The organism is Vibrio palustris, from assembly GCF_024346995.1.
Lineage (GTDB): Bacteria > Pseudomonadota > Gammaproteobacteria > Enterobacterales > Vibrionaceae > Vibrio > Vibrio palustris.
The window spans coordinates 230,686-461,371 of the sequence record NZ_AP024888.1; the positions used below are offsets into that span (position 1 = coordinate 230,686).

Genomic DNA, 230,686 nt, shown 5'->3' on the forward strand with positions numbered 1-230,686 from the left:
ATTAACGTAATTTATAAATTCATGCGAGTTAATTGGCTGATACCAAGTTATTTGTTGATAGGGTGTGATAAATATCTGAATTGAATACGACACTATTTTTAAAGGCTTACTCCCCCCCCCCCACTGAAACAGTGATAATACTAACGATTTGGGCTTTGTCAGTGGGTACTATATACTGTCGCCCAAATTGATGAGGAGACGTTACTATGGCTTCAACCGCTGCCGCTTTACATATTTTAGTAAAGCATAAAAATCAAGCCGAAGACTTGATGAAAGAATTAAAACAAGGTGCAAAGTTTCAAACCTTAGCGAAAAAACACTCCTTATGTCCATCCGGTAAAAAAGGCGGTGATTTAGGCGAGTTTCGCCGCGGACAAATGGTGCCACAATTTGATAAAGCCTGTTTTAGTGGGGAGGTGTTAACCCCTCAACTTGTTAAAACTAAATTTGGTTGGCACATTGTGAAGGTGCTTTATCGCACGTGAGCATTAGAGTCTGAGTAGTCATTGTAAATCGACTGCCGCATGGCTTAAACATTACCTATCACGATTCATATATTGAGCTAAGATCATGGTCAGCACGATTTGAGCTGCCATGATTCACTCATTTCTGCCCAGATTCGTTTTATCTCCACGAATGTCCGGCCTGCTCAAGGGGCGTAGAAGTGATGGACTAACTCGCCCTTTGATTCCGGGTTTTTGGCTCACACCGGGACAAAAGAGATTTGGCGCGTGGGAGGACCTTTTACCCAGTGAAAGCGTCATAGCCAATTTCTTGCTTATCAACAAGCTCTAAATCGACAGCTCCTCTGAAACTATCAGTGACACGAAATTGTAGTTTTAGTTTGTAACTCGGATTTCGCTGATGACATGTTGGTCCATATGTCACTCCCGTTATGTGTAGTATTGCTTCTTTGAACTTCACAGATTCAATTATTTTCAAATATTCATAAAACTCACGTCCCGGTGATGCTATGTTGAAGTTGCCCCATTGATTTCTTCTTACTAGACAAAAAGCAGGCCCCCAAGTGCCAGAACCACCCGCGAATCCAATATCTCCAGCCCAAAATACTAAGTAATCAGCTAAAATGCCGTCGTCACAGAGTTTGACAACTTGAAAGTCATGAGGAGAGGAGCCAATCGTTTCTGCGTGTTGGAGTGCACAGTCTATTACAGACTCCATTTCTTTTTCAGACCATGAAGAATTGCCATAGCTTTCATAGTATCTCGTATCCGTTTTTTTAAGCTTTTTCTTTGGTGGCTCGACCTCAATAGATGCCAAGAATTGAGATGAAAATTCTTCGAAGCTTTGCTCTTTACTTCTCATAGAAAATTCGTTTGAGCCTTTGATAAAACTAATATAACTAATGAAATTTGCCGTAGATTTTTCAGTGTTAGATGTTCTTCTTAACTGACCTTTCAATTTATTATGGTGTCTTTTATATTCACATTCATCTATGTCATAGGAAGAAGTTTCATTCAGATATATATCTGAAAATTGCTTTACGGACCAATTTAAAAATTTTAATAGGATCTTAAACTCTTCACATTTTTGATTAATTTTTTTCATTTCAGCTCTTTTGTCTCCAATTGTCCCCAGATATACCCAAATGTCGCTAATCATTCAATTATAATGTCGTTGTCATTAAAAAAAAGGAGACATGACATGAAAAAAACACCTGTAAATGGCCCAAGCAAAACAGGAAATCCATCTGGTCTTGGTCGCGGCAACAATCCTCCACATTCTAAATAACAGCATGGACTAACTCAATGAATGAAAACCTCAACTTCGCCATACTAGTTGATGGCGAGAATGCTCAATCTAAAAAGTATACTGACATTCTTAATGAAGTCGGACGTAAAGGAAGCATAGCGATCAAATGGGTATATGCTGACTGGACTTTACCTAATAACCGGGGCTGGAAAGATATTCTGCTGGATACTGGTTCTTCCCCGAAGCAACAGTTCCATATTGCAAAAGATTCGGTTGACCATGCTCTTATAATGGATGCTATCGAGATTATCTGCACCAATGACAAAATTAATGCTTTGTGCATTGTAAGCAGCGATGGAGGTTTCGCAGGTTTGGCGCAAAGAACGCGAGAGAAAGGGCTCCACGTTATGGCAGTTGGTAAGTCAGACACGCCTTCTCATTTCCGTAATGCATGCCACAACTTTGTGTATGTGGAAAATTTGTCTCTGGATGACAATCAAGATGAAGATAGCACTGTAGGCAATCAATCAGACGATTTGGAAAACTTGTTGCTCAGAGCTTATTGGCAGCTTGTTGGCGATTCCGACTGTGTATATATGGGGGATTTAGGTACAAAATTAAAACAACTAGATAGTGCTTTTGATTCAAGAAACTATGGTTACCGAACTCTGAAAAAATTAATTCAAAACGCTTCAACACCATTGGTAACTACCAGTGAAAGTGAAGACCGTTGTTACGTTAGTTTGATTGAAGAGAAAGGCTATATAAAAGCTACACCAAGACGAGCAAATAATTATGCTTTTATTATCCATCAAGGGCATGAGTATTACTTTAGAAAAGAAGATTTACTTTATAATAATCAATGGGAAATAATTAAAGAAGGACAAGAAGTTATCTTCCAACGTTCAGCTAAATGCAATGGTAAATCACCAGGGGCATCGAATGTCAGGTGCATTTAATGAAAGACTCATACCGTTTGGAGTGTTGTCATTTGATGTGACAAACGAGGATGTAGAAAGTTACTCAGGTAACTTTTTATTTTCCTAGAAAAAATTATGAAAATTCTAGATCGAAAAAATGATCCAAACACCAGTATGGTTCTTCAAGATCAACTTTAAATTGTATCCGGCTGTACTGCCTCTTTGTGACCACTTTGGGCTGAGATTCCGTATTCTCAGGTTCAAAATGGGACAGAAGCGAACTAGAGGTTTGCTTGATTATGTACTTAAGAGGCAGTTACTTGAGAAGGTGAGCACCACGATCACTTCTCGATAGATGGGCGATGTACTTAGATTATCGATCCTACTAAGGCCGGTTACTAATCCCCAGTTCGCTAATAGTTTCGACGACTGAAGCTAGTGTAGTTTTTGCAAACGTTTCTACTTTATCCATGATTCTCCCCTTCTTACCAAGGCTACGGCTTGGCTCCGATGTTGTTAGCAATAATAGGTTTTTGGTTAAGTTCAGACCTGCCAACAAAAAAAGGCGAATGGTTCAATAGTAACCAGTGCGGTTTCTGACACCGCGTCACTTCCTGCTAGCCTAAGCACACAGGCCTAAAATGTTAAATTAGTTCTCATTCTTCGTCAAAGATTTACGTAAAACACCAATTGTCCATTCCCGTTGCGTGAGCGGATGGTCTGGAGGTTATAGGAATAGTGAGACAATCGTTATTACCACTCGTCAGAGATTGGAGATAATGATGGTACATAAACGGGTTCAATGCACACAAAGAAGAACAGGTATTGCTGTTCAATTCGAAATTGCCCCGATAACTCAGCAAAGCTTAAGCCATTGGATATATCACAGCACCCTTGAACCAAGAGACTTTTTATTTCCGAGTCTCCGGAAAGGAAACCAATCTTTAAGTTATTCCTATTATCGAAAAGTCATTAAATCCTGGGCCGAAAAGTTAGGTTTAAATGTTGGTTTATACGGTACACACTCAATGCGAAGGACGAAAGCCACATTGATTTATGCAAGAACGAAAAATATCCGAGCAGTGCAAATGCTGCTAGGTCATACAAAAATCGATAACACAATAAGTTATCTTGGAATTGAGGTTGAAGATGCTTTAAAACTTTCCCTTGAGACGGATAGTTAATGGTTTATTGGCTTAAACGGTAGCATTCGGTCAGCTTTTTAATCAAATACTTGCCTGAAAGCTGCCTCAAAATCATTCAGCATCCAATTCCTGACTACTTTCTCATGTCAGTTCTTGACCTACATTTACCAATAGCCGATTATGAGCATGATCGAATACTTATGATTATACAGACATGTCTGCAATTTATGAGTGGAAGGAGGAATAAGACCTATAGAACAGTATATGACGTCTGTATTTTATGAATATATTATAAAGACAATGTCTGCTGAAAAGACACTGTTAGCCGCTCGAGAATTTATCATCATGTCAAAGCAATCTGAAAATTTAAAAATTGGACTTCTGGATAATGGATCTCATTCATTAAAAAGAGGTTTTGAAATGTGGACACAATGGGAAGAAAGCGAAGATGCTTGGCTTTTAAAAGAAGCCGTTATTTGGGTCCATCACGGTATAGAACTGGTTTTAAAACAGCTATTAGTTCAAACAAATGAGTTCTTGGTATTCCAGGATGTAAATAAAGCGGTTGAAAGACTCGGAATTCTTAGAAATAAACGCGGAATGAAAAATGCGGGTATTCTGGATCTATTTGACCATGATGACAAGGTTATGTCAGTAGGTTTTAGAAGCTTAATCGAACGTGCAGCAATAACCTTGTCAATTAGTGAGCTTGAAGAAGGTGGGGTATTAAGATCGAAGATTGATCGTTTGACCCGGTATAGAAACAAAATTGTCCATTTTTCTCTAGAGCTGGACGTGATTGAAGTTTCAAGTTTATTGTCCGATCTTCTTAACCCATTATTGTCTGTACTGGCAAGAGAGATAAATGATCACAATTTTAAACAAGTAGTTATCCCAAAAATTATGAAACTGGCTCAGCCGATACAGAAGTATCTAGAGTTTGTTAGAAGTAATATTGTGGATAGTGCTATAACTGCTACTAAACAAGCTTTACCTCCAAAGGGCAGTGGTAAAGCTGGGGTGGTGGTTCAAGTAATGGGTAGTGGTTTGAGTATTTCCCTACTCATGTATCTGAAAGAAATAAGAGAGCTGTGTGCGCTTAAAGATTACTCTGTTGTTATTCTAGTTGACAGAAAAATTTTAGAGAGTCAGTTGCTTAAAGCCATTACGGAGAATAGTGATATTTGCCCGATGGTTCCTAGCAGTAAAGGTGAATTAATTGAGTTGCTAAATTCAAATTTATCTAATGTCATAATAACGACAATTCAAAAAGTTGACCCTAATTATTTAGCCGATAAAAATACCCTCTTCATTGGTTATAACTTGCTTCCCGGAACAGAGAAATTACTTTCTTTTTCTTCTATTGGTGTTCGTATCTTGTTCACCAATATCCTTTCACCTAGAGACATTGAGATTTATGGTGACATCGTAGGTATGTATGATCTTCAGCAAGCAATGCTCGATGATGTGCTTAAACCTATTAAGATTGAAAAAATCGAATTTCCATTAGATCAGGTTGATTCTTATAAACAGATCGATCAGGAGATGTACGAACTAAGTGATGGTTTCGATTATATACATAGAAGCCCCCCTTTTTTAAAGACTTGTGCTCTAAAAATTATTCAGCATTTTGAGTTGCGCAAGGAAGTGGTGCACGGAAAGGCCATCATCATTGTGAGAGATCTCGATGCAGCGACTCTATTGCTGGAATGCATATTAGAGTTACGGCCTGATTGGAGAGAAGAAGATATTCGAAATATGGTCGTCAGTACAATATCATCTCGTAATTCATTTGATGAAAGTAACTTTATACTCAATACGTTTCAGGATAAAGATAGCTCTCTTTCACTATTGATTGGAACAGGAAGCTACCTGATAGGTTATGATAATCGTTATATTAATACGGTGTACGTTACTTGCCCAATTTCCAATCAATTGCAATATAGACTCGTAGGTTTAACGAGTCGGTATGACGAAGGTAAATCTGAAAATATAATCGTGGACTTTATTGGTTTAGATTGGTCGATCAAATAAACAGGCTAACAAGTTGCTCCACGCGGATAAATTAATCGCTGCGCTCCTAATTTACCAGTGAACAAGGCGTTATGCGGGCAAACGTTAATCATAAAAAGGACTTTAGACGTGAAATTAGAAAATGTTGTTCCTTGGGGACGAACGCTCAAAGAATATGAGCTAATGTTTAAAATACTTGAAGAAGATAAAGAGAAAAGAATCCTTGGATGTGGTGATGGTCCTGCAAGTTTTAATGCAGAATTGACCCAAAGTGGGTGCTATGTAGTTTCAATTGACCCTATTTATCAGTTTTCTAAGCAGCAAATAAGCCGTAGGATCGATGAAGTCCGCCCGATAATAATGCAGCAGCTAACGAAAAATTTGGATGGTTACGTTTGGGATGTATTAGGTTCTCCGCAGGCGTTAGAGAACACTAGAATGATGGCAATGAACCACTTTTTAGCCGATTATGAAGATGGTAAAAATTCGCAAAGGTACGTTAGTGGCTCACTGCCTCACCTTCCATTTGACGACAAAGAATTTGATCTAGCATTGTGTTCTCACTTTTTGTTTCTTTATGACGAGCATTTATCTGAACTAGAACATATTCAAGCTATTATCGAGCTTGTTCGCGTATCACAAGAGGTTAGGATATACCCTTTGATTTCGTTAAATGGTAAACCCTCAAGTTACTTATCTGGGGTGGTTAGGCACTTAGAGAGCCTTGGTATTTCTGTAAGCCTAAAAAGTGTTGAATATGAGTTTCAAAAAGGCGCAACTCAGATGCTTGTGGTAAAAGCCGCATAACAAACGAGTAAGGAATCAACATACTTTTCCTAATATGACAAAACCTTGTTAGATCTGATGATCTAACAAGGTTTTGTCCAAAAATGTGTTTGTGTAGAATTACCGTCACAGTTACTACATGAGATACTGTGAGAGTGTATTGTAGGGTGTTATTCCGAACCTAAACATGACCTCGCGAGTGGAGATTGGCAAGGCGTAGCGTTACAACGTGAGGCCAAATGCTGACCATCTTCGCTAGGGTCACGCATTGAAAACCTCGATTACCTCATTCAGTTGGGTGATAACGCAAGGATGCGTATGGGAAAAAAAGATTTATCTAACATGGGATCCGCTCACGTTTCTATTGAGACATTCGCAGGCGAACCTTGTATTGTTAAAAAGGGGGCTTCGGACGTCGAAATGGCTTTTTACCAGTTTGCTGCTGGGGCATTAGCAGGCGTAAATACTCCCAAATTACGCCATGCCAGTGGCAATCATTTAGTGATAGAGTATATCCCTCATCGCATTACGCTCGATGGCCTGCATGCCAATACCAGTACCTTTGAACAATTAGCTTGTATTCATCATTCGACCTACCAACCTCATTTTCCAATCACGACCCACTCTTGGAATGCAGGCTCGACTGACTCTGCCATGCAGGTCTTAAACTTGCCTCAGGTAACTCAAGATTCGATAAGAACCATTGAGCAATTATCCTGTGAACTGTTCAACGATAACGTATTGATCTCTGGCGATACCAATGAAGGCAACTGGGGAGTTAGAGATAATGGCGAATTGGTGTTGTTTGATTGGGAGCGGTTTGGTGTGGGCAGTCCTGCCATTGATTTGGCGCCCTTGGTGAGAGGATTAGGAAGCGTCAGTGAGTATGAATGCATCATAGAGCGTTATGCTCGATACTCGGGCTCCTTTTCTCAAGATAAATTACTCAGGCAGTTGATTTTGGCGAAAGTTTGGCTAATTGTAGACGTCACGAATATTTTGGCTCGTCGAGCGAAATCATCCGCCTCTATTTACTTTGATTGGTATAGAACGCATGTTCCTCATTGGTTGATGTCCGTAGAAAAGAGAATATAACAGCGGTTCAGACAAACTTGCGGTGAACCTTCACGATAGGAGCCCGATTGAGCGTGTCATATCCAGCGGTTTATATTCACGTTTTATGAGAAGCCATTCCAGTCGATGTCTATAATGTCTGATATTATCGGTTTGGCGCTATGTGTCTCTAAGGAGGCAGTGTTTATGCACTGTTGTATGAGACGTTACTTATAAGGAGTATGGGACCATTAAATACATCTGGATTATCATTTATGTTGCTGGGTTAATTTGGTCTGGTATACATCCCAAAGATCAATTTACTTGGTTTCTTGAGGTGGCCCCCGCGTTAATTGGCGGTGTACTGCTCGTCGCGTCATATCACTCATTTAGGCTGACGCAACTTGTCTATTGGTTGATTCTATTGCATTGCATCGTTCTGATGATTGGTGCTCATTACACCTACGCTGAAGTCCCGTTGTTCGATGGAATATTGGGATCAGAACGCAACAACTACGATAAAGTTGGTCATTTTTTCCAAGGCTTTGTTCCCGCTTTATTGGCGAGAGAAATACTCATCCGTAAAGGCGTCGTCAATGGAAAACGTTGGTTGGGGTTCATTGTTGTTTCAATCTGTTTAGCCTTCAGTGCATTTTACGAGCTCATAGAGTGGTGGGTGGCTTTAACGACGGGTGATGATGCCGAGGCATTTCTTGGGACCCAAGGTTATGTATGGGACACGCAATCGGATATGGGGCTTGCTTTGCTAGGCTCAATAAGCTCGCTGCTCTTGTTATCCAGACGTCATAATGCTCAATTAAACAAAGTTACCCGCTAAGTAATAAGGGGGATAACTGTTCGCTAGTGCCAGAGCGCAGATAAGTACGTTGGATATTTGATTGCCTCAATGTTTGGGTTCGACCGAAATGCAGAAGATACGTGGCGATACAGCCTTTGATGAAATAGAAGAGGGGACTCAAGAGTCGTTAGCGCATTATGGCTAAACCTAATAAAAAAGGCCCAACACGTACCGTTGATATCACTTGTGCGAAATGCCGCACGTTACTTTATAAATATCGTAAAGGCGGTAAAGGCGCGTTAGTAAAGTGTTTTATTGAACGTATCGTTGAAGATCACACGACTAGCACTTGTCAGTGTCCTGGCTGCGGACAGGTGTTTGCCCGTGAAATGCTGATACGAGGAACGCCAGCGTACAAAATGATAGGTGGTAAAGTACACATGAAATAGGCTGACAGCATATCGCCAGCCTGCGGAACTAGCCTATTGTTTATGACGCGGTGGGCGAGTCAATGTGTCATGGTAGCGCCGCTTTATTTTTCGTGCTGTATTTGATTACGACCATTTTGTTTGGCGAGATAGAGTAAAGCGTCTGCACGATTGACGATAGAGTCTAAATTATCGTCCGGACGAAGCTCTGTTACCCCAATACTTGCCGTCACAATAAGTTCAGGAATACTTGCGTCGATGATGTGAGACTCTGCTTTACTACGAAATCGTTCTAAACTCGATACCGCACTTTTCAATGATGTATTAGGCAAAATAGCAATGAATTCCTCACCGCCCCAGCGACCATAAATATCTGTTCCACGACAGTTTGCTTGCATTAATTCACTGTGTGTTTTTAGCGTTTGGTCGCCTATTGAATGCCCGTATGTATCATTGACCTGTTTAAACCGGTCAAAATCTATAATCGCAACACATAAAGGTATTTCTAGAGCCGCACTATGTTGAATCATTTGAGTTAATGTTACTTCAATATAGCGCCGATTCACGAGTCCAGTTAAATCATCAGTATTAGCAATGCGTTCCATTTCTTTATGGGCATGTTCCAGAGCGCTAATATCACTATTACGTCCAATTTCGTGCCCCACCCATGCTGAAAACAATTTTACTAATTCAATATCTTGTTGGATAAAGGGTCGGCAAGGCTCGGGGCTTGAAAAATTCAACGTACCAAAGCGACCCCCATCGACAAATATAGGTGCGCCTAGATAGGCCTCTAAACCAAAATTTTTGAAACACGGGTGACACGCAATGCTACTGTTGGAGACATGGTTAAAGCCTTGTACATCGTTAGCATTATAGACATGACTGCAATAGGTACCTGCTAAATCAAAAGTCATTCCCTTTTCTAACGCATTCTCTGGATGCACTGCTTGTTGAACAACATATTCTGATTCTGTCACTTTACTAAAAATACCAATAGGTAAACCGAATAACCTTGTGCCTAATTCCAACACGGCATGGACACGCTGTTCAAAACTTAACTGTCGCGAAGAGGTAATTCTATGGAGTCGGTTAAGAGCTTCTTCTGTGGCAACTTGTGTCGTGACATCAGATATTAAGGTTACAATACAACTTGGGTTGCCATTATCATCATAAACGATACCACCGTAAGTTTTGCCAACAAATGACTTACCACTTTTTGTTGTGTATTGCACATTGGTGGCAGTATTTGTCGATTTGTTCAGTCCATTATAACGCTCTTTACCTAGACGTTCATATTCTTCAATCGTTGCGTAGAATATTTGCGTGCTTTTATGAACAAGTTCTGAAACTTGATAACCAAATAATTCACAAGCTTTCAAATTAACACCGAGTATTTGGCGATCTAAGGATGTAATCACAGTCGCTTGATCGAGGTATTCGAATCCACGTGATAATACAGCTAAATCTTGGTCACTGAGGGTGTTTTTTTGCGGCATAATTAACCTTACTTGAGCAGCATAAATATTGGCTTACGGCAAAGTATAGGTACGAATTTGAAAAACGGCAATAACGCTAAAAAGGTAATGAATAATATACAAAAAGATGGCGGCAGAGCAGCATAAAAACTTATGATTCTCTGCCGCAGAGATCGGCGGTTATATTACCGATCATGCGAGATGATGTGGCGGGTTAAAGATCAAAACGATCCGCATTCATAACTTTATTCCATGCCACGATGAAATCACGCACAAAGCGTTCTTTGTTATCATCTTGGGCATAAAACTCAGCATAAGAACGCAGAATCGAGTTCGAACCAAAGACGAGGTCGACCCGTGTTGCGGTCCATTTTACCGCGCTCGAGTGTCTATCGACAATATCATAGCTATTACGGCCCGTTGGTTTCCACTGATAACTCATATCCGTTAGATTAACGAAAAAGTCGTTCGTTAATGCGCCTTCTCGATCGCTAAATACACCGTGTGCCGTATTATTATGGTTGGTGCCCAATACGCGCATACCGCCTATTAAAACAGTCATTTCTGGTGCGGTTAACCCCATCAGTTGTGCTCGGTCTAGCAAGAGCTCTTCAGGTTTGACGGCATAGTGCTGTTTTTGCCAGTTACGGAAGCCATCTGCGATAGGTTCTAGTACGGCAAAGGCATCTTCATCCGTTTGTTCGCTGGTTGCATCGCCGCGTCCTGGAGTAAATGGCACCTCAATGACGTAGCCTGCCGCCTGTATTGCTTGTTCTAGTCCTACATTACCTGCGAGCACAATAGTATCTGCGATACTAATTGCATGTTGTGTCGCAATCGGTGTCAGTATGGACAAGACGCGATCAAGTCTTTCTGGTTCGTTGCCTTGCCAGTCTTTTTGTGGTGCTAAACGAATACGCGCTCCATTCGCACCGCCGCGTGCATCGGATTGACGGAAAGTCCGAGCGCTATCCCAAGCGGTCGCGATCATTTCTGCTGGCGCTAAGTCAGTGGCGGCAATGGCTTGCTTGACGGCATCAATATCGTAACCGGTGCAGCCTGCAGGAACCGGATCTTGCCAAATCAAGGTTTCTTGTGGTACATCGGGACCAAAGTAGCGAGATTTAGGGCCGAGATCTCGGTGGGTTAATTTAAACCAAGCACGAGCGAAGGTATCGGCAAACAGGGCAGGGTCGTTATAAAAACGCTCCGCGATTTCACGATACGTAGGGTCCATTTTTAATGCCATATCGGCATCAGTCATCATTGGGTTACGGCGGATTGATGGGTCTTCAACATCGACGGGTTTATCTTCTTCCGCAATATTGACCGGCTCCCATTGCCAGGCGCCTGCAGGACTTTTTACCGTTTCCCAATCGTGCTTAAACAGCATCTCAAAGTAGCCGTTATCCCATTGCGTTGGGTTGGTGGTCCAGGCACCTTCTAAACCACTGGTGACGGCATCGCGACCAATACCCCGTGTTTTATGGTTCATCCAGCCAAGGCCTTGTTCTTCAAGATCCGCGCCTTCTGGTTCTGGGCCGAGATTATCGGCATTACCGTTGCCGTGACATTTACCGATTGTGTGCCCACCTGCGGTTAACGCTACGGTTTCTTCATCATCCATCGCCATACGAGCAAAAGTTTCACGCATGTCGAGTGCGGTTTTCAATGGGTCAGGTGTGCCGTCCACCCCCTCTGGGTTAACGTATATTAATCCCATCATAACCGAGGCGAGTGGATTTTCGAGCTCACGATCTTCGGTGTAACGGGTACCATCACTGCCACTAGGCGCAAGCCATTCTTTTTCTGACCCCCAGTAAGTATCTTTTTCTGGATGCCAAATATCTTCACGGCCAAACGAGAACCCAAAGGTGTTTAATCCCATTGATTCATAAGCGAGTGTACCCGCTAGCAAGATTAAATCTGCCCAGCTAATTTTGTTGCCGTATTTTTTCTTGATTGGCCACAGTAGGCGACGTGCTTTATCAAGGTTACCATTATCTGGCCATGAGTTGAGAGGCGCAAAACGCTGATTACCGTTCGCACCGCCACCACGTCCATCTTCTATACGGTAACTGCCGGCCGAGTGCCATGCCATACGAATCATCAATCCGCCGTAATGACCCCAATCGGCAGGCCACCATTCCTGGCTATCGGTGAGGAGAGCTTTTACATCGTCTTTCAATGATTGCACATCTAAGCTTTTGAGGGCATTGCGATAACTGAAATCCGCTGGGAAGGGAGAGGTTTTGGTATCGTGCTGATGCAAGATGTCTAGGTTAAGGGAATTCGGCCACCAATCAGTATTTGATTGTGTGCCTGAAGTGAGACTGCCATGCATAACCGGACATTGACCGGTCGTATTGCTTCCGTGATTTGCCATATGAGCTCTCTTTTTTATATGTTAGACCAATACTACTGAGTAAAAACTAACTAAAAATAATCATAACCATTTTTTGTTACTCATCGTCAGCATTTCGCTAAAAACTTCAATTATTCGTTAAATACCTCGAGATGATCACGAACGGATAAAAGAAAAGGTTGGGCGGGGATCATAAATTGAAAGTGATTGGAGACCCGTTCAGTACGTTATAGAATTTTGGTGAATAATGTTGCGTAATTACTATCATTCTCAATGATAGAATCAGCCTATTATTCCCGATTTCAGATAATAAGTACGACATTCAGATTAACGGCTAAGAAAAATGCCTTAAGCATCGCAATTTACATGATAAATCGTTATTATTTTAAGCCATTTTAGTTGGCTTTAGAGACAGGTACTGTGGGTCAACGGAAAAGTAGGCGTTACTGTTACTTTCCTCTCGATTAGAATAAACGTTGCACTTTATATTGTAGTGCTTTGTTATTTTAACCATTCATGTTTACGTTGATGCTCAATAGGTATGTAATGATCAGTCAAACCAAGGTGCTTTTCTGCACAAACGGACTTACCGCTTTAGCTTTTGCGCTAATAATGCCAGTCATGACACTGTATCTTGTGAATGGATTACATGTAGAGCCCGGTTTGATAGGCGTTTATACTGTGATTACATCAGGTATGACTGTGCTACTGAGCCAGCGCTTAACGGCGCTGATTGATAAAGGGGTCTCTCCTAAGCTTTTGATTATTTTATCTCTCTTCGGGATTATTGCTGGCTCGGCTGGTTTTGCATTATCCACAAACTTTTGGCATGTTTTACTCGTCGGGTGTGTGATTATGCCGCTCGCGTCTTCCTCTATCCCATTGATATTGACCATCATTCGTCGTTTTGCTGATTCAACAGGTAAAAGTAGTACTAAACTGAACTCGCAAATGCGTTCGTCCGTGTCGTTATTGTGGGTAGTGGGGCCGCCAATTGCTTTTTTCTCTGTCGATAAAATCGGTTTTCGTTCTAACTTTTATTTATCGGCAGCGGTTGCGGTAGTGGTTCTTGTGTTAGTGATGAGTCAATTAAAGGATCCGCAACTTCCGCCAAAATCTGAACATGAGAGTATTTTACCTGGGCTTCCAAAAGTGGTGTGGTGGTTAGGCGGCATTATGTTATTGGCGAATATGGCGAATAGTATTTATGTATCTTCTATGCCTTTGTTTGTTACCAAAGAGATGGGCTTATCGAGTGCTTACCCTGGGGTATTCTTTGGTTTAACGGCGGCGGTCGAAATCCCTGTGATGCTCATGGTCGCGGGTTGGGCTACTAAGTTTGGCAAGCTAACGATGATTCGAATTGGGTTTCTATTCGGTATGGCGTTTTATATCGGGATGTTTTTTGCTGATACGTTATGGGCAAGTATTGCCTTGCAATTGGTCAACGGTGTGTTCTTTGGGATCTTTGCTGGCTTAGGGGTAACAGTGATGCAAGATTACGCGCCAGAAACGATAGGTAAAGCATCCGCGTTTTACACCAATTCCATGCTCGTTGGCACCATGTTAGGCACCAGTGTGATGGGGATCATTGCACAATATTTTGGTTTTAAGGCTCCACTCATTTTAAGCTTAGTGATGTTGTTCTGCGCCGCTATTGGGTTATGGTGGTTTGAACACCATTTTGAGCCGCGTCGCTCACAGTGGCGCCAAGATCAAGCAAATTTATGATGACGAATCCATTGATTTAACCACTGTGGCCAAGTTGCGACAGGTAATCCGCGAGTCTGCTTGATACCAAACCCGTGCCCGCCTTTTTCGACTAAATGCATCTCGACGGGAATGTTGTGAGCCTTCAGTGCTTGCCACATGATGAGGCTATTCTCGGCGCTGACTGCTGGATCATCATTCGCATGCAAAAGAAAGCAGGGGGGCATCGCATCATGAACCATCGTTTCGATAGAATAGGTCGGATGTAATGTTTCATGTGCTAGAGTGCCTAATAGTTGCTGGCGCGAGCCTAAATGAGTGACCTCGGCATTCATACTAATCACTGGGTAGATAAGCCCGAGAAAATCAGGACGTGCAGAGACGCTATCGCACAACTCGCGGGGTGTGTACGTTGCTCGCTCGTACGCTGCGCCCAACCACCCGGCAAGGTGCCCACCAGCAGAAAATCCCACCGCACCAATACTCGAAATTTGCCATGTGTGTTGCTGGTGGCGAATAATCCGAATCGCACGCTGCGCATCAGCCAGGGTTGCTTCGCTCCCCATTGCATGCCCATCGCCGGGTAAACGATAATTCAACACGAAGCAGGTATAGCCTTGTGCGCTCATTTCTTTTGCAATATCGATCCCTTCTTTATCGTAAGCAATCTTGGTGTAGCCTCCACCCGGGATCAATAAAATCCCAATTCCGTTAGACGCTGATGGAGTGACGACTGTTACCTCAGGTTGAGTGGTATTGATCGTTAAGCGATCATGGCATTGGGGATCCCCACGTTCAATATAAGACTGTTGTAATCCTATTGGGGCCGCTTTCGTCAGCGTATCGGGCCACAGTGGCAGCGTTGTGTATTGTGGATTCAACTCGTTTAGCGAAGTGAATAAGTAGGATATTACCTCTGTCATAACCGCTCTAATTTATTTTATAAACGATGGATAAAACAGTTACACAACTCGCGACAAAAATCCAGTCATTGGGCGTATGGTGAAGGATGTAAGTCCTCCTGCGATGGCCGCCAAATAGTGATCAAACAAAGAATAATAATGAGCCTAATGGCGTACCATAGAGTACGTACACACAGTTTACAGGTTTGCAACTCTTATCAGTATTGATTAAACGCAGTAACGCATTGTGAGCCTCTATTAACGTTTTTTATCGATAGGATTAATTTTTTTAGTTGTTAGATTGAGCTTATGTCTCTATAAGTATCTGTTTTTTCCTATATAGGATCGATTATGTCATTGGATAAACTAATGGCGAGTATTGAAAAGCAAGGTTGGTTTGTGTGGGATGATTTTTTGTCTGCTGAACAAGTGACTGCTTTGCGTCAATGTTTGCCGTCTGAATGGAAGCAAGCCAAAATCGGACGTCGTGATGATACGCATCAAGATGTTCGTCGTCGTACCGATAAAATTCATTGGATGCACCCTAACATGGGTTCTCCAGTACAAGATTATTTAGAACGCATGAAAGCGATTCAGAATATGATGAATCAGCGCTTTTTCATGGGATTATTTGAGTACGAGTCGCACTTTGCTAAGTATGAAAACGGCGATTTTTATGAAAAGCATTATGACTCGTTTAAAGGCAGCAGTAATCGGCGTTTAACCACAGTGTTTTATCTTAATGAAGAGTGGCAGCCATCACATGGTGGGGTTCTAAACCTTTATAACCAAGAAGAACAACAGATATCTCAAGTCGAGCCGCATGCAGGGCGTTTAGTGGTGTTTCTTTCTGAAGAGTTTCCACATGAGGTGTGCGTCAGTCATCAACTGCGCTATAGCATTGCTGGTTGGTTCCGGATTAACGGTGTGAAAGATGGGGTAGTCGATATTGCTCATTAAGCCTATCGTAAGTCATTGTTTATATCGCCGGTTAATCTTTCTTAAAGCGATACACAATCCTCACGAACATCAAAGTAGGTAGGGTAATGGCGCATACCCTACGCTAGCGTAAGCAATGCCATCCGTGTCTTTAAGGATGAATCGCTGGTAACATAAAATGACTGCGCCAGTATTGCATTAACACCAACAGGCTTTCTTCATACATGGCGACTTTACGAAATAAGTCCGCAAAGGTGTCATCCCCGCCAAAGCATTGTTGAATATAGTGATTGATCTGATGGGGGGAATATCCTTCCACATACAAAGAGCGAACCCATTGGTATTCGAGTGCTTTGGTGTTGCTTAAACTGGACTCAGCCAGCGTCACCTTGATTTTTTTAGTCATTCCATTGGGTCAGTTTCTGATGCGAAACACGATTAAAGCAGACCAGTATGAAATTTATATGACGCTTAGTCATTACTGTGACAATACATCATTAGAAGGTGTGACGTGGGCTTGCATTTCGTCACCAATCTCTTTTCTCATATTCATTAAACGAATCGCCGATTCACGTAAAAATACATCATGTGCCGCGGTTGGTTCCCATTGTGGTACTGGTGTTGGCTTTCCATCATCACCGACCGCGACCATAATGACAATACAGTGCGTTGTTAAGGTTTGCTGTGGATCTTTGGGATCATTAGCACGAACATCTAAGCCAATATGCATTGAGGTATTGCCCGTGTAGATAATTTGCGCATGCACTTCCACTAAGCTACCGACTAAAATCGGTGCCACAAACCGAATTCCGCCCGCATAGACTGTAATACAGTATTTTTTACTCCAACCAGCTGCGCACGCATAAGCGGCCAAATCGATCCATTTCATAACTGCACCGCCGTGCACTTTACCCCCGAAGTTGACATCGCTTGGCTCGGCTAAAAAGCGTAATGTAATATCTCGGCTACCATGTTCCATATTATGACCTTGTGTGTTGTGATTTTTCATCATTTTAGTATAAGCATAATTTTGATCTTTCTTGTGATAATCTAGGCATCATATTGAATTTTTTGATATTTGTGAGGCAATTGGATAACGTGAAGACGTCAAGGTACGTTTTTTTGTCTCTTAATGGGGAGTGGTAACCGCAATCTACTCTCGGTATAGTATTATTCCTTTAATTGCCACGAAGTTGATCTTATTGTGAAGCGATCCATTTCTCATTTACATCCGTCGCTGGCGATTGAGCAAGCGCCAGCGGAAGTTTTTCTTAACTTTGAAGATTTCCTCTCTAACACGGAAACGCGTGTGCATAGTCACCCTTGGGGACAGGTGCAGCTGATTTCAGGCGGAATTTTAGAGGTAGAAGCGCAGGACACTCGTTTTCTAGCGCCGCCGCATTTGGCCATATGGGTACCCGCCGGGGTGATGCATAAAAGTTTTAACCGTCGGCCGCTTGAGTATTGCTCGATTAATATGGCATCAGCACTGACAACGAGCTTTCCTTCTAACACCAGCTTAATCAAAGTCACCCCGATTATTGCCGCGATCATTGATGATTTCCGCCAGAGAAAGATTAGTATCGCCCAGTCAGCGGCTGACCAGCGTTTAATGCAAGTGATGCTCGATCAATTAGCGATTCAACCCACGCAGCATCACTTTTTACCGAGTAGCGATCATAAGTATCTTGCGCCAATTTTACGCGCGATGGAGCTCAATCCGGTGGATAGTACGTCGTTAAAACAATGGGCAAATCATGTCCATACTACAGAGCGAACACTCGCCCGTTATTGCCATGATGAACTGGGAATGAGCTTTACAGAGTGGCGGTTACGCCTGCGTTATTTACATTCCATGGAACTGCTGCGCCATGGGCATGCGGTTAAAGAAGTGGCGTTGACCTTAGGTTATCAGCAAGCCAGCCCCTTTATCACCATGTTTAAAAAATATTCTGGCATGACTCCTGAGCAATACAAACACCGTTTATTATAAGCATACGACAGGTTAGTCATGAACCCAGCTGATCGCGCCCCTAAGGATAACGGGCACGCGTATCCCATATGACATCACACAAATCTTATTCACTTCTTATAAACCAAAGAGTTATGCCTTGCCCATTTCCAGACTTATCATGGGGTTTTTAGGTTGGCTTAACGCTAATGTGTTGATATAAAAGCTGATATAAAAGCCATTCAATCATTAATATTCAACCGCTTTGTTATTGACAAGGCTGGCAGTAGCGTGGCAAAGCGTCCCCCATAAAACATCGCGTTTTCTTATAGTGATGTGGCAGAGAGATAGGGGTATTGGCAGCGTTATCGTATGAAAGATAGATGGGTAATAGATTATAGAGTTTGTCTGAGCCAGCAGTATTAGACAGTAAAAAGGAGCTAAGATGGACAATAGCAGAGAGATTCTGGTGCGGTTTATTGCAAAAAGTCACCGCTGCCATTGAAAGTGAGTCAAATTGAAAATATTTATGTGAAAGAATATGATAAGAAAAGTAAGGTTAAGCGTTCGTTATTAATTGCATTGGTTTTTAGCTTTTCATTTTTTCTCATTCATCCTGTTATTGTCGCTGTTGTTTTTCCTGTCTTGTTTGGCTTGGCTTATAAATTCACAAAAAAGTATGAGCTTTGCGTATCCGTTTTTAATAATCCAGATATCGGCAATGTTGAGTCAAGTCTTTGTTCAGCAAACCAACGAAACGAATTAGACGATGTCGTGCAACAAGTCCAACGGTTACAACACACATAACACTGACTCTAAAACAGATTCACGTGGCGGTTTTGATGTGAATATCATGGGTGTCTTGTTTTATCTTTTAACCATAAAGTTCTGATGGCAGCCCTCCTTGCGCTGTTTGGCGAAGCGTTCTGATGTCACGTGCCGGGGGCGCACCAAACAGTCGAGAATATTCTCGGCTAAACTGTGACAGACTTTCATAACCAACCATAAACGCGACGGTAGCGACACTACCAAACTCGGTAAATAGTAGACTGCGGGCTTCATATAATCTGATCTGTTTTTGGTATTGAAGCGGTGATAACCCAACCGTTGCTTTAAAACGTCGATGAAAAGCCGAAGCGCTCATATTCGCGGTAGCGGCAAGCTCTTCCACTCGAAATGCCGTCGCGTAATGTTTGCGAATCCATGTAATGGCATGTTTGACTTGGAAAAAACGATCATCGATACCGGCTATTTGCCTTAATATCGCACCTTGCGGGCCGCGCAACATTCGGTACAAGATCTCGCGCTCAATAAGAGGAGCGATTAAGTCGATATCATCCGGATGATCGTTCAGTCGCACCAATCTATACCAGGCATCAGCAAGCTCATCACTGACGTGATCGATACAGAACCCTCTTGTTTCAGATAAACTCAAAGGACTCTCGATTTCGCATAAAATCTCGGTCACTAACGCTCGGTTGAGAGACAGACGCAAAGCTAAATAGGGGGAAGTCTGACTCGATTCTACCACTTCAGCAATTACTGGTACCTCGACTGAGGTAATAAAGCTTTGTCCCGCACGATAGTCGACGACTTGGTCACCGATAACCATCCTTTTGCTCCCTTGCAGGATTAGGCTGATCAAGGGTTGATAGATCTCCGGAAAGAGCTCAGTTGGTTGGCTTACTCTCAGAATATCCAAACGAGGGATGTGGGTTTGGGTAAGCACCGATTTAGAGCGTTTCTCTACAAGAGATTTTAATGTTTCAAGCGGATTATTCATATCATTATTTTTAGCATAGCTTTCATCAAGCATCAATTAAGTAAGCAGGAATATGCATTTTATAGACAGAAACGGACACGTCATCGTTTAGTCGGTTTGTTATAAATATTAACTGTGTTATCGAGCGATCTCATGGGCTTTATGACGTACATGTGTATTTATTGTAACCGTTCAACATTTTTTAATAGGAAATATGCCATGCAAATTGAAAACTCAGTGTTCCTCATTACAGGTGCCTCATCCGGTATTGGTGAAGCGACGGCACGTGCAGTCGTTCAAGCTGGTGCGCGAGCCGTGTTATTAGCGAGACGCCAAGATCGACTAGAGGAACTGGCAAAAGAGTTGGGGCGCGATATTTTGCCTTTACCTTGCGATGTAACCGACCGAGCTGCGGTTCAAAAAGCCGTTCAGATTGCGCAAGAAAAATATGGTCGAATCGATGGATTAATCAATAACGCGGGACAGGGACTCTATGCCACGATTGAAGATATCGACATTGCAGAGTTTCGAGAGCTGTTAAATCTCAATACCGTTGCGCCACTGAATATGATGCAAGCGGTTATCCCCTTGATGCGCAAACAACAATCCGGATGCATCATTAATGTTAGCTCGGGAGCAACCTTAGCAACGTATCCAGGTTCAGCGGCTTATACAGGTTCAAAGTGCGCACTGAATATGATTTCAAAAGTGGCACGGCTTGAACTCGCAGAGGCGGGTATTACCGTATCGTTGCTGCATCCTTTCATGACAGCAACCGAATTCTATGGCTCGGTGAAGTCTGGTTTATCCACTTCAAAAGCACAAGAAGCTGAAGCTCTCTCTATCGCACATTCACCATCATTAGCAGCAGAAATGATTGTCAATCTGATAAGAACCGGCGCTGCAGAGGTGGATCTTGTTCCGAAAGAATATGGCGGAAGTTTCGAAGAATAACCAGCCAATAAAAATGTTTGCATACTTTTTACGTTAATTGTCTAATCGGCTTAAGGCAACGTTATGTGGTTAGAGAAAAATAACAATGGAAGTAACAATCGGAAATGATTCTAAGCTGATTCAGCGAGCTCAATCTCTTCGTTATCAGGTGTTTACACTTGAGCAATCGATCCCGACAGGCTTAGACGTTGATGATTTCCGCCAGCGAAAGATTAGTATCGCGCAGTCAGCGGCTGACCAGCGTTTAATGCAAGTGATGCTCGATCAATTAGCGATTCAACCCACGCAGCATCACTTTTTACCGAGTAGCGATCATAAGTATCTTGCGCCAATTTTACGCGCGATGGAGCTCAATCCGGTGGATAGTACGTCGTTAAAACAATGGGCAAATCATGTCCATACTACAGAGCGAACACTCGCCCGTTACTGCCATGATGAACTGGGAATGAGCTTTACAGAGTGGCGGTTACGCCTGCGTTATTTACATTCCATGGAACTGCTGCGCCATGGGCATGCGGTTAAAGAAGTGGCGTTGACCTTAGGTTATCAGCAAGCCAGCCCCTTTATCACCATGTTCAAAAAATACTCGGGTATGACGCCAGAGCAATATAAACATCGATTGTTGTAATGATAAGTAGGCCATAATAAGCTTCGAGCCTAGGGGCAAGATTATTGAGCCCAAAGGTGTTATGAACACCGGTATGGCATTGCACAAGAGGTCAGTATGAAATCGGTGAAGAAAGGATTGAGATTAGTGGCGGCATTAGAGGCATTTAAAGGCATCATGTCGCTTATCGTCGGTTTTGGTCTGCATGTTTTAGCAGGGCATAATTTGCGACAATTTGCTGAATCCATCGTCAATCATGCGCATTTAAACCCAGCCAGCCATGTGCCGAGCGTTTTTATCAACGCAATGAGTCATGTCTCTGAGAGTAATCTGACGCTACTTGCGATTGGCGCGTTTATTTATTCAATCGTGCGATTAGTGGAAGCGTACGGGCTGTGGCAACAACTGGTTTGGACTGAATGGTTTGCGTTGGTGAGTGGGGCGATTTACGTGCCATTTGAATTATATGAACTGTTCCATCATATCAGTGTGCTAGGCGTTAGCGTGCTCTTATTAAATATCGTGATTGTTTGGTATATGGCACATATGCTTTTCGTCAAGAGTGAGTAACGTGAACCATAGTGCTTTGATAGTGTGCGGTTAGCCTAAAGTGAGCAGCAGGCACTAATCTGCCTGCTGGTCTAGTAAGGATATAGCAGGCAAAGGCTATTTGTGATGTTTCATTAGCCAGCGGTAGACACCGTCATTACTGTATGCAGCCTTCCAGGATGAGGCGTGGTCTCCACCTTCAATTTCTGTATAGCGAATGGTGGAGGTGGACCCTCCGGAGCGAATAATTGCATCTACCATCTGGCGCGAATAATCGACACTGGTGACTTCATCAGCACTGCCATGAAAAACCCAAGTCGGAATGTGATTGATGGTGCTGGCCTGTTTAGGATCGGCGCTCCCCGCAATCGGGACCGCCGCGGCAAATAGCTTTGGTCGTTGCATCATCGCATTCCATACACCTTGCCCACCACGTGACAGCCCCGTGATATAAATTCTATTGCGATCAATATGAGAGTTTGTCTTGATTAGATTGTCAATCAAATGGAGTAGTGCGGTCATTGATGGGGTTGAAGGTGTTTGTTTAAAGTTGTAAGCCGCAAGTGTCGTGCTGGCCCAGCGCATTGGACCAGGCGTTTGCGGTGCGAGCACATATGCCGCTTGAATGGATTGATTTGTTTTACTGGCAAAATACTGTGGCCCCCAACCGGTGTTTTTATACATTTGAGCTTGATTATCCGTGCCCGCTTCACCGGTCCCATGTAAATGAATGATGAGTGGCAATCGTCCACTTTGTGATGGTGAATAAAGTTGGTAAGGCAGAGTGAACTTGTTATCGTGATACTGGTTTGCTTGCCAGCCAGCGAAAGCGGGGCTAACGCAGGCGACGGATAGCGCGACTGTCAGAAAAGATTTCAGCATGTAGACCTCTAATAGTGTGTTGATATTATTATAATGTAACCGGTATCATAATTGAGGAGTGCGGTAACAGTCGAGGATGTATTTCACAAATATTGACGACGTCTTATAATACAAACGCACTTATGTGATTGGTCGTATAAATATGCAACAAGGACGAGATATGGTTGTACTTAGAAACATGCGACAGCAAGAATACCCTGCTTATTGTCAGTATTTTATTGATGATTATAGTCGTGAAATTGCGCAGAACTATGGTCATGCAATGAACGTGGCTCTTGAACTTGCCGAACAAGATTTGCAGCGTTTTTTCCCGAATGGTTTGGAAGAAAAAAATCATTGTTTATTCTGTATTGATGCTGAAATTGCTGGGGAAATCCAATTAGTCGGTTATCTATGGCACTCTGTGAATCATAGTGACAACTCGACGTTTATCTATGACTTTTTTATATTTGCAGAGCATCGTAGCCGAGGACTGGGGCGATTAGCTTTAGCCGAGTTGGAGAAGCAACTTCAATTAGAGGGCATCAAGCAAATAAAGTTGCGAGTGGCGTACCATAATGAAAGAGCGTTAAGTTTATACAAAGAAGTCGGCTTTGCCATCACCGGGTTCAATATGTCGAAAAGCATTGAGAAACGATAAGTGATCAAGAGTGATGTATTTGGGGGAATAAAGGGAATTTAACCTTACGTATGCATGAAAGTTAACAAGGTTATCTACGAATTACTCATATTATTTGGAGGGGATATGGCGAGTCCACGAGTTTTAAAGGCTCAAATTAGGGACATCATGTGTGGTGATAATGTGACGATTGTCGAGCCAGCTAATATCTATGGTTGTGAGCTAAAACAGGACGTATTTGTAGGGCCATTTGTTGAAATTCAGAAAAATACGGTGGTTGGTGAGCGAACAAAAATTCAGTCGCACACGTTTGTGTGTGAATATGTTTATATTGGCAGTGACTGTTTTATTGGTCATGGGGTGATGTTTGCGAATGATCTGTTTAAACATGGTCGGCCTGATCCAAACCCAGACAATTGGGGGCGTACGGTGATTAATAACGATGTGACTATCGGCTCAAATGCCACGATATTGCCTGTGACGATATGCAGTGGCGTTGTTATTGGTGCGGGCAGTGTAGTCACCAAAGACATAACGAAGAAAGGCGTATACGCAGGCAATCCAGCCAAAAAGTTACGAGATTTGCCTTGAATTAGCGGTTTTCAGCTGGGCATTTAATTTGTAGAGTAAAGTCAGTGGCTTACATTTTTAGAGAGGTTCCCCCTCGGAGGCAACAATAATGAATATGAAGGACTTCTCAAACTTAGTTGGGCTATCGGCTCATACGCTGCGCTATTATGAAAAAATAGGATTGCTGAGAAATATTCAACGAAATAGCAGTGGGCATCGAGTCTATTCATCGCACGATCGAGTATGGATTGAATTTGTAAAACGTTTAAAAGATACAGGGATGCCGCTAGAAAATATTTTAATCTATGCCGATTTACGCCAGCGCGGTTCAGAATCGATATTAGCGCGGCAAGCGCTACTAGAACAACACAAAGCAAATTTGAGTCTGCGAATTGCTGAGCAACAATCTCATCTTGCTGCTTTAGAAGAAAAAATTGACCTATATAAAAATGGCAAAGTGCATTGACTTAGAGTCAGCTCTAACATGTATGCTCTTTATGTACTGACACATAAAGGAGCACTCCCTTGGAAAAATCACGTTTTGATACCGGTTTAGAGCTACTCAATAGTATTGATGGCGAAGCAGGCCACAATGTTATTGCAAGCTTACAAGATATTTGCCCTGACTTAGCTAAATATACCATCGAGTTTCCTTTTGGTGATATTTATGCAAGGTCCGGTCTGGATCTCAAGTCTCGCGAAATCGCGACTGTCGCTGCGTTAACCGCTTTAGGCAATTGCTCTCCACAACTTAAGGTTCATTTGCATGCCGCGCTCAATGTCGGTTGTAGCGAAGAAGAGCTCAAGGAAGTCATACTGCAAATGGCCGTTTATGCCGGTTTCCCCGCGGCTTTAAATGGTATGTTTGCGTTTAAAGACGTACTCGCAGAAAGAGCCGCATAACTTTTCGTTAATAATGATGGGAACGCTCAGCCTATCTGACGGTGAGGTGGCTGGAGTCGGCTGAGCGTTAAGAGTTTAACCGTTAAACGTTATGGTTGTCAGTGGTCAATGATGGAAGGTCAAAGGCGGTGACCGCGAGTGACTCTCCAGACCATGCTTGTATGTCAACAAGACAGGTTTGCGCTGTGCTTCCTTGAGAAAAACTCGACGTTGGCACATCGGCGGTTAACGCATTCGGGTTACCGTGCTTTTCCAGTAATCCACCTTGGTCATTTTGCCAATGCTGGGGATCATACCATGCGCCGGTGGCGAGTCTGACCACGCCTTCACGCACAGTTTCACTGGGTACAGCGCTGGCAAGGCAACGCCCGCGTTCATTGAAAACCTGTACTAGATCGCCATAGTGAAGTCCGCGCCGCTTGGCATCTTGTGTATTGATATATACGGGCTCGCGGCCATGAATGCGATCTTTGCGGCTGTGTGGGCTATGGTCGAGCTGACTATGCAACTTGTTCTTTGGCTGATCGGAAATTAAGTGTAATGGGAATTGCTGCGCTTTCGGGCTTCCTAACCATTCATGGGGCTCAATCCAGCATGCGTATCCCGGGCAATCATCTAAGCCAAAATCGGCAATCGATTGAGAGAAAAGCTCTATTTTACCCGAGGGGGTGGTTAAAGGGTTAGCCTCTGGGTCGCGTCGAAACGCTTCGAGCATGATAACGGGTTCGTTCGATTGTGGCATGTTCGCTTCATTTTCACGCCAGAACGTTGCAAAATCCGGTAATTCAAATCCTTCTTTTTCCTTCAGTGCTTGACGCCAATTGGTATATAAATGTTCTAACCACTCGTCGGCGTTTTTGCCTTCCGTAAAATGATCGGCAATACCTAGTCGCTCTGATAATGCGGCAAAAATAGCATAATCATCCCACGCTTCGCCTTCGGGCAATTTCGCTTGTTTCATCGCGGCAATAATCGGCTCACGTTTGGCGTAGAAAATATCATTGCGCTCTAAAGTGGTGGTGGCTGGGAAAACGATATCGGCCATTTTGGCAGAGGGGGTCCAATATTGTTCATTAGTAATGATGGTTTCTGGGTGCTGCCATGCTTCGGATAATCGTTTGAGATCTTGATGGTGATGGAATGGGTTACCGCCAGCCCAATAAATTAGCCGAATATCCTGATACTGGTAGGTTTGCCCTTCATAGGTAAAACTTTCCCCAGGATTGAGTAACATATCGGCAATGCGCGCGACAGGAATAAAATGCTCAACTGCGTTTTTGCCTTGCGAAAATGTTGGGCCAAACACATGCTTGTGCGGACTACCTAGTAAGTTTTCTGCTCCGTAACAAAAGGCAAAACCGCCACCGGGTAGCCCAATTTGGCCGAGCATGGCAGCCAATGTAATCAGCGCAAAACACGGCTGTTCGCCATGATCGGCGCGTTGCAGTGACCATGCCATATTGATCATTGTGCGATGCGACGACAATTCTATGGCTAGCTGTTCGATGCGCTGTGAGGGAAGGCCTGTGATGGCTGCTGCCCATTGAGCGTCTTTCGGCTGCCCATCGGTCTCGCCGGTTAAATAGCGCTCAAATTGTGAATAGCCGACACAATAACGTTCAAGAAAGGCGTGATCGTGTAAACCGTTTTTTTGCAGCGTGTAGGCCAAGGCGAGGATGAGCGCGGTATCAGTGTTGGGTTTGATGGCAAGCCACTCCACATTGCCGCCTGTTTCAATATCATCAGATACGGGACTGACGTTAATGAAACGTACACCGGCTTTGTGCATTGCATTCAAGCCACCGCGCGCACGGTGCTCGGCGGTTCCACCAGTAGAGACTTGCGCGTTTTGATACTTTGAGCCGCCAAAAGACAAAAATAATTCGCAATGCTTTTCCATGGTTTGCCAATCGGTATGATTTTCCATCAGATCTTTCATCGGCATCACAAGCCAATGCATCAAAGCGCCCGCAGCCCCAAGGCTGTATGAGTTTTTACTGCGTACGTAGCCGCCGAAACTATTGAGAAAACGGTGCACTTGGCTTTGTGAATGATGAAAACGTCCAGCGCTCGACCAACCATAAGAGCCCCCGAAGATGGCTTGATTACCGTGTTGCTGTTTAACTTTGCGCAGGGCTCCAGCGGCATAATCTAATGCGGTTTCCCATGAAACTTCAATGTATTGGTCGCCGCCACGCGGGGCGGCAGTGTTACCCTGCTGTTTGTCTAACCAGCCTTTACGAATGGCTGGTTTTTGCACTCGCAACGCCTCAACATGAGGATGATTCAAATAACGACCGATATCAGAAGGGTTTGGGTCATGACGATAAGGCGAGATGGTCATGGCTTCTGTCATACCATGAGAAATTTCGTATAAGCCCCAATGCGCAGCGGTATACGTGGTGGTTTGATCTTGCTGATTATCATTATTTGGCATTAATACCATTCTCCGAGACGGTTTCCTTATATAGCGTCCAATCATCATCGATTGCAGTAGAGCCGTCAAGATATGTCACTGTATTCTAGTGCGATTGACTTATTCAGCTGCAATGTTGTTATAGTATGATATTTGTTACAATGTCACTTTATTCGTATCAGACGTCAGTATGTTATAGTATAAAATATTCGAGTAGAGTGATCGCTCACTACTCTCAATAACACGTTTTACTTATCAAGCAGGAGCCAGTATGGCAGGTGCAAGTTTACTGACATTATTAGATGATATTTCGACAGTGCTTGACGATGTGGCGGTAATGTCCAAAGTCGCCGCTAAGAAAACCACAGGTTTACTTGGCGATGATTTGGCGCTAAATGCTGAACAAGTCACGGGAGTTGGGGCTAAACGTGAATTGCCCGTGGTATGGAGCGTCGCGAAAGGATCTTTTCGCAATAAATGTATATTAGTGCCATTGGCAATGCTGATCAGCGCGTTTGTGCCGTGGCTTCTAATGCCATTGCTGATGTTAGGCGGCTTTTATTTGAGTTTTGAAGGGGCAGAAAAGATCGTTGAGCGATTTGGCCCTGAACATAAAAAGCAGAGTTCTCCTGAGGCGAAAAAGAAAGCGCACGCCTCTCAGGTTGATCTAGAGCGCTATGAGCAACAGAAAATCAAAGGTGCAATTCGGACCGACTTTATTTTATCGGCAGAAATCATTGTGATTGCACTCGGGACCGTACAAGGCGAAGGCACGCTGTTTGATCGTATTTTTGTGGTCAGTTTTGTTGCCATTTTAATGACGATTGGCGTTTATGGCTTAGTCGCCGTCATTGTCAGGTTAGATGATGTTGGTTTTTATCTAAAAAAGCGTTCAAAAGATAAAGGTTTGTTTGCTTTACTTGGCAGCGGTTTAATCAGCTTTGCCCCTAAATTAATGAAGTTTTTAACGGTCATTGGCACCCTAGCGATGTTTTTAGTGGGAGGAGGGATTATCGTGCATAATATCCCACTTTTTCATCATAGTTTTGAGGCGCTGCTTGGCGCGCAGCAAAGCACAGCCTTTGGCACGATGTTGGCCATGCCGCTATTAAATGGCATAGTTGGACTGATTGCTGGATTAGTGCTGGTGGCTATCCTGAGCGGATATCACAAATTGCGCGGATAGGCGTGGAATCTTAATGTTCCAATACGACAAAGCGCGCCTAAGGGCGCGCTTTGTCTATGTGTCAACATCATTTACGGCGGTAAGTGTCACTTAGTCGGTAGTGACTGTCCACTGCACGGTTTCTCCGGCGCGCATCGGCACCACGACACTGGCGCCAAATTGCATTTCAGTCGGCACGGTCCAAGGTTTTTTCTCTAACGTTACGGTATCTTGGTTACGAGGTAGTCCATAAAAATCTGCACCATTATGACTGGCAAACGCTTCTAGATTTTCAAGTTTTCCTGCTTTCTCAAATACTTCGGCATACATTTCAAGTGCGGCATGAGCGGTATATAAACCGGCACATCCACAGGCACTCTCTTTAAGACCTTTTGCATGCGGCGCCGAATCGGTGCCTAAGAAAAATTTCTTACTCCCCGAGGTCGCGGCATGAATCAGTGCATCTTGGTGCGTCGCGCGTTTAAGTATTGGCAGACAATAAAAATGCGGACGAATGCCACCGACTAACATATGATTGCGGTTAAATAATAAGTGATGGGCAGTGATGGTGGCAGCAACATTGTCACCGGCGTGCTTCACAAATTCGACGGCATCTGCAGTGGTGATGTGTTCCATGACAATCGATAAGTGCGGGAAGTCTTGTACCAGTGGGGTCATGACGTTGTCTAGAAAAGCTTTTTCGCGATCGAAAATATCAATCTCATTATGCGTGACTTCACCGTGGATCAACAGTAATAACCCAGCGTCTTGCATGGCTTCTAATACCGGATAAATATTCTTAACCGACGTAACGCCAGAATCAGAGTTCGTCGTTGCGCCAGCAGGGTAGAGCTTACACGCAACAACCAAACCAGAGGATTTTGCAGCGTAAATATCTTCTGGGGTCGTGTTATCGGTCAGATAAAGCGTCATTAACGGGGTAAAAGAATTGGCAGGGCTTTGTGCCATAATACGGTCGTAGTAGGCTTGTGCTCGCTCGATGTTGATAACAGGGGGAACCAAGTTGGGCATGATTAATCCACGTCCATTGTAGCGGCTGATATCGCGCACGGTATCGCTTAGCACCTCTCCATCACGGAGGTGAACATGCCAGTCGTCAGGACGGGTAATCGTAAGTGTTGTCATAATAGCTCCCTGCAGCAATAAAAATTAGCAATGTGGAGCCTAAGATTTAAGTGTTTTTCGGAAAACAGTAAGGCTTAGGCGACAGGATGATAGAGGAAAGCGAAAACGATTGCACTGATTAATTTTGGCTTTTTTCGCCGAGTTTCGTCGCGCAGCTTTTACACCATCCTCCTAGTGCAACTCAGTGTACTTTATCTTATGATACTGATAAACCCGCATAAAAAGGACGAATAATGCCCACCAACAAGCTTTCTCATATTAATGTATTCCCAGTAAAATCTGTCGGCGGAATCACCATGTCTCAGGCTTGGGTAGAGAAACAAGGGCTCAGTTTCGATCGGCGTTTTATGCTGGCATATCCAGATGGCGGTATGTTAACCGCGCGCCGTCATCCCCAAATGGTCACAGTGCGTTCTGCGTTACTGCCCGATGGCTTACTCTTTTCAGCACCAAATTTGGTTGCGCGCCCGCTAACAATCCGTTATCAAGAGTTAGACTATAACGAAGTAAGTACTAACGTATGGAAAGATACATTTACGGCTTATTCGACTAATGAGCAGGCCAATCAATGGTTCAGCGAAGTGTTGGGTCAGCCGGTACAGTTATTATTTACTGGGGAGCAATCGCAACGTTTTCGCCAGAAGATCGGTCACAACGTGAGTTTTGCTGATGGCTATCCACTATTAGTGATCAGTCAAGGGTCGCTCGATGAACTTAATCGACGCAGTTCAGACATTCACGATATGACTCAATTTCGAACCAATCTGGTGGTGGCAGGCACGACGCCATTTATTGAAGACAGTTGGAAGCGAATTCGTATTGGTGATGTGGAGTTTTTATCGGTAAAACCGTGTGAACGCTGCGTAATGACGACGGTGGATACCAAGAACGGCCAGTTTCGCGCTAGTAAAGAGCCGCTAAAAACCTTATTAAGCTTTCGTGAGAATGCAAATGGTGGCGTTGATTTTGGGCAAAATTTAGTTGCGTTGAATGAAGGTATGATAAGCCTTGATGATGAGATAGAGGTGTTGGAGTACCACGAACCCATGAGCTATGCCGATCATAATATCGGCAAACACAAAATGACATGCGTGGCACGTGAAACGATGGCCCAAGATTTTGTTACCTTTTGGCTTCAGCCTAAGAGTGGCAAAACCTTTCATTATCATCCAGGGCAATCATTACCGATTGAGCTGCATATTGATGGTAAAACAGTGACACGCCATTATTCGTTGTCTTCAAGTCCAACACGTCCAGAACGATTGGCTATTTCTGTCAAACGTGTGGAAGGGGGGCGGGTATCGAATTGGCTCATGGACCATTTGCATGTCGGAGACACGTTAGTTGCTGGGGAGCCTGAAGGTAGCTTCCATTTGCCTAAAGACGCATCGCTCACACAGCCATTACTGCTGTTGTCAGCGGGCAGTGGCGTGACGCCAATGTTGTCTATCGTCCGGTATTTGGCGGATCGTAATCAATTGAACGATGTGGTGTTTTTCCATCAATGCCGCAGCAAAGCTGATATCCCATGTTTTGATGAACTTGGCGAACTCAATCAGCTGCACCCTGGGTTAACGGTACAACTCTGTTTAACTCAGCCGGATGCGGATTGGCATGGCCTGAAAGGCCGCTTATCTCTGTCTCATATTAAGCCAATTCATTATCTTACCAAGCGCCAAGTGTATGTGTGCGGACCAGAAGGGTTTATGCAAAAAGCCCATCACTTACTCGTGAAAAAAGGTTTACCTGAAAGCGCATATCACCAAGAGTCGTTTGGTGTAGTAAAAAAAGTCGCAGAGCCGTTTCAAGAACTGACATTAACGATTAACCAGCAACAAATATCAGGCAATAATCAGCAAACGCTGTTAGATCAAGCGGAAGGTGCTGGATTGTTTTTGGATTATAGCTGCCGTGCTGGTACTTGTGGGGCTTGTCTCGTGCATGTTAAATCGGGTGAAGTCGCGCAGCCTGAAGCGCCTGCCTTAAGCGAAGAAGAACGTCAGCAGGGTATGGCATTAGCGTGTTGTTGTGTACCGAAAACTGACGTTATTGTCGTCGCTGAGTAAAGCGTAGGCGTGAGCGTATCTAAGGCTCCGCTTTGGTTCAAAGAATCGAGGCATATAAGTCGTTTGGCTTATGTGCCTCTAAAATTCCAATTGATAATTTAGCGATAACCGATCACTACTTGCAGACAGAGACAACCCACGCATTACAAACCGCGATAGCACGGTTCCTGTGACACATCCCACCAAGTCGTAGCCAATATCGCTGCGACTGAATCCATTGTAAGCAATTTCATCACGTACTTCTTTTGCCACGCCAACCGCCATACATGTCGCGTTACTATAGAGTAAGTTATCAAAGTAAACTTCTGACGCTGCCCCAATGACAAACGAAGCCCCTGTGTGCTGAAAATCATCGCGTTCAGAATACCAGTTATTGGCATTGGCAAACGAGGACATCCCCATTAGCAGTAAGGCGATGAAAGTAGTTCCGCAGAGGCGGAGCTTGTTAATTGTCATTTTTATCAACTTATTCAAAGATATCAGACTGTAAGTCTAGAGCATAACGCTATAGTTGCCACTGCTGTGACGACGAATTCTCATGTAATCAAATAATATTTAGTGCCAAAATTGTGATATTAGACATGCATATTTAGCTCCTGAATACAAATGATGTTTCTATACTTTTGTCACCATAGTAAATATCGCTATGTACTGATACTTGAGAGGTCGTTGCCTATGTCTAATTCACCCCGTTTTCTTAGCCAGTTAAAAGGTCGCTTATTATTATTTTGGGTGGTTCCAACCATTCTAATTGTGTTTGCGGTTATATGGATCAATGCGGTGAATGAGTTAAATATTGCAAAGGAACGTGCTAAAAACTCTTTAATGAGTGACGCTAACAGTACCGCACAAATGCTTTTGATGGATAACCGATTAGCGGTACAAACTGCCAAAGTAATGGCTGAATCACAAAGTTCAGGCTTGTATGGCCAACGCGAAGCATCCAGTGCTTATGCGCGTAATGTTTTGAAAAATAACCCTATTTATACAGGTTCGTATTTTGGTTATGAACCAAACGGTGATGGCAATGATGCGCAGTACCGAGATAATACTCAAGTTGCGGCTGGACAAAGTGAACAAGGCCGGTTTATTCCATATTGGTACCGCGACAAAGATTCCTTGCAAGTTGCCCCTCTGACGTTAATGGAGACAGGCTTATATTATAACGGCCTTAAGCAACGGTTTTTGAAAAGTGGTAAAGCGCAAGGATTGATTACCGAGCCGTATAATTACGAAGGAACCATGCTGGTCGAACAGGTTTATCCGATTGTGATAGACGGAAAATTTGTCGGTATTGCGGGCGTGGATCGTGGATTAGCGTACATCGGTGATTTATTGGATCGCTTAAAAGCTGAATCGGGTAATGACTATATTCTCTTGAGCCGTGAAAACAAGGTCATTACTGCAACGCTAGATGAAGGATTGAAGACAAAAGCGATTCAAGATACACCTTATAACACGATTCTCTCTGATTGGATTGCGACTCCCCGTGATCATGAACACAAGAGTTCGCTGAAAGTTGCTCAAGATCCAGTTAATGATGTTGAGGCTTTTTATACCATGTCGACGATCGAAGAGGGAGATTGGATGCTGATTCAGGTGACGAAAGTTGATAGCCTGATGGCACCGTTGTATAAGAATATCTATCGTACATTGGCGATGGCTATCGCAGGAGCGGTATTGATTGCATTATTGTCATTCTATTTTGTGCGTTCGATTAGTAACCGAGTGAACAACTTAACGGATAAAGCACAGAAGATTGCAGCAGGGGATGTGACCAATCTAACATTGAAACGTATTGATCAATGCAAAGATGAAATCGACACGCTAGTCAATAATTTAGCCGAGGTACTAGATTCTTACAGTGGCATTAATCGGATGTGTAATGCGATTGCCAGCGGTGACTTCTCCATTCATTTGGAACCGCGTAGCGAGCACGATTCTGTTACCAAAGCGCTTAATGATATGGCAAAAAAACGTGAAGAGATCGAAGCGAATATGCTCAATCGAGCTCAGCGTATCAAAGACAGTACCGAAACACAGAATCGGGAAATCGAAAGTGTTTCCGCATCGGTTGATGGCATGAATACCACCATTGGTGAAGTGAGTAACATTGCTACAATTGCATCCGATAGTGCTCAAGAAACCGTAGTATCGGTCTCGGAAGTTAAAGTTTTATTGGGGAATGTAGTGTCAGAGTCGACCGTTTTAGCGGAGGAAATATCTCAGACCAGCGATGCGGTAAGCAAAGTCGCTAGCAGTAGTGAAGATATTACGCAGATCATCAATGTGATTAATGCTATTGCTGAACAAACGAATTTATTGGCGTTGAATGCGGCAATTGAAGCTGCACGAGCAGGTGAGCAAGGTCGTGGTTTTGCTGTGGTCGCGGATGAAGTTCGTAATTTAGCGGGGAAAACACAAAATTCAACCGAGCAAATTCAAACGCTCATTAACCAATTGAGCAAGAATGTTGATAATGCGGTGAACTTAGTTTCTCAAGGATTGGCGCGTGCAGAAAAAGGCAAAGAAGTCACGGTGCGATCGGACGAATCTTTGTCAGAAGTGACTGAACAAATTACTCGAATTAGCGAGCATATGGTTAGAGTCGCAGCCGCGGTTGATGAACAAAGCTCGACTTGTCATGAAATCAGCCGAAATATGACTGTTATTCATGATACTGCTCAAGCATTGAGTGATCTCACTAAAGCCTAATGTTTATAAAAAGAAAAAAGCAGCATTATGCTGCTTTTTTTCTTTATTTAGGGGATTTTTGGCACATTTTCTTACAGAAGTCGCTGAGCAATCACTTGCATCCATTGATCGGCGAAGTCTTGGTTATCGCCAAAAAGGTCTTGTATTATCGCTTCTGTTGATTGCCCTGACTGTTTTCGTTTGATCGCTTCTCTGACAAGTAATACCATATGCTGCTCTTGGGTTAAGCCAGTAAAGCAATCTGGTGTCCAAGTTGACATGGAGTTGGTTAATTGACTCTGTGATAATTGCGGTACCAAGTGAGTTACTTCGGCTTTCAATATTTGTGTTAATGGAACAAATAGTGAGTCATCACGGTCTACCTGTTGCAGCCTATCTAAAACAGATGCGCTTAAGTCAGTCGGTTTAACATAACCAGCTTGACGGGGGAATTCATCGCGTAGACGGACCGAAAAATCGACACGTGTATACGTTGTGTTCGGAAAACAGGTGAGTGCACACAAGCAATCTAACGGTATCCAAAAGCTTTGCCCTGCTTCAATGGCGTAATCATATTTGCCTAAACGGCAAAGCAATAGGCCGTGTTGGACGTGAATTAAGCTGTGTTTGCTCGCTCGCTTACGTGCAGTAACGTGTAATATAGGGAAATGGCGAGTGTCAGACTGAATCGCGTAGTTCATAGAGTACCTCGTGGTGCTAAGGCCGCTAGAGTACCGCTTCTTTAAAGAAAAACCAACTCGATACGAATTGAAACTTATCTTTTTGGTACGACCTGTTTAATTCTATCTTTGTGCAAGCGATAAAAGCGAGCAAGTGTAGATAGAATTGGGCCGCTTATTTATTTTTGCTATAAAAAACTTTGATGTAAAAAAACAATGACAACAAACACTGATCCATATTCTGATATTCGTCCTTACAATGATGACGAAATTCCTGCTGCGTTAAGCAGGTTGATCAACGATGAAGAGTTTATCTCGGCAATTTTGCAGCATCGTTTCGAACGCCAGCCAAGTTGGGTGAAATCTTTGATGAGCCCATTGGTAAAAATGTACTTGAAATTCAAATGGGCCAAACTGACTTCAGTTGAAGCAATACAACTTGAAGTGAAAAAGTACATGGATCTAACGTTAAGCCATACCACAGAAGGCGTTACATACAGTGGTTTGGATAAGTTAGATAAAGAAACGTCTTATTTGTTCATTTCCAACCATCGCGATATCGCCATGGATCCTGCACTGGTGAACTATGGCTTATATTCTCATGGCCATCGCACGGTACGCATTGCTATTGGTGACAACTTACTGAGCAAACCTTGTGCAACTGAACTTATGAGGCTCAATAAGAGTTTTATTGTTAAGCGTTCGATGAAAGGTCCGCGTGAGATGATGAAAGCACTCTCAACATTGTCGTCCTACATTAAGCATTCTCTTGATACCAGCAATTCGGTATGGATAGCGCAAAAGGAAGGGCGTGCAAAAGACGGTAATGATTATACCGATCCTGCGATTTTAAAAATGTTCCATGTGGAAGGGCGTAAACAAAAAATTGATTTTGGTGACTACGCACGCTTATTGAAAATTGTGCCGGTCTCTATTTCATACGAGTATGATCCATGTGACGTATCGAAAGCACGTGAGTTGTATGAGAAGGCAGAAACAGGTGCCTATGAAAAACGTGAGTTTGAAGATATTGAAAGTATTATTCAGGGCATTATTGGAGAAAAAGGTCGTGTGCATGTGACTTTTGGTGATGTGATTGAGCAGCATTGTGATACTCCGGAACTACTCGCAGAAGAAATTGACCGTCAGATACACGAACATTATAAATTATTTCCTATTCACTATTTGGCTAACGATCCACAGCGGGATGATGTTCCTGAAGACGTCAAAGCGATTTTAGATAAGAAATTAGCGCAGTTACCTAAAGAAGCGCACCCTTACTTGCTTGATAGTTATGCGAACCCAGTTCGTAACCGTAAGAATCATTCGTAAAGACAGAATGGATATCAACGGGTCTGGAGGGGCGAGTGTAGGGCAGTGACGCTGGCATATGAATAAGTAATAGAGAATAAAAAGAGAAGCATTGCTTCTCTTTTTTTTATTGATGCGGCCGAGCTATTTAGCGTGGTCATTGCTCACTTTGCTGGTAAGGCGTGATAAATATCTTGGGCTAATGGCAACAATTATCTACCTTATGGCGCAACCGCTCCGCCGAGTGTCAGTTGTTTTGGCCAATGACTGATACGATTTCCGCCTAAAAATATATTCCCATTAACGGTCATCTTATCTGGGAAGGCCGTAATTTTTGACCCACCAATGTAGAGATCACCTTGCACTACAATACCGTTGGGTAGCTCTGTCATAGGGGTACGGATGACACTTAAATCCCCTTTCACTCTGAGTCTTGCAGGCAATTTTGCTAGTGGTGTGTCGGTAAAATTAAGATAACCGCCGACTTTAATCCCGCGCGGCCAAGAGCGAAGCTGGCTACCAAGAAAATTGGCGTAACCGCGGATCACCACGCTACGAGGAACTTTAATTAAAGCGCTGTTAGATGCATCCAAACTGCCTTGTATGTTGAGTCCTTCAGGTAGGGTTTTCATCGGCGTTTTTGCAATGTTTAGGTTACCTTTGAGGAGTAAACCTGCAGGTAAAGCCGTAAACGGTTTGTTACGTAGATCAAGGTTACCGTAGTTATCTAAATAATTGAGAATATGGTAGCGATCTAAAACTTGTGACGTTACAGTAGAGCTAACGAGCAATAATAGGCTCATGAGAATGATATGGTGTCGTCGCATTGACTGTACATCCCAAACGTATTTAATACTTCAATGATAGCAAATAAACCGTATGAAGCGGAATGTGGCGTCAGTGAAGGTATGAAAAAATAAGCTGACGGAACCTACCTGACCAGGCTTGGGACAATCAGCCATAATGCACAACGTTTGGTTACAATGATTAACGAACCAAAGAACGTGATCTTAATTCAAAAATTATCTTTTCAGCACTGACTTCAAAAGTGAAGTTTGCGTGCAGCTCGGTCTCATTATTTGAAGTGGGATCAATTTCATAAGTCACGTTTTCATTGACTTCTTTCGCTAATGAAACGTATTTTTCAAACTCTTGTTGCAGTGTCGCTTTGTCGCTAGCAAATACAGAAACTGAAGCGATCTCGTCGCCTTCATTAATGATATAGCCGACTTCTCCGGCACAACCACATGCTTCACATACTTCTTCTTCTACATAATTTTCTGTACTCATGACACAATCCTCCCATAAAAAACAAGGTTATTTTACTCTCGTATTGGACGATTGCCAAACAGTAAAACCTGCAATGAATGAACTAGTTAAATGGATATACTTAGAAATAACTCTTTAATAAGGGATTAGTTTCTTATAGTATCAATAATGAGAATATATTGACAAAAACATCACTCTTGATTGTGGTTAATCACACAAGTATTTGTCATCGTCGGAAGTGAATCAGTGGAGCCAAGAGGGTAACAAACGGAATCCGTTTCCTTGGTCAGCTGATCATCATTTATCATTATTCAAATAGAGCTTATACAATGCCAAAGCGTAGCAAAGAAGATACGGAAGTTACCGTTCAAACGATTATGGATGCGGTTGTTGATCAACTGATAAGACTTGGTTATGACAAAATGTCATATACCACGCTGAGCCAACAAACAGGTATTTCACGTACTGGCATTAGTCACCACTTTCCTAAAAAAACGGATTTCGCATCATCGTTAGACGATCGTATTTTTAATATTATGGTCAGCCATTTAGATTTTTCACACAGTTTAGATACATTTGTGGAAAGTTGGCAAGAAGCGTTGATGAATGAAGAGTTTATCGCCTTATTACGCTTGGTATTCCATCATATCGTTTCTGCTGATCGTGGATATCATTTTGGTAAAGAAACCCTAGAACGTCTATTTGCGACGACAAAACAGCATTTTGGTGATGCATCTATTGAAAACGTTAAATGCTTAATGGGCGAATCGTTACTGGCCATGAGCGCTTAACCTGTACGAGTGAACAAAAACAGCCAAACACTGTGTTTGGCTGTCGTTGCACGAGGTTTGCGACCGTTATCCTCGCTAACTTGGCGTGATAACTAGTGGAAGTAATCCATTTTTTCATTCAAGTGAGCCGCTTGCCCAGCAAGGATTTTGGCGCGCTCAGTCGTTTGTTCACTGATCGCATGCGTGGTTCGATTTAAATCACTAATCTCTGATGCATTCACTGCAATTTCTTGAGAGACATTCGCTTGCTCCTCGGCAGTTGCGGCAATCGTATCGGCTTGTTGGGTAATATCATTGACCTGTGTGGTGATCAACGATAATGCATCACCTGCCTGCTCAGCCGACGCAAGTACACGAGTCGCACTTTCTTGGCTCGAGTGCATTAAGGCGACAGCTCGGTGCGTTGAAGTATTTAATGTCTCGATGATGCTAACGACATTTTTGACTGACTCTTGAGTTCGGCTTGCCAGCGTTCTCACCTCATCAGCGACAACGGCAAACCCTCGCCCTTGTTCTCCTGCGCGCGCGGCCTCTATGGCGGCATTGAGTGCTAATAAGTTGGTTTGTTCCGCAATGCCATCAATCATAGTCGTCACGGTTTGAATGCTTTGGCTATCGAGGCTGACTTGTTCAATCGCTTGGGACGACTGTCTTAGTTGCTCATTTAATTCGGTGATATCCGAGTGAACAGAATCAACGACTTGTGAGCCAGATTGAGCATTGATATCCGCTTGACGCACATTTTCAGCGATACTTTCGACTTGTGAGGCGACTTCTTGAGCTGATGTGGCCATTTCTTCTATTGCTGCCACCATTTGTTCCACTTGAGCTTGTTGAGCATGGCTATGCTTAAGGTTTTCTGAAGCATCCGCTTCGACATTGTCGGCATTATTATTGACTTCACTACTGGTATGTTTGATGTCTTCGACTAATTCACGTAGGCGTGTCGCCATGGCGGTCACATTATTATGCAGGCGCGCAACTTCGTTTTTAGTCCCCTCATCTTGAGCATGAATATCCAAACTGATATAGCCCGATTTTAGTTGTTCCATGTATCCTGAAACGCGAGTAAGCGGTCGCGTTAATTTGACGATAAACCAAGAAATGAGACACAAAGTGAGCAATCCGACAACCAGAGAAACAATAAAAATGTGCGTCAGAAGGGTATTGCTGTCCTCGGTAATCTCAGAAATGAACGTGCCGCCGAGTAGCTTCCAGTTCCAACCTTTTACCTCTGCATATACGAGATATTTTTCCCCAGATTGTTCGCCATGCTGATAAGGGAAGACAACCGTCCCGTTGCTTTGTGAGAATATATTCGCAAAGGGCGTGTGATTATCTGAATCAATGTATTCTTGGATAGGGGTATCACTGCGAGCAGAAGCTGGCGCCGATAAATAATGCCCCAGATTATGTGCGGAGCCATCGACAACTAGCGTATATCCCGTTTTTCCCCATTTGATATTATTGAGTGAAGTGAAAATCGACTGAGCCACTGTATCGATAGGCAAGCCAATGCAAATAATAGCGGTCGTTTGACCTTGTGAATTACGCATAGGGGCATAGTAGGTGATGTATTTCTGACCAAATAATGAAACGGCCGCGTAGTAGCTTTGTCCGCTCATTAGCTTGTTATAAGCCGGATGGTCGGTTCCCAACAATGTCCCGACTGCACGTTGCCCGTTTTGATTTTTCAATGAAGTAGACACGCGGAGCCAGTCTTGTCCTACAGGTGCAAATACTGTTGCTATCGCGCCAGTATCGCGAGTAAAACGGTCAACCAACGTATAGTTACCAATTAAGCTGTGTTCATCGATGGAGAGGTCATAGACATTATGACCGTGAAACGACACCCGTACTTGCTTACTTGATAAGCCATGCAAATAGCCATTTTGAAATGTTGATTCTAATTTTTTACTCGTCGTAAGATAAGCATCAAATTGACCAGACAAGCTTTCGGCGAGAGCCTCGATACGAGATTGTTGTTCTCTTAGAACCGACTTTAATAGTAACTCATCAGCATCTTGATACACCCAAGTCGCGATGGCCGAAAACGCGCATAATAAGCACAACGATATAATTAAACGGAGCTGAAATCCGACACTTTGCGTTCGGTAAAAGCGATACATACACAATCCTTGCTAATTGTTTTAATGGTGTGGGGGCTGGCCCCATGGCAGAAAGGAAAATAGCGTAAAGGACATATAAGAACTTTGATTTCGATTAATTATATTCTAAAAATTGCATAACAAATGACTAAAAAGTGTCTCATTATTAAGTATTATTACAGTAAGGCTTAATTTATTTGGGAAGAATAACTAGGTTTTGGCAGGAGAATGTTAAAAATAGGTAGACGAATGCAACACGTATTAAGTTGGCGTGGTGGCATCAATATCGACAAAACTTGTTAAAAGCATAACGATCGCAGAGGCAAGGAGTGGGGGTTGGTAACGAGAGGTGAGTAAGACAATGATGGATAAAAGTATACGAGCGTCGGGTTATCAGCTCCGATATAACAATAACCGACTCGAACAAATAACGAGGCCAGGGAACGCCTGACCTCAGTAGAGTAACACGTTCTATTTATCGAAGTGTTGTTTTAGCTTGGCAATGTGTTCAACCCCAATTCCACAGCAGCCACCGAGCAACGTTGCGCCATCATCGGCCCATTGCTGTGTCCAGTTGACATACGCTGGTGGTGTTAGATCGTCACGAACCACATCTAATTCTTCATTGGCGGCTGCGTCTTTTGACTGAGGCCCAAAGGCATTAGCGTAAGCGCCTAATTGGATATCTGATTGGCCTAAACGATGCAGGGTTTCTTTCGAAATGCGAATAGCCGCACTAATCACTTCTGGTTGACAACAGTTAAAGAGGATAGCCGACACGCCTTCATTGGCCATCGCTATAACGGCTTCTTCAACACTCTCTCCCGAGCGTAAGCGCGGAATATCTGTCTCAGCTTCATCTTCTAAGGTAAACGCTACCCAGAGTGGTTTATCGCTATATCCCAGTTTCTTCAATAATGAATTGATCGCTTTTGGCTCTGCAATCAAGCTTTGTGTTTCATTTAACCAAACATCAATATAAGGTGCGAGGCCTTCGATTAACGGTGTCGCAATCGTTTCAACATGCTCGGCTTGAAACAGATCCGCACGATAAGATCCAAACAACGGCGGTAACGAACCTGCGACGAGTGCTTGGTTATTAGTGTGGTTGACCGCTTGGCGTGCCATTTCGCCAGAACGTGCGGCAAGCTGCTGAGCTTCTTCTTTAAAACGTTGTTCGCCGATATGGAAAGGCACAAGAGCATAGCTGTTTGTTGTTACAACTTGAGAGCCAGCATTAATGAAGGCTTGATGCGCATCACGCACGAGATCTGGCGTTTCAATCAGTGCCAGAGCAGACCATTCTGGTTGACGAAACGGGGCGCCGAGTTTTTCAAGCTCACGACTCATACCGCCATCGAGAATACTGATGTTGTTTTTTGACATGTTACTTCCTCTGATTCAACCTGATTGTCATTACAGACGTTTAGATGGCTATAAATTTAAAGTGAATTACGCTGACATGCAACCATTAAATCTATAACTGAATGTAAATCACCATAATACGAGATAATAAAGAGTCGATAGGGTGAATCCCCAATCTTTGGTGACCGTGCTCACCTATTTTTCAAAGAAAAATTTTGTGGCTATCACCCCATAATATGGAGTGAATTTTTACAATCAAAAGATTTTTTGCAAAGTGAATTATTTGCTTTAAAGATTTGCAACTCTTGGCAAGCTCGCATAGCATACGATGGATAATTAGAATAATAGACCGTTATTTATATTCAGATGTCACAAAAATGTGGGAAAATCCCAGTAATCACTTTGAAGGATCTAAGGTGTTATGCGAAATTTTTCGTTTAAAAATAAAATAATAGCAGTAATAGTAGCCATTATCTTCATCACTATTCTCGTTTCTTACCTCAGTGTTAATTTTTATATTAGTCATTATATTGAGCGCACGGAAACACAAAGTATCAAACACAATATAAACTTAGTTAATAAAAAAATTGGCAATGAGCTAAATTCCAAAATTAAGTTAGCAAAAACGTTGCATTTTAGCATGATGGATATTGCTGAGACGCAAAAAAGCTCTGGCTTTTATCGTGTTATTAAAGTGGTCAATGGGTATGCGTTTGACGCCGCCGGAAATATGGATGACGATAAAGCAACGCCGTATGTGAAGATTGCCGATAACCAATCCCAACCCATAAAAATCTCTCCTGTTACTATGGAAGGTAACAAACCGACGTTAACCATTTCTATCCTGCGTGAAGATGAATCATTTGATTTTTTCACGGTAGATTTAAGTAAGCTGCAAGGCACTTTGACCTCTTATGCTCGAGAAGGCAGTTATGTTGAGCTCATTTCCCCTAATAATATTCCTATTTTCAGTAATAAACAGCCGGGCGATCTCACTAAAATCAGTCTACCGATTGATGTGGCAGGACAGTCATGGGAGTTGAACGGTTATATTAGTAACGACCGAATTCAAGCCAATACGAATAAGCTCAATTGGAAAATCACTATTGCATTGATTGTGTGCGCAATTGTTGTGATAAGTATTGGTGTGATTATTTTATCCTTGGCCTTTAAACCGTTGCTTCAACTCAAAACGGTTGTCGCTGAACTATCACAAGGTAATGGGGATTTAACCCAGCGTCTCGAGGTGGCATCAAAAGATGAAATCGGTCAAATCAGTGACTCAATCAATCAATTCATTGCTCAGTTACAGACGATGTTTATTGATGTTTCTAAATCGTCAGTGGATATTGATAATGCTGTGTCTCAATTAGGGACACAGGCTCGCGCGAATGTGACGGCGCTAGACGCGCATACAGTAGAAACCGAGCAGGTGATCACGGCAATTGAAGAAATGAATGCCACAGCAGGGTCTATTGCGCAGAGTGCGACTGACGCGGCGAAATTAACTGAGACCACGAGTTCTTATGCTGCTGAATCGAAAGTCGTGATTAATCAAGCGGTGGACAGCGTTAATGCACTGGAAGCGGATGTAACAGGAATGTCTGAGACTATTGCGACGATGAGCGCAGACACTCGACAGATTGAGCAAGTACTTGAGGTTATCGGTGACATTGCTGACCAAACTAATTTACTGGCACTTAACGCTGCGATTGAAGCGGCACGTGCAGGGGAGCAGGGACGAGGTTTTGCTGTAGTGGCGGACGAAGTGCGTGCCCTAGCCAGCCGGACTCAAGATAGTACAGGTAAAATCAACACCATGCTTAGTCAGCTACGTGGTACAACTGATGATGTTGTCGTCAAAATGGAATCCACACGCAGCAGTTGTGAAGCGACAGCGAATAATACCAATCAAGTGATGGAGTCGTTGAATACCATGACGCAATCGGTCATGGACATTAATGATTTGAATACGTTAATGGCCACCTCCGCAGAAGAGCAAAGCCATGTCACTGCTGAAATTAGCCGTAATATGGCACAGATTCAGGAATTGATTACGGAGTTAAATGAGAATGCCTCTAGCACGCATTCGATCAGTGATAGTTTAGGTGGGACTTCTCAAAACTTGTCTGGTGTTGTAGCGCAATTTAAAGTGCGCTAGCGAACGTAATAATGTATCAAAGAATCAAAAGGAACGCTTATTGCGTTCCTTTTTTTGTCTATCTCTTAGGCTTCACAAGTACCAAGTCCACCTCGTTGCTGTGCAAGAGCAACCCAGTGTTGGCGTATTTGATGAGGATCGTCTGGCACTTTATATTTATGGGCAAGCGTATTGGCCATTTTAAGTGCTGAGGGTTTGATTACGTAGTAGTAATTGAATGTCATAGACTGAATCCTCAAATAAGGTGATAGACAAAAAATAGAGGATGCTAAATAATTTAGCATCCTCCTTTGGTTGTATATTACCGTTTAAACTAGAAAATGACTCTCTAGTATTAGAGGTTTATACGTCGTAGGTAGTAGAAGCAGTATCGCCGCCTGTACCTGTCCAGTTAGTGTGGAAGAACTCACCACGTGGACGATCGAGACGCTCGTAAGTGTGTGCGCCGAAGTAGTCACGTTGAGCTTGTAGCAAGTTGGCTGGCAAACGAGCTGTGGTGTAACCGTCTAGGAAGCTAAGTGCTGAAGTAGTACAAGGCATTGGAATACCGACTTCCATCGATTTCGCTGCCACTTTACGCCATGCCGCTAAACAGTTATCTAAGATTCCTTTGAAGTACTCGTCAGAGCCTAGGAAAGCCAGTTCTGGATCTTTTGCGTACGCATCACGAATGTTACCTAAGAATGCAGAACGGATGATACAGCCACCACGCCACATAAGAGCCACGTTACCGTAGTTTAGATCCCAGTTATTTTCGTTAGACGCTTCACGCATTAGCATAAAGCCTTGCGTGTAAGAGATGATTTTTGACGCGAGTAGGGCTTGACGTAGTGCATCAATCCACTCTTGCTTATCACCTTCAACGGTAGTGTCTTTGCTACCAAACAGTTTCTCGGCAGCCACACGTTGATCTTTCAATGCAGATAGGCAACGAGAGAATACTGACTCAGAAATTAGCGTCAATGGGATGCCCATGTCCAATGCGTTGATGCCTGTCCACTTACCAGTACCTTTTTGACCAGCAGTATCTAGGATGCTATCAACCAGAGGGTTGCCTTGCTCATCTTTGTAACCCAAGATGTCGGCAGTGATTTCCACAAGGTAGCTATCTAGTTCGGTTTTATTCCAGTCAGCGAATACGGCTTGCATTTCATCGCCGCTCAGGCCAAGACCATCTTTCATGAATTGGTATGCTTCAGTGATCAACTGCATGTCACCGTATTCGATACCGTTATGAACCATTTTTACGAAGTGACCAGCACCATCGTTACCAACCCAATCACAACATGGTTCACCAGCGTCTGTTTTTGCTGAAATACCTTGGAAGATAGGCTTCACGGCTTCCCATGCTTCTGGTGAGCCACCTGGCATGATCGAAGGACCGAAACGTGCGCCTTCTTCACCACCAGAAACTCCAGTACCGATAAAGTGGATGCCTTTCTCACGTAGAGAAGCAACACGACGGTTAGTGTCTGGGTAGTTCGTATTACCACCATCAATGATGATGTCGCCTTTGTCCAATAGAGGAACCAAGTTATCGATAAACGTGTCAACGACTGCGCCAGCACGTACCATTAACATCACTTTGCGCGGTTTTTCTAATTTGTCTACTAACTCTTCAAGTGTATGCGCGCCAACAATGTTGGTATCTTTTGCTGGTCCTTCTAGGAATTCATCCACTTTTGCAGCTGTACGGTTATGCGCAACCACTTTAAAGCCATGGTCATTCATGTTTAGGATAAGGTTTTGACCCATCACTGCTAGGCCAATTACACCGATATCACCTTTCATTTTTGTTTCTCCTCACGCAATTTTTGCTGCTGCATCACTATCTAAAAACCACTCCGTATCTCCAATTTTTGACTGGATTTTAGCCGCAGGATATGGAAGTTCTGCAGACGGAGTAGTATGAATTTCTTGCACAATATCTTGTTTACCAGCGCCAAGAACTAGGTAGCTAATACGTTTTGCAGCTTCTAGTACTTTGGCTGTTTTTGAAATGCGTTTTTGTCCAGATTCTGGATGGCTCGCTACACACGCTAAACCGTCATCATTGTAATCCGTTTTATTCGGGAACAAAGAAGCAGTATGTCCATCAGGACCAACGCCGAGTAGGATCCAATCAAAGACAGGAGTGCCATCTTTTGTTGGCACGGTATCCGCCATTTCTTTCGCAAAACGATTCGCTTCTTGCTCTGGATCGTCTTCGCCTTTAATGCGATGAATGTTTTCAGCAGGAATATCAACTTGGGTAAACAGCAAAGTATTCGCTTCGCCAAAGTTGCTTTCCGCGTCATCAGGCGCCACGCAACGCTCATCACCCCACCAGAAATGCAGGTTTTTCCATTGGATGCTGGTTGCGTAAGCGTCTGTTGCGAGCAATTTGAACAACATCTTAGGCGTGCTACCGCCAGACAATGAGATGTGAACAGGTTGGCCTTGTTCACTATAGGCTTTCATTGTATCTGCGAGGTTTTCGACAACCTGAGAGGCTGATGGAAAAATTCTTGGTTTAATCATAATTCACAATAATCCGTATTAGTTAAGTTCTTACACGGGAAACGCCAATCGCGACCATCACGTTTAAGTAAATCGTCCGCTTCTTTAGGTCCCCACGTACCACTAGCATATCCATACAGCGCTTGTGGGTCTTGTTTGAAGTCAAGAATAGGTTGAACGAACTTCCAACATGCTTCAACTGCATCGGTACGAGCAAACAGAGTTGCATCACCATTGAGTGAATCCAGTAGAAGGCGCTCATAAGCCGTTAGCATTTTGGTTTCTTCTAACGAGGCATAGTGGAAGTCCATCGCGACTTCTTTTGCTTTGAAACCTGCCCCCGGCTCTTTAAGACCAAAGTTCATCAAAATGCCTTCATCAGGCTGAATACGGATGATCAGTTTGTTCTCTGGTGCTGTTTTATCAAAGGCTGGGTGTGGCGTACGTTTGAAGTGAATGGCTACTTCAGTCACACGAGTCGGTAAACGCTTACCTGAACGCACGTAGAAAGGCACACCATTCCAACGCCAGTTGTTGATAAACATTTTCAGAGCCATGTACGTCTCAGTGCGAGAGTCTTCAGCGACACCTTCTTCTTCACGGTAGCCTTTCAAGGACTGACCACGAACATTCGATTCAGTGTATTGCCCCAATACTAGATTGGTGCGTAAATCTTGTTCCGACAGTGGCTGTACGCTCTGAAGAACTTTGTTAACTTCATTACGAATGGAGTTAGAATCGATTTCTGATGGTGGCTCCATCGTCACCATTGCTAAGACTTGTAGCAAATGGTTTTGGAACATATCACGTACCGCGCCTGAGTTATCGTAGTAGCCACCACGACCTTCAACGCCTAAGAACTCTGAGCCGGTGATCTCAACGTAATCAATAAAATTACGGTTCCACAGTGGTTCAAACATACCGTTAGCAAAACGCAGTACCAGTAGGTTCTGTACGGTTTCTTTACCTAGGTAATGATCGATACGGTAGATTTGGCTTTCAGAGAAATGGCGATGTATTTCAATATCGAGTGACTGAGCAGATTCAAGATCATAGCCGAATGGTTTTTCAACAATGATACGTTTCCACCCTGTGGATTCATCGTTTAAGTTATGCGCGGCTAGGCAACCAGGAATGACACCATATAGGCTTGGAGGTGTGGCCAAGTAGAAAAGCGTATTGATTTGCTCAAACTTATAATGCTCAGAGAGACTTTCAAGGCGATCTTTTAGTTTCGCGTATTCTTGTTCTTCTGATGTATTAAGTGATTGGTAGTGAATATGTTCACAAAACTTTTCTAACGTCTCTGGCTCCGTTTTTTCAAGCTCTTGCATGGAGCGTTTCAATTTTTCTCGGTATGACTCGTCACTGTATTCGGTACGGCTCACTCCAAGAATTGCGAAGGATTCAGGAAGTTGGTTGCTCGCGTACAAGTGATAAAGCGCCGGAATTAGTTTCCGGTAAGTTAAATCTCCCGAGGCACCAAAAATTACGATGCTACTGTTATCTGGTATTACCATCATCTTTCCCTTAAAAACGAGGTATCAAGCATTGAGCTTCAACGTAGCAGCACAATACACAAAGCTAAAGTAGGCTGTCTCTATCAATGATATAGGCAAAACCAATAAACTCTGATGAACAGAGTTTTCGTTACCGACTTTAATCCAAAGTAGACAGACCTAAACCAGTATTGTCTACGACTCTTTGACATACATCAACTATTCTTGGTTATATATCAGAACTTTCCAGTGAAAATCTTGAGCACTGTTTGATTTTAGGCAACTAAAATAAAAAAAATATCCACAGCTGCTTAATAAATGATCGAGCACCAATGGATACCGTTAATGATTTCATTACGTTATGTTCATTGTTCACGTATGTAATCTTTTGTTTTCTTTATCAATGCTGCCTTATCAACCAGATCGCACTGTGTGTTGTCGAGGTGATTAGCCGCATATTCTAAGTAGACCTCTTGTTCCAAAAACAGCAAATATAACTTAGGATCTAGATGTCCTGACGTGGCCATATGCGTCATGATGGCCAGAGACTCACTCAACGTTTTGGCCTTTTTATAGGGTCTGTCCGATGAGGTTAAGGCTTCAAACACATCCGCAATGGCCATAATCCTTGCCTGTACCGACATATCTTTCTCACTTAACCCCTGAGGATAGCCTTGACCGTTTACATGCTCATGATGACCGCCAGCAATTTCAGGAACTTGGCGTAAGTATTTGGGGTATGGTAATTTTTTTAGCATCATTATTGTTTGAATAATATGATCGTTAATGATGAAGCGCTCTTCAGGCGTTAAAGTGCCAGAACGAATGGATAAGTTATACAGCTCGCCACGATTGTAGCGTAGTTCCCCTGGTTTCAAATTAAACGACTGTTGCTCGGTAAAGTGCACCTGAGTATTTACCCATGGTATGCGGTGGGACTCTTTATCACTTAGCAGAGGTTCCATCACGGGTAGGGCTTGTGATTCGGTGTTTACACGTTGTTGTTCTAGCCAAGAAATTCCGCTGCGATCATCAATTGTGCGCTTCCAGCGACGCTTAGCAATCACCTGTAAACGTTCAACCGCAGCATCCGATAATTGTTCACTGCCTTGATTGCACTCTGCAATAAACGCAAAGTCTTCATCGAGCTCGGTAAGTGTTTGAGCTAATTGTTTATCCAGTTGTGCTTTGCTACCGCCTTGATATAAATTGCGCCAGTAGTCGGCTTCTGCTTGGCTTTTTAAGACTTCGACTCGCGTGCGTATTTCATGGATACGATCATGGATGGTTTCTAATTTGGTGGCTTTATCGATGACATATTCTGGCGTCGTGATTTTGCCGCAATCATGGAGCCAAGAGGCGAGCTTCAACTCTGTCCAACGGTCTTTACTCATCATAAATTGTGGGAAATATTTTTGGTCTTCATCCGCTACTTGAGCTAAGGCTTGGGTTATATAAGGCACTCGCTGGCAGTGGCCGCTGGTAAAGGGCGATTTGGTATCAATCGCAGAGGCAATCAGTTCGACGAACGAATCCAACATATCTTTTTGTTGCTGCATATTATCAATATTATCTTTGGCAATTTCAGCAAAGCTCAGCAATTCGCGTAAAAATGCATGCTTTTCAAGGTAAGGTTTCTCAACACCGCGCTCGTACCCCACATTGAGAACGCCAATTAATTGACCTTCTCTGTTCAGTAATGGAAAGAGGTAAATATCTGAATTGAAAAGCTGGTTATGAAAACGTCTTAATAAGTTGTCGTCACGTTTTAAATGTACAGTATTCCCTTGTCGTAAATCAGAGAAAATCCAAGGGGTGCTATTAAGCAATACGTCTAAGTCAATTTTAAAAGGAATAATCGCGTGGTTAGCGACCACCGAAAAATGTGACGTCTCTTCTTCGTATGAATATAAAATGATGGTTTCAGCTTTGGTGATTATATAGCTTTGTTGCGTAATGGTTTTGGCGAGTGAATCAAAGTCATTATTTGCTGCGGTTTCATGAAGCAGCTTGATCAAATCACTTAAGGTATGCTCCATTAGCTGGATCGAATGCGTTAACTCATTCAGCTCGGTAATCATGGTATGTGGGTAATGTGTCTTTTTAAAATCGAAATGTGCAATATTGCCTGTTAATTGCACTAAGCGTTTCATTGGTTTAGCGATACGTCGTGATACAAACAAAACGATGACGAAACAGACGAAGAGCAACCCAATCGCGAGCGCAACTTGCGTATCACGCACCAAAAGCAGCTTCGAGAGGATATCATTATGGCGCACGGCTTCTGCTAGGCGCACTTCCATATCTGGAGTAATGCGGATTGGCGTTAATGATACCGACCACATTTCGCCATCATACTCTCGGTCTTCATAAATCGTACGTGGGCTCGCGCGATTGAAAATATCATGGAAGATACTATCGCGCAGTGCGGCCTTATAGTCGCTTTTGTGCTCATTGAGCCTGAGGTTGGTATTATGCTCAGCGATAGGTAATGAATGACTGTCAAAGATAATCATTTTTGAAGCAGGATATTTGGCCATCGAGGTCAGTTTGCTCGAGAGAGAATCTAACGTGAAATCGGCGCCGACCACATGCTTACCATCGGCAGAGCTTCGTGAGAGCGTAATACCATAAGATTGTAGAAAATAAAAAAAGTAAGGTTGTGTTATCGATATACGGTTGCTATCGACACTGGCTTTATACCAAGGACGTGAGCGCGGATCGAACACGTTATCCGTGCTGTTATGAAAATCAATTTGTTGAATTTTATCATTAAAAAAGAACACTTCACTGGTGCCATCCAGTTTGGTTTTATTCAGGTACAGTATGGCCGTTTTAGGGGCTTGAAATTTTTGTCTTGCTTGTTGATCAAACAAAGGCCGAATCATGGTGAAGTCACCATTATCACTACCAAAATAAACCGCGACTAAAGCCGAGTTACGCAGAAAGGATTGATGAACGGCGGCTAGCCAGCGCCACTTTGCAGCCCCGAGGTCGTCGCCATGTACGACGCTACTATACGCCATGAAATCTAGAGTCGAAAAAATTGGCGCCATATTTTCATGCAGCTCAGATTCAATCTTTTTACTATTTTCTAGGCTTAATGCTTTCGCGCTACCTTGTAACAGAGTATGGGTATATTGAAAGCTCACAAAGATGAGAACCGCGCTGAAAAAAGTCATAAGGATTAAAAACAATGTGCTGATATGAATACTTAAAGGATATCGGCGTAATGGCATGGTCCGGCTCTATATTGGGTTAGTGACACTAAGTATTGTTCACAGGATGTAGGTTGCAAAAGTAACGAGAGAAAAGGTGAACTAGGCGAGTCTTCTGTGTAACTGACAAAAATGTTGCATTGATTGGGGGGGCGACACAGCAATGCAATGTTTTGTATTTAGGATGAGAGAAAACACAGTGTGCTTTGGTAAAAGCCAGCTCCACTGATACACTTTTCCCATACACATGGAAGGATAAAATAATGAAAATTGCTGTAGATACCCATACTCATACTTACGCCAGTGGCCACGCGTATAGCACCTTGATTGAAAACGCACGCGCTGCCAATGAGCGCGGAATTGCGTTATTTTGTACCACAGATCATGCCTCTGAGATGCCCGGTGCCCCTCATCATTGGTTTTTTGCCAATCAAAAAATACTTCCTCGCTTTCTTGAGGGCGTTGGGATAGTGCGTGGAGTGGAAGCGAATATCATGAATCAACAAGGTGATGTGGATACACCAGAGATGGTTGACCAACGTCTAGATTGGATGATTGGTAGCTTGCACGAGCCGGTGGTGAGAGCGGGAAGTCAGGAGCAACAAACCGAGATGTTGATGAATGTGATTAAGCAAGGACGTGTGGATGCTCTCGGACATTTAGGCAACCCTAATTATGACTTTGATTTTGCCGCCGTGGTTGAGTGCGCGGTTCAATATAATGTCGCGATTGAGCTCAATAACAGCAGCTTACAAGGCCATAGCCGTGTGGGGAGTAAACCACGCTGTTATGAGATTGCCAAAATCGCACAACAAAAAGGCGCGTTTATTACGACGGGTAGTGATGCACACTTTTGCTCATACATCGGTGGGTTCGACGAAGTCCTCGCGCTTATTAATGAGGTTAACATTCCAGCCGAAAAAATCATCACTCACAGCCCGCGTCAGTTCTTAGATTTCTTGCAATTAAGAGGGCGTACCCCGATTGATGAGTTTGAATTACATTTTGAATAACGTATTGTAAGCGGTAGCCGTAATTGATCATATAAGACAAGGAAACCGCGATGTTAAAAATATTAAGTGTTTTACTCTTGGGGGCCAGTGTCAGTTTTGGCGTGCTTGCCAATGCGGACGTCGGTGACACCATGAAGCTGATAAAAAATTCGTATGGTGACGCGATTCAAGCTGACAGCATAGCGGATATGAAACAATCAGTGACTGAAATGTCTTCGCTTGTCACCAAAGCAAAGCAGGCCGATTATCAAGGTGACAACCCCAAAGCCTACAAAGAAGGTCTCACAAAGCTTAATCAAGCGTTAAAAGGCGTAAATAAACAACTCGATGCCGGTCATTTAGACCAAGCAAAATCTGATATGCGTAAAATCAGTAGCTTGCGTAATGAATATCACCGTAAAACACGATAATCCACAGCGAGAATATTGGATAGGGCAAGCGCCTGAGTCAGCCAAAGAAGGGGGGAGCTTCTTTGGCTTTTTGGGGATGAATGCGCGGCTGAACTTCGCGTTTTGTTACTTGTCATCATTGAGTTGAATACGGGTATTAAGCTTTGGTTGTAAATGTGCCATGACGTAATCGATGAAAGCACGCAGCCTTGCTGGCATATATTTCGTTTGCGGATATTGCATTGCAACAGCACCGTGATAGTTGCTGGTTAGCGTCCAATCGGTGAGCACCGGAACAATATCGCCATTGGCGAGCGCATCTTGCACGACAAAATCATGAAAAATCCCGATCCCTAAGCCTTCCTTCACTCCATTGAGGCGCATTTGTGCTTGGTTGACCGCATAACGGCCCGATACCGCCACTGTATGGGTGGTGTCTTCCTTATAAAAATTCCAAATGTGATCTTGCGAGGTTTCAGCTAAATACAAGCAATCGTGTTCGGCTAAATCGGTTGGGTGAGTCGGTACGCCACGTCTTGCTAAGTAATCCGTGCTGGCACACAAAACCAGTTCGGTTTTACATAATTCTTTTAATACTAAATTTTCATCAGGTTTGTCGGTCAATTTGAAGGCAATATCAATATTGTCGCGAAACACATCAATCTTTCCATCCAACGCCCGTAATTTCAGTTCAATATGCGGAAATTCGCTTAAAAAGGGTAATACGAGTGGTTGCAACACCGAGTTAAGAAACGCTTCTGGTGCGGCGACAGTGAGCGCGCCAGAGGGCATCGAATGATCAACACTCGATAATTCAACCACTTGCTGGGCGGCATTCATCATCACCAAACATTGGTCGTAAATTTTTTGCCCTGCTTGGGTAATATGTAGCTGCCGAGTGGAACGTTCAATCAATTTCACCGACAGCGCTTTTTCAAGGCGAGTAATTAATTTACTCAAGGCGGACGGCGTGACTCCTAGTTGCTGCGCGGCGGCCGTAAAGCTGCCTTCATTCACCACCAGAATAAAGCTGGCTAAATCGGGCAATAATCCAATCAGTTTGGTTTGATTCATGGCAAGAGACTCTATGGCTATCAAAAAGGAGTGCACCACATTGCTATGTAGTACTCACATTCAGACGTTGATTATATCTAGGCTGTGGCGAGCTTTATTGATGATTTGCGTCTGCCATCTGGGGAGCTTACAACTTGTGCCTGTAATTCACAAATCATTTTCCATCACGAGGTATAATCTCTAAGGTAGCCATGAATTACACTTAACGCATTAATGCTGGCTATCGCCACGCAGACTTGCCACTGAACGACCATTTAAAAGGAATACGTCATGTCTTCTGCTTTTTACCAACAAATCCGTGAACAGCTTGAGGAAGTTAAAGCGGACGGGTTGTACAAATCTGAGCGTATTATCACCTCACAGCAAAGTGCAGCGGTTCATATCTCAACAGGACAAGAAGTCCTTAATTTTTGCGCGAATAACTATTTAGGTCTGGCCAATCACCCTGAATTGATTAAAGCGGCAAAAGTCGGCATGGACGAACACGGTTTCGGTATGGCATCGGTTCGTTTCATTTGCGGTACGCAAGATTCACACAAAGAATTAGAAAATAAGCTTTCGACCTTTCTAGGCCAAGAAGACACAATCTTGTATACCTCATGTTTTGATGCCAACACCGGTTTGTTTGAAACCTTGCTTGATGGTAACGACGCGATTATCTCCGATGCTTTAAACCATGCGTCAATCATCGATGGGGTGCGTTTATGTAAAGCGAAACGTTTCCGTTACCCAAATAACGACATGGCCGAGCTTGAACAGCAACTGATCGCCGCAGATGAAGCGGGTGTGCGCCACAAATTGATCGTCACTGACGGGGTATTCTCCATGGACGGTGTGGTGGCAAACCTACCGGCGATTTGTGATTTAGCGGATAAATATAATGCACTAGTAATGGTGGATGATTCACACGCTGTCGGCTTTATGGGCGCGAATGGTCGTGGTACACACGAATATCACGATGTGATTGATCGCATCGATATCATTACCGGTACGCTGGGCAAAGCCATGGGCGGCGCATCAGGCGGTTACACGTCCGGTAAAAAAGAGGTGATTGACTGGTTGCGTCAACGCTCTCGTCCATACCTATTTTCTAACTCTGTGGCGCCAGCGATTGTCTCTGCGTCCATTCGTGTTTTAGATCTCTTAGCAGAAAGTAACCACCTGCGCGCTCAATTATGGGATAACGCAACGCATTTTCGCACGCGGATGACCGAGGCGGGATTCACGCTCGCGGGGGCCGATCACGCCATCATTCCAGTTATGCTTGGTGATGCAAAAATTGCCGCAGAATTTGCCGAACGTGCGCTAGAAAAAGGCATTTACGTCACCGGATTCTCATTCCCTGTGGTACCAAAAGGCCAAGCACGTATTCGCACCCAAATGTCAGCGGCCCATAGCCGTGAACAGTTAGATCAAGCCATCGATGCCTTTATTGAAGTAGGCCAAGCGATGGCGATCATTTAAGGCTAAATAACCATGAAAATTAAAGCACTTTCTAAATTAAAACCGGAACCAGGCATTTGGATGACCGAAGTGGACAAGCCACAATTAGGTCACAACGATTTGCTGATTAAAATCCGTAAAACGGCGATTTGTGGTACCGATGTACACATTTATAACTGGGATGAGTGGTCACAAAACACCATTCCGGTACCGATGGTGGTCGGTCATGAATACGTGGGCGAAGTGGTTGAAATTGGCACTGACGTACGCGGCTTTGAGTTAGGTGACCGCGTGTCTGGGGAAGGGCATATTACCTGTGGGCACTGCCGTAACTGTCGTGGCGGCCGTACACATTTATGCCGTAATACCATTGGAGTTGGGGTCAACCGTGAAGGTGCCTTTGCTGAGTATTTGGTGATCCCGGCGTTTAACGCGTTTAAAATTCCTGATGAAATTTCCGATGATTTAGCCTCAATCTTTGACCCATTTGGCAATGCCGTTCATACCGCATTGTCGTTTGATTTGGTCGGCGAAGATGTTCTCATCACAGGCGCAGGTCCTATTGGCATTATGGCCGCCGCCGTCGCCAAACATGTGGGTGCTCGCCATGTGGTGATTACTGATGTTAACGAATACCGCCTAGATCTAGCCCGTAAAATGGGTGTTACGCGCGCGGTGAATGTTGCAGAGCAAAAACTCGAAGAGGTCATGGCTGAGCTTAATATGACCGAAGGGTTTGATGTTGGCTTAGAAATGTCCGGCGTGCCAAGTGCGTTCAATTCTATGCTTGAAGGCATGAACCACGGCGGCCGCATTGCTCTGCTTGGCATTCCACCATCGGATATGGCGATCGATTGGACCAAAGTCATCTTCAAAGGGCTGGTTATCAAAGGCATCTACGGCCGTGAAATGTTTGAAACCTGGTACAAGATGGCAAGCCTGATTCAATCAGGGCTCGATTTGACACCAATCATCACGCATCATTTCAAGATTGATGATTTCCAACAAGGCTTCGACGCCATGCGCAGCGGCGCTTCCGGCAAAGTCATTCTTGATTGGCAATAAACCTATATTGAAATCAAAGCGCTCCGAAAGGGGCGCTTTTTTTTTGGGGCATCGCCAATTAGCGGGCACTTAAAACAAAGCGGTTGTAAGTGATAAAGCTACATCGCCAAACACAACTTACCGTTTTTATGCCGTAGCCCTATACACGCAACTCGCTTCTGAGATAATTGATAAATCGACTGGAAGACATCGAGTACTCCTTGTGGATAAATTGCCTTTTACTGTATAAACATGCAGTTTATTTTGATGTTTGCCAATTGCATGCCTGTTTTTATGGCCTGAATATTGTTTTTTTGCTTGGTTTGTCATAGTAGTGTCAATGCAAGTGTATTAAGATCAATAATTAACCAATTTATCAGCCAGAATAACGCGCTGTGGATAAATGATATAATGCGCATGCTCGAATTTGTATTTTTATTTGCTTTGGGATATGTTTTAAAAGTTTATTTAAAACAGCCATTTATAGGTAATTTTTTGAACTTTCATGTACAGCGCAAACGCGCATGCGCACTATTAAAATGTTATGGTTCAATTAGAGACAGGTTTTATAATATTAATGAATGCAGATAATGCCATAGAGAGTCACTACAGAAAGCTCTTTGATATTTTGAATAATGAATTCGAAGATCTTTACGAATCAATAAATAATGACAAGTTAAGAATTTTATTCTCTACTCTTCACTCTAGCGTCACTAGTCTTTTTGACTCGATGAATAATAGGCTTCCAACAGATGAAGACACGGCTCACTTCTGGGCAGACCCGAGTAGGGAGCTCATTAGATCTATAGAGACGATTGAAGCTTTAGAGAGATCTTTGAAGAACTCTGAATATGCATTCTATATTGAGGAGTACCATCGAGATAGACTTACTTTTTGTAAGAGCTTTCTAAGTAAGAGCGGTGGGAGTGCAATCCCCTCTTATACTGAAAAGCTAGAGATTTATTACACTATCCCAATATTTTTTCCACAAAGCTCAGTGAAAATTGAGAACAAAAATAAGACCGCTGATTTAAAGGCTCTAGGTAGTGGGTCTTATGCAAATGTCTATAAGTATTTTGACAGTTTCTATAATAAAAACTTTGCTTTAAAGCGGGCAAAGAAAGATCTAAATGCAAAGGAAATTGAAAGGTTTAAGCGAGAGTACGAACAAATGAGTATGCTAAGCTCACCATATGTTCTAGAAGTTTATGGATACAATGAGAAAAACAATGAGTACATTATGGAGTTTATGGACAACTCATTGGATAAGTATATTTTAAAAAACAATTCCAAGTTATCGTTTCAAGATCGCGTTAAGTTAGGGTTGCAAATACTCAGAGCTTTCTCGTACATACATTCTAAAAATATTTTGCACAGGGATATTAGCCCTAAAAATATTCTACTCAAAGAATATGATGATGTGGCTGTAGTGAAAATAGCGGATTTTGGTCTGGTGAAAATCGTTGATAGCGAACTAACTTCTGAAAATACGGATTTTAAAGGCTACTATAATGATCCAAGCCTAGTAACAGAAGGATTTGATAGTTATAGCATCTTGCATGAAACATACGCGTTGACTCGTATTTTATATTACGTCTTAACCGGAAAGAGTAAGACTGAAAAGTTACCAGAGAATGTGCGTGCTTTTATTGATATAGGCCTTAGTAGTGATAAGTCTATTAGATTTAAAGATGTTGATGAGTTACGCATGGCTTTTCAAGCTATCGCACCAATGTAATTTTGCCGTGAATCATAACAAAGCCCAGCAGTTCGTAGCCTTCGGCTACCGGACTCGCTTCGCTCGCCGCTGTGAGCGGCGTTATTTGTCTGTGATAGTTACATTCCAATGACATACGTATCCTTCATAAGCTAGCAGTGAATAAGGGCTTATTTATGACAAAAATTCAGGCAGTAATGTTTGACTTAGGGAATACTCTAACAACTGATATTTCCTTAACCGATGGGCTTACAAGTATTGAAGGATCTTCAATATGCGATGATTTGGAATTGGATATTAAGCAGTTAAATGCGTTGGGTGACGAGATTGATAGATGTATCGCAAAGTTGTATACAAACAATAATACGAACCAACCGCATTGGCTTGATATATGGCAGCAAGCTTCTATTTCTATAGGACTCAACTTTAGCTCATACGAAATCGAACGCTTATGTCGTGCGCATTTGAAGGCGTTTGTGAGAGGCTGTACCGTTAAACCATATAGCATCCCTTTATTAAAGTACTTAAAAGACAGGCAGATACCTCTGTGTTTAGTATCAAATATGACAGGTCCTGTTGACGTCTTTGATGAAGGGCTTAGAGAAAAGGGACTTGCTAAATTTTTTGACGCAGTTGTTTGGTCCAGTGAAATTAGTTTTCGTAAACCTAATGCTAAAATATTCGAACTTGCCCTTAAAAAGCTTAATGTGGAAGCAAGTAAAGACATATGGATGGTGGGAGATAGAGAACGGGCGGATATAATCGGCGGGCAAGCGCTTGGTCTAACAACGGTTAGAGTTATAGCAAATCAGCAAGATAAAAATAGTTCTGCTGACTATGTTGTAGATGGGTCTAATATTCTCGAATTCTTCTATTCATCATAAAAACAAATAACAAACGCCAGCAGCCAGCCCGTTACGGGCTTAGGATAAAATTTTCACTGGCGTTCAAATTTTTCCGCTGTGGCGGGCGATAAGTTCATGGAAGCGAGCAATGCGAATAGCGCAAATCGTCCAATAAACAAGACACCCATACTATAAATGAGCAATGTTTTCGCTTTCATCGTAACGTTCATTTTGATGTGGTGTTTGAATTCGCAAGTAGTTCTAGAGTTTATTAGGGAAATGGATGCTTTACTTTATGTTTGCGTCTTTTAGGCAGAATAGAGGCGTGGCAATCCAGCCATTACATACTAATGGTGTGCGTGAAGTGGTTAAGCCAGTAGCTTTTTGGTTTGGGTGATTTTCGGTCGGTGTTGATAATCACAATTTTGATAGTAACGTGTTAGGTTACTTTCTTTGCCTACCGCTATATGCGTGTGCTGCTCGAATTCGCTTGTAATGATGAGCCAATGATCGGATGGGATATTGAGCCTTTGCAGAATTGGCGTCAGTGATACATCAAAAATTTATGAGGACACACACCCTAACATATGCCCAATAAGCCACTCTGATCCCCCTGTATTTCTTTGATTTCGGTCGTAAGTTTTCACTCGTTTTATATCGTCTTCATCAACAAATTGTCATGCTTGCTCACGCTTGTATTCTTGGAGTGAACGAATGACAACGGCCAGATCTCAACTTATTTGCCCTGAAATGACGCCTTACTACCACTGCGTCTCGCGTAAATTTATGAGGACACACACCCTAACATATGCCCAATAAGCCACTCTGATTCCCCTGTATTTCTTTGATTTCGGTCGTAAGTTTTCACTCGTTTTATATCGTCTTCATCAACAAATTGTCATGCTTGCTCACGCTTGTATTCTTGGAGTGAACGAATGACAACAGCCAGATCTCAACTTATTTGCCCTGAAATGACGCCTTACTACCACTGCGTCTCGCGTTGTGTACGCCGATCCTTTCTTTGTGGTAATGATACTTTCACGGGCCAATCTTACGAACACCGCCGAGAATGGGTTGAACAGCGTATGTTGTTCCTCGCCTCGATATACTGCATTCGTATTTGCTCTTACGCCATCATGAGCAATCATTACCACCTCGTGGCATTTGTTGATAGAGAAGCCGCTCTCGCCCTTTCTGATCTTGAAGTCGTGGAGCGTTGGTGCAGTGAACATCAAACACCTGCCATTATTCATCGATGGCTGACAAGCCAGATCAAGTCCAAAGCCGAATCACACACGTGTGATCAGCTGATTGAGACTTGGCGACACCGTTTGTATTCCTTAAGCTGGTTTATGAAAGAACTTAACTATGACATTGCCGTACAGGCTAACAAAGAAGACCAATGCACAGGTCGATTTTGGGAGGGGCGGTTTAAGTCTCAAGCCTTACTCGACGAGAAAGCGTTGCTTTCCGCCATGGCTTATGTCGATCTTAATCCTATAAGAGCAAAAATGGCAGATTCCCCAGAGCAATCTGATCATACCTCAATAAAAGCACGTTTAACCAGCTTAAAACAGAACGAAACCAACACACCATCACTCGCAAATTTTATGGGACATGAACACCAAGATAAACATCAGGGGATCCCATTTCGTTTAATGGATTATATTGAATTAGTTGATTGGGTCGGTAGGCAAATGAGAGAAGATAAGCGTGGGCATATTGATAACCGCATGCCCGCCATTCTTGAACGGTTGTCCCTGCCTCAACAAGAGTGTTTAACACTTTGCACTGAACTAGAAAAAAAGCCTAGAGCTTGGATTGGTTCCACCAAAGAACTCAATAATGCAAAAACTAAGCTGGGTAAGAAACGAATGGTGGGGCTACTGATTTCATAATAAATACAACGTTAAATCAGTAGGCAGCGGCAACCTAATTTGTTTCTCTCGACTCCTACACTCGCTTTTCTGCTCCAACAACCATTACTCCACCGATACCAATAACCCCATTCATCTTTGAATAGGCTTTACGAGACTTTACCTGCTGATTTTTAAGGTTAGCATCTTTGACACAAGTAGTTAATGGTGTGTGTCCCAGTTAATTTCTTTCACATTAGCTTTTTCTTTTTTTGAACAAAACCAGATACCTAACGCAATAAAAATGGCACTCACAAGATGAAATGGCTCCAGTCCTACTCCTAGGAAAAGGACGCTGAATACCCCTCCTGATAAAGGAATAATGTGTGTATATATTTCACCGCGTGTTGCTCCTATTTCACCGATCCCCTTATTCCAAAAAACATAAGATAGCCAAGATGGGAAAACAACTAAGTACATAAGACCAAGCCAAAATGATCCTTGAGTGTAGGACTCAAGGTTCATTTGTTGCTGAGTTGTACTGTAGTACCACACTATAGGCGACAGGATTACAGCACCCAATACCGAACTGGTCGTGACAAATGCATTGCTACTTATGGTTTTATCTTTAATACGTAGAAATGAGCAATAAAAGGCCCAACTCATTGCTGATCCCATAGCCCATACATCACCAACGTTTATGGTATTTAAAAAGTTTGAATTTGTTATATTTCCTTTCAATATCAGATAAATAACCCCCAGCGTGCTCAACAAAACACCTATTATGTTATTTCTGCTAACAGTATCCTTAAAAATGAATCTATTGATAATTAAAACCATACATGGAGTTGCTGACATATAAATCGCAGCATTAAGTGATGTTGTTGTTTGTAACCCAATGTAAAGAGTGAGCGGAAATAAAACTTGTCCAAAAATTGAAAGTAATAATATTGAAAAAAATGACTTTTTAATCTTTAGGTAATCACTTTTTATATGAGAAGAGTAAAGAACCGATAATAAAATTGCTGTTATAAGCCATCTGGATTCTGTCATCAGTATTGGATCAGCTTCTGAAACTAAGACATGACCAATGACATAGTTTCCTCCCCAGAACATAGCAGCCAAAGTTAACATCATGTAGGGCATACATTCCTCCTAATTGTTACTAGATAGCACACCAGTATACGCACACAATACACTAATAAACAAAAGTTTTGATGAAATAACTGTATTATTTTCGTTCTGATCCATAAAGATACGAATTCTATTTTACTAATTAGTACACTCAATCATCCGTCTATATATCAGTATGGAATAAATAACTCTTATCGTTATTCTTAATAAGAATCATAAGTTCGATTATTATTGATTTAAATCAATGTTAAATATTATTTACACAATAGTTATGAATAATGTTTGATATTTGGATGTGCTTTGTAGTTATATTTAAAAATCAAAATCATTAACGAAGGAAAGTAAAGTGTTTAACAAAATGTATGTTGAATCATCACTTAATAATGATAAGTATGGTTTTTCGGAAAAGCTTAGAGAATATTTAAATACTGGAGATGTTTCCAAATTTTTACCTGATGAACTTTCATTGGAAATCGAAATAATACTGAATGATGCGTATTCTTTAAACGATAGTGAAGCAACTAAAGTTGCTCAAAATGCGTTATTTATGATTTATCAGATTAATTTGACCAATCCATTATCTTTACCTGCAGAAAGACAGTTTAACCCTGTCGTGTGTCAAATACGTAGTAAGATTGAAAGTAGCTGGTTAGCATTTGAATTTAAATCTTCTCCTAGAATGACTTTTAGTGAAGAATATGAAACATTTGGTGATTATCTAAAATCAGTTTGGACAAGTCATATTGCATCACATCACCCTTTATTTGATTTTTTGGAAAAGTCAGCTTCTAAGGAGCAGTTAGGGATTTTCTTAAAAAGTGATAGTGCACTTAATTTAATTTTTTTGATTTGGTTGCATATACTCTTATTGGTTCAGAACAAAGTACTAGAGGTACCATTAGTGAAAATTTATGGGATGAAGTAGGACATGGGGATAACTATTTCACTCATGTTAACTTATACAAAGATGTGCTCAGTCGTCAAGATATAGAACTTCCTAATAATCACTATATAGATATGTACAACGAAGCTGGATTAGCTGGTCACAATGCTTTTATGCTAGGAGCCGTTAATCGCTCTCAATATTATAAACTATTGGGAGTTATGGCCATGACTGAGGTCTTAGACCCACCACAATATATGAAGTTGGTAAAAGGTTGTTATCGTCTAGGATTACTAACTGATGACGTTCATTATTACAATGAACATATAACAATAGATATTAAACATGGTGATGACTGGCTCTATAAGGTAATTAATAATATAGTAGATAAAAATCCGGATTCCAAATCAGAGTTCTATCAAGGTAGTTTGCTGAGACTCCAAACTGCGGAACGCTATTATGATTACTTATAATAAAAATAAACAAGACACCCATACTATAGATAGCAAGCCTGATTCAATCAAGGCTCGATTTGACGCCAATCATCACGCATCATTTCAAGATTGATGACTTCCAACAAGGCTTTGATGCCATGCGTAGCGGCGCTTCCGGCAAAGTGATTCTTGATTGGCAATAAACCTAGATTGAAATCAAAGCGCTCCGATTGGGGCGCTTTTTTTGGTTCATCGCAAATTAGCCGGAGTTTAAAACAAAAACGGTTAAGTGATAAAGCTACATCGCCAAACACAACCTACCGTTTTTATGCCCTGAATAGTGTTTTTTTGCTTGGTTTGTCATAGTAGTGTCAATGAAAGTGTATTAAGATCAATCATTAACCAATTTATCAGCCAGAATAACGCGCTGTGGATAAATGATATAACGCGCATGCGCGCATTTGTATTTTGAGCCACTTTGGGATATGTCTTAAAAGTTTATTTAAAACAGCATTTTATAGGTAATTTTTTTGAACTCTTATGTACAGCGCAAACGCACATGCGCACTATTAAAATGTTACTTTCAAGGAAGCTAAATGACCATAATATGTCTCGAAGGCGCTAGTGGAATTGGCAAGAGTACTGCTTCCAATTATATGGAAAGGGAATACGGATATGTCCGAATACCTGAAGTGAATGAGTTATTTGAGCGTTCATCTAATGAGCCAGATGATTGGTACTTTCGGATGCAAGTAAAACGTTGGGAATTAGCGAAAACAGAGTCAGAGTTAGGAAAAGTAGCCATTTTGGATGGAGATCATTTGCAGCCAGTTTGGTATAACTGGATATTCGATGATCTGAATTTTCAGCCTGTGAATGAGGTTTTAGACTTTTATTCAAAAGCATTTCTGCAAAGCCTACTAGATTTTCCCGATGCATACGTTTTATTGCATGTTGGTATTGATGAATTGCGAGCTAGGAAAAATAACGATAAGAGTCGAAAGAGAAGTAACTTTGATATGCACTTGCGCTTGATAGAACCTCAACGTGAATACTTTGAATCGTTGTTATCAGGTGGTCATGAAGGTGTTAGTTTCATAGACGCAACTTCTCCAATGGCTATTGGTAATTACTGCCGTAATATTGAGAAAACAGTTCTGACTAAAAAGCCAGGATTTGATGTCGTTGAGGCTTACATCAAGTCAAAAGTAACAAGTAAAGGCAAGGGACGCGAAAAAGCAGCGCCCATGCTTTAAGCGTTATGTACTTAGAGGATAATAATGAGATCAGAGCAAGTGGCAAAATTTCAGAAGCAGGTAGACTCCGCTGTAATTGGCTACTTAAGTCTATTGGAACGGAAAGAGTTACTTGCTGTTTCTATTGAACAATATCAGTCTTTATCTAGTCTTGAACCAGAAGTTCGAGGTGGTATTTTAGCTATCCAAGATACTCTATACGCCTCTTTGATGGTTGAGTTGCACGCTTGGTTATTTGACAAATCACCTAACTCAAGCAACCTGAGCCTATATGGTTTACTAGAAAAGCTTGCTGACGACAAAACTAACCTTAAGCATTTAAAACGGTATTATGTCGCACCACCCAAAACGATTGATATCGGGGAAACTGACAAAAGTTGGCATCAAAGCTTTAAGACTGATCGTGAAGCCAAATTTGATGCTCATTTTCAAGATTGCATTTTCTTAATTAAGGGGTTACTTGTATCTGAGGAAGCTAAAAAAATAGCTCCTTTACGTGATAAGGCTCTTGCTCATAAAGATGGTAGATATGATATTAAAGCTAATAATCATACAGTAGGTGATGTGTTTTACTTAATCAACAATATGAAGTTAATTTTGCTTAACCTAATCGGCTTAATGACACGAACCAAATATCCAGTTTATGAGGCAGAGACCAAGGCAAAATTAATGGCTCAGAAATTTTGGGAACATGTAGCACGTACAAAATAAACAAGACACCCATATTATAAATAAGCAATGTTCTAAGTGCCGTCCTACCGTTTTCATAGTGATGTGATGTTTGAATTCGCAAGTAGTTCTAGAGTTTGTTAGGGAAATGGGTGCATTACTTTATGTTTGCGTCTTTTAGGCAGAATAGAGGCGTGGCAATCCAGCCTTTGCAGAATTGGAGATATGAATATTGTGGGTGTCCTGATTGTATTCCAGCAAAGTGATTTTTGATTGGCAATAAACAAATAATACACGCACTTTTGGGTGCGTTTAAAATAAGTATTACTGAATGCTGCTATGCTAAGCGCCTGCGACGATAAGTGTAGTGAGTAACACACTCATGATCATGTTGTGATCATGGGTGTGTTGCTATCATTATGTTGTTAGCGTGGTAGAGATTCTCTTATCTAAGTTAAGTCGTTTCTCTATTCGCTTTTCTGCTTAAAAATGTCATCAAGCTGTTTAGCTATCCCTTCTGCGGCGAGCATGCCACGGTTGAGTGACCACAGTTGTGGCGAGACTTGTATTGCTTGTCCACTCTTGCTTACTTTCAAAAGCTTAAAGAGTGGATTTGTTTGCCAGCTATCAAATACAGTAGTGTGGGTTGTTTGACTGTAAAATAGCCAGTCCGGGTTGACCTTGAGTAATACCTCTAAGTTGGCTTCCATCAGGTGGCTATTTTGTAGGTTTGGAAGAGCAGGTTGCAGGCCAAGATACGTCAGTAAGCTACCTGTGAACGATGTTGGGCCGTGCATCCACATACCACGGTCGTTAACGTTCGCAAATTGCACTAAACCTTGGTGAGTAAACGTGCCTTTATACTGATTCATTAATGCGTGATGTTTGGCAAGGCGCTGTCGCATAGCGTTTTCTTTGCCAAGTACTTTGCCGATTTTTAGGGCTGCATCCAAACTCTCTTGATAAGTTTCGCCACGGCTTTTAAGCAAAATGGTCGGCGCGATTTGTGAAAGATCATGCAGACTTATTTTGTGTCGATACGCATCAGCAATAATTAAGTCTGGCTTGAGTTGAGCGATAACCTCTAAATTCGGTTGCGAACGCATGCCAACCGATGTCCACGGTTTAATCAGGCGTCTGACTTGCGGAATAATCCGATGTGGGTTTTGATCGTCAGCCACCCCGACAGGAGAGACCCCGATAGCCGCCAGTGCGTCGACAAACGAGTATTCAAGCGCGACGACTCGTGGGTTATCGAGATGTTTGACGGCAGTGAGTGCATCGCTGGCAATCGCGCCTTGCGCCGTGCATAAACACAGCGCAAGGAGACCAGTTTGAATGAATCTATACCACTTCATTAAAACTTACCGGAAAAGCTGAGTGTGAGAGTACGCGGATCACCGGTATATAAGCGATGACTATCTTTGCCGCCCACGTAATACGTTTCATCAAAAAGGTTGCCGATGTTGAGCGATGCTCGGTATTGATTAATATCGTAATGCACACCGAGATCGACCGTAACGTAGGATGGCAGTTTAACGCGATCTGCTGGGTCTTCACTGGTGTAACGGGCACTTTCATAGTTTGCGCCAAGAGTTGTCCCAATGATCCCGCCAGCCACTTCATATGGGAAGTTATATCGAGTCCAAACATAGGCATCATGATAAGCACTCATTGGCGTACGGTTACCTTGAATCGCTGCATCTGGATTATCCGCCACTTCAGAATCGACATACGCATAACCGAGTTTGATCTGCCAATTATCGACCGGCATCGCCAGCATTTCAGTTTCTATTCCTTTGCTACGAATTTGGCCAAGTAATTCATAATCACCAGCATCGTTTTTATCAACCACATTGGTTTTCTTAATATCGAAATATGCGACGGTTAGGTTGGTCTTGTCATTAAGAAGATTGGTCTTAGTACCGATTTCGTACTGGCGGCCTTTTTCTGGATCAAACGCATCATCATTCGCGTCTTTTTTCTCGACGCTGTTTGGATTGAAACTCTCTCCATAGCTGGCGTAGAGCGAGGTACCATCGACAATTTTATAGACAATGCCGGCTTGCGACACCAAGGCATCGGTCGATTGAGTGTCCGTAGTAGATTTACTGACGTAGTCAAAATCGACATCCTGACGGCTATAGCGTAAGCCGCCCATTAGCGTCCAATCTTGATTGAGGTAAATGGTATCTTGTGCGTATAAACTGTAGTTAGTGTATTCGGTAATACGGTGATCTTGTTTGTATTTATTTTCGTTACGCTCTGTCGGATCTTGTGGGTTGATAAAATCGACTTGTGTGGTGGCGTAGGTTTCACGTAAGAAGTCTTTTTTCTCAAAGCCAATATTGGTCCCCAATAACAATTGATGCTCAATATTACCCGTCCATACACTACCGGTGGTACGTGCATCGACAAAGTGATACTCACGTTTATTGACTTGGGAGCGGTCGCGCACGCTAACTTGCTGCGTGACATCGTTGATGTCTCGCGTTTCATACAAATCACGCGTATCTTCGTGCCATACACTGCGCCACTGAATAGTCAGATCAAAATCATTAACTAACGCCGTTTTAAAGGTTGCAAAAGCGGCGGTGCCTTTGTCGTCATCAGAATCACCAGCGGCTTGATAGTGCGTATCGATAGGCGCAACGTGATGAATATTATTATTTAATGCGACAATGCCGTTATCAGCGACGCGTTTTTCTGATTGTAGCTCTAAACCGAAGGTCAGCTCTGTCAATGCTGATGGGCGATAAGTGAACGTTGGAAAGAGGTAATAGTTGTGCTCGTCGACATCATTACGATAAGAATCAGTGTCTTCGCTACTGATGATCATACGATATAACCAAGTTTTACTGGCATTGATTGGGCCGGTAGCATCAATAGTGCCAGTAAAACCGTTGTCGTCACCAAAGCCGCTTACCCCAGTATCATAAGTGCGGCTAGAGATATCATAGTTAATTGCGGCTTCGTCTTGAGGCTTTTTGGTGATGATATTGATCATGCCACCCGGCTGTATTTGGCCATACATAATAGAAGCCGGGCCTTTAAGTATTTCTACTTGTTCAACGTTGGCAGTGGTTGGAGAACCAAATCGTGATGCTAAGCCGGGTAGACCATTCACTTGAATGGTATTGAGATCGGCAGGCATACCACGCAAGGTAAAGCTATCGGCATTGACGCCTGATCGTGTTAATCCTGTTGTATAGCCATAGGCATCGGCCAGAGAAGTCGCACGGATATCTTGTAAAAACTGGTGATTGATAACATTGACCGTATTGGGTGTATCAAGAGGATCAATATCCGTTTTGGTCGCGGTGCTAACTTGTGGATTTAAATAAGAGTGTTGCTGACCAACAATAACCACGGTGTCATCAGCATTAGTATTGTCTTGTGTTGGCTCGTCGGCGAAAGCGTAACTATTGATGCCCAGTACTAAGACTAAGCTGCGTGTAATGGTATTAACAATAAATTTCATGTCTGAGCTCTAAATGAAATGCATCAATATGCATAATAGGTGTATGGCTATGATAATATTTGGGCGGCAGTATACATTCAATAGTTATAGTAATCATTCTCATTTAATACATCTCGTCAATTTATTTGTGAGCGGTTGAGAATTTAACGGGTGAATAGTTGTGATTGCGTGATGTGCTGAACGTTATGGGAACATATTATATCAAGTGTCACTGGCGAGCTGGCATGACAGATTATAAATGAAATTGATTGTTATTTGCCTTACAGTTAATATCTGTCCCCTCTTAATTCATAAACGCGGTTAATGTGCGTTGATGAGCGTGCCTTCTTTCTAATGAGTAATAGCTTAATTTCATGCGATGTCCTGCAATGCCAATTTTGATTTGGCTTTTATTAATGATTTTCTTGCTTTCGGGCAGCGTATTTTCGTTACTCTCTTGGTCGAGTTTTCTGCTCACTTGGGATGACTTAACTGGATACCTTTTGGCGTTTGATCCCACGAATATGCAGCAGCAAATTCTCGCCTCCATTCGTATGCCTAGATTATTAACAGGGCTTATGATCGGTGCCAATTTAGCCATAGCAGGCGCACTTATGCAGGGGTTAAGCCGTAATGCGTTGGCGTCCCCTTCAATATTAGGAATTAATGCAGGCGCGGCGTGTTGTATGGCGCTCGCCACCATTGGAGTTCCCATCTTGAGTGATTTACCAAGTTTGGTTGTCGCGGCATTAGGTGGCGTTGTCAGTGGGGCATTGGTGATGAGTTTAGGCGGGTTTTTTTCACAACGACCACACCCATTAAAACTGGTATTAGCGGGTATGGCGATAAGTGCCTTATTGATTGGCATCACGCGGGCTGCAGTAATATTGGCCGATGATAAAGCCTACAGTGTGATCAATTGGCTCGCGGGCTCTTTATCTTCAGCCGGGTGGGCTCAGTGGCATTCACTGTGGCCTGCTAGCCTTGTTGGCCTCATGTTGGCTGCTTATGTGGCTAAAAACCTTAATTTGTTGGCATTAGGGAATGATGTCGCGACCAGTCTCGGTCTCAATATTAGGCGAACGTGTTTAGTCACATGCCTTGCGGTGGTATTGCTGACCGCATCAAGTGTCGCAATCGCCGGTTCCATCGGGTTTGTCGGGATGCTTATCCCTCATATTGCAAGACGTGTCGTTGGCTATAATTTTCTGATGTTACTACCTGCTTGTGCTCTGCTCGGTGCTGGGCTTATCGTATGGGCTGACAGCTTTTCAAGAGCCATTGCGTTTCCGGCGGAAACACCAGTGGGCGTGCTCACCGCATTACTCGGAACTCCATTTTTCGTGATTTTAGCCATGAGGGGGAAATCATGAACCACCAATGGAAACTTATCACACTGAGTCTATGTGTCTTGGTCATCGGGATTAGCGGGTTAATCACCGGAGCGACTCAGTTATCGGTTGCACAAATCACTCATACGTTATTAAACGGTGGGGAGTTTGATTTCATTATTAATCAATACCGATTACCACGAATCGTATTAGCCGTTGGCGTTGGGGCGGGCTTAGGTTTATCAGGCATGTTGGTACAAGGAGTGATCCGTAACCCTCTAGCCTCTCCAGACTTAATGGGTATCAGCTCTGGGGCCGGGTTGGCAGCAACGCTGCTATTGGTATTTTATCCTGATGCACCTTTGTATTACCTGCCACTCTGCGCGTTATTCGGCGGATTAGTCGCGGCCACAGTCATATTACTGATTGGCTATAAATTGCAGCCGACACCAGCCCGATTGGCGTTGATTGGCCTGTCTATTAGTGCGTTTTTAGCCAGTGGCATCGATTTCTTAATGATTGTGCATCCGGTCGAGATTAACAGTGCGATGGTGTGGTTAACCGGCAGCTTATGGGGACGAAACTGGACCCAAGTACCGTATATTTGGGCGACATTAGCCATTATATTGCCATTGGCATTATGGCTGGCGTGGCGATTGGATGTGATGGGCTTAGGGGAGGAGACCGCTATGTCACTAGGGGTTAACCCTAAACGCCTACAAGCGATGGCATTGATCAGTGCCGTCTTACTCGCCAGTATTAGTGTGTCGGTATGCGGTACGATTAGTTTTGTCGGTTTGCTGGCCCCACATCTGGCTAGAATGATGTTTGGTCACAATCATAAATTATTAGCACCAAGTGCGGCATTACTCGGCGCACTGATGGTGTTGCTTGCCGACACACTGGCGCGCGGCATTCATCCGCCCGTAGAATTGCCCGCTGGAGTACTGACGTCATTGATCGGTGCACCGTATTTTATTTTTCTTTTACAGCGTTATAAAGGTTGGTCATGATCGAAGCGAAAAATCTGCAAGTATCGTATGGTGATACCGTAATCATTGAAGAGTTAAACCTAACGTTGCCCAAAGGAAAAATTACCGCATTAATTGGTCCCAACGGCTGCGGAAAATCCACTCTGCTGAAAGCGTTAGCCCGAATTAACAAGCCAACCCAAGGCGAGGTGCGGCTTAATGGCACGCCACTCAATCGCTATCACGATAAACAGTTAGCTCAGGAAATGTCACTGTTACCGCAGGTATTGGTGACGCCAGAAGGCATCAATGTGCAACGGTTAGTTGAGTATGGGCGCTCGCCATATTTGTCTCATTGGGGCAAGTTGGGCAAAGAAGACCAAGCGAAAGTGGCGCAAGCCATGCAGGAAACCGGTACAACCGAGCTTGCTAAGCAATCGGTTGAATCGCTCTCTGGCGGCCAACGACAGCGAGCGTGGATTGCGATGATATTAGCGCAAGATACCAATATCGTGATGCTGGATGAACCCACCACTTATTTAGATCTTTCTCATCAAACTGAGTTGATGAAAATCATGCGTGCGATGAACGAGCAAGGTAAAACCGTGATTGTGGTGTTACACGATCTCAATCAGGCATGCCGATATTGCGATCATTTGGTGGTATTAAAGCAAGGCCAGCTTGTAACACAAGGCGCGCCAGAGCAAGTCTTCACCGAAGCATTATTAGAACAGGTATTCTCACTCAAAGCCAAAGTAATCAAAGACCCGATCGCCAATACGCCGATGTGTATTGCCTATTAGCGATGCCAGCAAAAAACCTCTCGTTCTCTACAATCATCAGAATAGACGCCGTTTGAGGCCGGATTTTTCCAGGATACGGGCGGAAATTTCCTCCACCGACAGTGATGACGTATTGATGTATGGGACTGCTTCACGACGGAACAAGTTTTCTACGGTGGCGAGTTCTGTCTGGCACTGCTGGTTACTGGCGTAGGTGCTGCCCGCCATACGATTTTCACGAATCTCGGTCAGACGCTCGGCGTCAATCGTCAGGCCAAACAGTTTGTGACGGTGCATTTCAAATATAGGTAGCAAACGCAGCGCACGGATATCATCGGCAATAAACGGATAATTGACCACACGCAAACCAAATTGCATGGCCATGTAGAGGCTGGTCGGTGTTTTGCCGCTGCGCGAGACACCGAGCAGAATAATATCCGCCTGTTCTAGCCCTTTGAGTGACACCCCATCATCATGTGCCAGCGTATACTCGATAGCCGCAATTCGTTCAAAATAGGTATTGGTGTCTTTACCAACACTGCGTGAGCGCTGTAGCTGTGGTACTGGCTCCATGTGAGTATCATCTTTAATATTCTGCACTATGCTGCCTAGCACGTCATAGCAGTAAGCGGGCGCATTGCACAGACGTTCGCGTAGCTCAGGCACCACTATAGAAAAAAATACGAGCGGGCGTACCCCGTTGCGGGCAAACGAGAGCTCAATTTGCCTGATAAGATCGCTGAGTTTGTCGTTGGATTCAATAAACGGGAAGGTTTGCTCATTGGCGCGAAACGGGAATTGCCCGAGCACAACGTGGCCGATCGTTTCGCAAGTGATGGCGGTACCATCGGAAACGTAGAATACATCACGACTTTGACTTTCTGTTTGCATTTTTGTTTAAAACTTAAAAATAACCTGATTAGATAGTAACCATAATAACGATAATAAAACCCGGCATGCTATTACGCCGCCCACAGCTTTGAAAATTTCCTTTGGATTTTTATAAAGTTGATGCGTGATCGATTGCCACCCTACAAAGTTGCACTGTTTCTGGAGAAAGACATGCAAAAAAACACGCTCTGGTATGATGGCCTGTCCATGGAAGATGTCGACAAAGTCGGCGGAAAAAACGCATCACTTGGTGAAATGGTATCTAACCTAGCCAATGCTGGTGTTTCAGTCCCTAATGGTTTTGCGACCACCTCGTATGCATTCAATCAGTTCCTTGATTTTGAAGGCTTAGACCATCGTATACACCAATTGCTCGATGATCTGGATACCAACGATTTTGATGCGTTGCGTAAAACGGGAACGACCATTCGTCAATGGATTCTGGACGCGCCTTTTCCGGCCGATCTAGAACGTGATATCCGCGATAATTACGAAACATTGGTGGAAGGTAACCCTGAATTGTCTGTAGCCGTGCGTTCTTCGGCAACCGCCGAAGATCTGCCGGATGCCTCATTTGCTGGTCAGCAGGAGACTTTCCTAAACGTGAAAGGGATTGACTCGGTTCTGGAAGCGACCAAGCATGTATACGCGTCGCTATTTAACGACCGTGCCATCTCGTATCGTGTGCACCAGGGCTTTGACCACCGAGGCATTGCTCTCTCTGCCGGCATCCAGCGTATGGTGCGCTCGGATAAAGCCTCTTCGGGGGTGATGTTTACGCTTGATACCGAGTCAGGTTTTGATCAAGTTGTTTTCATTACATCAGCTTGGGGGCTCGGTGAAATGGTGGTGCAGGGGGCGGTGAATCCTGACGAATTTTACGTGCATAAACCGCTACTTGAAACCAGCCAGGCGCCGATCGTGAAGAAAACCTTTGGATCGAAGCAGATTAAAATGATCTACTCTGAAGACCAAGCAATTGGTAAGCAGGTTGAAATTGTTGATACTTCAGAACAAGAACGTCGTGAGTTCTCACTGACTGATGATGAGATCAAAGAACTGGCTAAACAGGCAATGATCATCGAGAGGCACTACCAGCGTCCTATGGATATTGAGTGGGCCAAAGATGGTATTGACGGTAAAATGTACATTGTTCAAGCTCGTCCAGAAACGATTTGCTCGCAAAACGGACAGAATATTATCGAACGTTACGAGCTTAACAATACAGCAGACGTATTGATTGAAGGCCGGGCGATTGGTCAGCGTATCGGTAGTGGTACGCTACGTTTGGTCGATTCGCTAGATCAGATGTCACTGGTGCAAAAAGGCGATATTCTGGTAACCGACATGACGGATCCAGACTGGGAGCCGGTGATGAAGATAGCCTCTGCGATTGTGACGAACCGGGGCGGTCGTACCTGTCACGCTGCCATCATTGCCCGTGAATTAGGTATTCCGGCTATCGTTGGTTGCGGGAACGCCACGAGTACTTTAAGTGATGGAGCCACGGTGACCGTTTCGTGTTCAGAAGGCGAAACAGGTTATGTTTACCAAGGATTACTCGACTTTGAAGTGCGCCGTTCTTCTGTCGACGAATTACCGCTGTTGCCGACCAAAGTTATGATGAATGTGGGTAACCCCGATCGCGCCTTTGATTTTGCGCAAATCCCCAATGAAGGAGTGGGGTTGGCACGCTTGGAATTTATCATCAATAAAATGATCGGTATTCACCCGAAAGCTTTGCTGAATTTTGACGCGCAGAGTGATGAGCTCAAAGCAGAGATCAACGAGCGTATTCGCGGTTACAAAGATCCGGTCGATTTCTACGTTAGTAAACTCACTGAAGGCATTGCAACCATCGCTGCGGCTTTCTGGCCAAAACGTGTGATTGTGCGGATGTCTGATTTTAAGTCAAACGAATACAGTAATCTGCTCGGCGGTAGTCACCATGAACCTCACGAAGAAAATCCGATGCTCGGCTTTCGTGGTGCGTCACGCTACATCTCGCCTGTGTTCGAAGAGTGTTTTGAACTAGAAACTCAGGCTGTGAAGCGTGTGCGTAACGAGATGGGGCTGAAAAACGTGGAAATCATGATCCCGTTTGTACGGACACCCAGTGAGGCGGCATCGGTTATCGATCTGCTTGCTAAATTCGGTTTACGCCGTGGTGAGCAGGGGCTGAAAGTGATCATGATGTGTGAACTGCCATCCAATGCAGTACTGGCCGAAGAGTTTCTTAAATACTTTGACGGCTTCTCTATTGGATCCAACGACATGACTCAGCTGACACTGGGGCTTGATCGGGATTCTGGTGATGTTGCCCATTTATTTGATGAGCGTAATCCGGCGGTGAAAGTGATGCTGAAGATGTCGATTGATGCCGCGATCAAAGCCGGTAAATATGTCGGCATCTGTGGTCAGGGACCTTCTGATCATGACGATTTAGCCGAATGGCTGATGGAGCAGGGCATCAGTTCGGTCTCGCTTAACCCGGATACCGTGATTGATACGTGGATTAAACTGGGTAAAGTCTCAGGGCAATAATACTCGCGCGACAACATCAAAGCGCTGGTCATGACCAGCGCTTTTTTATGACTAATTATTGGATATGCTGCTAATGATTTTTGACATACACTCGCTCGGGGCGGCCGACTTTACCGTATTCGTTTTCAGCACTGAGTAAGCCATTAGCCGCGCAATACTCTAGGTAGCGCCGTGCAGTGGTTTTGCCAATGCCGACGGCTTCACTCAACTGCAATGCCGTAAACTTACGGCCAATATGCTGAGAAAACACACGTTTAATTTTGTCTAATGTAATGCTTTCGATACCTTTAGGTAAGGCTTGCTGGGGTTTATCGCGCAGTTTGATATTAAATAAATCATCAATTTGCCGCTGCTCTACATTGTCATAGGCGTTCATCGCACTATGAAGGGATAAGTAACGTTCCAGCGTTTCTTGTAAACGGGTGTAGGAAACGGGCTTAAGAAGATAATCAAAACACCCAAGCTTCATGGCGGCTTTAACCGTATTAATTTCATCAGCGGCAGTGATTAAAATAACATCGATTTTACTGGTTGATTTATCAGCCACCATTTCACGAAAGAATTCTATACCAGAGCCATCGGGTAAATAATTATCGAGAATGATCAGTTTCGGCTGGTGGACTTTCACCATAACCTTTGCCATTTTAAAGGTTTCGGCTATCGCAACGGGACGAAAGCGCGTGGTTTGTTTGAGCATTTGGCTGTGAATTTCAGCGATTTTAATGTCGTCTTCAATGATGAGAACGTCCAGCTTATTCATAATGTTGTCCCTTTGAGCTTCCGTGTTCTGTTATGGGATGATTGGCAATGAAGATTGAAAAAATACAGCCCTGTGGTTCGGCGTCATCGATAGTAATAAATCCGTTAGCCTGTTGGACATACTGATTGACCAAGTAAAGACCAATGCCGTGTTGGTGTTTGTCCGCTTTACTGGTGATGCCTTTTTTGAAAATACTGTCGATATTATCGGTTTGTAGGCCTTGACCATTATCTGTGACTTCAATGATCAGATCTTGCCCCGCGTCCGAAAGCAATACGTCGACAACTCCTGAAGTCACGGGGTTTTTTATCGTACTTTCAAACGCATTATCGATGAGGTTACCTAATATGGCACATAATTCCGTTTCACTCAGTGAGCAGTGTAGCGAGTGCAGCTGACAGGTTGGATCAAGCTCCAATGATAAACCCAGCTCCTTCGCTCGAAACGATTTCCCTAACAATAAGCCAGCCACTTGCGAAAGGTGTATCCGTTGCGAGATAAAATCGATGACTTGCTGTTTATTGGTATTTTCATTGGCAATCAGTGTTTGTACTTCGTCAATTTTCCCTAACTGGATTAATCCGGCAATAGTGGCGAGCCGGTTAGAAAACTCATGGCGTTGTACACGCAAATGATCCGTGTACTGTTTAATTTGCGTGAGATCCGCGGTTAACGAGTATATTTCATCTTTGGCGCGAAAACTGATCACCCAGCCAATCAAACGTTGCCGCTCGAAAATTGCGATGCGATTGGCAATAAAGCTGTGGCCGTTGAGTAGCAGTATCTCATCGTGTAAGTTGCACGTTAAGGGAGGGCGAAAAAAGAACTCAGAACGGGCGACAAACTCGATTAACTGCCGGTTTTTCAAGTGGTGCATGTCATGCTCAATATTCAAAACTTTACGAGCAGAATCATTGATGGCGAGAAACTGGCCTTTGGCGTCAATCGCAATAACCCCTTCATAGACTGAGCTTAAAATAGAGTGTTGTAGGTTCAGTGCTAGCGCAATTTGCTCAGGCTCCATACCGTTCATTTGTTTTTGGATATGCCGAGAAAACATCCAAGAGGCGATTAGGGTGAGCATTAACACGACCAGTATTTCGATCAGCAATGGTTGCATATAAACATCGAGCCATTGATCAAAACGGTTAAGTAGATAGCCGACGGAAACGACACCAATAATGTGATGGTCACTATCAAAAATGGGGGTTTTGCCGCGTAGCCCGTAGCCAAGGCTCCCTTCGCGTAAGGTGATATATGACTTGCCACGCTCAAGCACACCCGCGTTATCGCCGCCTTGCATGGGTTGACCAATTCTATTTTGCTTTGGGTGAGCCAAACGAATTCCTTGCTTGTTACCAACGACAATGAAGCTGGCATCGGAAATTTTGGCTAAACGCTGGATCAGTGTGGTGATTGCTTGGCTATTATTTTGTTCGACGTACTTGATGAGCTCTGGGTCGGAAGCAATTTCTTTGGCTTGAATTAATGCGCGAGTGCCGACTTGGTGTTTGATAGATTGGTAAAGGGTGTTATCAAAATGCCAAACAATGACGACCAGTTGAACGATGACGAAGCCAAATAATAAGACGAAGATTTTACTACGAAAAGTGACTGGACTCATGGGGTAATAACTTTAAAAAATCGAGATCCGGCACAATAAAACAAAATAACGTGCTTCACTATGATTGCTTGCATTGTTTGAGAGCGTGGTCGGTAAAAAGTCGCTTGGAAATAAAAAATGCCCAAACAGAGTTTGGGCATATGATTTGAACTATCAGCAATTTAGCCGTGACGAAATAAGCGGATTACCTATATCGTCACGTCGTTTGTCATTGTTGCGGTGCGGATGTCGGTGCTTTTCTGTGTCTGAAAAAGGTCACCAATGGCCACAATACTGATAACGCAATCACGCCTAACAAGGCTTGAGAAATGCCAGAATGGGTGAATGTACTTAAATTTTGGTCGGCGATACGAAACGCTTGTCGAAATGATTGTTCCATTTGGCTTCCGACAATGGCCGCTAAAATCATCGGCGCGGTGGGAATGTTTACTCGGCCCATCATCACCCCAGCAATACCTAAAATGATCAAGATATAGAAATCCATCACGGAGGCACTGATGGCATAGCAGCCAACAAATGCGAGCCCCAGCACTATAGGGTAGAGCACTTGCGCTGGGATGGCTAACAAGCGTACTAACACGCCAGCTAGAGGAATATTGACAAACGCTAGAATGATGTTGGCCACAAACATACTCGCAATGAGACCCCAAGCGGTATCGGGATGTTGAGCAAAAAGCAACGGCCCAGGTTGAATGCCTAACATTAACAGTGCGCCCATCATAACGGCGGTGGTGCCTGAACCTGGCACGCCGAGCGATAGCATGGGGATCATTGCGCCAATAGAAGCCGCATTGTTAGCGGACTCTGGTGCCGCAAGCCCTTCAATCGCCCCATGCCCAAACTCTTTTTTATGCTTAGAAAGCTGTTTTTCATTGTTATAACACATCAGTGACGCCATGGTACCGCCAGCGCCCGGTAACGCACCGATAATGAACCCGACGGGGGCACTGCGTAAAATCGGCCATTTAGAGCGCTGCCATTCTTGCTTATTGATCCAGATTCGTTTGAATTGGGTTTGTACGTTTTTACTGCCCTCAGACAAGGTTTTAAAACTTTTAAAGACTTCGCCCATGGCGTAAATACCGATGATGACAACTAAAAAATCAATGCCGGTTTGCAACTCTAAACTACCAAACGTAAAACGCTGTAGACCGGATTGACCGTCAATGCCAACCGTGGAAATAGCGAGACCTAAGCACATCGACAAAAAGCCTTTGAGCATGTTGCCCTTGGACATTGAAATCGTCATGGTCAGTGCCGCGACCATCAGTAAAAAATATTCCGCTGGGCCGAATTTTATCGCAAAGCTTGCTACCGGTTCAGCGAGTAAAGTCATTAACACGGCGGCAATCGTGCCGCCAATTAGGGAGGCGATAGCAGAAATCGCGAGCGCCGATTCAGCCCGACCTTTCATTGCCATCGGATAACCATCAAAGGTGGCCGCCAGTGCCGCACCATCCCCCGGGGTATTGATCAAAATGGAGCTACGCGAGCCACCAAACATCGCACCGATATAGACCCCTGTCATAGTGATAAGCGAGGCAGTGGGGCCCATTGAGAAGGTCATCGGCAGTAATACTGCGACGCCGGTTGCAGGGCCAAGCCCTGGTAACATACCGATGATTGTGCCTAAGATACCGCCAAAGGTGATTAAAAGCAGGTAATAAGGTTGCAGAGCGGTACCAAAACCATCGAGCAAATTTGCAAAGATATCTGTCATGATTGAGCTCCGTTAATTGAAAAATGGAAAAGAAGGCAGATTGACGGCGAGTAACTTATTAAAAATTAAATAGACGCCCAATGAAAAAGCCAATGCGATGATGATATTTCTTTGCCAGTGACGGACACCACTGGTCACCCATAAAATGGCAAACATAAAAAAGCAGGTGCTGATCACATAGCCTAAATGATCAAATGTGGCGGCGTAGCCCAAACTGATTAAACAGGTAACCGCAATTTTTCGGCGATTGGTTTTTAACGTGGGACTTTCGTTACGCAAAGCGCGCCAAGCATATAATGAGGGACGAATACCGCCTTTTATTATCAGTAGAGCACCAATCAAAATAGCAATGGCAGCGATCGCTAACGGCATAAAAATCGCTTCGTAAGGATTGCCAAACATCGGCTGTGGGAGGGCAAGAGCATAGCCACCATAAGCGCCGCCAAAAATAATACTGAAAAGGCCTGTCGCGCCGTCCCAATTCTCGGTTTTGGGCGCCGTACTGTGTTTAGGTTGAGACATAAAATTACCCGTAGAGATTACTCGAATGAAGAGAGCAAAAAGCGGTATGGCGACCGCTTTTATCCTAATTAAGAGGCATGGTGTAGTGTGTAATTAGCGGCCAAACACTTCTTTGATAAGTGTCTTGTACTGCTGATTGGTTTTGCCTAAGAACGCCTTGAATTGCGTATCATTTTGATAAGCGTTGTCCCAGCCATTGCGTTTCACCGCGGCTTTCCACTCATCAGTCTTGACCATCTTTTTAATCGCGTCACGCCAGTAGGTGACGGCGGCTTGTGGCATGTCTTTAGGGCCAAATAAACCGCGCCAGTTTTCAAAAGTGACATCGATACCACTTTCTTTAACAGTCGGGATTTTGGCAATAGCGCCTTCGCCGACACGTTTGTCAGCGGTTTGCGCTAAGGCATGTAATTTGCCACTTTTCACTAACCCAGCGACATCTCCAAGGCCAGTCGAGATTAAATCCACATGGCCGCCAAGCGCTTGAGCGACAAGGCTGCCATCTTGAAAAGAGACATAATCAATTTGACGCAGGTTTTTAACACCAGCGGCTTTAGCCACTAATAAAAACTGGATATGATCCATGGAGCCAGCCGCAGAAGTCCCGCCAATTTTGACCGATTTAGGATCTTTTTTGAGGGCATCCATCACGTCTTTGATGGATTTATATCGGGAGTTTTCTGGTACCACAAATGCCGCATAGTCAGTAATCAATCGAGCAATTGGGGTGGTATCTTTATAGCTAAATTGGGTTAAGCCAGTGAGGTTTGTCAGTAAGATCGGTGGTGAATACACCGAGATTAAATTGCCTTTGCCTTTTTGAGTTTGCATATAGGCAAGATTGACGGCACCACCGCCACCAGGTCTATTGGTGACCGGAAGATTACTTTTCACTATGCCCGTATCTTTAAGCGTCTTCGCGACTGTACGGATCGTTAGATCCCATCCGCCACCGGCACCGCTTGGCGCGACCATATTAATGGTTTTAGGTGGGTAATTAGCTGCGTTTGCACTATTGAATGTCATCAATGCAGAGGTGGTAATCAAAGTGGCGATGACCAGTTTGCTCGCTTTCAACATAAATCGTTCCTTTTAATATTGTCCATTTCCATAGCGAGGCGGCCGATCATGTAGGGTGACAGTATCGCCTTCACTGGAACGGGCTTGGTTTAAATGCTCCTGCTTTAAACCTTGTTATGGTTGTTAAGAAACACCGTCAATTAATCAATGCATTGTGTGCAGTTAGATGATGTTTAGTTAACCGAATGTTTCTTGTCGGTTACCTTAAAGAAGTTGTGTTTTTCGAAATGCGAGCCAGAGCAATTTAGAACGACAAAATTATGGCGCTTATGGTTTTTATGGTTTTTAATTGGCGTTTTCTATTTATCTTTATGATTTATAAAGTAATTATTTAAATTAATTCTTTGTTAAATCTGTCTGTATTGGTATTGAGGTAAGCATGATGAGCGGAGTCAATGGTCTATCCCCACGTACTTAACCTGGTTTATAGACAATGTCGCGAGTTGGGTAAGTTTGGTGACAAAGACGTTCTAGCAAGTCAATGAATTAGTCTTCTTGAGTAATTTCACTGCTAAGTTGTTGTAAATAAAGATGCATGAATTGGGTGCGTTGAGCGGCTTCTTGCTGGGCAGATTGGGTATGCATGGTATGTTGTAACTTGAGTAGTTTGGTATAAAAGTGATCAATAGCAAATTGGCGATCATCAGCAGAGCGTGACTGACAAAAAGGGTCGTTGCTGGAATAAAACTCATTCTCGAGCTGTGTATTGACTTGAATACACCGTGCCACGCCAATCGCCCCCAGAGCATCTAAACGATCAGCATCCTGTACGATTTGTGCTTCTCGAGTCCGTGGAGTGACGTGCGCACTATAGCTATGAGCAACAATTGCATGATGAATGTCATCATGATAAGCCTGAGGATAATCAATAGAAAGTAGAAACTCGACCGCTCGATCAGCGGCTATGGTTGAGCTTTTTGCTTTATCCGGATGATTTTTCGCGAAAGAAAAGCAATCATGCAAATACGCAGCGGGCAGCACAATCGCGAGTTGCCCCTGTTCTTGACGGCATAATGCTTTTGCCGTTTTCACTACTCGTAATACATGTTGGATATTATGGGCAATATCTTGCTGCATCACGGTTTGAATATACTCAAAAAGTGCAGGCTCGAACGTGCTAAGTTGCTGGTCAGTCAACATAATGGCTCCTAGAGAGAAGAGCGGGCGGTATGGTAAACCGATGGCATGTGGCGAATCATCGCTATGATAGAAGGTAATCTATCGCTGTATTCGCCACCAATACCACTAATGCCTATTTCAGCAACGTCATCAGCGAACGTTATTACCAATAAGCTGCGCGGTTGGCACGGCTTTGATAGTGACGCCAAAGCTGCCGATACTTGGCAAGGTCGCATTGTGATGTTGGCGAATCACTTCTCCACTGGCGTGTGTTTTATCATGAGTGGTATGCGCATCGGCGATAAGTGTTACAGGGTAACCTAAGCCAGCGGCACGGCGTGTGGTGGTATCCACACAAAACTCGGTAGCGTAGCCACAAACAATAAGTTGTGACACCTCTAGTTGCTCAAGTAATGGGTGTAATGGCGTGCGTAAAAACGAATCTGGTGTTTGCTTATTAATACGGTGATCACGATCCGTGATATGAAGATCGGATTGTAGCTGCCATCCATTACTCTCTAACGAGATAACGGTACCAGGTTCGTCGTGTTGAATAAAAATGACCGGATAACCTTCGTTACGTGCCCATTGCGTCACCGCGTTAATACGCACGATAACTGATTGTGCGTCAAAAGGTCGCGGTTGAGGGTCAAATAAAGCGGCTTGTACATCAATCACTAAAACAGCGGGTTTCATAATAATCCTTTATTGCATTCGGTTGGGCAAAGGGAGCACGCATGCCACGATTTATGATACGGCGAGTATACTGAAAAAGATCAAAAAAAGCAGCGCGTATTAACGCAGATAAACACTGTTTATCGGCCTCAAAGCAAGGAAAATTGGTTGAAAAAGACGTGTAAATCATGGTGTGTAAGTACACCATAAACATCTCTCGAGAGCGATATTATTACCGACTCGTAATTGGCCTAATATTTTTTCTTTCACATGACAAATGCACATTTCATTATTTATTTCTAAAGGTTACAAGGTTTAAATAATACTTATTCTATAAAAAATGAATGGTAATAAATACTGTATATACCTGTTTATACAAATTATAGAAATTTCGTTATAGTTTGTTGGGATATAAAATATGACATGACTAATCTTATGAGTGGGCCTTTGTTTTTTTTACTATTAACCATTGATTTTATGTTGTTTTTATTTTTTTGGCGTATTTATTGTTATTTATCAATTAAACATAATTTTGACATTATTAAGGGCTCTGACTAGATTCTATAACAATCTTTATGCCGTTTTCAGTTAAGGTAATATAACAATTGATTAGATAAGATGAGTTATCTAAGCATTACTTGCGAATTTAGGAGCACAGCATGTCAGAATTACACTCTATGTTACGTACAATGAAAACAGCACATATTGATGCGGGGCCGGCGGACATCTCTACTCGTAAGCAGCGCTTAAAAAAATCTATCGCCCTTCTTAAAGACAATTATACCGCACTGTGCGGTGCAATGAGTGATGATTTCGGTCACCGTAGTCACTATCAATCTGTCCTTGCCGATATCATGAGCGCTATTGGAGCTCTTAAACATTCTCATGATCACCTTGACGAATGGATCAAACCTGAGCACGTTGATGATATCGATGGGGGAATTCAAGCGTGGATACAACAACAACCTGTGGGGGTAGTTGGCGTGATTAGTCCTTGGAATTTCCCTCTCAATCTTGCGTTTGGACCATTGGCGAGCATATTTGCAGCGGGTAACCGCGCTATGCTTAAGCCATCTGAACTGACTCCAAGAACATCGGCTTTACTGAAAGAGTTGGTTGCACAATACTTTGACCCACAAGAATTAACAGTAGTAACAGGTGGCGCTGATGTGGGTAAAGCATTCAGTGCTTTGCCCTTTGATCATCTTGTCTTTACTGGAAGCGGAGCAGTCGGCAAGCATATTATGCGTGCTGCTGCGGAGAATTTAGTGCCAGTCACATTGGAGCTTGGTGGCAAATCGCCAGTGGTTGTTGATAGCGACTATGATATCACCATAGCGGCAGCCCGAACGCTCACAGTGAAAACCTTCAATACGGGTCAAATTTGTATGTCACCGGATTATATAATGATCCCTGAAGGCAGTGAGTCGGCATTTCAAGCCGCTTCAGCCGAGTTTATCGAGCAGAGCTTCCCATCTATGATAGATAATGAGGATTACACCACGATTATTACCGATCGCCACTTTGCACGTTTAGTTGCGATGTTAGATGACGCGCGTGACAAGGGAGCCAATGTTGTGTCTTTAGCGCCGCAAGGCGAACCAGATTACGATACGAAGACTCGCAAGATGGCGATACACCTGATCTTTGGCGTTACCGAAGAGATGGATGTCATGCAAGAGGAAATCTTCGGCCCATTATTTCCAGTCAAAACCTATACACAGCTTGATGATACGATTGAGTATATCAATGCCCATGACCGACCGTTAGCGGCGTATCTCTTTAGCGATAACTCTGCGAATCAAGATAAGTTTGCTCAGCATACTACCTCTGGCGCTTTAGTGATTAATGATGTGATGACACATGCATCGCTCAATGATTTACCATTTGGTGGTGTTGGCGGTTCAGGTATCGGGGCATATCATGGTCTACATGGTTTCCGAGAGTTTACTCATGCTAAGCCAGTGGTGGTACAAACGCCGCAAGGTGAGTCTGGTTTAAGACTTCGTGCGCCATATTCACAAGAGACACTTGAAGCGATGACCAGTTTTCTAGACGCTTAGAGGTTCCTGCTTCATCGAGTAGGTGTTGTGTTAGCCGCTCCAGTTATCTGGGGCGGTTTTTACGTTCATGCCAGTGTACACAATTTTGATATTAGGAAGAGCGTGTGGAGTAGCACATATAAACTTGCTTGTTTGCCGATCCGGGCATAGAGTTAAAATATGAATTATGAAATCACACCAGTCTTAAATGCTTACCCTTACCTATCTACTTTTACGCTGATCGTCGTCGCGCTGGTGGCCGGCTTGGTGGTGCGTTTTGCGGTGCTATTGGCGTTAAAATACAATACTAAGCGAAGTAATCGCTTTGTCTTCAACTCGTTACAGCAGCATTTACGGCCTCGCTGGTTCTTATTTGTCCCCGCTATTTTATTGCACCTTGGTTCTGATAGGCTACCTCTTTCTACAGGGGAGGTGAAGGTATTAGAAGAGATCTTACAAATTATTATAGTGTTATCTTTCGCGATGATTGCCACCAGTTTGGTAAAAGTGGTCGAAGATGTGTTATTCAAACGTTACGACATCTCACACGCGGATAATCTCAAAGCGCGTAAAGCACGTACGCAAATCATCTACGTAAAAAAAGTGGCGTTAGTGATTATTACCATTTTAGCACTAGGAATGATTTTACTTAACTTTGATAGCGTTCGTCAGTACGGTACGACCATCCTTACTGGTGCAGGTGTAGCAGGTATTATCATTGGTTTTGCCTTGCAAAAAACATTGGCCAACTTGTTTTCTGGCATTCAAATCGCGTTTACTCAACCGATAAAAATCGATGATGCTGTGGTGGTTGAGGGCGAGTGGGGGTGGATAGAAGAAATTAACCTAACGTATGTTGTGGTAAAAATTTGGGATTTACGTCGGTTGGTTCTACCGATCACCTATTTTACAGAAAATGCATTTCAAAACTGGACGAGGAATACTGCCCAAATTCTAGGTTCGGTTAACTTGTATGTGGATTACTCTATGCCACTGGAACCATTGAGAAATTATTTTGAAGAAGTGCTCGAAGGTACGGATATGTGGGATAAGACAGGTAAAGCCTTTCAAGTGATCGATTGTTCTGAGAAGACCATGACGATTCGTTTACTCATGACGGCAAGAAACTCGCCAGTGGCCTGGGATTTACGGTGTCACGTTCGAGAAGCGATGATTGGCTATATTCAGCACAACTTCCCTGAAAGTTTTCCGCGAGTACGTGCTGAGATTAATGAGCAAGCCTTTCCACCCCCTAAAAACCAATAGAAGAATCTATGATAGTTGATCAATCATTTAATCTATATAACGAAAAGGGCTAGCAAACTTAGGCCGTAGAATACGTAAGCTTGATGGGTTATTTGGATGCTCAGTCGCTAGTTATGGCGGTTATTTCTTATAGAGCTAACTTAGAGTGAGGTTAAGTCAGTGAGATTATCGCTGAGTACGAATCAGCGTAGATGTTCTCAGCAGGGTAAGAGAAGGTCGTAGACAGACAAGTGGGGATGCAGATGAGTCAGTTTTAGAAAAAAAATGGTGCGGTCAAAGACCACACCATCGAATTCTTTTAGGCTTAATAAGCTGAGAGCTTATTGACCAACAACGTTAGCTGCTTGAGGGCCTTTTTTACCTTGTTCTAGGTCAAAGCTTACTTTTTGACCTTCAGCAAGAGTTTTAAAGCCGTCTGCTACGATAGAGTTGAAGTGAACAAACACGTCATCGCCGCCGTTGTCTTGAGTGATGAAACCGAAACCTTTAGTTTCGTTGAACCATTTTACTGAACCAGTCATTTTAGACATAGAAATACCTCGGTATATTTTAAATTGTATATGAATGCTGTGACAAACGCTATTATCTGGATCATGAAGGAGAAGCAATCGCCGGAGCATCGAAATATATCGAAGTAAAACTGGGATAACACTTGTACTTAATTTTCACTTTCTAATAGCTCATTTGTAAGAGCTGGTTGTCACTATACAGGCCTTGCTGAAAATTACTAGTGTTATTTGCAATTTTTTTTACTTAATGTTTAAAAACTGATGGCTCTGCTAGTTTGTCATGATTTGTACCTCACCATGACCTCATCTTATCTGCGTAGATTAATCTTGACGTAAGCGATCAACGATCTCGACAAAGCGAGCTACACCCTGGCCGACATCTTGTAAGCCATGTTGTACCGTATGAATATCGCCTTCGCCTTGTAGCGCGACGTCGTTGACGGCCTTTAGGTACGCGCCCATGTTTTTGATAAGTTCGGTATTCTCTCCAACTACACTGGAAATTTCTTCTGTCGCCGAAGAGGTTCGCGACGCAAGCTTACGGACTTCATCGGCGACTACGGCAAAGCCGCGGCCTGTCTCGCCAGCGCGCGCCGCTTCAATAGCCGCGTTTAACGCCAGAAGGTTGGTTTGTCCTGCGATACCATTAATAGTTGTCACAATATCATTAATATTTTTTGACTGCTCCATGAGGTCTTCACCTAGGTCGCTGGCCCCTTTAACTTTTTCAGCGACGGTATGCGAGGTGGCCACGGCATCATTTAAAACTTGGATTGCAGAATCGGTAATGTGTGAGGTTTCTTCTGAAATTGCTGCGGCCATTTCTACCGCTTGCGTAGATAATTCCACGCTTTTACTAATATCGGAAGCAAATTTAATCACTTTATAGGCTTTACCGTGGCGATCTAAGATAGGGTTATAAGTCGCTTCTAACCAAATGACTTTATCGTTCGCATCTTTACGTTTAAAACGCCCGGTAAAGTGCTCTCCGCGTTTTAAACGGCTCCAAAAGTCGGGATTTTCTTGGTAGAAGTCATCGAAACAAAAAATCTTATGATGTTGGTTAACCACGTCATGTAAGCTGTAGCCAACGGTATCAAGAAAGTTTTGATTAGCAGTGAGTATTGTACCGTCGGTAGTAAATTCAATCACCGCTAATGATTTGTCTAAGGCCTGGAGAATCGCATTTTTGGCACTGAGATCATTAGCAGACTCAGTCACGTCACTACAAATTTTAATCACCTTAACCACTTTGTTTTGAAGGTTAGTAACAGGAAAGTAGTTGGCTTCTAGTGCGAGTGCTTCGCCGTTTTTTCGAAAACGCTTAAAGGTGCCATGATGCCCTTGGCCGCTGGCGAGCTTATCCCAAAATGCTCGATATTCTGAAGAGGCCACATACTGACTATCACAAAAAATTTTATGGTGTTTACCCACAATTTCAGACAGTGTATAACCAGAGGCATCAAGAAAATGTTGGTTGGCATCAATGATGGTGCCGTCGGGTTTAAATTCAATATAAGCGGTGTGTTCTTTGATCGCATCTAACTCATTACGTTGCTCATCGCATTCTACTTTTTTGTTTAGCGCGTCAGCCGATTTTTTTTTATTGAACCACATAATTTACTTATCCCTTTACTTATCCCTTTACTTAAGCCTACGTGGCCTGATCATAAATAGCTCTGCAAATAAAATAGCGTGTCATGTATGAAAGAAATCTATCGAATAATATATAGAAGTAATTCGAAAAAAAATAAATGTCTAAGTAGCGTATTTTGGTGAGTGGTTGGGTGTTTCGCGCATTTCTATGAAAAATGAGAGGTTAGGGCCTATGTTCTAGTGAGGATATTTTTTATAAAAGCGTTGTTGGCTTGTCGGTGTCATCATAAATACTGGGTAGCCAGAATGTGTCAATGCATTGCTTGTTTTCGGATGAATGCATCATAAATGCTCATTTTTTTTCATAACTTGATACAAATTGATTTCCATCAAAATAGTGTGGTTTTTATGTGTTAGCCTCATTTCCTGTAAAGACAATTATCCTAGCTCTCCAAATAAGGAAAGGAAATCATGAAAAAAACATTATGTGGATTAGCTGTCATCTCTGCTCTCTTTTCAGCTAATGTTCTCGCTCATCAACAAGGTGATATCTTCGTGCGAGCGGGTCTCGCAGCGGTTGTTCCATTGGATTCAAGTGATGATATTTTAGACTCTAACGATGGGCTAAAAGTAAATTCTGCTGCTCAGCTTGGTCTAACTATCGACTATATGCTGACAGATCACATCAGCCTTGAACTGCTTGGTGCCACTCCTTTTGAACATGATATTTCAACGGACTTTGGCGGTTTAGGTGAAGTAGCCACAACGAAACAATTGCCACCAACGTTAATGGTTAATTATTATTTTAATGAACCAGCAGCTAAATGGCAGCCATATGCAGGTGTTGGTGTCAATTTCACCAATTTTTACGACAACAGCTTCAATGATACAGGTAAAGATGCGGGCCTAAGCGATTTAGATCTTGATAACTCTTGGGGTGCGGCATTAGATATCGGTGTCGATTACCAGGTAAATGAACACTGGTTAGTGAATGCTGCAGTATGGTATACCGACATCAGAACCACCGCTCATTATAAAGTCGCCGGTGATGAACACAGCACGAATGTCGATATTAATCCTTTGGTGTTTATGGCGTCTGTGGGCTACAAATTTTAAGCAAACTTATTACCCATATTGTCAAAAAAAAAAGCATGCGTTTTCGCATGCTTTTTTGTTTTTTAAAGAGATCGATAGGGAAACATGTGAGTGAGTGTGATAGTGAAAGCAATTTAATGCGATGACCATTGTACCGCTGAGTTTGGCCCTTTATGATGCAATGGAATAAAAGGAGTATTGAATGGTAGAACAAGTGACAATGGCGCCAAATGGGCCCGAATTATCAGAATTAGTACAAGGGTACTGGCGTTACACTGATTGGAACATGAGCACTCAAGAACGGTTAGCTTTTCTACAACAGCATATGGAGTTAGGGATCACGACTGTCGATCATGCTGACGTATACGGGTTGTATGAAGCTGAGCAGATGTTTGGTGAAGTGCTGTCTATTAAGCCAGCCTTAAGAGAACAACTGCAGATTGTGACCAAATGTGATATTCAGCTATTAACAGACAAACAGCCACAGCGTAAGATCAAGCATTATGATACGAGCGCTACGCATATTCAGCAATCTGTTGAGAATTCTTTGCGTTTATTAGGCGTGGATAAATTGGATGTATTGTTAATCCATCGTCCTGATGTACTTATGGATGCGGATGAAGTTGCCGATGTTTTTCATCACCTACATCAGAGTGGCAAAGTCGGTGCGTTTGGTGTCTCCAACTTTGAGCCTTCGCAGTTTTCTTTGTTGCAGTCTCGCTTGGATCTTCCCTTGGTCACTAATCAAGTGGAGATAAATCCGCTAAACTTTGACGTTGCCCACGATGGGACACTTGATCAATTACAACAAGCACGGGTACGTCCAATGGCGTGGTCTTGCTTAGCCCAAGGCGAGTTATTTGCCAATAGTTATGATGCGCGGACTCGCCGAGTTGTCAATGCATTAACTTCTGTTGGTGAAGAGATAGGCGCAGACAATATTTCACAAGTGATTTATGCGTGGATTCGTCGCTTGCCTTCTAAGCCGTTACCTGTTTTGGGATCAGGCAAAATTGAACGCGTAAAAAATGCGGTCGATTCCTTATCATTAGAAATGACACGCGAACAGTGGTATGAAATTTGGACCGCATCAATGGGACAAGAAGTACCTTAACGCAGCGTGAATGAACAAGCACTGTCTATACAAAGGCGAAGCATGGCTTCGCCTTTTGTGCATTTATAGGAGAATATTTGTAGTGGTGTATATTTTGGCGTGCATTGGTCTCATCCGATCACGATTTGGCCTAAGAGGTATCCCATGCATGAACCACTTACCACTGCAATTAAACCAACAGCCATAAACGAATGATTAAAATACCATTTTCCTATTTTGGTTGTGCCTGTAGTATCAAAGTTCACCGTGGCAATATCGGATGGGTAATTAGGAATGAAAAAGTACCCATAAAGCGCAGGCATTAACCCGATCACTAAGGCGGGCGGTAATCCAAGTCCTAATCCTACGGGTAACATCATACGAGCTACGGCGGCCTGTGAGTTGACAACGACGGAGACAATGAACAGCGCCAATGCAAATGTCCACGGATAATCTGTCACCATATCAATAATGCCAGCTTTAAATTGTGGCATCGCATATTGGAAATAGGTATCTGACATCCAGGCAATGCCATAAATAGCGATGGCTGCTACCATTCCGGATTTAAATACCACGCCGTTCGGTACTTTTTTGGGATCCATTTTCGTGACCAATAAGATTATGCCGCCAAAACACAGCATCATCATCTGAATGATGACCGTCATTTTTATGGGCGAAGAGCCATCAACAATGGTGCGCACTCCTGGCCACATCGCGATGAATACAATAGACAATAGTGCCAATATAAATAGGAGTACGGCATTACGTGCAGAGGTAGGCAGCGTTTCATTGAGCGTTGTCGCAGTAGTGCTTTCTATCCGTGCTTTAAATTGCGGGTCTTGCAGTTTGGCTTGGTATTCGGGATCACATTCAAGATCTTTACCACGGCGCATGCTGTAGAGTGACATTAATAGTACCCCAAATAGAGTTGAAGGGATGGTGACCATTAATATCGAAAGCAAAGTAATGTGATGATTAATATCCGACAGTTGAGCTAAGTAATATACCACCGCAGCTGAGATAGGCGAGGCCGTAATCCCAACTTGTGAAGCGACAGAGGCGGCGGCCATTGGCCGTTCTGGACGAATATTATTTTTTAATGCCACATCTCCAATGATGGGCATAATCGAGTACACGGCATGGCCTGTACCGAGCATGAACGTCATAAAATAGGTCACGAAAGGCGCGATTAACGTTACCCGCTTTGGATTCTTCCTTAGCAAGCGTTCGGCAATTTGGAGCATATATTTTAATCCGCCTGCCGCTTCCAAAATAGAGGCGCAGGTCACCACGGCAAGAATAATCAGCATTACCGTAATCGGTGGAGAGGTCGGGGGCATATGGAAGACGAAGACTTCGATGACCAACCCAATTCCTGAGACAACGCCTAAGCCGATGCCCCCGTAACGTGAGCCAATATAAAGCATACAAAGCAGAAAAAAGAACTGCAGATATAACATAAGTTTACTCTCTTAAAAAAGGCAGAATTCGAGAGTGATTGTCTAATGACTTAGGCAGAAAAGACGGTTGTAAAATCAAGTTTTATACAGATAAACAAAATGATCATCAAAAATTTGAGTTATTTCACACTCTATCCTGTTCATGCTGTGCGCAGTTGGATCAACACGTGGCTTTTCAATGGCGTGCCGCGCAGAGATATAAAAAGCCCATGGTGGAAAGTCTATCCGCCATGGGCTTTTTTAAACAAGTTACGTTACGCCACCGCAACCGTGACGATTCACCGTTTAATCATAAATAGTTGGGATCGGTTGGCGCTTATGCTGAGTGGCGGTATAAATAGCGACAATTCGCTCAATGACTGCATCTGGTACGGGTTTACCTTCCAAAAAGTCATCAATTTGATCGTAAGTCAAGCTGAGTGCTTCTTCATCGGCTTTTTGTGGTGACAGCTCTTCTAAATCGGCTGTCGGCGTTTTATCCACTAGCACTTGTGGCGCGCCAAGCGCTGCTCCTACTTGACGAACTTGGCGTTTATTCAAGCCAAACAGTGGGGCGATATCACAGGCACCGTCACCATATTTGGTGTAGAACCCTGTCACATTTTCTGCTGAGTGGTCAGTACCGATGACCAGCCCGCCGGTATAACCTGCGATTTCATATTGCGCGACCATACGTGCGCGGGCTTTGACGTTACCTTTAACAAAGTCGACTTTCGATTCGTCACTAGGAAGAAGATCGGTATCTGCCAATGCAGTGCGAGTTGACGCATGAATGCCATCCACACCGGGTTTTACGTTAACCGCCACAGAATGGGTTGGCTTGATAAAAGAGAGCGCTAATTGTGCTTCTTCTTCATCTTTTTGTTCGCCATAAGGCAGACGTACGGCGATAAAACGATAATCTTGACTGTCGGTTTCTTGGTTTAATTGGTCAATGGCTAACTGAGCGAGACGACCACAAGTAGTGGAATCAACGCCGCCACTGATACCGAGAACCAAAGTGCGACAGCCTGCTTCTCGCAATTTGCCTTTGATGAAGTTAACACGACGCTCAATTTCAAATTTAGGTTCGATGCTTGCCAGAACATGCATCTCTTCACGTATAATTTGTTCCATTACTCTTCCTTTTTCTTCCTGCATGTAATACAAAAATATCGTATTATCATACCTTAATCATTGAATTAGAAAACAGAGAAAACTGCATTCTCATTGTTTAGAGGAAACTATGCCAAAAATTGCTGTCTTCGGTAGTGCATTCAATCCACCGTCTTTGGGGCATAAAAGCGTGATTGAGCGATTAAGCCATTTTGATCGCGTTTTGCTGATTCCAAGTATTTCCCATGCGTGGGGAAAAAATATGCTGGATTATTCCAGTCGTTGCGAATTGATTAATGCCTTTATTGGCGATCTTGGACTCAGTCATGTTGCCTTGTCTCGCATTGAAGAAACGTTACTAGAGCCTGGGCAAAGTGTGACGACTTATGCGTTACTCTCGGCATTACAGCAACAATATCCGAGCGATGAGTTTACGTTCATTATCGGGCCAGACAATTTGTTTAAATTTGGGCAATTTGCACACGCTGACGACATTTTGAATCAATGGAGTGTGATGGCTTGCCCACAAACACTGCCGATTCGCAGTACTGATATTCGTGAGCGATTGTCGCAAAGTTTGCCTATTGATGAACTGACCACGCCGACAGTCGTTCATATGCTCCACCAGCAGCAATGGTATTAAGCCCGCGGTGATTAGCGAGACAATAAAGAGCACATAAGTGCGCTTTATTGTCCCACAGTTTATTGTAGTAAAGTCGAATAAATTTGTAAGCCTTGGTCGGTCAGCGAGTAGACTCGGCCTTCTTCTTTGACGACCAAGCCGCTATTGACGAGTTGTCGTAAGTGAAAGTTGAACTTGGTGTGATCTTCTATGCCGACGACACGACATAAATCCATAAACTTAAGTTTACGGTGGATCTTAAGTTGTTTTACGACTGAGCGACGAATCGGATTCGATAGGGCGCTAAAAATCGAATCATGGTCACTTTCATCAATGTTCGCTTTTGGAGCGTGCTCTGCATGTACACGTTTGAGCGTTACCGACAATGCCGCCAAATTAAATGGTTTGGTTAAAAACTCATCGGCGCCTTTTTTCATGGCATCGACAGCGAGATTGACGGTGGCAAAGGCCGTGGTCACTATCACACCAATATTTGGCTGTAGACGGCGGAGTTGTGTCAGCGCGTCAATTCCGGTCATTCCCCCCATCACTACATCGAACAGAGCAAGATCAAAGGATTGCTCAGCGGCTTTATCAAGCGCGTCCTCGGCATTGTTACAGGCAATCACCTCAAATCCTTCAATAGTAAGGGCTTCTTGTAATACTTCACGTAGTTGAGGGTCATCCTCAGCGAGTAGAAGTTGTAACGTCATAATGTATTCCTCGGTAACCGCACTTCGACCACTAAGCCATGTGGATTATTGGATAAGCGCAGTTCACCATTATGCTGTAAAATCGTTTGTTTACATAGCGCCAGGCCCATACCGGTACCATCGCCTTTTTCTTTGGTCGTAAAAAACGGTTGGGTGGCTTTTGCTAATAGTGTCTCTGGCATACCCCCTCCGTGGTCGGATAATTGTACGATCGCGGATAACTTATCTTGGTAGCCATACACATGCAGAATTTTATCATGCTGGCTGGCATCAACGGCATTACTAATAATATTGCTAAATACTTCTTCTAATAGCCCAGCGTCACCAGAAATTTCAAGCTTATCATCTAATGAAATATCCAGCGTAAAATCCTCTAAACGGAACTGGTTGAGCGAGATGGCGGACTCGATCACTTTGTGTAACGACAGAGGGATCCGTTTGATTTGTTTGTGGTGAGCATAATTAAGAACTTCTTGGCTGATTTCTGACGCGCGGGCTAGACCATAGCGAATCCGGTTGATCTGCCGAGAGTACTGCTCGTTATCACTGAGCTGCATTTCTAATAGGTCACAGCTCATTAATGCGCTACTTAAAGGGGTTTTTATTTCATGGGCAACGGCCGACGTTAGCTCACCAAGCTCAATGAGTTTGGCGTCTTGTTGAGAGGTTTGCACGGTGGTTTGCAGCTGCTTATCGCGCTCTTCATCAAATACACGTAACGCATACCACAGCGCAATGAGCATACCGTATGCACAGATTAAGCGTAGGCTCTGAAACCAAATACTCATCGATTCACTGATAAAACCTACACTACATCCGTAGCAAATAAGAGCGATACCTAACCATTGAAAAGGAGGGGCACTGCCATAACCATCTTCCTCAATATGTTTTGCATAGGTATAGACAGTTGCACCAGCCAGTACGCTCGAGCCCATCCCAAAGATCCATCGAATTTGGTTGAGAGTTTGTTCAATAAACAATGTGTAGTTGAGTTGGTGATAGCGATAAATCAACCCAATGGAAAAAATCACGAGTACGATTAACATCGTATTACGTATGAAGGTCACACGTTGCCAATGGGTATAATCCATCATGCACCAAGCAAAGGAGCTCAAGGTGAGAAAAGATCCCCATATTTTTATCGCGCGAAAGGTTTCGATATTTTCAGTCGTATGATATTCATGTTGATATAACAAGAGGTAGAAATCAGACCAGACGTGAAAACCTTGCAGTAAGCCAAAAATAGCAAACATGGGAAGGTAGCGGGCAATACGGATGCGACTATTTTTTAAGTTACGAAAAAATATCGCGAAAAAAATCGCAAAGAAGGCTAACCCAAAGACTAAGTAAAACTTAAAAAGCAGTAACATATCCATAGCCTGAGTCTACTGCAGGCCTGTAAGACAATCAAACCTTTTACCGAGATATCCTCCTGCCTATGTCAGGGATTATCGGCGAGTCAGTTAATCGTCATCGACTCGGTTTCTATCATGCGCGCGATCACGCCATCAATAAAAAAACACAGGTTATCCCGTTGATACTCATAAAGCTCATGGCTTACTGGTGTGAGTCGGAGACGTTGAAATACCGAGTTTTCATCACCGAAACCGATCACAATGGTGTCACTATCCTCATCACACCAAGAAGTGAGCGAGATACAAGACCCATTGGCAGGGATAATGTCGAGATCAAATAGTGCAGGGTATTGTGTGCTAGCAGAAAAATGAAAAGTTGCTTGATCAAAAAACTTACAGGTATCTTCGCCAATTTTTTTTAAAATTGCATGATGGGTATCGGTTAATAAAGGTGTATCTAGAGTCATAGCATTCCCTACTTTGTGCTCAGTGCATCCACTCCCTAATGATAGAACGTCTTTTTAGATTTGGTTGTTTTTTGTGCAAATGTTTATTTGGCAGTCTAGGCTTGGCGGTGGTCAACGTAGTCAATAGCAGTGAATTCCATGTTTATGGAGAGTACAACCTCGCTTATTGATGATAAAACAGTCAATTTTTTAAAATCGATATAATATATAAGCATTGTGTATGGGGTGGCGCAGCTGTAAACCGACGGTTCATGGTTTATTTACATGAGATTTTCCGCTACCTTATAGTGCTTAACAGGAACTCTGTGTATAAATGGATTGAAAGAGATATGACAACGAATACATTACAACAATATTGTCGACATTTTCTCGTGAGCTCAGCGCTCGCAAGCGCGGCACTTTCGAGCTTTTCTGCTCAAGCCGATACGATTGATCACATTCAAAAATCGGGTGAATTAAGACTGTGTTTTGAGGCGGGTTACATTCCTTTTGAAATGACGTCAAAAGATGGCCGCTATGTTGGGTTTGATATTGATTTAGGCAAACATTTAGCGCGCTCGTTGGGGGTCAAGTTTGTGCCAGTGAATACAGCATGGGATGGAATTGTCCCGGCACTCAAAACCGGTAAGTGTGATTTCATTGCGGGTATGACAGTGACCCAAAAACGTAATCTCAATGTCTTGTTTGCAGACTCGTATATTAAAATGGGTCAAACCGTTCTCATCTCCCCGAAACTGAAAGATAAAATTCATAGTTATCGTGATTTGAACAACTCGAAATATACAGTGACTACCCAAATGGGCACTACTGGTGCGCAGGGCGCGAAAAAGTACCTTTATAATGCGAAACTCGATTTGTTCGATACCTCTGCGGATGCTGTTTTGCAAGTGATGAATAATAAAGCGGATGCATTTGTTTACGATTTCCCTTATAACGCGATGTATGCGGCTCAGCATAAAGGTAAAATTATTCACTTAGATAAGCCTTTTACTTATGAACCGGTAGGCTGGGCGATTCGACGTGGCGATCAAGACTTCTTAAATGTGTTGAATAACTACATCAAACAAATTAAAGGTGATGGCACGTATCAGCGTATCTATCACAAGTGGTTTGAGACGGATACGTGGGTATCTCAAGTTCAATAAATACGTAAAATCAAATTAATAAAAAAACCAGCATACTGTGCTGGTTTTTTATTATCTATATTGTGGTTTTTACCGTGTGGCATGAGAGTGTGGAGCTTTTAAGGCTCATTGTTCCATGATGACCGTTTTTGTTTTTGGCAATAGTTTTGCGCCAAAAGTATTGTAGAGTAAGCCTAGAGCGACGATAACGGCGCCAATCCATTGCTGCAGGCTGAGTGTTTCACCAAGTAGCAACCAGGCTGACATGAGCCCAAACACGGGAACAAGCAAAGATAGCGGCGCAATTAACGAGGTTTGATAGCGGCTTAATAAGTAACTCCAGCCGCCGTACCCGACGATGGTTGCAATGAACGATAAATATAATAACGCGCCAATATTATGCCATGCGATATTATGCAACGCAGGCAAGATCACGTTGATACCGTCTATGAAATAAGACGTGAAGAAAAAAGCTATCATTGGAAAAATAGCGCTCCATACAATTAATGACATCGTAGGGACTGAGTAATTCGATAAAATAACTTTGTTGTTGATATTTCCTAGCGCCCAAGAACATGCTGCGCCAAGCACTAATGCCAGGGTAAACCAAGTAATCGACGTATCACCGACCTCATGGGCGGTCGCGAGGAGTGTAATACCTATAATAGCGACTATCATCGCAATAATATTGTGTTTGCGAATGCGTTCTTTGAACAATATAGAGCTGAGTAAAATGGTAACAAATGCTTGTACTTGCAATAACAATGAAGCCAGTCCTGCGGAAAGCCCCGCACTTAATGCCCAAAACAATAAGGCAAATTGTCCAAAACTTATCGTCATCCCGTAGAGGAAAAGCCATTTAACGGGTAATTGGGGACGAGGAATAAATAGTACCGCCGGAAAAGCAACGAGCAGAAAACGTAACCCCGCTAAAAGTAGAGGGGGCATGCCTTGCAAGCCAACTTTAATCACTACAAAGTTGACTCCCCAAGCGAGTATTATTGTTAGAGCGAGCAAACGATCGCGCAGAGACATTCGATATCCTTATCATGAATAATTGAGAGCCATTTAGCATTGTGATGAAGCGTTTATCCGATCAGCTCCCATTGACTCTGTGGCTTGTTGTTAAACAGATTGCATTAAAAATCATTGCCTGACAAGCTACTTATACAGGTGCTTGGAGACTTGGCTGTAGCGATGTTGCTAAAGCACTTATGTCGTCATCGATAACGACAGTGGGTAGGCAATATTCCCAGCGGATTCAACCGTTTCATTTGATAATAATGCGATCGTATAGGTTTTTTTATTCAACTGTGGCTTATAGTACGTTGGTGTGACGAGCTGTGAAAGATACTGTTTGATGTTGCTGAGAAACGCGACATATTCCTCTTCACTTAGCTGAGCATAAACAAGCTTGATGGATGCTGAAATATTATCTGTTTGATGGCAAGACTGAATGAGTTTATTGAGCGTATGTTGGCGTTTTTTAACGATATACTGAGAAGGTTCAGGAAACATAGTATGCTTGGGGACTAGTACGGAAACATTAGTTAACGAATGAATGGCGATCAACCCTACAGACTCTAGTTGCATTAAGTAGTCATTCACATTGGTCAGCGTGCAGTTAAGTGCATGTGCGAGTCTCTCGCGGCAATATTCATCATAGAGTAAGCAGAGCAGATCGTATAAGCAGAGAGTTTCAGCCATTAGCATATCTTGCTCTTGTGTAAAGTAATGCACACGCGACATCTGTTTTTCCGCCACCGCGAGCAATTTCGATAGAGGTACGTTGATAATATTACTGATCAAACTCAGTCGCTCAATACTTAACGATTGATGATTATTGAGTGAGCGAGCAATGGTCTTTTCAGAAACGCCCAGGCAGTCTCCAAGTTGTTTATAGCTGATCGCTTGTTTTTTTAGGTGAAATTTTATTTCGTCAGCAATGAATGGATAGATATTCTTATTCATGTCCAAAGAAGCACCTTGGTATGTGTGTGAAACAGAGATGTTGTATGTACTTGGGAGCTTTCGCCTAATACTAACGTTTGCCCTTAGAGTAGATGAATCCCGCATTTTAAGAGAAGTGATATAATAAATCACTGATACGCCGAATCTTTTTTCTTTTTTGGACTCAGTACCCTAAAAATAACAGTGAGTGGTCAATAGTGAGTAGGTCCCGAGTCACGGGTGTGATGCACTGGCTAGCTTAAAAATATACCGATATCATGCTGATGTCGTATGAGAGACATAGGGTAAGATTCATATCGAAATAAACCGGTGGATGTACGTTTTAGCGGATTATTAACAGTATTCTCACATAACAATCAATCCATTTTGCTATGGTCTCAACGCTTTATAGCGTGCGCTCATCGATGTTCACTAAAAAGCAAAATGATGACTTAAAAGGGCAAACGTATGTTTGCCCTTTTTTTAAACCAAGTGATTAACAGCGTAGCGACCATCCGTGACCACTTATTGCTAAATGTAGTTGTTGGCGTACGATGTTACTACTTAACGCAACAGGTTCGTCTTGCTGATTAATTAGGTTAAATTTACTGTAAACACATCGTATTGGGTGAGTAAAACTACGGTTTAAAACATCGATAGTCATCGCGTCTGACGTTCGAAAAAAACGATCATCACAATGAATCACCTTACGTTTATTATCTACCGTTAATTTCAATACATACACCTTGTGATGTTGACTTGGATCCGCTGTCTGATGAAGTGGCAAATTATTGGGGATCAACATTACGGTATTATCGCTACACAGGGCTTTGAATTGCACGCCTCTAACTTGTACTTGGCGTAGTACGCGGTGTATTTCTTCTTGAGATGCGTGGTAATGCCGCGTATTCATATAGTAAGTATGTAGATAATCCAGCATACAGTAGCAGCCAATTCCTGCGCTCGGCAGAAATGCGAGTAGTGACAGGTGATCCGCATAACGGACAATGATGTCGGTACTCAGGGTGCTAGTCAGTAATAAGGATAGGGTTACAAATCCTGTAAGGAAAAAGAATCTATTGGTCATACTCTCTGCATTTAATCAATCAATAGTGTGCATATGAGTATCATAGCAGTTAATAATGATAGTTTTGTTGTTATGGCGTTAGAAAATTCGTATTCTTCCCATTATTAAGACGTTTATTGAGGTTAATCACATCGTTACCTTTATTTTACCCATCACGATGTGGCGCAATAGCTGTCTATGAGTCTGCTAATTAAGCATAAGATCCGTTTCGAGTCTTCACGTGCTTATGGTAGAGTTCTCAAGAATCTACTTTAGGAGTGTTTATGTCTCAATCTATGCAAACTCGCTTAGAAAAAATCGTTAATATGGGTAAATGGCGATATACCTTGATTGACGGAGGATTAAAATTTGGCTTATTTACTGCGATTATTTTTATTGTGCTGACTAAATTTACCAATGAAATGTCTACCAAAGATATGATAATGCCGATTATTGTTTTCCCATTAGTGATGAGCGTTTCACATTTTATCAAGTGGCATTTCTTCCGTAAGAAACTTATTGAGATACGCGCAAAAGACTCACAATAGTGCTATTACTCAGCGTGTTATCTTAAAAATATGACACGCTGTTTTACATTTATAACGCTACATTTTCGTACTCATCCCTTAAGCTTTCCCGCTACAGCTCATCTCACACGACACACCAATTTGTGAGCTCTCTTGTCTTTTAATCATATGAATATAAAAAGTCTTTAATTCTTACATATTCTATTGGCGAAGATTTATTCTTCGCTCTACTATGTGTAATAACCATATATGTTTGGTGCGCCTGGCATTGAAAACCTTTAATGCCGACTTGGAGAGAAGTAATGATTAGAAATATCAACATTGGAATCAGAACAGCGTTGTTGTTCGGAATTATAGGGATAATTACGATTATCTTGGGAGTGTTTGCTTCTTCACAGTTATCAAAACTCAATGATACCACAGATGTACTCACTCAACATCGTATGCCCGCTATTATGACGGTTGCTGATATGGCAAGCGCGATACTCTTAATGCAAGTTCGTATTAATACGATTTCCGATGCCAAGGATACACAAACGGTGGAAAGCCTCATTAAGCAGGTAGACGATATCTCTAGTCGATACGATGTCAGTGAAAAGAGAATGGAAGCGTATTCCAATACGACTGAATCGAAAAAATTATACGATGAAGTGCGTCTTCTTAATGACAAAATGATGGAAACCTTACCGACACTTTTTGCTCTTTCTCGTGATAACAAAATGGAAGAATCCATTAAATATCGTAATCAGACTGTGATGCCTGCTGCGATTGAATTGAGAAAAACGCTCGACAAGTATATGGCGTTTCAAAAAGAGCGTGCGGATGATGATAACAATAAAGCAACGGTCAGTTTTGAAGAATCAAAAATGGCCCTAACGATTGGTATTGTTATCACGCTGGCACTAATGGGCGTCATGGGGATTTTCTACACTAAAAGTTTAACTGTTCCTTTAAATCGCTCTGTAGAAATCGCCAAGACGATTGCTTCCGGTGATTTGACCGAAAAATTCAAAGATGACGGCAAAGATGAAGCGGCTCAAATGATTAAGGCGCTTGCGGATATGCAAGCACAATTGAGAAATGCGTTATCCTTGATTTCTGATTCTTCTCAGCAGCTAGCAGCTACATCGGAAGAATTGAGTGCGGTAACTAGCCAGTCTTCGCAATACATTACTCAACAAAGTGACGAAGTGAATTACGCTGCCACCGCGGTGAGTGAATTGACTACGGCGATTGATGAAGTAGCCCGTAGTGCGAATTCGGCAAGAGATAATTCCGAAGTCGTTGATGAAAAATCTCAACAAGGGAAGATCAAAATAGCAGAAACCATAAAAACTGTTGATTTACTGAAAAATGAAATCGGTGATTCGGAACAGGGTGTGGTGTCATTAGCTAAAGAAATCCAAAATATCGGTAAAGTGTTGAGTGTTATTCGTGAAATTGCTGACCAAACGAACTTGTTAGCATTGAACGCGGCGATAGAGGCAGCACGAGCAGGTGAAAATGGACGTGGTTTTGCTGTTGTTGCTGATGAAGTGAGAGCATTGGCTCATCGTACACAAACCTCAACGACCGATATCGAGGATATGATGAGTACGGTTAGCTCACAAACCGATAAAGCGGTACAGAGCATGTCGAAGAGTAACACGATGGCTGGCACGACACTTGGCAAAGCTCGAGAAGCCGGGGAATCGTTTGAAGAGATTTCAGTACTTGTTTCGGGTATTAATGATCAAAATGCCACGATTGCTAGTGCCGCAGAAGAGCAGGCTACCGTTGCGCAAAGTGTCGATAAAAACATTACCCACATCCGAGATCTGTCAGTACAAACCTCTGCTGGCTCAGATCAAACAACAGCATCGAGTAAAGAGTTGGCCAAATTGGCGGAGCACCTTCACCAATTAGTTAAACGCTTTAAATTGTAACGTTTACCGCGGATACAAGCATAAGGGGAAGCGCACGCTTCCCCTTGTTTTTTGTAGTTAATGTTTTCTATCGATCGTTCTCCCTATTTTTATCTATCTCCATTTTAATGAATCTTTCATGAATTCTGACGTAATGTATTGTGTTTATTGGCATAAAAATTAAATATATGGATATTCGTATATATGGATGATAAAGATGCTACTTCATCAGTTTTTCAAATTGCTCGCCGATGAAACCAGAGTGCGCTGCTTATTATTAATTGCGAGAGAAGAGAGGCTGTGTGTCGCTGAAATAACAGCAGCACTCAATGAAAGCCAACCGAAAGTTTCTCGCCATTTAGCACTATTACGCGCTAATGGTGTGATAGTCGATACAAGACAAGGGCAATGGGTGTTTTATCGTTTAGCAAATCAACTACCAGGGTGGATGAATCAGCAAATTCAAAGCTTACTGAATTCATCGTGTGTGAGCTTGGAATACCAACAGGATATGCAACGCTTGAATGCCATGAGAGAGCGCGACGAATGTTGCCGTTAACAGGAAGCGATTATGTGGTATAAGTTAGATAATCAAGTGCGTCAATATATGCTGGTAACGTTTAATTATTGGAATTTTACGATAACAGATGGTGCATTGCGTATGTTGGTCGTGTTGTACTTTTACGATTTAGGGTACACCACATTTGCGATTGCTTCTTTATTCTTGTTCTATGAGTTTTTTGGTGTGGTCACGAATCTTATTGGCGGTTGGATAGGCGCACGATTAGGGCTTAATCGAACAATGAATGTGGGATTAGCGCTACAAATTGTCTCTCTCTTAATGCTGGCGGTGCCCGAGAGTAGCCTAGCGATCCCTTGGGTTATGGCGGCTCAAGCTTTATCTGGTATTGCAAAAGATCTCAATAAAATGAGTGCCAAAAGCTCGATTAAATCGTTAGTGCCCAAGAATGCGCAAGGGGCATTATATCGTTGGATAGCGCTTCTAACTGGTTCAAAAAATGCGTTAAAAGGGCTGGGTTTTTTTATTGGTGGAGCTTTGTTGTCTTTGATAGGGTTTCAGCATGCGGTTCTCGTCATGGCTCTGGTTTTAACCTTTGTATTTATGGGTAGCTTGGCCATGCTACACACTGATCTGGGTAAAGCGAAAAGCAAACCTAAGTTTTCTGATATTTTTTCTAAATCCCGACACCTAAATGTATTGTCTGCTGCACGTTTATTTCTATTTGGGGCTCGCGATGTGTGGTTTGTTATTGCTTTACCTATTTATCTCGGCTCGGTATTCGATTGGACCCATAGTGAAGTCGGTGGTTTTCTCGCGCTTTGGATCATCGGTTACGGGATAGTGCAAAGTCTTGCTCCACAGATTACTCGTTACACCATGGGGGGTAATACAGAACGCAACCCTGATGGACGCTCTGCACTCGAGTGGGCCGTTGGGCTATCTTTGGTAACTGCAATTATTGCTTTTAGCGTGCAACAGCAGTGGTATCCAGAGTGGATTATCGTCATTGGGTTATTAGTATTTGGTGGAGTATTTGCGATAAACTCTTCTTTGCATTCATATTTAATTGTTAGTTATGCCAAAGAGGACGGCGTTTCACTTGATGTGGGATTCTATTACATGGCCAATGCCATGGGACGTTTAATTGGCACAATGCTTTCTGGGTGGGTATTTCAACAATGGGGCTTTAGCGCGTGTTTGTGGGTCTCGTTTGTATTTTTAGTCATTACATCGTTATTATCTTGGTGGTTACCCCGAACAAGCGATCGCAATGTCACACACACTGTCGAATAGCTTATGATAAATAAGGGATAAAAGAGTTGGGAGATACATAATTCGCTGTAAAATCTTATCGTAATGATAATAATGCGCGAGGGTAACTTGCAGTAGAAGCGATCGTTTATCTATGGATCTTTTTTATATGAATATAATAACAAGGATGTTGGTCACCTCGTAAAAAAGGTGTTTTTTACATTATTTATTCTTTTTGATTAAACTTATAATAGGTTAGGCCGATAAATATAATACTCTCGCGGCTACATCTTTTATGACAACAGGACGTAAGATGAAAAAACTAGGTCTTAAACCAATATTGATGATTTCGATATTATCGCTGGTCGGGATATCCGTCACTATTTCAAACTATCTGTCTTATAGTCAGCAAAAAAAAGAGCTTAAAGCTCAAATTATCAAATCAAACCAGCAACTGGTTGTGGATCAAGCATTATTGGTTGAACAGTTCATTAGTGAAAAGGTGTCTGGCCTTAAAGGACTTGGAGAAAGATACCAGTCTTCTGATTTACCGGCTAAAACTCCACAAGACTTTGTCGATTTAAGTTCTATTTTTGCGATAACCTTAAATACTGGTAGCTCATTTATCGGCTTAGAAGATAGCGGTTATGCGTATTGGAACCTAGAAAATTCGAGCTGGCCTAATCATAAGTTTGAAGGTGATATTCGCAAGCAAGGCTACTATCAAGATGGGCGTAATGCCCAAACGCCCGCGATGACAGAGCCTTATCCTGATGAAGGTGATGCCAATGTCTACTGGATTAGTATGGTGCAGCGTATTAAGCAAGGAATGATCGGTGCAGATATGAAACTCGGGTTCTTAAATAAATTGGTGCTCGACATCGCAAAAGAACAAGGCTCGATGGCTTTCATTTTTAATAAAGATACAACATTGCTTGCATCTTCAGATCCTAAGACGGTCAAGCCTGGAATGAAAGGTAATGAGGTTGCATGGTTAAAGCCACTTTCCGGATCACTCGTTAGCGAAAAGTCCACGACTCAAGAATTTACAAATGGCACGGAAAAAATTCTTTTTTCCCATCAAATTAACGTAGCAAATAAACAATGGTACTTTGCGATTGTCGTCAATAAAGCCGATGTTTTTGCAAGTTTAGTCACCGCACGTAATTCTGCGATCATGACCACTTTGATATTAGTATTACTTAGTGTGATCATCGCGTTCTTTGTTGTCCAAATTATATATCGTCCGATTCTTTCTTTAAAAGCGATGATAGAAGGATTATCGAGCGGAGAAGCTGATTTAACTAAGCGCTTAGATGTCACCACCGATGATGATTTAGGACAAATTGCGCAAAGCGTTAACCTGTTTGTTGATAAGCTACAAACCATGATGATCGATATTCGTAGTGCGACTTTAACGCTACAAGATAATATCGGTGATATGGAGAAACTGTCGCAAGAAAACTCAGAAATTCTCAATAACCATGTGATTGAAACTGAACAAGTCGTTACGGCGATTGATGAAATGAGCGCGACTACCGCGGCAATGGCCAGTGACATTTCTAATGCGGCTAATTTGGCACAGCGCACTAACGATGAAAGTAACGAATCGAGCAAGCTAGTCGCGAAATCACAAAATAATATTACCTCGCTGATAAGTGGTGTTGATAACTCGTCGCGACGAGTCAATACGATGAACGATGAGACTAAAAATATTAGTGAAATATTAGGCGTGATTGGGGATATTTCTGAGCAAACTAATTTGTTGGCGTTAAATGCGGCGATAGAAGCGGCAAGGGCTGGTGAGCAGGGGCGAGGCTTTGCGGTGGTGGCTGATGAAGTTCGTAAACTAGCGAATCGTACGAAAGAAAGTACCGAACAGATTAGCGAAGTGCTGAAAAAACTGGTTAATGGTAGCCAAGAAGTGGTGATTGCGATGGAGCAAACCAAAGCTCAGTGCGAACAAACCGCAGAAGAATCGCAGAGTGTTCATGTTGGTTTAGAGAAAGTGATTCATTCTATCTCTGAAATCAATGATATTAGTACACAAATTGCGACGGCTGCAGAAGAGCAAACGAGCGTAACCCAAGATGTCAGTCGCAATATGAATGCGCTCAATGACATTGTCTCTAACTTGGCAAGTAATGGTGATAAGGCCGTATCCGGCATGAAAACCGTCGCTGAGGTGAACCAACAGCTCACGCAAATTATTCAGAGATTCAAAGTGTAGAACTTTGTAAATACATGTAGATTTGTGCTCTTAATCCGCTTTGTTTTGAACAAAGCGGATTTTTTATTTTGGCGTCGCGGTTATTTGCTTAAACAGTATCAACAGACCCCATTTTAGGTTGTCTCGTAGTTTTGTCATGTTTTTGCGTTTATCGCTTATCGCTTACACCTACACATCATGTTGTTTGAAAGAGAAACAGGGTGGTTCTCTCTCGCACGGTCCTAAACTTTACGCTCATTTAGGATTGCTCATCTATCACTTATCGTTTATTCCTGTCTTAGAGTGATATATATCATATTTATGTGTAAATATATGAATAATCTGGTATTGTCTAGCCGCCTAAATATCTGGTTAACGTAACCAAGGTAGAGAAAAAACAGCTGAAATTTGTGGCAGAACCTGACACGTATTTGTACACATATTATCACTGGGAATTATATTAAACATTACTAATGTGATTCTTGATGGGTGAGGACATCTTGCGCTGTCACTCATTGGGAATCTGGGTAATATCATAGGAAATGATTATGGACTCCACGTCTTCGTTGTCTCAAAAGCTCACCATGGCCAATATTGTACTAGTGGTTCTTATTCTAGTGGCAATGTTTATATTCGATTTGTCTTTCAATGTGTCCAGTTCTATAACGTTGGTTTGCACTTTTTTATTAGTGAATGTGGTTGCTTGCGCGCTGCAGTTCAAACAACGCATAGCATCGATTCATCAGCAGTTATCACAACTGATGCCGATCAAAACTTGGACAGCCCCTTCTATACACGAGCAAATTGAAGAGCAATTACAAGCTCTGCGAGATGTGCATTGGCAGCATGAGCATGAGAATACCATGTTGAAAAAGCAGCAGCAGGATGCTCTCGCTGAGGTTGAAGTATGTCATTCACGTTTAAATACGTTAGAAAGAGAACACCAAGCACTGCAAAACGAACATTCTTATCGTAGCAATGCTGTGAACTCATCAAACGATCAGCTATTAAATGTGATTGATGAGCTTAGTCAGCAATCCAGTGTGATCAGTACTAGTGTGACTGAACGTATGGCTAATATACGGTTTGCGGCAGAAGCAACAAAAGATGATGCGGCATTTATTCGTAGCTTTAAAAGTAAAGTGGACCAGCTTGGTAGCCAAATACAAGATATTCATAACTTAGTTTCAGAAATAAATGCTATTTCTGAGCAGACTAATTTACTTGCGCTGAATGCCTCGATTGAAGCGGCACGAGCCGGAGAACAAGGCCGGGGTTTTGCCGTGGTGGCTGATGAAGTACGTAACTTATCGATGCGTTCGCGTGATTCGAGTTCAAAAATAGCAGACAGTATCACCGCGATTGTCAAAGATGCGGATGAGTGCGCGGTGTCTATGGAACGGATTAGTGCTCATGTTGATAGTGCTGAAAGAGCGAACTTCTCAGAAAAAGAATCCATTGAAAATCTCAATACCAGTGTCACGCACCTAGCGAATAATATTCGTTGCTTACCATCATTAGTGAATGGTTCGTAAGTCAAAAAGAACCCAGAACACCCCCTGTTAACTGACTCAGTCGGCGGTGGGTGTCCTGGTAAATGTTAAGAAAATATTCTCCTCCCACGTTCCTTCATGTGTAACACGTCAACTCCCCACCGATCTCGTAGATTTTCTGTGAGTGCTTTCTAGTTTTAACATAAAAATAAAACGTCATTTCATATTTCAAGTGACGATCACAAAGTGAAAACAGTCTAGCTTGAAGATGTAAAAAACGTGATCTATTGGGATATTTTTCACGACACATACTTGTATGGTAGTTGGCATGTTAAGCCGTTAATGAAGATATGAGTTATGAAAATCGTTAAAGCAGAGGTGTTTGTGACTTGCCCCGGTCGCAATTTTGTCACTTTAAGAATTACCACTGACGAGGGAATTACAGGTTTAGGCGATGCCACCCTTAATGGCCGTGAACTGCCTGTTGCTTCTTATTTAGAAGATCATTTATGCCCGCAGTTGATTGGTCGAGATGCGCACAACATTGAAGATATTTGGCAGTTTTTCTATAAAGGCGCTTATTGGCGTCGCGGCCCGGTAACCATGTCTGCCATCTCGGCGATTGATATGGCGTTATGGGATATCAAAGCGAAAGCGGCAGGAATGCCTTTATACCAACTACTTGGTGGCGCATCGCGCAGCGGCGTGATGGTTTATTGTCATGCCACCGGGCATACCATTAACGAAGCTCTCGAAGATTACGCGAAGCACAAAGAAATGGGATTCAAAGCCATTCGTGCGCAGTGTGGAATTCCCGGAATGGAGACGTCATACGGGTTATCTAAAGGAAAGGGACTGGCCTATGAACCAGCCACAAAAGGTCATTGGCCGGAAGAGCAAATGTGGTCGACAGAAAAGTACTTAGATTTTGCACCGAAACTGTTTGATGCCATTCGTAACGAGTTTGGGTTTGAAGAACACCTTCTTCATGACATGCATCATCGTTTAACACCGATAGAAGCCGCACGTTTTGGTCAAGCTGTAGAACCTTATCGTTTATTCTGGATGGAAGATCCTACTCCAGCGGAAAACCAAGAATGTTTTCGTTTGATTCGTCAGCACACCACGACGCCGATCGCGACTGGTGAAGTGTTTAATAGTATTTGGGATTGCAAGCAGTTAATTGAAGAGCAGCTCATTGATTATATCCGCACAACCTTAACCCATGCTGGTGGCATCACGGGGATGCGACGTATCGCCGATTTTGCTGGTTTATATCAAGTCCGAACTGGCTCTCATGGCCCGTCAGATCTTTCTCCGGTTTGTATGGCCGCCGCATTACATTTCGATTTATGGGTGCCTAATTTCGGCGTGCAAGAGTACATGGGTTATAGCGAAGAAATGCTAGAAGTCTTCCCGCATACCTGGACCTTTGATAACGGCTATATGCATCCAGGTAATGAACCCGGTATTGGTATTGGGTTTGATGAAGAACTTGCGAAAAAATACCCGTACGACCCAGCGTATTTGCCAGTCGCTCGTTTGTCTGACGGCACATTATGGAACTGGTAGGAGGAAATAATGAAAAGTGTCACTATTGAAAAACCGAATGCATTGGTGTTGAACGAAATCCCCGAACTCAGCCCGATGGATGGAGAAGTTCGAATCAAAGTCAGTAAAGCCAGTATTTGTGGTTCCGATGTGGGAATTTGGCATGGCAAGAACCCATTCGCAAAATATCCGCGGGTCATTGGCCATGAGTTCTATGGGGTTATCGACAACGTCGGTGAAGGCGTTGACCCAGCAAGAATCGGCGAGAGAGTCGTTGTGGATCCGGTTGTTGCATGTGGGCAATGTTATCCATGCTCTGTGGGTAAACCTAATGTATGTGAATCCTTGCAAGTGATAGGTGTGCATCGTGACGGTGGGTTTAGTGAGCATGCTTGCGTTCCGTCCGGTAATGCCTATCAGCTTCCAGAGTCTATCGCCGATGAATACGCCTCCATGGTCGAACCGTTTACTATTGCAGCCAATATTTGTGCTTATCTAAAGCCAACAGAGCAAGATATTGCCTTGGTGTATGGTGCAGGACCAATGGGATTAACCGCCGTACAAGCGCTTAAGCATGTTTATAAGGTCAAAGAAGTGATCGTCGCGGAGCGTTTGCCCGAGAGGCTGCAAAGAGCCTTAGATAATGGCGCAGACCGAGTGATTGATAATAGTCAAGCATCAACGCAATCATTATTAGGTGAGACCAAACCAACGATCATTATTGATGGTGCGTGTCATCCTGCAATCTTTGCCGAAGCCGCGTCGCTTGCCTCACCTGCGGCACGTATCGGTTTGCTTGGCTTCTCTAACAGTGCCAGTGAAATTACCCAACAAGCGCTGACGAGTAAAGAAATCTCGGTATTTACATCACGCCTAAACAGCCGACGTTTTCCAACCGTTTTAGACTGGTTTGATAAAGGGTTAGTCGCGCCAGAAAAAATCATTACTCATCATTTTGACTTAGCAGATATAGAGCAAGCCATGACCTTGTTTGAACACGATGCAAAAGCGTGCTGCAAAGTCATTATCGATATAAATAAAAATAATAGTTAACAACACCAATAACGTGAAACCTTAACGCGTCCACTTAATTAGTGGATCCCTACAACGAAACAATAATAACAGGAGCCCTATGATGTTTAAAAAACTGAGATGGGTCATCGTACTACTGCTGTTTTTAGTCTATATGATTAACTACTTAGACCGGGTTGCACTCTCAATCACGGTTCCCATGATCGAAAAAGATCTGACCATTAACCCAGAACAATTTGGCATTGTATTTGGCAGTTTCTTTTTTGGTTATGCGATTTTTAACTTTGTCGGCGGCTTAGCGGCAGATAAATATGGCGCCACTAAAGTTATGGGAGTGGCCGTTGGACTATGGTCATTCTTTTGTGGGTTGACATCGATTGCTACCGGTTTTTGGAGCTTAATCGTTTTAAGAGTTTTATTTGGCATGGCAGAGGGGCCGATTTGCTCAGCCGCAAATAAAATGATCAATGGTTGGTTTCCGAAAACGCAAGCTGCCACGGCCATGGGGATATTGAGTGCTGGATCGCCACTTGGCGGCGCGATAGCGGGGCCTATTGTCGGTTATTTAGCTCTTGCTTTTGGCTGGCGTCCTGCCTTTGCGGTGATTGGGGCGATCGGTATTGTATGGATGGCAATCTGGTTTTTTGTGGTCGCGGATAACCCCTCGCAAAGTAAACGTGTGAGTGATGCAGAACGTGCAGAGATTCGTGAGCTGCAAGTGGTACAAAATGGGACTCACCTTGATGACGACGAAGAGGCGGAAGGATCATTGTGGAGTTACCTAAAACAGCCCATCGTATTAGTCACGGCATTTGCTTTCTTCTGTTATAACTACATTTTATTCTTTTTCCTAAGTTGGTTCCCAAGCTATTTAGTTTCGGCTTATCATCTTGATATTAAAGAGATGAGTGTGACCACTACCATTCCGTGGATCATTGGGTTTGTCGGTTTAGCCTTAGGTGGTTGGATTTCTGATAAAGTCCTTAAAATTACTGGTAAGTTATTACTCTCGCGTAAAATTGTCTTGGCATTCTCACTCTTTGCAGCGGCAATCTGCGTGGCACTTGCTGGCACTGTGAGCAGTTTATATCCAGCCGTTGCGATGATGTCGATTTCAATCTTCTTCCTCTATCTTACTGGCGCGATTTACTGGGCGATCATTCAAGATGTGGTGCATAAAAAACACGTTGGTGGCGCGAGTGGCTTTATTCATCTAGTGGGAAGTTTATCTGGTATTTTAGGTCCAATTATTACTGGGTTTATTGTACAAAATACTGGGAAGTTTGATAGTGCATTTATTCTAGCCGGTGTCATTGCTGCGATTGGAGCGGTATTAGTATGGATCGTCATTAAGCCGACACCATCGAATACGGCAAAGACTTCTGAAGCTTATCCCGCGGCATAATGACAAAGCAAATAAGGCGCAGTGTAGCTGCGCCTAAGGAATGAACCTCTATGGAAAAACAATGTATCTTAAACGATGCTGACAAATACCCGCAAACTTACCCTAAAGAGTGGTTAGAAACCCAATGGGTGCATATTGGGTTTGGTGCTTTTCATCGCGCTCACCAAGCATTACTTACTGATGAGTTAGCTAAGCAAGGCAAGACTAACTGGGGAATTTGTGAAGTTAATCTGCGAAGTCAGCAATCACTAATGCAAACGCTCAAAGCACAAGGGTATCGATATTCGGTCCTAGAAAAAGGCGCCCAAGGTAACGAGTTAAAAATAGTCAATATTATTAACCGAGCGCTGCATTATAAAATTGATGGTTGCCAAGCCATTGTCGAGCAACTCGCTGCGCCTGCCATCAAACTCGTCACTCTCACTATTACCGAAAAAGGTTATGGACTAGACCCCAACACGGGGGATCTTGATCATAATAACCCTGTTATAGCGCATGATATTGCCTATCCTGATACGCCGCAGAGCGCGTTAGGGTTAATTGTTGAAGGTTTACGTTTGCGCATGGCAAGTGGATACCGCGCGTTTACGGTTTTGTCGTGCGATAATATCCAGGGTAATGGACACATGGTGCAAAAAGCGGTGTTAGCGCTGGCGCAGTTGCGCTCTTCAGAGCTGGCGCAGTGGATAACTGAGCATGTCACGTTTCCTTGCTCCATGGTCGATCGCATTGTGCCCGCGGCAACCGATGATACGTTAAAAGAAATAGCAACTGAGTTAGGTGGTGATGACCCGTGTGGTATTGCGTGTGAACCGTTTATACAGTGGGTCATTGAAGATGATTTTGTTGCCGGACGGCCAGATTGGGATCAAGTCGGCGCAGAGTTCGTTGCGGACGTTATTCCTTACGAAGAAATGAAATTGCGCATGCTCAATGGCAGCCACTCATTTTTAGCCTATCTTGGTTATCTCGCCGGTTATGACACTATTGATGCGGCCGTCGCCGATAAAAATTTTGCGTTAGCTGCAAAGCAATTAATGCTAAACGAGCAGGCTCCAACATTAGCTATGCCCGCAGGTACTGACTTAGAAGGGTATGCTGAATCGCTTTTAGAGCGTTACCGTAATCCAAATTTAAAGCATCGAACGTGGCAAATCGCAATGGATGGTAGTCAAAAATTACCGCAACGTTTTTTAAAATCGGCGAGTATCTTGCTACAAAAAAATACGCCTTTTCCTCATATTGCTTTAGGCGTGGCTGGTTGGATGCGATATATCAGTGCCGTTGATGAGCAGGGCAACGATATTGATGTGCGTGATCCGATGGCCAGCGAGCTAAAAAAAGTCAGTGACAGCGCAACGACGAGCAGTGACAAGGTACGAGCCTTATTAGATATCACTTCAATTTTTGGTGATCTTGGTGAGAACGAACATTTCGCCCAAGCGGTACAAACAAGTTACGAGCGTTTAATTGCGGTTGGCGCGCAGCAAGCGGTAGCAGAATTAATTGTATAACCTTAAATAGATTTTCTTTATTAGGTTACAGAGCCTGTATGAATTATCATGCAGGCTTTTTTTATTTCCGCTAACCTCTGAAAACCCCAAAGTGGCTATGATCTCAAGTTACTATGCCAGTCAAGTGAGTGGGAGATAGTGTCATCGAACACTCGCTACGATAGGGCGGACAATCGAATTATTAATGATAACTATTCGGTGTACTTGATTGGCAAGCATAGCATTAAGTTGCTTTTTTTTAGCAAGATATGATAACTTGATGATTTATTGTGTTTTTCTGTGATTACCCATAGATAACATTATAGCCATTACCCAATCACTTCGTCACTCATGTGATGAACGAAAGCATGACGACGAGCGGTATGCTTCACCCCCATAATGGATAAATAGATAACGCCAAGGAGGCTTCCCATGTCACGAGCAACTGAACTGAACACTTTATTATCGTCGATGAGTCCAAACTTACAGGCATCTGAATAGGTATTTTGCACCGTATCGGGAGGGTTAGCCAATTATCTTGGGTTAAATCCTGTCGCCATCTTTGTTGAGCCGAAAGCTCTCACTATGGTGTTAAAAAAAGCGCAAGCAGAGCAGGGCGAACGGCCTTTTTTTGCGACGTTTAAACAAATTACGCGAACAGTCCATTCAAGTTTGGAAGCGGTTGGAATAACCGCCGCCGTCTCTTTTACGTTGGCTTGTGCAAACATCAGTGCCAATGTGATTGCGGCGTATTATCACGATCATATATTCGTGCCATCGGATCACACCGAGCAGGCAGTAAGGACATTACATGCACTCAGTCATTTATCGTGCTTGTTATGTCGATTCAAACACACAGCTGTGTGTCAGTTTTATCAGGATATATATGATTCAGAAATGGGTTTCTTCACTTTCTATTTATCGAGGTTTACCTCATAACATTTATTTTTTAGCGCTGGCGCGCGTCATTTTGGGCATGGGAAATTTCATCATTCCCTTCCTCGTCTTATTACTTACCGATAAATTGGGGTACTCAGCCACACTGGCTGGTTCGTTAGCAATGGGGGTGACGGCAACGTATTTTTTCGGTGGCTTTTTAGGCGGGAAATTGTCCGATCTGTACGGACATAAAAACATCATGGTGGCAGGGGAACTGCTGGGTTCTCTATTTATTTTTGCCTGTGGTTTTGTTGCCGATGCGCCGATTTTGGTGCCCGCTGGGTTATTGGTTGCGTACTTTTTGATGGGGGTGGCCGTACCGGCGAGTAATGCGCTGGTGGCGGATTTGTCTCATCGCCATAACCGAGATGCGGTGATGTCTCTCAGCTACCTAGCGTATAACTTTGGTTCGGCGATAGGACCAATTATTGCGGGGTACTTATTTTGGTCACACACCCAATGGATTTTCTTTGGTAATGGGCTAGCGGTCTTTGTCGGTATTGTGATTGTGGCGCGTTATATCAAACTGCCTAAAGAGCAAGAACATGAGCATACCAGTGAACTTGAGCAGCCCGTTCAAGGTAATGTATGGAGCGTGCTTAAAGCGCGCCCTCGTTTGTTTGGTTTCACTGTATTGTGTGGTTTATTGTGGTATGCATTAAACCAAATGACAATGGCGAGCCCTTTATATTTAAGCCACCTTTTGGGGGAGCAAGGTCCTATTGTGTTTGGTCAACTGATGACGTATGCCTGTGTGGTCGTGGTGATGATCACACCGTTGTTAATGGCGCTGACGTCTAATCAAGTGGCTACGGTGAGCCTGGCTTATGCGGGGCTACTTTTTATCCTCGGCTATGGTTTAGTGATGCTCTTGCCGACGATTCCGGTGCATTTTGTCGCGTGGTTATTTTTGTCTGCAGGCGAAGTTTTACTCTTAACTAAAGAGGGCGTGTATTTAGCCAACAACTCGCCATCTAGCCACCGAGGACGCATTCAAGGCGTACTGGTCACCTTGCGAAGTGTTCTGGTGATGCCAAGCTTTGTGGTGATTGGCTTCTTGATTGACCACTTTGGCTATAGAATCACGTGGCTCAGCGTGATGGCGATTGCGCTTATCGCGGTCGTGGGGTTTTACTTTATGCCTTATAAAACCGCAGTCAAGACGCGCCATCAAATATCGCCTGATCGTTAAATGATAAGTATAAAAGGGGAGAGCGTATGCTTTCCCTCTTTTATATATTGGTGTAGAAAAACGAGACAATATAATGACTATTGCATAAACCAATCCGGTTTTTCAGTCATCAAGTCATTGATCAAATAAGGAAAGTTATCTAAATGTGCACCGAGTAATTCAGCCGCTTTATCCGCTTTTTTATGACTGATCGCGAGTACAATTTCTTCATGTTCATCAATGTTATCTTGCATACTGGTTGATCTTTGTATGTCTAAATAACGTACACGATCCATTGATGGCTTAATGCTTTCTATCGTATGCCACGCTAATTCACAATCGGCAAAAACAGCCATCATACGGTGAAATTCATCATCTAATTCTAGGAATGCGATTTCATTTTTTTGTGATGCAGCCTGTTTTTGCTGGGCAATTAATTGATTCAACACGTCCACTTCATTGCAACTGATACGTTCCGCTAATTTTTTGACTACCGCGCATTCGATTGCCGATCTTACAAATTTACCATCTAATACCGATTTGATGTGAATACGTGTCACAAAGCTTCCCCGTTGGGGCAGCACATTAATCAACCCACAATCTGAGAGTTTGATGAAGGCCTCGCGTACTGGCTGTCTAGACACATTTAATGAATCTGAAATGGCTTTTTCAGAGACCCTCGCGCCAGGTTCAATATCACAGGTAATGATAGACTTCTTTAAGTATTCATAGATTTGGCCACTCACCGAGCGCGGGTTTTTTAGCGTAAAAGATGGAAGATTCATAGTAGGCATTTGCGAGTCATAAAGTGAAAAACAGCGTTATCAGTAAACATAACCGTGATACACCAATAATAACACGGTTTTTGAATAATCGATTGATCGCTGTAAAGAGAATTTAGACCTAAGTAAAGACAATGAAAGGCAATATGGGCTTGATGATTATCGCAGCGATGAGAGGGCTCGTGAAAACGATAGCAGTAGTTAGTAGGATTGCTTAGTTAAGCATGAACGGCACAGGCATAACTCGCTATTGGCGCTGCAGGGATCGCGTTCCTCTACTGACATACACCAGCAGGATTGTTGCCCAGCGGTGATGCCGCAGAAAGCCGATTTATGGCAAGCGGGGCAGGGATGCGTGTATCTCTTTCCACTGAGTTCATCCATGATGACTTGTCGTTCGCCGGGTGTGTAATTGCGCCAATCGAGTATCTCATCCATGGTGCGATGGCACCCAGTACATAAACCACCTTCATTTTTACATGCAGCGCGGCAAGGGGTCAAGATTGCCAAGATAGACGTCCACCATTGGTTTAGAGCTTAATGAAACACGATTACGTGTGATAACGAAGCGCATAACGCTTTGAATAGCGCGTATTTTAGCGTTATATACAGAATAGTCAAAACTCAACATAAAACCCCTTGCAATGTACGGTAAAGACACTTATTATCAAACGCAAATGAGAATGATTTGTATTAATACTTTTGTGTTAGTACGGTAAATAGGTGAAATTATGATGGGAATATTAGTGATAACAACAGTATTTATTATGGCATTAGGCCAACGCTTGCGTCTGCCTTTTGTATGGGCGCTAGGCACGGCGACTACGGTATTTGCGTTGTTTGTATTAAACCCCACTCATTCAATCGCCGTATTATTGGGGCTGTTTATTATGGCTCCGTTTCTGAGTCGTTTGAATATCTTCACCTGTGATCAGCGTATGTTTCCAAGTGTTGTTCTAGGGTTATGTGTGTTAAGTCTGTGGTTACCACTACCCGCTGTCAGCGGATTTGGCTTATTGATAGGCTAATCTTTCGCAAATATAGCAAACCTCTGCAATACTAAAAGTTAGCGTAGTATGAGGTGTGTAGACATGCTCGACTATTTTCGGTAACGAAACGATGTGTGGGGTGTGCTATGTGCCGCTGGCTAGCCTATCAAGGTCATCCGATTTATCTTGATCAATTGATTTATGAACCTGAGTTTTCCCTTGTTCACCAAAGTTTAGAAGCACGAAAAGCGCCAACCCGTGTGAATGCCGACGGGTTCGGACTAGGCTGGTATACCAGTGATAGGGAGACGCCTGGCCAATTTCACGAAGTTCTGCCCGCATGGAGTGATGAAAACCTACGCTCCTTAGCACATCATATTACGTCCCATCGATTTATGGCCCATGTCCGCGCCTCAACTGGCACACAAGTGTCGCGCGCGAACTGTCATCCTTTTATTCATCATCGCTGGATGTTTTTACATAACGGACAGATTGGTGAGTACGAATGTCTGCGTTGGGGGTTAGATCGCCTGTTGCCTGAATACCTATACGTACAGCGTAACGGAACCACAGACAGCGAGCTAATTTTTTTGCTTATGTTGTCGTATGGATTAGAAGACACGCCACTCATGGCCATCCAAGAAACCATTCATCATATTGAACATTTGCGTAAAGAAAAGGGAATAAACACGCCCTTTAAAGCATCGATGTGTTTATCGGATGGAGACAGTTTATGGGTCGTGCGTTATAGCAGCGATGGCCAACCTCCGACCGTGTTTATTTCTTATCAAGAGCAGGGAATGGTGTTAGCTTCAGAGCCGCTTGACGGTGTACATTCATGGGTTTTATTGCCTGCACAGTCCATTCATCACCTAAAATCCGGTGAACAAACTTTAACACCTTTAAGCTGTTGCCCAACCATGTGTTAGCTATTGATATAAAACGTAGCTTTTATTTTCGCAAACTGCTGGTTATATGAGCAATTAACGTTTTTTTCTGTCAACTGAGGCTTGCTCTAGTCAGTGCGCGCGAGTATATTGGCATTTCTTAAATGAGAATCAATATCAAAATCTATTGCGTTTGGTGAAGGGGAAGTTATGAAAATATCAGCTGGCTGCGCTTTGTTAGGCTTAGTGGCAGCGTTCAGTGTACAGGCAAGTACCGTGACAGTACCTCATAAATGGGGGGAAACAACCGTCGAACAAGCGCCAAAACGTGTTGTTGTGATTGGCTTTGGGGCGTTAGATGCAGTGACGAGTTTTGGCATTGACCCGGTTGCCGTATCAAAAACCGAGTTTATGCCGAAGTATTTAACCAAATACAGTAGTGATCAATACATTGATGCCGGTTCGTTATTTGAACCCGATTTCGAAAAGATTTATAGCGCAAAACCGGATCTAATTATTATCGGCCCGCGTGCAGAAAAGTCTTACGATGAGCTCAAAAAAATTGCGCCGACATTTGTGTTTGGTGCGCGTTACAACACCGATTACTGGCAACGTACTCAACAAGAGTGGCATAAGCTAGGTAAAATCTTCGATGTTGAGCCAAAAGTCGATGCGGAAATTGCCCATTTAGATAAACAGTTTAAATCCGTTCATGACTACAACCAATCTCACCCGACCAATGCACTTGTTGTGATGGCATCTGGCGGCAATATCAGTACCTTTGGCACTTACTCGCGTTTTGCGACGATATTCAATGAATTCGATTTTAAAACGGCTGCAAGTGTTGAGAAGACAGGTCCGCATGGTGATTTGATTTCTTACGAATACATTCGTGATAAAAATCCAGATAACTTGTTCATTATTGACCGCGATAAGCTGGTTAATCCAAATGATAGCCACACGCATAAAAACTTTGAGAATAAGTTAGTGCAAGCGACGAAAGCGTATAAAGATGGCCATATGTACTATCTTGATATTAATGCTTGGTATCTGTCTATCTCCGGCGTACGCGCGACAGAGCAAATGATCAACGATGTACAACAAGCGATAGAATAACACTAATGTAGTCAATGGCCGCCAGCATTCTTTGCTGGCGGCTTTGTTAGTTGAGGTTTATGTGAAAAAGTTATTGTTTTTGCTCGTTATACTAAGCTTAGGTTCAATTTTTATCGGCGTGGGCAATATGTCCGTCAGTCGCTTATTTCAAGGGGATTCTTTGGCATGGGAGCTGTTATGGACCAGCCGAATCCCGCGTTTGCTCGCGGTTTTACTCTCTGGTGCTGGGCTTAGTATTGCTGGTCTTATTATGCAGCAGGTTAGTCAAAACCGGTTTGCAGCACCGTCAACTTCCGGGACTATTGAGTGCGCGATGCTAGGTTATGTCGTGAGCTTAGTGGTGTTTGGTGATGGCGATAACCTATGGGTTATTTTTGCATTTGCGATGGCGGGTACCCTTCTTTTTGTTCATTTTATCCATCGTATCCAGTTTAAAAATGCCATCTTTGTCCCTTTAATCGGGATTATTTTTGGTAACGTTGTGTCGTCAGCGGCTACCTTTCTTGCCTATCAATTTGATGCAGTACAAAACCTGATGGGATGGACGGTGGCAAACTTTGCCAACATTCTTGAAGGCGATTACGAGCTTCTTTATATCGCCTTACCCATTTCCATTGTCGGGTATGCGTTTTCTAAACGTATTTCTGCAGTAGGGATGGGTAAAGAGTTCGCGATGAACTTAGGACTTAACTATCAGCATATTTTGATTATCGGTGTCTGTTTGGTGTCGATCATGTCTGCCAGTGTTGTGATGATTGTCGGACAGTTGCCATTTTTAGGGTTAATTATTCCGAACTTAGTCAGTGCATTTTACGGTGACAACATGCGCAGAAATATTCCAATTTCCGCGCTATGGGGCGCGTTAACGGTGTTAATGTGTGATGTGGTTGGTCGGTTGATTATCTTCCCACATGAAATGCCGATATCTATGATTATCAGTATCTTAGGGGGTAGTGTATTTGTGGTTATGATTCTACGAGGTCAACATCGTGCAGGATAAAACGAAGCTATGTCTTTTGGTGATCATTTCACTGGTATTTATTGGCCTGTTTTTAGGGATTGGTTTAAATGCGGATAACTATCAATACTTTTTATCGCGTCGTATTCCTAAAGTCTTAGCGATGATTTTAGCTGGAATGTGTATTGCGCAGTCATCGATAGCGTTTCAGACCATCACGAATAACCGCATTTTAACCCCCAGTATTATGGGGTTTGATTCTTTATATCTGCTTATTCAAGTATTGGTCGTCATCTTATTTGGTGGGGCCAGCTATTTTACGATGAATGCCTACGCTAACTTCGCGTTAAGTACGATCATCATGGTGGGATTTTCAATTCTCTTATTTGGTTTTTACTTCCGAGGTGAAAAGCCCAATTTAATCGTCTTATTGCTTGTCGGTGTGGTTATAGGCGCGGTATTTAGCAATATCTCATCGTTTTTTACCATGTTAATGAGCCCGAATGATTTTGCGTCTTTGCAAGCGGTGATGTTTGCGAGCTTCAATAACGTCAAAACCTCTCTGGTTTACTGGAGTGCACCATTACTGCTCTTGGTATCTTGGCTATTGTACCGTCATCATCGTTCGTTAGACGTGTTTTGGCTTGATCAAGATAATGCGACCAGCTTAGGTGTGGATGTCCCACGTATCACGCGCAATGTTTTACTATTGAGTGCCGTTATGATTTCAATCTCCACAGCAATAGTGGGGCCAATATTATTTTTTGGTTTGTTGATTAGTAACCTCACTCGCGAATGGTTTCGCACCTTTCAGCACCGTATTTTGCTGTTGGCAAGCTCGGCGATGGCAGTGTGCGCTTTACTCAGTGGTCAATGGGTTGTTGAAAAGGTGTTTGCCTTTAATACCACACTGAGTGTGATTATTAATTTTATTGGTGGCATCTATTTTCTTTCATTGCTGCTACGTAACAAAGTGATGTAATTATGATTTTTCTAGATAAACTAACAAAACGCTTTGGTCAGCAAACGGTAGTAAAGCAGGCAAGCGCAGAGTTTGAAAAGGGCAAGGTCACATCGATCATCGGACCCAATGGTGCGGGTAAAAGTACGGTACTGTCTATGGCAAGCCGTTTAATGACTCGTGATGAAGGTAAAGTGTGGATTGATAGCCAAGAGCTGGTGGATTGGGATACCAAGGCACTGGCAAAAAGATTGGCGGTATTACGTCAATCCAACTCAATTACGATGCGTTTTACCATCCGAGAGTTGGTTGAGTTTGGTCGTTTTCCTCACTCTCAAGGCAAACTCAACGCAGAAGATCAGCGTGTGATAGATCGCTCCATTGAGTATTTAGATTTAAATGACATTCAACATAAATACCTAGATGCGTTGAGCGGTGGTCAGCGACAAATGGCCTTTATTGCTATGGTCATGGCGCAAGATACCGATTATGTTTTTCTTGATGAGCCATTAAATAATTTAGATATTAAGCACTCAATCAAAATAATGGCGACGATTCGTCGTTTAGCTCAAGAGCTAAACAAAGCGGTCGTTATTGTCATTCACGATATTAACTTTGCTTCGTGTTACTCTGATTACATTATCGCGCTTAAGCAGGGAGAAGTTGTCGCGAGTGGCACGGTAGAGCAAGTCATTCAAGAGCAAGTTCTTAGCGATATCTATGAAACGCCATTTAATATCATTGAACATGATGGAAAGCGCATGTGTTTATATTATTCATGATTTCATTTTAGAGAATTTATATTGCAAAAATAAATGTGTAAACACAATAAAAACGCCATCTCTTGATTGATATGGCGTTTTTTTATACAAAAATACCGTGTAATCATTTATTTTATGGAGTAAATAAAAGATTGGCTTGTTAAAGATCAACAAAATAAACAGTAAATTGAGAGAGAATACTAAAACAAAGTTGAAAGATTCAAAAATTATTGAATAATGGGACAACTAAATGGAGAAGCGCAAGCTTCAACCCCGACTCAGAATATAGGATATAGCGCCATGTCGAATTCTTACGTGCTGGTTATCAACTCTGGTAGCTCATCGTTAAAGTTTGCGGTCATCGACCCTGATACGGGCGATGCGGTTATCAGCGGTCTTGGTGAATGTTTTGGCCTGCCGGAAGCAGAAATCAGCTGGAAGTATCACGGGGAAAAAACAGAGGAAGCGATTCCTGCTGGCGGTGATCATCACCAATATGCCTTCACACGTATTGTTAAGCTGTTAGATTCGTTGGAACTGAGTGATAAGTTCGTGGCGGTTGGTCATCGCGTTGTAGCGGGTGGAGAGTCGTTTAAAGGTACGGTGCGTGTAACCGAAGACGTTGTCACTGAAATTGAAAACTTGGCGGAATTGGCGCCATTGCATAACAAAGCGAATGCTGATGGTATTCGTGCTGCGATGGAAGTATTCCCATCACTGCCACAGTTTGCGATTTTTGATACGGCATTTCATCAAACGATGCCAGCGAAAGCATTTATGTATGCATTACCGAGCAAGGTGTATGACGAATACAAAGTTCGCCGTTATGGTGCCCATGGTACTAGCCATTATTTTGTGAGCCGCGAAGCGGCGAAAGTACTGGGTAAGCCAGCGTTTGAGTGTAATTTGATTACCGTGCATTTAGGTAACGGCGCGTCTATTACCGCGGTGAAAAATGGCGAGAGTGTTGATACTAGTATGGGACTCACGCCCTTAGCTGGATTAGCAATGGGGACCCGTTGTGGTGATTTAGACCCAAGTGTGATTGAATTTCTTATTCGTAAAGGGTGGGATAACGATACGATTTTTAACACGTTGAATAAACAATCTGGGCTATTAGGTTTATCTGATAAAACCAGCGATATGCGCGGCCTAATTGAAGCATTAGAGCAAGGTGACAAAGCAGCACAATTAGCGTTTGATGTGTTCACATACCGTGTGGCGAAATACATCGGTTCTTATTTAGTGTCTGTGGGAGAAGGCTTGAATGCGATTGTCTTCACGGGCGGTATTGGTGAAAACTCATTACCCGTACGTAAAGCCGTATTGGACTACTTAAAAGTGTTCGGCTTTGTTGAAGATGAGCAGGCGAACGAAGCCGCGCGATTTGGACGTTCAGGTCAAATCGCTCAATCTGAGCTTCTAGGTGCGGTCGCGCTGGTGATTCCAACTAATGAAGAGTTGGTCATAGCACAAGATTGCGTAAATTTACTGTAATTGCTCCACAACGACAGTAATAACGCCGCCTGTTGAATGCGTTCAACAGGCGGCGTTTTTTTATCTAGGCGATTAATTCGCCAAGTGTCGCTCACAAAGTTTCACTGTCACGGTGGCTTATGCCGGTATTAGCGCAGATCGCCGCTTGAGAATGCAATAATTTGACTTATTTCCGTGAAACTGCGTCCTGATTGTGCCTGCCATTCATTAAACGCATCATTGGCAGCGTAGAGTGCTCGCTTAGTTTCTCTGCCACTATCTACGATATTGGTGGCACGTAAATAGGCTTCGACATCTTTAGTCATCAAAAAAGTATCAACGCCCATTTGTCTTAATGCATAGGGGCCTGTATTTCCACCAAGGCGTTTCCCGTGTTTTTTAAGATGTAACCATAAATCCACAATGCGCTCTTGTGGCCATTGCGCGACCCACTCACCGAAAGAGCCATGATCTAAGCGAATATCCAGCATCATTTGCGCGTTCGCGGGAATGGTCATCACTTTGGGCAAATAACGAATAATGCTGGGATCCTTGGCTTTTTCTTCCCATGCCTCTTCCGGTTGCATGAGTAGAGGCTCCAGACGAAATTGAAAAAAGAGCGCCTCAAAATTCGGCCATTTATCACGGACGATTTTCCATTGAATACCGCATTGGAATACCTTCATGGTGAACGCGGCCAGCCAACGATCATCAGGAATGGAAGCGATATCATCTTTTGAAAGAGGAGAGTGTAGCAAGGATTCGAGGGCTTGTTTGCCTCCTTGACGTTGACAAGCTCTGTGATAGATATCTGAAAAGCGTTCTATAACCATATACTTGACTTACCCCTACTAATAAAACCAACAGCTTATCATATGTCACGTCTCTCGTATTGTGCTCAGAGCCACTCCATATCATTATCATTTCGCATAAACAACATGCAATACTTTATGAGTAACCTCATGAAACTACTATAAAGAGCTAGAGTTTTTATTCTACTTGTAGGCTATCTTAAAGAAAAATTAAGCAGTTTGTTGCAGTGCAAAGTTTGTACTACTCAACATTAGCGGCTATTAATTAAACAATATGAAAATGTAATAAACAGATTTAGCTGTTTAAGTCAGGTAATCATTGAAGTGATAGCCCAGTTTATTAACTCTTTAAGGTCAAAATATGCAATATCTTAAGAACCTATCGATAGCGCAAAAGTTAATTGGCGTTATCGTCGTAATGCTTGTGTGTTTGATAAGTGTCTCCACTTTTGCTATCTACAAAATGTCTTTAGTCGCAAGTGAGGTGGATATGATTGCACAAGAGAATCTTCCTCTATCTAAGTTGGCATCTGATGCTACGTTTAAGCAACTACAAAGCGCTATTTTACTAGAGAAAGCGTTCCGTATTGCAGGAGTTGAAACCAAGGAAACGATGGAGTCGCTGAGTGAGTATGATGAGCGTATTAGAGGGTTGACTAAAGGCTTTGATAAGCAGATACAAAAAGCCACCACGTTATTGCAAGCATCCGTTGAGCATGCGAAAACACAAAAAGTAGAGCAGCGTCTAGAAAGCCTCAATCGTGATTTAAACACGATTTTCACTAACCATCAATCCTATGAAAAACTCATGTTTCAAGTGTTAGATAGTTTGAAATCTGGCCAAGTCTCAGAGCGTTTAGTGGATATGGTTGCTAATTTAGAAAAGCAGCAAGCCATTTTAGATGACCAATTAAAGCAGTTTGTGGTACACCTTGAGAGCGCGAATAAAAAGGCAGTGATGACAACCAAAACCGAAGAACATGATGCACTGAATAGTATGGTCATTATTTCGGTAGTATCTGTGGTGATTGGCTTGTTATTAGGCACCTTACTCAGTCGTTATATTGTAAAAAATATTGCTGCCGCTTGCCAAATTACGATCGAAATGGCCAAGGGTAATTTTGACCAATCGGTCGCGGTGAATTCTAAAGACGAGATTGGTTTATTGCTCAGTAACATGAACAGTGTATGTCAGTCATTAAGTTCAATGGTCGGTAATGTCATTGAGCGAGCGGATAGTATTGCCGCAACCGTAGTAGAGCTCTCCAGTGTGGCGGATACCAATCGAAAAGCGATGGATACGCAGCAAGATAACACCACACAGGTGGCATCTGCGATGACAGAAATGGCCGCAACCATCCATGAAGTCGCCAATAACGCGACGAGTTCATCGGATGCAACCGATCATGTGGATAAATCGGCCAAAAAAGGGACAACGGTGATTGCAGAAGCGCAAAGTTTATCCATACAACTGCAAGAGCAGGGCGAAGCATTCCGTTCGATTGTTGAAGTCATTCAAAATAGCACGGGTGAAATCCAAAACTTTATTCAAGTGGTTGATGGGATTTCTGAGCAAACAAATTTATTGGCATTGAATGCGTCGATAGAAGCGGCACGAGCCGGTGAGCAAGGGCGTGGTTTTGCTGTGGTGGCCGATGAAGTTCGCAATCTTGCATCACGCAGTCAGAAAGCGACGCAAGAAATAGAGTCCTTGATTAATCGGCTAGCTGACAATACTAAAGATGCTGCGAACGTCGTTGATAAGAGTGCTGAAACCATCGAAAGTACGACGATAAAGATCATGCAAGTTCAAGAGACCTTCGGTTATATTGCTGAGGCGATTACCGAGTTAGCGGAAGCCAATGTCCAAGTCGCCACAGCAAGTGAGGAGCAGTCAGTGGCTTCATTGCAAATCAGTAGTAATTTAGAAAGTATTCAGCATTCTGGTGAAGATGTCTTAGCAAGCACGCGTGAGACCGCTCAAGCGAGTGAAGATTTGTCTGTGCAAGCCAATGGTCTAAAAGAGTTGATGCATCAGTTTAAAATTACCAAAGTAACCACCGCTTAGCAACGGAGTTATTAGCAAATAGTTAAAGCCAGTTTACAATGTAAATTGGCTTTTTTTCATTAACTTATAGAAATTATTTAAGATTTATAATACCTCGATTAGGCGTTGAATTACAAAATGTTGTGATCTTAATATTATCCCCCACAATGGCGCTCAGTCTTTCTTATCTAGTTTGTATGCAATGTTGTTGCTCTGGTTATTAGTGTGACTGGAATACGCAAGCACTGCACCGCTCGTTGTGGGTTATGTTCTCGCTCCAGTAATAATGATAGGGCGTTATCTGCCAGTGCAGTGATATCTTGCCGAAACGTCGAGAGTTGATAAGCGTGTTGCGCAGTGACAAAGGTATCGTCAAAGCCAATCACATGTACATGCTGGTGCGCCGCTTTACGGCTTCGCAATCCGTCTAAAAATCCGCAGGCCAGCTGAGAGTTAGCCGCGTAGACCAGCTCGGTTTGATAGGTATTAGGTACAAAATGATGACCAGAGCTAAAACCGGCTTCATATAATGCGGATTCGGTTTTTATCTCATTGAGAGCGATATCCAGTTTGAGTTGCTTTTGCTGTTCGTTAAGCGCTCTGCCACGATCCCACCCAGACCACGTCGATAGGTGACTATTGAGCCAGTGTAGGGTCGTAATACCATGTTGATGACAGTAACGAAGCACTTGGCGTGCAGCATCATCATTATCTGAACAAACATTATCAATCGGCGCGCCCTCAATTAGCCTATTTACCGTCACTACAGGGACATTCATTTCAGTGCACTCTTTGGCAAGTTCTGCCGGTGGCTGACCAGACGTGATGATCACGCCCGAGACACGATATTGGATAAATTCACGCAGAGTATTTTGCAACTGATCCTGATGACGCACTTCCATCACGAGTGCTTGATATCCTTTTTGCTGAATGGCCAATAATAAATGCTGTAGCATTTGAGCGCGAAATGGATCGTCTAGCCTTGTCACGACGACCCCCACTAAGCGGGTGCGTTTGCGATTGAGTCCTTGCGCTAAATAGTTAATTTGATAACCCAAGTCATGTGCAGATTTCAGTACTTTTTCTTTGGTTGCAGGCGCGACAGATCCATTATCGGACAATGCGCGGGATACCACCGCACGCGACACACCGGCATGTGTAGCCACATCCTGTGCGGTAACCGATTTCTTGGTGACTTTAGCCAAGCTGACGCTCCAATTGCGGCGTAATATCGCGTGTTAGATCTAACGTCAAACCGTCTTGGCTGACATGTAAACAAGGTTGCGCTGCACAGAAGTTTTTGATGTCGTCAATGTACTCATCCCAACAATGGTACACACACAAGTGAGCCAGATTTAACGTGTTGCTAAGCTGTGCACATTGCGGTAAATCCCCGTGAGAGTCATCGTCGGGTAACGCCGCAAACGCGGCACATTCTTGAAAGGCAATATCGGCGTTCTCCATCAAAGCAATGGACTCAGCGGTTGGACGACCATCACCACTATAAAACAGAGTACGATCGCCACTACTAATACGAATGGCCAGGTTTGACACTTCATGGCGAGTCGGTGCGGTCTGGATTGTCCAAGCGCCCCAATGCATGCTGGGTAGAGTGGGACACCAATGCAGCTCAAAGCACAATGCCATTTTTGGCCAAACGGCAAGGGTAACCAGCGATTCTAACATCTCTTGTTGTTCTGGCTGACAAATGATGGTTAACGGCTTGTCACGTCCAAAACTGTTCCACTGATTGAGTAGCGCCGCAAGGCCAGCACAATGATCAGGGTGAATATGCGTAAAGTAAATCACATCCACGGTATTGACAGGCAATGCACGTTGCCAGAGCGCTCGAGGAATAGTCGGACCGCAATCAATGAGCCAACATTGATCGTTCTCGGTCACCATCATCGCGGAAGTGTTGGCTTGTGTTGCGAATGCACTGCCGCTGCCGATCACGTCGATTTGCATATTTTCTCCAAATAATTATTTAAGCGTCATTAATTTGTCATACCACTGCGAGACAGTATGCGTATTCGCTCATCATGATACATGGACTTGTCATTTTTTTTACATATTAATGAACACGTGTTCATTTTATAAAAAATGCGCAGTCACACAAGGAAAAGAGACCATTAGGCGTATGACGCACTTATCTATCAACCAGTTATCCGTTGCATATGGCAGCCAAACCGTCCTAAACAACATCAATTTAGACGTGCAGCAAGGTGAAATGATCGCATTGCTTGGTCCGTCTGGATGCGGAAAAACCACGCTACTGAATACGTTGTGCGGCTTTACGTCGGCAGACTCTGGCAAGATCATGGTGGCTAAGCGAGATATTACGCATTGCACACCAGAATCTCGCAATATCACCATGGTTTTTCAAAGTTACGCGCTATGGCCACATATGACCGTGGAGCAGAATATTGGATTTGGACTGAAAATCCGCGGCTACTCAGCGGATATTATTCAGCAGCAGGTTCACCACATGCTGGAAGCGGTTAACTTACCCTCGATTGCCCACCGCTTAGTCACTGAACTTTCTGGTGGGCAGCGCCAGCGTGTCGCATTGGCTCGAGCGTTAGCGGTCAACCCCGATGTATTACTGCTTGATGAGCCTTTATCTAACTTGGATGCCAAAGTGCGTTTATCGGTACGTGATGAAATTAAACATCTGCAAGAAAAACTCGGATTTACGTCGATTATTGTTACTCACGACCAAGAAGAAGCGCAGGTGATGGCCGATCGTATTGCTGTACTAAACCAAGGGGTAATTGAGCAACTTGGAACTCCGCAAGAGATTTATCATACACCGAAAACTCGTTTTGTCGCCGATTTTATGGGCGCAGATAACACCATAGCACTGAAAGATTTAACTGCCTTGGGTGATACATATTTGCCACAACAAGGTGATGGGAAAACGCTACTCGATACGTGGAAGCAGGAAGGGACTCAAGATGTGTACTTTCGTAGTGAACATACCCATATCCTTCCTCAGGGAAATCCTATTGCCACCGCGGGGTTAGCATTGACTGGACATGTTGAGAGAAGTGTTTTCTTAGGCGGTGGTTATCAAACCATGGTTCGGGTTAATCAATGGGCGTGCCATGCGCGTAGTCAGTGCGAGCTGGCTATAGGCGCTCCCGTTACCGTGGTCATCGAGCCACATCATTTATTAACGTTTTAATCAGAATGAAGACAAACCAATAGGGAAAAACTGTATGTCTATGAAAAAACGATGTTTATGGGTATATGCGCTAGGAATGCTGTCATCTGCTCCTGTAATGGCGGCATCACCAACTGTGTTGAATGTTGCGACGGCGGGTAGCCAAAACATGGTTGACTACGTGAAAACCTATCTCGCGCCAAAATTTGAAGCTGCGCATCCGAATGTTGATGTGCATGTGATTGGCACGGGACCGGGCGATGCGGGCTCAAATAAGATCAATGAAAAGCTGCAAGCACAGCAACAAGCTGGGCAAGAAAACTGGGACATTGACGTCGCTGTCGTTCACCAAAAAATTGGCGGGCAGATGGTGCACGAAGGTTTACTAAGCCAATACACTGCCGATATTGATACCGGAAAAATGGTGTCTCGTGATAGTGCTAAAAATGCGTTAGGAACGAACGTGACAGGTTATGTCATGCCCATGTTTCATAGCCAAACGGCGATTGCTTATAATAGCGATCTGATTAAAACGCCGCCGGCATCTTATGATGAGTTGGTCAAATGGAGTCAACAACATCCCAAAGCTTTCGGTTACAACGGTATTAAAAACGGCATGTCAGGTGTGGCGTTCGTTACCGGGTGGATGTACGCCTATGGTGGTGGCGCTGATGCGTTAACCCATGGTGAATATAATAAATCGAAAGAGCAACAATGGCCGCAAGCGTTCAAAGCGCTCAAAGCATTCAACCAAAACGTCACGTTTACTCCAGGTAACGCGGGAACACTTGATATGTTGAATCGTGGGGAGATTTATATGGGCCCAGTGTGGGTTGATATGTTCTATAGCTGGAAAGCACAAGGGAAATTATCGCCAGCGATGAAGCTCAAATTGATCTCACCAGGAATGCCCGGTCAACCAATGTATTATGTCGTTCCGCAAAAGGCTGCGCATCAAGCATTAGCGAAAGAATTCATTGCGCTTGCAACCAGCCCAACAATCCAAGCCAATGGTATTGTTAAGCGTTTTAATTGGTACCCAGGAATTGATGCAGATTACGTCAAACCGCAACTAGACAACAAAACATGGAGCAAGTTGTTTGATGAGATCACGCCAAGCGATCTGAAAAACTACGGTAAGAGTTTCCCGCTCGCGGCATACTTTGATGATATTAAAGAAGGTTACGAGCGACAGGTGACAAACTAAAGGAGCCGCGCCGCGTGTCATGGTTTGATCGTAATTTGATTAAGCCATGACTCTACCCACGCTTTAAACTCGCTCAATGTGGATGCGATAACTTGCACTGACTCTGTGAACCATCACTAGGTTGGTTAAATATTTCGTGTCCACGTATTTACTGATGAAGATTATGGATAACCAATCAAGTACTTATTCTTGGCTATTGGTGTTACCTGCTAGCTTAGTGATTGTGTGTTGCTTTGTTTACCCGTTGGGGTTTTCACTGTACTCAGGCTTGACCAATGAAGCAGGGAGTCTAACACTGGCTCATTTGCACAAAGCCATTCTATTTTATGGCAAAGATATCATTTTTACTGCTGTGATCGTGGCATGTTCTATTGGGTGTATCGTTGTACTCTCTGTGAGTGTCAGTGCAATTGTGACGCTGTCACCTTATAAGGGGCTTGTCAACGTGCTCGGCACACTATATCGCATTCCGTTATTCATTCCGTTTATTGTTACTGCGCAAATGATGCGTACTTTCTTAGCGAAAAATGGCTTGATGAATAATGCGCTGGTGGAAATGGGCGCGATGACGCCATTTGAAACGATTTCGTTTCTCGGTTGGAAAGGCATTATCATTACTTTTGTTTGGAAACAATTTGCCTTTGCCACGTTATTAATTGCTGGCGCGATGGCGGCTGTCGAGCAAGAACAAATTCGTGCGGCACGTAACCTCGGTGCCAGTCGGATGACTATTTTACGCAAAGTCATTATGCCACAAGTGACCACTACAATTGGGGTTGCGGTGGTGTTGTCGACGGTCTCGATCATGTCGGTGTTGTCTGTGCCGATGATGATAGGTACTGGAACCCCCACCATGCTGACCGCCGATATGGCGTTTCGGATTAATTCTTATAGCGATTATCCGGTCGCCAATGCGTTAGGGATTATTTCGTATTTGATGACGGGGTTATTCAGTTGGTTCTATTTACGTAAACAAATGAAAGAGGTTCGCTCATGATAGGTAACAGCATCTTTGCGCGCACTGAGGCCGATAAAATCTCACGCTTACCGGCATTATTGCGTCGTATTAGTACGACGATTCGCGCCAACTTTTGGCTGCAAACTCTGTTTATTGTCGTGCTAGCGATTGCCATATTTGGCCCCTTTATTAACCTCATGATGTGGAGTGTGACCGAGAGTTGGTACTTCCCGCATTCATTACCTAACGCATGGGGGCTTAGGTATTGGCATGAAGTGTTTAGTCCATACAGTGATGTTTCTGGCTCACTGATGACCAGCGTGGGAATCGCGGTCGCAGCAACCATATTTGCGTTAATTATCTCAATTCCCGCAGGTTACGCGCTTTCGCATACCAGCATGCCGTATCGTTTACCGTTAATGCTGTTGTTTCTATTACCGCAAGCGTTTCCTAACCTCACCGTCTACATGAACATCGCGAAAATGTTCTATCAAATTGGTCTTAACGGCACTGTTGTCGGCGTGGTTTTGGTGCATACCGTACATGGGCTGATGTATTCGATTTGGATTACCGTCGCGGCATTTTCCGCGCAAGATCCGCTGATGGCACGCGCCGCGCGCAACTTAGGAGCCGGGCCTATTCGTACATTCTTTATGATTACGTTGCCCATGGCCGCGCCAGGCATAATGGCAAGTGGTATTTTTGTATTCTTAGAATCGCTCGATGAGTTTACCGGGACATTCTTTGTGGGCGCACCGGAGGTGAATACTCTACCTTTATTGCTGTATACGGCGAGTATGGAAGGGAATTACCAGATCTCATCGATCACTGCGCTGATACTCCTGGTGCCATCTATCGTCTTTATGATCATTATCCAAAAATTCATGCGCCCCGATACACTTGCTAAATTAGGTAAGTAAGACGCGAACACCCATGTTTAGAGACGATGAAACAGTTGGCGAAAACGTGAAAAATAATTGAGAAAATCAAAAATTAATAGTTGCCACGTGCCAAACAAAGGCTCAGAATAGCGGACTTTTCGCGTGTCATCAATACACGGGTGTTTTTTATCATTTTAGTTGAGAATATATATGGGTTTTACCTCGTTAGGTCTTTCTGCGCCAATACTTAAAGCAATAGAGGAAAAGGGTTACACAACACCTTCTCCTATCCAGGAACAAGCAATACCCGCCGTGCTAACGGGTAACGATATCATGGCAGCAGCACAGACAGGAACGGGGAAAACCGCCGGCTTTACATTGCCAATTTTAGAGCTGCTAGCCAAAGGACCAAGCGTTCGTAGCAACCAAGTACGCGCACTGATTTTAACGCCCACACGTGAATTAGCCGCTCAAATCCAAGAAAATGTCGAAACCTATAGCCGACATTTGAAACTCAGTAATACCGTTATTTTTGGCGGTGTAAAAGCGAATCCACAAATGCAACGTATGCGTAGAGGCGCTGACGTATTGGTTGCAACCCCTGGACGTTTGTTGGATTTGTTTAACCAAAATGCCATTAAATTCGATCAGTTAGAAGTGTTGGTGCTTGATGAAGCCGATCGTATGTTAGATATGGGCTTTATTCATGATATTCGTAAAATTTTACGAGTATTACCGAAAAAACGTCAGAACTTACTTTTTTCTGCTACGTTCTCGGACAGTATTCGCGAGCTTGCGAAAAGCTTAGTGAATAATCCGGTTGAGATTTCTGTAGCGAAAGCGAATTCGACCGCCACTTTAGTTGATCAGCAAGTTTACACCGCCGATGTAAAAAAACGTGCGCCGATGCTGCTTAAGTTGATCAATGATGGTAATTGGCATCAAGTGCTGGTATTTACAAGCACCAAACGCGGCGCGAACCGCCTTTCAGAGTATTTAACTGAAAACGGTGTGATGGCAGCGGCAATCCACGGTAATAAGAGCCAAGGCGCGCGTACCAAAGCGCTTGCTAACTTTAAATCGAAAGAGATACGAGTATTGGTTGCGACCGATATTGCTGCGCGTGGTATCGATATTCCTCAGTTACCACAAGTTGTTAACTTTGATTTGCCAAATGTCGCAGAAGATTACGTACACAGAATAGGTCGTACCGGCCGTGCTGGTGAAGTGGGCAAAGCTATCTCGTTTGTCACAGCGACCGACATTGCGGAGTTATCTGCAATTGAGCGTTTGATCAAAAAAGTATTGCCACGTTTTGAGCTAGAAGGTTATCCGGCAACCAATAAAGTGCCAGAAACCAAATTAGATACTCGTCCAATTAAGCCGAAAAAACCGAAAAAGCCACGTGTACAATCTGGCTCTAGTGACGCAAAACCGGCTGCAGGTGGTGAAGCACGTCGTGGTGATGCCCCTGCTAAACGTCGCTCAAACGGTAGCAATGGTTATAAAGGTAAGTCTGGATCGGCTGCTAAATCGACTGGTGGTGAAAGCCGTAGTAATAGCAATGCGAAACCAGCTGGCGGACAACGTCGTAGAAAGCCACAACCAAAGCCATCAACATCGAACTCATAAATGACGAAGTGATGTAATCCCTGATTTATATGAAAGCCATCGTCTAGCCCCTGTAAGTCTCTGCTTACAGGGGCGTTTTTATGTCTAAAAATAGGATGAGTTCTGGCGATAATTTATCTTAGTGTTATAAAAACATAGCAGAGTGAATCTGAGCTCAAGCCAAGATGTATCGCAACCCAAACATTGACTTTGCTCACGATTTGGTGTGCAATGCTAAATGCATCCTCCGTAAAATGAGAATTTATCAGTGCTTTTTGCTGATTAACTCTCTTTGAACGGTGATATACGCTTGTAATACCTTGTCTTGTATAAAGTATTACGTCCGCGTGAGAGCGATAAAATCATCTCCCTAATCGTATTGTATGCCTAAATATTACCTTTCTTATCAACGACTCAGTTCGTCTATTGGCTAATGGTTTGGTACCGTTGTGCCTGTGTGATGATGAGCATTAGTTCGTTGCGAGAAACGTAACACCACAAAAGCGATCCGCTTGTTCGATTCGATTTGTCGATAAACACCGTTTATTTCGGTAATAAACAAAAAGTAGCCATCGGCAGCCTTAGAATTTTATTGATTTCAGGTTGTTGGCGGGTGACTTTGAAAAAAATCGAATTCAATAAGCGGTATCATCCGACATTTAGAGGAGTAACGTTACTTTTATGAACAAGTCATTTGCTATTTTTATCCTTTTGGTTATTTCTGCGCTTTGGGGCGCTCAGTTTCCAGTCATTAAATATCTTATAAATCACGGCCTATCTGCGGAAGAGATTACGTTTTTCCGTATTTTTATCGGCTTTTTCGTCTTACTTGCTTGTATGCTGTGGAAAAAAGACCGCTTTTCTTTTGACATTAAATTCTGGGTATTAGCCGCCTTGCTGGGGGTGTCTGGTGATTTTCTAGCGCAGTATTTGATCGCCATTGGCCAACAAACGGTCACGGCGGGACTCTCTTCTATTTTGATTGCAAGCTCGCCATTTTTTACCTTCTTATTACCGTACCTTATACCAGGCCGAAAATTGAAGAAGCCGCAATTATTCCAGCTTGTCTCACTTGGATTCGGGTTGGCCGGTATAGTGGTGATGAGTTATCAAAGCCTGAAGCTTTCGGCGGATATTTTTGGCATTGCTTGCATCATTGGGGCCGCCTTCATGTTTGCAGTGGTCAATATTGTTGCAGAATATGCGCGTGATTATTCAGGGCTCTCAGTGAGTACTGCTGCATTGTTAATAATGCTCGTTCTTTTGTTCCCTTTCAATTATCAGCATCTATCGTCACTCAGTGTAAGCGCTTTACCTGTGCTCTCGGGCATTGTGTTTTTGGCTGTGTTCTGTACGGCAATCGCATTTTTGCTAATGCTATTATTAGCACAAGGCACAGATGCCGTGTACCTATCGTATAGCAATTTCTTAGTGCCAATTTTTGGTATTCTGTTTGCAGTTATTTTGTTAGGTGAGGAAGTGAGAATTGAAATGCTCATTTCTATTATGTTAATTTTAATTGGAATTACGTTATTGAATCTTCCTCGCAAAGAGGGAGCAAGCAAAGCCTGTGATGCCAATTAACTGACGTTGCGGGTTTAAAAAACCGAGCTTTATGTATGGGAAATTGACATAGAGCCGGTATGACCCACTGTGATACGACACAAATGGCTAAGAGGCAGTGTTGTATCACAGTAATGTAAGTTAAGACACTCGCGCTCTTTGCCTGAGCGCGAGCGATTAAATAGGTATGCGCTGGTTGATATCTGGCTATATGGGGTTAGGTTTGATGTGATTTTTACTCATCACCAAGATATTGTATCACCACGGTATTTCATCGCCGCTATAGCTATAGAATTTACCTGTCTCTGCTGGTGTGATTTTCGTGAGCACATTGAGTAAGCATTGGGCGACATAATCTGGAGTGAACAGCTTGTCTGTCGGAACATTTTTTTGAAATGGTTTGGAGAGCTGTGTATCTGTCGTGCCCGGGTGAAACGCAATAATACAACACCTCGGTTGTTTTATTTTCCATTCTATACTGATGGTTTTAATCGCCATATTTAATGCGGCTTTAGAGCAGCGGTAACTTATCCACCCACCAATACGATTATCCTCGATGCTGCCAATTCGTGCAGAAAACGCAACAAAGTACGTTTGATGCTTCCCTTTGAGATGATTGGCAAAGTGCTTACTGAGTAAAAGAGTCGGCAGAGCATTCGCGTTCAAGTTATTCTGAAAAAATACGGGATCAAATTCGTTGATGGATTTTTCTGGCCTTTTATCGGGTTGATGTAATGCACCTACCGTATTAATCAGCATGTTTAGATGAGGTACATGTTGTGCCAAGGCCATCACATCTTGCTCTGCTGAAACATCAGTTTTAAACCAGACGATATGCTCGTTTTGCACCGCTGGCGGTGTTGAATGATACGTAGCATAAATGGTTACATCATCATAAGCGCTTAGGCAGTGTTCTATGAGTGCCTGCCCAATCCCTCCTGAACCACCAATAATTAAAATTTTCATAAGCTTATAACCCTTTTTTGTCATGAATACAGAATAGAATAGTAATAGAAAGGTTGCGAGATAAAAGGTTTGCTATGCTAAGGATTGGTGGCAAGATGAGCTATATATGTGAATATTATTAAGTCATATTGTTGGTCTGGTGTTTTTAGGTTGTGTGATTAAGTTGAGGTAGCATCCCATGAGGTTATTATTAGCGGCAATGAGTGGCTTTTTCCTATCGGCTTGTACAACGATTGGTCTGCAAGTGGCTAATATTCCGTCCAAATTTAGTGCCAATGATATTGTCACAAACATTGTGTTTGATCAGCAGACTTCTCAAAAGCTGGATATTTATATTCCACCGCATGAAAAAGGTGCCAAGTTACCCGTCATCGTGTTTTTTTATGGAGGGCGTTGGGAATCAGGTTCAAAAGATATGTATGCCTTTATGGGGAATAATTTGGCGAATAAAGGCTTTATTACGGTTATTGCCGATTATCGTAAGTATCCGCAGGTAACATTCCCGACGTTTGTAAAAGATGGTGCAAAAGCATTGGCGTGGGTTGATGATCACATTCAAGAGTACAGTGGTAATCGCGATCGAATCTTCGTTGCCGGGCACTCTGCTGGGGCGCACATTGGAGCACTATTAACGGCCGATGAGCGTTATCTCCAAGAAGTGGGCAAGGATCCACGTATGATTAAAGGGTTTGCAGGATTGGCTGGCCCGTATGACTTTGTGCCTCAAGCAGAAGATTTGAAAGAGATTTTCGCGCCGCCTGAGGAGTATCCGCAGATGCAAGTCACGACTTTTATTGATGGTAGTGAACCACCGATGCTCTTGTTATGGGGGGCGGATGACAAAGAAGTCGGCCGAGTTAACCTTGATGCTCTAACGAAACAATGCGAGCAAAAAGGGGTTAAAGTGACGCAGAAAATCTACCCTGGAGTGGGTCACGTGGATATTTTAGCGAGTCAAATTTGGTTTTATCCAGGCAGTGTCACCACCCTTAGAGATATGGCTCAGTTTTTTAGACATATTCAATAGTACTCTCGTAGTGAACTTAGCCATAACAAGTAGTTAGTACTTGTTAAGTGGTAAATAGATATCGTAACAATGGCGCAATTAGTCACACCTCCTGTGTGGCTATTGCCAAAGCGCCAGTAAAAAAATAGCGATCGCTATTGCGAACGTAACTTTTAAATACAGTCCCAGTGGTGCACCGCCTTTAGGCGGTTTATTGCAGCATCCCATTATTTATCCTCATGACGTTTTATATCTGCTCTCTTTGTGTTTAGCTTAAACCTTACCCCAAGTGTAAGGTCAATAGAGTCAATATACTTAGCATATTTTACATTTATTTTTCTCAGGAACAGGAGTAAGCAAGCGATGACGATACCTTGGTATTCTCTTGGTGGTGGCATTTTATTAGGAATTTCTGCTGTATTATTACTGTTATTTAACGGCAAGGTTGCTGGCATTAGCGGGATCGTGACTCGCGCCATGTCGATAACGAAAGGGGATGGATTGTGGCGTTATCTCTTTTTGTTTGGTCTCATTGCTGGCGGTTGGCTTGGGACGCAAAGTGCTTGGGCTGAAATGCCTAAGGCCTTTACCGGCCATTCAGGTTGGTACTACGCCGTCGCTGGTCTGCTGGTGGGAGTGGGAACACGGTTAGGTAATGGCTGTACCAGCGGGCATGGTATTTGTGGGATGGGACGTTTCTCATCACGCTCAATCGTCGCGACACTAATCTTTATGTTGATCGCTGCGGTAACCGTATTTTGCACGGTTCATCTATTAGGAGCGGGCCAATGAATAAGATGGCATTTGCACTGGTAGCGTTGATATCAGGTTTATTGTTTGGTGTCGGTATGGCTATTTCTGGTATGGCAAACCCGCAAATCGTACTCGGTTTTTTAGATGTATTTGGTGACTGGGATCCGCGTTTAATTTTTGTGATGGGCGGGGCACTTGCGGTTTTCATCCCTGCTTATCGCTGGTTAATCCTGCCCAGAACCACTCCAATCAATAGTGACGAATTTTGTTTATCGACAAAGACGAACATTGACCGACAACTTATTAGTGGCGCGGCGATATTCGGCGTTGGCTGGGGCTTAGCGGGTATTTGTCCTGGCCCTGCGATTGCAAGTTTAACGATGGGAAACCCAGATGTGTGGATATTTGTCATTTCCATGGTGATTGGTTTAACCTTGACGAATCGATTGCTCACCCGTAATCAATAACGATAAACCAGATAGTAGGAGTGTACTTTGCAGCAATTAACCGAAACAACCATCCATTGCCCATATTGTGGCGAGCCTATCGACGTATTATTGGATCCTGCCGATATTGATCAGCAATACATTGAAGACTGCCAAGTGTGTTGTAAACCGATTAACTTTTTTGTCTTTGAAGATATGGATGATGAATTATCGGTGACTGTCTCCAGTGATGACTAGCGATAACGCACATAGATAAACGGTAATTCCTTGGGATACATGTGGTTTCTGCGTGCTATGTTAAACCCTCACATTATGGATAAATGAGCCAGACCTCTAGGATTTTATTAACAATGTTAATAGGTTAACGTGGAAATAGGTTGATAGGTGTTAGGCAGAAATGGTCGGTGTTTATAATATTGAGACTCTGATAATTGAACTGGAAAAGTCGCTTCTTACTTACGAGGTAAGGCATTCTGAGGCTGAGCTAAGAAAAAGGATCGCGCCAAATTTTAGAGAAATTGGCGCAATAGATACTATAGGGCCTGTTAGTACTTTAAAGTTATTTTTCTCGGCTACTACTGTCGATTCGCTCACCCACGTTAGGAGATATTAACGATGGTACGTAATGTGATTGGTATTGTGTTTTTGGTCCTGTCTGGCCTCTATATTGGTAACTTTTGTTTGTTCTCATTTATGTCTTATCCGGAAGATGAGCGTGTGAAGTGGATCATGCTCAGTACATTTGCCATTATAGTCTTGGTTTTTCATTCAATCGGTTTACTGCTTTATAAAGGCAAAAATTGGAAAGTATCAACTGGGATCGGGCTGCTTTGTGGCGCAGTTATTGGTGTTTTTGGCGTGGCGATAATCTTTGCTATACGACACTCTTCTCTCGTACAAATCTCCAGTGATGCCCAAATGCTCGATCGCTTTTTGAATGGTTATCAGTTTGGTTTATTGACAACCATTGTTCTATTGGGGGTAGGGAGTGGCTTGTTGTGGCAAGGCAGAAAAGTGCAAGGCGATGAATGATCGTGTTTGCATTGTGATGCTGGATATTATTGGGATCTGACTAGCACTATGTTTGTAGGTGTATTGCTAGGGACTTTAACAAAACCCTATGTGTTTGTTATGGTGAAATAGGATGATAGCGTAACAGTCAGCTTGATGTTTTTTTATAAACAAGTGTTGATATCCAGCTCTCTGTCACGATTTAAATGATGGTATTAACGCTAGAATGGCGTTGATAAAAACTGGATTCATCTTCTTTTTAGTCACCAGTTATCTGCATAGGCGTCCTATGGTCTATGTTTAGGTTCAATAACATTGATAAGGAAGCGACCATGAGTGATATTTTTAAGGTAAAAGATACAATATCAATCGATGGCAAGGAGCATGCCTACTACAGTTTACCGAAACTGACCGACACCTATAAGAACATTAGTAGCTTGCCGTATTGCATGAAAATCGTCTTAGAAAACCTATTGCGTAACGAAGACGGTGGTCAATCTGTCGGTAAAAATCATATCGAAGCCGTGGCCAATTGGGATGCTGGCGCTGAGGCGTCGCAAGAGATCGCGTTTATGCCAGCGCGTGTTGTACTGCAAGATTTTACCGGTGTGCCATCAGTCGTTGATTTGGCCGCGATGCGTGATGCGGTGGTTGAGCTTGGCGGTAAAGCTGAACAAATCAATCCATTTATCCCCAGTGAGCTGGTCGTCGATCACTCAGTACAAGTCGATGCCTATGGCCGCGGTGATTCGCTGGACTTAAATGAAAAAATCGAATTCAAGCGTAATAACGAGCGTTATGAGTTTTTGCATTGGGGGCGTAATGCCTTTGAAAACTTCGTTGTGGTTCCACCTGCGACAGGTATTGTGCATCAGGTCAACCTTGAATATCTCGCTCGCGTCGTGATGGCAACTGAGGTCGATGGTGAGCTAACCGCCTATCCTGATACGGTGTTTGGTACTGACAGTCACACTACAATGATCAATGGTATTGGGGTGCTTGGCTGGGGCGTCGGTGGTATCGAAGCAGAAGCGGCCATGTTGGGCCAGCCCTCTTCAATGCTTATCCCACAAGTGGTGGGGTTTGAGCTGACCGGTAAATTAACCGAAGGCGTGACCGCGACAGATTTAGTCTTGCGTGTGGTTGAAATGCTACGTGCCCATGGCGTAGTTGGAAAATTCGTTGAGTTCTACGGTGAAGGCTTGCACAGCATGCCGCTCGCCGATCGCGCCACTATTGCCAATATGGCACCGGAATATGGTGCTACTTGTGGCATATTCCCAGTTGACCAAATGGCCATTGATTATTTGCGCCTGTCCGGTCGCGACGAAGCCCAAATTGAGCTGGTGGAACACTATGCCAAAGTGCAAGGGTTATGGCATGATGCCGATACCCCAGCAGCAACCTATTCAAGCAAGCTAGAGCTGAATCTATCGTCTGTACAACCTGCACTAGCGGGCCCTAATTTACCGCAGCAACGTATAAACCTTGCGGATATGCATGCCAAATTTGGTGAAACCGTCGCGAAAATGGCGAAAGATCGTAATGCTGAGAGTGAAGCAAAAGGGCGTTTTGATCAAGAAGGCGGCGAAAAAGGACAAGCCGATCAATTAGCCGCTGAGCCTAAAATAACCGTCGATACTCAAACCGAAAACAGCAAAGCCCATCAGCCAGTCAACGAGGTTTTCTCCAACGTCAGCATTGATAATAAACAGCATAAATTGCGTGATGGCTCAGTCGTTATTGCGGCGATCACCTCGTGTACCAATACGTCTAACCCAGCCGTAATGATCGGTGCCGGACTGGTTGCTAAAAAAGCGGCGGCCAAAGGCCTAAAAGCCAAACCTTGGGTTAAAACATCACTCGCGCCCGGTTCTAAGGTTGTCACTGATTACCTAGAAAAAACCCACTTGATGGATGAGTTGGAAAAAACAGGCTTTTATTTGGTCGGTTACGGTTGTACCACATGTATTGGTAACTCAGGGCCACTGCCAGACGCGATTGAAAAAGGGATTGAAGAAAACGACTTAGTGGCCGCGGCGGTCTTGTCCGGTAACCGTAACTTTGAAGGTCGTATTCACTCACATGTTAAAGCCAGTTATTTGGCGTCACCACCGCTTGTTGTCGCCTATGCGCTAGCAGGTACCGTGGATATTGATATGACGACTCATCCTATTGGCGAAGATCAAAACGGCAAGGATGTGTATCTCAAAGACATCTGGCCCACCTCGGATGAGATCAATGAGCTGATCGCCAACAACATCGATGCCGATATGTTCCGTAAGAACTACGGCGAAGTGTTCAAAGGGAGTCAAGCATGGAATGATATTAGCTCAGCGGACAGTCAACTATATCCGTGGAGCGAAGAGTCAACCTATATCAAAAACCCGCCGTTCTTCAATGGTATGACGATAGAGCCAGAAGGGATTCCGGATATCGAAAATGCGCGTATCTTAGGCTTGTTTGGGGACTCTATCACCACCGATCATATCTCGCCTGCGGGTAACATTGCTCCTGATTCACCGGCCGGTCAATATTTACAAGAACGGGGCGTGAATAAAGTAGACTTTAATAGTTATGGTTCACGCCGTGGTAATGATGCCGTCATGACCCGTGGCACCTTTGCCAACATCCGTATCAAAAATACCATGATGGGGGGTAAAGAGGGTGGCTATACCTATTACTTCAAAGGCGACAATGCCACCCTACAAGATGGCGAAGAGATGCCAATCTACGATGCCGCAATGAAATACAAAGCAGACAAACGTCCTCTTGTCGTGCTTGGCGGTGCTGAGTACGGCTCAGGCTCTAGTCGTGACTGGGCAGCGAAAGGGACGAACTTGCTGGGTGTAAAAGCGGTGTTGACCAGCTCGTTTGAGCGTATTCACCGCTCCAACCTTGTTGGTATGGGGGTATTGCCGTTGACCTTTAAAGACGATGAAAATGCTGCGACTTACCAGCTTGACGGCTCAGAAGTGCTTAGCATTACAGGCCTTGATAATGGTGAGAGTCAAACCGCCACCGTCACTGCCACGCGTGCTGATGGTTCGTCTGAAGTCTTTGATGTCAATGTTATGTTACAGACGCCAAAAGAGCGCGAGTACGTGCGTCATGGTGGCGTATTGCATTATGTGCTTCGTCAACTGGCCAGTGAGAATCAAGGCGCGGCATAATCGCTTAATTCGTCTTAATATTCGCAAAGCCCAATCCCGATTAAAGTCGGGGTTGGGCTTTTTTTATGTGTTGATTATAGCCTTGTATCATGAATGGTACTGATAAAAATAAGCATAAATGGTGCACAACAAAGCGGAGTAATAATAGCGAGTACTATTATTAATTTTTGATGGGATGTATGGCACTCAATTAATTAGATAACTGATGTTTGAAAGCGAAAAATAGTTCGTTTCATCATGAAAGTTTCGTATTATATGGCGAAAACAATACGTGAGGATCCCTTAGATACCCACGCATTGTTGCCGTTTAAGTTTGAGCAACAGACTTATTTGATTTGTTGTCTGTTAAAAGTATTTTACGAGGCCAATACGGACGTTATGTGACTGGAAATCTGAATCATAAGAGAAGGTATCAGTCGTTGTTACTCCTGTTTGTCTAGTCAGTAAGCTTTCTCTATTAGCAATGTTTGAATACTGAGAGTAAACGTAATCACCTTGTAGAATTAAGCCATTATCAAATTTGTGTTTGATGCCAATGTTAGCCGATACTCCAATTTCTGTTTTATCGTGATCCGAACTGGTTTTTGCGCCGGCGCCATCAATAAAGTCGAATTTATACGTAAATTGGCTAATGACGGGACCCACTCCTAATTGAACCATGGTACTGCCAAAACTATAGCCAATGGTCGGTCTGATGGCTAAAGAGTAGTGATTTTTTATCCTTGTATCCGTAGTGTTTTCTAATGAGCTAGGTGATTTGTAAAAAGTGGTGGTACTGGTTTTTTCATTGAACTCCATGAGAGTTAGGTCAGCCTCAATACCGTAAAGGAAATTATCATTTTGTTTTAGATAACCGAAGAGAAGGGATGCTGTCGGTGTTGAGCCAGATACGTCTTTTTGGAAGGTATGATTTAGCTTGTTTATATTTTGAGTTTGGAAGTAGCTACCATCAGTGACGGTCGTGTCAGGGTCAGCCTTTCCATAAAGTGTGCCGATTGTTATGCCGCCATATAGCCCAGCCCAGCTTGTATCTGAATCTGCTGCGCAAGCAATGGAACTTGTGGTTGCTGCTAATGAAAAAATAGCGCAATTTAATAATGTGTTTTTACTGAGTGAGTTCATGCTATTCTCTTTTGAAATTATTCAATAGTGTAAAAAATAAGTATAGTTTAAAAACTAAGTATCGTTTAAAACTATGCCTACCTATTAATATTCCATTAACTATCATGGTCATGACCAATGTTATCCATTTTGGTCTTTCTGCTTTTTTAGAAAAATAAATCGCAGCGAATATTTTCGTCATCGAATCTAACACTCTTATATCACTGTTCACCGTGACTCAATGAACCAAAATTATTGCGGATGAAATTTTATTCTGAACGTTTTTCGTCGCCGAATAGTGGCTGCAATACTCATGAATCGATGGAATAACTTTCGAAAATAAAAACGTAGACGACAGAATTTAGTGGTGGATTGGCTTCTTTATTGATATTGAATGAGGTGTTTATTTATTCATTTTCTTTATTTTTAATAAAGAATTAATAGATTAATGTAATAGTGATCTATTGCTATCGTCGGTGTTTTTTATTATGCGGTTCGTTTCTCTAACACCATCACGTTGTGAATCAATTAGGAAGACGCGCTCTGTCGTTTGCGATAAAATAACGAAAATTTGTTTTTTATTAACATTTTCATCAGTTTATAGTAAAAGTAAAATGATAAGCATTGTGGTGTATCACGACTAATGTCGATCATGTTGGCATAATAACTATCATGCGTTGAGGGAGAATATATGGAAGTATCACTATATAGTGCAAAAGGGTCAAATAGCTCTGAAAGGGTTGAGTGGGTTCTCAATTTTAAGGGAATACATTACGATAGAATTGAGGTTAGGTCTGACGAACTAACGACAACATACCTAGATATCAATCCTTTTGGTTATGTTCCAGCCCTTCGTGTCGATGGTTCGGTATTTTCTGAATCCATGGCCATTATTGAGTATTTAGAAGAACGTTTTCCTCATCCCGGCTTATTTGGCGATAACCTTAATGACAAAACCCACATCCGCAGAGTTTGTGAGTATGTAAACTCCAGCATTCACTCCCCCCAAAACCGAACCGTACTCAGATTCATGCGTCCAGAGTTAGATGAAACATCAAAGCGCGAGCTTCGAGGTGACTGGATTATGTCATGCTTAGCAAAGTTAAGTACATCGATCTGTTGTGAATCAGGGTTTGCAGTGGGTAGCAGCTTTAGTGTCGCCGATATATTTGTCGCTTCAATCTACAAAAAAGCGTTGCAACATGGCTGTGCGCGCAACGACTTTTACGATAATCATTTGCTGAATATCAGAGCCAATGACCATGTCGCAGCTTCAGAACCATACGCCTAACACAAACGGGCATGGTGTTAATAGCTAATGTTCGTCATATTGTTATCGCAGATAATTCCGTCTTTGAGTGTGGTATTTAACATCATCATCCTGTTTCTTAACCAAGGAATGACTCAGTGAGAGAAGAGCTTAGAACAAAAATCGTTGAAGTCTGCGATCAGAAAATGGCTCACAAGGGGGAGAATGTTGGTGTGTCATTTTACGCATTTTTCAAAAATAAAAATGACCAACCAGAGATCTTGATGGAAGCAGCGAAGTGGTGGATTGAAACCCATCAATTGGACCATTTTGAGAAAGCCCGAAAAATTAAAGCGATGGTACAGTCTGAGTGTTAATGGTTGGTGTGTTATGTAGCGGTGAGCCGATAATCGATGGATTCCCCGAGCGGTAAAGCTCGGGGAAGTCAGTTAAGATGTGATATCGAAGTAGTGTTTAGCGTTGTGATAACAAATATTTTGTAGCATTGCACCAATATAATTGATGTCGTTCGGTAATTCGCCGGCTTCTATCCATTGCCCTAATAAATTAGCGAGTATCCGCCGAAAATACTCATGGCGCGTGTAAGATAAAAAGCTGCGCGAGTCGGTTAACATCCCCACAAATTGGCTCAGCAATCCTAACTGCGATAATTGCTCTAACTGGCGCTGCATGCCATCTTTTTGATCATTAAACCACCATCCTGAGCCGAATTGAACTTTACCGGCGATACCGCCCCCCTGAAAATTACCGATCATCGTTGCGATGACTTCGTTATCTCTTGGGTTCAAGCAATACACTATGGTTTTCGGTAGCTCGTTGGTTTTGTCCATGTCATCAAGTAAGTGTGCGAGCGGCGAAGCAATTAACTGATCACCAATCGAGTCAAAGCCACTGTCGGGGCCAAGCTGCGCAAACATACGGGTATTATTATTGCGTATTGCGCCAATGTGCATCTGCATTACCCAGTGGCGTTTAGCGTATTGTTTGCCGAGCCAAACTTGTACCGCGGTGCTAAATTGGGCGATTTCTTGTTCACTCAATGGCTGATCATTACGGCGTTTTTCCATAATGGTATTCAAGGTCGCTTCGCTGGGGATCTTATGATAACGGACGATCTCAATGCCATGGTCGGCCGCCACGCAGCCGTGCTGGGCAAAGTGATCTAACCGTATTTCTAGTGCTTGTAGTAGCGTGGGAAAGTTATGGATGGCGATGTCTGTGGTGTGACTTAACTCGATGAGATAGTCGTTAAATCCCGGCTGTTCAACCTTAAACACTTTATCAGGTCGCCAACTGGGTTTGACCTCAATATTGAAATTAGCATCCGCGGCAATGGCGGCATGATGGGTTAACGAATCGATTGGATCGTCGGTGGTTCCCACCATTTTCACGTTCATTTGCTGCATAATGCCACGGGCGGAAAACTCAGGCTGAGAGAGCTGGTCTTGAGTTTGATGCCATATTTTATCCGCGGAGTCTGGCGTCAGTATGGTATCGGTGATGCCAAATGGACGCTTGAGCTCCAGCGCTGTCCAATGGAAGAGTGGGTTGCCCATCGTGAGTGGCACCGTTTTCGCCCACGCATCGAACTTCTCCCGCTCAGATGCATGGCCGGTAATCAACTCTTCAGCAATGCCAGCGGTGCGCATGGCGCGCCATTTATAGTGATCGCCAGCAAGCCAAATCTGAGTCAGGTTATCAAATTGGCGATCATGATGAATATCGGCCGGAGATAAATGGCAGTGATAGTCATAGATCGGCTGATCGGCGGCAAAGTCATGAAAAAGGCGCTTGCCCGTTTCGTTATGTAACATAAAATCTTCAGTTAAAAAGGGAATCATAGAGCCTCCGCAAGCTGAGCAATGGTGTGTTTAGCGCCGTATTCGAGTAGACATTGATAGGCTTGACTGACTGCCGCAATCACTTCTGGATTGTGCCCAATATCCTGCGGAAAGATAGCTTCCAGTGCGAGAATATAAGGGACAACCTCGACGCCTGTACCGAACTGCTGATAGAGTTGATTGAGGCGGTCTTTTAAGGGATCGACGACTTCAATGGTGTCGCCGCGATCGTCGGTCGCGGTGGTATAACGAATCCAAGCGGCAATGCCTGTCGCAAGTAGGCGGATGTCGTTCTTATTATCTAAGTGATAGCGCAGGCTATTGACCAAGCGATAGGCGATTTTCTGACTGCCATCCATGGCAATTTGCTCGGTACGATGATAAATACAGCGATTGCAGAATCGCTCAAGCAGTTGCTTGGCATACGCGTTGAGGTCGAGCTCTTTTGTCACGTTTAGCGTCGGGGCCTGCACCGTCAGCATCAAGGTTTGTACACATCGGTAGATATCGGGGTTGTTCATACAATCGGCAATGTACTCATACCCCGCGAGGACACCAAGATAGGCGAGGAAAGAGTGACTGCCATTGAGCATACGCAGTTTCATGGCTTCATAAGCGGTGACATCGTCAACAAACTGAGCCCCAACGAGGTCCCAATCGGGGCGTCCTTGCACAAAGTTATCTTCAATGACCCATTGTTTAAACGATTCGCAAGCAATCGCACACGGGTCATAGACTCCGATCTCTTGTTCGACAAAATGTAAACTTTCTTGGGTAGCGGCGGGGACAATGCGGTCAACCATGGTGCAGGGAAAGCTAGCGTATTGCTCTATCCACTGCGCCAGTTCGGTATCGATGACGTTGGCGTACTGGAGAATGGCATTGCGTAACACGTGCCCGTTCCCTTGAATGTTATCGCAAGATAGAACGGTATAAGCCTCTCGGCCTAATTGGCGGCGACGTGCGAGTCCTGCGACAATGTAGCCGATAGCCGACTCTGGGTCTTGAGGAGACTGTAAATCATGCGCAATCGCAGGGTTGGCGCGATCTAATTGCCCAGAAGCGGCATCAATGCAGTAGCCTTTTTCAGTAATGGTGAGAGAAACAATCCGCGTATCTACGCTGGCTAATTGTTCGATGATTGCCTGTGAGCCATCGCGTTTTTTACTGACTGACGCGACGATAGTGCCAACACACTCGGCGCTTTTTTGCTGATTATATTGTTCAAGCACGGTATACAAGCCGTCTTGGTTGGCAAGATCGCTAAACAACGGCTCACCACTGAATAACGACACTTCACAGATTCCCCATGCGCTTGGCGTTTGCGCAGCCAATAAGTGGGTGTATAAGGCTTGATGGGCGCGATGAAAGGCGCCGCAGCCAATATGTACAATATGAGGTTTCAGTGCGGAGCGATCATAACAAGGCGGCTGAACCAGTGAGTTCAGTGAGGTATTAGCAATCGTATTCATAGATCACCTCGTAATGAGTAACGTAGCGATTGGCGGTGCTCGGTTTGCTGATTAACAACGAGGTAGCGTTGTTCCTGCTGGGCGAGCTGAATATCGATGAATGGATAACTTGGTTGATACGTCCCTTCAGCGTGCAGTGTTACTTCGATACGATCGGCGAATGAGTGCACCGTCACATGCAACGTGCAGTGATGCCCATCGAGATAGCGTGTCGATTCGCCGTCATCATCAAAAAGTGTATCACTAAAGCTGTGTTGGCCTTTGGCTGGAAAAATCCATAGCGTACGTTGATGATCGTCTTGCGTATTCATCACGCTCGTATCAGGATTCATTGCGAGGATGGAGCCTGCTTTAACCAATAGTGGTAGTTGTTCGAGTGGCGCTGGGCGCGTAATAGTTTGCCCGGCGCTAAACCACTGATGGGTATAAAAGTCATACCAACCTAAGTGATTGTTGGGAAGATAGACTTCTCGCTCGCGTTGACCTGGGTACACCACGGAGGCGACCAGTAAGTTTTCTCCTAAGAGAAAATCATCGCTTTCTTCTCGGGTACGCTCATCGTGTTCGTGATCGAGAAAGGTCGGGCGCAGCATTGGTTGATTGGCATGATGGGCTTTCCAAAGCAAGGTGTAGAGATACGGCATTAGTTGGTAGCGCTGCTGTATAGTGCTGCGAATAATGTCGCTCACCTGCGGGTACATCCACGGCTCGTTGACTGTACCATCATCATTCCAAGAATGAATGGTAAAGCGCGGATGCATGATGCCGTTTTGCACCCAACGGACAAATAATTCAGGATCGGGTTTATCGCCTGAAAATCCACCCACATCGTGGCCGACGTTATATAAGCCTGACAAGCTCATCCCAATGCCCATTTTGATGTTGTAACGCAAGCTGTTCCAATTGGTACGGTTATCGCCACTCCATGTTTGTACGTAACGGTTCATGCCCGGACATCCAGAACGCGAAATTAAATAAGGCCGCAGATCAGGGGCGAAGGCGGTTTGCGCTTCATAAGAGGCTTTCATCATCAACAAGGGTTGCAGTGGGCGAATTAAGCGAATCGCAATCGGGTCGCCAAATCCATCGCAGCGTGCATCGCGATCCCAGATTTCGTATTCGTTGTTGTCATTCCATGTCGAATTAATGCCGTTTTGCAATAACTGGGTCGTGACGTTATCTTTCCACCATTGAATGGTGTTGGGATTGGTAAAATCGAGATGCGAGCCTTCGTCATCCCAAAATACGGAGATTTCTGGTGTGTCGTATTGGGAGTCTTGAATAAATAATTGCTGCGCTTTGGCTTCTTGGTATAGCGGGTGGTTATGCAGCAAACACGGTTTTATGTTGGCCGCGAGTTTCATATTGTGAGTATGAAAGTAGGCCGACATCGCTTGCGGATCCGGAACTTTGCTGGTGTTCCAATGAAAGACATAGCGCTTGTCTTCGATAGATGTATATCCGGAAGACAATTGGAAGGAATCACAAGGCAGCTGGTGGTCATGGCACTGATCAACAAACCCCTCAAGCAGTTGTTGGGCATTGGGCTCATCGGTATAGCGCATTGTCGAACCGCTATAACCTAGACTCCATTTCGGGCCAAATAACGTGCCGCCCGTCATTGCGGTGAAGGCTTGCGTCACTTCTAAGACGCTGGGCCCAAGCATGAAGTAGAAATCCAAATCCCCATCTTCAGCGCGATAACTGCGATAAGGCGCATGATAGTTATCGAGCTCGTTACCTAGGTCAAACCAACATGAGGCTAGATTGTCATAAAATAAGCCATAACTTACCCCAGATTCGGTGCGAGTGATATAAAACGGAATGTGTTTATACAGCGGATCAGTGGTTTGCGCGTTATAGCCCATCGCATCGAGATTTCGCATTTCAAAGCGGCGGTTTTTCCGATTGAGATCGCCGGTTTTCTCTCCTAAGCCGTAGTAGTCATCACTGGGAGCACGCTGCATAAAGTGGGCAACGTCGTCGCGCTGGGGAGAAAGCTGATAGGCGCCAGTTTTACGATCCTGAGCGATGGTTTGCCACTCGTTGCCGACTTTCGTCGCCCACTGCATTTGCAGTGGCTGCGTAATGGTCAGTTTGAGCTGATCGGTGGTGATTTCCAAGGCATCGCTATGTTGAGTCACTTGGTACTCAGGCAAGCTAAACCCATCGCAGGACATGCGATCGCGGCCTTGCCAAGCAATATCGGCTTGATGAGGAGCAATGGTCCAAGTTCGATTCAGGCGCAGCGATTGGTTTTTTTTGATGAGCACGCGAAAAATGTCGCGCTCTAGTATAAAGATATGCAGCGTGTGCTGATTATCGCAGCTTAGTATGACTTCATTCTCTTTATTACTGAGCCATTGCCATTGTTTTAACGTTTTCATAATCTGTCCTTTACTATCGCGGGTTATCACTAACCCTGTGCTCGTTAGTAGCCTAAAAAGAGTTGTGGCAGCAGTAAGCTCACCTGGGGAACATATGTGACTAATGCCAATGCGAGGATCAATACGGCATAAAACGGCAATAATGGTTTAATCACTTTATCTATTTTCACTTTCGCGACCGAACATCCCACAAACAGTGCGCTGCCGACCGGAGGCGTACAAATACCGATACATAAATTGAACGTCATCATGATGCCAAAATGCACCGGATCCATGCCTAAATCGAGGGCGATAGGAAGAAATATCGGAGTAAAAATCAGCAGAGCAGGGGTCATATCCATGAAGATACCAACGACCAATAAGATGAGGTTTATCAGCAATAAAACGATGATGGGATTATCAGAAACAGCCATCAATGCATCGCTCACCATATAAGGAATACCAGCATTGGCCATCGCCCATGACATCCCCATGGAGGCCCCAACCAGTAGTAACACAATAGACGTGGTCACCACAGACTCTAAAATAATCGCGGGTAATTGCTTGAGAGAAATTTCACGATAAATCGCAAATGAAAGTATCAGCGTATAAACAACGGCAATGGCCGATGCCTCAGTAGCCGTGAATATACCGCCAATAATCCCGCCGATGATGACAACAATAAGTCCTAAGCTTGGCAGCGCATCCAGGGTTTTGAGCAACACCATTTTAGGTGTGGGCTTAGCGGAGACTGGATAGCCGCGTTTACGTGCAATAATGGCGGCAACGAGCATTAACCCTAATCCCATAATTAACCCTGGGATGTATCCGGCGAGGAACAACGCGCCGATAGATGTACCACCGGAGATGAGTGAGTAAACGATAAACGTGTTACTGGGTGGGATGAGCAAGCCTGTTGGGCACGAAGTAATATTAACCGCGGCCGAATACGCCTTATCGTAGCCTTCTTTTTCTTGTAGAGGTGACATAGTGCCACCCACCGCCGCCGCGGATGCAACGGCTGAGCCAGAAATAGAACCAAACATCATATTGGCGAGCACGTTAACGTGGGCAAGTGAGCCCGGTAAGCGCCCACCGAGGACTTTGGCAAAGTTAATCAGGCGTAGGGCAATCCCGCCTTGATTCATAATATTGCCCGCTAAGATAAAAAACGGAATCGCGAGTAAAGAAAAACTATCTAATCCTGATGCCATTTTCTGCGAGATGACCGCAATGGCGGAATCAAAAGGCAGCGATAGCATGATCGTCAGCAGCGAGGAAATTGCGATGCTAAATGAGATGGGAACACCTAATCCAAGAAAGACGAAAAAAGTGCCAAATAAAACAATAATCACTTGCCAATCCATGGTGAGCTCCTATTCGCTGATGCTGGCGGTTGAGTGCGTGGAAGTAGGGCGAAACAAGCCAGAGGCTTGTTCAATAAAGTCCGCCAAAAGATAGAGACACATAATGACCCCACTAAATGGGAGTGCCATATACACAAAGCCCATCTTTATGCCTAGCGAGGGCGAGACTTGCCCACTTGCTAATACATTGAACATCAGCTTTGAACCTCCAAACACCATAATGACACCCGCAAAGGTTAAACTAATCGCAATGACGAACAGGCGTAATAAGGTCTGCTTTGTTACGTGGTTGTCGAGCATTTGATCCAGTAGATCAATCGCTAAGTGGCGCTTTTGGCCGACGGTATAAGCGGCTCCCATCAAACCAACCCAAATAAAGAGAAAGCGCGCCATTTCATCTGTGGTGGTGCTGGGCATATTGAGTACATAGCGCGAAAACACTTGCCATACGACACAAACCACAAGGCATCCACTCAGGGAGATACAAAAAAAAGCGAGGCATTTATTAAGGATACAAATTAACTTGGTCATAAAGACTCCTGGTCTACCAACTCTTCTGTTTTGGCTGATTACTTTTATCATTGCCGTATTTTTAGACGAGTTGATTACACCACAATGACTTTTATCACCTTGTGACTGTGTTCTCATTACTATTGGTCTAGCCACTTTTTCGCTAAAAGTGCGGTATTGGTCAACCAATTGAGATGTTGTGGTTGCACAAGAGGAATAGTTATTCGTATGTTAAATGAACAATAACGACATAATGAAAATAATACCCTACGGAGAGAACCATGATATTTAGCAAAAAAAACGTCATCGCGATGGTGACAAGTTCGGCATTGATCATCAGTTCCGCTTCTGTGTCTGCAACGACCATATTAAAACTCAGCCATAATCAAAATAGGACGCATCCCGTTCATAAATCGATGACGGTTTTCGCAAAAAAAGTCCAGGAATATACCCATGGCGATGTGAAAATTCGTATTTATCCAAACAGCCAGCTCGGTACCCAGCGTGAATCCATGGAATTGCTACAAAATGGTGCTTTAGACATGGCGAAATCGAATGCGAGTGAGTTGGAGTCGTTCGCTCCGGCGTATGGCGCCTTTAATATTCCGTATCTTTTCCATAGCCGAGAGCATTTTTACAAAGCACTAACGAGCAAAGTGGGCCGCGATATTCTGAATTCATCCAAAGGAAAAGGGTTTATTGGTTTAACCTACTATGATGGTGGGGCGCGTAGCTTCTATGCCAATAAAGCAATTCGCTCACCGGCTGACTTAAAAAGCATGAAAATTCGCGTCCAGCCAAGCCCAACCGCGGTGCAAATGATTAAATTAATGGGTGGGTCACCCACGCCACTTGCTTACGGTGAGTTGTACACGGCATTGCAACAAGGCGTGGTCGATGGCGCCGAAAATAATCCGACCGCATTAACTTCTTCACGCCATGGGGAAGTCGCGAAAGTCTACAGCATGGATGAACATGCCATGATCCCAGATGTCTTAGTGATTAGTGAACGTTCGTGGAATAAGCTCAGTGCCGATGATCAAAAAGCGATGCGTAAAGCGGCGAAAGAATCGATGATGTATCACAAAAAGTTGTGGACTAAAGTGATCAAAAAGTCGATGGAGAAAGCGAAGAATTCCATGGGAGTTGAATTTGTGAAGGTGAAAAAACAACCTTTCATTGATGCGGTCAAACCGTTACATGAAAAAGCGTTGAACAATCCAGAGATTGCAAAATATGTCAAAGCCATCGATGCATTAGCACAAGACTAAATGGAAAAATCATAATTGGTCAACAATTGGTTGACCAATTTGTGTGGCCTCACTATAGTGACCATAAACCACCAATCATTAGGTACTTTCATGGGTATTGATAACGTTGTCTCGATCGATTTATCCAATCCAAACCGTTTATATCAAGAAGTGGGTTTGCAACTGCAAACTCGTATATCGCAAGGTGAGTTTGATATTGGCGATCGCTTACCACCGGAGAGAGATATTGCGCAAGCCTTTAATGTGAGCCGCTCTGTCGTCCGAGAGGCAATCATCATGCTTGAACTACAAGGTTTGGTCGAAGTGCGTAAAGGCTCAGGTGTGTATATTACTCACTTACCGCAGGATAATGGCGATGATGAGCAACGTTCTAATGATGTGGGGCCGTTTGAGTTGCTACAAGCAAGACAGGTGATCGAAAGCCAAATTGTGAGTTTTGCTGCGAATAATATTACCAAAAGTGATATTTCGCTGTTACGGGAGTACCTCGAAAAAGATCGGATATCGCTCGAAAATAATTTGGATGAGGACGATTATGATTTTGATAAATTGTTTCACCTCACCATTGCTAAAGCCTCTCAAAATAGTGTGCTCAGCGATATTGTTTACGATTTTTGGCGTCGCCGAGAGCAAAGCCCAATGTGGCAACAGCTGCATACTCATATTCACGATAATCAATATCGTTACCGGTGGATTGATGATCATGAAAAAATACTTCATGCACTGCAGCGCCGCGATCCCGAGTTGGCGCGCAATGCCATGTGGGCTCACATTGAGCATGTAAAAGATACATTATTTGAACTTTCCGATGTCGATGACCCTGAATTTGATGGATTTTTATTTCGTTAATGAAGGGGCTCCCTTGGTTTTGCTGAGTTTATATTAATACAGATAGGAATAAAGAATATGGAACAAACATGGCGTTGGTATGGCCCAAATGACCCTGTCTCTTTGAATGATATAAAACAAGCAGGAGCGACGGGTATTGTCACGGCTTTGCATCATATCCCTAATGGTGAAGTGTGGAGTATTGAGAGTATTCAAGAACGCAAAACCATCATTGAAGAGAAAGGCTTAACATGGTCTGTGGTGGAAAGTGTGCCCGTTCATGAAGAGATCAAAACGCGCAGTGGTCAGTATCAGCAATGGATTGATAACTATCGGCAGAGTTTGGTGAATTTAGCGGCATGCGGCATCGATACCGTGTGTTATAACTTTATGCCCGTATTGGATTGGACGCGCACCGATCTCAAATATGAACTGGCGGATGGCTCATTGGCACTGCGTTTTGATCAAATTGAATTTGCCGTGTTTGATTTATTTTTGTTGCAGAGGCCGGGCGCAGAAAACGATTACACCGACGAAGAATATCAGCTCGCTCAGCAATGTTTTGCCAAAATGCCGCAAGCAAAGCAGCAGCAACTGATTAATAATATCATCGCGGGCTTACCGGGCGCAGAAGAAGGTTACACCTTGGCGGAGTTTCAAGCGCAATTAGATCGCTATACCGGGATTGATGCCGCGCAGTTACGTGCCAACATGGTGGCTTTTCTTGAGCAGCTAATGCCGACGTGTGAACAATATGGCATTAAGCTTGCGGTGCATCCTGATGATCCACCGCGTCCGATATTAGGATTGCCGAGAATTGTCTCGACCATTGAGGATATTGAAAAGCTGACTCAAGCAGTGCCAAGTAAAATGAATGGCTTAACCATGTGTACCGGTTCGTATGGCGTGCGAGGAGATAATGATCTCACTGCGATGATTGAAGCCTTTGGTGAACGAATTTACTTTACTCATTTGCGCTCTACCCAGCGTGAAGAAAATCCTAAATCGTTTCATGAAGCCTCACATTTAGAGGGCGATGTAGACATGTTTCATGTGGTTAAAGCGCTGTTGACGGAAGAAGCACGTCGTCAGCAGGTTGGCGATACTAACCGCATCCCAATGCGCCCCGATCACGGTCATCAAATGATTGATGATTTACACAAAGACACTAACCCCGGATATTCTTGCATTGGTCGCTTACGCGGGTTAGCGGAAGTCCGTGGCATGGAGCTTGGCTTAAAGCGGGCGTTGTTCCCAACCTTGCGATAATCGCATTACTTGTACCACTCGTATGATATTCAAAAGGAGCCATCAAGGCTCCTTTTTGTTATGCGTTATTTCACGATACCGGTGATTGGGGGGCTATCTAAACCCCAAACAAATAATGCTTAAAGCGGCACTAAAATCAGCACTGATGAACCATTCTACTTTCACTATTTTGATTATAAATAATTAATAGAAAATTCATGTCAAAGATGTTTTTCTCATCCATGTCTCTTTTTATTAAATTTTGGATGGGCATCACACGCGAGTTTTGATATAAGTTTATGCAATTAATTGTTATTCACACGCTTTGTTACTAGCAAGGTATGGCGGTAGCGTGGGGGAGTCCTAAATACTCTTACCCAGTTGTTGTATTTAATAATCGACTCTTGAACGTTTTCGATTTCCGGGGCTTCTGAGGTGATGCATTAATGGAGTGGAGACATCGCGGATTCCTTAAGGATACATTGCCTTTTACTGTCCATAGAGTCCGTTTATTTTATTCTTCGCAAATTAGGTGCCTGTTTTTATGATCTAAGCATTGGTTTAGTTGCTTGATTTGTCATAAAAGCAGCAAGGAAAGTGTATTAAGATCAATCATTAACCAGTTTATCAGCCAGAATAACGTGCTGTGGAAAAATGATATAACGCGCATGCTCGAATTTGTATTTTGAGTTGCTTTGGGATAAGTCTTAAAAGCGTCTTTAAAACAGGTTTTTAGAGTCAAATGTTTGAGCTTTGAAGCTCGGTGTAAACGCGCATGCGCACTATTAAAATGTTAGTTTTCATAGTCAGGTATTGAGAAAAATTTGAAAAAAGAATGGCGTTTAATTTGCCGAGAAATGGAAAAATGTAGGCTTGAAAATCAGAAAATAGAGCTATCAGATAATTTGCTTTGGTTTCTCGTTATTGGAGAGGATCATCGATTCTGGTCTCATTATGGTTGTGACCCTGTTGGATTATTAAGAGCATTTTGGTGCTCTAATATCAGAAAATCACGGCAAGGCGGTTCCACTATTGCCATGCAGCTTGTGCGCACCATTATAAAAAAATATGAACCGACACTAAAAAGGAAATTAATAGAAATCATTTTAGCTTTTATGTTAACAAGAAAATACAGCAAGGAACAAATTTTAAGGACCTATTTGTTAGTGGCGTATTTTGGATGGAATATGCATGGCGTAAAACAAGCGTGTCATCAGATTGGTGTAAATTATTCTAAGTTGGATGATTATAGTGCAGCATCAATTGTTGCAAGGTTAAAATACCCACAACCCAGACATTATAATGAAATAAAAGAAAATTTAATACAAATGCGTACTAATTATCTTTTAGAAAGAACTAAATTAACTAAATAGTGGAAAAAAGATGGAACCTTTTAAAATATCTAATGAGCTTCGTGATGTTGTTAGTCCATATCCCGAAGCAAAGTTAATCCTAGATGCAGCAAAGAGGGGGGGCGAGTTAGCTAAGCATGCGATTGCTAGACAGTGGTTATCGGAAGGCATTCCATATGCATTTAGATATTGTCCTGGAATATATGAGGCGCTCAGGTTATGGATTGGGACTCGGCTCAGTGTAGAACCGAAAGAAATAAATTTAACTGGCAGCGCAAGACTTGGTCAGTCTCTTTCTCCAAAAAAAATGGGTAATCCATTTAATGAAGGTTCAGACCTGGATATATTTATTGTTTCTTCAGGTTTATTTGAAAGAATAACAAGTGAATTTAATGAATGGTCATTTGAGTATGAGAGTGAATTAATACAAGCATCAAATGATCGAGAAAATACTTTTTGGAGAAATAATTTACAAAGGTGTCCAAAAAACATCAATAGAGGCTTTATTGACTGTAATGTTATCCCAAATAGAGAAAAATATACGCTTACTAGAAATATATCTCAGACAATGTATTTATTAAAACAAAAATTAGATATAACGGATAATGCTCCGAAAATTTCACATGCCTCAATTCGTTGTTATAAATCATGGGATTCATATGTTAGGCAGGTATCTTTAGGATTTGAATAAAGAAAACTAACAAGAGCAACCAACAGACAAACTAATCGCTTAGGCTCTCAGTTTGCTGCTGTTGCAAGCGTTAGTCATCAATCGAATTTATCAAGGAGGAAAAAATGTCCGAAAAAAATGGTAGTTGCGGGTGTGGAAACTTAAAATATTCTATTGAAGGTGAACCAATAAATTCGCTGTTTTGCTATTGCAAAGAATGCCAAATTCTTACTGGTTCGGATAAATTGTTTGGGGTATGGATTCCAAAAGATAATTTTAAAATTGTTAGTGGTAGTCCTGTTATCTTTACTCGTAAGGGGAGTTCAGGAAAAGACATGAATTATTTATTCTGTGAAAAATGCGGGGTAACAATATGCGCAGAAGTTACAGTAGGTAATTTTTATTCAGTTGCCGTATCCACTTTAAATAATTCAAATGAGTTTGTACCAGCAATGGCAATTTATACAGCTTCAGCTCCAATTTGGGCGGTGTTTCCTGAAGGAGTGCCTAAGTTTGAAATTTTACCCCCAAACCTGGGTGCTTAAATGCCTAACAAATTGCTCAACCTGAAGCCATACCTCCGCTTCGTTTCGCCCATGCACTGCGTGCATTTTATGGGCTACACTACGCTCCCGGCATGGCTCAGGTTAGCAAGGCGTTATATTTTTATTAAGCGAAGTGGAGTGTTCAATGAGTTTTGAAGTCTGGATTATGTTTACACTTGCGTACCTGGTTGTAACTTTATCCCCTGGACCAAACGTATTGCTTGTGCTTAAAAATAGCGTTCAATATGGTTGGAAGTCCGCTTTAGTTACAATATTCGGTAACTTATTTTGTCAGTTGATCATTGTTAGCTTAGTTGCTATCGGGGTTGGTGGGTTACTGTTTCAGCTTCCAGCGTGGTTTTTTGTTATGAAATGTGCAGGAGGACTATATTTAATTTACCTTGGTTTGAAAAGTTTTAAGTCAATAAGCACAAAAACGCTTCAACAACCTAAAATGGAGCTAACACCAGTAGCTTTTACCTCAAGGTCATTATTTAAACAGGCTTTTTTTGTGTCCGTCAGCAACCCGAAGACATTGATATTTTTGTCTGCTTTTCTGCCACAGTTTCTCGATACCCATCACTCTCATATTGAGCAGTTTGCCGTAATGTATATTTCAATATGTCTTATTGTGACAAGTGTTCATTTGGGGTATGCATTGATAGTGAGTCGCATAGGACAAAAGCTAAGCGCGACAAACTTCGAAAATAAACTAGAAAAAATTACAGGTGGATTGTTTATTACGATGGGTGGTGGGATCCTTTTTAGTTCAAGGTCATAAATATAACAAACGAGTATGGCGTCAATCGTTAATTTTTCGCCATATTGTCATTCCACATAGTACCGTCTCTTAGCATTGAGTTTAGGATCACAACTATCTTTCTAACCAATAATAAATAAGACACCCATATTTTATAAGGAAGTACATGGAATATAAACTAGAGATTGAACCGTCAGATAGTGATATCAATGAAATTCGTAGTGGCTTAATCAAACACAACACGCCCTTCTTGAAAGGCCTTTCTACGAAAAGCAAGACTACAAGTGTCATATGGTTCTAGACAACTATCCAATGGATTCGTCGCTTGCATTTTTGACCAAAATACTCGTGGAAGAATAAACCGCGAATAATTAGCTGGGACACACCGTTAACGGCGAAGTGCCGTTTTTTACAGTTTCGAGGTTATGGGTACCGTGGGTGTTCTTATTGTATGCAATGCAAAGCTAAGTAGTGATTGCCGACAACGTCATTGTCTAACGGCGTGGATGATAACAACCTCCTAGGGAGACAAGCTAAACTATTCATTCTGCAATCATTTAACCGGTAGCTAACGGGGTTCGGCACCATCGCTATCGCCCGATGACAAAGGAGCATTGTTCATTATGAAACTGGGATTTGTACTAAAGAATACGGGGATTTCAGCCACCCGTTATTACTTCGCTCGTTTACAAGAGGCGTTATGGTTTCGGCCGTTGCTGAGTTGCTTATTATCGATTGCCGCCGCTTTATTGGCAATGTTGGTAGAACAGATAGAGCTATCTCAGTCGTTGCCTGATATTAGTACCGCGTCCATTGAAAAGCTGCTTACCACGATCGCCAGTAGCATGCTCGCCATTGCCGTATTTGCCGTGGGCTCGATGATCTCGGCCTATGCTTCCGCCAGTAGCAGTGCCACGCCACGTTCATTTTCGTTAGTGGTCAGTGATGATGTGTCGCAAAACGCATTATCAACTTTTATCGGGGCTTTTATTTTCAGCATTGTGGCTTTAGTGGTATTGCTCAACGACTTCTATACTCGCGCGGGGCGATTTGTGCTGTTTCTACTCACCATTATTGTTTTTGCCATGGTGATACTCAGTTTCGTGCGTTGGGTTGACAGAATTGCACGACTCGGACGGTTAGGAAATACGATCGACAAAGTGGAAAATGCCACGGCAAGTGCCATGACCCGTCATATTAACAATAGCAACCAAGGAATAATACGCCCCGAGGGGAGTATGGAAGCGATAAATGCTAACCATGTCGGTTATGTGCAGCATATCGATATTGCTAAGTTGCAGTGTCTGGCGGAAACATTAAAGGTGCGGTTCACGGTTGAGATGCTGCCCGGTTCACTGAGTGCCCCCAATAGCCCACTGGTGCTAATGAGTGGGCATTGCGATCTCGATCGAGATGACTTGCAGCAAAAAGTGGCCGCGGCGTTTGTTATTGGGCGCCAACGTACCTTTGAATCGGATCCTCGTTTTGGCCTTGTTGTACTATCGCAAATTGCCAGCCGTGCACTATCACCGGCCGTTAATGATGAGGGAACCGCCATCGATATATTGTCCACGTGTTTACGATTATTCACTCGATATCAACAACAAACACAAGAGAACTCCCAACAAATGCTCTACGACCGTATATCTATTCCACCGCTGAATATTAATGATATGTTTGATGATGCCTTTAACGCCATTGCGCGTGATGGTGCCTATTCAATCATGGTCGCGCTGCGCCATCAAAAATCACTACATACACTGGCGATGTTAGGTGATGCTGCCTTGCGTGATGCCGCACAAAAGCATGCAAAATTGGCGCTATTACATGCCAAAAAACAGTTGAAACTCGCGATTGAAATAGATCAAGTGACAGCGCTCTACCACCAAAATTTTGGCGAGTAAACAATAACCTAAACAAGACATCTACAAGATAAATTTATCATGGGTGTCTTGTTTGTTTTCTAACGGAAGTTCGAGAATTAACGGAAAACTGGATCAGAGAATACAACGAAGAGCGCCCTCATGGTGCACTGAATGATCTGGCCCCATGGGAATATTTAATGAAATATGAACAGGCTGAAAACTCTAATTATGAGTGTAACTAATTAGGGGAGGTTTACACTTCTTCCGTGGAACTTCTCACACTAAAACGCCCCGTGTGTTCATGGGGCGCTAAAAAAAATTCTGAGCACTACCGGTATGCTTATTAGAAACTAACAGATAGGTCCGGTAGGATAGTTGCGCCCTTTACCTGATTTGCTCAACAATGTCCTCATTAAGTATCTGCATTATTTAATACCATATTTGGAAAGTATCTTATCAAACGTACCATTTTTTTTGATTATTTGTAATCCTTTCTCATACGCATTCATATATTTCTTTCCATTTGGATTTGATATTCCAATCGTAACATACAGTGACTTTTTAGAGATTGGTTGACTGAAAATAAAATCACCTGGTGACATATTTAGACGTTTAATTGTCGATAAAGCTACTATTTTATCTTCAATGGTTAAATCAACTCTATTATTTTTTAGTTTCTTAATATTGGTTTCAATATCGATAGATTCAGGTCTTTTGATTGATGGTTCTTTCATGAAATCTGGATCATACGCATAGCCCCTTACAATTCCTACCGTCTTACCTTTAAGACTACTTAAGTTACTGTAACTAAAATTATCTGATGCGCGAGAGATATAACTCAGTTCATTAAATAAATATGGAGAGCTAAATAGTAAGTATTGTTTACGTTCATCGTTTATCCATGCAGCTGGTAATATATCAATTCGTCCTTTTTTAACACTGTCTAAGGCTCTTGCCCAAGGCATATTCCGAAAGTTTACCGTATGACCCTGAGTTTTCATTGCTTCCGTTAAAATTTCAACGGAAATACCTGGCATGGAAGGATCATTTGTGACAAATGGAGGCCATGGATCTTGTGCGGCAGTTACGGTAGCAGCATGAGAAAAATTCCCACCAAAAAGATTCAAAAAGGTGAATAGAAAAATAGACAGATATTTCATAATGTTCTCCGTATCGAATAGCTATACTTTAAATTTACGCATGTAGCGAATGATATCATTTGATAGTTTTTGTACCTTTTGCGTGCTTACTGTATTATTATTGGCTCCTATTAATAATTCTGTACTAAAGTTAGATGCCTCACTGATGACTTGATTAACTTGGTTCAGATTATTTTTTTGTTCTTCAGTAGTACGAGATATTTCTGCGTTTTGCTCTGCCATATTTGAAATCACTTGGTCCACGTTATCTACAACCTCCTGGGAGTTTGCAACTTGAGTCGCAGTGTCTTCTAATAGATCTGCTATCCGGGATATCTCTTTCTCAACAGAGCCTGTAGAGTTATTTAATGCTTGGATATTGTCTTTAATTTGTTCTGTAGATTGAGCTGTTTTTTGGGATAAATTTCTCACTTCATCAGCAACGACAGCGAAGCCTCTACCATTTTCACCAGCTCTGGCTGCTTCAATTGCAGCGTTTAGTGCTAATAAATTTGTCTGTTCGGCTATGCCGTTAATAATATCCACAATGTTAGATATATTTTCACCTTCTGTAACTAACTGGCGCATTTCAGTATTAACGGTATCCATTTCTGTACGCATATTTCTTAATTGCTGAGTGGCATTCTCAATAGTGGATATGACAGACAATGTCAATGCCTTTGTATCTACAGTATCCTGAGTAACAGATACTACCCTATGCGATATTTCATCTATCGATACATTAATGTCACTGGTTGTGACAGCCACATCAGACAATGACGATTTTTGCGATTGAATTTTTTTTGCACTCTCAAAAGCCATCTTTTCTGTTTGCTCTATTTCATTTGTTAACAGATTTGTTGATTCAGTAACTTTTAAAATAATATCCCTTAGTGAGCTTGTGAAGCTATTGATATGGTTAGTTATCACTTGAAATTCTGTATAGGACTCTGACGGTATTCTATGCGACAAGTTACCATCTCCTTTGACGAGTTCAGATATTCTTTCACTAAGTTTTTCTAAAGGCTTTATTAATGTTCGATTTAAGACGAAGATTAATATAATGATAATAACGATATTAAGAGCAATAAGTTGCTTTAAGTCGCTCCATAGTAATTGATTTAATGCTGCTTTTACGTTATCTGTGTTGTAGTAAAGAATTGCTTTCCCGACAGTATTTTTAGTTCCATAGTCATCGTAGATTAGAGCCGTTTCATGTTCTTGATAGGCTTCTAAACTAGGAAACGTTTTTTCGGTAACATCTTCAAGTACTACCTCACCTTCATTATCCATTCCTAGAGTAGAAAATAACAATGGCTTTTCGTCGTTATCAACTAATTTAATTGCCACAAAGTTATCCGACTTTAACTCAGCAAAAATAACAGACTGTGCAGACTCAAGATCATAATTCCATACAGCGTGAGGTAGGCTTAAAGTGACGCGGTAACTAAAGTTGGCGATGGACTGTTTTAGCTTAAGATGCAGTTCTTCTTTGGTATGTTCGTAATCTACATAAGCACTAATTGCTAATATGCAGGATATAGCAATAACTACCTGAGTAACAAAAACAGTTTTGACACTTTTAAGCATACGCTACCCTTCCAGTAAAAATTAGATCTAAACGATACAAATGTAGAATTATTGTGATTTAATTTTTTAATTTTTAGTATAGTTAAAGAATATGGAAATACATGTATAAATTTTTATTTAAATACCCGATTTCAGATAATAAGTGGCGTTGTTGAGTAAATCAGGGAGAACTCGTTATGAAAAAATCATGCTATACCGAAACATAGATCGTGAAGATTTTGAAAGAAGTCGAAGGTGGTCGCCTTATCAAGGAAGTCTGCCGAGAATACGGCATATCCGATGCCACTTATTACAACTGGAAATCTAAATATGGTGGTATGGAAGCCTCGGACGTTTAAAAGAGCTGGAAGACGAAAATCGTCGTCTTAAATCAATGTGGCATCATGTATTTAAACGGGTAGGTCTTGCATTTTGCCTGATTACTAAGGATTGGCTTTTATCTTATGCACCGTGACTCGAGTGGATAAAAATAACTAAGTCTATGATTGAATTGAGGATAGATCACGCTTGAGCCTTGTTTCATGCCACTGCTAAAGGGAGTTATAAAGACATTATGCAATTAGAAATAGATGACTACTACCTTCGTTCTTTGGATGTAGAAGATGCTGACACATTTTACAGTTGGTCGAGAGATCGCGAAGTGACACTGTATAGTCTTTCAGCGTACGCGTATCCACAGTCAAAATCGGATATAGAAAAGTGGCTTTTGTCCATCAATTCAAGCGCAAAAAATGTGTCGTTTGGAATATGCAATAAAAATAACGACCAGCTAATTGGTTATGCTGGCTTATCATCGATTAGCACGCTAAATCGGAGTGGTGAATACTTTATTCTAATTGGCGAAAAAGAATACTGGGGCAAAGGGGTTGGTACGTCTATTACTAAAGTTGTCACAGACTACGCGATTAGGACACTGGGTTTACACAGAGTACAGTTGACAGCCTGCTCTCTCAACCAAGCAGCCATCAAAGCGTATTGCAAAGCAGGTTATCAGCACGAAGGCGTGATGCGCCAGTCGGGTTTTCGCAACGGTGAGTTCGTCGATAAGGTATTAATGTCTGTTTTGTCTACAGAGTGGGCAGCGATGTAACCATCGCGTATTATTGTTCTTTGCTTTGATATGGGTGATGACTTACTCGGCATGATAGATAAAAAGTGGTGCCAATTTGGCACCACTTTTTCTTTTAGGCTTGAGTTGCTTTATTGATGCGCGTGGCGGCGTAAGCATGAATAAGCAGTAAGAGAGTAATAAATCCGGCAATCACTAATAAACCCGCTTTGAGCGCCACAAGGTGGTAATCGTTGTCGCTTGCCAAGTTTTGAATATAAAACGCGGCGCACAGCGCTGTGCCCAGAGCAATCGAAGTTTGTTGAATGGTGGTCATGAATGCACTTCCTACACCGGCAAATTGGGCGGGCATGTCTGATAAACCAATGCGTAGTGAGCTATTCACGCCAAATGCATTGCCGACACCGATTAACAGCATGGGCGCTAGCATAGTCAGCGGTGTAAGGTTATCGCTATTGGCCGACATTAAATAATACAACGCCACATAACCAATGAGATTGAGCACACAGCCGCAGGCGATAATGCCGGTATAACCAAACCGCGTCATACGTTTGACCAGTTTGCCCACATATAATGATCCCATAAAGTAGGCAGCACCTAAGCCAATGAAGGCGTTGCCTGAATCAAAAGAAGACAGGTGAAAGCCCGATTGCAATGTGAGGGCAACAACGAACATAAAGCCACCGTAAGAGGCGGTTTGCAGCATTAAGCTTGCACAACCAAGAATCACCTTCGGGCGTGTTAACAAAGTGGGTGGCATTAACGGCGTTTCTCCGCGAGATTCTTTACATCCTTCAATGCGCCACAATATCATCATTAATGGTACACATACCGCGAGCATCGCCCAAATCCATGTGTTCCAGTTATATTCAGGGCCTGCCGAAATCGACGTCAGAACCAGCGTGACAATCACGCCCAATAGCGCTGTTCCTGGCCAATCGATTGAAGGGCTTGAGGCTTCTTTAGTTTCGGGAATGTAGCGTTGTCCCCAATATAAGATGGCGGCGCAAATCGGTAGGTTGATATAAAACACACTGCGCCAGCCTAGGCCGAAAAGATCCGCTGATACCAGCCAACCGCCGAGAATTTGCCCGATGATAAAGGATAAGCCGCCGACCGAGCCGTAAATACCGATCGCTTTAGAGTGACGCTCGCCATGCAAGGTGACATGAATGGTGGCCAAGATTTGTGGCATCAATAGGGCCGCCGACATGCCTTGCAGAATACGCGCGCCGATCAGGGTATAAATATTTGGGGCTAAGCCGCAGAAAAACGAGGCGACGGCAAAACTGGCGATGCCTGATAAGAACAGTTTTTTCCGGCCGTAGCGATCGCCAAGGCGTCCGCTCATGGCTAAGCTCACCGCAAAAGCTAGCCCATACAATGAAACAATCAGTCCCAATTGCGTTTTATTGGCATGCAAGGAATCGCTGATGGCATCCAGTGCCACATTAACGATCGAAAAATCCATTTGTGGCATCAGTTGCCCTGCGACGAGGAGAATTAACCCTGCCGCAGTAAGATCCTTGGTGGTGTTATTACGTTGTGTCATTACTTTACCAAATACAGTACTTTACTAAATACAGTGGGATGTATTCGTGATGCTAGAAAATTAGAAGGCGCTAACGCTACCAGCTATTGTCATGAAAGGCTAGTCTGTCGCGGCTTGGTAGGAGAAATCGTAGCTAAAAATATAGCGGCTGATGAAAGCCGCTATACAAGGATGGCGCTTAACGTGGCAATGGCTGTGAGTAATCGACGAGGCGATCAATACGGCCGTCTTTCATAAATGCCGCGGAATCACACATATAATCAATGGTGTTTGGATCGTGACTGACCATGATCATGGTTAAACCATGAGTACTTTTTAGCTCATTGAGTAAGTTAAGAATCTCGGCTTGAACCGACATATCTAATGCAGAGGTAGGTTCATCAAGCAGCAATAGCTTTGGTTCGAGCAATAAGGCACGCACAATCGCGACGCGTTGGCGTTGTCCGCCAGAGAGTTGGTGTGGGTAGCGGCTCATCATATCGCTGGTTAGCCCGACTTGGCGAAAGCCTTCGGCAATTCTCTCCTCGACATCTTTAACGCCAAGGCGGCGCAATGGTTCGGCAAGGGTGCGTTTGAGACGATGCTTAGGGTGAAGTGAGGCATACGGGTCCTGGAACACCATTTGTACCGCTTGGCGTAACTCGCCGGTTAAGCCTTTTTGTGGCTGTAACGGAGTGTCGAGTAGAGTAATGTTGCCCGACCAATGCGGGTTTAAACCAGCTAGTACCCACAATAATGATGATTTACCACAACCCGATGGACCGACTAGACCAAAGCATTCACCTTCAGGAATATCCAAATTGATGTCATGAACAACAGTGTTGCTGTGATGGCCTTGTACGTGGCTGACCGAGACATTGTCTAATTTAAGCAGCGTCATCATTGTCCTCCAAAGCGGCGCGATCGAGTACCGGTAACGGCTCGCCACGTTTTGAATAGTGTGGCTGGCACGACCATAAAGTTTGTGTATAGGGATGGGTGGCATCCGCTAGTTCATTGGCTTGTAAGCGATCTAAGATCTTTCCTTGATACATCACCAGTACACGTTCACAGTATTGGGATACCTGTTGTAAGTCATGACTGATGAGTAATAGGCCCATATTACGCTCTTCTACCAATTTGGTAATGAGCGCCAAAACCTGATCGCGCATCGCATGGTCTAGCGCCGATGTTGGCTCATCAGCAATTAACAATTTAGGATCGTTAATCAAGGCGATAGCCAGCATAACGCGTTGCCCCATACCACCGGAAAGCTGGTGAGGATATTGACGACGTAATTGGCGAGGGTTTGGTAACCCAACGGCGTCCAGCATATGTTCGACTTTTTCAATGCGCGCTTTGCGGCTAAGTTTGGTATGCAGTTTGAGCGGTTCTTCGACTTGCATGCCAATGGTGCGCGCAGGGTTGAGCGCATATTTAGGATCTTGTAGAACCATCGCCACGTCACTACCACGCACTTGGCACCACTGTTTGGCAGACAGCTGCTGAATCGGCTTATCTAATAGTTCCAATGTATTGGCCGTGGCATGACAAGCATTAGGTAGTAGTCCCATGAGTGTGCGTGCGGTCAACGATTTGCCGGAGCCCGATTCGCCCACTAACGCGACGCGTTCGCGGCCCATTGAAAAGCTGAGATCGGACACGAGTGATTGTCCGTTGTCGAGTTGGATGGTTAATCCATCGACTGAGATTAGGGTATTATTTGGCATGACGGGGATCCATTTTGTCTCGTAGGCCATCGCCTAACAGGTTGAACGCCAGACTGGCAAATAAGATCGCGACACCGGGAACCGCGGCGACCCACCATTGATCGAAAATGACACGGCTGCCGCTAGCGACCATTGACCCCCATTCAGCGGCGGGTGGTTGAATGCCCATACCTAAGAATCCTAATCCGGCTGCCGACAGAATGATGCCGCCGAGGTTTAATGCCGCGCGCACGATAGCGCTCGGTAAGCACAGTGGCAGAATGTGGCCTGTGATTAACGCAAGGCCGCCGATGCCTTGCATTTTAGCGGCGGCAAGGTAATCACTACGGCGCAACGCCAACGTTTCGGTTCTTGCTTGCCGTGCAAATGAAGGCCAGCTTGTCAGTGCTAATGCCAAGGCACCATTCATCAGGCTTGGCCCCATAATAGAAACCAGTGCTAATGCAATCACTAGGCTAGGTAGTGACATCACAATATCGGTAAAGCGCATTAATAAGCGTTCGGTCCAACCGCCAAAGTAACCAGCACAAATACCGATGGCCAAACCAATAGGGACAGTGATAATAACAACTAAAGAGACCAAAATAAGCGTAGGTCGCGAGCCATATAAAACGCGGGCTAATAAATCACGCCCAAATCGGTCAGTGCCAAACCAATGTTCACTACTCGGCGCAGCAAGACGCTGCGCCATATTTTGCGCATTGGGATCAAAATGTGTGAGTAGTGGGGCGCCAATTGCGATGATCAATAACACCCCAACTAATACCAGCCCGATATTGAAAGTATTCAGCCAGTTTGGCCAATGAGAACGTTTCGGTTTGGTAACCGAGAGAGGAAGTTGCTTCATTTACGAGTCCTCGGGTCTACCCAACGGGTCAGCGCATCGGCTAAGGTATTGAGAGTCACAAAACAGGTACCAATTAAAAGAGTCGCACCCAATACCGCTGGGGTATCTGATGCAAACAAGGCGCTGGTTAAATAACGACCAAGCCCCGGCCACGCGAATACGGTTTCAGTGAGCACGGCACCTTCTAATAGGCTGGTGTAGCTGAGCGCTAAAATAGTGATTAACGTACCGAGCACATTTGGGAAAATATGTGACAATAAAATGCGGCCACGGGTGGCCCCTTTCGCCTGCGCTAAAGTGACATATTCTTTGTTGCTTTCTTCAAGCATAACCGCACGTAATAGGCGGGTAATCGAAGCCATTGATAGCAGGGCTAATACGGCAACAGGCAACCACAAGTGACCAATTGCATTCCAAATAATATCGCTATCACCGGTACGAAACGCATCAAACAACACAAAGCCGCTGTTGTATTCCATGGTGTAGGTATAGATATCATCCAAGCGACCAGGGCCTGCTGACCAACCTAACGTGGCATAAAATAGTAATAATCCTAGTAAGCCGAGCCAAAATACGGGGACAGAATAACCCAAGAGTGAAATAAACCGTGCCGTATGATCCAGCAGGCTTCCGGGTTTATAAACCGCTAATGAGGCGAGGGTAATACCGAGTAGTGCGCCAAAGAACATGGCTAATGTTGCTAGTTCAATTGTCGCGGGAAAGGCTTGTAATAAATCATGCACCACGGGCTGTTGGGTGATTTGTGATACGCCTAAATCGCCGTGTACCAACTGATTGATATACGAGAAAAATTGAATCGGCAGCGGTTTATCTAGCCCTAATTGCTCGCGTGCTTGTTGATAGGTCGCTTCACTGGCGTGATCGCCCACCATCTGCAACGCGGGATCGATCGGCGCTGAGCGAGACAAGATAAAGGTGAAGATCAGTAACCCAAATAGGGTAAACATTAAGGATAAAAACCCGCCAAGCAAAGGTTGCAGGCGGGTTATCCAAAACCGGCGCCATGCGCCGGTTGAAGAGGTCGTAGTACTCATTATTCTGCTTTTGATACGTCTTTATAGAAAACCATCTCTGGCGTAATTCCTTGCACATATCCTTGTACATTGTCGCGAATGGCAACGAGCTTTTTGTTTTGCAGACCGACGACAAATGGCGATGACTGACGGACTTTACGTTGCAGTTCTTGGTAGATCTCAGTACGTTTTTTACTGTCAGTTTCAGCGCGAGCGGCCAGCGTGAGTTTATTGAGCTCAGGTGTTTTCCAGTTGGCACGCCATGCCAGCGTTTTGCTGCCGTTCTCTGGATTGTACGCAAACGCAGATGCATTGGTATTCGGGTCGAAGTAATCTGGGCCCCAAGCGGTTAATGTCGCTTGGTATTTATGCGATTTCACATTAGTCGATACTTGGCTGCTGACCCCTGGGATCAGTTCCACATCAATCCCCGCGCGTTTGAAGCTTGCTTGCAACGCTTGCGCAATATCTAGGTATGGTGGTTGATTGGATACCGCTAATTTAAAGTGTGGGTTTTTAATGCCCGCCTCTTTTAGAATTTGCTGCGCTTTTTTCGGATCATAATGGAAAGGCTGATCGGTCAGTGCGCCATTAAAGCCCACTGGTAAGAAGCTTTGCTGAACGGCAAATTGACCTTTCATTAGATCTTGTGCCACGCCTTTGTAATCGAATGCGTAGCGGGCTGCTTTCCAGAAAGCCGGCTTGCCAAGGTCAGGGTTATTTTTATTCGCGGCGTTAAACATCAAGTAGTACAAAGATGCATACGGTAATTTGAGCGTTTTAACGCCTGGCTTATCTTGCAACGAGAAGAATTGATCCGTGCCTAGGTTACGTACTAAATCCGCATCGCCTTTTTCAAGTAGAAGCTGACGTGTTGCCGCATCCGGTACGTTTTTCAGTAATACGTATTTGAGTTTTGGTGCGCCAGCCGGAGAAGACTCGTTGGCTTCCATCATAAGAATTTGGTGCGGTACGTATTTGCGAATTTTGAATGGGCCGCTGCCTGCTGAGTGGCTGTTTAACCATTCGTGACCAAAGTCATTATTTTTCGCGTGCGGCGCAACGGTTTTTTCATCGATAATCGAAGCGGCAGGTGCCGATAGTAGGCTCAGTACGAAAGATGGACCCACATTCACATCCCAAGATACTTTCACTTGGTTGTCAGAGACTTTAGTGATGTGATCATCAACGTTATTCTTATCCCAGCCAAGCTGCGTCAATATAAAAGAAGGGGCGAGGTTAAGTTTAACGACGCGGCTTAAGCTGTAAATCACATCTTCTGGACGGACTGAGTTACCACTTGCAAACTGAGCGTCTTTTTTCAGGGTGAAAGTCAGGCTGTGTTGCTCTGCTTTCCAAGAGGCCGCCAGTGTCGGTTGCAACTCTTGTGGATTCTTGGGATTAGATTGCACTAAACGTTGGTACAAGTTGTTGAAACTTTGTACTGAAGAAAGCTCGAATCCTTGTGCTGGATCCAAACTAGTGACGTCATCCAATGATTGAGCAACGACAAGTGTGTTGTCCGGTGTTTTCGCGAATGCAGGTGCCGTTACGCCTAAACTAAGGAGTAAACTTGTGGCTAACAGAGTCTGTTTGACTTTCATGAGTGATCCCAATTGTTATTATATTATCTCTGTCCGATAGAGATAAATATCATGTTTCATTTTGTTGCTGATGAAATTATAGGAATCACTGTGTGAGGACAAGCGAGTTTTGGCGTGAGTGTTATAACAAAAAAGTATGACTTGTAGCTTTTGGTAATAATGAAATATTAAGCCATGGTAAAAACACCGAACATGCACGGTAGGCCTATTCGGTGTTTGATGAGGGTTAGGCGTTATCGATCATGATCGTCGGTTGCCCTATTTCGACGTGCGCCGCTGCGCGACGTTCAGAAAATTCACTGAAGGCGGGTGAGCTAATGGTATCGACAAAGTACCATGTTGCATCCGCGCGATCTGGGGTGACGGTAAGCAGTAAGTAGCCTCGATCGCGCATGTTTGCATATTGCAGCTGGCTAACCATATCGACGACCGCTTGTTCGTAAATAGCGGCATCTTGTGGTGCAAACCCGAGGTATTGCTCCATACCAGGAGAGCTGACCGAACTTGTGGCAAACTCGACCGCCACCGGATTACCATTCTCATCTGTCAGATTATTTGCCCAAGCATTGTGAGTATCGCCCGCCAATACAATCGCGTTCACGTTAAGATCGCGAATAGTTTCCAGGATCACTTCACGGTCGTAACCATAGCCATCCCATGCATCTAAGTTATAAGGGATGCTCGGTAGCTGTAGTAAGCGCATTATCTCAGGGGTGAGCTTATGGCGGTTCGCCGCGACTTGATCTCTTTCTTGCTGTGTTAGAGTCGAATCGTTATTGTCTACGCGCTGTGCGAGCGTGGCAAGCGTGCCAAGTTGTGAGTATTCGCTGATCGACAATTGCTGAGTGGCGATCGCGGCTGGCAGTAACATACGCCCCATCATGATTTGTTGACCAATCACTTGCCATTTACCTGTCGAGATCTGCAGTTGGTTTTGGAGCCACGCCATCTGCGTTTGACCTAAGATCGTGCGATTTTCGTCGTTAATCGCGGTATAAAGAGCATCGGTATCAATATTACCCGTACCATCAACAAACGCGCTATATTCATATTGTTTGTCGCGCGCCAGCAAGCGGGTATCAAGCATGTGTAAATCGAGCAAATCACCGAACTTAAAGCTACGATAAATATCCTCATGGTTACCTTCACTCCATGGGCGAATCGGAAGCCATTCGAAATACGCTTGAGTAGCGGCATCTTTACGTACGTCGAAATCGCCTTCGCCCTCATTATGGTTTTCTGCGCCATCTTTCCAAGTATCATTAGCGACTTCGTGATCGTCCCAAATGGCAATGAATGGCACTTTTGCATGAACATCTTGTAAGCTTGGATCGGTGTGATACTGCGCGTAACGTGTGCGATAATCACTGAGTGTGAATAGCTCTGTTGGTGGTAATACTTCGCGATCCATTTGCTTGGCATTATCACTTGCATAGTCGCCTCGTCCGTACTCGTAGATGTAGTCGCCCAAGTGTAATAGGGCATCGAGATCATCTTGTTGGGCAGCAAGCGCATATACATTGAAAAAGCCCGCTGGATAATTCGAACAAGAGACTACGGCCAGTTTTACGGATTCTACATGACCTGTGGGTAGTGTTTTAGTGGTACCAACTCGAGAGCGATTGTCATTGGTCATAAAGCGATAGTAATAGGTAGTGCCCGCGCTCAATCCAGTTGCATCTACCTTGACGGTATAATCACGCTCACTATTGGTAACGGTATCACCGGTGGTGACCATTTGCGTAAATTGTGGATCCAGTGCGACTTCCCAAGCCACCACCACATCTCCCTCACCTTGTGGGGTGACACGAGTCCATAAAATGACCGAATCTGTGAGCGGATCGCCACTGGCAATACCATGTTCAAAGCTTGCAGGTACGGTGTCGGTGGTATTGTGTTTACACCCCATGAGCCCGTACGACACCACGGCCGCTCCAAATCCTTTGGCAGATAATTCTAAAAAGCGACGTCGTGACAAAGTGTGTGTCATGTAGAACATTCCTTGTATGTAAAAAGCATAATGACAAATGATAAGAGCAGGTATTGTCGGAGGGGGACATGACGGTGGGGTTACAGCAAGATGAAACATTTTTAACTCATTGTTTATTATTATTTTTATTAGTAAATCCTCACGATTATTGCAGCATATTGAGCACCGCCTCTATTTTGGCTTGTGAGTGGTAGTGATTTTGCACGAGTTTGTCATAAAGCAGGCGGGGTAGCACGGTATGGATATGGCGGTATGTGTTGCCACACTCTCATGCAAGACGAATAGGCAACAAATTGGTAATCCTTAGGTGATATTGACTGATACAGAGCGATTAAGCCCAGGGAGAGTCTGCCATCAGAGGCAGACCCTAGGTGCTAGGTGCGTAAATCGTATTGATAAAAGACCAGATCTAACCATTGATCGAATTTTTGTGCGCAGCGCTGTATCTTGCCGCTATAGGTAAAACCAAGCTGTTCATGTAAACGCATGCTGGCTTGGTTATTACCATCGATTTCCGCCACTAAGGTAACAAAGCCGGTTTTTTCTGCTTCGGCGATTAATGCAGTAACAAGCTGTCTGCCTAGGCCTTTACCTTGTGATTTAGGATCGATATAGATACTGTGCATGCCAGTATAGCGATAAGCAGGATCCTGACGAAAAAACTCTAATGCGGCATAACCGATGATGTTGTTAGCTTCTTCATACACTAAAATTGGCATGCCTGACAGAGTTAAACTCTCAAACCAGTGCAGGCGCTGCTCAGCGGTATAGGGGTCACAATCATAAGTTGCTGTCGTATGTTCTATCGCATGATTATAAATACTGACGATGGAGGCAACATCGTTAGGTGTGGCATGTCTTATCAATTCTATTCCCTCAAATTGATGATTTTTCTCTAAGTCATTGATCAATTCTTCGACGCCAGCGCATGTAATCACTCGCGTCTGTGTAATTTTTGATGATTAAACCAAGGATTACGCCAGAAGAGCGCTATATAACCATGACTAATAAAGCGGTGCAACTGTAAATTGATGCGATGTAATGCGATAAAAACGCAGATTGAATCAAGTAATATATTATACAACAAGGAAATTTGTATAACTAAGGTGTATGCTTATTTTATACAACAGGTTGTATTTTAGTATTTGTATCGATAAAGCGTAGCGTTTGATGATACGCAGCGTGGATCATAGTTATCACTAGCACTTAAAGGAGTACCAATGAACACCTTATTGAATGACTACCATACATCGTTGCTTGGACTTTGGGTGGTTCTTGCTACTTGGATTGTCCAATGGGCCGTCGCGACAATGGCTAAGGGCGCTCAAAAAGATGCCGTTCCCGGAAAAATAGATAATGACCTAAGTCATGATTCTTTTATATTTCGCTCCCATCGTACTTTCATGAATTCGTTAGAAAATGTACCAGTGATGCTCGGACTGTCGTTACTGGCGATATTAGCTGGAGCCAACCCTTATTGGTGTGGTATTTGGATTTGTGTGTTTGCGGTTGCGCGTCTTTTCCATATGGGATTGTATTATGCGATTGCGACAGAAAAAAACCCAAGTCCGCGTTCTTATTTCTTCTTGGTTGGTGTGGTTGCGATGATCGCGATGTTAGTGTTGACGGGCAGTACGTTAATCTAACCAAAATGCACAAATTGGATAAATAGGCATAAAAAAGTGTTATAACATCACATATTTGTGTTTTTTTTCTGTTAATTATATTGATTTGTGCAGTTTTGTGCATGTTACGCGGACGATCAGGCAAGACGTTTTTACAATAAGTAAGGTAGGCTAACCTCCTAGCTTAATAAGTAGCTGGCTTTATCATTTTAAAAGAAATAAGGATAGATGTTTATGAAAACAGTAGGGTATGCCGCGCATTCAGCAGATTCGGAGCTCGTTCCTTATCACTTTGAACGACGTGAACTACGTGCTAATGATGTAGCAATCGAAATTACTTATTGCGGTGTTTGTCACTCAGACTTGCACACCGTAAACGGTGACTGGGGATCTCAGCCTTATCCATTAGTGCCGGGCCATGAAATTGTTGGTATCGTGAAATCTATCGGTACTGGAGTTAACAATTACAAAGTGGGTGACCATGTTGCCGTCGGTTGTATGGTCGATAGCTGCCAAGAGTGTGACCAATGCCACCATGGTGAAGAGCAATACTGCCGTAATGGCCTAACGGGTACCTATGGCTCGCCTGATCGTATTGATGGTACCACCACACAAGGCGGTTACTCTAAACACATCGTTGTACGCGAAGAGTTCGTTCTGCGTATTCCTGAAAAAATGGATACTTCACGCGCAGCGCCAATTCTATGTGCAGGTATTACGACCTTCTCTCCATTACGTGAGTGGAATGTAAAACCAGGTTCTCGTGTTGGTGTCATTGGTCTTGGTGGTCTTGGTCATATGGCCGTGAAGCTGGCGGTTGCTATGGGCGCAGAAGTGACGGTTATTAGCCGCTCTAAACGCAAAGAAGCAGAAGCTCAACAGTTGGGCGCGAAAGGCATTTTAGCGTCGTCTGATGAAGATGAGCTTACCGCATCGGCTAATGCATTTGATTTGATTATTGATACTGTGCCGAAAAAACACGATCTTAACCCATACATGCCGCTACTTGATGTGGATGGTACCTTGGTCATTGTTGGTCAAATCGGCCCGCTTGAAGAAGTCATGACGTACCCAATGGTATTGGGCCGCCGCCGTATTGCCGGTTCATTGATTGGTGGTATCGAACAAACTCAAGAAGTGCTTGATTTCTGTGCAGAACATAACGTTTACCCAGAATGTGAATTGATCGAAATTGACCAAATTAATGGTGCGTTTGAGCGTTTAGCTGAAGGTGATTTATCTCACCGCTTCGTGATTGACATGAAATCACTTGATGCGGATTAATGAGCACGAGTAAGCTAAGGTGTTTACTCGCTGATTACATCTAAATGCTTTAATATAAACACACATCGTCGTCACGATGTGTGTTTTTTTATGCGTGGTATTATTTGTTTATAGGGAAAAAAGACGTTATGGCAGCAACTTTTTATTTAATGCGTCACGGGCAAACCTTGTTTAATCAACGGCGAAAAATTCAAGGGTGGTGTGACTCACCACTCACAGAAACAGGCATTGCCCAAGCGACTATGGCCGCGCAATTTTTTGATAATGTGGCCTTGGATTATTTATACAGTTCTTCGTCTGAGCGGGCGTGCGATACTGCCGAAATCGCGACTCATGGTCGCTTGCCATATCAGCGCTTAAAAGGTTTAAAAGAAATAAATTTTGGTGTGTATGAATCGGAAAGTGAAGACCTGCATCCAAACTATGACATGCGTGAAGATTACTATCTGCAATTTGGTGGGGAGTCAAAACCACAAGTTCGTCAGCGCATGGTGGAAACATGCACATCGATCATGCAATCACCCGATCATAACACCGTATTAGCCGTGTCGCATTCAGGCTCATGTAAACAATTTTTGATGCACTGGCATGATAATCATGCAGAGGTATTAAAAAACGGCATTCCTAACTGTGCCATATTTGAATATCGTTACGATAACGGTGTATTTACATTTGTACAGATGATTGATGTTACAAGGTAACATCTGATGTCATTGAGTGGTTTTGAGTGCTATAAAATCAGGACTATTTTAGGCGGTTGATTTTTATCGATATGTCGCAGATAGAACCATGTAAAGCGGTTTGATGAAACTTTGTGAATTAGAATGTTCTACTCTTGTTTAGGTTGGCGTTTGATCTCAGTAATAGACGGCGTTTTTGCTGCTATCTCGAGTGATAACGCTTATTAAGGTCTCAGGATGAGACATTCTACGCAAGGAGGCTGCATGTCTACACATTCACACGAACAAATAGAAAAGCCGGGATTATTCCTCGCTATCTTACCGATAGCACTGACTATCGGCATGTTAGGTATTCAACTGTTTTACTTTGGTGATTTTACTCCTCATACGCCACTGGCCATTGGGATTGTGCTCACTTGTGCGATTGCATGGTGTCGTGGGTATCGCTGGAAAACCATGGAAAAAGGGTTATTCCATGTTATTCAAGTAGCGACTTCGGCGATTATTATCATGTTGATCATTGGTATGATCATTGGAAGTTGGATTGCCAGCGGTACAGTGCCGATGATGATCTATTACGGTTTTCAGATCCTTACGCCTCAGACCTTCTTAGCAGCGGCAATGATTTTATGTGCAATCATCTCAGTCTCACTGGGGACTTCGTGGACAACGACAGCTACCGTTGGTCTTGCATTGATGGGCGTTGGGGAAGGTTTTGGTATTCCAGCCTATTGGACCGCTGGAGCCGTTGTATCTGGCGCGTTTTTTGGCGATAAAATGTCACCACTGTCTGATACCACCAATTTAGCGCCTGCTGTCACCGGGACTAACTTGTTCGCGCACATTCGTAACATGTTGCCAACGACGGTACCCGCACTATGTATTGCGCTTATCGTCTACGTCTTTGTTGGGTTTAATATGATTGATGCCACCCAGGTCGATCAGATAAAAATCCAAGCAATGACACAAGCATTGAGTCAGCACTTTACATTCAATTGGTGGGTATTAACGCCTGCGATTGTCGTGTTTACATTAGCGATTCTAAAAATGCCAGCGATTCCTAGTTTAATGGCCAGCGTATTGTTTAGCTTAGGTATTGCTATATTTGTACAGGGTGTTCCACTGCATGATGCGCTCAGTTTTTTACAAAATGGTTTTAGCATTGAAACGGGGAATAGCAATGCGGATGCGCTATTGAACCGAGGGGGAATTCAATCGATGGCTTGGATTTTAACCTTGGTATTAATCGCTCTGGCGTTAGGCGGTGTATTAGAACAAACGCGCTGTTTAGAAACCATTGTGATGAGCATTATGAGCCGAGTACGCACCATTTTTGGCCTTCAAGTCGCGTCAACGTTAACCGCCGCTGGCACAAACCTTGTCGCGGGTGACCCATATTTATCCATTGCGTTGCCAGGACGTATGTATAGCCAAGCATATCGCGGTATGGGCTATTCTACCTTATGTTTATCGCGTTCTGTAGAAGAAGGGGGCACATTATTATCACCTCTGATTCCTTGGAACGCCGGTGGTGCGTTAGTCATCCAGTCTCTTGGGCTAGGGATTGCTGACGGCAATACTGAGAATTTACTGTATATCTTCTGCGCCGTGGCGTGCTGGATGTCACCGGTCATTGGGATTGGGTATGCCTATTTTGGTAAATTTTGCCCGAAAGCAACCGAAGAAGAGAAACAACAATGGATTGATAACAACGAGCTTATTATGGTAATCCCGAATAAAACATCATCTGCATCGCAAGCTACCGTAAGTTCATCACCACTGACGAGTTAGTCTCGCGTTATGATGATACCCCCAATGACTTGCCTGTGTGGTAAGTCATTGGGGGATAATAAATCGGTTTACTCATCTACTATACCCCAAGTTCTCTGAAGTCACTTTGTTGGCAAGCCGTGTCGATGAACGATGTCGATACGATCGTTTTATGCGGCATTATTGTTTACTTTCTTATCTGACTACTTCATGTCATTTCCCTTTGCTAAAAATGTCACGAGTCTTGGTATTTTTCTCAATATTGTTCGTATTTTTAACTGACTATTTTGTAATTAAAATAAAATTTATTTGTGCAGTGTTAATGAAGTTATTGCCATTACTCTTAATTTATATGCAATATTAAGCTTATGATCGGACTGAGTATGATAATGTAAAAATCGATAAACTGTGTTTCGTTTACGTATGAATTAGACAAGGAGATGTCATGCTAGATTCAGGGGTCGCGAAATCCGTGATCGACCACGCTCTATTTTTAGGCGCTGATTTTGCTGAGTTGTTTGCAGAAAATCGGTATAGCAATACGATTGAATTATCATCCTCAGAGGTATCTGATATCTCTGATGATATCAGCAGTGGTGTGGGGGTACGTTTATTTTACGGCCATAACGTTTTGTATGGTTTTACTTATAGCAAGGATGAAGCGGATTTAAAAAAAGTCATCGATGTTCTTACAGAGCGGAGCAAAGGTGCGCAAATCATTCATTCTGCTGCCTTTAATCCTGTTGCATATATCAATCAGCATCCTTGCCAACGGCCGTTGCGAGGCTCTTCTTATTTATCTGAGAAAGTGTCATTTTTAAATGATATGGACGCGGCGGTTCGCTCATACAGCCCTTTGATTAACCAATTTATCGGACGGGTTAATCAAGTGGATCAGCATGTCATGATTTACAACTCTGAAGGACTACAGATAGAAGACACTCGGCATTGGTGTTATATGGATATTATAGCGATTGCCGAGAAAAATGGGCAACAAACCAATGGTATACAAATGCCGGGAGCATTGTCTGGCTGGGAATTTGTCGATGCCATCAATGAGCGTAAATTAGCGCAAGATGTGGCGGAAAGTGCCGTGCGTAAATTGGATGCCGCAGTCTGCCCATCAGGAGAGCTACCGGTTGTGATTGGTAATGGGTTTGGCGGAGTGATTTTCCATGAAGCTTGTGGTCACTTATTAGAAACGACATCGGTTGAAAAGCAAGCGTCGGTATTCCATGACCAAATGGGTGAACTCATTGCTAACTCTGTTGTTAATGCTGTCGATGATGGCACCATCGCTAATCAATGGGGGTCGCTGAACATTGATGATGAAGGGATGCCAGTGCAACGTACTCAATTGATCAAAGACGGACGATTGACTGGGTTTATGGTCGATAAAATGGGCAGCATAAAAACCGGCTACGAACGTACTGGCTCTGGCCGACGAGAAAGCTATCGCTATGCGCCTGCATCTCGTATGCGTAATACTTACATTGAAGCGGGTGATTCTTCATTTGAAGATATGATAGGCAGTATTGACTACGGGATTTATGCCGCGCAAATGGGAGGAGGCTCTGTACAACCGGGAACTGGCGAATTTAACTTTGCAGTGAACGATGCGTTTTTAATTGAAAACGGCAAGATCACCAAGCCGTTAAAATCGGCGACTTTGATTGGGACAGGCCCCAAAGTTTTGCAAGATATTAGCATGGTAGGTAATGACCTATCGCTAGCTGGTGGCGGATGGTGTGGTTCAATCAGTGGCGCGGTACCAACGTCTATTGGGCAGCCGAGCTTAAAAGTCGATCGCATCGTTGTGGGAGGAGGTAACGAATGAACCAACAAGATATAAACAATCAAGCGATTGATGTGTTATTGGAAGAGGCCAGTCGCCAAGGCGCAGAAGCAGATGTGGTTATTCGTACTAGCGACTCTTTGGGTTTAAGTACTTATCAAGGAAATGTGGATCGCTACGAAGTCGCCAATGAGCGTGAAATCGGTATTCGTATTATCAAAGATCAAAAAGTTGCGACGGGCTGTTCTGAATCGTTTGAATCGAGCGATCTTAAACACATGGTCAAGAGCCTTATCGACAGTTTGCCTTACACTAAAACCTCTCAGCATCAACGTATTGTTTGTGCAGAGAACGATATTAATGATGCTGATGATAGTATCAACCAAGTTGATGATGTTTCTGTCGAACAAAAAGTGAATATGGTCTTATCGGTTGAAGATGCTCTACGCCAGCAGCGCTATGTCGATAACGTGACAGAAAACGAGTATTTTGAAACAAATAGCCTGATGGTGGTGGCCAATACGCTAGGCACTCACTGTCAACACAAAGAGCGGAGATTGGGATGTAATTCAGAGGTATTATGTGTCAATAATGACAAGCAATCGATGCATCATAGCCTGTCGTTAGCCCGCTGTTTCGATGATATCGATACAGAATTTGTTATTCGTCACAGTACTGAAATAGCGCGTGAGCTACTGGGTGGAGCACCGGTAGCGACAGGGCATTATGCGGTCATTTTTTCAGTCGATGAACTCTATAATGTTTTCTCGGCATTTTGTGTAGCATTCTCAGGCAAGGCAGCGATGCAAGGTATTACGCCGTTGGCCGACAAACTGGGTACTAGTGTTGCCTATGGCGGTTTTACGTTGCGTGATGTTCCTTTTCAGCCGCAGGGAATGCGTATTAAAGCATTTGATAGCGAAGGTTTCGCTACGCAAAATACCACAATGATCCAAAATGGCGAATTACGCTCGCTATTGCATAATAGTGAAACCGCGAGCTACTTTAATACGCAGACAACGGGAAATGCGGCGCGTATGGCAGCATTGGACGTGGGTCATTTGCATACCGTAGTGGATGTCGGCCATCATACCGTGGATGATGTTCAGTCTGGAGAATATTTAGAGTTAGTGGCGTTGCAAGGAATACACTCAGGCGCCGATGTAATCACAGGCGACTTCTCTTTTGGAGCGAGTGGTTTCTTGTGTCGTGATGGCCAGCGTATACAGCCAGTTCGAGGTATTACCGTTGCTGGTAATTTTTATTCGATGCTCAAAGAGATTGAAGCGATTGGTCAGGTGCTGGAATCGAATATGTTTCAGTCATTCTATGCGCCTAAAATCCGCTTTGCACGCTTAAGTGTTGGCGGAAAATAACAGCGATATAGACGTTATCGCACTATTAAGCTAAGCCGTTACTCGTGTAGCGGTTTTTTATTGTCTGCCTGACAAACTCCTCTGAGCTATTCTTGAGAACAATAGATGTTTGTCATCTCACCTTGGGACATCAATACGCCTTTACCGCTGCTTGCGATTATTTTATGTGTATTGAACTAATAGATATTATTGTTATTATATCATAGGGTTATATTGAAATTCTGTAATTGTTACAGGTCAAAAGGCAATATATATTATGCGGTTTATCGAGGGCAGGCACACCTCTGATGGCGTGTTGGAAGAGATTAGTCAGTAAAATAAAAAGGAATGAGGCATGTTTACAAAAACAGTGGATGACGAGATTCAATTGGCGTTAATACAGCCGAGTTTTGCCCGTGATATATTCGCTATCGTTGAACAAGAAAGAGAATACTTGGGAAAGTGGTTGGTATTTCCTCACCGTGCCACAGATGAAGCATTTTTCAAAACCTTCGCACGCCAGTCTTTGCATGATTATGCCGACGATAAATCGTTGACATGCAGTATTTTTTACCAAAAAACGTTAGTGGGAAATATCAGCTTTAATCATATTGACCATGAAACGGGGGTTGGAGAAGTTGGCTACTGGTTACGTGAAAGCATGCAAGGTAAAGGGATTATAACGCGTAGCGTGCAAGCCCTGATTCAATATGGATTTGATGAACTGAACTTACAAAAAATCGTAATATCCGCGGCGGTTAACAATACAAAAAGTCGTAGCGTCTGTGAACGCTTAGGTATGAATTTAGAAGGCGTGATTACACGCAGTGAAAACCTAAATGGGGCTATTTTAGATCATGCTATTTATGGGCTGTTGAAGACGGATTAATACCTTTTGTTGAGGTAGATATTAAGCGGCGAGCGAAAAAAAACCAGTCAGTTACTGACTGGTTTTTTATTAACTAAACTTAAGATTTATTTAGATTTTGGGGTTACCCATGCATCACGGTCAATGTCCAAATCTGGGAATTCGTTTGGATTAAAGACTGGCTCTTCAACACCTTTGCTCAGCTGCTTACGGTAATCTTGAAGCATACGCATTGCAGTCGGGAATAGCATAATCAACGCAAGTAAGTTGATGATAGCCAATACGCCCATTAGTGGATCTGAGAAGAAGAATACCGATGTTGCGCCAGGGGCAATCGCGCCAATGAAGACAATCGCGACCACAGCAATACGCAAAACATGAACATAAGCTTTGTTTTTTGTCATAAAGCTCAATGCGTTTTCACCCAAGTAGTAGTTGTATACTACAGAGCTGAATGAGAACAACAAGATCGCAGCTGTTAAGTAATATTTCGCCCAAACACCCAAGTGAGAGACGAGAGATTGCTGTGTTAGAACCACACCATCGATGTTTTGTGCACCAGGAACGTAAACGGTACCCAGTAAGATGATCATCGCCGTACAAGTACAGACAACCATAGTGTCAATGAATACCGACAGTGATTGTGAAATACCTTGACTGATCGGGTGAGGAACGTCCGCGGTTGCGGCAACGTTTGGTGCTGAGCCCAGACCTGCTTCGTTCGAAAATAGACCACGACGTAGGCCTTGAGCAATCGCAGCGCCCATACCGCCACTCACGGCTTCTTCAAATCCGAAGGCATTTTTGAAAATGCTCGCCAATACTTCGGGAACGTGACCAATGTTCATAATAATGACAAGAGCTGCAAGTAGAACATAACCCACTGCCATGATAGGTACTACGACGTCGGCAACTTTGGCAATACGCTTAATACCACCATAGATGATGTAAGCAACCACAATCGCAAGGAAGAACGCAGTGTATTCACGGCCAATACCCATACTATCTTGGATGGCGCCAGCAACGGTGTTGCCTTGGAATGCGTTAAAACCTAGGGCGAAAGAAGCGATCAAACAGACTGCATATGCAATCGCTAACCAACGATAGTTGTTACCTAAACCATGGATAATAGAGAACGCAGCGCCGCCACGGAAATCTTTACCATCTTTGCGTTTGTACAACTGAGCAAGAGTACACTCGACCAAGCTTGTTGCCATACCAACTAGTGCGATCGCCCACATCCAGAATACAGCACCAGGACCTCCTAGTGTGATTGCTACTGCAACACCTGCGATGTTACCACCGCCCACACGTCCACCGATAGAAAGCAACAACGCTTCACGACCGGAAATAGAGTCTTTTCCTTTTTTGCTCTTTTGCGATAGAACATTAAACATGCGTTTAAAAAAGCGGAACTGTACGAAGTTTGTCACAATCGTAAAGAACACACCGAAAATTACTAGAAATGGTATTAGTGATGCGCCCCAAGTTAGGTCACCGACTAACCCAAAGAAGGATTTTAAAAATTCCATTTGGTCTCCTCAAATTTATAAAAACTGTTTATGCCATATCAAATACGGTTAGTGGGTATTGATATTATCCTGCAGTTATCTCTTATCTAATCGACTGATATAAAACAAAAACTCACAATGTAACGTTTTGTTTCCAGCAAACAGTGGGGTGAATCATACTGAAAAGTGCATTTTTTTTAAACGTAAATTTTGCATTAAATGTTAATCAAACGTGACGAAAGAGGGATTCTTCACATTTTTATGTAGTCAGATAGGTAATCGTTTGCATATTTTGATGGATGCCTGACATTCATGTGTCTCAGTTAGTGGACGTTGTTTAACAAAATTGCTTTACCGTATGTCGTGTTCGGGATCTAAGTCATATTAAATGAGGATTGTTAATAAGTATTAATTAATTAGAGCTATGCTCAATACATAGAAACTATCGTTTTTTAGTTATTGGGGTGTGATGTTTGCACCGCGGTGAGACATCCGAAGAGTATAGGAGAAGGATATGTTCACAGGGTTACATGTCTTATACGTGGACGACGATCCTTTGATGTTAAAAGCGACGACTCGAATGATTCGTCGGATTTATCCTGATTGGTCAATTACGACGGTCAGTGATTCTATACATTGGGCAGATAACCTAACAAGTGATCCCTTGTTGATCATTTCTGATTTACTCATGCCGCATATGAGTGGTGATAAACTCCTGGTTGATGCAAAACAGCGTTTTCCTCTTGCTATGCGCTGCTTGGTGACCGGCAACACGAATCAGGATGCGCCGACTGCTTTACACGATTATGCCCACTTTATTCTTCCCAAACCTTTTTCAGAGCAAGATTTATCGTTAGTGCTTGCCGCAGCTCAAAGGCTTAATACTGCGCCCTTTACCCCAGAGTGTTTGGTCAAGCTTAGTAGTATGAGCGCCAATATCCCTATGATGCCCAAAGTGGTTAAAGATGTACAAGCACTGATGCAGAGTGAAGAAGGGGACTTAAAGCAGCTCGCAGATACCGTTAAACAAGAACCATCGTTGGCCGCCAGAATCATTCAATTAGCGAATTCAGCTTATTTTGGATTTAACAGCCGGACATTATTTTTAGAAGTGGCGATTAGCCGACTAGGTAGCTCGACGATTGAAGCGATGACTTTGTGCATGCTCAAGTCGACAACACTTAACAAAATCACAGATGAACAGCATCAAGCGGTCGTCAATGAATACTTAGAGGTTGCACAAAAGTCCAAAGTGTTAACTCGTTCGCTGGGTATGTCTAGAGAAGCTCAAGAAATGGCGTTCATGATCACACTGATGGTATCGATCGGTACTTTAACGCTAATGCAATCGCAGATTGAAGACGAGGCTGTGCTGTTAGAACGTCAAACATTAGGGGGACCTGTGAACGATGTCTTGTTGGTTACCGCTTATGTACTAACGCTTTGGGGTTATTCTGAGAAAATCACGCAGAAGATTTTAACTATAAGTTTTTCTTTGACTAATCTTAATGAAGATAACATTACAAACTGTGTTTCCATCGCTTTTTACATTCAGTTTGTATTGGGCAAAGGTAGCGTAAGTGAGGAACAACTCTTGAAGCGTGTTCCAGAAGATTACCGAAGCGCCATAGTTGATGTATTACCCCTAAGTAGCCAATGAGGATAAGCGTATGACAATCGCCGTGACGGTTTGTGATGATTCTAAGTTATCGAGAAAAGCGGTTATTCGATCTCTTCCTGAGGACTGGGATATTAATTTAACGGAAGCGACCAATGGGCAGGAAGCCGTTGAGTGTTTTCGTGCTGGAAAAGCAGATGTCCTGTTTTTAGATTTAACCATGCCAATCATGGATGGCTTTGAAGTATTAAAAACGCTAAAAGAGGAAGGTGCACGCAACTATGTGTTTGTCATCAGTGCTGATATTCAACCAGAATCTCAACGGCGCGTAAATGAACTAGGTGCGGTACGCTTTTTGAAAAAGCCGTTAGATATGAACTTACTACGTTCAATATTGCATGAGGTAGGCTTATTATGAGCAAAGAGCTAAGCGCAGAGCACAATGACACCCTCAAAGAGTTATTAAATATCTCTATGGGGCAAGCAGCGGATAAACTCGCTCGATTGCTTAACTTACATGTCACACTGACCGTACCAGCCATTAAATTGGTGGATAAAAGCGAACTCGATAAGATTGAAGAGATGGAAGAAGCGTATCATTTTACTCGTCAGTCTTTTTACGGTGGCATGTCTGGCGAGTTGGTGACATTACTTTCTAAAAAAGGCGGACGTGTGATTGCTGCTGAAATGAATCAATTAGATGCCCAGCAAGCAGAAGATATGCCGAGTATTTTAGTTGATGATTGCCTACTGGACATCTCTAATATTTTAAGTGGTGCTAGTTTAAAAGGGTTATGTCAGCAGATTGAATTGAACCTAAAAATTCAACCACCTACTATTTTTAAACCTTCAGAGCAACAGCACCGTTTATCGGAATGGAAAACGCCGATTTTAATGGAAGTGGACTTCATTATTGAAGTGGCAGAGTTTCAAACCAAAACTATTATTTTATTTGCCGATAATGGACTCGACCAAGTACTCGTCCAATTAGACGAATTATTATAATTATCTGAAGGATATGTGAATGAAAGCCAAACTCATGTTATCTGATTTGCTCAATCAGTTATCATTTGCTCTGTGTATTGTTCGGCGTGATTATCGCATCATGACGGCCAATGAATATTTTCAGACACGGGCTAAGGTTAATTGTGAGAATTTTGTTGGGCAAAATATTCTTGAGCTCTTTCCTGACTCAGCAACGTTTTTAAAGCGAAAGATTGATACTGCATTTGTGATTGAGTCTTCCAGTTTTTCGTCTTGGGAACAACAGCCACACTTTTTGCCGTTTAAGAGCTCACGACCTGTCTCCGGTAAAGAAGATGATATGTATCAAGATATAGAAGTCATCCCTATTCATAGTGATGATGGGGCACTTGAGCACGTTTGTATCTGTGTGTATGACGTCACGACGCAAGCTTCTCAGCAAAAAGCGCTGAAATCGATGTCAGAATTGTTAGAAGATAACAATCAAACGCTCAACGATGCATTAAAACAATTAAAAGATACACAAGTGCAATTATTACAATCAGAAAAACTCGCGTCTATTGGTCAGTTATCAGCGGGTATTGCGCATGAAATCAATAACCCGATTGGTTTTATTACGTCAAATGCACAAACGTTACAAGATTATTTTAATAAGATCGTAAACTATTTTTCAGATGTTGAAGAAATATTGAAAACCAGCACTAATCAGGAACTCGCGCAAGAGATTCAGAAAACCCGCGCGAAATATCAGCTCGATTTTATCTTAGAAGATGTGGAAGATTTGATTAAAGAGTCGCTTGAAGGCGCGGATCGCGTTGTTTCTATTGTAAAAAACCTTAAAGATTTCTCTCACATCGATAATGCTGAATGGAACCATTCCAACTTAATTAATGGTATGGAGTCCACACTAAAAATCATCAATAACGAAATAAAATATAGTATTGAAGTGGAACGTCACTATGCAGATGACTTTCCTTTAGTGCTATGCCAACCCATGCAGCTCAACCAAGTATTTCTCAACATTTTAGTGAATGCGAGTCAGGCGATTGATGGTGATGGAAAAATCATTATTACGATGGATCATGATGAGGAGGGTTGGGTAAGTATTGCTATCTGTGATACGGGTTGTGGAATCCCAGAGGATAAGTTGAATCGTATTTTTGAACCGTTTTTTACGACGAAACCGGTTGGTTCAGGGACGGGATTAGGGCTATCGGTTTCTTACGGCATTATCAATGCACATAAAGGCAAGATTGAAGTGACCAGTCAAGAAGGTGAGGGAACATGTTTTACTATCCGACTGCCAGTAGAGGGACCCAAAAGTATCCTTGAATCTTCTCAAGAATAGAGAGGCGCGCCGATGTTATACGATAAAATTTTATTAGTTGATGATGAGTTACCTATTCTTAAGTCACTGATCCGCACACTGCGTATGGAATTTGCTGAAATATACAGCACTACCAACGTCGAAGAGGCGATTGAAATAGTAAAGCAACACCGAATTAGCTTGGTCATTTCTGACTTCCGAATGCCTAAGATGAATGGTGTGGAATTGCTGATCAAGCTAAAGACCATTAATCCGCAACTGTCGACCATTATGTTATCGGGTCAAGCAGAGTTAAGTGATGTAAGTAAAGCACTGAATGTCGGCGCATTGCATAAATTCATCACCAAACCGTGGGACTCTGTCGAACTGATTAAAGAAATCCATAATGCTCTGCAGCGACAAGCAGATTTCGCGCATCACGATGTATTAACTCAGTGTCTGCTACCCAATCGTCTCAATGACCAATTACAGAAAATCATTAACAATAAGAATGATGTGTCGACTTTGCTGTTAACCGTGGATCTCTGTAATACCGCCACGTTAAATACTACTTATGGCGTCACAGCGGTGAATACCGTCATTGAAGGTTTTGCACAACAATTAAAACAGCAGGTCTCTCTCGATATTTATCGTAGCGAAGATAAGTTTTTCATGGTGTTAGATTGCGCAGCGGAAAGTGTCAATTTGCTTACGGACATGATCAATAAAATTGATAAAGCATGGCAAGCTTTCATACCGTCTGACTCGCCTTATGGGTACAAATTATCAGTAAGCGAGTTGAAAAGTTGGGAAAAAATCGATTCTGACGCCATAAATGATCGTAAGTGTTATCTAGAGACTATTGGACATTCTCCGTACTTTTGGTTGGGGTATGAAGATGAACCAAAAGCAGAATTGAAATATTTGGTCAAATTATTGCTCGATAGTGGGCCACAACAATTTGTGGCTTTCTTTCAGCCACAAGTAAATGTTGAAACAAATACAATCGATGGGTGTGAAGCGCTTGTGCGCCGCCAGACTGAGTTTGGTAATTATGAACCACCCATGACTTTTATTCCTATATTAACCAAATATAACTTTATTGATGATATGACGTTGTCGATTTTTGAACAAACATTGTCAATGCTCGAAGAGTTAGAAAAAGCAGGTTATCCAGATATTCGGTGTGCGATTAATGTCGTCGCTAATCAGGTAGAAAAAGGCATTATTTGTCAGTTTTTAGAAACGATTGCTCAGTCAAATCCAAGACATTTATTACGCCTAGACTTAGAAATGACCGATACGCAACTCATACAAAGCTATGATAAAACTCGCTCAGAAATGCAGAAGCTCTCTGAATTTGGCGTGCGCCTCTCTATCGATGATTTTGGAACAGGTTTTTCTGGGTTTGAAATGATTTGTGAACTGCCTTTTGATGTTTTGAAAGTCGATGGACGGTTTATTCAAGCGCTCGGCCAATCGGTGGCAGATAACGCGATTTTTAATTCTATCGTCGAAAGCGCAAAATCGTTAAATATGGGCGTGATCGCGGAGTGCGTTGAAGATCTCACTCAGTTAGATATTCTCCGTCAACATGGTTGCCAACATGTGCAGGGCTATTTATTCAGTCCGCCATTACCCAAGCAGGAGTTTGTCGATTATGTTCAGGGTTACAAGCAGCGGGAGAGAGAGTCATGACCGACGTAAAGCAAACCTCAGACCAAAGTGATCATTCTCGAACTGATGAAGAAACGATCAGTGTAGATAACAGTGTAGACAACTCGGACGCGATGGGAGAGAAAGACCCGGCCAAACCAGAGAATGTAACGGTTGCGGAAACCCCTGACGTCGGCTCTTCACGTTTATCATTGTTGTTACTCGATGATGAAGCCGACATTGTTAAAACGTTAACCCGTGTGCTGCGTTTAGACTATGATGTGGTGTCGTTTAATGAAGGGGAAGATGCTCTAGAGTATTTGAGTGAAAACCCAGTTTCTATCATTATTTCTGATATGCGTATGCCGCATATGGATGGCGCTAAATTCTTATCGATAGCGAAAGAGCTCTGTCCACGTTCTGTACGTATTTTACTGACAGGGTACAGTGATATGGAATCAACCATTCGGGCAGTGAACGAAGGGGGGATTCATAACTATTTATCTAAACCTTGGGATAATCAGTCGTTAAAGCTAACAGTGGAGAAAGCGGCCGAGTTTTATACCTTACGTGAACAGCATGATCAGTTATTAGTGACGCTTGAAGAAAAAAATGTCGAGTTAAAAAGTTTTAATCAGCGTTTAGAAGAAAAAGTATTACAACGTACTCAAGCGTTGAAAGATGCCAATAGCTCGTTAGAGAAAATGCTCAAAGCAAGAAGTCAAACCTTCAATGATATCTTAGCGACATTGAAAGCGATTATTGAATACAGTAGTGGTATGCCTGCTAACCATAGTGAGCGTGTGGCAGAGCAATCTAAAGTTGTCGCGAAGTCTATGGGATTATCGGAAGGTGACGTGAACCAGATTTATCTGTGTGCTTTGTTACATGAAATTGGATTAGCGGCGAGAAAGGATACCAAACCTTCTTTAGTCAAACGTACTGCAGGTATTCCTACCACTCCCGATGCGAATTCTGTATTGGGCGCTGAAATCGTTGGACGCATTCAGCGTTTTGCCCCATTAATGTCGGTGATAAAACATCAAGATGAAAATTTCAATGGCACTGGAGGCCCCTCTCATTTGAAAGGCGAAGACATACCGATGGGCTCGCGAATTATTCGTGTGGTTAAGAACTTTGACTATTTTGTTGCCGCTGAAAATAATCGCAACCGCATGACAGCGACCAGTGCTCGTCGCTTTTTAAGTGATTATAGTGGCACACTGTACGATCCTAAGGTGGTGAAAACGTTTATTGATGTGATGAGCAATGTGCAACAAACCGATGGTTTAGAGCGCTGTGTGAGTGTCAATGAAGTACAAGTTGGTACGATTGTAAAGCGCGATGTGTATTTATCGAATGGCCGGCTCATGCTAACCGCAGGGCAAGAGATAAATGAAAGCTTACTAGAAAAACTGAAAAAAATTGAGAAAGACACGCAATACCCCCTCGCTATTTTTATCTAGCCTTATCATGATATTGTGGCTTAGATAATGTTAACTTGTCGGGAGCGTCAGAATGACTTCTGCTCCCGACTCCCAATTGTTAATTTCAATTTTTCCTTTCAAATGTTTAATAATGTCATACGCATAAGTTAATCCTAGCCCCATACCTTCTCCCACAGGCAGTGTGGTATAGAAGGGATCAAACAAATGCTTAACATTCGCTTCTGACAAGCCAGGCCCCGTATCTTTTATTGATAATATGATGTGTTTTTCTATGACACGACTAGAAATCGCGACGCTCGAGGTGTCTTGTGGTTTTTGCTGGCAGGCCTGAAACGCATTTTGTAAAACTTCAGTCAGTAACCGATCGAGCTCGTTGGGAATGCCTAATATGCGCGGTAGTGCACGTAATTCTGGTGATAGTAATAACTCAATCGATTCATCTTTATAGGTTTGCGAGATGGCACGATCTAAACTTGGGTATATATCAATAGGCTCAATACCGTCACGGCTGTTATTACGTTCATTAGAATAATATTGTAATGCCGTCACTATGCTATGAATACGCTCAACACACTTTATAGAGTCTTTTATTGAATCGAGAATATCAGCGTCAATGAAGTTAAAATCATTCAGTTTTAACCATTGATTCAGGGACTGAGTATATTGACTATCAATATGTTGATCGATGAGAGCTTGTTGGCGTTTAAATCGTTCCTTATACAATTCAATATAACTTTGACACACGCTTAGGTTGCCGCTTATTACACCGGCAGGGTTATTAATTTCATGAGCAAAACCGGATGCCATAATACCTAGGGATGCCATTTTTTCACTCTCAATGAGTTGATGTTGGGTAGCGATGAGTTCTTCGTTTGCGGTGGATAGCTGTTGGTTGACCGTTAGAAATTGCGAGGTTCGCGCTTTTACTTTCTCTTCAAGAGAACTATTCATTTCTTGTAGTTGAGATTGATAACGAAAGTTTTGTTCTGTTGTGCTCTTTAATTGCATGATCATTTGATTGAAAGCATGCGTTAATTTTGACACTTCATCATTGCCTTTCAGTGGCAGTTGAATATCAAAATCGCCATGAGAAATTTGAGCAGTAGCGGCACTCAGAGTTTCTAAACGTTTGGTGAGCATTGTGCCTAAAATATACGAAAAAATAGCGACAAAAAGAATATCTAATACCACGATGATCACTGCCCACTTGGCAGCCGTCGCGATGGTACTTTTGATGTCAGCCATACTAAAACCGATCCAAATAGTACCAAACGTCACTCCGGCTTCCTCAATACGGTGTGAAACATCGTAGATAGAGTCTGTGACGGCTTTACTATTTTCTTCAAGCATGCCTGGAGTAAAACGGCTAGGGTAATCCCCCCCTTCGGCTAGAATGGTGCCTGAGTTGTTTAATACTGCGACGTACTTTACGCCTTTATTTTTCAGTAGTGTTTCAGTGTAATCATGTAATGTTGCCAGATCGGAGCTTAATACAGGGTTAGTGATTGCCGTGCTATACAAATCTAAGGTTGACGAGACTCTCTGCTCCATTCCTTCATAATTGGTTTCATATAAATAACATAAAGTTATGGTGACTAATACAGACAGAGTCGCGATTTCGATAAGCGCGATGCCAACGATGGTTTTTAGGCGTAAAGACAGAGATTGCATAACCATTACTGTTATTGGGCTCCTGACTGTTGTTGAGGAAATGTTGTGCGAAGAGAATGCCAATCGTCATGGCTTGCCGGTATTAAAGGAGACAGACCTAGCGCTTGTAATTGTTGTTGCCCCTTTGGGGTAATCGCTAATTGAATCAAAGCGTGTTGAATCAAACGAACAGACGCTTCGTCCAATGCTTTATTATGAGCAAAAGCATACGTTGGATAGTCTTTACTGGTCCATAAAATACGTAAATCATCTTTCACGGCATTGGAAGTATACTCTAAGGTATTGAGTACACCGCCGCCTGCTGTGAAAAAACCTTTCGCAATATTTAAGTATACGGATTGCTCGGAAGAGACATAGCGTGAATAGACGGGAATGCCTGCCTCTTGCAGTTCGTGGTGAATAATCCAAGTGGATGCGGAAAATTCTGATGAAGTAAATACCATGGTCTTATATTGTAAATCGTCGAGTGTATGGATATCGCTCTGTGTATTGACCACAATTACACCATTAATGGGGGTGTTCGAGGCTTTGACAAAAGCTTTATAGTGAACCGCAGTCTGTGAGCTGACATATTGAAACGGTGTCATAAAAGCAAGATCGTAATCTCCAAGCGCGAGATGTTGTTCAAAGGTTGGAATATCTTTTGCGGTGCGAAACTGAATGTCGAGTTGTGTTGTTGACGATAATGAGGCAAGGATAGGATTCCATTTTTTGGCTAACTCTATTGCTGACTGTTGTGGTACAACCCCAAATATGAGCGGTTGAGACCATCCAGAACGATTGGATAGGAGTAAAAGACACAAAAAGCACAACGTTTGTTTCATTTAGCTCTCCCATTAGGTCAGCAAAGACGCCTAACATCACGATAATAGTTGGGGGATAATAACAAGCATAATGCAAATTATTCGTTTAACGAGTGACCTAGTTACGGTTATGCACATTATTCTTAGTAATTAAACTTAAGGCGTTGCTTTAAATTATAGTTTTGTTAACTCATTGTAGTAAAAATCATCAATAACGTTGGGTTAAGTATAAGAAACTCTCGATTTTGCGTAATATTTGGAATTTATTTATCGAATGAGATGATGACTCCTTTGTTACTCAGTCACTTACTAGAAGTGAGTTTGGCGTAAGTCTGTCAAAAGATCACAGAAGTATCAGTCAATTTCACTGAGTTACGTACTTCATGGTAGCCTGATACCAAGAAAAATTTGCATTAAATATCGGGATGAGCCAGTGCACCTGCTGTATTTATCAAACCACGATAAGAGAGATTGAAAGGAGAGATTGCATGTCAATCAAAGCCGTAGCTGTCGACATGGACGGAACATTTTTAAATTCACACCATGATTATGACCGAGTGCGTTTTCATGAGTTATACCAAGGGCTAAAGAATCAAGGTATTGAATTTATTGTTGCCAGTGGTAACCAGTACTATCAGCTGGCGAGTTATTTCCCAGAAATCCGCGATGAGATTTCTTATGTGGCAGAAAATGGCGCACTATTGTATCTCCATGGTGAAGAGCTATTTCACGGGGAAATGAGTGGAGAGGCGCTCAAGAAAGTCTATGATCTCTTAGATGCGGATAAATCGATTGAGTATGTGGCGTGTGGTTTACACAGTGCTTATATGGGGCCACGAATTTCACAAGCCTTTGCAGATGTAGCGGCCAACCATTACCAACGTTTAGAGCGAGTGGATAATGTACGTGCGGTTGATGATGTTATTTTTAAGTTTTCTATTAAGACAACAGTCGAGCATGCTGAAGTATTAGTCGTTGAGCTCGCCGAGCAGCTAGGCGATTTGGTTGATACGGTGACCAGTGGGTTTGGTTTTATCGATTTAATCATTCCAGGTTTACACAAAGCGAATGGTTTACAAAAAGTTCTTCATGAGATGGGTATCGCGGCGGACGAATGCGTGGCGATAGGTGATAGCTTGAACGATAAAGAGATGCTTGAGTTCGTTGGATATTCAGTGGCGATGAGCAATGCAGCTGAAAAAATCAAAGCGGTAAGTCGTTATTGTACCGAATCCAATGATGACTCGGGAGCTCAAAATGTGATTGAGCGTGTGTTAAAGCAAGAGGCGCCATTTGTCTAACTGACACGAATGATGAGCCATTAAGATTGGTTTTTCTAATGTTTATTGGTTCGTTTGGATTAACGCCACCGATTGTCGGTGGCATTTTTTTGGCTGCCATCATGAGAGGAAGCCAAGGGCAGGGTGCAGACCCCGGAGAATCATACTACGTAGACTAGGGTTGCCATTTAGGGGCTTTATTACGCACTCGCGCGACATGAACCAAGCCACTAAGTTTAAGTATAGGCTTAATAATCAATTGAGCACTGCCGACAATAAATAACCAAGTGCCACTTGTTTCTAATGTCGCGTTAAGGAAGAAAAATGAACCAATCAAAAACCAGATCGCTATCAATAAATCGTTGAGCGCCCCTAACGCTTCGTAGCGTTGCTGTACAACAATATGCTCGCGGCCTAAATCTATTTCATAAGAGTCGGATGGAGTTTTCATAGGCAGTTCCTTATTAACGGATAATTGACACTAACATAGATGAGTCCCTCAAATACAGGAACTTAACTGAGTGATTTACGGTATCTCACCAATTTCGTGACGCGAGTACATTTAATGAATGGAGTCATCCTCGTCGATGAAAGCCTTTATTGACGTTGACTGAGTGGTGTTTCATTGTCACGTAATGTTAATACTTCATAGCCGGTGGATGTTACCAGAATGGTGTGCTCAAATTGCGCCGAGAGTTGTTGGTCTTGTGTTACCACTGTCCAACCATCGTTCAGTGTTTGTACACGAGCGCTGCCTTGGTTGATGATGGGTTCAACGGTGAAAATCATGCCTTCTTCAAGTACGACGCCGTGCTTGGGCAATCCAACAGATAAAATTTGCGGCGGCTCATGTAATTGTCGACCAACGCCATGGCCGCAAAACTCTTTTACAACATCACAGTTGTGTTTTAAGGCGTAGTTATGAGTCGCGTATCCAATATCACCTGTGTGAGTGCCAGGCGCAATTTGATGAATACCTTGCCACATTGCGTTGTAAGCAATATCGACAAGATGTTTGGCACCGGCTGGGGCTGCAGGCATAACATACATTTTGCTTGAATCAACAATGAAATCATTTTTTTTCAAAGTGATATCAATATTAACGATATCGGTATCCGTGAGATAAACATTCGCATCTGGCATGCCATGACAGGCGACATTATTTGGTGAAACGTTGATACTAAAAGGGTAGTCATAAGCGCCTAGAGAAGCGGGAACTGCCTGCAGAGTATCGCGAATATATTGCTCAACTTCATTATTCAACCATAATGTTGATACGCCGGGCTGCACCCATTTATCGAGCATGGCAAAAACACTCGCAAGCAAGGTGCCATTGTGACGCATTATTTCAATTTCGCGGGGTGTTTTTATCGGAGTCGTTGCTCGGCCGCTCATACTTAACCCTGAATTATGTAGCACGTAGAAAAAATATTAGTGTAAAAGCATTTAAAAACAAAGTGTACCAGTTTTTGTTGTTTTTATCTGGAGATCAAAGCTGTTAGCGCTTGTTATTTAATTGTGCCGAGGAAAAGTTATATGAATAAATTAAAAAAGATCGCGTCACCATGCATTCGACATTGCTGCTTGAATGAGGACGATATTTGTATTGGATGCTGGCGATCGTTATCAGAAATACTTGTTTGGCAACAAGCGGATGATCAGCACAGGGCGTGTATTCTTGAGCGTTGTCAGCAAAGATCTCAACAAACAAATCAAAAAGATGACTTTTTATAGTTTTAGCATAACTTTTACATTGTGGTAGTTAGGTAAGTAAAGCAAGCACATGTATCGACAACAAGACGAGTATGTAAGCAAGGTGTTAGTCGTTAGTAAGTCTTGATACAGAGTAGCGTGAAGAGCAGGTCAATTGTGGGTAGTTGACTTATCATGTGTCAATTCATCAAGCATATGACATTCGCACTTCGTCATATCGTCATATACATTAAGCGCTGGTGGGAGAGATAACTCCTAAAGTGTTACTCTAATTTGTTGATGGTTATGCGTTTATATACTCTAGATAGTTTAAAAGCGATCGCGGCGTTTTTCGTCATTACTCTTCATGTTGGGTTATATCATGATCTGTCACCCATTTATGGTGAAGTCATTCGATTGACTGGCCGTTGGGCTGTCCCGTTTTTCTTTATGGCCACAGGATACTTCATTGGCGTAAAGCAGCTTGAAGCTCATATGCCGAAACATGCGATAAAAATTGGCAAAATTTTCATTATTACGTCTTTAATTTATATTCCATATTCCTATCTTAAACATGATTTTAGTATGGAACATATTGCGTCTAGGGCTTCATCAGATACGTTAATCATGTCTGGTATGTCGTTTCATCTATGGTATTTGTCGTCACTGTTTTTTGGCCTAATCACATTCTATGTGTTGCATTATCGCTTGAGCACAAAAAGTATGCTCACACTCAGCATGTTAATTATCAGTGGCTATTTCATCGTGGATCTTTACCCATCAATTACCGAACATGAAAATTGGGTACGACACTTAATATCGATCCCGTGTTTATTCTTTGGCTATCGTTTGAGCCGAGTGAACGCTGAGTCGATTTCATTACCGTTAACAACGAGTGTTGCATTACTGAGTTTGGCTGGAATGTATGTATTGCCATATTATTTAGATGGCGATCAGACTCGGGATATCATGTTACGCCAGTTTCCAATCTTCGTGATTCCATTTTGTATGGTATTACTATTACTTGCGATTAAACTTAATGCTAATGATAACCCTGTTGCAAAAGTCGGGCGAGATTACTCATTACTGATTTATACCTGTCATCCGATCTTTATGTATGGTATCGAAACGGTGTTAGCAAAACATAATATGGATAGCGACATCGTTATCGCCCTGGCAACGTTTGTAGTTGCAACTGGTTTTGCAGTACTCTTAAAACGCGTATGTAGGCCAGCATTTAGAGTATTGAATGGTGGGTAATAGATAGCAAGCTAGCAACATCGACACCGTGCGATGGAGAAATCTAGGTGTCGATGTAAAGCGGTTCAAAGGGGAGAACGATATAACAGTGTTCGTTACCCTTCCATCATGGCAGTACGTTTTTTCATACCTTTCACAACGTGTTTACTCTTATGTTTCGCTAAAGGGCGTAACAGCATACGACATAGCGCTTTCATGCCCATATCTCGTGGGCCAAAGCCATCAATCAAGATAGGCGTAAACGTTCCATCTTGTTCTTTGCGCATCAAGATATTTTGAATGCCATCATCGTGAAGTAACACGCTATTTTTTAGAACTTGAACTCGTAAGTCATCCACATAAGAAAGTGCTTCTTCAATCGAGATCATCCCTTCTTCAATGTAGTCTTCTAGACTTTTAGATACTGAACCATCGTGATCCTTGACTATTTCCGTCACGACTCCTTTGCCAAAGTTGGTATCAATAATACCTTCATAATGAGAAATGAAGTCTAAATTTTGCTTTTTATGATTTTTAAAAAAGACGACTTCCGTAATATTACGGTCTTTCTCTGGATTATGATTCACCTTGATGCACAAATTCTTTGAATCTGGGTGCTGGTATACAGTTCGACAACTGCCTTCAGCAAGGTACAAGTTTTCGTTGAGAGTTACATACATAAGCGTCACTATTTTTATTATAAAGTTATGTTTGTAAAAGAGATGGCGAAATGCTGTGTGGAATCACTTCACATCTGTTACCTCTTTACCAAGCTTTGTGTGATGCACTGAACATGACAAGATATTACTCATTTGGTAGGGCATCGCTTGGCTATTATAACGAATTTATGACAATAAAGTGAACTTTTTTAGAATTGCGGGGGTTGACGATTTTTGAAGTCCATGGACACCTAAAAAAATAACCAAACAAAGTACCCTGATTATTGTAAGTATGTTGGTTATTGATAACGTAGAAACGAAAAAAGCCCGCTAATCGATAGCGGGCTTTTAAATGTGGCGGAGAGATAGGGATTTGAACCCTAGAACCGCTATTAACGGTTGCCGGTTTTCAAGACCGGTGCTTTCGACCACTCAGCCATCTCTCCATGCGGCGTATATTATGAATTTACAGCGTGGTTGTAAAGTTCAAATGGCCAATAATTTTTTAAGTGTTGCTTATTTAATCAAAAGGAGGGGTTTACATAAAATTGACTAAAGGTTGATGTAATTTTTACAGTACATGTGATTTTTTATTAAATTTTTATTTATAAGGCTTTATTAATAAAATAATGTTTTATTACTAAGGTGTTGTTTTTAATAATTAAAACACTGTTCAGAATACGCTTGTACGCCCGAAAGTTATTGCGAAAATTTGTGATCTAATACAAAATTAGCCCATAGCATTTCTTCCGAATAGAGAATAATGAGGTTTTGATGAAAGTCGCGGATCTTTTGAAGCATCGTGCTGAAAACTTAGTGAAGCACACTGAATTCAAGCAATGGATGTCACCTACAGTACGAGAGTATTGGGGGGAGTTTTTAAATAAAGCCAATAATCGCCCTTTGTTCGCATGGGTGAGAGAGTTTAGTCAACCTGCAAATGAAGATGCAGATCCTATTGTCATGAAGCCTGAAACACAGGCGGTCTATGATGAGTTGTCCGCTCAAATTGGTGAGGTTATTCATACAGGTGAATGGATGACGATTGATCAGGATAAAATCAATCAATTTGGTGAAGTCACGGAAGATATGCAATGGATTCATACAAATCCAGAAAAAGCATCAGAGCAATCACCATTTAAAACCACCATCGCTCATGGGTTCTTAACATTGGCTATGTTGCCGAAATTGACAGATAGTGTCGACCCTGAAAATCCACAATTTCCTACTGCACGTATGGTTGTGAATATTGGTCTTAACTCAGTAAGGTTTCCTTATCCTGTTAAGTCTGGTAGTCGTGTGCGGGCAGTAAGCACGCTATCAAAAGTTAAGCCAATTCGTAAAGGCTTAGAAATAGAACGTGAAATTAAAGTTCAAATTGAAGGTATTCGTCGACCCGGTTGTGTAGTCACATCAGTGATTCAGTTACATTTTTAATGACGTTTGACCAAGAATTAAAAAGGAGAGCAGCGATGCTCTCCTTTTTTTATTGATTGAATCATGCGTATTCGATATTAATAGTGGATATTTGCTCATTTCGCCTCTGCCATCTTTTGGTAGCCATACTGCGCCAGAATCTGCTTAGCGTCGGCTGAGTGGGTATATTCTAGGAACGCAGTAATCTGTTTTGAATCTTGCTGCGGATAATGCATCAGCAAAAAAGGTCGTGCTAGGGGATAATCACGTTTCGCAATATTATTTGGCGTGCTGGCAATGTGGTCGATAGTCATCGCGTTAATAGAATGGTCGACCGCGCCAGAGGATATATAGCCAATTGCTTGCTCGTTATGATGGACTAGTGATTTCATCATCGCAGAGCTATTGACCACGAGCGCATTGCTGGTGATTGTTGATACTTGATGCTCGTTAATCACTTTAATTAAACCAATTAACGTTTCAAAGCTATTCCGTGAATCGGAAGTCGGCTCTCTTGTGATGACCGCGATTGGTCGATTTGGACCACCGAGTTGTTTCCAATTCGTGATATTACCACGATAAATGTCGAATAATTCTCGCCGCGATAGGTTAGTCACCGGATTCTTGATGTTAGCAATCATCACTAAACCATCGATTGCCATTGTTTCTACTTTAAGTGTTGATTCTTGCTCTGTTTGAGTTAAATAATGAGAGCTCAAGGCAATGTCCGCCACGCCTTTTTTGAGCATAGTAATCCCGGAAAGGGAGTTAATCCCTTGAACTGAGATAAAGGTATCGGGATTATGTTTTTCAAAGTTTTCAGCTAGTAATTCCACGACTTCTGCGACCGAGGTGGAGCCTGATATGTGTATATCTTGTTGGGCGACGGCAGAGGAAGTAAACGATAATATGACAGCAAGGGTCGTAAAACAGAGTCGTAGCATACAGTGGCTCCTACTGATAAAAATCATTGTTCGTGAATTATGGTTCTATATCTATAGTGTAGGATACTATGATAAATAGCAGGGCTGTTTTTATGTCGATTGTCGAACTGGATTACAGTTCTTACGAGTAATGTGTGTTAAGACTATGGTTTCGTGAGATTAGCAAAGGTAAAAACAATGTCAGTTGTAAACTTGATCTTACATCAACTGGAAAAAGCAGCTGAATTGGCCTGTCATCGTCGCAATCAGAACTTGCCGTTTGAAGTCGGGACAGCCAATTATGCAGTGGTTGAACAGGGCGTCGTATTTATGCAAAACCACTATAAAATGGATTCGAATCATAGCGATTATAGTAGCGTTGTCGCAAAAATTACCTATACAGAACATCCGTTATATTGGTCGTTGTGGTTACGACAAGAGACTCAGGGCACTGAGACTTGGATCCCCTATGAGTATTTAAGTGGAAGTCGCACACTTAAAGAGGTAATAGAGGTTGTGGTTATGGATCCACATAACAGTATTTGGTTTCAAAAATAAAAAAAGCATTCATGTTTGAATGCTTTTCATGACATTCGCCTTCGAGCAAAGGCGAATGTTAATTGGATGAACGAGAATTAGTCCGCGTTTGGAGCTTCGTCGTTCACGTCTTTTGCCTATGGCTCTGGCGCATCAGCAAAAACTTGCACAGGTTTACCAACGATACTGCGATTCTCTTGGTTCACTTCTGATAGTTGCAGTTCAAGTGTATCACCTAGTTGGAATACGACTTCTTTATCGACCGATACAGTACCGTTATCCCCATTACATTCTAAGCGCTGTTTGTTGGCAAGAATTAAAGAAGCAGGAACAAACGCCATTGCACCATTGGCAAGTAAACGAACACGCATACCGGCACGGTTGATATCGAAAATCTCACCTTGGTAAACCGTACCTTTTTCAGGTTCATCGGCTAGGGTACGAGCATATAGCCAGTCACCGACATTACGCTCTGCCATTTTATGATGTTTACGATGTAGAGCGAGTTCTTCACCTACCGTATCATCAGGCTGTTGAACGGGTTCTTTACCAAGAATCATGGCTTTTAGAAGACGGTGGTTAATCATATCACCGTATTTTCGAATTGGAGATGTCCAGGTGGCGTAAACCTCCAAGCCCATTGCGAAATGAGGTAATGGTTGATTCGCAATTTCACTGTAGCTTTGAAATTTACGAATACGGTTATCTAGGTACGATGTTTCTTGGTCGGCTAACCAGCGACGTAGTGCAGCGAAGCCTTCAACAGTACTGAAATTTTCTGCGGTTGCATTGGGAGCACCATGCTCAGCCATCAGCTCGACGACTTCCGCTAGTTTTTCTTCTTTGAAACCTGCGTGAGTGTTAAACACACCGGTTGAGAAGTGTTGGCTTAATGCTTTACCCGCACAGATGTTCGCTGTAATCATTGACTCTTCAACTAGACGATTTGCACTGCGGCGCATATCAGCGTGAATCGCGACCACATCGTTGTCGTCGCTCAATTCAAAGCGGTAATCTGGGCGATCTGGGAATACAACAGCATTTTTCTGACGCCAATCGGCACGAGCTTTAGAAAAGTCGTAAAGATCAGAGACAACTTTAGCGATGGTTTCAGTCGGTTGCCATTCATCACAATGACCGGTTTCAAGCCAATCAGACACATTCTCGTAAGCTAAGCGCGCGTGAGATTTCATGTTAGCGGCAAAAAAGCGAATGTCATCGCCAATCACTCCATCTGCACTGATCGATACGCTGCAGCATACGGTAGGGCGAATTTCATCTTCCATCAACGAACATAGCTCATCAGCTAAGTCTCGCGGTAACATTGGAATATTACGGCCTGGGAGATAAATGGTAAAGCCACGTTCACGGGCAACCCTATCCATATTATCTTCTGGAGTAATATACGCCGTCGGATCCGCGATAGCGATGGTGAGATCAAAACTACCATCGTCGTTTTTCTTGGCGTAAAGGGCATCATCCATGTCTTTGGTTGAAGCGCCATCGATAGTCACAAACGGGATGTCAGTTAGATCTTCACGAACAAGATCCGCATCGTCTTTAAGTGACCATTCGTCAATGCCCATAGGCTCAGAATTCGGTAGATCATTTTTTGCTAATGTGACCCACCAAGGTGCAATCTTATCATCCGCATCGGTGATTTTTTTTGAGATCTCGACAAAGAAGCCGTTATCGCCTTTCAGCGGGTGACGAATCAAATGCGCAACAACCCAATCGCCTTCTTTAAAGTCAGCGTTATTCAAGTCTTTACTGGTACGCGCTTTCAGCGATTGTTTTTTTAATTGAGGATGATCGGGCACAACGTTCAACTTGTCTTTGAACATTTTTACTCGACCAATGAAGCGCTCCAACGACGGCTCAAGCAATTCTTGTGGTTCTGCAACTTCTCGTTCTTTTTCAGTACGAACAATGGCCATGACTTTATCGCCATGCAGACATTTTTTCATGTACGGAGGCGGAATAAAGAAACTATTTTTGCTGTCCACTTCTAGGAAGCCAAAGCCTTTATCCGTTGCTTTGATCGTTCCTTCTTTTTTTGGAAGGTTTTCTTGAATGTCCTGCTTTAATTGGGCAAGCAATGGGTTGTCTTGAAACATTATTTACTCTTATTGGTTGGTCCTCTCCCTAGCAAAGGAGGAGGTATCCAAAAAAATCACTTAATAACCACTGCGGGTTAGTAAGAATAAACGTTGACTAGAATACATGTCTGGCTAATACACCATGATTGAGCTTGAACCGCCACAGTACTTGGTGCATAAAACTGCGGCTAATATTACTAGTTAATCGAAGAAAAGTATATTGTTGGATTTGGCCTGTCAGAGCGCTATTGTCGGTGGCTTAGGCTAGGCGAAAGTGTCTCAAATGTAGAGGCGAAGAAAGGATGAGCACTACCGAAAAGTGATCAAATAAGCTAACCGTATATTTATTGACCCGAATCAGTCTAAAACGCCGCTCACAGAATTGAACCTTGAAGATTAGTCGCTGAACAAATTGATCTTTTTATTTATGTTTTATCACTTCTATACAAAATAGAAATCATAAAAAGTTTTTAATTCAATAGTAATCATAAGGTTAATTAATGAGCGAATCAGTAATCTTTGCTTTATCTACCTTTAAAGTAGTAAATAAAGTTAAACGATTAATTTTGTTTATTTTCTCATCAACGATCAATCACTTAATGAGTAGTGAATACGGAATAGGTGATATTTTGCGCGATAACAGTAACGGCTTGAAATTGACAGTGGCTATCAAATTTACTTACGAGTTTTAATTTTAAATAATTGATAATTATAGAATTAATTTTTAATGTCCCAGGGTTGTATCGGTAGTGATAGGTACTTTTTATTTACAGGTGTGGTTACATGTTGAGCAAAAGGTGTAGAAAACTCACAATAAACCAGAAAAAAAGTTTATATCGTAGTATAATGCATTTTCACGCTTTAACTGCCACGTTAAAGCAATAGGAGCGGCACGTTGAAATTCAAGATGTCAATATTTCATCATATAAATGAAATATTTGTGATGGATTTCAATTTTTCCTAGCTTTTTTTATCTATTTAGTGAATAATCCGCTCCCCTATGTATGTCCCAAGTGGCTTGATGCGTTTTAATAACTATCCGCATCTGAAAGGAATCAGCAATTTTTGGATTGGTTGGAAATGGTAAAGCTCATGGGACCTTGGTTTATTTTATTATTATGGGAATCCCATGCAAGAGACCGTCATTCATTTTAGTGACTTAGCACTTAACAGTGCAATTTTATCAGCCCTAACAGATATGGGCTTTGAGAAACCAACACCAATTCAAGCAGCGTCAATTCCTGTTCTGATTGAAGGACGTGATGCGCTAGGTAAAGCGCAAACAGGTACAGGAAAAACAGCAGCATTCTCCCTTCCGTTGTTGAACAAAATTGATTTATCTCAGCGTAAACCACAAGCGATCCTTATGGCTCCAACTCGTGAGCTTGCGATTCAAGTAGCCGCTGAAGTTAAGAATTTAGGTCGTAACATCAAGGGCCTTAAAGTACTTGAAATTTACGGTGGTGCGTCTATCTCAGACCAAATCCGTGCTCTTAAATCGGGTGCGCACATCGTAGTTGGTACTCCTGGTCGTGTAAAAGATTTGATCAACCGCGAACGCCTTCATCTTGATGAATGTCATACCTTCGTATTGGACGAAGCGGATGAGATGTTGAAGATGGGCTTCGTAGATGATGTAACTTGGATCATGGAAAAATCGCCAGAAACAGCGCAACGCGTATTGTTCTCTGCGACGATGCCTCCAATGGTGAAAACCATTGTTGACCGTTACTTACGTAACCCTGCTCGTATTGACGTTGCTGGTACTAACCAAACCGTTGATAAAGTAGAACAACAGTTCTGGGTAGTGAAAGGTGTTGAAAAAGACGAAGCAATGTCTCGTCTTTTAGAAACAGAAGATACTGATGCATCAATCGTCTTCGTACGTACTCGTCAAGATACAGAACGTCTAGCGGATTGGTTAAGTGCTCGTGGTTTCAAAGCCGCTGCACTGCATGGTGATATTCCTCAGTCCCTACGTGAGCGTACTGTTGATCATATCAAACGTGGTGTTATCGATATCTTAGTTGCAACAGACGTAGTAGCACGTGGTCTAGATGTTCCACGTATTACACATGTCTTCAACTACGACATTCCGTTTGATGTTGAATCTTACATTCACCGTATTGGTCGTACTGGCCGTGCTGGACGTAAGGGTAAAGCGATCCTATTGGTTCGTCCTAACCAAATCCGCATGTTACGTACTATCGAGCGTGTGACTCGTTCTTCTATGGAAGAAATTCAATTGCCACATCGTGATAAAGTTGCGGAATCGCGCTTGTCTAAATTGGCAGAAGAGTTAGAAGCAGAAAAAGAACATAAAGCACTAGAGAAATTCTCTGGCTTAATTGAGAAACTGCAAACAACGCTTGAAATCGACGCGGCAACGCTTGCTGCTATCTTGCTTAAACGCCAGCAAGGTAAACGTCCATTATTCTATGTTGGCGAAGACCCAATGTTAGAAGCCGTTGAACGTGATAAAAAACGCCGTAGTGAACGTCGCGATACTCGCGAAACTAACAATGTTGATTGGGAAACTTACCAATTACAAGTTGGTCGTGAACAAGGTGTTCAAGTGAAAGACATCGTTGGTGCACTTGCTAACGAGTTAGGTCTAACTAAAGGCTCTATTGGTGCGATTAAACTTGCTCCAGAGCACACATTTGTTCAGTTACCTAAATCAATGTCGACAGAAACTGGTAATAAACTACGCAAACTTCGTATTCGTCAGAAAGAAGTGAATGCGGTTGTTTCTGACTTTAACGATTTCCGTGAAAGCCGTGGTCGCCGTGATGGCGGTGGTGGTAATGGCGGTCGTCGTGACGGCGGTAACTCTCGTGGTAACGGTAATGGCGGCCGTGGTGGTAATGGTCGTGGTAACGGTGAGCGTCGCTTCGATCGTAACCGTGGCGGAGACCATCGTGGTAACCACCGTGGTGAACGAGTAAATAAAACTCGCAGTGCTGATTAATCACGTTTAGTTGATGGTAAAAAACCCATGATGTTTACATCATGGGTTTTTTTTATGTTTAAATTCAATCGGTCAGAATATTGCTACTTAAATTTTTCTCAGCTTATCTAAATGATGATTAGATCGGCAATTAATGAGAGAAATGATGAAATATCGTAGATTTAGCCGTAAAGGTTCCTTATGATGGGGTAAAGTAGGGCATATGGTGTGATTGGCCATAGTTAGGCGAGCAAGTCTACTCATGGCTGAGTGGAATGGATGAGGAAGCGTAGAACGTGAAGCTACAGCAATTAAAATATCTAAAAGCAGTAAAAGATAATAATCTGAATATATCAGCAGCCTCAGAGTCTTTGTATACAACGCAGCCCGGCGTCAGCAAACAAATTTTGCTGTTTGAACAAGAAATGGGGGTGCGGGTATTTGAACGGCATGGTAAACACTTACAACGTGTCACTGATATCGGCGAGAAAATCTTTTTAGAAGTAGAAAAAATGTTGATTTTAGAAGATAAAATCAAATCCTTAGCTTCAGAGTATGTTGACCCTGGTAAAGGCTCATTTAATATTTATACCACTCATACTATCGCCAGCTATCTACTGCCTCACAGTGTGGCTGAGTTTACTAAACGTTACCCAAGTGTAAACTTTAACCTTTTCCCTACGATTCCGTCAGATAGCCGTGGTGGTATTAGTAAAGGACATACCGACTTCTCAATTGTCGCACAAGTCGTTGCTCCAGATTCGGATTTGATTGTCTTGCCAGCATACTTGTGGCGCATGGGCATGGTTGTACATAAGGATCACCCATTAGCCGCTATTCGCCAACCAAGCGCCGAGCAAATTTCACAATATCCGCTCTTGTCTTATGAGCCAGGGGCTACGGGTCGTGAGTGCTTAGATAAAGCCATGCGTGAAGCCGGGTGTGAACCCAAATATTTCATGAGTGCGATGGATGCAGATGTGATTAAGCGTTACGTCAATTTGAATTTTGGTGTTGGGATCATTTCGAATCTAGCAGCGACGGACATCAAAAACACAGACCTTGCTTACATCAATCTAGATCATCTGCTTGACCCCTGTAAAGCGTGGATTTGTTTTAGCAAAGATGTGATCTTACATAATTATATGTATGACTTTTTGGGTTCTTTCTCGCCACATCTTACCAAGCAGTTAATGGAGGAAGTGATCGCTAATAGTACGCCATCACGTATTAACGCTTTGTTCAAAGATATTGAGTTACCAGTTTATTAACAAGTGGTTGTGACACTTTATTATTCAATACTAGCGCGACAATCGTTATGTTGCGCTAGGCTGGGTCATCGTTACCTAGATGATATTTTTCTATTAAACATCTTTTTAATAGATATTCGTGAATGAACTCTGTCTTAAGTCCTTGAAGTTGCATACGTTGTTCTAGTGTGTTTAACATTTTCCGTGCTTGCTTGAGTTCTTCTGAGTGGCTATCGCTTTGAGCAACCAAATCGCATAAGGAGATGGCTTCTTTGCGCTGTTGCAGTTCTGGTGGTAAGTAGCCAGCATTTTTAAGTATGTGGTATCCCATACGTAATTCCTTTGGCACGTCGCGATCCTCATCGAGCATTAGGGGTTTTCCTTGCCCTGATAATCGCTCGAATACGCCATCTTCCACCGCTTCTTGGATACGTTGTTCTGCTATTCTTTCAATTAATAAAGTCATCGTACTTCCTCCGTGCATAAAATTTTAGGATAAGAGCGACTGGCATGTCGATAAATCATAAAAAAAACCGCTAATTTAGCGGCTTTTTCTGACTATTGCTCGTTTAAGGAGCGCATCCATCAGTACTACTCGAATTGATGTAAACAATATGTGAGCTTGGGTCGTATTCAGTGACATCAATTGCTGGGTGCTCTTTTAAGTAGTTATAGAGAACCACAGAATCGACATTACCTGTTGGTTGGTAATCCAATTGTGGATAACCATCACCGCCGTTGGCATTATAATCAGGAACACTAAACGTGTATGTGTTACTCGGAGTATAACTCTTGCCGTCAATCTCACTGATCGCAACGGTTTTATTGATACAATCTACGGTCATATCAATACCATCAAACTGAGCATATCCACCTGAATTTTGTTGAATGGTTGCAACATCAGAAAGATAGTCCTCGAGGTCGGTTCCCGTCATTGTTTTGAGCGCGACCTGGTTACCAAACGGTTGCACCGTTAAAACATCATTATAAGTAATATCGCCAGCTGCGATAGACGCCCGTAGCCCTCCACCGTTAACAATACCAAAATCGGCAATACCGTTAGATTGCGCTCTAGCAACGAGCACGCCTAAGTTAGTTTGTTTAAAGCGTACACTCGATCGTTCACCGTCGAGTAAACCATTAGTGCTCGAGAGTTTCTCGCTCAGTTTTTCTTCGCCTTGTTTTTGGAAATAATTGAGGCGGTCAAAAAGAACTGGATCTTCTTGGATATAGGCTTGGGCGAACTCGTCGGTACGCTCCCCCTCGGTATCGAGCTTACGCATATTCACAGGAATCAAGGCGTAAGAGGCGAGGTGTAACTCATCATTGTAGTATTCAAAATCTGCGCGGCCAACGTATTTACCCCATTCGTATGCCTGCATGATCCAAGCGCCGTTTTGACGGTCAGGCATACAGTCGTCACCGGGTTTAAAGGCAGCGTATTCTTTATCATTACTTCCTGGTTCCATACACACTGGGTTTTGGGAATGTCCGCCAATGATACCATCAAGCTCACCAGGTTCCATGTTACGCGCTAGGGTTACATCACCAGGTGCATTCGCACCATGCATCGCATTGAGATAGTGACCCATATGAGTGACGGCGAACACGAGATCAGCACTATCATTATCATCGAGTTCTTGAATGACGGTTTTTAGCTCTGTGGTTGGATTGCGAAATTCTAACGATTCTGTGTATTTAGGATTGGCAATTTTTGCGGTGTCTTGAGTCGTTAAACCAACAATTGCAATGTTCAATCCTTGTACTTTGAAAATCTTATAAGGGTCAAAATAGCGAGTATTGGTCGATTTATTATAAATATTTGCTGCTAACATGGGGAAATTAGCCCAAGCGCGCTGTTTTTCTAAGATATCTAATGTGTTGTCGAATTCGTGATTCCCAACCGCCATCGCATCGTAGCCAATATCGCTCATGCCGATGAAATCGGGTTCGGCATCGAGCAAGTCAGATTGTGGTACACCAGTATTAATATCACCGCCAGAAAAAACTAGGGTAGATCCACCATTGCTTGCGACTTCATCTCGAATACGGTTTATCAGAGTCTTACGTGCCGACATGCCGTACTCCTCATGGTCATTTTTCCAAAAGCGGCCATGGTTATCGTTGGTGTGCAAAATCGTAAATTTAATACAAGATTCAGCTTGTTCACAGTCTATTGCTTGCTCTGTATCGGTATTACACCCGGAAAGTGATAATGCGAACGCGATGCCAAGCATTAGGCGATTCAGTGTCATGGGAATTCCCTTTCTATGAAATAAGCGCTTAATTTAAACTAGATAAATGATGTTTTCTTGACATAAATTGACTTAAACTTACAAATGAATGTTTATGTGCATCAAATCACATTTTTTAAAACACCATCACGCTGAATTTCGTTGTCAATCGTCATTGTCTCCACCGTGACACATTTATAGTGAGATAAGTGCTTCTAACGCCGCTTTAGCCGCCGTGCGTTCTCCATCCATCATGATGGTGTCAGCATCGGCATACTGTTGAATCCCTTCTTTTACATCGTGATCGTAGAGTACGACATTATTTAAAACCGATGCCGTTTGTACGCCGCGCAGACGTCCGACGGTTAATAACGCCGCTGTTTCCATGTCAGCTGCGAGTATCCCGTATTGATTCCAGTAGTGGCTGACAGACAGTTCATCATCACGATAAAAGCTATCGTGAGAACGTACCACGCCGAAATGGCTCGGGCGGTCAAGGGTGTTAACATAGTCTTCAATCCGAGTAAGTAAGCGAAAATCAGCATAGGCGGGGTAGACGTTATCGACATAGCTTTGTGAGCCCCCATCATCGCGAACTGCCCCTTCGGCAACGATTAATTCACCTAAGCCAATATTGGGTTGCATAGCGCCAGCTGAGCCTACGCGAATGATAGCTTGAGCACCGCAGTGAATCAGTTCTTCCAGCGCAATCAGCGTGGAAGGTGCGCCGATTCCTGTGCTGCATAGGGTAATTAGCTTATTGCGATAGTTTCCTTGATAAATACGAAACTCTCTGTGCTCAGAGATTGGTTGTGCATCTTGCAGCATGGAAGCAATACGATTAACACGATCGGGTTCGCCGCATACAATGACTAAAGGAGAGACGGTATCGATAGCGATGTGTGGTTGTATGCTCATAAGGCGTCCCCTTGTGATGATTGTGATGTAGGCGAATTGGCCGTTTGGATCCATTCGCGTGTCCCATTCAAAGCGATAAACAATAAAATGACGTATTCGATAGACAATGCATAGACACCTTGCGCCGCATAGACACCCACACTAATCACATTGACAATCACCCATAAAATCCAATTCTCAACATATTTACGTGTCATCAATAATTGTGCGACCACAGATAACACTGTCATGGTCGCATCCCAAAATGGAAACGCATCGAGTTGCAGTGTCGGCATATTGAGTTGTGCACCGAATAGATTCATTACGCTAACCGTTAAGGTGGCAAGTAGCGTAAAAAAGCCATCAATATATCGAGTCATTATAGCGATAGAGACAATGGCAACCAGTGCGATGAGCAGTTGTTTTGTGCGGGGCATCCAACGTACGGATAAAGTATCACCGTTAGCGTCGGTTTTGGTCCATGCATACCAGCCATACAGGTTGGCAGCAAAGAAAAATACTTGCAGTAGCAGAATGCCATACAGTTGTATTTGGTAGAAAATAACCGCAAATAAGCTAACGTTGATGAGCCCAAAGAGATAATTGATGGTTTTTTCTTTACTGGCAAACCAAATACATAACAAACCAAATACGGTGCCAATGGCTTCAACCCATGACATGGCATAACCCTCGCCAAGCGGTATGTTGACGAGGGTATTATTAATATCAAAAAACTCAAAAATGTTCATAGAGTGGTCCTTCACGCTCAATGTCTGCTTATTATGCTACCTGGTGATTATAACTGGCAAGTTGTTGTGTCTCAGTATGGTCAATAAATGCGATCAAAAGAAAGTGACTTGGTGATAATTAGCTCAGCTGATAAATTATGAGCTGATTAATCACGTCTAACGGTTTAAACTTACGCTAACTGTTTGTACACTTCGTGCAAAACCATAATGAGAGTAATTCATGTCAGAATCAGATCAAGTAACCTTCAATGACGACGAAGAAATTGAAATAGAAGCAGTGGGTGTGGAAGTATCAGAACAGCCCATTGAACTGTATAAAGTATTAAAACTTGCCGACGCTGTTAGTGGTGGTGGTGAAGCTAAATTCGCGATTTCTGAAGGTTTTGTTGCGGTTAATGGCGAACTAGATACACGGAAACGTCGTAAGTTATATGATGGTGATCTGATTGAATTTAATCAAGAGTTTTACTTGGTGATTTGTGATGCGCCAGTGACTGATCCTGCGGTAAAAGAGAAGGAAAAAGAAAAAGCCAAAGCTTTGCAAAAAGCCGATCAAAAAGCGAAAAAGAGAGCAAAGCAGGAAGAGTTAAAACAACAAGCTCAAGCGGCGAAAAAACCAAAATCGGTAGAAGGGTTGTCTGCTAAAGCTGAACCAAGAGAAAAACCAGTGACGCCGGCTAAAGAGAAAGAGATCAAAGAACAAGAACAACCCTCAACCGGTCGCAACTCAATCAAGTTTTTCTAATCGTTATGTATTGGCGAACATAGCGTTGCAATATATTAAGCTAAAGAGAGAGGGGGAAGCCTAGCTTCCCCCTCTTATTTATTCTGTATTAGTATTCGTCGTTATCAAGAAACATTCTCCCTTCTAACGCGTATGGATCGTCCTCGAATGGATGGGCTACATGGCCCCGTAAACGTTCTAACTTCTGCTCTAATTGAGCTGCAGTGTTAAAATCTCCTTCGGAACAAGCGACATAAATATCTTGCTCTAAACTATCAATGCGGTCATGAATATTCATATTACGCTCCTCTCATTGATCAGTAGTGGACTACGATATTGCTATCTTTTAAGAGTGTAGTAAATCGCACTCATTGATCAAATATAACGATGAATGGTAGCGCGAGTCAATGCAGAAAAGTCGGTGGTTTTACCGCTGCGATCAATTTTATTGACTGTGGTTTGAAGACGAACATTACGAGTAAATGAATGATGACACAGAGCAGCGCGATACTAATTGGTAATCCAATTTCATAAAGCATATGACTGCTAATGATCGAAGCGAACACAATAATATTAATTACAAACGCAATATTAAGGCTACTACGGACAATTTTTTGGCCTATGGTTTCTTTCATCATGACAGGTTCATGGCAGTGCTGACACGTTAATTGGTGTGACTGTGAATGCTGATGTAATTCATTTGAAGATAAAGAAAACTCTTGGTAGCACTGCTCGCAAATCACAGTAATACGTTGAGATAAATAAGTCATGTGGTCTCCGAACAGGGGGGGAATAGCGCTCATTGTAGTGGTTAATCATGGATAAAAAATACTCACAATGAGGTATATTACGAGTAATCGCTAAATAAGAGTCTTTATTCTAAAATAAAGTTATGATTTTTATAGTTTTTAACTAATAAAAAAGCCAGCAATTGCTGGCTTTTTTCGCGACAAATTATTGCATTAAGTTGGTTTATTTTCCAGCCAATAAAACGTCCTGTTCGGCGTCATCGCGTTGTTGTTTCGTTAAGGTAAAGTATAAGTATCCAATGCCCATTAGCACACAAAACAACGCAGCAATTTCGCGGTTAAACCATATCATTGCGATTAAACACAGCACAGCCAAGCCTAGTGCAATTGCAGGAACAACGGGATAGAAAGGAGCGCGGTAAGTACGTTGTAAGTTTGGTTCGCTTTTGCGCAGTTTGAATAGACTTAACATACTCATGATATACATGACAATGGCACCAAATACAGCCAATGTGATCATCGCCGCGGTTAAGCCCATGCCTTGTAGTTCAACAATACCATCACTGTATATTGCAACGATACCGATCACACCGCCCGCGATAGTTGCTCGATAAGGTGTATTAAAGCGCGAAAGCTTACTTAAGCTTTTCGGTAGATAGCCAGCGCGTGACAGTGCAAAAAATTGGCGAGAGTAACCTAAAATTATGCCGTGGAAGCTCGCAATTAAGCCAAATAAACCAATCCAAACTAACATATGTAACCAGTTAGAGTGCTCACCGACGACCATTTTCATCGCTTGTGGGAGTGGATCATTAATACCAGACAATTTACTCCAATCGCCTGAACCACCCGCAAAAATCATGACACCAAAGGCTAAAAATACCAACGTAATAATGCCGGATAAATAGGCTTTGGGAATGGTACGTTTCGGATCTTTGGCTTCTTCTGCTGCCATGGCAGCACCTTCAATCGCAAGGAAGAACCAAATGGCAAATGGGATGGCGGCGAAGATAGCGGACATAGTACCAAAGCTAAAGTGATCACTGCCTGCCCAGCCGTTAGTGACAAAGTTCGTCATGCTAAAACCAGGAGCGACTACGCCCATAAATATGAGCAGCTCTCCAACGGCTAACACGGTGACACACAGTTCAAACATCGCCGCTAATTTAACGCCGAGAATGTTGAGTACCATAAACACCAAATATGCACCGACGGCAGCTACCTTTGGATCGAGTTGTGGGTATTGCACATTCAGGTACGCACCAATCGCAAGAGCAATGGCGGGTGGGGCAAACACAAATTCAATTAAAGTCGCGAAGCCGGCAATCAAGCCACCGGTTTCTCCGTAGGCGCGGCGACTGTATGCAAATGGCCCACCAGCATGGGGAATGGCGGTTGTCAGTTCAGTAAAGCTGAATATAAAGCAGGTATACATCAACGCGACAATAACGGTCGTAACAAGAAAGCCGAGCGTGCCTGAAACGCCCCAGCCATAACTCCATCCAAAATACTCGCCTGATATTACTAGACCGACGGCGATGCCCCACAGGGACAAGGTACCGAGTGATTTTTCTAACTTGGCTGTCATATCTCTCTCCTAAAAAACGATTGGCGTGACGCACATCCGTGTTTCACCTTGGGTAAGCAATCGAACTCACTAAGAACTTGCTATTACTAGACAGTAAGCGAAAGTCGTACCTACTTTGTGGAAGAGGAATAGTTTTAGTATAAAATATGGTTATCGCGATATTTGTTGATGGATGTAGCTAAATATAAACTTATTTATGGAAAAAAAAGAGAAAAAACATAGAGAGCTAACTGCGAAAGACGGGAAATAGTGTGACGATGAACCGTGATAGACCAGCATCGATACACCCGCGCACCGTTAATGTGCACCGCTATACCATTGTTTTAGGTCGTATTTTGTGTGTATGAGAGGTGACGAGTTGATAGAAACGAGTTATCAGAACCCTTAACAAGAAGGGTTCTGATTCGTATCATGATTTACCACAGAGAAAAGGTATTAAAAAGGACTGAGGTAGCATGCCGGCGTTTTGTATTGTGCTATTAGCGAATCATACGGCCAATACGTCGAACTTTGCCACCAAACTCCACCAAGCTACGTTGCGTTTCAGACAACATTTGTGGTTGGTGTTCGGCAATAAGTCGATAAAGGTGATACAAAGAAACTTTACGTGCGATACGCCAAATCGGACTCCATGAGCGACGACGCAATGTCGCACGTTCAAAATCTACCAAGCCAAGGGTTCCATCTTTATCAGCAACAATATCGCGAATAGGCATAGAGTGACGAGCGACGCCTGCACTCAGCATTTTATTCACAATGTTTGTTAATGTTTTGATTTGTGCCGGTGACAAGGTACGAGCAGATTCACCTGATAATCGCGACATACGAATCATGTGTTTTTCATCGTCTACACCATACAAGACCGGAATACCATCAATCCCTTGCAGTCGACTTAATGCTTCTTTTTCAATTGCATAACGTCTCGGGGTGCTGGATTTCGGTTTGAAAAATTTTGTGACGATGGTATCACCAATGTTTAACAACATTTTATTGGTTTCGTATACGCCATCGATAACGCATTTATCGATTGTTACTTGTGGATGTTGCATAGTCATGAATAGCCTTATTTAAAAGTGTTTTTCATCCGAAAAGTTCAGTCCAATAATGAGAACATAAACTATTTACCAAACAGTATGATGGCTTCACCATATAAATAGACAACGTTGTGTACACTGTAGAGAGTGGGATACATCACCACAATGTGATTCGCTTTATATCGAATTTGTAGGGAGGATATTACTCCTTTCGAGGTAATTGATCCATTCGTATACGTTTCTTTACAATCAAGTGAGATATCCTATCCGAATACCGTGGGTTTTAATGATAACTTGGTAAGCTAAACACGCAAAGCCAGAGCAGAAGGGCTCTGGCTTTGTCTGGCAACGTAAGATTAGGGTTAATTAACGGGTAGAGCGTAAGTAAAAACGCTGGCAGTCGTTGTCGAGATCGTCATACAAGCCGATTGAAGTACCGTCACTCAATGCACAGTTACTTAAATCAAGCAATCGTCCGGTTGCTTTGTTAACGATACGGTAACCGCCCTCGACTCGAGGGTGAAGATACCAATGTGTTCCCGTTTGTTGGCATTGACCAAAGCGAGTCAGTGAGCCACTCGATTGCAAACATCTTGTTGGATGTACGCTGTTGGTGATCGTCACGGCACCATCTTGCTGAGGGGCCATTTGCCAGATTTGTTGTGGTGAATGGGTCCAGCTTTGTTGTTGGGTGCGTCCGTTCACAGCTGCGACTGCTTTACCACTGACGGCGCTGATAATGGCCACGTCATTAACAGGAGATAGGCTCCATTGTGTGCAGTCATTACCATTACAAGCATGAAAAAGACGATGATTGGCAACATCGGCAAAGCTCAGTAAGCCGTTATTATTTACTGAGACTTCCCAGCGCTGGCATGATTGGTTAGTCCAAGCAACAAAGGTTTGTTGTCCGGCACAGGCGTCTGATGTGAGGAAATTGCCTTGGTTATTGGTAATACGCACGGTGCGGTCAGGAAGCGTATCGAGATAGCCTAATGCCGAGTCGCGACGTTCGATTTGGTTATTACGCGTCACATGATGGCTAAAGCGCATGAGTGGGCTAGGCAAAATGACTTGCAGTGGGCCGTTTTCACCGGATGGTACGTTAAGAGCTTTACCTGTGGGCTCGGGGGACCCAAAATTTGGTGTACCATCTGCATTCCACCCAAATGCTTTCGCATGGAGTGAACGAGTATTACCACACCCTTGCCCAGGGTATTCATTACCGTGGTACGCAATCCAATTTTCGCTGCCATCGGGAGAGGTGAAGAAACCATTATGCCCAGGGCCATAAATCCCATTCGCTTGGGTTAATACGGGTTGTTCGTATTTGGTCCACGCTCGCGGATTCATTGGATCATTACCGGTCAGCTTTAATAATCCCAATTTATAGTCGTCGGTTTCACAGTAACTTGCCGAGTATACAATATAGACTTGGCCATTATGGATGAGAGGCTCTGGACCTTCATTGACGTTACGCCCAATTCGCTCCCATGTGTAACTCGGGCGGCTGAGTAATGCTGGTTGCCCATCGATGGTCCAAGGATTGCGCATTTTGACAATATAATTGCGTTGCTCGTCACCAAACCATTGGGAATACATTAGGTATAACTGGTCGTGAATGGTGATGTAGCTACCATCAATATTCCAAGTGTTAGGCATCGGTGACCCTTTGTATTCATAAGGCCCCATCGGATCATCACCTGCGCTCTCTAAGACCGATAAGTGTTGATGATCTAGGTTTTCATCGTGGCCTGATGTATACATCATATACCAGCGCCAGCCATTGGGACCTTTTAGACGATGAAATTCAAACGCCCAAAAACTGCAACAGCGATCTGGATTGGTGTCTGACCACACGGTAACGGGCTGTGCATCGGCCAGTCCTGCTAACGTCGGGGATTGTCGCATATCAAGTTGCGAGTTCCACGTTGTGGTTGCTGAGTAATAATTGCCATTAAAATAGGTGACCCAAGGGTCAGCACCATTCGCATAGACAGGGTTGGTAAAGGTTTGATTGTTGGCATGTGCCTGCCAAGTCAATAATACAAAAATACAGGTTGTGATCGTTTTTATCAGTGTCACGTAGCGAATGAATAAGTACTGAGGCATAAAAGTCTCCTAATCAGGGTTCATCGAGCATGGATAACATTCACAGAGCCGCGAATGTTGCCATTCAATACTAATCAATGTGCATACTTATTAATAACTCGATAATTAAGAAGTTAGAGAGCGGTGACGTAGCAATTACATATTTTGGAGTAAAGTCATAACTTCGCTTGCTTACTTTGACGGTATTACGCGGGAAACTCAGACAACAGTGCAGCGTATCTCGGCTAAGCGTGATAGCATAAATAGTCAATAATGATTTAGATTAGAAAGGGATACCATGCTTACCGCTTTTATTGCTGCCATTTTACCTGTGTTGATTATTGCGCTGGTCGGTACCTTCTTAAGTAAAAAGACTCAGTATTTAGACGATCCCAATCTGCCTAAGCTGATTGTCAATGTTGGTATGCCTGCACTGTTATTGCATTCTATGCTCGGTCAGCATCTTGATTTTATGGGCATGGGAAAGCTTGTGGTGGCCTCCGCATGTGCGTTAATGGCGATGGTGGCGGTGTCGCTGGTGGTTCTCAAGCTTATGAAGCTTCCCGCACGCTATTATTTACCCGTTCTCGTGAATCCGAATACCGGTAATCTTGGTATACCTATTGCCTATGCCTTACTAGGAGAAAAAGGCTTAGCAGGAGCGGTGATCATCTCCTCAATTATTGAAATTAGCCACTTTACTTTGGGCATTGGTATGATGTCGGGCAGCTTCAATGCTCGTCGATTGCTTGCCAATCCACCAGTCATTTCTTTGCTTGTCGGCGCGGCTATCATGGCGCTCGATGTACCCGTTCTATCATTTATGCTAACGGTATTCGAGATGCTAGGCAGTATTACGGTACCGATTATGTTACTCATGTTGGGGCGCTCACTCGCCCATATGAAAGTCCATGAGGCACGCTGGGGGCGGCTAGCATTCTTAGCGCTTTATCGCCCAATGATGGGCATGACGATGGCGTGGGGCGCCGCCACATTGATCGGGCTATCTCCTTTATATACCGCTAACCTTCTGATTGCGTTCTGCATGCCGGTCGCGGTGCTAAACTATATTTTTGCCACTCGCTATAGAGGGCCTGTCAATGACGTCGCAGGGTTGACATTTTTAACCTTACCGACGGCCTTGTGTGCACTGATTATCATTAAACTATTTGTACTTACCTAATAAATTGCGCGTGTCGCAGGTGTAACCATTGGCGATAGTTTCGTTGTAACAACGTTATCATTATTAAAAAGGAAAGTGATGAAGCATCCAGCCCGAACGTTTGCTCAGTATTATCACGGTGACCAGCAATATGGTTGTGATCCCTATGTATACCATTTAGATATGGTGGCGTTATTGTGTTTACCCTATGGGCAAGATGCGGTTACAGTTGCCTATCTCCATGATGTGATTGAGGATACAGACGCAACGTTAACTGTGATTGCCGAACAGTTTGGCGAGTATATTGCCGCTTGTGTCGCGATATTAACGGATGAACCCGGTGAAAATCGGGCGGTGAAAAAAGCGCGGACTTATCGAAAAATGGCGCAAGTTAGCGGTGTAACTGAGTTGGCGTTAGTCGTCAAAGCTGCGGATCGCTTAGCCAATCTTCGAATGTGTTCAGTGACGCAAGACAAAGACAAAATTGCGACGTATCAGCGTGAACATCCTCAATTTGTCACATCGGTTTACCGCCCATATTTATGCGACAAACTGTGGTATAGCATTGATCAGGCAATGGCTCGGTTACCTGTTGTGCAATGAGTTGCGCCACTTATCGTTACAGTTCTGGTGAATAAATCATCAAAACGTGGCGTTTTTATGAACGCAAAGAAATAATATCAACCTTGAAAAACATTAAGGGTCGCAAAATAAGCACTTAAACGGTAGACTTTGCAGCAACTTTATTCTCCTCCCCCTCAAGAGCGCTTGTACTGTTTACGTATGAATGTCGTCAAGTTGTTGTCTCTTGTTGGGCATGTGTACATCGAACAGGGTTGCTTTAACTCCATGAATAACCGTCATGTAACCTCAAAATTTTGCCGTAATATCTTACTTGTTGGCTTGGCGAGTGCCGGCTTAACCGCTTGTAATCAGCCGCCTGAAATTCAAAAGATCGAAGGTTTTGCGCAAGGGACTAGCTACCATATTAGCTACTGGACATCGAAAGATGTTGATAAAGAAACCATAGAAAAACAGTTTCAAACAAAACTGGATAGTATCGACAAAGAACTCTCCACTTATCGCGATGATTCATATATTTCGCGTTTTAACGAGAAAACGGATACGAACTGGCAGCCAGCGTCGAAAGATTTTATTCACTTAATTGACCTCGCGCGAGTGATCAATCGAGATACGCAAGGATGTTACGATCCAACTGTGTCGCCGCTATTTCAGTTGTGGGGATTTCAAAAAGGCACGCTAGAAGTGCCAACCGCAGCGCAAATCAGTAAAGTGAAAAAGCAAATGGGCTTGGATAAAATCCAAGTCGATCATACTGGCATGCGTGTGCGTAAAGTATTACCGCATGTGCAGCTTGATTTTTCATCGATGGGTGAAGGCTACACCATTAATAAACTCAGTAAGATTTTGGAGTCAGATGGCATCCATAACTATTTAGTTGAGTTCGGTGGTGATATGAAGATTCGTGGTCATAAACCCAAAGGTCAAAAATGGCGTGTGGCGATTGAACGTCCGATTCCATTAGAAGACGGTGTTAAACCGTATAAAATCGTGACAATTAATGACGAGAAAGGGGTGACTCTGAACACGTCTGGCACATACCATCATTCGTTTGATAAAGATGGTAAAGAGTACGCGCATATTTTAGATCCACGCACCGGCACGCCAGTGACGCACGATCTGTCTTCGGCAACCGTCTTCAGCGATGATCCAGAAATTGGAGATGCTTGGGCAACCGCAATGCTATGCTTAGGACCAAAAGTAGGTAAAGCCGTGGCATTACGTAAGAACTTAGAAGTGTTCTTTATTCGCGGTACCGACAAGGATGCGAAAAGCTTTTCAAGTGAAGCGTTGTCTAAATCTCAGCGTATAAGCTTTGATCAAGGTGAAGCAAAATAACTCCTTGATGCGCTCGTTAAATTACGATGTATATGTCGTGATAGATTGGTTTAGAGCCCATTAATGAAAGAAAAAGCCGCAGAGTAATGTCTGCGGTTTTTTTATGTCTCAACATCGTCAGATACTGCTCATCGGCTAAAATACCCGTTTGTCTCAGCGTTTAAATTAATGAAAAGAGTTAGTGAACATTAAAAATTGGCGACACCCCAAAACCACTTTGATGAAACAACACATAGCTGACCAACATTAAAGTGACCCCAGACAATATACGTAAGGTAGGGGAGATCCACGGGAAATGCTGCTGATCGTCTTTTAAGTAGCGTTGTACGAACTTACGTCCCGATACCGTCGCTAGGGCAATGGTTGAGGTCGTACACGCGGTTCCTACCGACATAATGATTGCACTGAATACCCCAACCCAATATTGATGCGCTAAGTTCGCGAAAAATAGAACTAAAATAGCACCAGTACATGGACGAATCCCAATGCTCATAATGATCGCTATGTATTCGCGAAGGCTTTTAGCACGGTTAATCTCGGTGGGAGTCGCGATATGCTTGTGTCCACAACTACAGCTACCATCATCGTGTTGGTGATGATCGTCATGCTGGTGGTGATGTTCGTGATGCGAGTGCCCGTGGTGCGAATGGTCATGAGAATGGCTATGCTCATGTGCATGGCCGCGCCATTGTTTATAAAAATAACGGGCGCCTTGATAAAAGATCACGGCGCCAATCAGTAGCACACCTAAATAGCTTAACGAGAAGATGTTCCCTACGAAGTGATTGACATGACGCATGGTTTGGTTGAGAGCGAATAAAAAGATAGACACAACCCCGATAGCGACCAAGGCTTGCACAAAAGCAGAGACGACCGTAATCATTAATCCCATTTTGATTTTGGCAGGGTTGGTGGCGAGATAACTACTTACGATCAGCTTCCCGTGACCAGGACCTAGGGAGTGAAAAATACCGTAGAGAAAGCTTACTTCAATCAACGAATACATCGCTGAACTGTTTTGTACGGAATCGTAAATCAAGTCACTCAATTGATCGACAGAGGAGCGTTGCCACTGCACACTCATTATCATAATATGCGGCCACATAATATAAATAAAGTGGATGAGAATCGCGAGGGTAGTAGTGACAACACCGATTGTCACCGCTCGACTAAGCGTTAAGTAGCGCTTCTTTTGTGGCAGCGTCATTGCGTCTATCGCAGTGTGTTCGTGTGAAGACGGTTCATGAGTGTGCGACATGTGGTGGATCCCTTTAATGGCAAGTCAAATTAAGTTGTTGAGTAAAAAGTTGTCCTAATGAGTTATCAGGGTCCGCATCGGCGGGTAAGTTCGTCGCATAAGCCACTTCTTTCGGCGTTGGGTTCGGCGCAATAATCTTATATTGGCAGTGTTTTGCCAATTGTGGTGATAGCTTAATGCTGTCGCGGCCTTTCCAAGACATATCAACATAATAAGTCGGATCAAAAATAAGAAATTTAAGCGGCTCGTTTATGAATGTGAAAGGTTTAGTGAGTGGTAAGTCGAATTTGAGCGTTGCTTTACCACGTTTGGTGGTTAACACGGCATTACGCGCCGTTTTATAGCGAATCGGTGTGGTTTTATGTTGATAAAAATACGTAAAGTAGTGGGTGCTCAGCATGTTTTTTATCATATTATCGGCTAGCTTTTGCAGCGTTTTTTTACGGTGTTCTTTCGACATATCTTCGCCATCAAATAGATACGCCGTTGTCATGGGGTCAAATTCCCATGTCATCGAAAATCCGGTAATGGCGTGATCGTTGCCATTGATCTGCGTGACCATATCGACCCAAGAGTGCGGGTGCGCCTTGGCAAGAGTCGGCATCAATGCCAATAGCCCGATTAAAGTAAACCATGAACGGTGAGAAACGACAGGCGTAAAAACACGCAGTGAGGACCAGTCAAACAATGCGATAACTCTTCTATAAAAGGGTAAGTACAGTCGCAAGGTTATAACATATTTTATTGTAAATAACAGTCAGCACAACGTAATCTTAATTAGTGTGACAAGTGATAACTGTACCAAAATCACGGATGGGATCTGCATTGAAGCGGTTACTGTCTATACTGATAAAAAGTTAGGTAATTCAACGAGGGATGTAATGACAATGGAATGGCTTCCTGCCGAAGATAAACACTTTGCTCGCGTGCTGACGCGTACCAATATGACGCCGTATTATGATAAATATGGCATCCATTGGGATGATGAAATGTTTGACGAGTCATGGCTGCATTTTGACAATTTCGAAATCTATAACAGTGGTCAACGTGTCGGTATTGTGCGCTTTAGTCATGACGACAACGCCGTGTATTTACGTGATTTGCAAATTGATGCGCACCATCAAAATAAAGGGGCAGGCGCGGCAACCATTCATTTTGCCAAACAGTATTGCCAGCAAGCGGCGAAAAGTGAGTTACGTTTGCGGGTGTTTTCTGATAACCCTGCGAAAGCATTATATGAGCGGCTCGGCTTTGTGACCGTAGGCACTGACGATTCGTTAATTCGTATGGCAACGCCAGTGTAACCTGTGAATGAAAAAGCCAGCACTGAGGCTGGCTTTACGCATTCTTATAGCAAGGCATTATTCTTGCGCTGCTTTCACTCGAATCTTATTACTTTTGATGAGTGCCATGTTTAAAGCATTCATAGCTTTAGTGGCTTCGTCTTTATCTGGCATTTCAACAAAGCCAAAGCCTTTTGAGTGACCAGAGTTTGCATCTAAGACCAAGTTACAGTGGGTAACATTGCCGTATTCTGAAAACAGAACACGTAAATCATGCTCAGAGAGCGTGCGCGCTAAATTGCGAACAAGAAGTTTCATAGAAAACCGTTTAATGAGTAAATTACCCGCGCATTATGTCACCTCACTTGTGGAAAAGCGACCGCTTATCTTATGGAATGTCGATTATCGACTCAGAGCCGAGCGTTTAACGCGATTTTTTCAGTTAGTGTGTCACTCGACAAGGAAAAATGGAATGTGATATCGATTCACAATGAGTAGTTACTAATGTCTTTTTAGCTAAATAAGTTGAAACTAATATTACAAGTCAGTATTGTACCGTTTTTTACTACTCTATGAGGGAGGTCTTCGGATGGAAGATCTGCAAACCATGCGTGCTCAATCGAAAGAAGTCTCAGAATGGCTGCGTATTTTAGCTCACCCAGAGCGTTTAATGGTGGTGTATCAATTAACCTCAGGCGAGCAAGGCGTCGGTGAGTTACTCAAACACTCGGCATTAAGCCAATCGGCATTTTCTCAGCATCTGACCGTATTACGTAACAACCACATCATTCAAGCTCGCAAGCGTTCACAGCAAGTGTTTTATTCGTTAGCTGATAACCGAGTAACGGATGTCGTGAATACCTTAAAGCATGTGTTTCTATAAGCCCTGTCGGGGATGAGTGAGTATATCGAGCCTTGTTTGCCATACGTTATTTACGTGATGGCAAAGTCGTGAGCTCGGTATACTCATTTTGGATCACTGCGTTATTTCGATACATCGCCCGTTAACCGAGTCACGACAGGACAATGATCCGACAAGTGATACTTGAGTACATCTTGACGGGTGAAATGCTGTTGCTCGGCGGAGCGCATAACAACATCACGGCTATGAATAATATGATCAACCAAGTGGCGATAGGTGACCGTTCGCGTTGGTAACGATGCTGAACGCGCAATACAACGAGACATGGTATAGCGGCTAGAAAGTATCGGTACAGGGGTGACATCCTGGGTAATACGCTTCCACAACCAATCGGTGGGGTACGCCAGTTGGTGATTGACATCCCCTAAAATGATATACGCTTGTTGTTGTAATACACGTTGTTGAATCCATTGATTAAGCGCAGCACCTTGCTGCTTAAGACGCCGACAACTGTGACTATTAGCATGATAAGCCGTGACACAGCCGGCTTTTAAATGTACCGACAGCAGGTGAATATCTTGTTTGGCCGTGTGCAACATAATATACGTGGCAAAGCGCAATTTACTGCGTGGCTGCTTAGGTAATAAATCCACATCTTGCGGATCGCTGACTGTTAGCCCTTTACGCACGGCAATGCCGGTATATTGATTCACCCCATTAAATTGGCGCGTTGCCGCATACTTTGCTTGGCGGCGGTCGGAAAAATACAGCTGGTATGTGGGCCCAACCACACGTTGCAGCGCTTCAGGACTATCGACTTCTTGAAAGGCGAGTATATCTGGAGAGTGGCGCTTCAGCACCGCTCGCATCGCGGCGTAATCAGTCAGCGTACGCGGTGTCGCCAACACAGAGGGAGAAAGGGTTAACCATTGCATGTTCCATGTCATAAGTGTCAACGGTTGTGCACAAACGGCTTGGCTGTATGCCATCGTTGCGAATATCAGCGCTAGCCAACGCCCCAATTTTCTCATAACAATTCTCATTATTTTTTTTATTGTGATGAGCGTAGCTATGGTGCGCTCGCTCGACAAAATCATTCATCGTAAAATACGACGCACTTGCCATAATTGGTGATGCCTTGTACGTGTGGTGACGCTTTTTGATCTATATCAAAACAGATTAAACCAGAGCCGCGTCTAATGTTTCCCTACATATAGTATCAAGAATGCCAAATATTACCACATCCTGTATTGGTTTATTGTCGCATTCTAAAAGGAGAACACAGTGGGACCAATAGTCATCAAGCGCGATGGATCACAAGCACCCTTTGATCCTGTCCGTATTCAAACCGCCGTTACCAGTGCTGCCCGTTGCCTGACCCCTGAACTAACTCACTACGCTGAGCTCGTGGCTCAGCGGATTACCGAGCAATGTGCCGCAAATGACCGTGTAGCAATTAGCGAGATTCAAACCAGAGTTGAAAATGAGTTAATGCAGGGCCCATACAAAGTGCTGGCGCGTGCGTACATCGAATACCGCCACGACCGTGATGTCGCCCGTGAAAAGCAAAGTGCCTTGAACCGCGAAATCGAAGGCTTGATTGAAGAAAGTAACGCCGAGCTATTAAATGAAAACGCCAATAAAGATGGGAAGGTGATTCCCACACAACGTGATTTATTGGCAGGCATTGTTGCCAAGCATTATGCCAAAGCGCATATCCTTCCTCGTGACGTTGTCACGGCTCATGAGCGTGGCGAAATTCATTATCACGATTTGGATTATGCGCCGTTTTTCCCCATGTTTAACTGTATGTTGATCGACCTTAAAGGCATGCTGACCGGCGGTTTCAAAATGGGTAACGCGGAAATCGAAACGCCTAAGTCTATCTCTACGGCAACGGCAGTGACCGCGCAGATCATCGCTCAAGTGGCCAGTCATATCTATGGCGGCACCACCATCAATGGTATTGACGAGATATTAGAACCCTATGTCAACGCCAGTTACCAAAAACATTTAAAAGTTGCCATTGAATGGGAGATTCCTCATCCGGAGCGTTTCGCCGCATCTCGCACTGAGAAAGAATGTTTTGATGCCTTCCAATCGTTGGAGTATGAAGTCAATACCTTGCATACCGCCAATGGGCAAACGCCGTTTGTCACGTTGGGCTTTGGGTTGGGCACTTCATGGTGTGCCCGTTTAATTCAGCAGTCGATTTTGAAAAATCGCATTGCTGGCTTAGGGAAAAATCGTAAAACCGCGGTATTCCCTAAGCTGGTTTTTGCCATTAAACCGGGGGTTAATCAAAGCCCTGGCGATGACAATTACGACATCAAGCAACTCGCACTAGAGTGTGCCAGCAAAAGAATGTACCCCGATATTCTCAATTATGACCGCGTGGTGGAGGTGACGGGCTCATTTAAAACCCCCATGGGTTGCCGCAGCTTTTTGAACCGTTATGAAGACAACGGTGAAGTGATCCACGATGGCCGCAATAACTTGGGCGTGGTTAGTGTCAACTTGCCACACATTGCCCTGCAAGCCCAAGGTGACCGTACTCGATTCTACGCATTACTCGATGACACCTTAGTCACGGCGCGTCGCGCGCTCGACTCTCGTATTGCCCGGCTTGAAAACGTGAAAGCGCGTGTCGCACCTATTTTATATATGGAAGGTGCGTGTGGCGTGCGCTTAAATGCCGATGATCCGATTGCCGAGATCTTCAAACATGGCCGCGCGTCTATTTCACTCGGCTACATTGGTGTACATGAAGTAATCAATGCGCTGTTTGGCACCAAGACTCATGTATATGACGATGAAACTCTGCGCCAAGAGGGAATTCGCATGGTGCAACATTTACGCAACGCTGTGGATGCATGGAAACAAGAAACCGGTTATGCCTTCAGTTTGTACGCCACGCCAAGCGAGAACTTATGCAATCGGTTTTGCTCGCTCGATGCCAAAACCTTTGGTGTCGTGGAGGGGGTAACCGACAAAGGGTATTACACCAATAGCTTCCATTTGGATGTGGAAAAAGCGGCTAACCCGTACGACAAAATTGACTTTGAAATGCCGTATCCTGTTCTCTCGAATGGCGGCTTCATCTGCTATGGGGAATTTCCTAATATGCAGCGCAATATCGAAGCGTTGGAAAATGTTTGGGATTATAGTTACCGTAAAGTGCCTTATTACGGCACCAATACTCCCATTGATGAGTGCTATGAATGCGGCTTTACTGGCGAGTTTACCTGTACCAGCAAAGGGTTTGTATGCCCGAAATGTGGTAATCATGATACCGAGAAAGTCTCGGTGATCCGCCGCGTATGCGGTTATTTAGGCAGCCCAGATGCGCGGCCATTTAACCTTGGCAAGCAGCAAGAGGTTCAGCGCCGCGTGAAGCACTTATAATATGAACTATCACCAATATCATCCCGTGGATGTGGTGAACGGCGAAGGTACACGTTGCACCCTGTTTGTCGCAGGGTGCGAACATCACTGCAAAGGCTGTTATAACCAATCCACATGGCGAGTCGACTCGGGGCACTTATATACGCCGGCATTAGAAGAACGCATTATTGCCGATCTTTTGGATACGCGCATTCAACGGCGCGGCTTGTCGCTCTCTGGCGGCGATCCGCTGCATCCTGCCAATGTCACCGCGATTGAACATTTAGTCACTCGGGTTAAACGTGAATGCCCAGATAAAGACATCTGGCTATGGACCGGATACACACTTGATCAATTGAGTGATTCCCAGCGCGCCATCACCAAGCACATTGATGTCCTCATTGATGGTAAATTTGAGCAAAGCCAATACGATCCAGAGTTACTGTGGCGTGGCAGTGCCAACCAAATCATCCACCGCTTTGATTTAAGTAAAAGCTAGTAGGGTGTTGGCGAAAAGCGACTTAGTGTTATAACGCATCTATTACGCTCCCGAACACCCAGAGCACACACATTACTGATATGCGTCAACGGCTAGATTGCATTAATTCACATGCTAACTTTGATCGACCTCAATAACCGGCTAATTTTCCGTAAGTTAGCGACGTTTTATTGAAAATACCGTAGGAGTATCATCAAGGATTTGGTATAAATATAAATGAAGTTGCTTATTGAGCTGAGGTGAGTCATCGACAGTAAAGCGAGCATTGGCCACGTATACGCATCTCGCTGCGAAGGTGATTGATAAAAGGGAGTATTTTGGCTGGTGGCTGGTAAGAAACTCTTTTATTATCAAAAAATAAGAATCGACAGTGTAGAAATAATGCGCTGTCGATAAATGACATAACGCGCCTGCTCATTTTTCCAATTTTGATTTTTGTAGATATAAGTAAAAATATATTATTATTCATAAGTTTAAAAGAGTTTTTGAGTGAATTTAAAAATGTGTAAACGCGCATGCGCACTATTAAAATGTTAGCCTCTTGTGTGAGCCAAGATATATTAATCGAATGGAATAGTTATGAAGTTTAAGGTTCTACCTGCTGGAAACAGCTGTCCAATTGATAAGCCAAACTATGCTTATTTAGTGACAGATAACTGGGATGACTGGTTTGAATTTTCAACGATGTATACGTTGATTTATGTAGATGGCGATCTAAATAAAAATAGAATTGGCTCGATTAAAATCGGCCAATTTGATATGGAGAAAGATCAAAGAAGGCCCAAAATACCTAATAGCTTCAGTGAATTAGGCGATGACTTTTTCTCGGTCGGTCAAGATGATAGTTTTTACGACGAATTAAACAAGCTAGGCGAAGAAACAAGGTCTCAAATACTTTCCGCCCTCAATGACATAGCTTTAGACGAAAACCTCTATGAGAAAGCAATTAAAGAGCGAGTTACAGGTACATCATTACTAAGGTCAGTAAGTCATACTTCAATCAAAGGACAATATAGAAGGCTTGCTAAAGGAGGCGTTCGATTATCTGAATACTCTTTCTTATATGAATCACCGAAAATGAAAGGCACTGAAGGTAGAAGGCTCAACTTGGCTTTTGAGGTGACGCCAGAGAGCAATCCCCCAACAAATATACATGTCCTTATCGGTCGAAATGGTGTTGGGAAAACCCATTTGATTAATAACATGATCAGCTCTCTTATTGATGAAGAATCCCCCACTTCTAAAGTGGGTGAATTTTCATCTCCAGATGAGTTTGAAGGGGAGCTTTTTTCTAATGTTGTATCAGTTACGTTTAGTGCATTTGATGAAACTGAGCCATTACCGGAGAAAAAGGATAAATCATCTGGAATTCAATTTTCCTATGTTGGCCTTAAAAGAGTAAAAAAAGGAAGCGAGAAAAACCTTCCCCCGAAAAGCCCAGTGATTCTTAAAAATGAATTTGTGAAAAGTATTTTGGCCTGCAAGGCAGGAAGCAAAATAGAACGTTGGAAAAGAGCAATAGAAAAGCTAGAGACTGACCCAGTCTTTGGCGATATTAACGTAGCATCTATTCTGAATAATGACGATGAAGATGATTTTAAAGATATTGCGGGAAGGTTATTCAAGAACCTGAGCTCTGGTCACAAAATTGTACTTCTTACTATAACAAGGCTTGTAGAA

Annotated in this window: 203 protein-coding genes, 1 tRNA gene and 6 pseudogenes (1 of these 210 cut by a window edge); 122 read left to right on the forward strand and 88 right to left on the reverse strand. The window is 43.1% G+C overall.

Going from position 1 to position 230,686, the window contains the following annotated elements; genetic code table 11:
* Window positions 1-206 precede the first annotated feature (206 nt).
* Entirely contained in the window at window positions 207-485 is a 279-nt protein-coding gene (ppiC, locus tag OCU30_RS13430; protein WP_077314544.1) for a peptidylprolyl isomerase PpiC, read from the forward strand.
* Between the two features lie 259 nt (window positions 486-744).
* On the opposite strand, the gene OCU30_RS13435 is transcribed toward ppiC, so the two are convergent.
* Window positions 745-1,569, reverse strand: coding sequence for a hypothetical protein (locus OCU30_RS13435; protein WP_139343487.1), 825 nt, complete (start codon window positions 1,567-1,569; stop codon window positions 745-747).
* Between the two features lie 200 nt (window positions 1,570-1,769).
* Between OCU30_RS13435 and OCU30_RS13440 the strand changes: the two genes are divergently transcribed.
* The 7 genes from OCU30_RS13440 (at window position 1,770) to OCU30_RS13470 (ending at window position 8,878) form a co-directional block, all read left to right on the forward strand.
* Window positions 1,770-2,672 carry an NYN domain-containing protein gene (locus OCU30_RS13440; RefSeq protein WP_077314542.1) on the forward strand — a complete coding sequence of 301 codons (903 nt, stop codon included), beginning with the start codon at window positions 1,770-1,772 and terminating at the stop codon, window positions 2,670-2,672.
* A gap of 668 nt (window positions 2,673-3,340) precedes the next feature.
* Entirely contained in the window at window positions 3,341-3,817 is a 477-nt protein-coding gene (locus OCU30_RS13445; protein ID WP_261821314.1) for a tyrosine-type recombinase/integrase, read from the forward strand.
* A gap of 225 nt (window positions 3,818-4,042) precedes the next feature.
* Complete coding sequence (locus tag OCU30_RS13450; protein WP_077314540.1) at window positions 4,043-5,812, forward strand: HsdR family type I site-specific deoxyribonuclease; 1,770 nt, start codon at window positions 4,043-4,045, stop codon at window positions 5,810-5,812.
* 108 nt (window positions 5,813-5,920) lie between these two features.
* Window positions 5,921-6,598, forward strand: coding sequence for a class I SAM-dependent methyltransferase (locus OCU30_RS13455; RefSeq protein ID WP_077314539.1), 678 nt, complete (start codon window positions 5,921-5,923; stop codon window positions 6,596-6,598).
* A 297-nt stretch (window positions 6,599-6,895) separates the two neighbouring features.
* On the forward strand, window positions 6,896-7,672 hold the full coding sequence (locus tag OCU30_RS13460; protein ID WP_077314538.1) for a phosphotransferase family protein: 777 nt from the start codon (window positions 6,896-6,898) through the stop codon (window positions 7,670-7,672).
* Between the two features lie 223 nt (window positions 7,673-7,895).
* Entirely contained in the window at window positions 7,896-8,468 is a 573-nt protein-coding gene (locus OCU30_RS13465; RefSeq protein ID WP_476756246.1) for a DUF2238 domain-containing protein, read from the forward strand.
* 158 nt (window positions 8,469-8,626) lie between these two features.
* The gene (locus OCU30_RS13470) at window positions 8,627-8,878 is read left to right on the forward strand and encodes a hypothetical protein (RefSeq protein WP_077314536.1); all 252 of its coding nucleotides are present in this window, start codon (window positions 8,627-8,629) and stop codon (window positions 8,876-8,878) included.
* An 83-nt stretch (window positions 8,879-8,961) separates the two neighbouring features.
* On the opposite strand, the gene OCU30_RS13475 is transcribed toward OCU30_RS13470, so the two are convergent.
* On the reverse strand, window positions 8,962-10,356 hold the full coding sequence (locus tag OCU30_RS13475; RefSeq protein ID WP_077314535.1) for a GGDEF domain-containing protein: 1,395 nt from the start codon (window positions 10,354-10,356) through the stop codon (window positions 8,962-8,964).
* A gap of 193 nt (window positions 10,357-10,549) precedes the next feature.
* The gene (gene katG / locus OCU30_RS13480) at window positions 10,550-12,721 is read right to left on the reverse strand and encodes a catalase/peroxidase HPI (RefSeq protein ID WP_077314534.1); all 2,172 of its coding nucleotides are present in this window, start codon (window positions 12,719-12,721) and stop codon (window positions 10,550-10,552) included.
* Between the two features lie 525 nt (window positions 12,722-13,246).
* On the opposite strand from katG, the gene OCU30_RS13485 reads away from it, so the two are divergent.
* Window positions 13,247-14,431 (forward strand): sugar efflux transporter, encoded by a 1,185-nt coding sequence (locus tag OCU30_RS13485; RefSeq protein WP_235861862.1) that lies wholly within the window; start codon window positions 13,247-13,249, stop codon window positions 14,429-14,431.
* On the opposite strand, the gene OCU30_RS13490 is transcribed toward OCU30_RS13485, so the two are convergent.
* On the reverse strand, window positions 14,416-15,333 hold the full coding sequence (locus OCU30_RS13490) for an alpha/beta hydrolase (protein ID WP_077314532.1): 918 nt from the start codon (window positions 15,331-15,333) through the stop codon (window positions 14,416-14,418). The genes OCU30_RS13485 and OCU30_RS13490 overlap by 16 nt on opposite strands.
* A gap of 330 nt (window positions 15,334-15,663) precedes the next feature.
* Here OCU30_RS13490 and OCU30_RS13495 point away from each other — a divergent pair, with 330 nt between their 5' ends.
* Entirely contained in the window at window positions 15,664-16,272 is a 609-nt protein-coding gene (locus OCU30_RS13495) for a 2OG-Fe(II) oxygenase (protein ID WP_077314531.1), read from the forward strand.
* Between the two features lie 130 nt (window positions 16,273-16,402).
* On the opposite strand, the gene OCU30_RS13500 is transcribed toward OCU30_RS13495, so the two are convergent.
* Together OCU30_RS13500 and OCU30_RS13505 are read right to left on the reverse strand one after the other, a co-directional pair.
* A complete protein-coding gene (locus OCU30_RS13500; RefSeq protein ID WP_077314530.1) occupies window positions 16,403-16,657 on the reverse strand; it encodes a hypothetical protein in 255 nt (84 codons plus the stop codon).
* A gap of 72 nt (window positions 16,658-16,729) precedes the next feature.
* Window positions 16,730-17,230, reverse strand: a complete 501-nt coding sequence (locus OCU30_RS13505; protein ID WP_077315087.1) for an acyl-CoA thioesterase — start codon at window positions 17,228-17,230, stop codon at window positions 16,730-16,732.
* A 225-nt stretch (window positions 17,231-17,455) separates the two neighbouring features.
* On the opposite strand from OCU30_RS13505, the gene OCU30_RS13510 reads away from it, so the two are divergent.
* A complete protein-coding gene (locus OCU30_RS13510) occupies window positions 17,456-18,244 on the forward strand; it encodes an AraC family transcriptional regulator (RefSeq protein WP_077314529.1) in 789 nt (262 codons plus the stop codon).
* Between the two features lie 489 nt (window positions 18,245-18,733).
* The gene (locus OCU30_RS13515; RefSeq protein ID WP_235861861.1) at window positions 18,734-19,009 is read left to right on the forward strand and encodes a hypothetical protein; all 276 of its coding nucleotides are present in this window, start codon (window positions 18,734-18,736) and stop codon (window positions 19,007-19,009) included.
* A gap of 67 nt (window positions 19,010-19,076) precedes the next feature.
* Here the strand turns inward: OCU30_RS13515 and OCU30_RS13520 are convergent, their stop codons facing one another.
* Complete coding sequence (locus OCU30_RS13520; RefSeq protein ID WP_077315086.1) at window positions 19,077-19,985, reverse strand: AraC family transcriptional regulator; 909 nt, start codon at window positions 19,983-19,985, stop codon at window positions 19,077-19,079.
* A gap of 198 nt (window positions 19,986-20,183) precedes the next feature.
* Here OCU30_RS13520 and OCU30_RS13525 point away from each other — a divergent pair, with 198 nt between their 5' ends.
* The 3 genes and pseudogenes from OCU30_RS13525 (at window position 20,184) to OCU30_RS13535 (ending at window position 22,095) form a co-directional block, all read left to right on the forward strand.
* Complete coding sequence (locus OCU30_RS13525) at window positions 20,184-20,918, forward strand: SDR family oxidoreductase (RefSeq protein WP_077314527.1); 735 nt, start codon at window positions 20,184-20,186, stop codon at window positions 20,916-20,918.
* Between the two features lie 187 nt (window positions 20,919-21,105).
* A pseudogene (locus OCU30_RS13530) lies at window positions 21,106-21,546 on the forward strand (helix-turn-helix domain-containing protein); the annotation flags it as partial.
* A 96-nt stretch (window positions 21,547-21,642) separates the two neighbouring features.
* A complete protein-coding gene (locus OCU30_RS13535; protein ID WP_077314525.1) occupies window positions 21,643-22,095 on the forward strand; it encodes a DUF2127 domain-containing protein in 453 nt (150 codons plus the stop codon).
* A gap of 96 nt (window positions 22,096-22,191) precedes the next feature.
* Here OCU30_RS13535 and OCU30_RS13540 read toward each other — a convergent pair whose 3' ends face one another.
* Window positions 22,192-22,956 carry a carboxylesterase family protein gene (locus OCU30_RS13540; protein WP_077314524.1) on the reverse strand — a complete coding sequence of 255 codons (765 nt, stop codon included), beginning with the start codon at window positions 22,954-22,956 and terminating at the stop codon, window positions 22,192-22,194.
* A gap of 160 nt (window positions 22,957-23,116) precedes the next feature.
* On the opposite strand from OCU30_RS13540, the gene OCU30_RS13545 reads away from it, so the two are divergent.
* The 4 genes from OCU30_RS13545 (at window position 23,117) to OCU30_RS13560 (ending at window position 25,048) form a co-directional block, all read left to right on the forward strand.
* Entirely contained in the window at window positions 23,117-23,596 is a 480-nt protein-coding gene (locus OCU30_RS13545) for a GNAT family N-acetyltransferase (protein ID WP_077314523.1), read from the forward strand.
* 105 nt (window positions 23,597-23,701) lie between these two features.
* Entirely contained in the window at window positions 23,702-24,166 is a 465-nt protein-coding gene (locus tag OCU30_RS13550; protein ID WP_077314522.1) for an acyltransferase, read from the forward strand.
* 88 nt (window positions 24,167-24,254) lie between these two features.
* The gene (locus OCU30_RS13555) at window positions 24,255-24,611 is read left to right on the forward strand and encodes a MerR family transcriptional regulator (RefSeq protein ID WP_077314521.1); all 357 of its coding nucleotides are present in this window, start codon (window positions 24,255-24,257) and stop codon (window positions 24,609-24,611) included.
* Window positions 24,612-24,670: 59 nt separating this feature from the next.
* Complete coding sequence (locus OCU30_RS13560; protein ID WP_077314520.1) at window positions 24,671-25,048, forward strand: carboxymuconolactone decarboxylase family protein; 378 nt, start codon at window positions 24,671-24,673, stop codon at window positions 25,046-25,048.
* Window positions 25,049-25,130: 82 nt separating this feature from the next.
* Here OCU30_RS13560 and OCU30_RS13565 read toward each other — a convergent pair whose 3' ends face one another.
* Window positions 25,131-27,485, reverse strand: coding sequence for a molybdopterin-dependent oxidoreductase (locus tag OCU30_RS13565; RefSeq protein ID WP_077315085.1), 2,355 nt, complete (start codon window positions 27,483-27,485; stop codon window positions 25,131-25,133).
* 250 nt (window positions 27,486-27,735) lie between these two features.
* Between OCU30_RS13565 and OCU30_RS13570 the strand changes: the two genes are divergently transcribed.
* Complete coding sequence (locus OCU30_RS13570; protein ID WP_077314519.1) at window positions 27,736-28,650, forward strand: DUF808 domain-containing protein; 915 nt, start codon at window positions 27,736-27,738, stop codon at window positions 28,648-28,650.
* A 90-nt stretch (window positions 28,651-28,740) separates the two neighbouring features.
* Here the strand turns inward: OCU30_RS13570 and pyrC are convergent, their stop codons facing one another.
* Window positions 28,741-29,775 (reverse strand): dihydroorotase, encoded by a 1,035-nt coding sequence (gene pyrC / locus OCU30_RS13575; RefSeq protein ID WP_077314518.1) that lies wholly within the window; start codon window positions 29,773-29,775, stop codon window positions 28,741-28,743.
* Window positions 29,776-30,008: 233 nt separating this feature from the next.
* Here pyrC and OCU30_RS13580 point away from each other — a divergent pair, with 233 nt between their 5' ends.
* On the forward strand, window positions 30,009-31,841 hold the full coding sequence (locus OCU30_RS13580; RefSeq protein ID WP_077314517.1) for a hybrid-cluster NAD(P)-dependent oxidoreductase: 1,833 nt from the start codon (window positions 30,009-30,011) through the stop codon (window positions 31,839-31,841).
* Window positions 31,842-31,919: 78 nt separating this feature from the next.
* Here OCU30_RS13580 and OCU30_RS13585 read toward each other — a convergent pair whose 3' ends face one another.
* Window positions 31,920-32,297, reverse strand: a complete 378-nt coding sequence (locus OCU30_RS13585) for a hypothetical protein (RefSeq protein ID WP_139343486.1) — start codon at window positions 32,295-32,297, stop codon at window positions 31,920-31,922.
* Between the two features lie 219 nt (window positions 32,298-32,516).
* On the opposite strand from OCU30_RS13585, the gene OCU30_RS13590 reads away from it, so the two are divergent.
* Complete coding sequence (locus OCU30_RS13590; RefSeq protein WP_159439133.1) at window positions 32,517-34,556, forward strand: methyl-accepting chemotaxis protein; 2,040 nt, start codon at window positions 32,517-32,519, stop codon at window positions 34,554-34,556.
* A gap of 71 nt (window positions 34,557-34,627) precedes the next feature.
* Here the strand turns inward: OCU30_RS13590 and OCU30_RS13595 are convergent, their stop codons facing one another.
* Window positions 34,628-35,236 carry an AraC family transcriptional regulator gene (locus OCU30_RS13595; RefSeq protein WP_077314514.1) on the reverse strand — a complete coding sequence of 203 codons (609 nt, stop codon included), beginning with the start codon at window positions 35,234-35,236 and terminating at the stop codon, window positions 34,628-34,630.
* Between the two features lie 195 nt (window positions 35,237-35,431).
* Here OCU30_RS13595 and OCU30_RS13600 point away from each other — a divergent pair, with 195 nt between their 5' ends.
* Window positions 35,432-36,547, forward strand: coding sequence for a 1-acyl-sn-glycerol-3-phosphate acyltransferase (locus OCU30_RS13600; protein WP_077314513.1), 1,116 nt, complete (start codon window positions 35,432-35,434; stop codon window positions 36,545-36,547).
* 200 nt (window positions 36,548-36,747) lie between these two features.
* On the opposite strand, the gene OCU30_RS13605 is transcribed toward OCU30_RS13600, so the two are convergent.
* Both OCU30_RS13605 and OCU30_RS13610 read right to left on the reverse strand, forming a co-directional pair.
* A complete protein-coding gene (locus OCU30_RS13605; RefSeq protein WP_420856690.1) occupies window positions 36,748-37,329 on the reverse strand; it encodes a hypothetical protein in 582 nt (193 codons plus the stop codon).
* A gap of 184 nt (window positions 37,330-37,513) precedes the next feature.
* Entirely contained in the window at window positions 37,514-37,816 is a 303-nt protein-coding gene (locus tag OCU30_RS13610) for a DUF406 family protein (protein WP_077314511.1), read from the reverse strand.
* A gap of 308 nt (window positions 37,817-38,124) precedes the next feature.
* Here OCU30_RS13610 and OCU30_RS13615 point away from each other — a divergent pair, with 308 nt between their 5' ends.
* Complete coding sequence (locus OCU30_RS13615; RefSeq protein ID WP_077314510.1) at window positions 38,125-38,586, forward strand: TetR/AcrR family transcriptional regulator; 462 nt, start codon at window positions 38,125-38,127, stop codon at window positions 38,584-38,586.
* A gap of 92 nt (window positions 38,587-38,678) precedes the next feature.
* Here OCU30_RS13615 and OCU30_RS13620 read toward each other — a convergent pair whose 3' ends face one another.
* Together OCU30_RS13620 and OCU30_RS13625 are read right to left on the reverse strand one after the other, a co-directional pair.
* Window positions 38,679-40,715: a methyl-accepting chemotaxis protein gene (locus OCU30_RS13620; protein ID WP_077314509.1), complete on the reverse strand. Its 2,037-nt coding sequence runs from the start codon at window positions 40,713-40,715 to the stop codon at window positions 38,679-38,681.
* A 450-nt stretch (window positions 40,716-41,165) separates the two neighbouring features.
* Entirely contained in the window at window positions 41,166-42,080 is a 915-nt protein-coding gene (locus OCU30_RS13625) for a homocysteine S-methyltransferase family protein (protein ID WP_205408803.1), read from the reverse strand.
* 400 nt (window positions 42,081-42,480) lie between these two features.
* On the opposite strand from OCU30_RS13625, the gene OCU30_RS13630 reads away from it, so the two are divergent.
* On the forward strand, window positions 42,481-44,220 hold the full coding sequence (locus OCU30_RS13630; protein WP_077314508.1) for a methyl-accepting chemotaxis protein: 1,740 nt from the start codon (window positions 42,481-42,483) through the stop codon (window positions 44,218-44,220).
* 65 nt (window positions 44,221-44,285) lie between these two features.
* Here the strand turns inward: OCU30_RS13630 and OCU30_RS13635 are convergent, their stop codons facing one another.
* The 5 genes from OCU30_RS13635 to OCU30_RS13655 form a co-directional block, all read right to left on the reverse strand.
* Window positions 44,286-44,444 carry a hypothetical protein gene (locus OCU30_RS13635; RefSeq protein WP_159439132.1) on the reverse strand — a complete coding sequence of 53 codons (159 nt, stop codon included), beginning with the start codon at window positions 44,442-44,444 and terminating at the stop codon, window positions 44,286-44,288.
* 118 nt (window positions 44,445-44,562) lie between these two features.
* Window positions 44,563-46,011, reverse strand: coding sequence for a decarboxylating NADP(+)-dependent phosphogluconate dehydrogenase (gene gnd / locus OCU30_RS13640; RefSeq protein ID WP_077314507.1), 1,449 nt, complete (start codon window positions 46,009-46,011; stop codon window positions 44,563-44,565).
* Window positions 46,012-46,023: 12 nt separating this feature from the next.
* Window positions 46,024-46,740 carry a 6-phosphogluconolactonase gene (gene pgl, locus OCU30_RS13645; protein ID WP_077314506.1) on the reverse strand — a complete coding sequence of 239 codons (717 nt, stop codon included), beginning with the start codon at window positions 46,738-46,740 and terminating at the stop codon, window positions 46,024-46,026.
* Window positions 46,737-48,239, reverse strand: a complete 1,503-nt coding sequence (gene zwf, locus OCU30_RS13650; RefSeq protein WP_077314505.1) for a glucose-6-phosphate dehydrogenase — start codon at window positions 48,237-48,239, stop codon at window positions 46,737-46,739. The genes pgl and zwf overlap by 4 nt, the downstream gene beginning before the upstream one ends.
* A gap of 344 nt (window positions 48,240-48,583) precedes the next feature.
* Complete coding sequence (locus tag OCU30_RS13655) at window positions 48,584-51,457, reverse strand: HD domain-containing phosphohydrolase (RefSeq protein ID WP_077314504.1); 2,874 nt, start codon at window positions 51,455-51,457, stop codon at window positions 48,584-48,586.
* Window positions 51,458-51,699: 242 nt separating this feature from the next.
* Between OCU30_RS13655 and OCU30_RS13660 the strand changes: the two genes are divergently transcribed.
* Together OCU30_RS13660 and OCU30_RS13665 are read left to right on the forward strand one after the other, a co-directional pair.
* The gene (locus tag OCU30_RS13660; protein ID WP_077314503.1) at window positions 51,700-52,449 is read left to right on the forward strand and encodes a phosphatase; all 750 of its coding nucleotides are present in this window, start codon (window positions 51,700-51,702) and stop codon (window positions 52,447-52,449) included.
* 50 nt (window positions 52,450-52,499) lie between these two features.
* Window positions 52,500-52,859: a cytochrome b562 gene (locus tag OCU30_RS13665; protein WP_077314502.1), complete on the forward strand. Its 360-nt coding sequence runs from the start codon at window positions 52,500-52,502 to the stop codon at window positions 52,857-52,859.
* A gap of 105 nt (window positions 52,860-52,964) precedes the next feature.
* Here OCU30_RS13665 and OCU30_RS13670 read toward each other — a convergent pair whose 3' ends face one another.
* Window positions 52,965-53,912, reverse strand: a complete 948-nt coding sequence (locus OCU30_RS13670) for a LysR family transcriptional regulator (protein ID WP_077314501.1) — start codon at window positions 53,910-53,912, stop codon at window positions 52,965-52,967.
* 270 nt (window positions 53,913-54,182) lie between these two features.
* Here OCU30_RS13670 and OCU30_RS13675 point away from each other — a divergent pair, with 270 nt between their 5' ends.
* The 5 genes from OCU30_RS13675 to OCU30_RS13695 all read left to right on the forward strand — a co-directional run bounded on the left by OCU30_RS13675 (window position 54,183) and on the right by OCU30_RS13695 (window position 60,859).
* Complete coding sequence (locus tag OCU30_RS13675; protein ID WP_077314500.1) at window positions 54,183-55,376, forward strand: glycine C-acetyltransferase; 1,194 nt, start codon at window positions 54,183-54,185, stop codon at window positions 55,374-55,376.
* 12 nt (window positions 55,377-55,388) lie between these two features.
* Window positions 55,389-56,420: an L-threonine 3-dehydrogenase gene (gene tdh / locus OCU30_RS13680; RefSeq protein ID WP_077314499.1), complete on the forward strand. Its 1,032-nt coding sequence runs from the start codon at window positions 55,389-55,391 to the stop codon at window positions 56,418-56,420.
* Window positions 56,421-56,976: 556 nt separating this feature from the next.
* Window positions 56,977-58,137 (forward strand): protein kinase family protein, encoded by a 1,161-nt coding sequence (locus OCU30_RS13685; RefSeq protein WP_077315083.1) that lies wholly within the window; start codon window positions 56,977-56,979, stop codon window positions 58,135-58,137.
* Window positions 58,138-58,292: 155 nt separating this feature from the next.
* Window positions 58,293-59,000 (forward strand): HAD family hydrolase, encoded by a 708-nt coding sequence (locus tag OCU30_RS13690; RefSeq protein ID WP_077314498.1) that lies wholly within the window; start codon window positions 58,293-58,295, stop codon window positions 58,998-59,000.
* 896 nt (window positions 59,001-59,896) lie between these two features.
* Window positions 59,897-60,859, forward strand: a complete 963-nt coding sequence (locus tag OCU30_RS13695) for a transposase (RefSeq protein ID WP_077314497.1) — start codon at window positions 59,897-59,899, stop codon at window positions 60,857-60,859.
* 180 nt (window positions 60,860-61,039) lie between these two features.
* Here the strand turns inward: OCU30_RS13695 and OCU30_RS13700 are convergent, their stop codons facing one another.
* Entirely contained in the window at window positions 61,040-61,963 is a 924-nt protein-coding gene (locus OCU30_RS13700) for a DMT family transporter (protein WP_077314496.1), read from the reverse strand.
* Window positions 61,964-62,297: 334 nt separating this feature from the next.
* Here OCU30_RS13700 and OCU30_RS13705 point away from each other — a divergent pair, with 334 nt between their 5' ends.
* The 5 genes and pseudogenes from OCU30_RS13705 (at window position 62,298) to OCU30_RS13725 (ending at window position 65,235) form a co-directional block, all read left to right on the forward strand.
* On the forward strand, window positions 62,298-62,876 hold the full coding sequence (locus OCU30_RS13705; protein WP_205408802.1) for a hypothetical protein: 579 nt from the start codon (window positions 62,298-62,300) through the stop codon (window positions 62,874-62,876).
* Window positions 62,801-63,307 carry an iron-containing redox enzyme family protein gene (locus tag OCU30_RS13710; RefSeq protein ID WP_205408801.1) on the forward strand — a complete coding sequence of 169 codons (507 nt, stop codon included), beginning with the start codon at window positions 62,801-62,803 and terminating at the stop codon, window positions 63,305-63,307. Before OCU30_RS13705 ends, OCU30_RS13710 begins: the two co-directional genes overlap by 76 nt.
* 29 nt (window positions 63,308-63,336) lie before the next feature.
* A pseudogene (gene tdh, locus OCU30_RS13715) lies at window positions 63,337-63,471 on the forward strand (L-threonine 3-dehydrogenase); the annotation flags it as partial.
* A 393-nt stretch (window positions 63,472-63,864) separates the two neighbouring features.
* Entirely contained in the window at window positions 63,865-64,524 is a 660-nt protein-coding gene (locus OCU30_RS13720; protein WP_077314494.1) for a nucleoside/nucleotide kinase family protein, read from the forward strand.
* A gap of 24 nt (window positions 64,525-64,548) precedes the next feature.
* Window positions 64,549-65,235, forward strand: coding sequence for an AbiU2 domain-containing protein (locus OCU30_RS13725; protein WP_077314493.1), 687 nt, complete (start codon window positions 64,549-64,551; stop codon window positions 65,233-65,235).
* Between the two features lie 425 nt (window positions 65,236-65,660).
* Here OCU30_RS13725 and OCU30_RS13730 read toward each other — a convergent pair whose 3' ends face one another.
* Both OCU30_RS13730 and OCU30_RS13735 read right to left on the reverse strand, forming a co-directional pair.
* Complete coding sequence (locus OCU30_RS13730) at window positions 65,661-66,551, reverse strand: Fe(3+) dicitrate ABC transporter substrate-binding protein (RefSeq protein WP_077314492.1); 891 nt, start codon at window positions 66,549-66,551, stop codon at window positions 65,661-65,663.
* Complete coding sequence (locus tag OCU30_RS13735; RefSeq protein ID WP_077314491.1) at window positions 66,551-68,674, reverse strand: TonB-dependent siderophore receptor; 2,124 nt, start codon at window positions 68,672-68,674, stop codon at window positions 66,551-66,553. The genes OCU30_RS13730 and OCU30_RS13735 overlap by 1 nt, the downstream gene beginning before the upstream one ends.
* A gap of 368 nt (window positions 68,675-69,042) precedes the next feature.
* Between OCU30_RS13735 and OCU30_RS13740 the strand changes: the two genes are divergently transcribed.
* From OCU30_RS13740 to fecE, 3 genes are read left to right on the forward strand one after another with little or no spacing between them, the layout of a single operon-like run.
* Complete coding sequence (locus tag OCU30_RS13740) at window positions 69,043-70,026, forward strand: FecCD family ABC transporter permease (RefSeq protein WP_235861860.1); 984 nt, start codon at window positions 69,043-69,045, stop codon at window positions 70,024-70,026.
* Window positions 70,023-70,997 (forward strand): FecCD family ABC transporter permease, encoded by a 975-nt coding sequence (locus tag OCU30_RS13745; RefSeq protein WP_077314489.1) that lies wholly within the window; start codon window positions 70,023-70,025, stop codon window positions 70,995-70,997. Before OCU30_RS13740 ends, OCU30_RS13745 begins: the two co-directional genes overlap by 4 nt.
* Complete coding sequence (gene fecE, locus OCU30_RS13750) at window positions 70,994-71,758, forward strand: Fe(3+) dicitrate ABC transporter ATP-binding protein FecE (RefSeq protein ID WP_077314488.1); 765 nt, start codon at window positions 70,994-70,996, stop codon at window positions 71,756-71,758. The genes OCU30_RS13745 and fecE overlap by 4 nt, the downstream gene beginning before the upstream one ends.
* A 36-nt stretch (window positions 71,759-71,794) precedes the next feature.
* On the opposite strand, the gene ppsR is transcribed toward fecE, so the two are convergent.
* The gene (gene ppsR / locus OCU30_RS13755) at window positions 71,795-72,628 is read right to left on the reverse strand and encodes a posphoenolpyruvate synthetase regulatory kinase/phosphorylase PpsR (protein WP_077314487.1); all 834 of its coding nucleotides are present in this window, start codon (window positions 72,626-72,628) and stop codon (window positions 71,795-71,797) included.
* Window positions 72,629-72,799: 171 nt separating this feature from the next.
* Between ppsR and ppsA the strand changes: the two genes are divergently transcribed.
* Window positions 72,800-75,172: a phosphoenolpyruvate synthase gene (gene ppsA, locus OCU30_RS13760; RefSeq protein ID WP_077314486.1), complete on the forward strand. Its 2,373-nt coding sequence runs from the start codon at window positions 72,800-72,802 to the stop codon at window positions 75,170-75,172.
* Window positions 75,173-75,242: 70 nt separating this feature from the next.
* Here the strand turns inward: ppsA and OCU30_RS13765 are convergent, their stop codons facing one another.
* The 7 genes from OCU30_RS13765 to OCU30_RS13795 form a co-directional block, all read right to left on the reverse strand.
* On the reverse strand, window positions 75,243-75,935 hold the full coding sequence (locus OCU30_RS13765) for a response regulator (RefSeq protein ID WP_205408822.1): 693 nt from the start codon (window positions 75,933-75,935) through the stop codon (window positions 75,243-75,245).
* Window positions 75,925-77,556 (reverse strand): ATP-binding protein, encoded by a 1,632-nt coding sequence (locus OCU30_RS13770; RefSeq protein ID WP_077314484.1) that lies wholly within the window; start codon window positions 77,554-77,556, stop codon window positions 75,925-75,927. Before OCU30_RS13770 ends, OCU30_RS13765 begins: the two co-directional genes overlap by 11 nt.
* Before the next feature lie 208 nt (window positions 77,557-77,764).
* Window positions 77,765-79,276 carry a tripartite tricarboxylate transporter permease gene (locus tag OCU30_RS13775; protein ID WP_077314483.1) on the reverse strand — a complete coding sequence of 504 codons (1,512 nt, stop codon included), beginning with the start codon at window positions 79,274-79,276 and terminating at the stop codon, window positions 77,765-77,767.
* 12 nt (window positions 79,277-79,288) lie between these two features.
* Window positions 79,289-79,798 carry a tripartite tricarboxylate transporter TctB family protein gene (locus OCU30_RS13780; protein WP_077314482.1) on the reverse strand — a complete coding sequence of 170 codons (510 nt, stop codon included), beginning with the start codon at window positions 79,796-79,798 and terminating at the stop codon, window positions 79,289-79,291.
* A gap of 93 nt (window positions 79,799-79,891) precedes the next feature.
* Window positions 79,892-80,878, reverse strand: a complete 987-nt coding sequence (locus tag OCU30_RS13785; protein ID WP_077314481.1) for a Bug family tripartite tricarboxylate transporter substrate binding protein — start codon at window positions 80,876-80,878, stop codon at window positions 79,892-79,894.
* A gap of 486 nt (window positions 80,879-81,364) precedes the next feature.
* Window positions 81,365-82,018: an HD domain-containing protein gene (locus OCU30_RS13790; protein ID WP_077314480.1), complete on the reverse strand. Its 654-nt coding sequence runs from the start codon at window positions 82,016-82,018 to the stop codon at window positions 81,365-81,367.
* A gap of 129 nt (window positions 82,019-82,147) precedes the next feature.
* The gene (locus OCU30_RS13795) at window positions 82,148-82,693 is read right to left on the reverse strand and encodes a cysteine hydrolase family protein (RefSeq protein WP_077314479.1); all 546 of its coding nucleotides are present in this window, start codon (window positions 82,691-82,693) and stop codon (window positions 82,148-82,150) included.
* A gap of 638 nt (window positions 82,694-83,331) precedes the next feature.
* Here OCU30_RS13795 and OCU30_RS13800 point away from each other — a divergent pair.
* Window positions 83,332-84,735, forward strand: a complete 1,404-nt coding sequence (locus tag OCU30_RS13800; protein ID WP_077314478.1) for a coniferyl aldehyde dehydrogenase — start codon at window positions 83,332-83,334, stop codon at window positions 84,733-84,735.
* Between the two features lie 159 nt (window positions 84,736-84,894).
* Complete coding sequence (locus OCU30_RS13805) at window positions 84,895-85,980, forward strand: mechanosensitive ion channel family protein (protein ID WP_077314477.1); 1,086 nt, start codon at window positions 84,895-84,897, stop codon at window positions 85,978-85,980.
* Between the two features lie 320 nt (window positions 85,981-86,300).
* Here the strand turns inward: OCU30_RS13805 and OCU30_RS13810 are convergent, their stop codons facing one another.
* Window positions 86,301-86,501, reverse strand: a complete 201-nt coding sequence (locus tag OCU30_RS13810; protein ID WP_162841035.1) for a cold-shock protein — start codon at window positions 86,499-86,501, stop codon at window positions 86,301-86,303.
* Between the two features lie 309 nt (window positions 86,502-86,810).
* The gene (locus OCU30_RS17295; protein WP_077314475.1) at window positions 86,811-88,106 is read right to left on the reverse strand and encodes a methyl-accepting chemotaxis protein; all 1,296 of its coding nucleotides are present in this window, start codon (window positions 88,104-88,106) and stop codon (window positions 86,811-86,813) included.
* 450 nt (window positions 88,107-88,556) lie between these two features.
* Here OCU30_RS17295 and ompW point away from each other — a divergent pair, with 450 nt between their 5' ends.
* The gene (ompW, locus tag OCU30_RS13825; protein WP_077314474.1) at window positions 88,557-89,201 is read left to right on the forward strand and encodes an outer membrane protein OmpW; all 645 of its coding nucleotides are present in this window, start codon (window positions 88,557-88,559) and stop codon (window positions 89,199-89,201) included.
* Window positions 89,202-89,382: 181 nt separating this feature from the next.
* Entirely contained in the window at window positions 89,383-90,294 is a 912-nt protein-coding gene (locus tag OCU30_RS13830; RefSeq protein WP_077314473.1) for an aldo/keto reductase, read from the forward strand.
* A gap of 110 nt (window positions 90,295-90,404) precedes the next feature.
* Here OCU30_RS13830 and OCU30_RS13835 read toward each other — a convergent pair whose 3' ends face one another.
* Both OCU30_RS13835 and nadE read right to left on the reverse strand, forming a co-directional pair.
* Entirely contained in the window at window positions 90,405-91,733 is a 1,329-nt protein-coding gene (locus OCU30_RS13835; RefSeq protein ID WP_077314472.1) for an anaerobic C4-dicarboxylate transporter, read from the reverse strand.
* A gap of 285 nt (window positions 91,734-92,018) precedes the next feature.
* Entirely contained in the window at window positions 92,019-92,849 is an 831-nt protein-coding gene (gene nadE, locus OCU30_RS13840) for an ammonia-dependent NAD(+) synthetase (RefSeq protein WP_077314470.1), read from the reverse strand.
* 109 nt (window positions 92,850-92,958) lie between these two features.
* Here nadE and OCU30_RS13845 point away from each other — a divergent pair, with 109 nt between their 5' ends.
* Window positions 92,959-93,471 carry a nicotinate-nicotinamide nucleotide adenylyltransferase gene (locus tag OCU30_RS13845; RefSeq protein ID WP_077314469.1) on the forward strand — a complete coding sequence of 171 codons (513 nt, stop codon included), beginning with the start codon at window positions 92,959-92,961 and terminating at the stop codon, window positions 93,469-93,471.
* Window positions 93,472-93,530: 59 nt separating this feature from the next.
* Here OCU30_RS13845 and OCU30_RS13850 read toward each other — a convergent pair whose 3' ends face one another.
* From OCU30_RS13850 to OCU30_RS13860, 3 genes are all read right to left on the reverse strand, one after another.
* Window positions 93,531-94,163, reverse strand: coding sequence for a response regulator (locus tag OCU30_RS13850; RefSeq protein ID WP_077314468.1), 633 nt, complete (start codon window positions 94,161-94,163; stop codon window positions 93,531-93,533).
* Entirely contained in the window at window positions 94,160-95,533 is a 1,374-nt protein-coding gene (locus OCU30_RS13855) for a sensor histidine kinase (RefSeq protein WP_235861859.1), read from the reverse strand. Before OCU30_RS13855 ends, OCU30_RS13850 begins: the two co-directional genes overlap by 4 nt.
* An 89-nt stretch (window positions 95,534-95,622) precedes the next feature.
* On the reverse strand, window positions 95,623-95,985 hold the full coding sequence (locus OCU30_RS13860) for a hypothetical protein (RefSeq protein ID WP_077314466.1): 363 nt from the start codon (window positions 95,983-95,985) through the stop codon (window positions 95,623-95,625).
* 329 nt (window positions 95,986-96,314) lie between these two features.
* Between OCU30_RS13860 and OCU30_RS13865 the strand changes: the two genes are divergently transcribed.
* A complete protein-coding gene (locus OCU30_RS13865) occupies window positions 96,315-97,130 on the forward strand; it encodes a transporter substrate-binding domain-containing protein (protein ID WP_077314465.1) in 816 nt (271 codons plus the stop codon).
* Window positions 97,131-97,235: 105 nt separating this feature from the next.
* On the opposite strand, the gene OCU30_RS13870 is transcribed toward OCU30_RS13865, so the two are convergent.
* The 3 genes from OCU30_RS13870 to OCU30_RS13880 all read right to left on the reverse strand — a co-directional run bounded on the left by OCU30_RS13870 (window position 97,236) and on the right by OCU30_RS13880 (window position 100,146).
* Window positions 97,236-98,144 (reverse strand): EamA family transporter, encoded by a 909-nt coding sequence (locus OCU30_RS13870; protein WP_077314464.1) that lies wholly within the window; start codon window positions 98,142-98,144, stop codon window positions 97,236-97,238.
* A gap of 177 nt (window positions 98,145-98,321) precedes the next feature.
* Complete coding sequence (locus OCU30_RS13875) at window positions 98,322-99,080, reverse strand: helix-turn-helix domain-containing protein (protein WP_083730722.1); 759 nt, start codon at window positions 99,078-99,080, stop codon at window positions 98,322-98,324.
* Between the two features lie 475 nt (window positions 99,081-99,555).
* Window positions 99,556-100,146, reverse strand: coding sequence for a hypothetical protein (locus OCU30_RS13880; protein WP_139343485.1), 591 nt, complete (start codon window positions 100,144-100,146; stop codon window positions 99,556-99,558).
* A gap of 263 nt (window positions 100,147-100,409) precedes the next feature.
* Here OCU30_RS13880 and OCU30_RS13885 point away from each other — a divergent pair, with 263 nt between their 5' ends.
* From OCU30_RS13885 to OCU30_RS13930, 10 genes are all read left to right on the forward strand, one after another.
* A complete protein-coding gene (locus tag OCU30_RS13885; RefSeq protein WP_077314461.1) occupies window positions 100,410-100,673 on the forward strand; it encodes a hypothetical protein in 264 nt (87 codons plus the stop codon).
* 281 nt (window positions 100,674-100,954) lie between these two features.
* Window positions 100,955-102,577 (forward strand): methyl-accepting chemotaxis protein, encoded by a 1,623-nt coding sequence (locus OCU30_RS13890; RefSeq protein WP_077314460.1) that lies wholly within the window; start codon window positions 100,955-100,957, stop codon window positions 102,575-102,577.
* Between the two features lie 196 nt (window positions 102,578-102,773).
* Window positions 102,774-103,115, forward strand: coding sequence for a metalloregulator ArsR/SmtB family transcription factor (locus OCU30_RS13895; RefSeq protein WP_077314459.1), 342 nt, complete (start codon window positions 102,774-102,776; stop codon window positions 103,113-103,115).
* A gap of 12 nt (window positions 103,116-103,127) precedes the next feature.
* Window positions 103,128-104,372, forward strand: a complete 1,245-nt coding sequence (gene arsJ, locus OCU30_RS13900; protein ID WP_077314458.1) for an organoarsenical effux MFS transporter ArsJ — start codon at window positions 103,128-103,130, stop codon at window positions 104,370-104,372.
* 271 nt (window positions 104,373-104,643) lie between these two features.
* The gene (locus tag OCU30_RS17300) at window positions 104,644-106,560 is read left to right on the forward strand and encodes a methyl-accepting chemotaxis protein (protein ID WP_077314457.1); all 1,917 of its coding nucleotides are present in this window, start codon (window positions 104,644-104,646) and stop codon (window positions 106,558-106,560) included.
* Window positions 106,561-107,609: 1,049 nt separating this feature from the next.
* Window positions 107,610-108,074: a methyl-accepting chemotaxis protein gene (locus tag OCU30_RS17370; protein ID WP_420856691.1), complete on the forward strand. Its 465-nt coding sequence runs from the start codon at window positions 107,610-107,612 to the stop codon at window positions 108,072-108,074.
* Between the two features lie 315 nt (window positions 108,075-108,389).
* Entirely contained in the window at window positions 108,390-109,604 is a 1,215-nt protein-coding gene (gene manD / locus OCU30_RS13915) for a D-mannonate dehydratase ManD (protein ID WP_077314455.1), read from the forward strand.
* 9 nt (window positions 109,605-109,613) lie between these two features.
* The gene (locus OCU30_RS13920; protein WP_077314454.1) at window positions 109,614-110,636 is read left to right on the forward strand and encodes a Zn-dependent oxidoreductase; all 1,023 of its coding nucleotides are present in this window, start codon (window positions 109,614-109,616) and stop codon (window positions 110,634-110,636) included.
* Between the two features lie 79 nt (window positions 110,637-110,715).
* The gene (locus tag OCU30_RS13925) at window positions 110,716-112,020 is read left to right on the forward strand and encodes an MFS transporter (RefSeq protein ID WP_205408800.1); all 1,305 of its coding nucleotides are present in this window, start codon (window positions 110,716-110,718) and stop codon (window positions 112,018-112,020) included.
* 50 nt (window positions 112,021-112,070) lie between these two features.
* A complete protein-coding gene (locus OCU30_RS13930) occupies window positions 112,071-113,534 on the forward strand; it encodes a mannitol dehydrogenase family protein (RefSeq protein ID WP_077314452.1) in 1,464 nt (487 codons plus the stop codon).
* Window positions 113,535-113,842: 308 nt separating this feature from the next.
* Here the strand turns inward: OCU30_RS13930 and OCU30_RS13935 are convergent, their stop codons facing one another.
* A complete protein-coding gene (locus tag OCU30_RS13935; RefSeq protein ID WP_162494405.1) occupies window positions 113,843-114,046 on the reverse strand; it encodes a hypothetical protein in 204 nt (67 codons plus the stop codon).
* Here OCU30_RS13935 and OCU30_RS13940 point away from each other — a divergent pair.
* Window positions 113,946-114,335, forward strand: a pseudogene (locus tag OCU30_RS13940) (ACT domain-containing protein); the annotation flags it as partial. The gene OCU30_RS13935 and the pseudogene OCU30_RS13940 sit on opposite strands and share 101 nt — an antisense overlap.
* A 64-nt stretch (window positions 114,336-114,399) precedes the next feature.
* A complete protein-coding gene (locus OCU30_RS13945; protein ID WP_077314451.1) occupies window positions 114,400-115,644 on the forward strand; it encodes an MFS transporter in 1,245 nt (414 codons plus the stop codon).
* A 77-nt stretch (window positions 115,645-115,721) separates the two neighbouring features.
* Here OCU30_RS13945 and OCU30_RS13950 read toward each other — a convergent pair whose 3' ends face one another.
* Together OCU30_RS13950 and OCU30_RS13955 are read right to left on the reverse strand one after the other, a co-directional pair.
* On the reverse strand, window positions 115,722-116,408 hold the full coding sequence (locus tag OCU30_RS13950) for a GntR family transcriptional regulator (protein WP_261821315.1): 687 nt from the start codon (window positions 116,406-116,408) through the stop codon (window positions 115,722-115,724).
* 198 nt (window positions 116,409-116,606) lie between these two features.
* On the reverse strand, window positions 116,607-116,915 hold the full coding sequence (locus OCU30_RS13955) for a cysteine-rich CWC family protein (RefSeq protein WP_338061952.1): 309 nt from the start codon (window positions 116,913-116,915) through the stop codon (window positions 116,607-116,609).
* Window positions 116,916-117,136: 221 nt separating this feature from the next.
* Between OCU30_RS13955 and OCU30_RS13960 the strand changes: the two genes are divergently transcribed.
* The 7 genes from OCU30_RS13960 (at window position 117,137) to OCU30_RS13990 (ending at window position 123,574) form a co-directional block, all read left to right on the forward strand.
* On the forward strand, window positions 117,137-117,433 hold the full coding sequence (locus OCU30_RS13960; protein WP_077314449.1) for a hypothetical protein: 297 nt from the start codon (window positions 117,137-117,139) through the stop codon (window positions 117,431-117,433).
* A gap of 107 nt (window positions 117,434-117,540) precedes the next feature.
* Complete coding sequence (locus OCU30_RS13965) at window positions 117,541-118,323, forward strand: class II glutamine amidotransferase (RefSeq protein ID WP_077314448.1); 783 nt, start codon at window positions 117,541-117,543, stop codon at window positions 118,321-118,323.
* Between the two features lie 168 nt (window positions 118,324-118,491).
* On the forward strand, window positions 118,492-119,397 hold the full coding sequence (locus OCU30_RS13970) for a siderophore ABC transporter substrate-binding protein (protein WP_077314447.1): 906 nt from the start codon (window positions 118,492-118,494) through the stop codon (window positions 119,395-119,397).
* Window positions 119,398-119,458: 61 nt separating this feature from the next.
* Window positions 119,459-120,397, forward strand: coding sequence for an iron chelate uptake ABC transporter permease subunit VctD (gene vctD / locus OCU30_RS13975; protein ID WP_077314446.1), 939 nt, complete (start codon window positions 119,459-119,461; stop codon window positions 120,395-120,397).
* Window positions 120,387-121,337, forward strand: coding sequence for an iron chelate uptake ABC transporter permease subunit VctG (gene vctG, locus OCU30_RS13980; RefSeq protein WP_077314445.1), 951 nt, complete (start codon window positions 120,387-120,389; stop codon window positions 121,335-121,337). Before vctD ends, vctG begins: the two co-directional genes overlap by 11 nt.
* A gap of 2 nt (window positions 121,338-121,339) precedes the next feature.
* Complete coding sequence (vctC, locus tag OCU30_RS13985) at window positions 121,340-122,098, forward strand: iron chelate ABC transporter ATP-binding protein VctC (RefSeq protein ID WP_077314444.1); 759 nt, start codon at window positions 121,340-121,342, stop codon at window positions 122,096-122,098.
* 279 nt (window positions 122,099-122,377) lie between these two features.
* Complete coding sequence (locus OCU30_RS13990; RefSeq protein WP_077314443.1) at window positions 122,378-123,574, forward strand: acetate/propionate family kinase; 1,197 nt, start codon at window positions 122,378-122,380, stop codon at window positions 123,572-123,574.
* Window positions 123,575-123,702: 128 nt separating this feature from the next.
* Here the strand turns inward: OCU30_RS13990 and OCU30_RS13995 are convergent, their stop codons facing one another.
* Complete coding sequence (locus OCU30_RS13995) at window positions 123,703-124,386, reverse strand: DNA-3-methyladenine glycosylase I (RefSeq protein WP_077314442.1); 684 nt, start codon at window positions 124,384-124,386, stop codon at window positions 123,703-123,705.
* A 340-nt stretch (window positions 124,387-124,726) separates the two neighbouring features.
* On the opposite strand from OCU30_RS13995, the gene OCU30_RS14000 reads away from it, so the two are divergent.
* Entirely contained in the window at window positions 124,727-126,433 is a 1,707-nt protein-coding gene (locus OCU30_RS14000) for a methyl-accepting chemotaxis protein (protein ID WP_077314441.1), read from the forward strand.
* Between the two features lie 167 nt (window positions 126,434-126,600).
* Here OCU30_RS14000 and OCU30_RS14005 read toward each other — a convergent pair whose 3' ends face one another.
* Window positions 126,601-127,617: a LacI family DNA-binding transcriptional regulator gene (locus OCU30_RS14005; RefSeq protein WP_077314440.1), complete on the reverse strand. Its 1,017-nt coding sequence runs from the start codon at window positions 127,615-127,617 to the stop codon at window positions 126,601-126,603.
* Complete coding sequence (locus OCU30_RS14010; protein ID WP_077314439.1) at window positions 127,610-128,380, reverse strand: MBL fold metallo-hydrolase; 771 nt, start codon at window positions 128,378-128,380, stop codon at window positions 127,610-127,612. The genes OCU30_RS14005 and OCU30_RS14010 overlap by 8 nt, the downstream gene beginning before the upstream one ends.
* A 172-nt stretch (window positions 128,381-128,552) precedes the next feature.
* Between OCU30_RS14010 and OCU30_RS14015 the strand changes: the two genes are divergently transcribed.
* The 6 genes from OCU30_RS14015 (at window position 128,553) to OCU30_RS14040 (ending at window position 135,819) form a co-directional block, all read left to right on the forward strand.
* Window positions 128,553-129,599, forward strand: coding sequence for an ABC transporter ATP-binding protein (locus OCU30_RS14015; protein WP_077314438.1), 1,047 nt, complete (start codon window positions 128,553-128,555; stop codon window positions 129,597-129,599).
* A 34-nt stretch (window positions 129,600-129,633) separates the two neighbouring features.
* Window positions 129,634-130,785 carry an ABC transporter substrate-binding protein gene (locus OCU30_RS14020; protein WP_077314437.1) on the forward strand — a complete coding sequence of 384 codons (1,152 nt, stop codon included), beginning with the start codon at window positions 129,634-129,636 and terminating at the stop codon, window positions 130,783-130,785.
* A 163-nt stretch (window positions 130,786-130,948) separates the two neighbouring features.
* Window positions 130,949-131,782 carry an ABC transporter permease gene (locus tag OCU30_RS14025; RefSeq protein WP_077314436.1) on the forward strand — a complete coding sequence of 278 codons (834 nt, stop codon included), beginning with the start codon at window positions 130,949-130,951 and terminating at the stop codon, window positions 131,780-131,782.
* Window positions 131,779-132,663 carry an ABC transporter permease gene (locus OCU30_RS14030; RefSeq protein WP_077314435.1) on the forward strand — a complete coding sequence of 295 codons (885 nt, stop codon included), beginning with the start codon at window positions 131,779-131,781 and terminating at the stop codon, window positions 132,661-132,663. The genes OCU30_RS14025 and OCU30_RS14030 overlap by 4 nt, the downstream gene beginning before the upstream one ends.
* A 171-nt stretch (window positions 132,664-132,834) precedes the next feature.
* On the forward strand, window positions 132,835-134,256 hold the full coding sequence (locus tag OCU30_RS14035) for a DEAD/DEAH box helicase (RefSeq protein WP_077314434.1): 1,422 nt from the start codon (window positions 132,835-132,837) through the stop codon (window positions 134,254-134,256).
* A 660-nt stretch (window positions 134,257-134,916) separates the two neighbouring features.
* Window positions 134,917-135,819 (forward strand): DMT family transporter, encoded by a 903-nt coding sequence (locus tag OCU30_RS14040; RefSeq protein WP_077314433.1) that lies wholly within the window; start codon window positions 134,917-134,919, stop codon window positions 135,817-135,819.
* A 237-nt stretch (window positions 135,820-136,056) separates the two neighbouring features.
* On the opposite strand, the gene OCU30_RS14045 is transcribed toward OCU30_RS14040, so the two are convergent.
* Complete coding sequence (locus OCU30_RS14045) at window positions 136,057-136,764, reverse strand: SDR family NAD(P)-dependent oxidoreductase (protein ID WP_077314432.1); 708 nt, start codon at window positions 136,762-136,764, stop codon at window positions 136,057-136,059.
* Between the two features lie 178 nt (window positions 136,765-136,942).
* Here OCU30_RS14045 and OCU30_RS14050 point away from each other — a divergent pair, with 178 nt between their 5' ends.
* The 6 genes from OCU30_RS14050 to acnA all read left to right on the forward strand — a co-directional run bounded on the left by OCU30_RS14050 (window position 136,943) and on the right by acnA (window position 143,153).
* Window positions 136,943-137,791 (forward strand): alpha/beta hydrolase, encoded by an 849-nt coding sequence (locus OCU30_RS14050; protein ID WP_077314431.1) that lies wholly within the window; start codon window positions 136,943-136,945, stop codon window positions 137,789-137,791.
* A gap of 342 nt (window positions 137,792-138,133) precedes the next feature.
* Window positions 138,134-138,562 (forward strand): YeeE/YedE family protein, encoded by a 429-nt coding sequence (locus OCU30_RS14055; protein ID WP_077314430.1) that lies wholly within the window; start codon window positions 138,134-138,136, stop codon window positions 138,560-138,562.
* Window positions 138,559-138,990, forward strand: coding sequence for a YeeE/YedE family protein (locus OCU30_RS14060; RefSeq protein ID WP_077314429.1), 432 nt, complete (start codon window positions 138,559-138,561; stop codon window positions 138,988-138,990). The genes OCU30_RS14055 and OCU30_RS14060 overlap by 4 nt, the downstream gene beginning before the upstream one ends.
* Before the next feature lie 27 nt (window positions 138,991-139,017).
* On the forward strand, window positions 139,018-139,206 hold the full coding sequence (locus OCU30_RS14065) for a CPXCG motif-containing cysteine-rich protein (RefSeq protein ID WP_077314428.1): 189 nt from the start codon (window positions 139,018-139,020) through the stop codon (window positions 139,204-139,206).
* 378 nt (window positions 139,207-139,584) lie between these two features.
* Window positions 139,585-140,001 carry a hypothetical protein gene (locus OCU30_RS14070; RefSeq protein WP_077314426.1) on the forward strand — a complete coding sequence of 139 codons (417 nt, stop codon included), beginning with the start codon at window positions 139,585-139,587 and terminating at the stop codon, window positions 139,999-140,001.
* A gap of 311 nt (window positions 140,002-140,312) precedes the next feature.
* Entirely contained in the window at window positions 140,313-143,153 is a 2,841-nt protein-coding gene (acnA, locus tag OCU30_RS14075) for an aconitate hydratase AcnA (RefSeq protein WP_077314425.1), read from the forward strand.
* A gap of 345 nt (window positions 143,154-143,498) precedes the next feature.
* Here acnA and OCU30_RS14080 read toward each other — a convergent pair whose 3' ends face one another.
* The gene (locus tag OCU30_RS14080) at window positions 143,499-144,275 is read right to left on the reverse strand and encodes an outer membrane protein (protein ID WP_077314424.1); all 777 of its coding nucleotides are present in this window, start codon (window positions 144,273-144,275) and stop codon (window positions 143,499-143,501) included.
* Window positions 144,276-144,945: 670 nt separating this feature from the next.
* Here OCU30_RS14080 and OCU30_RS14085 point away from each other — a divergent pair.
* Window positions 144,946-145,545 (forward strand): glutathione S-transferase family protein, encoded by a 600-nt coding sequence (locus tag OCU30_RS14085; protein WP_077314422.1) that lies wholly within the window; start codon window positions 144,946-144,948, stop codon window positions 145,543-145,545.
* Between the two features lie 116 nt (window positions 145,546-145,661).
* On the forward strand, window positions 145,662-145,880 hold the full coding sequence (locus tag OCU30_RS14090) for a DUF6500 family protein (protein ID WP_077314421.1): 219 nt from the start codon (window positions 145,662-145,664) through the stop codon (window positions 145,878-145,880).
* 72 nt (window positions 145,881-145,952) lie between these two features.
* On the opposite strand, the gene uxaC is transcribed toward OCU30_RS14090, so the two are convergent.
* From uxaC to OCU30_RS14115, 5 genes are read right to left on the reverse strand one after another with little or no spacing between them, the layout of a single operon-like run.
* Window positions 145,953-147,365, reverse strand: coding sequence for a glucuronate isomerase (uxaC, locus tag OCU30_RS14095; protein WP_077314420.1), 1,413 nt, complete (start codon window positions 147,363-147,365; stop codon window positions 145,953-145,955).
* The gene (locus tag OCU30_RS14100; RefSeq protein WP_077314419.1) at window positions 147,362-148,837 is read right to left on the reverse strand and encodes a mannitol dehydrogenase family protein; all 1,476 of its coding nucleotides are present in this window, start codon (window positions 148,835-148,837) and stop codon (window positions 147,362-147,364) included. The genes uxaC and OCU30_RS14100 overlap by 4 nt, the downstream gene beginning before the upstream one ends.
* On the reverse strand, window positions 148,834-151,224 hold the full coding sequence (locus OCU30_RS14105) for a glycoside hydrolase family 31 protein (RefSeq protein WP_077314418.1): 2,391 nt from the start codon (window positions 151,222-151,224) through the stop codon (window positions 148,834-148,836). Before OCU30_RS14105 ends, OCU30_RS14100 begins: the two co-directional genes overlap by 4 nt.
* A 44-nt stretch (window positions 151,225-151,268) precedes the next feature.
* The gene (locus OCU30_RS14110; RefSeq protein ID WP_077314417.1) at window positions 151,269-152,570 is read right to left on the reverse strand and encodes a TRAP transporter large permease; all 1,302 of its coding nucleotides are present in this window, start codon (window positions 152,568-152,570) and stop codon (window positions 151,269-151,271) included.
* Window positions 152,571-152,579: 9 nt separating this feature from the next.
* Window positions 152,580-153,032, reverse strand: a complete 453-nt coding sequence (locus OCU30_RS14115) for a TRAP transporter small permease (protein ID WP_235861857.1) — start codon at window positions 153,030-153,032, stop codon at window positions 152,580-152,582.
* A gap of 332 nt (window positions 153,033-153,364) precedes the next feature.
* On the opposite strand from OCU30_RS14115, the gene OCU30_RS14120 reads away from it, so the two are divergent.
* From OCU30_RS14120 to OCU30_RS14165, 10 genes and pseudogenes are all read left to right on the forward strand, one after another.
* On the forward strand, window positions 153,365-154,351 hold the full coding sequence (locus OCU30_RS14120; RefSeq protein WP_205408821.1) for a TRAP transporter substrate-binding protein: 987 nt from the start codon (window positions 153,365-153,367) through the stop codon (window positions 154,349-154,351).
* A gap of 90 nt (window positions 154,352-154,441) precedes the next feature.
* Entirely contained in the window at window positions 154,442-155,200 is a 759-nt protein-coding gene (locus OCU30_RS14125; RefSeq protein ID WP_077314414.1) for an FCD domain-containing protein, read from the forward strand.
* 57 nt (window positions 155,201-155,257) lie between these two features.
* Entirely contained in the window at window positions 155,258-156,448 is a 1,191-nt protein-coding gene (gene uxuA / locus OCU30_RS14130; RefSeq protein ID WP_077314413.1) for a mannonate dehydratase, read from the forward strand.
* An 803-nt stretch (window positions 156,449-157,251) separates the two neighbouring features.
* Window positions 157,252-157,800, forward strand: a complete 549-nt coding sequence (locus tag OCU30_RS14135; RefSeq protein ID WP_139343484.1) for a biosynthetic peptidoglycan transglycosylase — start codon at window positions 157,252-157,254, stop codon at window positions 157,798-157,800.
* 10 nt (window positions 157,801-157,810) lie between these two features.
* On the forward strand, window positions 157,811-158,470 hold the full coding sequence (locus OCU30_RS14140; RefSeq protein WP_235861856.1) for a hypothetical protein: 660 nt from the start codon (window positions 157,811-157,813) through the stop codon (window positions 158,468-158,470).
* A gap of 104 nt (window positions 158,471-158,574) precedes the next feature.
* Window positions 158,575-158,994, forward strand: a complete 420-nt coding sequence (locus OCU30_RS14145) for a GFA family protein (RefSeq protein WP_077314411.1) — start codon at window positions 158,575-158,577, stop codon at window positions 158,992-158,994.
* A 145-nt stretch (window positions 158,995-159,139) separates the two neighbouring features.
* The gene (locus OCU30_RS14150; RefSeq protein WP_077314410.1) at window positions 159,140-159,775 is read left to right on the forward strand and encodes a LysE family translocator; all 636 of its coding nucleotides are present in this window, start codon (window positions 159,140-159,142) and stop codon (window positions 159,773-159,775) included.
* A gap of 145 nt (window positions 159,776-159,920) precedes the next feature.
* Window positions 159,921-160,114 (forward strand): annotated as a pseudogene (locus OCU30_RS14155) (hypothetical protein).
* Between the two features lie 263 nt (window positions 160,115-160,377).
* Complete coding sequence (locus OCU30_RS14160; protein ID WP_077314409.1) at window positions 160,378-161,658, forward strand: DUF2254 domain-containing protein; 1,281 nt, start codon at window positions 160,378-160,380, stop codon at window positions 161,656-161,658.
* Window positions 161,659-161,717: 59 nt separating this feature from the next.
* Window positions 161,718-161,861, forward strand: a pseudogene (locus tag OCU30_RS14165) (integrase core domain-containing protein); the annotation flags it as partial.
* A 183-nt stretch (window positions 161,862-162,044) separates the two neighbouring features.
* Here the strand turns inward: OCU30_RS14165 and OCU30_RS14170 are convergent.
* Together OCU30_RS14170 and OCU30_RS14175 are read right to left on the reverse strand one after the other, a co-directional pair.
* Window positions 162,045-162,782 (reverse strand): substrate-binding periplasmic protein, encoded by a 738-nt coding sequence (locus OCU30_RS14170; RefSeq protein ID WP_420856692.1) that lies wholly within the window; start codon window positions 162,780-162,782, stop codon window positions 162,045-162,047.
* Between the two features lie 18 nt (window positions 162,783-162,800).
* A complete protein-coding gene (locus OCU30_RS14175; protein ID WP_077314407.1) occupies window positions 162,801-164,348 on the reverse strand; it encodes a methyl-accepting chemotaxis protein in 1,548 nt (515 codons plus the stop codon).
* Between the two features lie 206 nt (window positions 164,349-164,554).
* Here OCU30_RS14175 and OCU30_RS14180 point away from each other — a divergent pair.
* A pseudogene (locus tag OCU30_RS14180) lies at window positions 164,555-164,727 on the forward strand (transposase); the annotation flags it as partial.
* Window positions 164,728-164,901: 174 nt separating this feature from the next.
* Complete coding sequence (locus OCU30_RS14185) at window positions 164,902-165,438, forward strand: GNAT family N-acetyltransferase (protein ID WP_077314406.1); 537 nt, start codon at window positions 164,902-164,904, stop codon at window positions 165,436-165,438.
* Window positions 165,439-165,532: 94 nt separating this feature from the next.
* Here OCU30_RS14185 and OCU30_RS14190 read toward each other — a convergent pair whose 3' ends face one another.
* From OCU30_RS14190 to OCU30_RS14225, 8 genes are all read right to left on the reverse strand, one after another.
* On the reverse strand, window positions 165,533-166,969 hold the full coding sequence (locus OCU30_RS14190; protein WP_077314405.1) for an MFS transporter: 1,437 nt from the start codon (window positions 166,967-166,969) through the stop codon (window positions 165,533-165,535).
* 178 nt (window positions 166,970-167,147) lie between these two features.
* Window positions 167,148-167,852, reverse strand: a complete 705-nt coding sequence (locus tag OCU30_RS14195) for an ABC transporter ATP-binding protein (protein ID WP_205408799.1) — start codon at window positions 167,850-167,852, stop codon at window positions 167,148-167,150.
* The gene (locus OCU30_RS14200) at window positions 167,836-168,678 is read right to left on the reverse strand and encodes an ABC transporter ATP-binding protein (RefSeq protein WP_077314403.1); all 843 of its coding nucleotides are present in this window, start codon (window positions 168,676-168,678) and stop codon (window positions 167,836-167,838) included. The genes OCU30_RS14195 and OCU30_RS14200 overlap by 17 nt, the downstream gene beginning before the upstream one ends.
* Window positions 168,668-169,525, reverse strand: coding sequence for an ABC transporter permease (locus tag OCU30_RS14205; RefSeq protein WP_077314402.1), 858 nt, complete (start codon window positions 169,523-169,525; stop codon window positions 168,668-168,670). The genes OCU30_RS14200 and OCU30_RS14205 overlap by 11 nt, the downstream gene beginning before the upstream one ends.
* Window positions 169,522-170,580, reverse strand: coding sequence for an ABC transporter permease (locus tag OCU30_RS14210; RefSeq protein ID WP_077314401.1), 1,059 nt, complete (start codon window positions 170,578-170,580; stop codon window positions 169,522-169,524). Before OCU30_RS14210 ends, OCU30_RS14205 begins: the two co-directional genes overlap by 4 nt.
* Window positions 170,580-172,163, reverse strand: coding sequence for an ABC transporter substrate-binding protein (locus OCU30_RS14215; RefSeq protein ID WP_077314400.1), 1,584 nt, complete (start codon window positions 172,161-172,163; stop codon window positions 170,580-170,582). Before OCU30_RS14215 ends, OCU30_RS14210 begins: the two co-directional genes overlap by 1 nt.
* A gap of 226 nt (window positions 172,164-172,389) precedes the next feature.
* Complete coding sequence (locus OCU30_RS14220; RefSeq protein ID WP_077314399.1) at window positions 172,390-174,153, reverse strand: alkaline phosphatase D family protein; 1,764 nt, start codon at window positions 174,151-174,153, stop codon at window positions 172,390-172,392.
* Window positions 174,154-174,527: 374 nt separating this feature from the next.
* A complete protein-coding gene (locus OCU30_RS14225) occupies window positions 174,528-175,091 on the reverse strand; it encodes a GNAT family N-acetyltransferase (protein WP_159439131.1) in 564 nt (187 codons plus the stop codon).
* A gap of 282 nt (window positions 175,092-175,373) precedes the next feature.
* Here OCU30_RS14225 and OCU30_RS14230 point away from each other — a divergent pair, with 282 nt between their 5' ends.
* The 7 genes from OCU30_RS14230 to OCU30_RS14260 all read left to right on the forward strand — a co-directional run bounded on the left by OCU30_RS14230 (window position 175,374) and on the right by OCU30_RS14260 (window position 183,551).
* Window positions 175,374-175,799 (forward strand): MAPEG family protein, encoded by a 426-nt coding sequence (locus tag OCU30_RS14230; protein ID WP_077314397.1) that lies wholly within the window; start codon window positions 175,374-175,376, stop codon window positions 175,797-175,799.
* 213 nt (window positions 175,800-176,012) lie between these two features.
* Entirely contained in the window at window positions 176,013-177,062 is a 1,050-nt protein-coding gene (locus OCU30_RS14235; protein WP_077314396.1) for an NAD(P)-dependent alcohol dehydrogenase, read from the forward strand.
* 128 nt (window positions 177,063-177,190) lie between these two features.
* On the forward strand, window positions 177,191-177,763 hold the full coding sequence (locus OCU30_RS14240; RefSeq protein WP_077314395.1) for a histidine phosphatase family protein: 573 nt from the start codon (window positions 177,191-177,193) through the stop codon (window positions 177,761-177,763).
* Between the two features lie 243 nt (window positions 177,764-178,006).
* On the forward strand, window positions 178,007-179,533 hold the full coding sequence (nhaC, locus tag OCU30_RS14245) for a Na+/H+ antiporter NhaC (protein WP_077314394.1): 1,527 nt from the start codon (window positions 178,007-178,009) through the stop codon (window positions 179,531-179,533).
* A 424-nt stretch (window positions 179,534-179,957) separates the two neighbouring features.
* On the forward strand, window positions 179,958-181,349 hold the full coding sequence (locus tag OCU30_RS14250) for a TldD/PmbA family protein (protein WP_077314393.1): 1,392 nt from the start codon (window positions 179,958-179,960) through the stop codon (window positions 181,347-181,349).
* Entirely contained in the window at window positions 181,346-182,683 is a 1,338-nt protein-coding gene (locus tag OCU30_RS14255) for a TldD/PmbA family protein (protein ID WP_077314392.1), read from the forward strand. The genes OCU30_RS14250 and OCU30_RS14255 overlap by 4 nt, the downstream gene beginning before the upstream one ends.
* Window positions 182,684-183,017: 334 nt before the next feature.
* Window positions 183,018-183,551: a GNAT family N-acetyltransferase gene (locus OCU30_RS14260; protein WP_077314391.1), complete on the forward strand. Its 534-nt coding sequence runs from the start codon at window positions 183,018-183,020 to the stop codon at window positions 183,549-183,551.
* 86 nt (window positions 183,552-183,637) lie between these two features.
* On the opposite strand, the gene OCU30_RS14265 is transcribed toward OCU30_RS14260, so the two are convergent.
* The gene (locus tag OCU30_RS14265) at window positions 183,638-185,062 is read right to left on the reverse strand and encodes an alanine/glycine:cation symporter family protein (RefSeq protein ID WP_077314390.1); all 1,425 of its coding nucleotides are present in this window, start codon (window positions 185,060-185,062) and stop codon (window positions 183,638-183,640) included.
* Between the two features lie 493 nt (window positions 185,063-185,555).
* On the opposite strand from OCU30_RS14265, the gene OCU30_RS14270 reads away from it, so the two are divergent.
* The 6 genes from OCU30_RS14270 (at window position 185,556) to nosR (ending at window position 192,071) form a co-directional block, all read left to right on the forward strand.
* On the forward strand, window positions 185,556-186,701 hold the full coding sequence (locus OCU30_RS14270; RefSeq protein ID WP_077314389.1) for an HDOD domain-containing protein: 1,146 nt from the start codon (window positions 185,556-185,558) through the stop codon (window positions 186,699-186,701).
* 10 nt (window positions 186,702-186,711) lie between these two features.
* Window positions 186,712-187,077, forward strand: coding sequence for a response regulator (locus OCU30_RS14275; RefSeq protein ID WP_077314388.1), 366 nt, complete (start codon window positions 186,712-186,714; stop codon window positions 187,075-187,077).
* On the forward strand, window positions 187,074-187,664 hold the full coding sequence (locus tag OCU30_RS14280) for a chemotaxis protein CheC (RefSeq protein WP_077314387.1): 591 nt from the start codon (window positions 187,074-187,076) through the stop codon (window positions 187,662-187,664). Before OCU30_RS14275 ends, OCU30_RS14280 begins: the two co-directional genes overlap by 4 nt.
* Window positions 187,665-187,683: 19 nt before the next feature.
* Window positions 187,684-188,991 (forward strand): ATP-binding protein, encoded by a 1,308-nt coding sequence (locus tag OCU30_RS14285; protein ID WP_235861855.1) that lies wholly within the window; start codon window positions 187,684-187,686, stop codon window positions 188,989-188,991.
* Between the two features lie 12 nt (window positions 188,992-189,003).
* Entirely contained in the window at window positions 189,004-190,647 is a 1,644-nt protein-coding gene (locus OCU30_RS14290) for a GGDEF domain-containing phosphodiesterase (RefSeq protein WP_077314386.1), read from the forward strand.
* Window positions 190,648-190,739: 92 nt separating this feature from the next.
* Entirely contained in the window at window positions 190,740-192,071 is a 1,332-nt protein-coding gene (gene nosR / locus OCU30_RS14295; RefSeq protein ID WP_077315079.1) for a response regulator c-di-GMP phosphodiesterase, NosR family, read from the forward strand.
* Window positions 192,072-192,101: 30 nt separating this feature from the next.
* Here the strand turns inward: nosR and OCU30_RS14300 are convergent, their stop codons facing one another.
* Together OCU30_RS14300 and OCU30_RS14305 are read right to left on the reverse strand one after the other, a co-directional pair.
* Window positions 192,102-193,724, reverse strand: coding sequence for a HAMP domain-containing sensor histidine kinase (locus tag OCU30_RS14300; RefSeq protein ID WP_159439130.1), 1,623 nt, complete (start codon window positions 193,722-193,724; stop codon window positions 192,102-192,104).
* An 11-nt stretch (window positions 193,725-193,735) separates the two neighbouring features.
* A complete protein-coding gene (locus OCU30_RS14305; RefSeq protein ID WP_077314384.1) occupies window positions 193,736-194,548 on the reverse strand; it encodes a phosphate/phosphite/phosphonate ABC transporter substrate-binding protein in 813 nt (270 codons plus the stop codon).
* A gap of 467 nt (window positions 194,549-195,015) precedes the next feature.
* On the opposite strand from OCU30_RS14305, the gene OCU30_RS14310 reads away from it, so the two are divergent.
* Entirely contained in the window at window positions 195,016-195,828 is an 813-nt protein-coding gene (locus tag OCU30_RS14310) for a Cof-type HAD-IIB family hydrolase (protein WP_077314383.1), read from the forward strand.
* A gap of 154 nt (window positions 195,829-195,982) precedes the next feature.
* On the opposite strand, the gene OCU30_RS14315 is transcribed toward OCU30_RS14310, so the two are convergent.
* Together OCU30_RS14315 and map are read right to left on the reverse strand one after the other, a co-directional pair.
* Window positions 195,983-196,258 carry a YrhK family protein gene (locus OCU30_RS14315; RefSeq protein ID WP_077314382.1) on the reverse strand — a complete coding sequence of 92 codons (276 nt, stop codon included), beginning with the start codon at window positions 196,256-196,258 and terminating at the stop codon, window positions 195,983-195,985.
* A 146-nt stretch (window positions 196,259-196,404) separates the two neighbouring features.
* The gene (gene map / locus OCU30_RS14320; protein ID WP_077314381.1) at window positions 196,405-197,202 is read right to left on the reverse strand and encodes a type I methionyl aminopeptidase; all 798 of its coding nucleotides are present in this window, start codon (window positions 197,200-197,202) and stop codon (window positions 196,405-196,407) included.
* A 141-nt stretch (window positions 197,203-197,343) separates the two neighbouring features.
* Here map and OCU30_RS14325 point away from each other — a divergent pair, with 141 nt between their 5' ends.
* Window positions 197,344-197,541 (forward strand): DUF1289 domain-containing protein, encoded by a 198-nt coding sequence (locus OCU30_RS14325; RefSeq protein ID WP_077314380.1) that lies wholly within the window; start codon window positions 197,344-197,346, stop codon window positions 197,539-197,541.
* 264 nt (window positions 197,542-197,805) lie between these two features.
* The gene (locus tag OCU30_RS14330) at window positions 197,806-198,759 is read left to right on the forward strand and encodes an acyltransferase family protein (RefSeq protein WP_159439129.1); all 954 of its coding nucleotides are present in this window, start codon (window positions 197,806-197,808) and stop codon (window positions 198,757-198,759) included.
* A 95-nt stretch (window positions 198,760-198,854) separates the two neighbouring features.
* Here OCU30_RS14330 and OCU30_RS14335 read toward each other — a convergent pair whose 3' ends face one another.
* Entirely contained in the window at window positions 198,855-199,418 is a 564-nt protein-coding gene (locus OCU30_RS14335; RefSeq protein ID WP_077314378.1) for a YrbL family protein, read from the reverse strand.
* 334 nt (window positions 199,419-199,752) lie between these two features.
* A tRNA-Ser gene (locus tag OCU30_RS14340) sits at window positions 199,753-199,843 on the reverse strand.
* A 328-nt stretch (window positions 199,844-200,171) separates the two neighbouring features.
* On the opposite strand from OCU30_RS14340, the gene OCU30_RS14345 reads away from it, so the two are divergent.
* Window positions 200,172-200,834, forward strand: coding sequence for a MaoC family dehydratase (locus tag OCU30_RS14345; RefSeq protein WP_077314377.1), 663 nt, complete (start codon window positions 200,172-200,174; stop codon window positions 200,832-200,834).
* A gap of 95 nt (window positions 200,835-200,929) precedes the next feature.
* On the opposite strand, the gene OCU30_RS14350 is transcribed toward OCU30_RS14345, so the two are convergent.
* Window positions 200,930-201,757: a phosphate ABC transporter substrate-binding protein gene (locus tag OCU30_RS14350; protein ID WP_077314376.1), complete on the reverse strand. Its 828-nt coding sequence runs from the start codon at window positions 201,755-201,757 to the stop codon at window positions 200,930-200,932.
* A 177-nt stretch (window positions 201,758-201,934) separates the two neighbouring features.
* Here OCU30_RS14350 and OCU30_RS14355 point away from each other — a divergent pair, with 177 nt between their 5' ends.
* Entirely contained in the window at window positions 201,935-202,294 is a 360-nt protein-coding gene (locus tag OCU30_RS14355) for a DUF3024 domain-containing protein (RefSeq protein WP_077314375.1), read from the forward strand.
* Between the two features lie 116 nt (window positions 202,295-202,410).
* On the opposite strand, the gene rnb is transcribed toward OCU30_RS14355, so the two are convergent.
* The gene (rnb, locus tag OCU30_RS14360; protein WP_077314374.1) at window positions 202,411-204,390 is read right to left on the reverse strand and encodes an exoribonuclease II; all 1,980 of its coding nucleotides are present in this window, start codon (window positions 204,388-204,390) and stop codon (window positions 202,411-202,413) included.
* 1,111 nt (window positions 204,391-205,501) lie between these two features.
* Between rnb and OCU30_RS14365 the strand changes: the two genes are divergently transcribed.
* Window positions 205,502-207,343: a DEAD/DEAH box helicase gene (locus OCU30_RS14365; RefSeq protein WP_077314372.1), complete on the forward strand. Its 1,842-nt coding sequence runs from the start codon at window positions 205,502-205,504 to the stop codon at window positions 207,341-207,343.
* A 275-nt stretch (window positions 207,344-207,618) separates the two neighbouring features.
* Window positions 207,619-208,593, forward strand: coding sequence for a LysR substrate-binding domain-containing protein (locus OCU30_RS14370; RefSeq protein WP_077314371.1), 975 nt, complete (start codon window positions 207,619-207,621; stop codon window positions 208,591-208,593).
* 55 nt (window positions 208,594-208,648) lie between these two features.
* Here OCU30_RS14370 and OCU30_RS14375 read toward each other — a convergent pair whose 3' ends face one another.
* From OCU30_RS14375 to pnuC, 4 genes are all read right to left on the reverse strand, one after another.
* Entirely contained in the window at window positions 208,649-209,038 is a 390-nt protein-coding gene (locus tag OCU30_RS14375; protein ID WP_159439128.1) for a DnaJ family domain-containing protein, read from the reverse strand.
* Between the two features lie 103 nt (window positions 209,039-209,141).
* The gene (gene ushA / locus OCU30_RS14380; protein WP_077314369.1) at window positions 209,142-210,827 is read right to left on the reverse strand and encodes a bifunctional UDP-sugar hydrolase/5'-nucleotidase UshA; all 1,686 of its coding nucleotides are present in this window, start codon (window positions 210,825-210,827) and stop codon (window positions 209,142-209,144) included.
* Between the two features lie 174 nt (window positions 210,828-211,001).
* Window positions 211,002-211,724: a nucleoside phosphorylase gene (locus OCU30_RS14385; RefSeq protein ID WP_077314368.1), complete on the reverse strand. Its 723-nt coding sequence runs from the start codon at window positions 211,722-211,724 to the stop codon at window positions 211,002-211,004.
* Window positions 211,721-212,452, reverse strand: coding sequence for a nicotinamide riboside transporter PnuC (pnuC, locus tag OCU30_RS14390; RefSeq protein WP_077314367.1), 732 nt, complete (start codon window positions 212,450-212,452; stop codon window positions 211,721-211,723). The genes OCU30_RS14385 and pnuC overlap by 4 nt, the downstream gene beginning before the upstream one ends.
* 220 nt (window positions 212,453-212,672) lie before the next feature.
* Between pnuC and OCU30_RS14395 the strand changes: the two genes are divergently transcribed.
* Window positions 212,673-213,197 (forward strand): RNA-binding S4 domain-containing protein, encoded by a 525-nt coding sequence (locus OCU30_RS14395; protein ID WP_077314366.1) that lies wholly within the window; start codon window positions 212,673-212,675, stop codon window positions 213,195-213,197.
* Window positions 213,198-213,285: 88 nt separating this feature from the next.
* Here the strand turns inward: OCU30_RS14395 and OCU30_RS14400 are convergent, their stop codons facing one another.
* The 5 genes from OCU30_RS14400 to OCU30_RS14420 all read right to left on the reverse strand — a co-directional run bounded on the left by OCU30_RS14400 (window position 213,286) and on the right by OCU30_RS14420 (window position 218,659).
* Window positions 213,286-213,474: a hypothetical protein gene (locus OCU30_RS14400; RefSeq protein WP_077314365.1), complete on the reverse strand. Its 189-nt coding sequence runs from the start codon at window positions 213,472-213,474 to the stop codon at window positions 213,286-213,288.
* A gap of 106 nt (window positions 213,475-213,580) precedes the next feature.
* Window positions 213,581-213,946 (reverse strand): hypothetical protein, encoded by a 366-nt coding sequence (locus OCU30_RS14405; protein WP_077314364.1) that lies wholly within the window; start codon window positions 213,944-213,946, stop codon window positions 213,581-213,583.
* 202 nt (window positions 213,947-214,148) lie between these two features.
* Entirely contained in the window at window positions 214,149-215,513 is a 1,365-nt protein-coding gene (eat, locus tag OCU30_RS14410; RefSeq protein ID WP_077314363.1) for an ethanolamine permease, read from the reverse strand.
* A 479-nt stretch (window positions 215,514-215,992) separates the two neighbouring features.
* Window positions 215,993-216,568: a protein kinase family protein gene (locus OCU30_RS14415; protein ID WP_077314362.1), complete on the reverse strand. Its 576-nt coding sequence runs from the start codon at window positions 216,566-216,568 to the stop codon at window positions 215,993-215,995.
* A gap of 345 nt (window positions 216,569-216,913) precedes the next feature.
* The gene (locus OCU30_RS14420; RefSeq protein WP_077314361.1) at window positions 216,914-218,659 is read right to left on the reverse strand and encodes a family 43 glycosylhydrolase; all 1,746 of its coding nucleotides are present in this window, start codon (window positions 218,657-218,659) and stop codon (window positions 216,914-216,916) included.
* A 277-nt stretch (window positions 218,660-218,936) separates the two neighbouring features.
* Between OCU30_RS14420 and OCU30_RS14425 the strand changes: the two genes are divergently transcribed.
* The 3 genes from OCU30_RS14425 (at window position 218,937) to OCU30_RS14435 (ending at window position 221,720) form a co-directional block, all read left to right on the forward strand.
* A complete protein-coding gene (locus tag OCU30_RS14425) occupies window positions 218,937-219,821 on the forward strand; it encodes an AEC family transporter (RefSeq protein ID WP_077314360.1) in 885 nt (294 codons plus the stop codon).
* A 78-nt stretch (window positions 219,822-219,899) separates the two neighbouring features.
* Complete coding sequence (locus OCU30_RS14430; RefSeq protein WP_077314359.1) at window positions 219,900-220,403, forward strand: HD domain-containing protein; 504 nt, start codon at window positions 219,900-219,902, stop codon at window positions 220,401-220,403.
* A gap of 129 nt (window positions 220,404-220,532) precedes the next feature.
* Window positions 220,533-221,720, forward strand: coding sequence for an FAD:protein FMN transferase (locus tag OCU30_RS14435; protein WP_235861854.1), 1,188 nt, complete (start codon window positions 220,533-220,535; stop codon window positions 221,718-221,720).
* 178 nt (window positions 221,721-221,898) lie between these two features.
* Here the strand turns inward: OCU30_RS14435 and OCU30_RS14440 are convergent, their stop codons facing one another.
* Both OCU30_RS14440 and OCU30_RS14445 read right to left on the reverse strand, forming a co-directional pair.
* Complete coding sequence (locus tag OCU30_RS14440) at window positions 221,899-222,978, reverse strand: nickel/cobalt transporter (RefSeq protein WP_077314358.1); 1,080 nt, start codon at window positions 222,976-222,978, stop codon at window positions 221,899-221,901.
* Between the two features lie 13 nt (window positions 222,979-222,991).
* Window positions 222,992-223,666 carry a DUF1007 family protein gene (locus OCU30_RS14445; protein ID WP_235861853.1) on the reverse strand — a complete coding sequence of 225 codons (675 nt, stop codon included), beginning with the start codon at window positions 223,664-223,666 and terminating at the stop codon, window positions 222,992-222,994.
* Window positions 223,667-223,859: 193 nt separating this feature from the next.
* On the opposite strand from OCU30_RS14445, the gene OCU30_RS14450 reads away from it, so the two are divergent.
* Entirely contained in the window at window positions 223,860-224,282 is a 423-nt protein-coding gene (locus tag OCU30_RS14450; RefSeq protein ID WP_077314357.1) for a GNAT family N-acetyltransferase, read from the forward strand.
* Between the two features lie 57 nt (window positions 224,283-224,339).
* Here the strand turns inward: OCU30_RS14450 and OCU30_RS14455 are convergent, their stop codons facing one another.
* Window positions 224,340-224,579 carry an RNA recognition motif domain-containing protein gene (locus OCU30_RS14455; RefSeq protein WP_077314356.1) on the reverse strand — a complete coding sequence of 80 codons (240 nt, stop codon included), beginning with the start codon at window positions 224,577-224,579 and terminating at the stop codon, window positions 224,340-224,342.
* Between the two features lie 271 nt (window positions 224,580-224,850).
* Here OCU30_RS14455 and OCU30_RS14460 point away from each other — a divergent pair, with 271 nt between their 5' ends.
* Complete coding sequence (locus OCU30_RS14460; RefSeq protein ID WP_077314355.1) at window positions 224,851-225,144, forward strand: ArsR/SmtB family transcription factor; 294 nt, start codon at window positions 224,851-224,853, stop codon at window positions 225,142-225,144.
* A gap of 101 nt (window positions 225,145-225,245) precedes the next feature.
* Here OCU30_RS14460 and OCU30_RS14465 read toward each other — a convergent pair whose 3' ends face one another.
* On the reverse strand, window positions 225,246-226,154 hold the full coding sequence (locus OCU30_RS14465) for an endonuclease/exonuclease/phosphatase family protein (protein WP_159439127.1): 909 nt from the start codon (window positions 226,152-226,154) through the stop codon (window positions 225,246-225,248).
* A 253-nt stretch (window positions 226,155-226,407) separates the two neighbouring features.
* Between OCU30_RS14465 and nrdD the strand changes: the two genes are divergently transcribed.
* The 3 genes from nrdD to OCU30_RS14480 all read left to right on the forward strand — a co-directional run.
* Window positions 226,408-228,528, forward strand: a complete 2,121-nt coding sequence (gene nrdD, locus OCU30_RS14470; RefSeq protein WP_077314353.1) for an anaerobic ribonucleoside-triphosphate reductase — start codon at window positions 226,408-226,410, stop codon at window positions 228,526-228,528.
* Between the two features lies 1 nt (window position 228,529).
* Window positions 228,530-229,006, forward strand: coding sequence for an anaerobic ribonucleoside-triphosphate reductase-activating protein (gene nrdG / locus OCU30_RS14475; protein ID WP_077314352.1), 477 nt, complete (start codon window positions 228,530-228,532; stop codon window positions 229,004-229,006).
* 579 nt (window positions 229,007-229,585) lie between these two features.
* On the forward strand, window positions 229,586-230,686 hold the 5' portion of the coding sequence (locus tag OCU30_RS14480) for an AAA family ATPase (RefSeq protein WP_077314351.1). It continues 432 nt past the right edge of the window; the window shows 1,101 of its 1,533 coding nt (coding positions 1-1,101); its start codon is at window positions 229,586-229,588; its stop codon lies off the right edge, out of view.

What these genes read in the sequence shown, in the direction of transcription:
- OCU30_RS14460 (WP_077314355.1), top strand. Translation starts at nt 224,851, where the DNA reads ATGGAAGATCTGCAAACCATGCGTGCTCAATCGAAAGAAGTCTCAGAA.
- uxuA (WP_077314413.1), top strand. Translation starts at nt 155,258, where the DNA reads ATGGAACAAACATGGCGTTGGTATGGCCCAAATGACCCTGTCTCTTTG.
- OCU30_RS13435 (WP_139343487.1), bottom strand. Translation starts at nt 1,569, where the DNA reads ATGAAAAAAATTAATCAAAAATGTGAAGAGTTTAAGATCCTATTAAAA.
- OCU30_RS13930 (WP_077314452.1), top strand. Translation starts at nt 112,071, where the DNA reads ATGGAAAAACAATGTATCTTAAACGATGCTGACAAATACCCGCAAACT.
- OCU30_RS14020 (WP_077314437.1), top strand. Translation starts at nt 129,634, where the DNA reads ATGTCTATGAAAAAACGATGTTTATGGGTATATGCGCTAGGAATGCTG.
- OCU30_RS13965 (WP_077314448.1), top strand. Translation starts at nt 117,541, where the DNA reads ATGTGCCGCTGGCTAGCCTATCAAGGTCATCCGATTTATCTTGATCAA.
- OCU30_RS13880 (WP_139343485.1), bottom strand. Translation starts at nt 100,146, where the DNA reads ATGACCAATAGATTCTTTTTCCTTACAGGATTTGTAACCCTATCCTTA.
- OCU30_RS14265 (WP_077314390.1), bottom strand. Translation starts at nt 185,062, where the DNA reads ATGGAATTTTTAAAATCCTTCTTTGGGTTAGTCGGTGACCTAACTTGG.
- OCU30_RS14050 (WP_077314431.1), top strand. Translation starts at nt 136,943, where the DNA reads ATGAGGTTATTATTAGCGGCAATGAGTGGCTTTTTCCTATCGGCTTGT.
- ppsA (WP_077314486.1), top strand. Translation starts at nt 72,800, where the DNA reads ATGCAAAAAAACACGCTCTGGTATGATGGCCTGTCCATGGAAGATGTC.
- OCU30_RS13855 (WP_235861859.1), bottom strand. Translation starts at nt 95,533, where the DNA reads ATGTTACTGCTTTTTAAGTTTTACTTAGTCTTTGGGTTAGCCTTCTTT.
- OCU30_RS14420 (WP_077314361.1), bottom strand. Translation starts at nt 218,659, where the DNA reads ATGCCTCAGTACTTATTCATTCGCTACGTGACACTGATAAAAACGATC.
- OCU30_RS13775 (WP_077314483.1), bottom strand. Translation starts at nt 79,276, where the DNA reads ATGACAGATATCTTTGCAAATTTGCTCGATGGTTTTGGTACCGCTCTG.
- OCU30_RS14365 (WP_077314372.1), top strand. Translation starts at nt 205,502, where the DNA reads ATGCAAGAGACCGTCATTCATTTTAGTGACTTAGCACTTAACAGTGCA.
- OCU30_RS13865 (WP_077314465.1), top strand. Translation starts at nt 96,315, where the DNA reads ATGACAACGAATACATTACAACAATATTGTCGACATTTTCTCGTGAGC.
- OCU30_RS13730 (WP_077314492.1), bottom strand. Translation starts at nt 66,551, where the DNA reads ATGAAGTGGTATAGATTCATTCAAACTGGTCTCCTTGCGCTGTGTTTA.
- pyrC (WP_077314518.1), bottom strand. Translation starts at nt 29,775, where the DNA reads ATGACAACACTTACGATTACCCGTCCTGACGACTGGCATGTTCACCTC.
- OCU30_RS14185 (WP_077314406.1), top strand. Translation starts at nt 164,902, where the DNA reads ATGCAATTAGAAATAGATGACTACTACCTTCGTTCTTTGGATGTAGAA.
- OCU30_RS14200 (WP_077314403.1), bottom strand. Translation starts at nt 168,678, where the DNA reads ATGCCAAATAATACCCTAATCTCAGTCGATGGATTAACCATCCAACTC.
- pnuC (WP_077314367.1), bottom strand. Translation starts at nt 212,452, where the DNA reads ATGAACATTTTTGAGTTTTTTGATATTAATAATACCCTCGTCAACATA.
- OCU30_RS14030 (WP_077314435.1), top strand. Translation starts at nt 131,779, where the DNA reads ATGATAGGTAACAGCATCTTTGCGCGCACTGAGGCCGATAAAATCTCA.
- OCU30_RS14240 (WP_077314395.1), top strand. Translation starts at nt 177,191, where the DNA reads ATGGCAGCAACTTTTTATTTAATGCGTCACGGGCAAACCTTGTTTAAT.
- OCU30_RS13810 (WP_162841035.1), bottom strand. Translation starts at nt 86,501, where the DNA reads ATGACTGGTTCAGTAAAATGGTTCAACGAAACTAAAGGTTTCGGTTTC.
- OCU30_RS13780 (WP_077314482.1), bottom strand. Translation starts at nt 79,798, where the DNA reads ATGTCTCAACCTAAACACAGTACGGCGCCCAAAACCGAGAATTGGGAC.
- OCU30_RS13740 (WP_235861860.1), top strand. Translation starts at nt 69,043, where the DNA reads ATGCCAATTTTGATTTGGCTTTTATTAATGATTTTCTTGCTTTCGGGC.
- OCU30_RS13470 (WP_077314536.1), top strand. Translation starts at nt 8,627, where the DNA reads ATGGCTAAACCTAATAAAAAAGGCCCAACACGTACCGTTGATATCACT.
- OCU30_RS14000 (WP_077314441.1), top strand. Translation starts at nt 124,727, where the DNA reads ATGCAATATCTTAAGAACCTATCGATAGCGCAAAAGTTAATTGGCGTT.
- OCU30_RS13735 (WP_077314491.1), bottom strand. Translation starts at nt 68,674, where the DNA reads ATGAAATTTATTGTTAATACCATTACACGCAGCTTAGTCTTAGTACTG.
- nrdG (WP_077314352.1), top strand. Translation starts at nt 228,530, where the DNA reads ATGAACTATCACCAATATCATCCCGTGGATGTGGTGAACGGCGAAGGT.
- OCU30_RS14350 (WP_077314376.1), bottom strand. Translation starts at nt 201,757, where the DNA reads ATGCTACGACTCTGTTTTACGACCCTTGCTGTCATATTATCGTTTACT.
- zwf (WP_077314505.1), bottom strand. Translation starts at nt 48,239, where the DNA reads ATGGTAATACCAGATAACAGTAGCATCGTAATTTTTGGTGCCTCGGGA.
- OCU30_RS14080 (WP_077314424.1), bottom strand. Translation starts at nt 144,275, where the DNA reads ATGAACTCACTCAGTAAAAACACATTATTAAATTGCGCTATTTTTTCA.
- OCU30_RS13870 (WP_077314464.1), bottom strand. Translation starts at nt 98,144, where the DNA reads ATGTCTCTGCGCGATCGTTTGCTCGCTCTAACAATAATACTCGCTTGG.
- OCU30_RS14175 (WP_077314407.1), bottom strand. Translation starts at nt 164,348, where the DNA reads ATGCTTAAAAGTGTCAAAACTGTTTTTGTTACTCAGGTAGTTATTGCT.
- OCU30_RS14100 (WP_077314419.1), bottom strand. Translation starts at nt 148,837, where the DNA reads ATGAATACGATTGCTAATACCTCACTGAACTCACTGGTTCAGCCGCCT.
- OCU30_RS13545 (WP_077314523.1), top strand. Translation starts at nt 23,117, where the DNA reads ATGGTTGTACTTAGAAACATGCGACAGCAAGAATACCCTGCTTATTGT.
- OCU30_RS13875 (WP_083730722.1), bottom strand. Translation starts at nt 99,080, where the DNA reads ATGAATAAGAATATCTATCCATTCATTGCTGACGAAATAAAATTTCAC.
- ompW (WP_077314474.1), top strand. Translation starts at nt 88,557, where the DNA reads ATGAAAAAAACATTATGTGGATTAGCTGTCATCTCTGCTCTCTTTTCA.
- OCU30_RS13960 (WP_077314449.1), top strand. Translation starts at nt 117,137, where the DNA reads ATGATGGGAATATTAGTGATAACAACAGTATTTATTATGGCATTAGGC.
- OCU30_RS14210 (WP_077314401.1), bottom strand. Translation starts at nt 170,580, where the DNA reads ATGAGTACTACGACCTCTTCAACCGGCGCATGGCGCCGGTTTTGGATA.
- OCU30_RS14290 (WP_077314386.1), top strand. Translation starts at nt 189,004, where the DNA reads ATGTTATACGATAAAATTTTATTAGTTGATGATGAGTTACCTATTCTT.
- OCU30_RS13995 (WP_077314442.1), bottom strand. Translation starts at nt 124,386, where the DNA reads ATGGTTATAGAACGCTTTTCAGATATCTATCACAGAGCTTGTCAACGT.
- OCU30_RS13615 (WP_077314510.1), top strand. Translation starts at nt 38,125, where the DNA reads ATGCCAAAGCGTAGCAAAGAAGATACGGAAGTTACCGTTCAAACGATT.
- OCU30_RS14385 (WP_077314368.1), bottom strand. Translation starts at nt 211,724, where the DNA reads ATGAGCATACAACCACACATCGCTATCGATACCGTCTCTCCTTTAGTC.
- OCU30_RS14230 (WP_077314397.1), top strand. Translation starts at nt 175,374, where the DNA reads ATGAACACCTTATTGAATGACTACCATACATCGTTGCTTGGACTTTGG.
- vctC (WP_077314444.1), top strand. Translation starts at nt 121,340, where the DNA reads ATGATTTTTCTAGATAAACTAACAAAACGCTTTGGTCAGCAAACGGTA.
- OCU30_RS14025 (WP_077314436.1), top strand. Translation starts at nt 130,949, where the DNA reads ATGGATAACCAATCAAGTACTTATTCTTGGCTATTGGTGTTACCTGCT.
- OCU30_RS13725 (WP_077314493.1), top strand. Translation starts at nt 64,549, where the DNA reads ATGAGATCAGAGCAAGTGGCAAAATTTCAGAAGCAGGTAGACTCCGCT.
- OCU30_RS14010 (WP_077314439.1), bottom strand. Translation starts at nt 128,380, where the DNA reads ATGCAAATCGACGTGATCGGCAGCGGCAGTGCATTCGCAACACAAGCC.
- OCU30_RS14015 (WP_077314438.1), top strand. Translation starts at nt 128,553, where the DNA reads ATGACGCACTTATCTATCAACCAGTTATCCGTTGCATATGGCAGCCAA.
- OCU30_RS13500 (WP_077314530.1), bottom strand. Translation starts at nt 16,657, where the DNA reads ATGACTAAAAAAATCAAGGTGACGCTGGCTGAGTCCAGTTTAAGCAAC.
- OCU30_RS14325 (WP_077314380.1), top strand. Translation starts at nt 197,344, where the DNA reads ATGAATAAATTAAAAAAGATCGCGTCACCATGCATTCGACATTGCTGC.
- OCU30_RS13600 (WP_077314513.1), top strand. Translation starts at nt 35,432, where the DNA reads ATGACAACAAACACTGATCCATATTCTGATATTCGTCCTTACAATGAT.
- OCU30_RS14400 (WP_077314365.1), bottom strand. Translation starts at nt 213,474, where the DNA reads ATGAATATTCATGACCGCATTGATAGTTTAGAGCAAGATATTTATGTC.
- katG (WP_077314534.1), bottom strand. Translation starts at nt 12,721, where the DNA reads ATGGCAAATCACGGAAGCAATACGACCGGTCAATGTCCGGTTATGCAT.
- OCU30_RS13700 (WP_077314496.1), bottom strand. Translation starts at nt 61,963, where the DNA reads ATGCCCTACATGATGTTAACTTTGGCTGCTATGTTCTGGGGAGGAAAC.
- OCU30_RS13535 (WP_077314525.1), top strand. Translation starts at nt 21,643, where the DNA reads ATGAAATCGGTGAAGAAAGGATTGAGATTAGTGGCGGCATTAGAGGCA.
- OCU30_RS14220 (WP_077314399.1), bottom strand. Translation starts at nt 174,153, where the DNA reads ATGACACACACTTTGTCACGACGTCGCTTTTTAGAATTATCTGCCAAA.
- OCU30_RS14345 (WP_077314377.1), top strand. Translation starts at nt 200,172, where the DNA reads ATGAAAGTCGCGGATCTTTTGAAGCATCGTGCTGAAAACTTAGTGAAG.
- OCU30_RS14300 (WP_159439130.1), bottom strand. Translation starts at nt 193,724, where the DNA reads ATGCAATCTCTGTCTTTACGCCTAAAAACCATCGTTGGCATCGCGCTT.
- OCU30_RS13595 (WP_077314514.1), bottom strand. Translation starts at nt 35,236, where the DNA reads ATGAACTACGCGATTCAGTCTGACACTCGCCATTTCCCTATATTACAC.
- uxaC (WP_077314420.1), bottom strand. Translation starts at nt 147,365, where the DNA reads ATGATTCCCTTTTTAACTGAAGATTTTATGTTACATAACGAAACGGGC.
- OCU30_RS14305 (WP_077314384.1), bottom strand. Translation starts at nt 194,548, where the DNA reads ATGAAACAAACGTTGTGCTTTTTGTGTCTTTTACTCCTATCCAATCGT.
- OCU30_RS14150 (WP_077314410.1), top strand. Translation starts at nt 159,140, where the DNA reads ATGAGTTTTGAAGTCTGGATTATGTTTACACTTGCGTACCTGGTTGTA.
- OCU30_RS14145 (WP_077314411.1), top strand. Translation starts at nt 158,575, where the DNA reads ATGTCCGAAAAAAATGGTAGTTGCGGGTGTGGAAACTTAAAATATTCT.
- OCU30_RS14330 (WP_159439129.1), top strand. Translation starts at nt 197,806, where the DNA reads ATGCGTTTATATACTCTAGATAGTTTAAAAGCGATCGCGGCGTTTTTC.
- OCU30_RS13635 (WP_159439132.1), bottom strand. Translation starts at nt 44,444, where the DNA reads ATGACATTCAATTACTACTACGTAATCAAACCCTCAGCACTTAAAATG.
- arsJ (WP_077314458.1), top strand. Translation starts at nt 103,128, where the DNA reads ATGTGGTATAAGTTAGATAATCAAGTGCGTCAATATATGCTGGTAACG.
- OCU30_RS14430 (WP_077314359.1), top strand. Translation starts at nt 219,900, where the DNA reads ATGAAGCATCCAGCCCGAACGTTTGCTCAGTATTATCACGGTGACCAG.
- OCU30_RS14055 (WP_077314430.1), top strand. Translation starts at nt 138,134, where the DNA reads ATGACGATACCTTGGTATTCTCTTGGTGGTGGCATTTTATTAGGAATT.
- OCU30_RS13485 (WP_235861862.1), top strand. Translation starts at nt 13,247, where the DNA reads ATGATCAGTCAAACCAAGGTGCTTTTCTGCACAAACGGACTTACCGCT.
- OCU30_RS14275 (WP_077314388.1), top strand. Translation starts at nt 186,712, where the DNA reads ATGACAATCGCCGTGACGGTTTGTGATGATTCTAAGTTATCGAGAAAA.
- fecE (WP_077314488.1), top strand. Translation starts at nt 70,994, where the DNA reads ATGATCGAAGCGAAAAATCTGCAAGTATCGTATGGTGATACCGTAATC.
- OCU30_RS14315 (WP_077314382.1), bottom strand. Translation starts at nt 196,258, where the DNA reads ATGAAAACTCCATCCGACTCTTATGAAATAGATTTAGGCCGCGAGCAT.
- OCU30_RS13655 (WP_077314504.1), bottom strand. Translation starts at nt 51,457, where the DNA reads ATGCCATTACGCCGATATCCTTTAAGTATTCATATCAGCACATTGTTT.
- OCU30_RS13950 (WP_261821315.1), bottom strand. Translation starts at nt 116,408, where the DNA reads ATGAATCTTCCATCTTTTACGCTAAAAAACCCGCGCTCGGTGAGTGGC.
- OCU30_RS14280 (WP_077314387.1), top strand. Translation starts at nt 187,074, where the DNA reads ATGAGCAAAGAGCTAAGCGCAGAGCACAATGACACCCTCAAAGAGTTA.
- OCU30_RS13770 (WP_077314484.1), bottom strand. Translation starts at nt 77,556, where the DNA reads ATGAGTCCAGTCACTTTTCGTAGTAAAATCTTCGTCTTATTATTTGGC.
- OCU30_RS14395 (WP_077314366.1), top strand. Translation starts at nt 212,673, where the DNA reads ATGTCAGAATCAGATCAAGTAACCTTCAATGACGACGAAGAAATTGAA.
- ushA (WP_077314369.1), bottom strand. Translation starts at nt 210,827, where the DNA reads ATGACACTGAATCGCCTAATGCTTGGCATCGCGTTCGCATTATCACTT.
- OCU30_RS14235 (WP_077314396.1), top strand. Translation starts at nt 176,013, where the DNA reads ATGAAAACAGTAGGGTATGCCGCGCATTCAGCAGATTCGGAGCTCGTT.
- OCU30_RS13745 (WP_077314489.1), top strand. Translation starts at nt 70,023, where the DNA reads ATGAACCACCAATGGAAACTTATCACACTGAGTCTATGTGTCTTGGTC.
- OCU30_RS14255 (WP_077314392.1), top strand. Translation starts at nt 181,346, where the DNA reads ATGAACCAACAAGATATAAACAATCAAGCGATTGATGTGTTATTGGAA.
- OCU30_RS13695 (WP_077314497.1), top strand. Translation starts at nt 59,897, where the DNA reads ATGACAACAGCCAGATCTCAACTTATTTGCCCTGAAATGACGCCTTAC.
- OCU30_RS14035 (WP_077314434.1), top strand. Translation starts at nt 132,835, where the DNA reads ATGGGTTTTACCTCGTTAGGTCTTTCTGCGCCAATACTTAAAGCAATA.
- OCU30_RS14060 (WP_077314429.1), top strand. Translation starts at nt 138,559, where the DNA reads ATGAATAAGATGGCATTTGCACTGGTAGCGTTGATATCAGGTTTATTG.
- OCU30_RS14190 (WP_077314405.1), bottom strand. Translation starts at nt 166,969, where the DNA reads ATGACACAACGTAATAACACCACCAAGGATCTTACTGCGGCAGGGTTA.
- OCU30_RS14425 (WP_077314360.1), top strand. Translation starts at nt 218,937, where the DNA reads ATGCTTACCGCTTTTATTGCTGCCATTTTACCTGTGTTGATTATTGCG.
- OCU30_RS13460 (WP_077314538.1), top strand. Translation starts at nt 6,896, where the DNA reads ATGGGAAAAAAAGATTTATCTAACATGGGATCCGCTCACGTTTCTATT.
- OCU30_RS13920 (WP_077314454.1), top strand. Translation starts at nt 109,614, where the DNA reads ATGAAAAGTGTCACTATTGAAAAACCGAATGCATTGGTGTTGAACGAA.
- OCU30_RS13525 (WP_077314527.1), top strand. Translation starts at nt 20,184, where the DNA reads ATGCAAATTGAAAACTCAGTGTTCCTCATTACAGGTGCCTCATCCGGT.
- OCU30_RS13795 (WP_077314479.1), bottom strand. Translation starts at nt 82,693, where the DNA reads ATGAAACCCGCTGTTTTAGTGATTGATGTACAAGCCGCTTTATTTGAC.
- nadE (WP_077314470.1), bottom strand. Translation starts at nt 92,849, where the DNA reads ATGGAACAAATTATACGTGAAGAGATGCATGTTCTGGCAAGCATCGAA.
- OCU30_RS14085 (WP_077314422.1), top strand. Translation starts at nt 144,946, where the DNA reads ATGGAAGTATCACTATATAGTGCAAAAGGGTCAAATAGCTCTGAAAGG.
- OCU30_RS14455 (WP_077314356.1), bottom strand. Translation starts at nt 224,579, where the DNA reads ATGAAACTTCTTGTTCGCAATTTAGCGCGCACGCTCTCTGAGCATGAT.
- OCU30_RS13475 (WP_077314535.1), bottom strand. Translation starts at nt 10,356, where the DNA reads ATGCCGCAAAAAAACACCCTCAGTGACCAAGATTTAGCTGTATTATCA.
- OCU30_RS13670 (WP_077314501.1), bottom strand. Translation starts at nt 53,912, where the DNA reads ATGAATCAAACCAAACTGATTGGATTATTGCCCGATTTAGCCAGCTTT.
- OCU30_RS14415 (WP_077314362.1), bottom strand. Translation starts at nt 216,568, where the DNA reads ATGACTATGCAACATCCACAAGTAACAATCGATAAATGCGTTATCGAT.
- nosR (WP_077315079.1), top strand. Translation starts at nt 190,740, where the DNA reads ATGGGAGAGAAAGACCCGGCCAAACCAGAGAATGTAACGGTTGCGGAA.
- OCU30_RS13580 (WP_077314517.1), top strand. Translation starts at nt 30,009, where the DNA reads ATGCCCACCAACAAGCTTTCTCATATTAATGTATTCCCAGTAAAATCT.
- OCU30_RS13690 (WP_077314498.1), top strand. Translation starts at nt 58,293, where the DNA reads ATGACAAAAATTCAGGCAGTAATGTTTGACTTAGGGAATACTCTAACA.
- OCU30_RS14450 (WP_077314357.1), top strand. Translation starts at nt 223,860, where the DNA reads ATGACAATGGAATGGCTTCCTGCCGAAGATAAACACTTTGCTCGCGTG.
- OCU30_RS13665 (WP_077314502.1), top strand. Translation starts at nt 52,500, where the DNA reads ATGTTAAAAATATTAAGTGTTTTACTCTTGGGGGCCAGTGTCAGTTTT.
- OCU30_RS14195 (WP_205408799.1), bottom strand. Translation starts at nt 167,852, where the DNA reads ATGATGACGCTGCTTAAATTAGACAATGTCTCGGTCAGCCACGTACAA.
- OCU30_RS13890 (WP_077314460.1), top strand. Translation starts at nt 100,955, where the DNA reads ATGATTAGAAATATCAACATTGGAATCAGAACAGCGTTGTTGTTCGGA.
- OCU30_RS14375 (WP_159439128.1), bottom strand. Translation starts at nt 209,038, where the DNA reads ATGACTTTATTAATTGAAAGAATAGCAGAACAACGTATCCAAGAAGCG.
- OCU30_RS13685 (WP_077315083.1), top strand. Translation starts at nt 56,977, where the DNA reads ATGAATGCAGATAATGCCATAGAGAGTCACTACAGAAAGCTCTTTGAT.
- pgl (WP_077314506.1), bottom strand. Translation starts at nt 46,740, where the DNA reads ATGATTAAACCAAGAATTTTTCCATCAGCCTCTCAGGTTGTCGAAAAC.
- OCU30_RS13610 (WP_077314511.1), bottom strand. Translation starts at nt 37,816, where the DNA reads ATGAGTACAGAAAATTATGTAGAAGAAGAAGTATGTGAAGCATGTGGT.
- OCU30_RS13835 (WP_077314472.1), bottom strand. Translation starts at nt 91,733, where the DNA reads ATGTTATATCTGCAGTTCTTTTTTCTGCTTTGTATGCTTTATATTGGC.
- OCU30_RS13925 (WP_205408800.1), top strand. Translation starts at nt 110,716, where the DNA reads ATGATGTTTAAAAAACTGAGATGGGTCATCGTACTACTGCTGTTTTTA.
- OCU30_RS13850 (WP_077314468.1), bottom strand. Translation starts at nt 94,163, where the DNA reads ATGACGTTACAACTTCTACTCGCTGAGGATGACCCTCAACTACGTGAA.
- OCU30_RS13990 (WP_077314443.1), top strand. Translation starts at nt 122,378, where the DNA reads ATGTCGAATTCTTACGTGCTGGTTATCAACTCTGGTAGCTCATCGTTA.
- OCU30_RS13565 (WP_077315085.1), bottom strand. Translation starts at nt 27,485, where the DNA reads ATGCCAAATAATGATAATCAGCAAGATCAAACCACCACGTATACCGCT.
- OCU30_RS14110 (WP_077314417.1), bottom strand. Translation starts at nt 152,570, where the DNA reads ATGGATTGGCAAGTGATTATTGTTTTATTTGGCACTTTTTTCGTCTTT.
- OCU30_RS13790 (WP_077314480.1), bottom strand. Translation starts at nt 82,018, where the DNA reads ATGTTGACTGACCAGCAACTTAGCACGTTCGAGCCTGCACTTTTTGAG.
- OCU30_RS14215 (WP_077314400.1), bottom strand. Translation starts at nt 172,163, where the DNA reads ATGAAAGTCAAACAGACTCTGTTAGCCACAAGTTTACTCCTTAGTTTA.
- OCU30_RS13520 (WP_077315086.1), bottom strand. Translation starts at nt 19,985, where the DNA reads ATGAATAATCCGCTTGAAACATTAAAATCTCTTGTAGAGAAACGCTCT.
- OCU30_RS14045 (WP_077314432.1), bottom strand. Translation starts at nt 136,764, where the DNA reads ATGAAAATTTTAATTATTGGTGGTTCAGGAGGGATTGGGCAGGCACTC.
- OCU30_RS13540 (WP_077314524.1), bottom strand. Translation starts at nt 22,956, where the DNA reads ATGCTGAAATCTTTTCTGACAGTCGCGCTATCCGTCGCCTGCGTTAGC.
- OCU30_RS14160 (WP_077314409.1), top strand. Translation starts at nt 160,378, where the DNA reads ATGAAACTGGGATTTGTACTAAAGAATACGGGGATTTCAGCCACCCGT.
- OCU30_RS13585 (WP_139343486.1), bottom strand. Translation starts at nt 32,297, where the DNA reads ATGACAATTAACAAGCTCCGCCTCTGCGGAACTACTTTCATCGCCTTA.
- OCU30_RS13505 (WP_077315087.1), bottom strand. Translation starts at nt 17,230, where the DNA reads ATGGAACATGGTAGCCGAGATATTACATTACGCTTTTTAGCCGAGCCA.
- OCU30_RS14140 (WP_235861856.1), top strand. Translation starts at nt 157,811, where the DNA reads ATGGAACCTTTTAAAATATCTAATGAGCTTCGTGATGTTGTTAGTCCA.
- OCU30_RS13450 (WP_077314540.1), top strand. Translation starts at nt 4,043, where the DNA reads ATGACGTCTGTATTTTATGAATATATTATAAAGACAATGTCTGCTGAA.
- eat (WP_077314363.1), bottom strand. Translation starts at nt 215,513, where the DNA reads ATGACAGCCAAGTTAGAAAAATCACTCGGTACCTTGTCCCTGTGGGGC.
- OCU30_RS13490 (WP_077314532.1), bottom strand. Translation starts at nt 15,333, where the DNA reads ATGACAGAGGTAATATCCTACTTATTCACTTCGCTAAACGAGTTGAAT.
- OCU30_RS14355 (WP_077314375.1), top strand. Translation starts at nt 201,935, where the DNA reads ATGTCAGTTGTAAACTTGATCTTACATCAACTGGAAAAAGCAGCTGAA.
- OCU30_RS14335 (WP_077314378.1), bottom strand. Translation starts at nt 199,418, where the DNA reads ATGTATGTAACTCTCAACGAAAACTTGTACCTTGCTGAAGGCAGTTGT.
- tdh (WP_077314499.1), top strand. Translation starts at nt 55,389, where the DNA reads ATGAAAATTAAAGCACTTTCTAAATTAAAACCGGAACCAGGCATTTGG.
- nhaC (WP_077314394.1), top strand. Translation starts at nt 178,007, where the DNA reads ATGTCTACACATTCACACGAACAAATAGAAAAGCCGGGATTATTCCTC.
- OCU30_RS13970 (WP_077314447.1), top strand. Translation starts at nt 118,492, where the DNA reads ATGAAAATATCAGCTGGCTGCGCTTTGTTAGGCTTAGTGGCAGCGTTC.
- OCU30_RS14205 (WP_077314402.1), bottom strand. Translation starts at nt 169,525, where the DNA reads ATGAAGCAACTTCCTCTCTCGGTTACCAAACCGAAACGTTCTCATTGG.
- OCU30_RS17370 (WP_420856691.1), top strand. Translation starts at nt 107,610, where the DNA reads ATGGCTAATATACGGTTTGCGGCAGAAGCAACAAAAGATGATGCGGCA.
- OCU30_RS13440 (WP_077314542.1), top strand. Translation starts at nt 1,770, where the DNA reads ATGAATGAAAACCTCAACTTCGCCATACTAGTTGATGGCGAGAATGCT.
- OCU30_RS14105 (WP_077314418.1), bottom strand. Translation starts at nt 151,224, where the DNA reads ATGAAAACGTTAAAACAATGGCAATGGCTCAGTAATAAAGAGAATGAA.
- OCU30_RS13625 (WP_205408803.1), bottom strand. Translation starts at nt 42,080, where the DNA reads ATGTCAAAAAACAACATCAGTATTCTCGATGGCGGTATGAGTCGTGAG.
- map (WP_077314381.1), bottom strand. Translation starts at nt 197,202, where the DNA reads ATGAGCGGCCGAGCAACGACTCCGATAAAAACACCCCGCGAAATTGAA.
- OCU30_RS13555 (WP_077314521.1), top strand. Translation starts at nt 24,255, where the DNA reads ATGAATATGAAGGACTTCTCAAACTTAGTTGGGCTATCGGCTCATACG.
- acnA (WP_077314425.1), top strand. Translation starts at nt 140,313, where the DNA reads ATGAGTGATATTTTTAAGGTAAAAGATACAATATCAATCGATGGCAAG.
- OCU30_RS14040 (WP_077314433.1), top strand. Translation starts at nt 134,917, where the DNA reads ATGAACAAGTCATTTGCTATTTTTATCCTTTTGGTTATTTCTGCGCTT.
- OCU30_RS13895 (WP_077314459.1), top strand. Translation starts at nt 102,774, where the DNA reads ATGCTACTTCATCAGTTTTTCAAATTGCTCGCCGATGAAACCAGAGTG.
- OCU30_RS14285 (WP_235861855.1), top strand. Translation starts at nt 187,684, where the DNA reads ATGAAAGCCAAACTCATGTTATCTGATTTGCTCAATCAGTTATCATTT.
- OCU30_RS13885 (WP_077314461.1), top strand. Translation starts at nt 100,410, where the DNA reads ATGTCTCAATCTATGCAAACTCGCTTAGAAAAAATCGTTAATATGGGT.
- OCU30_RS13620 (WP_077314509.1), bottom strand. Translation starts at nt 40,715, where the DNA reads ATGTATCGCTTTTACCGAACGCAAAGTGTCGGATTTCAGCTCCGTTTA.
- OCU30_RS14070 (WP_077314426.1), top strand. Translation starts at nt 139,585, where the DNA reads ATGGTACGTAATGTGATTGGTATTGTGTTTTTGGTCCTGTCTGGCCTC.
- OCU30_RS13860 (WP_077314466.1), bottom strand. Translation starts at nt 95,985, where the DNA reads ATGACTCTAGATACACCTTTATTAACCGATACCCATCATGCAATTTTA.
- ppsR (WP_077314487.1), bottom strand. Translation starts at nt 72,628, where the DNA reads ATGCAAACAGAAAGTCAAAGTCGTGATGTATTCTACGTTTCCGATGGT.
- OCU30_RS13675 (WP_077314500.1), top strand. Translation starts at nt 54,183, where the DNA reads ATGTCTTCTGCTTTTTACCAACAAATCCGTGAACAGCTTGAGGAAGTT.
- OCU30_RS13830 (WP_077314473.1), top strand. Translation starts at nt 89,383, where the DNA reads ATGGTAGAACAAGTGACAATGGCGCCAAATGGGCCCGAATTATCAGAA.
- manD (WP_077314455.1), top strand. Translation starts at nt 108,390, where the DNA reads ATGAAAATCGTTAAAGCAGAGGTGTTTGTGACTTGCCCCGGTCGCAAT.
- OCU30_RS14270 (WP_077314389.1), top strand. Translation starts at nt 185,556, where the DNA reads ATGTTCACAGGGTTACATGTCTTATACGTGGACGACGATCCTTTGATG.
- OCU30_RS13845 (WP_077314469.1), top strand. Translation starts at nt 92,959, where the DNA reads ATGCCAAAAATTGCTGTCTTCGGTAGTGCATTCAATCCACCGTCTTTG.
- OCU30_RS13590 (WP_159439133.1), top strand. Translation starts at nt 32,517, where the DNA reads ATGTCTAATTCACCCCGTTTTCTTAGCCAGTTAAAAGGTCGCTTATTA.
- OCU30_RS13720 (WP_077314494.1), top strand. Translation starts at nt 63,865, where the DNA reads ATGACCATAATATGTCTCGAAGGCGCTAGTGGAATTGGCAAGAGTACT.
- OCU30_RS14310 (WP_077314383.1), top strand. Translation starts at nt 195,016, where the DNA reads ATGTCAATCAAAGCCGTAGCTGTCGACATGGACGGAACATTTTTAAAT.
- OCU30_RS13630 (WP_077314508.1), top strand. Translation starts at nt 42,481, where the DNA reads ATGCGAAATTTTTCGTTTAAAAATAAAATAATAGCAGTAATAGTAGCC.
- ppiC (WP_077314544.1), top strand. Translation starts at nt 207, where the DNA reads ATGGCTTCAACCGCTGCCGCTTTACATATTTTAGTAAAGCATAAAAAT.
- rnb (WP_077314374.1), bottom strand. Translation starts at nt 204,390, where the DNA reads ATGTTTCAAGACAACCCATTGCTTGCCCAATTAAAGCAGGACATTCAA.
- OCU30_RS17295 (WP_077314475.1), bottom strand. Translation starts at nt 88,106, where the DNA reads ATGTGGTTCAATAAAAAAAAATCGGCTGACGCGCTAAACAAAAAAGTA.
- OCU30_RS14125 (WP_077314414.1), top strand. Translation starts at nt 154,442, where the DNA reads ATGGGTATTGATAACGTTGTCTCGATCGATTTATCCAATCCAAACCGT.
- OCU30_RS13495 (WP_077314531.1), top strand. Translation starts at nt 15,664, where the DNA reads ATGTCATTGGATAAACTAATGGCGAGTATTGAAAAGCAAGGTTGGTTT.
- OCU30_RS13570 (WP_077314519.1), top strand. Translation starts at nt 27,736, where the DNA reads ATGGCAGGTGCAAGTTTACTGACATTATTAGATGATATTTCGACAGTG.
- OCU30_RS13800 (WP_077314478.1), top strand. Translation starts at nt 83,332, where the DNA reads ATGTCAGAATTACACTCTATGTTACGTACAATGAAAACAGCACATATT.
- OCU30_RS13805 (WP_077314477.1), top strand. Translation starts at nt 84,895, where the DNA reads ATGAATTATGAAATCACACCAGTCTTAAATGCTTACCCTTACCTATCT.
- OCU30_RS13605 (WP_420856690.1), bottom strand. Translation starts at nt 37,329, where the DNA reads ATGAGCCTATTATTGCTCGTTAGCTCTACTGTAACGTCACAAGTTTTA.
- OCU30_RS13945 (WP_077314451.1), top strand. Translation starts at nt 114,400, where the DNA reads ATGATTCAGAAATGGGTTTCTTCACTTTCTATTTATCGAGGTTTACCT.
- OCU30_RS13660 (WP_077314503.1), top strand. Translation starts at nt 51,700, where the DNA reads ATGAAAATTGCTGTAGATACCCATACTCATACTTACGCCAGTGGCCAC.
- OCU30_RS13785 (WP_077314481.1), bottom strand. Translation starts at nt 80,878, where the DNA reads ATGTTGAAAGCGAGCAAACTGGTCATCGCCACTTTGATTACCACCTCT.
- gnd (WP_077314507.1), bottom strand. Translation starts at nt 46,011, where the DNA reads ATGAAAGGTGATATCGGTGTAATTGGCCTAGCAGTGATGGGTCAAAAC.
- OCU30_RS14440 (WP_077314358.1), bottom strand. Translation starts at nt 222,978, where the DNA reads ATGTCGCACACTCATGAACCGTCTTCACACGAACACACTGCGATAGAC.
- OCU30_RS17300 (WP_077314457.1), top strand. Translation starts at nt 104,644, where the DNA reads ATGAAAAAACTAGGTCTTAAACCAATATTGATGATTTCGATATTATCG.
- OCU30_RS14405 (WP_077314364.1), bottom strand. Translation starts at nt 213,946, where the DNA reads ATGACTTATTTATCTCAACGTATTACTGTGATTTGCGAGCAGTGCTAC.
- OCU30_RS14260 (WP_077314391.1), top strand. Translation starts at nt 183,018, where the DNA reads ATGTTTACAAAAACAGTGGATGACGAGATTCAATTGGCGTTAATACAG.
- OCU30_RS13550 (WP_077314522.1), top strand. Translation starts at nt 23,702, where the DNA reads ATGGCGAGTCCACGAGTTTTAAAGGCTCAAATTAGGGACATCATGTGT.
- OCU30_RS14465 (WP_159439127.1), bottom strand. Translation starts at nt 226,154, where the DNA reads ATGAGAAAATTGGGGCGTTGGCTAGCGCTGATATTCGCAACGATGGCA.
- OCU30_RS14250 (WP_077314393.1), top strand. Translation starts at nt 179,958, where the DNA reads ATGCTAGATTCAGGGGTCGCGAAATCCGTGATCGACCACGCTCTATTT.